The 230,686-nt window shown below is 72.2% G+C and carries 194 protein-coding genes, 2 tRNA genes and 9 pseudogenes (1 of these 205 running past the window's edge); 74 read left to right on the top strand and 131 right to left on the bottom strand.

Features of this window, described 5'->3' with window-relative positions; all coding sequences use genetic code 11:
* From C6W10_RS29005 to C6W10_RS28995, 3 genes are all read right to left on the bottom strand, one after another.
* Nucleotides 1–5, bottom strand: the start of a protein-coding gene (locus tag C6W10_RS29005) for a hypothetical protein (protein WP_107262280.1). 1,063 nt of this gene lie to the left of the window's left edge; only the first 5 of its 1,068 coding nucleotides appear in the window; it begins with the start codon at nt 3–5; its stop codon lies off the left edge, out of view.
* Nucleotides 6–185: 180 nt separating this feature from the next.
* Nucleotides 186–1,097 carry an NADP-dependent oxidoreductase gene (locus C6W10_RS29000; RefSeq protein ID WP_107262278.1) on the bottom strand — a complete coding sequence of 304 codons (912 nt, stop codon included), beginning with the start codon at nt 1,095–1,097 and terminating at the stop codon, nt 186–188.
* A 96-nt stretch (nt 1,098–1,193) separates the two neighbouring features.
* Nucleotides 1,194–2,840: a long-chain fatty acid--CoA ligase gene (locus tag C6W10_RS28995; protein WP_107262276.1), complete on the bottom strand. Its 1,647-nt coding sequence runs from the start codon at nt 2,838–2,840 to the stop codon at nt 1,194–1,196.
* A 55-nt stretch (nt 2,841–2,895) separates the two neighbouring features.
* Here C6W10_RS28995 and C6W10_RS28990 point away from each other — a divergent pair, with 55 nt between their 5' ends.
* Entirely contained in the window at nt 2,896–3,390 is a 495-nt protein-coding gene (locus C6W10_RS28990; RefSeq protein ID WP_234358891.1) for an NUDIX domain-containing protein, read from the top strand.
* 73 nt (nt 3,391–3,463) lie between these two features.
* Here C6W10_RS28990 and C6W10_RS28985 read toward each other — a convergent pair whose 3' ends face one another.
* Together C6W10_RS28985 and C6W10_RS28980 are read right to left on the bottom strand one after the other, a co-directional pair.
* The gene (locus C6W10_RS28985; protein ID WP_107262274.1) at nt 3,464–5,092 is read right to left on the bottom strand and encodes an MDR family MFS transporter; all 1,629 of its coding nucleotides are present in this window, start codon (nt 5,090–5,092) and stop codon (nt 3,464–3,466) included.
* A 208-nt stretch (nt 5,093–5,300) separates the two neighbouring features.
* The gene (locus C6W10_RS28980) at nt 5,301–5,849 is read right to left on the bottom strand and encodes a type 1 glutamine amidotransferase domain-containing protein (RefSeq protein ID WP_107262272.1); all 549 of its coding nucleotides are present in this window, start codon (nt 5,847–5,849) and stop codon (nt 5,301–5,303) included.
* A 177-nt stretch (nt 5,850–6,026) separates the two neighbouring features.
* Here C6W10_RS28980 and rfaE2 point away from each other — a divergent pair.
* Both rfaE2 and C6W10_RS28970 read left to right on the top strand, forming a co-directional pair.
* Nucleotides 6,027–7,982 (top strand): annotated as a pseudogene (gene rfaE2, locus C6W10_RS28975) (D-glycero-beta-D-manno-heptose 1-phosphate adenylyltransferase); the annotation flags it as partial.
* A 92-nt stretch (nt 7,983–8,074) separates the two neighbouring features.
* Nucleotides 8,075–9,055 (top strand): glycosyltransferase family 2 protein, encoded by a 981-nt coding sequence (locus tag C6W10_RS28970; RefSeq protein WP_107262269.1) that lies wholly within the window; start codon nt 8,075–8,077, stop codon nt 9,053–9,055.
* On the opposite strand, the gene C6W10_RS28965 is transcribed toward C6W10_RS28970, so the two are convergent.
* The 4 genes from C6W10_RS28965 to C6W10_RS28950 form a co-directional block, all read right to left on the bottom strand.
* Nucleotides 8,997–10,100, bottom strand: coding sequence for a glycosyltransferase family 9 protein (locus C6W10_RS28965; protein ID WP_107262267.1), 1,104 nt, complete (start codon nt 10,098–10,100; stop codon nt 8,997–8,999). The two genes, C6W10_RS28970 and C6W10_RS28965, sit on opposite strands and share 59 nt — an antisense overlap.
* 22 nt (nt 10,101–10,122) lie before the next feature.
* Nucleotides 10,123–10,698, bottom strand: coding sequence for an Hsp20/alpha crystallin family protein (locus C6W10_RS28960; protein WP_107262265.1), 576 nt, complete (start codon nt 10,696–10,698; stop codon nt 10,123–10,125).
* Nucleotides 10,699–10,987: 289 nt separating this feature from the next.
* A complete protein-coding gene (locus C6W10_RS28955) occupies nt 10,988–11,503 on the bottom strand; it encodes a DUF2231 domain-containing protein (RefSeq protein ID WP_107262263.1) in 516 nt (171 codons plus the stop codon).
* A 720-nt stretch (nt 11,504–12,223) separates the two neighbouring features.
* Nucleotides 12,224–12,297: transfer RNA gene (locus C6W10_RS28950), tRNA-Thr, on the bottom strand.
* 165 nt (nt 12,298–12,462) lie between these two features.
* Between C6W10_RS28950 and C6W10_RS28945 the strand changes: the two genes are divergently transcribed.
* The gene (locus C6W10_RS28945) at nt 12,463–14,187 is read left to right on the top strand and encodes a metallophosphoesterase (RefSeq protein WP_107262261.1); all 1,725 of its coding nucleotides are present in this window, start codon (nt 12,463–12,465) and stop codon (nt 14,185–14,187) included.
* Nucleotides 14,188–14,568: 381 nt separating this feature from the next.
* Here the strand turns inward: C6W10_RS28945 and C6W10_RS28940 are convergent, their stop codons facing one another.
* The 6 genes from C6W10_RS28940 to tmk form a co-directional block, all read right to left on the bottom strand.
* The gene (locus C6W10_RS28940) at nt 14,569–15,420 is read right to left on the bottom strand and encodes a regulatory iron-sulfur-containing complex subunit RicT (RefSeq protein ID WP_107262259.1); all 852 of its coding nucleotides are present in this window, start codon (nt 15,418–15,420) and stop codon (nt 14,569–14,571) included.
* 86 nt (nt 15,421–15,506) lie between these two features.
* Nucleotides 15,507–16,187 (bottom strand): hypothetical protein, encoded by a 681-nt coding sequence (locus tag C6W10_RS28935; RefSeq protein ID WP_107262257.1) that lies wholly within the window; start codon nt 16,185–16,187, stop codon nt 15,507–15,509.
* A complete protein-coding gene (locus C6W10_RS28930; protein WP_107262256.1) occupies nt 16,187–16,492 on the bottom strand; it encodes a hypothetical protein in 306 nt (101 codons plus the stop codon). The genes C6W10_RS28935 and C6W10_RS28930 overlap by 1 nt, the downstream gene beginning before the upstream one ends.
* A complete protein-coding gene (locus C6W10_RS28925; protein ID WP_107262254.1) occupies nt 16,493–16,819 on the bottom strand; it encodes a YbaB/EbfC family nucleoid-associated protein in 327 nt (108 codons plus the stop codon). It abuts the gene before it with no gap.
* Between the two features lie 206 nt (nt 16,820–17,025).
* On the bottom strand, nt 17,026–18,300 hold the full coding sequence (locus C6W10_RS28920; protein WP_107262252.1) for a DNA polymerase III subunit delta': 1,275 nt from the start codon (nt 18,298–18,300) through the stop codon (nt 17,026–17,028).
* Entirely contained in the window at nt 18,300–20,543 is a 2,244-nt protein-coding gene (gene tmk, locus C6W10_RS28915; protein ID WP_234361966.1) for a dTMP kinase, read from the bottom strand. The genes C6W10_RS28920 and tmk overlap by 1 nt, the downstream gene beginning before the upstream one ends.
* 391 nt (nt 20,544–20,934) lie before the next feature.
* On the opposite strand from tmk, the gene C6W10_RS28910 reads away from it, so the two are divergent.
* Nucleotides 20,935–22,155, top strand: coding sequence for an amino acid deaminase/aldolase (locus C6W10_RS28910; RefSeq protein ID WP_107262248.1), 1,221 nt, complete (start codon nt 20,935–20,937; stop codon nt 22,153–22,155).
* 39 nt (nt 22,156–22,194) lie between these two features.
* On the opposite strand, the gene C6W10_RS28905 is transcribed toward C6W10_RS28910, so the two are convergent.
* Complete coding sequence (locus tag C6W10_RS28905) at nt 22,195–22,839, bottom strand: TetR family transcriptional regulator (RefSeq protein ID WP_234361468.1); 645 nt, start codon at nt 22,837–22,839, stop codon at nt 22,195–22,197.
* Between the two features lie 195 nt (nt 22,840–23,034).
* Between C6W10_RS28905 and C6W10_RS28900 the strand changes: the two genes are divergently transcribed.
* Together C6W10_RS28900 and C6W10_RS28895 are read left to right on the top strand one after the other, a co-directional pair.
* Nucleotides 23,035–24,357 (top strand): D-arabinono-1,4-lactone oxidase, encoded by a 1,323-nt coding sequence (locus C6W10_RS28900; RefSeq protein WP_107262246.1) that lies wholly within the window; start codon nt 23,035–23,037, stop codon nt 24,355–24,357.
* Nucleotides 24,358–24,412: 55 nt separating this feature from the next.
* Nucleotides 24,413–25,378 (top strand): GNAT family N-acetyltransferase, encoded by a 966-nt coding sequence (locus tag C6W10_RS28895; protein WP_159104797.1) that lies wholly within the window; start codon nt 24,413–24,415, stop codon nt 25,376–25,378.
* Between the two features lie 49 nt (nt 25,379–25,427).
* On the opposite strand, the gene topA is transcribed toward C6W10_RS28895, so the two are convergent.
* The 6 genes from topA to C6W10_RS28865 form a co-directional block, all read right to left on the bottom strand.
* Nucleotides 25,428–28,319, bottom strand: coding sequence for a type I DNA topoisomerase (gene topA / locus C6W10_RS28890; RefSeq protein ID WP_107262242.1), 2,892 nt, complete (start codon nt 28,317–28,319; stop codon nt 25,428–25,430).
* 371 nt (nt 28,320–28,690) lie between these two features.
* Nucleotides 28,691–29,440 (bottom strand): hypothetical protein, encoded by a 750-nt coding sequence (locus C6W10_RS28885; RefSeq protein ID WP_369931441.1) that lies wholly within the window; start codon nt 29,438–29,440, stop codon nt 28,691–28,693.
* Between the two features lie 143 nt (nt 29,441–29,583).
* Nucleotides 29,584–30,126: a hypothetical protein gene (locus C6W10_RS28880; RefSeq protein WP_107262240.1), complete on the bottom strand. Its 543-nt coding sequence runs from the start codon at nt 30,124–30,126 to the stop codon at nt 29,584–29,586.
* A 281-nt stretch (nt 30,127–30,407) separates the two neighbouring features.
* Nucleotides 30,408–32,792, bottom strand: a complete 2,385-nt coding sequence (locus tag C6W10_RS28875; RefSeq protein WP_107262238.1) for a sodium-translocating pyrophosphatase — start codon at nt 32,790–32,792, stop codon at nt 30,408–30,410.
* A 286-nt stretch (nt 32,793–33,078) separates the two neighbouring features.
* On the bottom strand, nt 33,079–33,516 hold the full coding sequence (locus C6W10_RS28870) for an ATP-binding protein (RefSeq protein WP_101368439.1): 438 nt from the start codon (nt 33,514–33,516) through the stop codon (nt 33,079–33,081).
* 37 nt (nt 33,517–33,553) lie between these two features.
* Entirely contained in the window at nt 33,554–33,910 is a 357-nt protein-coding gene (locus C6W10_RS28865) for an STAS domain-containing protein (RefSeq protein WP_107262236.1), read from the bottom strand.
* A gap of 204 nt (nt 33,911–34,114) precedes the next feature.
* Between C6W10_RS28865 and C6W10_RS28860 the strand changes: the two genes are divergently transcribed.
* A complete protein-coding gene (locus tag C6W10_RS28860; RefSeq protein ID WP_107264358.1) occupies nt 34,115–36,553 on the top strand; it encodes a DEAD/DEAH box helicase in 2,439 nt (812 codons plus the stop codon).
* Nucleotides 36,554–36,636: 83 nt separating this feature from the next.
* Entirely contained in the window at nt 36,637–36,846 is a 210-nt protein-coding gene (locus C6W10_RS28855; protein WP_107262234.1) for a hypothetical protein, read from the top strand.
* Between the two features lie 70 nt (nt 36,847–36,916).
* Here C6W10_RS28855 and C6W10_RS28850 read toward each other — a convergent pair whose 3' ends face one another.
* Nucleotides 36,917–37,621 (bottom strand): hypothetical protein, encoded by a 705-nt coding sequence (locus C6W10_RS28850; RefSeq protein WP_234358890.1) that lies wholly within the window; start codon nt 37,619–37,621, stop codon nt 36,917–36,919.
* Nucleotides 37,622–37,941: 320 nt separating this feature from the next.
* Between C6W10_RS28850 and C6W10_RS28845 the strand changes: the two genes are divergently transcribed.
* Nucleotides 37,942–39,522, top strand: a complete 1,581-nt coding sequence (locus C6W10_RS28845) for a hypothetical protein (RefSeq protein ID WP_107262230.1) — start codon at nt 37,942–37,944, stop codon at nt 39,520–39,522.
* Between the two features lie 69 nt (nt 39,523–39,591).
* Here C6W10_RS28845 and C6W10_RS38880 read toward each other — a convergent pair.
* The 7 genes and pseudogenes from C6W10_RS38880 to ssd all read right to left on the bottom strand — a co-directional run.
* A pseudogene (locus C6W10_RS38880) lies at nt 39,592–39,954 on the bottom strand (Rv3654c family TadE-like protein); the annotation flags it as partial.
* 191 nt (nt 39,955–40,145) lie between these two features.
* The gene (locus C6W10_RS28835; RefSeq protein WP_107262226.1) at nt 40,146–40,514 is read right to left on the bottom strand and encodes a TadE family type IV pilus minor pilin; all 369 of its coding nucleotides are present in this window, start codon (nt 40,512–40,514) and stop codon (nt 40,146–40,148) included.
* On the bottom strand, nt 40,511–40,681 hold the full coding sequence (locus C6W10_RS28830) for a DUF4244 domain-containing protein (protein WP_107262224.1): 171 nt from the start codon (nt 40,679–40,681) through the stop codon (nt 40,511–40,513). Before C6W10_RS28830 ends, C6W10_RS28835 begins: the two co-directional genes overlap by 4 nt.
* A 21-nt stretch (nt 40,682–40,702) precedes the next feature.
* A complete protein-coding gene (locus C6W10_RS28825; RefSeq protein ID WP_234359635.1) occupies nt 40,703–41,293 on the bottom strand; it encodes a type II secretion system F family protein in 591 nt (196 codons plus the stop codon).
* Nucleotides 41,294–41,607: 314 nt separating this feature from the next.
* A complete protein-coding gene (locus C6W10_RS28820; protein ID WP_199853762.1) occupies nt 41,608–42,273 on the bottom strand; it encodes a type II secretion system F family protein in 666 nt (221 codons plus the stop codon).
* A gap of 194 nt (nt 42,274–42,467) precedes the next feature.
* Nucleotides 42,468–43,739 carry a TadA family conjugal transfer-associated ATPase gene (locus tag C6W10_RS28815; RefSeq protein WP_107262220.1) on the bottom strand — a complete coding sequence of 424 codons (1,272 nt, stop codon included), beginning with the start codon at nt 43,737–43,739 and terminating at the stop codon, nt 42,468–42,470.
* A gap of 130 nt (nt 43,740–43,869) precedes the next feature.
* Complete coding sequence (gene ssd, locus C6W10_RS28810) at nt 43,870–44,985, bottom strand: septum site-determining protein Ssd (RefSeq protein ID WP_107262218.1); 1,116 nt, start codon at nt 44,983–44,985, stop codon at nt 43,870–43,872.
* Between the two features lie 330 nt (nt 44,986–45,315).
* Between ssd and C6W10_RS28805 the strand changes: the two genes are divergently transcribed.
* The 3 genes from C6W10_RS28805 to C6W10_RS28795 all read left to right on the top strand — a co-directional run bounded on the left by C6W10_RS28805 (nt 45,316) and on the right by C6W10_RS28795 (nt 48,341).
* Complete coding sequence (locus C6W10_RS28805) at nt 45,316–46,368, top strand: alpha/beta hydrolase (protein ID WP_107262216.1); 1,053 nt, start codon at nt 45,316–45,318, stop codon at nt 46,366–46,368.
* A gap of 102 nt (nt 46,369–46,470) precedes the next feature.
* The gene (locus C6W10_RS28800) at nt 46,471–46,884 is read left to right on the top strand and encodes a VOC family protein (RefSeq protein WP_107264357.1); all 414 of its coding nucleotides are present in this window, start codon (nt 46,471–46,473) and stop codon (nt 46,882–46,884) included.
* 656 nt (nt 46,885–47,540) lie between these two features.
* Complete coding sequence (locus tag C6W10_RS28795; protein ID WP_107262214.1) at nt 47,541–48,341, top strand: HAD family phosphatase; 801 nt, start codon at nt 47,541–47,543, stop codon at nt 48,339–48,341.
* 105 nt (nt 48,342–48,446) lie between these two features.
* Here the strand turns inward: C6W10_RS28795 and C6W10_RS28790 are convergent.
* Nucleotides 48,447–49,214 (bottom strand): annotated as a pseudogene (locus tag C6W10_RS28790) (hypothetical protein); the annotation flags it as partial.
* A gap of 248 nt (nt 49,215–49,462) precedes the next feature.
* Here C6W10_RS28790 and acs point away from each other — a divergent pair.
* Nucleotides 49,463–51,430: an acetate--CoA ligase gene (gene acs, locus C6W10_RS28785; protein WP_107262212.1), complete on the top strand. Its 1,968-nt coding sequence runs from the start codon at nt 49,463–49,465 to the stop codon at nt 51,428–51,430.
* Between the two features lie 510 nt (nt 51,431–51,940).
* On the top strand, nt 51,941–54,148 hold the full coding sequence (locus C6W10_RS28780; protein WP_199853761.1) for an immune inhibitor A domain-containing protein: 2,208 nt from the start codon (nt 51,941–51,943) through the stop codon (nt 54,146–54,148).
* A gap of 87 nt (nt 54,149–54,235) precedes the next feature.
* On the opposite strand, the gene C6W10_RS28775 is transcribed toward C6W10_RS28780, so the two are convergent.
* Complete coding sequence (locus tag C6W10_RS28775) at nt 54,236–55,402, bottom strand: C45 family peptidase (RefSeq protein ID WP_107262211.1); 1,167 nt, start codon at nt 55,400–55,402, stop codon at nt 54,236–54,238.
* A 185-nt stretch (nt 55,403–55,587) separates the two neighbouring features.
* On the opposite strand from C6W10_RS28775, the gene C6W10_RS37585 reads away from it, so the two are divergent.
* Together C6W10_RS37585 and C6W10_RS28770 are read left to right on the top strand one after the other, a co-directional pair.
* Entirely contained in the window at nt 55,588–55,728 is a 141-nt protein-coding gene (locus C6W10_RS37585) for a hypothetical protein (protein WP_159079383.1), read from the top strand.
* Nucleotides 55,725–56,666 (top strand): alpha/beta fold hydrolase, encoded by a 942-nt coding sequence (locus C6W10_RS28770; protein WP_107262209.1) that lies wholly within the window; start codon nt 55,725–55,727, stop codon nt 56,664–56,666. Before C6W10_RS37585 ends, C6W10_RS28770 begins: the two co-directional genes overlap by 4 nt.
* 45 nt (nt 56,667–56,711) lie before the next feature.
* On the opposite strand, the gene C6W10_RS28765 is transcribed toward C6W10_RS28770, so the two are convergent.
* Nucleotides 56,712–57,077 carry a hypothetical protein gene (locus C6W10_RS28765; protein ID WP_107262207.1) on the bottom strand — a complete coding sequence of 122 codons (366 nt, stop codon included), beginning with the start codon at nt 57,075–57,077 and terminating at the stop codon, nt 56,712–56,714.
* The gene (locus C6W10_RS38875) at nt 57,074–60,661 is read right to left on the bottom strand and encodes an SseB family protein (RefSeq protein ID WP_234361466.1); all 3,588 of its coding nucleotides are present in this window, start codon (nt 60,659–60,661) and stop codon (nt 57,074–57,076) included. Before C6W10_RS38875 ends, C6W10_RS28765 begins: the two co-directional genes overlap by 4 nt.
* Before the next feature lie 184 nt (nt 60,662–60,845).
* Between C6W10_RS38875 and mycP the strand changes: the two genes are divergently transcribed.
* On the top strand, nt 60,846–62,105 hold the full coding sequence (gene mycP, locus C6W10_RS28750) for a type VII secretion-associated serine protease mycosin (RefSeq protein ID WP_107262205.1): 1,260 nt from the start codon (nt 60,846–60,848) through the stop codon (nt 62,103–62,105).
* Nucleotides 62,106–62,277: 172 nt separating this feature from the next.
* On the opposite strand, the gene C6W10_RS28745 is transcribed toward mycP, so the two are convergent.
* The 3 genes from C6W10_RS28745 to eccB all read right to left on the bottom strand — a co-directional run bounded on the left by C6W10_RS28745 (nt 62,278) and on the right by eccB (nt 64,578).
* Nucleotides 62,278–62,571, bottom strand: a complete 294-nt coding sequence (locus C6W10_RS28745) for a WXG100 family type VII secretion target (protein ID WP_107262203.1) — start codon at nt 62,569–62,571, stop codon at nt 62,278–62,280.
* Between the two features lie 23 nt (nt 62,572–62,594).
* Nucleotides 62,595–62,915 (bottom strand): WXG100 family type VII secretion target, encoded by a 321-nt coding sequence (locus tag C6W10_RS28740; protein ID WP_107262201.1) that lies wholly within the window; start codon nt 62,913–62,915, stop codon nt 62,595–62,597.
* 256 nt (nt 62,916–63,171) lie between these two features.
* Nucleotides 63,172–64,578 carry a type VII secretion protein EccB gene (gene eccB, locus C6W10_RS28735; RefSeq protein WP_107262199.1) on the bottom strand — a complete coding sequence of 469 codons (1,407 nt, stop codon included), beginning with the start codon at nt 64,576–64,578 and terminating at the stop codon, nt 63,172–63,174.
* Nucleotides 64,579–64,679: 101 nt separating this feature from the next.
* On the opposite strand from eccB, the gene eccE reads away from it, so the two are divergent.
* The 3 genes from eccE (at nt 64,680) to rarD (ending at nt 68,216) form a co-directional block, all read left to right on the top strand.
* Entirely contained in the window at nt 64,680–66,554 is a 1,875-nt protein-coding gene (gene eccE, locus C6W10_RS28730; protein WP_234358889.1) for a type VII secretion protein EccE, read from the top strand.
* A 94-nt stretch (nt 66,555–66,648) separates the two neighbouring features.
* Nucleotides 66,649–67,035: a phage holin family protein gene (locus C6W10_RS28725; protein ID WP_107262197.1), complete on the top strand. Its 387-nt coding sequence runs from the start codon at nt 66,649–66,651 to the stop codon at nt 67,033–67,035.
* 248 nt (nt 67,036–67,283) lie between these two features.
* The gene (gene rarD / locus C6W10_RS28720) at nt 67,284–68,216 is read left to right on the top strand and encodes an EamA family transporter RarD (protein ID WP_107262195.1); all 933 of its coding nucleotides are present in this window, start codon (nt 67,284–67,286) and stop codon (nt 68,214–68,216) included.
* A 25-nt stretch (nt 68,217–68,241) separates the two neighbouring features.
* Here the strand turns inward: rarD and C6W10_RS28715 are convergent, their stop codons facing one another.
* Together C6W10_RS28715 and C6W10_RS28710 are read right to left on the bottom strand one after the other, a co-directional pair.
* Entirely contained in the window at nt 68,242–69,426 is a 1,185-nt protein-coding gene (locus C6W10_RS28715) for a glycosyltransferase (protein ID WP_234361465.1), read from the bottom strand.
* Nucleotides 69,423–70,478: a glycosyltransferase family 2 protein gene (locus C6W10_RS28710; protein ID WP_107262193.1), complete on the bottom strand. Its 1,056-nt coding sequence runs from the start codon at nt 70,476–70,478 to the stop codon at nt 69,423–69,425. The genes C6W10_RS28715 and C6W10_RS28710 overlap by 4 nt, the downstream gene beginning before the upstream one ends.
* A 317-nt stretch (nt 70,479–70,795) precedes the next feature.
* Here C6W10_RS28710 and C6W10_RS28705 point away from each other — a divergent pair, with 317 nt between their 5' ends.
* Nucleotides 70,796–72,394, top strand: a complete 1,599-nt coding sequence (locus C6W10_RS28705) for a glycosyltransferase (RefSeq protein ID WP_107262191.1) — start codon at nt 70,796–70,798, stop codon at nt 72,392–72,394.
* Here the strand turns inward: C6W10_RS28705 and C6W10_RS28700 are convergent.
* Entirely contained in the window at nt 72,357–73,163 is an 807-nt protein-coding gene (locus C6W10_RS28700) for a TetR/AcrR family transcriptional regulator (protein WP_107262189.1), read from the bottom strand. The genes C6W10_RS28705 and C6W10_RS28700 overlap by 38 nt on opposite strands.
* A gap of 87 nt (nt 73,164–73,250) precedes the next feature.
* On the opposite strand from C6W10_RS28700, the gene C6W10_RS28695 reads away from it, so the two are divergent.
* Nucleotides 73,251–74,861, top strand: coding sequence for an ABC-F family ATP-binding cassette domain-containing protein (locus tag C6W10_RS28695; protein WP_107262187.1), 1,611 nt, complete (start codon nt 73,251–73,253; stop codon nt 74,859–74,861).
* A gap of 97 nt (nt 74,862–74,958) precedes the next feature.
* On the opposite strand, the gene C6W10_RS28690 is transcribed toward C6W10_RS28695, so the two are convergent.
* The 3 genes from C6W10_RS28690 to C6W10_RS28680 form a co-directional block, all read right to left on the bottom strand.
* Nucleotides 74,959–75,549: a DoxX family membrane protein gene (locus C6W10_RS28690; protein ID WP_107262185.1), complete on the bottom strand. Its 591-nt coding sequence runs from the start codon at nt 75,547–75,549 to the stop codon at nt 74,959–74,961.
* A gap of 155 nt (nt 75,550–75,704) precedes the next feature.
* Complete coding sequence (locus C6W10_RS28685; protein ID WP_107262183.1) at nt 75,705–76,391, bottom strand: anti-sigma factor; 687 nt, start codon at nt 76,389–76,391, stop codon at nt 75,705–75,707.
* Complete coding sequence (locus tag C6W10_RS28680) at nt 76,388–76,903, bottom strand: sigma-70 family RNA polymerase sigma factor (RefSeq protein ID WP_107264352.1); 516 nt, start codon at nt 76,901–76,903, stop codon at nt 76,388–76,390. The genes C6W10_RS28685 and C6W10_RS28680 overlap by 4 nt, the downstream gene beginning before the upstream one ends.
* 335 nt (nt 76,904–77,238) lie before the next feature.
* Between C6W10_RS28680 and C6W10_RS39790 the strand changes: the two are divergent.
* Both C6W10_RS39790 and C6W10_RS28675 read left to right on the top strand, forming a co-directional pair.
* Nucleotides 77,239–77,491: pseudogene (locus C6W10_RS39790) on the top strand (phosphatase); the annotation flags it as partial.
* Between the two features lie 71 nt (nt 77,492–77,562).
* A pseudogene (locus C6W10_RS28675) lies at nt 77,563–79,368 on the top strand (PhoX family phosphatase); the annotation flags it as partial.
* A 78-nt stretch (nt 79,369–79,446) separates the two neighbouring features.
* On the opposite strand, the gene C6W10_RS28670 reads toward C6W10_RS28675, so the two are convergent.
* Nucleotides 79,447–80,229 carry an IclR family transcriptional regulator gene (locus C6W10_RS28670; protein WP_107262179.1) on the bottom strand — a complete coding sequence of 261 codons (783 nt, stop codon included), beginning with the start codon at nt 80,227–80,229 and terminating at the stop codon, nt 79,447–79,449.
* A gap of 152 nt (nt 80,230–80,381) precedes the next feature.
* On the opposite strand from C6W10_RS28670, the gene C6W10_RS28665 reads away from it, so the two are divergent.
* Entirely contained in the window at nt 80,382–81,686 is a 1,305-nt protein-coding gene (locus C6W10_RS28665; RefSeq protein ID WP_107262177.1) for an MFS transporter, read from the top strand.
* 170 nt (nt 81,687–81,856) lie between these two features.
* On the opposite strand, the gene C6W10_RS28660 is transcribed toward C6W10_RS28665, so the two are convergent.
* From C6W10_RS28660 to paaA, 25 genes are all read right to left on the bottom strand, one after another.
* Nucleotides 81,857–82,900 (bottom strand): polyprenyl synthetase family protein, encoded by a 1,044-nt coding sequence (locus C6W10_RS28660; protein WP_107262175.1) that lies wholly within the window; start codon nt 82,898–82,900, stop codon nt 81,857–81,859.
* Between the two features lie 66 nt (nt 82,901–82,966).
* Nucleotides 82,967–84,526: an NADH-quinone oxidoreductase subunit NuoN gene (nuoN, locus tag C6W10_RS28655; protein WP_107262173.1), complete on the bottom strand. Its 1,560-nt coding sequence runs from the start codon at nt 84,524–84,526 to the stop codon at nt 82,967–82,969.
* A gap of 34 nt (nt 84,527–84,560) precedes the next feature.
* Nucleotides 84,561–86,096, bottom strand: a complete 1,536-nt coding sequence (locus tag C6W10_RS28650) for an NADH-quinone oxidoreductase subunit M (RefSeq protein WP_107262171.1) — start codon at nt 86,094–86,096, stop codon at nt 84,561–84,563.
* An 82-nt stretch (nt 86,097–86,178) separates the two neighbouring features.
* The gene (gene nuoL, locus C6W10_RS28645; protein ID WP_107262169.1) at nt 86,179–88,095 is read right to left on the bottom strand and encodes an NADH-quinone oxidoreductase subunit L; all 1,917 of its coding nucleotides are present in this window, start codon (nt 88,093–88,095) and stop codon (nt 86,179–86,181) included.
* A gap of 13 nt (nt 88,096–88,108) precedes the next feature.
* Nucleotides 88,109–88,426, bottom strand: coding sequence for an NADH-quinone oxidoreductase subunit NuoK (gene nuoK / locus C6W10_RS28640; protein ID WP_199187664.1), 318 nt, complete (start codon nt 88,424–88,426; stop codon nt 88,109–88,111).
* 1 nt (nt 88,427) lies between these two features.
* Nucleotides 88,428–89,198 (bottom strand): NADH-quinone oxidoreductase subunit J, encoded by a 771-nt coding sequence (locus tag C6W10_RS28635; protein WP_107262167.1) that lies wholly within the window; start codon nt 89,196–89,198, stop codon nt 88,428–88,430.
* On the bottom strand, nt 89,195–89,785 hold the full coding sequence (gene nuoI, locus C6W10_RS28630; protein ID WP_107262165.1) for an NADH-quinone oxidoreductase subunit NuoI: 591 nt from the start codon (nt 89,783–89,785) through the stop codon (nt 89,195–89,197). Before nuoI ends, C6W10_RS28635 begins: the two co-directional genes overlap by 4 nt.
* Before the next feature lies 1 nt (nt 89,786).
* Nucleotides 89,787–91,184: an NADH-quinone oxidoreductase subunit NuoH gene (nuoH, locus tag C6W10_RS28625; RefSeq protein WP_199854092.1), complete on the bottom strand. Its 1,398-nt coding sequence runs from the start codon at nt 91,182–91,184 to the stop codon at nt 89,787–89,789.
* A gap of 2 nt (nt 91,185–91,186) precedes the next feature.
* A complete protein-coding gene (locus C6W10_RS28620) occupies nt 91,187–93,679 on the bottom strand; it encodes an NADH-quinone oxidoreductase subunit G (RefSeq protein ID WP_107262161.1) in 2,493 nt (830 codons plus the stop codon).
* On the bottom strand, nt 93,679–94,998 hold the full coding sequence (gene nuoF / locus C6W10_RS28615; protein ID WP_107262160.1) for an NADH-quinone oxidoreductase subunit NuoF: 1,320 nt from the start codon (nt 94,996–94,998) through the stop codon (nt 93,679–93,681). Before nuoF ends, C6W10_RS28620 begins: the two co-directional genes overlap by 1 nt.
* A complete protein-coding gene (gene nuoE, locus C6W10_RS28610; RefSeq protein ID WP_107262158.1) occupies nt 94,995–96,092 on the bottom strand; it encodes an NADH-quinone oxidoreductase subunit NuoE in 1,098 nt (365 codons plus the stop codon). Before nuoE ends, nuoF begins: the two co-directional genes overlap by 4 nt.
* The gene (locus C6W10_RS28605; RefSeq protein WP_107262156.1) at nt 96,093–97,427 is read right to left on the bottom strand and encodes an NADH-quinone oxidoreductase subunit D; all 1,335 of its coding nucleotides are present in this window, start codon (nt 97,425–97,427) and stop codon (nt 96,093–96,095) included. It abuts the gene before it with no gap.
* Entirely contained in the window at nt 97,424–98,185 is a 762-nt protein-coding gene (locus C6W10_RS28600) for an NADH-quinone oxidoreductase subunit C (RefSeq protein ID WP_107262154.1), read from the bottom strand. Before C6W10_RS28600 ends, C6W10_RS28605 begins: the two co-directional genes overlap by 4 nt.
* The gene (locus C6W10_RS28595; protein WP_107262152.1) at nt 98,182–98,856 is read right to left on the bottom strand and encodes an NADH-quinone oxidoreductase subunit B family protein; all 675 of its coding nucleotides are present in this window, start codon (nt 98,854–98,856) and stop codon (nt 98,182–98,184) included. Before C6W10_RS28595 ends, C6W10_RS28600 begins: the two co-directional genes overlap by 4 nt.
* 13 nt (nt 98,857–98,869) lie before the next feature.
* Nucleotides 98,870–99,235 carry an NADH-quinone oxidoreductase subunit A gene (locus C6W10_RS28590; protein ID WP_107262150.1) on the bottom strand — a complete coding sequence of 122 codons (366 nt, stop codon included), beginning with the start codon at nt 99,233–99,235 and terminating at the stop codon, nt 98,870–98,872.
* Between the two features lie 119 nt (nt 99,236–99,354).
* Entirely contained in the window at nt 99,355–100,632 is a 1,278-nt protein-coding gene (locus tag C6W10_RS28585; protein ID WP_107262148.1) for a geranylgeranyl reductase family protein, read from the bottom strand.
* 233 nt (nt 100,633–100,865) lie between these two features.
* Nucleotides 100,866–101,621: a hypothetical protein gene (locus C6W10_RS28580; protein ID WP_107262146.1), complete on the bottom strand. Its 756-nt coding sequence runs from the start codon at nt 101,619–101,621 to the stop codon at nt 100,866–100,868.
* 69 nt (nt 101,622–101,690) lie between these two features.
* Nucleotides 101,691–102,401 carry a demethylmenaquinone methyltransferase gene (locus C6W10_RS28575; RefSeq protein ID WP_107262144.1) on the bottom strand — a complete coding sequence of 237 codons (711 nt, stop codon included), beginning with the start codon at nt 102,399–102,401 and terminating at the stop codon, nt 101,691–101,693.
* Between the two features lie 396 nt (nt 102,402–102,797).
* On the bottom strand, nt 102,798–103,988 hold the full coding sequence (mqnC, locus tag C6W10_RS28570; RefSeq protein WP_107262142.1) for a cyclic dehypoxanthinyl futalosine synthase: 1,191 nt from the start codon (nt 103,986–103,988) through the stop codon (nt 102,798–102,800).
* Nucleotides 103,989–104,084: 96 nt separating this feature from the next.
* The gene (locus tag C6W10_RS28565) at nt 104,085–105,350 is read right to left on the bottom strand and encodes a phosphatidylserine/phosphatidylglycerophosphate/cardiolipin synthase family protein (RefSeq protein ID WP_159079382.1); all 1,266 of its coding nucleotides are present in this window, start codon (nt 105,348–105,350) and stop codon (nt 104,085–104,087) included.
* Between the two features lie 86 nt (nt 105,351–105,436).
* A complete protein-coding gene (paaE, locus tag C6W10_RS28560; protein WP_107262138.1) occupies nt 105,437–106,549 on the bottom strand; it encodes a 1,2-phenylacetyl-CoA epoxidase subunit PaaE in 1,113 nt (370 codons plus the stop codon).
* Nucleotides 106,546–107,034, bottom strand: coding sequence for a 1,2-phenylacetyl-CoA epoxidase subunit PaaD (gene paaD, locus C6W10_RS28555; protein WP_107262136.1), 489 nt, complete (start codon nt 107,032–107,034; stop codon nt 106,546–106,548). The genes paaE and paaD overlap by 4 nt, the downstream gene beginning before the upstream one ends.
* A complete protein-coding gene (gene paaC / locus C6W10_RS28550) occupies nt 107,031–107,777 on the bottom strand; it encodes a 1,2-phenylacetyl-CoA epoxidase subunit PaaC (protein ID WP_107262135.1) in 747 nt (248 codons plus the stop codon). The genes paaD and paaC overlap by 4 nt, the downstream gene beginning before the upstream one ends.
* Complete coding sequence (gene paaB / locus C6W10_RS28545; RefSeq protein ID WP_107262133.1) at nt 107,774–108,076, bottom strand: 1,2-phenylacetyl-CoA epoxidase subunit PaaB; 303 nt, start codon at nt 108,074–108,076, stop codon at nt 107,774–107,776. Before paaB ends, paaC begins: the two co-directional genes overlap by 4 nt.
* A complete protein-coding gene (paaA, locus tag C6W10_RS28540; RefSeq protein WP_107262131.1) occupies nt 108,073–109,143 on the bottom strand; it encodes a 1,2-phenylacetyl-CoA epoxidase subunit PaaA in 1,071 nt (356 codons plus the stop codon). Before paaA ends, paaB begins: the two co-directional genes overlap by 4 nt.
* Before the next feature lie 394 nt (nt 109,144–109,537).
* Between paaA and C6W10_RS28535 the strand changes: the two genes are divergently transcribed.
* Nucleotides 109,538–110,497, top strand: coding sequence for a hypothetical protein (locus C6W10_RS28535; RefSeq protein WP_107262129.1), 960 nt, complete (start codon nt 109,538–109,540; stop codon nt 110,495–110,497).
* Entirely contained in the window at nt 110,497–111,453 is a 957-nt protein-coding gene (locus C6W10_RS28530) for a serine hydrolase (protein WP_107262127.1), read from the top strand. The genes C6W10_RS28535 and C6W10_RS28530 overlap by 1 nt, the downstream gene beginning before the upstream one ends.
* Nucleotides 111,454–111,484: 31 nt before the next feature.
* Here C6W10_RS28530 and C6W10_RS28525 read toward each other — a convergent pair whose 3' ends face one another.
* The 3 genes from C6W10_RS28525 to C6W10_RS28515 are packed head-to-tail and all read right to left on the bottom strand — an operon-like array spanning nt 111,485 to nt 114,281.
* Nucleotides 111,485–112,333: a menaquinone biosynthetic enzyme MqnA/MqnD family protein gene (locus tag C6W10_RS28525; RefSeq protein WP_107262125.1), complete on the bottom strand. Its 849-nt coding sequence runs from the start codon at nt 112,331–112,333 to the stop codon at nt 111,485–111,487.
* Nucleotides 112,330–113,652, bottom strand: a complete 1,323-nt coding sequence (locus C6W10_RS28520; RefSeq protein ID WP_107262123.1) for an MFS transporter — start codon at nt 113,650–113,652, stop codon at nt 112,330–112,332. The genes C6W10_RS28525 and C6W10_RS28520 overlap by 4 nt, the downstream gene beginning before the upstream one ends.
* A 47-nt stretch (nt 113,653–113,699) precedes the next feature.
* On the bottom strand, nt 113,700–114,281 hold the full coding sequence (locus C6W10_RS28515) for a helix-turn-helix transcriptional regulator (RefSeq protein WP_234358887.1): 582 nt from the start codon (nt 114,279–114,281) through the stop codon (nt 113,700–113,702).
* Nucleotides 114,282–114,399: 118 nt separating this feature from the next.
* On the opposite strand from C6W10_RS28515, the gene C6W10_RS28510 reads away from it, so the two are divergent.
* From C6W10_RS28510 to C6W10_RS28480, 7 genes are all read left to right on the top strand, one after another.
* A complete protein-coding gene (locus tag C6W10_RS28510) occupies nt 114,400–115,815 on the top strand; it encodes an ATP-binding protein (protein WP_107262121.1) in 1,416 nt (471 codons plus the stop codon).
* A gap of 162 nt (nt 115,816–115,977) precedes the next feature.
* Nucleotides 115,978–117,975: an AAA family ATPase gene (locus C6W10_RS28505; RefSeq protein ID WP_107262119.1), complete on the top strand. Its 1,998-nt coding sequence runs from the start codon at nt 115,978–115,980 to the stop codon at nt 117,973–117,975.
* A 185-nt stretch (nt 117,976–118,160) separates the two neighbouring features.
* Nucleotides 118,161–119,468 carry a serine hydrolase gene (locus C6W10_RS28500; protein WP_159104796.1) on the top strand — a complete coding sequence of 436 codons (1,308 nt, stop codon included), beginning with the start codon at nt 118,161–118,163 and terminating at the stop codon, nt 119,466–119,468.
* A 169-nt stretch (nt 119,469–119,637) separates the two neighbouring features.
* Nucleotides 119,638–120,378 (top strand): transporter, encoded by a 741-nt coding sequence (locus C6W10_RS28495; RefSeq protein WP_199853760.1) that lies wholly within the window; start codon nt 119,638–119,640, stop codon nt 120,376–120,378.
* A complete protein-coding gene (locus C6W10_RS28490) occupies nt 120,375–120,695 on the top strand; it encodes a transcriptional regulator (RefSeq protein WP_107262115.1) in 321 nt (106 codons plus the stop codon). The genes C6W10_RS28495 and C6W10_RS28490 overlap by 4 nt, the downstream gene beginning before the upstream one ends.
* Entirely contained in the window at nt 120,692–121,615 is a 924-nt protein-coding gene (locus tag C6W10_RS28485) for an ABC transporter ATP-binding protein (protein WP_107262113.1), read from the top strand. The genes C6W10_RS28490 and C6W10_RS28485 overlap by 4 nt, the downstream gene beginning before the upstream one ends.
* Nucleotides 121,616–121,630: 15 nt before the next feature.
* Nucleotides 121,631–122,368 carry an ABC transporter permease gene (locus tag C6W10_RS28480; RefSeq protein ID WP_107262111.1) on the top strand — a complete coding sequence of 246 codons (738 nt, stop codon included), beginning with the start codon at nt 121,631–121,633 and terminating at the stop codon, nt 122,366–122,368.
* Between the two features lie 114 nt (nt 122,369–122,482).
* Here C6W10_RS28480 and C6W10_RS28475 read toward each other — a convergent pair whose 3' ends face one another.
* The 6 genes from C6W10_RS28475 to C6W10_RS28450 form a co-directional block, all read right to left on the bottom strand.
* Entirely contained in the window at nt 122,483–123,304 is an 822-nt protein-coding gene (locus tag C6W10_RS28475) for an ABC transporter ATP-binding protein (protein WP_107262109.1), read from the bottom strand.
* Entirely contained in the window at nt 123,301–124,371 is a 1,071-nt protein-coding gene (locus C6W10_RS28470; protein ID WP_107262107.1) for an iron ABC transporter permease, read from the bottom strand. Before C6W10_RS28470 ends, C6W10_RS28475 begins: the two co-directional genes overlap by 4 nt.
* Entirely contained in the window at nt 124,368–125,300 is a 933-nt protein-coding gene (locus tag C6W10_RS28465; protein ID WP_107262105.1) for an ABC transporter substrate-binding protein, read from the bottom strand. The genes C6W10_RS28470 and C6W10_RS28465 overlap by 4 nt, the downstream gene beginning before the upstream one ends.
* A 383-nt stretch (nt 125,301–125,683) precedes the next feature.
* Nucleotides 125,684–126,112 carry a nuclear transport factor 2 family protein gene (locus C6W10_RS28460; protein ID WP_107262103.1) on the bottom strand — a complete coding sequence of 143 codons (429 nt, stop codon included), beginning with the start codon at nt 126,110–126,112 and terminating at the stop codon, nt 125,684–125,686.
* Nucleotides 126,109–126,573 (bottom strand): SRPBCC domain-containing protein, encoded by a 465-nt coding sequence (locus tag C6W10_RS28455; RefSeq protein WP_107262101.1) that lies wholly within the window; start codon nt 126,571–126,573, stop codon nt 126,109–126,111. Before C6W10_RS28455 ends, C6W10_RS28460 begins: the two co-directional genes overlap by 4 nt.
* Nucleotides 126,573–127,001: a helix-turn-helix transcriptional regulator gene (locus C6W10_RS28450; protein ID WP_107262099.1), complete on the bottom strand. Its 429-nt coding sequence runs from the start codon at nt 126,999–127,001 to the stop codon at nt 126,573–126,575. The genes C6W10_RS28455 and C6W10_RS28450 overlap by 1 nt, the downstream gene beginning before the upstream one ends.
* Before the next feature lie 101 nt (nt 127,002–127,102).
* Here C6W10_RS28450 and recQ point away from each other — a divergent pair, with 101 nt between their 5' ends.
* Complete coding sequence (recQ, locus tag C6W10_RS28445) at nt 127,103–128,962, top strand: DNA helicase RecQ (protein ID WP_107262098.1); 1,860 nt, start codon at nt 127,103–127,105, stop codon at nt 128,960–128,962.
* Between the two features lie 45 nt (nt 128,963–129,007).
* Here the strand turns inward: recQ and C6W10_RS28440 are convergent, their stop codons facing one another.
* Nucleotides 129,008–130,924, bottom strand: coding sequence for a M14 family zinc carboxypeptidase (locus C6W10_RS28440; protein ID WP_107262096.1), 1,917 nt, complete (start codon nt 130,922–130,924; stop codon nt 129,008–129,010).
* A 209-nt stretch (nt 130,925–131,133) separates the two neighbouring features.
* Between C6W10_RS28440 and C6W10_RS28435 the strand changes: the two genes are divergently transcribed.
* The gene (locus tag C6W10_RS28435; protein ID WP_107262094.1) at nt 131,134–132,495 is read left to right on the top strand and encodes a C39 family peptidase; all 1,362 of its coding nucleotides are present in this window, start codon (nt 131,134–131,136) and stop codon (nt 132,493–132,495) included.
* Nucleotides 132,496–132,587: 92 nt separating this feature from the next.
* Here C6W10_RS28435 and C6W10_RS28430 read toward each other — a convergent pair whose 3' ends face one another.
* From C6W10_RS28430 to C6W10_RS37575, 6 genes are all read right to left on the bottom strand, one after another.
* Complete coding sequence (locus C6W10_RS28430) at nt 132,588–132,887, bottom strand: DUF4229 domain-containing protein (protein ID WP_107262092.1); 300 nt, start codon at nt 132,885–132,887, stop codon at nt 132,588–132,590.
* Nucleotides 132,888–132,901: 14 nt separating this feature from the next.
* Nucleotides 132,902–133,330, bottom strand: a complete 429-nt coding sequence (locus C6W10_RS28425; protein ID WP_107262090.1) for a hypothetical protein — start codon at nt 133,328–133,330, stop codon at nt 132,902–132,904.
* Nucleotides 133,331–133,494: 164 nt separating this feature from the next.
* On the bottom strand, nt 133,495–134,709 hold the full coding sequence (locus C6W10_RS28420) for an ABC transporter permease (RefSeq protein WP_107262088.1): 1,215 nt from the start codon (nt 134,707–134,709) through the stop codon (nt 133,495–133,497).
* Nucleotides 134,706–135,416 carry an ABC transporter ATP-binding protein gene (locus C6W10_RS28415; protein WP_107262086.1) on the bottom strand — a complete coding sequence of 237 codons (711 nt, stop codon included), beginning with the start codon at nt 135,414–135,416 and terminating at the stop codon, nt 134,706–134,708. Before C6W10_RS28415 ends, C6W10_RS28420 begins: the two co-directional genes overlap by 4 nt.
* On the bottom strand, nt 135,413–136,609 hold the full coding sequence (locus C6W10_RS28410; protein WP_159104795.1) for an efflux RND transporter periplasmic adaptor subunit: 1,197 nt from the start codon (nt 136,607–136,609) through the stop codon (nt 135,413–135,415). Before C6W10_RS28410 ends, C6W10_RS28415 begins: the two co-directional genes overlap by 4 nt.
* Complete coding sequence (locus C6W10_RS37575) at nt 136,606–137,169, bottom strand: hypothetical protein (protein ID WP_159104794.1); 564 nt, start codon at nt 137,167–137,169, stop codon at nt 136,606–136,608. The genes C6W10_RS28410 and C6W10_RS37575 overlap by 4 nt, the downstream gene beginning before the upstream one ends.
* Nucleotides 137,170–137,283: 114 nt before the next feature.
* Here C6W10_RS37575 and C6W10_RS28405 point away from each other — a divergent pair, with 114 nt between their 5' ends.
* Together C6W10_RS28405 and C6W10_RS28400 are read left to right on the top strand one after the other, a co-directional pair.
* Complete coding sequence (locus tag C6W10_RS28405; protein ID WP_107262082.1) at nt 137,284–137,943, top strand: response regulator transcription factor; 660 nt, start codon at nt 137,284–137,286, stop codon at nt 137,941–137,943.
* Nucleotides 137,943–139,079, top strand: coding sequence for a HAMP domain-containing sensor histidine kinase (locus C6W10_RS28400; protein ID WP_107262080.1), 1,137 nt, complete (start codon nt 137,943–137,945; stop codon nt 139,077–139,079). The genes C6W10_RS28405 and C6W10_RS28400 overlap by 1 nt, the downstream gene beginning before the upstream one ends.
* A 42-nt stretch (nt 139,080–139,121) precedes the next feature.
* On the opposite strand, the gene C6W10_RS28395 is transcribed toward C6W10_RS28400, so the two are convergent.
* Nucleotides 139,122–140,330, bottom strand: coding sequence for a radical SAM protein (locus C6W10_RS28395; RefSeq protein ID WP_107262078.1), 1,209 nt, complete (start codon nt 140,328–140,330; stop codon nt 139,122–139,124).
* Nucleotides 140,331–140,583: 253 nt separating this feature from the next.
* Here C6W10_RS28395 and C6W10_RS28390 point away from each other — a divergent pair, with 253 nt between their 5' ends.
* Nucleotides 140,584–142,095, top strand: coding sequence for a C40 family peptidase (locus tag C6W10_RS28390; RefSeq protein WP_107262076.1), 1,512 nt, complete (start codon nt 140,584–140,586; stop codon nt 142,093–142,095).
* 1,062 nt (nt 142,096–143,157) lie between these two features.
* Here C6W10_RS28390 and C6W10_RS28385 read toward each other — a convergent pair.
* Both C6W10_RS28385 and C6W10_RS28380 read right to left on the bottom strand, forming a co-directional pair.
* Nucleotides 143,158–143,370 carry a hypothetical protein gene (locus C6W10_RS28385; protein WP_159104793.1) on the bottom strand — a complete coding sequence of 71 codons (213 nt, stop codon included), beginning with the start codon at nt 143,368–143,370 and terminating at the stop codon, nt 143,158–143,160.
* A 447-nt stretch (nt 143,371–143,817) separates the two neighbouring features.
* Entirely contained in the window at nt 143,818–144,324 is a 507-nt protein-coding gene (locus C6W10_RS28380) for a PE family protein (protein WP_107262072.1), read from the bottom strand.
* A gap of 4 nt (nt 144,325–144,328) precedes the next feature.
* On the opposite strand from C6W10_RS28380, the gene C6W10_RS28375 reads away from it, so the two are divergent.
* The 3 genes from C6W10_RS28375 (at nt 144,329) to C6W10_RS28365 (ending at nt 147,843) form a co-directional block, all read left to right on the top strand.
* Nucleotides 144,329–144,802, top strand: coding sequence for a hypothetical protein (locus tag C6W10_RS28375; protein WP_107262070.1), 474 nt, complete (start codon nt 144,329–144,331; stop codon nt 144,800–144,802).
* Nucleotides 144,803–145,043: 241 nt separating this feature from the next.
* Nucleotides 145,044–147,080 carry a DEAD/DEAH box helicase gene (locus C6W10_RS28370; protein WP_369937104.1) on the top strand — a complete coding sequence of 679 codons (2,037 nt, stop codon included), beginning with the start codon at nt 145,044–145,046 and terminating at the stop codon, nt 147,078–147,080.
* A 142-nt stretch (nt 147,081–147,222) separates the two neighbouring features.
* On the top strand, nt 147,223–147,843 hold the full coding sequence (locus C6W10_RS28365; RefSeq protein ID WP_234361463.1) for a putative glycolipid-binding domain-containing protein: 621 nt from the start codon (nt 147,223–147,225) through the stop codon (nt 147,841–147,843).
* A gap of 21 nt (nt 147,844–147,864) precedes the next feature.
* On the opposite strand, the gene C6W10_RS28360 is transcribed toward C6W10_RS28365, so the two are convergent.
* Together C6W10_RS28360 and C6W10_RS28355 are read right to left on the bottom strand one after the other, a co-directional pair.
* Nucleotides 147,865–148,956 carry a PLP-dependent cysteine synthase family protein gene (locus C6W10_RS28360; protein ID WP_107262068.1) on the bottom strand — a complete coding sequence of 364 codons (1,092 nt, stop codon included), beginning with the start codon at nt 148,954–148,956 and terminating at the stop codon, nt 147,865–147,867.
* A gap of 39 nt (nt 148,957–148,995) precedes the next feature.
* Entirely contained in the window at nt 148,996–149,448 is a 453-nt protein-coding gene (locus C6W10_RS28355; protein ID WP_107262066.1) for an Lrp/AsnC family transcriptional regulator, read from the bottom strand.
* Between the two features lie 245 nt (nt 149,449–149,693).
* On the opposite strand from C6W10_RS28355, the gene C6W10_RS28350 reads away from it, so the two are divergent.
* Nucleotides 149,694–149,975: a BldC family transcriptional regulator gene (locus tag C6W10_RS28350; protein ID WP_107262064.1), complete on the top strand. Its 282-nt coding sequence runs from the start codon at nt 149,694–149,696 to the stop codon at nt 149,973–149,975.
* Nucleotides 149,976–150,049: 74 nt separating this feature from the next.
* Here C6W10_RS28350 and C6W10_RS28345 read toward each other — a convergent pair whose 3' ends face one another.
* On the bottom strand, nt 150,050–150,679 hold the full coding sequence (locus C6W10_RS28345; RefSeq protein ID WP_107262062.1) for a UbiX family flavin prenyltransferase: 630 nt from the start codon (nt 150,677–150,679) through the stop codon (nt 150,050–150,052).
* A 193-nt stretch (nt 150,680–150,872) separates the two neighbouring features.
* Between C6W10_RS28345 and C6W10_RS28340 the strand changes: the two genes are divergently transcribed.
* The 4 genes from C6W10_RS28340 (at nt 150,873) to C6W10_RS28325 (ending at nt 154,372) form a co-directional block, all read left to right on the top strand.
* Nucleotides 150,873–152,189, top strand: a complete 1,317-nt coding sequence (locus C6W10_RS28340) for a terpene synthase family protein (RefSeq protein WP_107262060.1) — start codon at nt 150,873–150,875, stop codon at nt 152,187–152,189.
* Between the two features lie 63 nt (nt 152,190–152,252).
* Nucleotides 152,253–153,494 carry a GNAT family N-acetyltransferase gene (locus C6W10_RS28335; protein ID WP_159104792.1) on the top strand — a complete coding sequence of 414 codons (1,242 nt, stop codon included), beginning with the start codon at nt 152,253–152,255 and terminating at the stop codon, nt 153,492–153,494.
* Between the two features lie 9 nt (nt 153,495–153,503).
* On the top strand, nt 153,504–153,728 hold the full coding sequence (locus tag C6W10_RS28330; protein WP_107262056.1) for an anti-sigma factor: 225 nt from the start codon (nt 153,504–153,506) through the stop codon (nt 153,726–153,728).
* Entirely contained in the window at nt 153,725–154,372 is a 648-nt protein-coding gene (locus tag C6W10_RS28325; RefSeq protein ID WP_107262054.1) for a hypothetical protein, read from the top strand. The genes C6W10_RS28330 and C6W10_RS28325 overlap by 4 nt, the downstream gene beginning before the upstream one ends.
* Nucleotides 154,373–154,510: 138 nt before the next feature.
* Here C6W10_RS28325 and C6W10_RS28320 read toward each other — a convergent pair whose 3' ends face one another.
* From C6W10_RS28320 to C6W10_RS28300, 5 genes are all read right to left on the bottom strand, one after another.
* Complete coding sequence (locus C6W10_RS28320) at nt 154,511–157,624, bottom strand: ATP-binding protein (protein ID WP_159104791.1); 3,114 nt, start codon at nt 157,622–157,624, stop codon at nt 154,511–154,513.
* 176 nt (nt 157,625–157,800) lie between these two features.
* The gene (mqnP, locus tag C6W10_RS28315) at nt 157,801–158,703 is read right to left on the bottom strand and encodes a menaquinone biosynthesis prenyltransferase MqnP (RefSeq protein ID WP_107262050.1); all 903 of its coding nucleotides are present in this window, start codon (nt 158,701–158,703) and stop codon (nt 157,801–157,803) included.
* Nucleotides 158,700–160,163 carry a menaquinone biosynthesis decarboxylase gene (locus C6W10_RS28310; RefSeq protein ID WP_107262048.1) on the bottom strand — a complete coding sequence of 488 codons (1,464 nt, stop codon included), beginning with the start codon at nt 160,161–160,163 and terminating at the stop codon, nt 158,700–158,702. Before C6W10_RS28310 ends, mqnP begins: the two co-directional genes overlap by 4 nt.
* A gap of 129 nt (nt 160,164–160,292) precedes the next feature.
* Nucleotides 160,293–160,697, bottom strand: a complete 405-nt coding sequence (locus C6W10_RS28305) for a hypothetical protein (RefSeq protein ID WP_107262046.1) — start codon at nt 160,695–160,697, stop codon at nt 160,293–160,295.
* Between the two features lie 113 nt (nt 160,698–160,810).
* Complete coding sequence (locus C6W10_RS28300) at nt 160,811–161,440, bottom strand: LysE family translocator (protein WP_107262044.1); 630 nt, start codon at nt 161,438–161,440, stop codon at nt 160,811–160,813.
* A gap of 200 nt (nt 161,441–161,640) precedes the next feature.
* Here C6W10_RS28300 and C6W10_RS37570 point away from each other — a divergent pair, with 200 nt between their 5' ends.
* The 4 genes from C6W10_RS37570 (at nt 161,641) to C6W10_RS28280 (ending at nt 164,312) form a co-directional block, all read left to right on the top strand.
* Nucleotides 161,641–161,805, top strand: coding sequence for a hypothetical protein (locus C6W10_RS37570; protein ID WP_159104790.1), 165 nt, complete (start codon nt 161,641–161,643; stop codon nt 161,803–161,805).
* A gap of 36 nt (nt 161,806–161,841) precedes the next feature.
* A complete protein-coding gene (locus tag C6W10_RS28290; protein WP_234361462.1) occupies nt 161,842–162,465 on the top strand; it encodes a DUF998 domain-containing protein in 624 nt (207 codons plus the stop codon).
* Nucleotides 162,466–162,561: 96 nt separating this feature from the next.
* Nucleotides 162,562–162,936: a YciI family protein gene (locus C6W10_RS28285; protein ID WP_107262038.1), complete on the top strand. Its 375-nt coding sequence runs from the start codon at nt 162,562–162,564 to the stop codon at nt 162,934–162,936.
* Nucleotides 162,937–163,019: 83 nt separating this feature from the next.
* A complete protein-coding gene (locus C6W10_RS28280) occupies nt 163,020–164,312 on the top strand; it encodes an RNA polymerase sigma factor (protein WP_234361461.1) in 1,293 nt (430 codons plus the stop codon).
* A gap of 76 nt (nt 164,313–164,388) precedes the next feature.
* Here the strand turns inward: C6W10_RS28280 and C6W10_RS28275 are convergent, their stop codons facing one another.
* From C6W10_RS28275 to hemL, 7 genes are all read right to left on the bottom strand, one after another.
* Nucleotides 164,389–164,817, bottom strand: coding sequence for a VOC family protein (locus C6W10_RS28275; protein WP_107262034.1), 429 nt, complete (start codon nt 164,815–164,817; stop codon nt 164,389–164,391).
* Between the two features lie 136 nt (nt 164,818–164,953).
* Nucleotides 164,954–165,976, bottom strand: a complete 1,023-nt coding sequence (gene ccsB / locus C6W10_RS28270; protein ID WP_107262032.1) for a c-type cytochrome biogenesis protein CcsB — start codon at nt 165,974–165,976, stop codon at nt 164,954–164,956.
* A complete protein-coding gene (locus C6W10_RS28265; protein WP_107262031.1) occupies nt 165,976–167,664 on the bottom strand; it encodes a cytochrome c biogenesis protein ResB in 1,689 nt (562 codons plus the stop codon). The genes ccsB and C6W10_RS28265 overlap by 1 nt, the downstream gene beginning before the upstream one ends.
* Nucleotides 167,664–168,509, bottom strand: a complete 846-nt coding sequence (locus C6W10_RS28260; RefSeq protein WP_107262029.1) for a cytochrome c biogenesis CcdA family protein — start codon at nt 168,507–168,509, stop codon at nt 167,664–167,666. The genes C6W10_RS28265 and C6W10_RS28260 overlap by 1 nt, the downstream gene beginning before the upstream one ends.
* A 34-nt stretch (nt 168,510–168,543) precedes the next feature.
* The gene (locus C6W10_RS28255; protein ID WP_107262027.1) at nt 168,544–169,137 is read right to left on the bottom strand and encodes a TlpA disulfide reductase family protein; all 594 of its coding nucleotides are present in this window, start codon (nt 169,135–169,137) and stop codon (nt 168,544–168,546) included.
* Nucleotides 169,137–169,787, bottom strand: a complete 651-nt coding sequence (locus C6W10_RS28250; RefSeq protein WP_107262025.1) for a histidine phosphatase family protein — start codon at nt 169,785–169,787, stop codon at nt 169,137–169,139. The genes C6W10_RS28255 and C6W10_RS28250 overlap by 1 nt, the downstream gene beginning before the upstream one ends.
* Before the next feature lie 5 nt (nt 169,788–169,792).
* On the bottom strand, nt 169,793–171,130 hold the full coding sequence (gene hemL, locus C6W10_RS28245) for a glutamate-1-semialdehyde 2,1-aminomutase (RefSeq protein WP_107262023.1): 1,338 nt from the start codon (nt 171,128–171,130) through the stop codon (nt 169,793–169,795).
* A 200-nt stretch (nt 171,131–171,330) separates the two neighbouring features.
* On the opposite strand from hemL, the gene C6W10_RS28240 reads away from it, so the two are divergent.
* Nucleotides 171,331–171,666, top strand: coding sequence for an STAS domain-containing protein (locus C6W10_RS28240; protein WP_107262021.1), 336 nt, complete (start codon nt 171,331–171,333; stop codon nt 171,664–171,666).
* 49 nt (nt 171,667–171,715) lie between these two features.
* Here the strand turns inward: C6W10_RS28240 and C6W10_RS28235 are convergent, their stop codons facing one another.
* Together C6W10_RS28235 and C6W10_RS28230 are read right to left on the bottom strand one after the other, a co-directional pair.
* On the bottom strand, nt 171,716–172,270 hold the full coding sequence (locus tag C6W10_RS28235; protein WP_107262019.1) for a two-component system response regulator: 555 nt from the start codon (nt 172,268–172,270) through the stop codon (nt 171,716–171,718).
* Nucleotides 172,271–172,303: 33 nt separating this feature from the next.
* Nucleotides 172,304–176,683, bottom strand: coding sequence for a HAMP domain-containing protein (locus tag C6W10_RS28230; RefSeq protein ID WP_107262017.1), 4,380 nt, complete (start codon nt 176,681–176,683; stop codon nt 172,304–172,306).
* Between the two features lie 343 nt (nt 176,684–177,026).
* Here C6W10_RS28230 and C6W10_RS28225 point away from each other — a divergent pair, with 343 nt between their 5' ends.
* Both C6W10_RS28225 and C6W10_RS28220 read left to right on the top strand, forming a co-directional pair.
* Nucleotides 177,027–179,132 carry a SpoIIE family protein phosphatase gene (locus C6W10_RS28225; RefSeq protein ID WP_369937092.1) on the top strand — a complete coding sequence of 702 codons (2,106 nt, stop codon included), beginning with the start codon at nt 177,027–177,029 and terminating at the stop codon, nt 179,130–179,132.
* Between the two features lie 176 nt (nt 179,133–179,308).
* A pseudogene (locus C6W10_RS28220) lies at nt 179,309–179,854 on the top strand (M23 family metallopeptidase); the annotation flags it as partial.
* 597 nt (nt 179,855–180,451) lie between these two features.
* Here C6W10_RS28220 and C6W10_RS28215 read toward each other — a convergent pair.
* Entirely contained in the window at nt 180,452–181,669 is a 1,218-nt protein-coding gene (locus C6W10_RS28215) for an FAD-binding oxidoreductase (RefSeq protein ID WP_369938719.1), read from the bottom strand.
* A gap of 80 nt (nt 181,670–181,749) precedes the next feature.
* Here C6W10_RS28215 and C6W10_RS28210 point away from each other — a divergent pair, with 80 nt between their 5' ends.
* Nucleotides 181,750–183,837 carry a S9 family peptidase gene (locus tag C6W10_RS28210; protein WP_107262011.1) on the top strand — a complete coding sequence of 696 codons (2,088 nt, stop codon included), beginning with the start codon at nt 181,750–181,752 and terminating at the stop codon, nt 183,835–183,837.
* 27 nt (nt 183,838–183,864) lie between these two features.
* Here the strand turns inward: C6W10_RS28210 and C6W10_RS28205 are convergent, their stop codons facing one another.
* Nucleotides 183,865–184,866 (bottom strand): MerR family transcriptional regulator, encoded by a 1,002-nt coding sequence (locus C6W10_RS28205; RefSeq protein WP_107262009.1) that lies wholly within the window; start codon nt 184,864–184,866, stop codon nt 183,865–183,867.
* A 6-nt stretch (nt 184,867–184,872) separates the two neighbouring features.
* A complete protein-coding gene (locus C6W10_RS28200) occupies nt 184,873–185,541 on the bottom strand; it encodes a HEAT repeat domain-containing protein (protein WP_107262007.1) in 669 nt (222 codons plus the stop codon).
* A gap of 111 nt (nt 185,542–185,652) precedes the next feature.
* Here C6W10_RS28200 and C6W10_RS28195 point away from each other — a divergent pair, with 111 nt between their 5' ends.
* Entirely contained in the window at nt 185,653–186,873 is a 1,221-nt protein-coding gene (locus C6W10_RS28195; protein ID WP_107262005.1) for a glycoside hydrolase family 16 protein, read from the top strand.
* 144 nt (nt 186,874–187,017) lie between these two features.
* Here the strand turns inward: C6W10_RS28195 and C6W10_RS28190 are convergent, their stop codons facing one another.
* On the bottom strand, nt 187,018–187,638 hold the full coding sequence (locus tag C6W10_RS28190) for a dihydrofolate reductase family protein (protein ID WP_107262003.1): 621 nt from the start codon (nt 187,636–187,638) through the stop codon (nt 187,018–187,020).
* Between the two features lie 129 nt (nt 187,639–187,767).
* On the opposite strand from C6W10_RS28190, the gene C6W10_RS28185 reads away from it, so the two are divergent.
* On the top strand, nt 187,768–188,661 hold the full coding sequence (locus C6W10_RS28185) for a LysR family transcriptional regulator (RefSeq protein ID WP_107262001.1): 894 nt from the start codon (nt 187,768–187,770) through the stop codon (nt 188,659–188,661).
* Nucleotides 188,662–188,787: 126 nt separating this feature from the next.
* Nucleotides 188,788–189,264 carry a nuclear transport factor 2 family protein gene (locus C6W10_RS28180; protein ID WP_107261999.1) on the top strand — a complete coding sequence of 159 codons (477 nt, stop codon included), beginning with the start codon at nt 188,788–188,790 and terminating at the stop codon, nt 189,262–189,264.
* An 8-nt stretch (nt 189,265–189,272) separates the two neighbouring features.
* Here the strand turns inward: C6W10_RS28180 and C6W10_RS28175 are convergent, their stop codons facing one another.
* From C6W10_RS28175 to C6W10_RS28160, 3 genes are all read right to left on the bottom strand, one after another.
* Nucleotides 189,273–189,467 carry a DUF397 domain-containing protein gene (locus C6W10_RS28175; RefSeq protein ID WP_369937086.1) on the bottom strand — a complete coding sequence of 65 codons (195 nt, stop codon included), beginning with the start codon at nt 189,465–189,467 and terminating at the stop codon, nt 189,273–189,275.
* The gene (locus C6W10_RS28170) at nt 189,464–190,249 is read right to left on the bottom strand and encodes a helix-turn-helix transcriptional regulator (RefSeq protein WP_159104789.1); all 786 of its coding nucleotides are present in this window, start codon (nt 190,247–190,249) and stop codon (nt 189,464–189,466) included. Before C6W10_RS28170 ends, C6W10_RS28175 begins: the two co-directional genes overlap by 4 nt.
* Before the next feature lie 577 nt (nt 190,250–190,826).
* Nucleotides 190,827–192,314 (bottom strand): MFS transporter, encoded by a 1,488-nt coding sequence (locus C6W10_RS28160; protein ID WP_234361460.1) that lies wholly within the window; start codon nt 192,312–192,314, stop codon nt 190,827–190,829.
* Nucleotides 192,315–192,437: 123 nt separating this feature from the next.
* Between C6W10_RS28160 and C6W10_RS28155 the strand changes: the two genes are divergently transcribed.
* Complete coding sequence (locus C6W10_RS28155; protein ID WP_107261991.1) at nt 192,438–192,869, top strand: helix-turn-helix domain-containing protein; 432 nt, start codon at nt 192,438–192,440, stop codon at nt 192,867–192,869.
* Here C6W10_RS28155 and C6W10_RS28150 read toward each other — a convergent pair whose 3' ends face one another.
* The 6 genes from C6W10_RS28150 to C6W10_RS28125 form a co-directional block, all read right to left on the bottom strand.
* On the bottom strand, nt 192,870–194,060 hold the full coding sequence (locus tag C6W10_RS28150) for a DUF418 domain-containing protein (protein WP_107261989.1): 1,191 nt from the start codon (nt 194,058–194,060) through the stop codon (nt 192,870–192,872). It abuts the gene before it with no gap.
* Between the two features lie 86 nt (nt 194,061–194,146).
* Nucleotides 194,147–194,914 (bottom strand): SDR family NAD(P)-dependent oxidoreductase, encoded by a 768-nt coding sequence (locus C6W10_RS28145; protein ID WP_107261987.1) that lies wholly within the window; start codon nt 194,912–194,914, stop codon nt 194,147–194,149.
* On the bottom strand, nt 194,911–196,335 hold the full coding sequence (locus C6W10_RS28140; RefSeq protein ID WP_107261985.1) for an MFS transporter: 1,425 nt from the start codon (nt 196,333–196,335) through the stop codon (nt 194,911–194,913). Before C6W10_RS28140 ends, C6W10_RS28145 begins: the two co-directional genes overlap by 4 nt.
* Nucleotides 196,304–197,566: an Ldh family oxidoreductase gene (locus tag C6W10_RS28135; RefSeq protein WP_107261983.1), complete on the bottom strand. Its 1,263-nt coding sequence runs from the start codon at nt 197,564–197,566 to the stop codon at nt 196,304–196,306. Before C6W10_RS28135 ends, C6W10_RS28140 begins: the two co-directional genes overlap by 32 nt.
* Before the next feature lie 343 nt (nt 197,567–197,909).
* Nucleotides 197,910–198,674, bottom strand: a complete 765-nt coding sequence (locus C6W10_RS28130; RefSeq protein ID WP_107261981.1) for an IclR family transcriptional regulator — start codon at nt 198,672–198,674, stop codon at nt 197,910–197,912.
* Between the two features lie 77 nt (nt 198,675–198,751).
* On the bottom strand, nt 198,752–199,711 hold the full coding sequence (locus C6W10_RS28125) for a threonine/serine dehydratase (protein ID WP_107261979.1): 960 nt from the start codon (nt 199,709–199,711) through the stop codon (nt 198,752–198,754).
* Nucleotides 199,712–199,868: 157 nt separating this feature from the next.
* Between C6W10_RS28125 and C6W10_RS28120 the strand changes: the two genes are divergently transcribed.
* The gene (locus C6W10_RS28120; protein WP_107261977.1) at nt 199,869–200,870 is read left to right on the top strand and encodes a DUF4352 domain-containing protein; all 1,002 of its coding nucleotides are present in this window, start codon (nt 199,869–199,871) and stop codon (nt 200,868–200,870) included.
* Between the two features lie 22 nt (nt 200,871–200,892).
* Here C6W10_RS28120 and C6W10_RS28115 read toward each other — a convergent pair whose 3' ends face one another.
* Entirely contained in the window at nt 200,893–201,885 is a 993-nt protein-coding gene (locus C6W10_RS28115) for an NAD-dependent epimerase/dehydratase family protein (RefSeq protein ID WP_107261976.1), read from the bottom strand.
* A 167-nt stretch (nt 201,886–202,052) separates the two neighbouring features.
* Here C6W10_RS28115 and C6W10_RS28110 point away from each other — a divergent pair, with 167 nt between their 5' ends.
* The 3 genes from C6W10_RS28110 (at nt 202,053) to C6W10_RS28100 (ending at nt 203,289) form a co-directional block, all read left to right on the top strand.
* Nucleotides 202,053–202,406 carry an STAS domain-containing protein gene (locus C6W10_RS28110; RefSeq protein ID WP_107261974.1) on the top strand — a complete coding sequence of 118 codons (354 nt, stop codon included), beginning with the start codon at nt 202,053–202,055 and terminating at the stop codon, nt 202,404–202,406.
* A 105-nt stretch (nt 202,407–202,511) separates the two neighbouring features.
* Entirely contained in the window at nt 202,512–202,973 is a 462-nt protein-coding gene (gene mscL, locus C6W10_RS28105) for a large conductance mechanosensitive channel protein MscL (protein ID WP_107261972.1), read from the top strand.
* A 79-nt stretch (nt 202,974–203,052) separates the two neighbouring features.
* Nucleotides 203,053–203,289: a hypothetical protein gene (locus C6W10_RS28100; protein WP_107261970.1), complete on the top strand. Its 237-nt coding sequence runs from the start codon at nt 203,053–203,055 to the stop codon at nt 203,287–203,289.
* Between the two features lie 56 nt (nt 203,290–203,345).
* Here the strand turns inward: C6W10_RS28100 and C6W10_RS28095 are convergent, their stop codons facing one another.
* Complete coding sequence (locus C6W10_RS28095) at nt 203,346–204,278, bottom strand: SCO2521 family protein (RefSeq protein ID WP_107261968.1); 933 nt, start codon at nt 204,276–204,278, stop codon at nt 203,346–203,348.
* 240 nt (nt 204,279–204,518) lie between these two features.
* On the opposite strand from C6W10_RS28095, the gene C6W10_RS39530 reads away from it, so the two are divergent.
* Entirely contained in the window at nt 204,519–208,880 is a 4,362-nt protein-coding gene (locus C6W10_RS39530) for a HEAT repeat domain-containing protein (RefSeq protein ID WP_107261967.1), read from the top strand.
* Between the two features lie 11 nt (nt 208,881–208,891).
* Here C6W10_RS39530 and C6W10_RS28085 read toward each other — a convergent pair whose 3' ends face one another.
* From C6W10_RS28085 to C6W10_RS28070, 4 genes are all read right to left on the bottom strand, one after another.
* Entirely contained in the window at nt 208,892–209,851 is a 960-nt protein-coding gene (locus C6W10_RS28085; RefSeq protein ID WP_107261965.1) for an SCO2522 family protein, read from the bottom strand.
* Complete coding sequence (locus tag C6W10_RS28080; protein WP_107261963.1) at nt 209,851–210,768, bottom strand: SCO2523 family variant P-loop protein; 918 nt, start codon at nt 210,766–210,768, stop codon at nt 209,851–209,853. Before C6W10_RS28080 ends, C6W10_RS28085 begins: the two co-directional genes overlap by 1 nt.
* A gap of 1 nt (nt 210,769) precedes the next feature.
* Nucleotides 210,770–212,602, bottom strand: coding sequence for an SCO2524 family protein (locus C6W10_RS28075; protein ID WP_107261961.1), 1,833 nt, complete (start codon nt 212,600–212,602; stop codon nt 210,770–210,772).
* Between the two features lie 339 nt (nt 212,603–212,941).
* Nucleotides 212,942–213,925: an AAA family ATPase gene (locus tag C6W10_RS28070; RefSeq protein WP_107261959.1), complete on the bottom strand. Its 984-nt coding sequence runs from the start codon at nt 213,923–213,925 to the stop codon at nt 212,942–212,944.
* A gap of 63 nt (nt 213,926–213,988) precedes the next feature.
* Here C6W10_RS28070 and C6W10_RS28065 point away from each other — a divergent pair, with 63 nt between their 5' ends.
* The 5 genes from C6W10_RS28065 to C6W10_RS28045 all read left to right on the top strand — a co-directional run bounded on the left by C6W10_RS28065 (nt 213,989) and on the right by C6W10_RS28045 (nt 219,950).
* Nucleotides 213,989–214,708 carry a PP2C family serine/threonine-protein phosphatase gene (locus C6W10_RS28065; RefSeq protein ID WP_107261957.1) on the top strand — a complete coding sequence of 240 codons (720 nt, stop codon included), beginning with the start codon at nt 213,989–213,991 and terminating at the stop codon, nt 214,706–214,708.
* A gap of 129 nt (nt 214,709–214,837) precedes the next feature.
* Nucleotides 214,838–216,199: a PQQ-binding-like beta-propeller repeat protein gene (locus C6W10_RS28060; RefSeq protein WP_107261955.1), complete on the top strand. Its 1,362-nt coding sequence runs from the start codon at nt 214,838–214,840 to the stop codon at nt 216,197–216,199.
* A gap of 64 nt (nt 216,200–216,263) precedes the next feature.
* Entirely contained in the window at nt 216,264–216,818 is a 555-nt protein-coding gene (locus C6W10_RS28055) for a 2Fe-2S iron-sulfur cluster-binding protein (RefSeq protein ID WP_107261953.1), read from the top strand.
* On the top strand, nt 216,815–217,825 hold the full coding sequence (locus tag C6W10_RS28050; protein WP_107261951.1) for a xanthine dehydrogenase family protein subunit M: 1,011 nt from the start codon (nt 216,815–216,817) through the stop codon (nt 217,823–217,825). The genes C6W10_RS28055 and C6W10_RS28050 overlap by 4 nt, the downstream gene beginning before the upstream one ends.
* A gap of 22 nt (nt 217,826–217,847) precedes the next feature.
* Complete coding sequence (locus C6W10_RS28045) at nt 217,848–219,950, top strand: xanthine dehydrogenase family protein molybdopterin-binding subunit (protein ID WP_107261949.1); 2,103 nt, start codon at nt 217,848–217,850, stop codon at nt 219,948–219,950.
* A gap of 92 nt (nt 219,951–220,042) precedes the next feature.
* Here C6W10_RS28045 and C6W10_RS28040 read toward each other — a convergent pair.
* Nucleotides 220,043–220,118 (bottom strand) — tRNA-Lys (locus C6W10_RS28040).
* Between the two features lie 25 nt (nt 220,119–220,143).
* Nucleotides 220,144–221,694, bottom strand: coding sequence for a tyrosine-type recombinase/integrase (locus C6W10_RS28035; protein ID WP_159104788.1), 1,551 nt, complete (start codon nt 221,692–221,694; stop codon nt 220,144–220,146).
* 303 nt (nt 221,695–221,997) lie between these two features.
* Here C6W10_RS28035 and C6W10_RS28030 point away from each other — a divergent pair, with 303 nt between their 5' ends.
* Both C6W10_RS28030 and C6W10_RS38105 read left to right on the top strand, forming a co-directional pair.
* On the top strand, nt 221,998–222,606 hold the full coding sequence (locus tag C6W10_RS28030) for an IS5 family transposase (protein WP_199853759.1): 609 nt from the start codon (nt 221,998–222,000) through the stop codon (nt 222,604–222,606).
* A gap of 66 nt (nt 222,607–222,672) precedes the next feature.
* The gene (locus tag C6W10_RS38105) at nt 222,673–222,855 is read left to right on the top strand and encodes a hypothetical protein (RefSeq protein ID WP_199853758.1); all 183 of its coding nucleotides are present in this window, start codon (nt 222,673–222,675) and stop codon (nt 222,853–222,855) included.
* Between the two features lie 135 nt (nt 222,856–222,990).
* Here the strand turns inward: C6W10_RS38105 and C6W10_RS28025 are convergent, their stop codons facing one another.
* From C6W10_RS28025 to C6W10_RS28015, 3 genes are read right to left on the bottom strand one after another with little or no spacing between them, the layout of a single operon-like run.
* Nucleotides 222,991–223,353: a transposase gene (locus tag C6W10_RS28025; RefSeq protein ID WP_369938718.1), complete on the bottom strand. Its 363-nt coding sequence runs from the start codon at nt 223,351–223,353 to the stop codon at nt 222,991–222,993.
* 44 nt (nt 223,354–223,397) lie between these two features.
* On the bottom strand, nt 223,398–224,282 hold the full coding sequence (locus tag C6W10_RS28020) for an IS5 family transposase (protein WP_107261945.1): 885 nt from the start codon (nt 224,280–224,282) through the stop codon (nt 223,398–223,400).
* Nucleotides 224,283–224,303: 21 nt separating this feature from the next.
* Nucleotides 224,304–225,011, bottom strand: coding sequence for a transposase (locus C6W10_RS28015; RefSeq protein WP_159104787.1), 708 nt, complete (start codon nt 225,009–225,011; stop codon nt 224,304–224,306).
* Between the two features lie 273 nt (nt 225,012–225,284).
* Here C6W10_RS28015 and C6W10_RS28010 point away from each other — a divergent pair.
* Nucleotides 225,285–225,861: pseudogene (locus C6W10_RS28010) on the top strand (transposase); the annotation flags it as partial.
* A 34-nt stretch (nt 225,862–225,895) separates the two neighbouring features.
* Here C6W10_RS28010 and C6W10_RS28005 read toward each other — a convergent pair.
* Entirely contained in the window at nt 225,896–227,392 is a 1,497-nt protein-coding gene (locus tag C6W10_RS28005) for an ISL3 family transposase (RefSeq protein WP_107261941.1), read from the bottom strand.
* Between the two features lie 147 nt (nt 227,393–227,539).
* Here C6W10_RS28005 and C6W10_RS28000 point away from each other — a divergent pair.
* A pseudogene (locus C6W10_RS28000) lies at nt 227,540–227,798 on the top strand (transposase); the annotation flags it as partial.
* A gap of 9 nt (nt 227,799–227,807) precedes the next feature.
* Here the strand turns inward: C6W10_RS28000 and C6W10_RS38860 are convergent.
* Nucleotides 227,808–230,006 (bottom strand): annotated as a pseudogene (locus C6W10_RS38860) (bifunctional (p)ppGpp synthetase/guanosine-3',5'-bis(diphosphate) 3'-pyrophosphohydrolase); the annotation flags it as partial.
* Nucleotides 230,007–230,686: the final 680 nt, after the last annotated feature.

Here is a 230,686-nt window from a genome sequence, read left to right as displayed (position 1 = left end):
CTCATACCCGACGACGCTATCCCATCCGGCCCAACATCGGCGCGGTTCCGTCCGCGCGGCTCCCGCACCGTCGACCATGGACGGCCGGGCGCCGCCCGTCGACAGCGACCCCGCCGCCAACCGTGGACGGCGGCGCCGCCCGTGGGCATTGACCCCGCCGTCGGCCCCGCGGCCGGCGACGGCCGCTACGGCATGAGGACGACCTTTCCGCGCAGTCGTCCCGCCTCCACCAACCGGTGTGCGTGGGCCGCCTCGGCCAGCGGCAGCGAGGCCGCGACCCGGGTCCGCAGCCGCCCCTTGGCCACCTCGGTCATCAACTCCGCGAGCATCGGCTGGTCGAGCCGGATCATGACGGTCTGCTGCCGCACGTCGCGCGGCGGGTCGAGCGGCGGGACCGGCCGGGTCGTCACCAGGACGCCGCCGTCGGCGACGGCGGCTCCGGCCGCCGCCCCGACCGGCACCGCGTCGAAGACCGCCGGGAACCCGAGCCCGGCCAGCTCGGCGGAGCGGGGCAGCACCTCGGCGACGCCGAGGCCGCGTACCCACTCCTCGTCGTCGGAGCTGGCCACCGCGACCACCTGGTGACCGGCCCGGACCGCCAACTGGGCGGCGAAGCCGCCCACCCCGCCACTGGCCCCGATGACCAGCACCGTCGACCCGGCGGCCAGCGACATCATCTCCAGCCCCTGCCGAGCGGTCAGCGCGTTCAGGCCCACCGTGGCCGCCTCCGCCGCGTCCAGCTCGTCGGGTACCGCGACCAGCCAGTCCGGCTCGGCGACGACGAACTCGGCGTACGCTCCGACGTCACCCCGGGTGAGATACCAGGGCACCATTCCGGCCACCCGGCCGCCGGGGCGGTGCTCGGTGACCCCTTCGCCGACCGCCACCACGTCACCGGCGAAGTCCCAGCCGAGCAGGAAGGGTGGCTCGATCGGGCCGCCCGGGATCCGCCCGATCCGGGCGGCCAGGTCGGCGGGGTGCACCGCCGCCGCGCGTACCCGCACGAGGATCTCGCCGGGGCCGGCCGTCGGATCCGGCCACTCGACCACCCGCAGCACACCGGGACCGCCCAGTGCCGTCACCGCCACCGCTCGCATCGCTCGCCCCCTCCGCGTGGTCAACATCCTTCCCGCCGCGACATCGAGTTGGCAACGGGTCGACCGGACCGGTGGGCCGGGCCGGGAATCCCCGGTTCAGGTCGGAAGTTGGACCACGTCGAGGGTGCCGGCGGCGTAGTCGGCGCGTACCCGCTTCTTGTCGAACTTGCCCACCGAGGTCTTGGGTACGGCGTCGACGAAGGCCCACCGCTCGGGCAGCTGCCAGCCGGCCACCCGCTCGGCGAGGAACTCCCGCAGCTCCGCCGCGCCGACCTCGGCACCCTCCCGCCGTACCACCGTCGCGAGTGGACGCTCGTCCCAGCGCGGGTCCGGTACGCCGACCACGCACGCCTCCAGCACCGCCGGATGCGCCATCAGCGCGTTCTCCAACTCGACCGAGGAGATCCACTCACCGCCGGACTTGATCACGTCCTTGGCCCGGTCGGTGAGGGTGATGAAACCGTCGGCGGAGAGCGTGCCGACGTCGCCGGTACGCAGCCAGCCGTCCCGGAACTTCTCCGGGTCCGGTGCGTCGTCGCCGACGTACCGGGCGGTCACCCACGGGCCGCGGACCTCCAGTTCGCCGACGGACTTGCCGTCGGCGGGCAGTTGCGTGCCGTCCGGGCCGACGATCCGGGCGGCGACCCCGGCCGGCACCCGCCCCTGGGTGTAGCGGTAGCGCCAGGCGTCCTCGCCGGTCACTCCGGCCGGCGGCCGGGCCACCGAGCCGAGTGGGGACATCTCGGTCATCCCCCAGGCGTGGATCACGTCGATGTGGTGCCGTTCCGCGAAGGCGTGCATCAGCGCGGGCGGGCAGGCCGAGCCACCGACGATCACCTCGGTCAGCGACGAGGTGTCGACCTCGTTCGCGTCCAGGTGGTTGAGCAGGTCGGTCCAGATCGTCGGCACCGCGCCGGCCAGGGTCGGCCGCTCGGCGGCGATCATCGCGGCGATCGGGGCGCCCTGGAGGAACCGGTCCGGCATCACCAGCGAGGCGCCGGAGAGGAAGGCGGCGTACGGGATGCCCCAGGACATCGCGTGGAACATCGGCACGATGGCGAGTTCCCGGGTGGTCGGGCCGAGCCCGAACGACTCCGGCAGGCAGATCTGCACCGAGTGCAGCCAGATGGACCGGTGCGAGTAGGCGACGCCCTTCGGGTTGCCGGTGGTCCCCGAGGTGTAGCAGAGGGCGGCGGCGTCCCGCTCGTCCAGCTCGGGCCAATCGTACCGGTCCGGCCGGTCCCGCAGCAGCTCGTCCCAGTGGTGTACGGCGATCCGCCCACCCCCGGCCGAGTGCAGCGCAGCCGGGTCACCGCCGCCGACCACCACCACATGCTCTACAGTGGACATCTCGGGCAACGCCCTGGCCAGCAACGGGATCAGTGTCGAGTCGACCAGCACCACCCGGTCCTCGGCGTGGTTGGCGATGTAGGCCACCTGGTCGGGAAAGAGGCGGATGTTGAGCGTGTGCAGCACGGCACCCATGCTCGGCACCGCGAAGTAGGCGACCAGGTGCTCGGCGTTGTTCCACATGAAGGTGGCCACCCGCTGGTCACCGGTGATCCCGAGGTCGTCGCGGAGCGCGTGCGCGAGCCGGGCGGCGGTCGCACCGACCTCGGCGTACGTCATACGGCGCGAGCCGTCGCCCAGCCAGGTGGCCACCTCGGCATCGCCGTGCACCGTGCTGCCGTGTTCGAGGATGCGGGAAATCAGCAGGGGTGCGTCCATCATCGTGCTACGCATGGAGCACAACCTAGTGTCGCAGCTCACACCTTGACCACCCTTGGAAGGCAGGCCGATGAGCAGTATCCCGTGGGCCGAGTCGTACCTCGGCCAGCTCCGCGCCCTCGCCGGTGACCGTACGCTGATGTTCGTCGGCGCCCGAGGCGTGGTACGCGACACGGCCGGCCAGGTACTGCTGATCGAGCGCTCCGACAACGGTTACTGGGCGCTGCCGGCCGGCGCGATGGAACTCGGCGAGTCGATCGCGGAGTGCGCGGTCCGCGAGGTCTGGGAGGAGACCGGGCTGACCGCCACCGAGGTCACCCCGTTCGCCATGTACACCGGCCCGGAGCGCACCTTCACCAACATGTACGGCGACACGTACCAGCTCTTCGTCGTCGCCTTCCGGGTCGACGCCTGGTCCGGCGAGCTGCTCAGCAGTACCGACGAGACCACCGACGCCGGCTTCTTCCCCAGCCGGGCGCTGCCGGCGCCGGTCTCCGACACGGTGCTGGAGACCCTGGACGACCTGGCCGCGTTCGAGCGGACCGGCCAGGTAGTCCTGAAGTAGCCCGCGTGGTCCTGACGTAGCCCGCGTCGTCCCGAAGTAGCCCGCGTCGTCCTGAAGTAGCCCGCCGAGCGGGTCAGATCAGCGTCTGGGTGTTCGCCTCCATCTCGGTGGCCGCCTCGCCCTTCCGGTCCCGGGCCAGCCGCTCGCCGGAGGCGGGCGGCGGGCCGCCGCGCAGTTCGCTGTTCGGCATCGCCAGGGTGACCGCGACCGCCAGCAGGGCGATCAGCCCGGCGACCAGGAAGACGGTGTGCAGCGCGTCGACGAACGACTCCTGCACGGCGGCCCGGATCGGGGCCGGCAGCGCCAGGATCCGGGACGGCTCGTTGACCGAGAACTCGGTGGTGGCGCCGGCGAACTGCACCTGCTGCGCGGGCGCGAGCTGGGCGATCGCCCCGGGCAGCCGGTCGCCGAGCCCGCCGGAGAGCCCGGCCGAGAGCACCGCGCCGAGGATCGCCACCCCGAACGAGCCGCCGAGGGATCGGAAGAAGGTGGCGGCCGAGGTACCGGCGCCGAGGTCGCGCATCTCGACCGCGTTCTGCACGGCGAGGACCAGCGACTGCATGCAGAGGCCCAGCCCGACGCCGATGATCACCATGTAGATGAAGGCGTTCCAGAGCGGGGTGTCGACCTGCAACTGGGTGAAGAGCAGCATGCCGGCGACCAGCACCACCGCCCCGGCCACCGGAAACCACTTGTACCGGCCGATCCGGCTCATCGCCCGCCCGGAGAGTACCGAGGTGACGATCACGCCGGCCATCATCGGCAGCATCAGCAGACCGCTGTCGGTCGGCGAGGCGCCCTTGACGATCTGGAGATAGAGCGGGATGAAGATGATCGACCCGAACATCACCAGGCCGAGGATGAAGCCGGCGCTGTTGGCGAGCGCGAAGGTCGACCGGCGGAAGAGTTTGAGCGGCAGGATCGGCTCGGCCACCCGGGCCTCCTGGACCAGGAAGAGTACGCCGAGCACGCCGCCGGCCACGAAGAGCCCGATGATCACCCCGGAGCCCCAGGGGTACTCGTTGCCGCCCCAGCTCAGCGCGAGCAGCAGCGAACTCACCCCGGCCACCAGCAGGCCGGCGCCGAGCCAGTCGATGGCGTGCTGCCGGCGCTGGAACGGGATCAGTCGCATCACGTGGTAGCAGACGATGATGGCCACCACCGCCAGCGGCACGTTCAGGAAGAAGATCCATCGCCAGTCGTGCTCGGCGAAGTAGCCGCCGACCAGCGGCCCGGCCACCGACGAGACCCCGAAGACCGCGCCGAAGAGCCCCTGGTAGCGGCCACGCTCCCGGGGCGACACCACGTCGGAGATGATGGTGAAGGCGAGTGTCATCAGCCCGCCCGCGCCGAGCCCCTGCACCCCTCGGGTGATGATGAGCTGGGTCATGTCCTGGGCGAACCCGGCGGCCAGCGAGCCGACCAGGAACGCCCCGATGGAGAAGAGGAAGACCGGGCGGCGGCCGAGGATGTCGGCCATCTTGCCGTACAGCGGGGTGGAGGCGGTCGACGCCAGCAGGTACGCGGTGACCACCCACGAGTAGTGGTTGATCCCGCCGAGTTCGCCGACGATGGTCGGCAGCGCCGTTCCGACGATGGTCTGATCCAGGGCGGCCAGCAGCATGCCGGTCATCAGACCGCTCATCAGCAGCAGGATCTGCCGATGAGTCAGGGCCGGTCGCGCTTCCTCAGCGGTGGTCATAGTGCCTTCTCCCCCCGATGGCACAGAAGATGCCTACCGCCGGTCCCGTCCTACTCCCGGCCGGAAACCGGACAGGTCGCCGGACCCGCCGACAGTTCGACGCGGGCCGACGACAACAGTTCGACGCGGGCCGACGACAACAGTTCGACGCGGGCCGACGACAACAGTTCGGCGCCGGCCGACGGCCGGCGCCGAACCGTGCGCGGGGTCAGTGCCGGCCCTCGGCGAGTTCCTCCACGAGCTTGGCGCAGAACGCCGGCAGGTCGTCCGGCTTGCGGCTGGTCACCAGGCCGTTGTCGACGTGGCACTCCTCGTCGACCCAGTGCGCGCCCGCGTTCGACAGATCGGTCCGCAGGCTCGGCCAGGAGGTGAGGGTCCGCCCCTTGACCACCTCGGCGTCGATCATCGTCCAGGGTGCGTGGCAGATCGCCCCGACCGGCTTGCCGGCGTCGAAGAACGCCCGGACGAACCGGACGGCGTCCGGGTTCGCCCGCAGGGCGTCCGGGTTGGCCACCCCGCCGGGCAGCACCAGGCCGTCGTAGGCGGCCGGGTCCGCCTCGGCCACGGTCGTGTCGACCTCGTACGTCCCGGACTTGTCCAGGTGGTTGAAGGCCTGGATCCGGCCGCCCTCCAGGGAGACCAGTTCGGCCCGGCCCCCGGCCGCCTCGACCGCCTCCCGGGGACGGGTGTACTCGACCTCCTCCACGCCGTCGGTGGCCAGGAACGCGATGCGCTTGCCCTGCAAGGTCGCGGTCATCTCGGTTCTCCTTCCTGGGAAACGGGGGGTATATGTGCTGAGAGACCGTTTAGTCATGTCTCATGGAAAGGACGTTCCCGGTACGGCAGGTGCCAAAACCGCCGTACGGGCGCCGCCGAGCCGCACGGGCGCGACCGGATCAGGTTTGTCGGGCCGGGCACCGGGGACCCGCGCCACATGGCGACAGACGCAGCGGAACAGCGCCGGTTGGCCTCGGTGGTGGAGAGCTGGCTCGGCAGGGGCGTACTCGTGGTCGGCGACGCCATGCTCGACGAATGGCGCTTCGCCGAGTCGGACCGGCTCTGCCGGGAGGCCCCGGCGCCGGTGTTGACCCTGCGCCGTCGGCTGACCGCGGCCGGTGGCGCGGCGAACACCGCCGTCAACCTCACCGCGCTCGGCGGCCGGGCCGCGCTGGTCGCCCCGGTCGGCGCCGACGTGGCCGGTGACGAACTGCACGACTGCCTGGACCGGGCCGGAGTCTGGGACCGGACCATCAGCCAGCCCGGCCGGCCGACCCCGGTGAAACGGCGACTGCTCGCCGCCGACCAGATCCTGCTCCGAGAGGACGAGGGCGACGCCGACGAGACGCTGCCCGAGGAGGGCGTACACCGGATGCTGAACGCGCTCGCCCGGGCGACCGAGGAGCTGCGGGCCGACCGGGACGGGCAGGCCCCGACGCTGGTGGTCTGCGACTACGGTCTCGGCGCCCTGCCCGAGGCGGTACGCAGCTGGCTGGTCCGGCACCGCGACTCCTTCGCCACGGTCGCCCTGGACGCGCACGACCTGGCCTACTGGCGCGGGCTCGCCCCGACCGTGGTGACCCCGAGCTTCGCCGAGGCGACCCGGCTGCTGAACGAGGCGGTGTCGGCCGGCCCGGCCAGCCCGACGCCGGCGCTCGCCGGCACCCGGGTCAGCGTCGCCGAGGACGGCTCGACGGTGGCCACCGGCGGCAAGGACGACCCCTCGACGGCCGCCGCCGGTGGAAAGAGCGACCCCTCGACGGCCGCCACCGGTGGAAAGGGCGCGCCCGAGGGCGCAGCCTCGCCGGTCGCCTCCGGCGGCGCCGACGAGAGCGGTGGCCGCGACGACGACGGCTCGACCACGCCGGAGGGGAGCCCGCCGGGCGGCGGCGAGGGCGGCGGTCCGGGCGGCGGGGACGGCCTCACCGTGACCAGTGACGAGATCGGGGTCTCCGGCGACGACATCGTGGTGGCCGGCGACGAGACGTCGAGTGCCGCCGGTGGGCGGCCGGTCGCGGCCGGCGGCGCCAGCCGGGCGCTGGTCGCCCAGGCCCGCCTCGCCGAGCTGCGGGAACGCACCGGTGCCGACGTGGTGGCGGTGACCCTGGACGCCGAGGGCGCGGTGGTGGGCGGGGCCGACGGGCGGTCCCGGCGCAGCCACGCGACTCCGGTACCGGCGAGTTACGCCGTCGGCGCCGGTGACGCGTACCTGGCCGCGATGACGCTGGCGCTGGCCGCCAACGCGCCACTGCCCACCGCCGCCCAGTTGGCCCAGCTCGCCGCGACCACCACCGTCTCGGACACCGGCACCTGCGTCTGCCTGCGCGAGGACCTGCTCGCCGCCCTGGGGTCGACCGACGGGGAACCGGCCCGGATCGTGCTCGACCGGGACGCCCTGGTCGAACTCGTGCGGCGGCACCGGGCCGAGGGGCGGGCGGTCGTCTTCACCAACGGCTGCTTCGACGTACTGCACCGGGGGCACGTGCGCTATCTCGATCAGGCACGTCAACTCGGCGACCTGCTGGTGGTGGCGGTCAACTCGGACGAGAGCGTACGGCGGCTCAAGGGCCCGGACCGGCCGGTGAACCCGGTGGAGGACCGGGTGGCCCTGCTCGCCGCACTCTCCTGTGTGGACCACGTCGTGGTCTTCGAGGAGGACTCGCCGGCCGGGCTGATCGAGGCGGTCCGCCCCGACGTCTACGTCAAGGGCGGCGACTACCCGCCGGACATGGTCCCGGAGGCGCCCCTGGTACGCCGGCTCGGCGGGCAGGTCAGCACCCTGGGCTACGTACCCGACCGGTCCACCTCGGCGGTGATCGACCGGATCCGCTCGCACGGCGACGACCGGCGACAGGCGGCGGCCCGCGCCGAGGCCGCCGCAAGCCCGGACCCGGCCGGCCCGGGCACCGCGCCGGACGGCGGGCGGGCGGCCGTACCCGCCTCGGCGGAGACCCACCCGGCGACGTCCAGGTCGAGCCGGCGGGCGTGAGCGCGGCCGCACGTCCCGGTCCGGGCGGCGCGACGCCGAGGACGACCACCCGGCCGCTCGACCAGGGCAGCGCGGTCGAATTCCGTACGCCCCGGCTGCTGGACGTGCTGGTGCCGACCCGGAACCGCCCCGCCGAACTCGCCGTCACCCTGGCGGGGCTGGCCGCCCAGCGTCCCGCCGAGGACGGCGCGCCGGCCGGACGGTACGGGTCGGACGCGTTCGGGGTGGTGGTCAGCGACCAGTCCGACGGGGAACCGGGCTGGGCCGGGCCGGCAGCGGCGGCGATGGTCCGGGTACTCCGGCACCGGGGCCATCCGGTGCTGCTCACCCGCCGGCTGCCGAGGCGGGGCCTGGCCGAACACCGCAGCTATCTGCTGGACGCCTCGGCGGCCCGGTACGTGCTCTTCCTCGACGACGACGTCTGGCTGGAGCCCGGCACCGTCGACCGGCTGCTCACCGCGATCCGCGAACTCGACTGCGGCTTCGTCGGCAACGCGGTGCACGGACTCTCCTATCTGGACGACGTACGGCCGGAGACGCATCGGCACTACGCCGAGTGGGACGGCCCACCGGAGCCGGAACGGCTGTATCCCGGGACGCCGGAGTGGGACCGGGCGCAGATCCACTCGGCCGCGAACCTGCTGCACGTGACGGAGGCCCGCCGGCTGCCGGCCGGGCGGTGGCGGGCGTACAAGGTCTCCTGGATCGGCGGCTGCGTCCTCTACGACCGGTCCCGGCTGTGCGCGGCGGGCGGATTCGACTTCTGGACCCGGCTCGACCCGGGGCACCAGGGCGAGGACGTGGCCGCCCAGCTCGCCGTGATGGCCCGGTACGCCGGAGCCGGCGTCCTGCCCAGCGGCGCGTACCACCTGGAGGCGCCGACCACGGTGACCGAGCGGACCATGGAAGCCTGGGAGGTCACCGCGCCGTCAGATCCGCCACCGCCTCCAGCACCTCCAGCACCGGTACGTCGGTGACGAAGGAGACCCGGTGCGGGCAGGCCGGGCCGCCGCCGCCCCGGGCCGGATAGAGCTCCCGGCTACAGTCCCGGCCGCAGACCGGGCAGTTGAGGGTCCACGAGGCGATCGGCCGGTGCCGGCCGCGCAGCGGCGTCGCACAGTTGATCACGTTGCCGACCCAGAAGATGCCGACCGTCGGGGTGTCCAGCGCGGCGGCGACGTGCACCGGCCCGGTGTCGTTGGAGACCACCACCTCGCAGCCGGCGTAACAGCCGATCAGACCACCGAGCGAGAGGTCGCCGGCCACCGAGCGGACCGGCAGCCGCGCCGTCGCCACCACCTGCTCGGCGAGGTCCCGCTCGTCCGGGGTGCCGGTCACCAGTACCTCGTACCCGTCGTCGACCAGATGGTCGGCCACCTCGGCGAAGCGCTCCGGCGGCCAGCGGCGGCGCGGGTCGCTCGCCCCCGGGTGCAGGGCGATCCGGGGGCGTACCGGCTCGCCCAGCACCATGCGCGCCTCGGCCAGGTCCGCCTCGGTGGCGACGAGCCGGGGCACCAGGCCGGTCGGGCTGGCGCCGACCAGACCGGCGACCTCCAGATAGCGGACCACCTCCGGCTGGTAGTAGACGTACCGCAGCCACCGGTCCAGCGGCGGGGCGTCCTCGCTGCGCAGCCCGGCGGTCACCCGGGCACCGAGTTCGGCGACCAGCGGGTTGGAGTTCGCCCCGCCGCCGTGCATCTGGATCGCGAGGTCGAACCGCTCCCGGCGGGCGGCGTCGAGAAACCGGGCCATCGACGCCGCCGACGGCTCCGGCTCGCCAGCTCCGGCCACCCGGATGCCGTGCGCGGGCGGTACCACCAGCACCCGGTCGACCGGGCCGGGCCGGTCCCGGAGCAGGCGCTCGTGCCACGGCGCGCCGATCAGCACCAACTCGGCGTCCGGATAACCGGCCCGCAGCGCGTCGAGCGCCGGCAACGCGAAAATGAAGTCTCCGAGCGCGTTCGCCCGGAGTACGGCGATCCGCTCGACGTCGTCGACGAGGTCCCGCACCTTGCCGATCATCGGGTCCGGTTCCGCCGCCCGCTCAGACCGTGAACCCGGAGGACGGGGTACCGGCGGCGGTGTCCGGCCGGTGCAGCTCCCGGTCGGCGGCCGGGTCCACGGCCTCGGGCCGGCCACCGGCTCCGGTCGTACGCCCGGCGCGCTGGCCCGGGTCGTGCCGCCGGCCGCCGATGGTGATCGTCCGCCGACCCGGCCGGGGTGCCTTCGGCAGCGTAACGGTGAGCAGGCCGTGATCCATCACGGCGTCGATCCGCTCCGGGTCGACCGGTGCCGGCAGATGCACCCGGTGCTCGAAGGCCCGGGTCTGCGATCCGCTGCCGGCCATCCCGTGGTCCGCGTTGACCTCGGCCTCCGAGCGCGCCCGGATGCACAGCTCGCGGTCGTCGAGTTCCAGGGCGACCTCCTCCGGGGCCACCCCGGGCAGCCGGGCCACCACCGTCCAACCGTCGTCGCCCGGGGTCAGCTCGACCTCGGGCCGCCCGCCCCGGCCCCCGACCAGCGCGGAGCCGACCAGGCGGCCGAGTTCCGCACGGAGTGCCTGCAACTCCCCCAACGGATCCCAGCCACGGTCTCCGGTGCCACGTCCTGGCTCGTCCATGCCGCCGTCTTCCCTCCGTCGATCCCGCCACCCGTCGGATCCCAGCGCCGCCATCGAGCGGCGGCCCCCACCTCCGGTACCCGTCCTGCGGCCGGTCAACGCATCCAGGCGGGGGTCGCTTACCGCTCCTCGGCCGGCCGCTCACCGTTCCTCGGGGTCGGCCGGTCACCGCTCCTTGGGGGTCGGCCGGTCACCGCTCCTTGGGGGTCGGCCGGTCACCGCTCCTTGGGGGTCGGCCGGTCACCGCTCCTTGGGGGTCGGCCGGTCACCGCTCCTTGGGGCCGGCCGGTCACCGCTCCTTGGGGCGGTCCGCGGCTGCCGCCGCAGTGGTCCGGGGACGCAGCGAACTCGACGCGTTCAGGTCGGCGTCCGGGTCCACCCCGACGCCGAGCCGGTCCACCAGTTCGCCGCCGAACCAGGCGCCGAGCCCTGCACCGGCGACCGCCACCACCTCGATCGCGACCAGGGCACCGCCGGCCGCCCGGGTGTCCGCGGCCAGCCGTACCGCCCAGACCGCGGCGAAGAGCAGCAGCACGGCGATGTTGGTCGAGGCGTGCGCCACCCCCACCCGCTTGGCCCGGGTCCCAGCCGGTACGGCGAGCAGGTCCACCGCGCCGGCCATCGCCGCCAGTACCCCGCCGATCAGCCCGACCAGGATGTTCCAGTACGCCAGCTCGCCGAGGAACGCCGGACCACCGGCCACGTCGATGACGTCGAAGATCGTGGCGGACACGAAGAGGGCGATCGGGAACATCACCAGCATCGGATGGACCGGGTGCCCGAGCACCTTGACTCGGCTCTCCATCATCGTCGCCTCCCAGGCTCAGCGGATGCCGGCGCCGCAGCCGTCGTACCCGACGCAATCGGCATGCGTAGGTCGCGTCTACCCGCCGTACCCGAATTGTCCGCCCACTAACCCTCCGTGCCGGGGTGTTCCGCTATTTCGGGCCCGAACGGCCTGCCTGCGGGTGGTCGTCGATGCCGGTCGGCGTCTGCCCGCCAGCCGGCAACCAACAGAGCCGAGGGTTCGTCGGCGCGAGCCGGGTTGCGGCCACCACAACGGCGTCAACCGTCGTCGCAGGAGTCACGCCGGACTCGATGTCGCGTCCCTGGTCGCAATAGCCGCTCGTCGCACGCCGTACGGCTCGGCATGCTGATGAGGTCATCGGCGAACCGCTCGGCAACTCTGCCCGGTCCGCTCCGGCTCACCCGATCATCGTCCAGAGGACAAGCGCCTCGGGAGACCGGAAGTCCCGTCGTGCGGCCTGATCCGCCAGCTCTCCGTAGGTGAGCCCGAGTTCGTCAAGCTGACGTTCTACGAACGCGTCCCACTCCTGACGGGATGGCTTCCAGGTGCACGTCTGGTCCCGGTGTGCAGAAGGCGGAGTCATCCTGTTGACCTTCCAGGTAGGTTGCGGATCCTGGTTGGTGCTCGCTCGCTGATCATCTCGGCCGGCGACAGCGGCGGTGGCCGACACAATGAAGCGGTGCCCTGAACAGTTCGACCAGGGCACCGCTTCGACTGAGCCGCCTGACGGAATCGAACCGTCGACCTACGCATTACGAGTGCGTCGCTCTGACCGACTGAGCTAAGGCGGCAACGCCGGCAAGTGTACGACACCGGGCGCCGACCCGGCTCGGGGGTTTCCACCGGTGTGCCCGGGCAGACGACCGGAGCACCCGTCCCGGAGACGCCCGGTACGCCGTCCGGAACGGTCGGCAGGCGGACCTTGTCCGTGAGGCGTCCCGACTAGGCTGCCATCGATGACCGATCACCAGGCGCCGCCGATCCCGGCGCAGCCGGCGGCCCCACCCCGGCCGGGCAGCCTCGATCCGCGCGAACTCGGCTTCACCCCGCAGCGCCCGGTGCCCTGGCTGGCGCCGCTGCTGTTGATCAGCACCGGGCTGCGTACCCTGCTGGCGCTGCTCTTCGGCGCGTACCTGGACAAGCGGGAGTTGCAGAACTCGCTGCCCGGCACGGTGACCCGGCAGGTCGGCCCGGACGGCGACCTGTGGCTGGACTTCGTCGCCGACCTCGGCGACGGGTTCAACGCCACCTACTCGGTCGCCTACCTGCTCACCCGCCCCGAGTTGGAGGTCGACGGGCACCGGCTGCCGCGTGGCCAGATGCTGCTGATGGGCGGCGACCAGGTCTATCCGACGGCGAGCGGCGAGGCGTACGAGAACCGGTGCAAGGGCCCCTACCAGGCGGCCATGCCGCAGCCGCCGGCCGACGGTCCACCTCCGGCGCTCTACGCCGTCCCCGGCAACCACGACTGGTACGACGGTCTCACCGCCTTCCTCCGGCTCTTCGTCCGCTCCCGGGACGACAACGTCGGCGGCTGGCGTACCCCGCAGAGTCGTTCCTACTTCGCCGTCGAACTGCCGTCCGACTGGTGGCTGTTCGGGCTGGACGGGCAGTCCGGGGTCTATCTCGACGACCCGCAACTGCGCTACTTCGAGGAGGCGGCACAGCGGCTCACCGCCGAGTCCCGGGTGATCATCGCGGTGCCGGAACCGAGCTGGGTCAAGGCCGTCGACAAGCCCCACGAGTACGACACCATCGACTACTTCATCCGTACCGTGATCGCCCCGACCGGCGCCCGGGTCCGGCTGCTGCTCTCCGGCGACCTGCACCACTACGCGCGGTACACCGGACCGGACCGTGATCTGGTCACCTGCGGTGGCGGGGGCGCCTACCTCTACCCCACCCACAAGCTGCCGGGCCGCATCGAGGTGCCTCCGAAGGACACCCTGGTGCGACGGGCCAGCACCAGCCAGTCGTACGAGCTGGCCGGCCGCTATCCGGACGCCGCCCGCTCCCGCCGGTACGGCTGGGGCATCTTCGGCCGGCTACCGCTGCGCAACCCGGGCTTCGCCACCCTGCTCGGCGGGCTGCACACGCTGCTGATGCTGGCCATGGTCGGCGTGGCGGCTCCGCGCTCGGAGGCGACGGCGCAGCGGCTGTTCAGCATTCCGCTGGCCATCATGCTGATCGTCACGCTGGCCGGCGCGGTCTTCTTCGCCCAGCCGCCCAGCGCCGGCCGCAAACGACACGCCCGGCACTGGATTCTCGGACTCTGTCACGGCTTCGCGCACATCGGGCTGGCCGCCGCAGGCAGCTGGATCTGGCTCCAGTTCTTCTTCCACGCCTGGCCGTGGCCGCTGCCGGTGGTCGCCGCAGCGGTGGTCTACGGTCCGATCGCCGGGCTGGTGGCGACCCAGCTCACCGCGCTCTACCTGCTGGTCGCCGGCTTGTTCGGGGTCAATCTCAACGAACTCTTCGCGGGCCAGGGCATCGAGGACGCCAAGTGCTTTCTCCGGCTGCACATCGCCGCCGACGGTACCCTCACCGGCTATCCGGTCGCGGTCGACAGGATCTGCCGGCGTTGGCAGGCCGAGCCGGACGGTCACCCGACCGACGCATGGCTGACCCCGAAGCAGCCGCTGGCGTACCGGCTCGCCGAGGCTCCGTTCACGCTTCGTTGACCCGTCCCGCCGACGAGGGTGGGACGACGGGGCCGGCTGACGTCGTGTCGGGTGTCGGGTGTCGGGTGTCGGGTGTCGTCCATCCCGGGACTGTCGAGCTGCCCCACTTGCGCGCCCATCGTCCCCGGGCCGTCCGGTCGCGATCCCCCTGGCCGGTCGGCCCGCACCCCATGACGTCAAATGCCCGTCACGGCGTGCTACCACCAGCCGTCCGGCAACACCTGTTCTCCCGCGCCCCGTCTGCGCACCCAGCTCGACAGTCCCGCGACCAACCATCCTCCACCCGGCCGTCGGCATGCGCCCGACTTTGTACCCGTGCCGGCGCCCGGAGAGTCCCGGCCGAGCCACGCGGTCGAACGCAGCGGCGACCCGGTAGCGGCGCTACTCGGCCGACGCTGGGCGCGAGTCGTAGGCCCGGCGCGGGCCGCAGACCTCGGACAGGGCACACCGGCTGACGGAGCCGTCGGAGAGTTGTCGGACGGTCACCGTCTCACTCGGGACATGCCGGGACACGACCTTCGCCTGGCCAGCCGGCGTCTCGACCCTCTGCCCCGGGCTCGGATAGCTGCCGCTGTCGGCGTAGAGCGGATGCTCGTACTTCAAACAGCACATCAGCCGGCCGCAGGCGCCGGAGATGCGCAGCGGGTTGAGCGGCAACTCCTGGTCCTTGGCCATCCGGATGGTTACCGGCTCGAAGTCGTTCAGGAAGGTGGCGCAGCAGAGGTCACGCCCGCAGGAGCCGATGCCGCCCTGCACCCGCGCCGAGTCCCGGGCGGAGAGCTGACGAAGCTCGACCCGGCAGTGCAGGGTGGCGCCCAGGTCGCGGACCAGCGACCGGAAGTCGACCCGGTGCGGCGCCGTGAAGTAGATGGTGGTCCGGGACCCGCTCGAACCCCCGGCCGGTGTCGATTCGATGATGTGGTCCACGGCGACCACCTTCATCGGCAGGCCGTGCTCCCGGATCAGCCGCTTCGCGGCGACCTTCGCCTCGGCCTTCCGCTTGCGCAGCATCTCGTCGCGGCGCAGGTCCTCCTCGCCGGCCAGCCCTGCCAGCCGGGGAAAGCCGCTGGTGTCGTCGGAGACCCACTGCGCCGCCCAGACGCACTCCGCCACCTCGGTCCCCTCGTCGGTGGGGACCAGCACCCGGTCGCCGACCGCCGGACGCAGCTCGCCCGGGTCGAGGTAGTAGAGGCGGCCGTAACGGTTGAAGCTGACCGCGCACAGCATGCCCATGTGCTCACCCTACGACGGATCCGACCATCCGCTGAACCTCGTCCCGGGCCCGGGCGGTCAACGGCGGGCCGGCCGGCCTGGCCGCGTCAGAGGACGATCCGGCCACCGTCGGCACGTAGCACGGGGGCCTCCGAGGGGCGGTGTTCGAGGAGATCCAGCTCCGCCGCCCACCGCCGGGGCAGCGCCTCCGCCTGGTCGTACGCCTCGGCGACCGTGGCCAGGATCCGGGCGCCGATCTCGGCGGCGGCGGACTCGACCGGCAGCCCACCCGGCGGGACACCGGACGACGCCGGCCCGGATTCGCCGGTCCGGGCCGTCGTCACGGCGACCGCCTCCGCCGAGGCAAGCACGTCGGCGAGGGTACGGGCCAGCGCGTACCGGCTCTCGGCGATCCACCCGGCCACCGCCTCGGCGTACGCGGCCGTGGCGTCCGCCCGGCGGCTCAGCTCGGTCAGGTGCCCCGCCAGTCCACGGCGGTGTGCGGCGTACGCCTCGGCGGCCGGTCCCTGCCACGAGCCGCCGTCGGCCAGCACCGCCCCGGCCTCGTGGTAGGCCCGGCGCAGCTCCGCGTCCACCTCGGCAGCATCGGCCAGCGCTTCGGGCCGCAGCCCGAGCATCGCCCGCACGGCGTCACCGGGGAGCACCCGGAGTCGGCGCAGCAGCGGCCAGATCCGGTGCCGGTCGGGCGCACCGGCGGCGGCGAGCAGGTCGTCGACCCGCCCGGAGAGCGCGACGGCGGGCTCGGCGAGCTGGTCGAGTACGTCCATCACGTCTCCGCCGGCCGTCGACGGTACGCCGCCGTGTCGCTGTCGGCGTACGCCGTCTCGGCGACCCGCAGCGCGGTGCCGGTGTCGGTGAGCCGCTCCGCCGTGGCCAGCAGTTCCCGGGTCCGATTGTCGAGTGCGGTGGACCACTGCCGGTGCAGGATCGCACCGATCTCACCGAGCCGCCCCGGCCCGTCGGCACCGAAGGCACCAGCGTCCGGCCCGGTGTACGGCAGTCGGCGGGCGAGGTCGGCGAGATCGCCAGCGGCGGTGTCGAGCCGGCCGGCGAGGTCCCGTAGGCGGTCCACTCAGGCCTCCGTCAGCCGGCGGTACTCGCCGAACGTCTCGGTGTAGAGCTTCTCCCGGGCCCACCGGGCGGCGTCGTCGGCGGCCGTGATGGCGGCCCGGATCGACCGGGCCAGGTCCGGGCCGGTACGCACCTGCGGTGCGCCCAGGAACCGCACGTCGTCGACCGACCCGTCGGCGGTGACGACCAGCTCGACCAGCCCGTCCGGGGAGCGGACGGTGACCTGCACCCGCCGGATCGCCTCGTCGAACTCGGCCTGTAGCGCCTCGATGCGCCGATAGCGCTCGATCGCCTCCTCGACCCAGGACTGGTCGATCTCCCGCGTCACCGGCAGGTCCCTCCCGCTTCCCGATGCCCGCTGGCCATGGCGAAGCCCCGCAGATCGGCTCACCGTATGTACCACCGTCGCTGCGTTACGGCACCGAACCGTACCGGGCGACCCACCCGAAGGGAACCCTTCGCCCCAAGATCTCCCTGATCAGGACAGAAGTTCCAGCGGTACGGCGCTCGGCGGCCGGCCGCGGACCACGCCGCTCAGCCGCGCCAGAGGGCGAGCATCATCGCCTCGACGGCGATCCGTGGCTTGACGTTGGTCTCGATCGCCGTACGACAGTCGAGTATCGCCTCCAGCCTGCGCAGGGTGGCCTCGGCACTCCACTTCCCGGCGGCCGTGCTGGCCATCTGGGCGACGTCGGTGTGCACCGGCTGGACCGGGGCGCGCAGCGAGACGGTGAGTACGTCCCGGTAGAACCCGGCCAGGTCGACCAGTGCCCGGTCCAGCGCGTCCCGCTGGGCCCGGGTGGCCCGGGACTTCTGCCGGCGTTCGAGGTCCTTGAGCTGCCCGGCGGCGCCCCGGATCGCGCCCGCCGCGCCCCGCCCGGTCCCCCCGGCGCCGAGCGCGGTCTCCAGCGCGGCCCGCTCGGTCGCGTCGGCGTCGGCCACCGCTGCCGCCGCCTCGGCCTCGGCCGCCTCGATCAGCGCGGAGGCGGCGTCGAAGCAGGCACCGACGCCGGTCAGTTTGCGCGGCAGGGCCAGGACGGCCTCCCGCCGCTTGCGCGCCTCCGGGTCCCGGGCCAGCCGGCGGGCCCGGCCGACGTGCCCCTGGGCCGCCGCTGCCGCCCAGGCCGCCACGTCGGGCGCGATGCCGTCCCGGTCCCGGAGTACGGCCGCCACCGCCTCGGCCGGCGGCTGGCGCAGCGTCACCACCCGGCACCGGGAACGGATGGTCACCGAGATGTCGTCCGGGTGCGTCGAGGGGGTGCAGAGCAGGAAGACGGTACGCGGCGGCGGCTCCTCGATCGCCTTGAGCAGCGCGTTGCCGGCCGCCTCGGTGAGCCGGTCGGCGTCTTCGATGACGAGTACCTGCCAGCGTCCCCCGCTCGGCGTGCTGGCCGCCCGCAGCACCAGGGCCCGCATCTCGCCGACCCCGATGGAGAGCCCCTCGGGCACCACGAACCGTACGTCGGCGTGGGTACCGGCGAGCGTCGTGTGGCAGCCGGCGCACTCGCCGCAGCCGATGCCCCGGTGACATTGCAGTGCCGCCGCGAACGCCCGGGCCGCGACCGACCGCCCGGAGCCGGGTGGTCCGGTGAAGATCCAGGCGTGCGTCATCGCACTTCCGGCGCCGGCCGGCTGCTCGGTATCGGCGGCCCGGTCGCCCCCGACCGCCGGATCGGCCGGGTCCGCGCCGTCGGCGGAGACCGCCTCGGCGGTCGCGGCGGCCCGGATCGTCTCCGCTGCGGCGGCGGCCCGGCGGAGCAGGTCGACCGCCTCGGGCTGGCCCACCAGGTCGGCGAAGACCTCGGGCATCAGGGGCGCCGTTCGAGTTCGAAGCCGCCCGTCGTGTCACCGGTGCGGTCGGGTCCGACCTGGCCCGGCCCGACCTGGCCCGACCCGGTCCGGCCCGACCCGGTGGCGACCGGCAGGTCCGGCCGGGCCCGCGAGCCGGCCTCGGGTGCGGCCTCAGCCTCCGTTTCGGTCCGCGATTCCGCCAGCGCCCGCAGCTCGGCGTCGGATAACTCCGGTCGGGCCGAGGTGTCCGGCGGGCTCGCCGGTGCCGGATGGCCGTTCGTGTCCGGGTCGGCGAGCATCCCGGTGACCCGCTCGGCCACCGCCGCCGCCAGTTCGTCGGCCGGCCGGGAGGCGTCGAGCACCAGGTAGCGCTTGGGGTCGGCGGCGGCCAGGTCGAGGAAGGCGTACCGGACCCGGTCGTGGAAGTCCATCGACTCGGTCTCCACCACGTCGGGGTCGCCACCCCGGGCGGTCACCCGGGCCAGCCCGGTCCGGGGCTCGATGTCGAGCAGTACCACCAGGTCGGGCTTGAGGCCGCCGGTGGCCCAGGAGGAGAGCCAGGAGACCTCCTCGACCGGCAGGGTCCGGCCGGCGCCCTGGTAGGCGAGGGACGAGTCGACGTACCGGTCACTGATCACCACCGCGCCCCGGGCCAGTGCCGGGCGGACCACCGTGGCGACGTGGTGTGCCCGGTCGGCGGCGTAGAGCAGCGCCTCCGCCCGGGGGGCGAGCGCGTCCGGGCCGCTGGTCCCGCCGAGCACGAGGCCGCGGATCTGCTCCCCGACCCCGGTCGCGCCCGGCTCCCGGGTCACCACCACCTCGTGCTGCTGCCGGCGCAGCGCCTCGGCCAGCCTGGCCACCTGGGTCGACTTGCCGGCGCCCTCACCGCCCTCGAAGACCACGAAGGCTCCGGTCGAGGCGAACGGCTCGGCCGGGAAGAGCGGACGCCCCCGGATCGAACCCCAGAGGTCGGAGAGGACCGGTACGCCCGGCTTGTCGTCCATCTGGCGGAACGCCTTGATCCCGGTGAGGATGCCGGCCACTCCGGCGACCAGCAGCAGCAGTCGGGTCGAGGAGACCGAGATGCCCAGGTCGGCGATGCGCAGTTGCCGGGAGCCGCCGACGCCGACCAGCAGGCTGCTCACCGAGATCGCCAGGATCAGCACCAGCCGGGTCCCGGTCTGCACCACGGCGAAGACCCGGCCGCGTACCTCGTCGGCGATCTCCCCGCCGAGCAGCGTCGTACCGGAGAGGAAGGCCATCCCGGCGCCCGCGCCGACCAGTACCGCGCCGAGGATCGCCATGGAGAGGTGGATGGAGCCGGCGAGTACCAGCACCGAGGCGCTGGCCAGCACGATGCTCATGCCGAACCAGCGGCGCCGGGACATCTCCCGGACGACCATCGGCCCGAGCCCGATGCCGAGCGAGAGGCCGAGGAAGATCGAGCCGAAGAGCAGGTAGAACGCCGCGTCACCGGCAGCCAGCGACTTGGTGAAGAAGTTCGCCGTACCGATCACCACGCCGCCACCGGCGAAGGCGCCGAAGATGCCGAGCACCAGGCCACGGACCAGCGGGGTCTTGCCGATGAACCGCCAGCCGTCGACGAACTGGCGCAGCACGCTCTGTTCGGCCTCGCCGACGCTCTCCCGGCGGCGACCGCTGCGACCGCTGATCTCCCGGATGCCGAAGAAGACCACCAGAGCGGTGGCCAGCCGGCTCAGCGAGTTGAAGTAGAGAGCCAACTGGGTCGGGTCGGCCCAGCCGGGCGGCGGACCGCTGGAGGCCGCCCGGATGCTCCGGTCCAGTACGGCGATGCTGACCGCGGCGAGCACCGGAGTGAGCCCGTACGTGGTGATCAGCGTCAGCTGGTTGGCCATCTCCAGCCGGGACCGGGGGATCAGGTTCGGGACCGCGGCCTCCTTGGCCGGGATCCAGATCAGCGTGATCGCCTCGATCAGGAAGGTGGCGATCGCCGCCCAGCCGACCACCAGGCCACCGCCGACGTCCAGCAGGGCGGCGAGCGGGATCGAGGCGAAGAGCACGAACCGCAGCAGGTCGCAGATGACCATGGTCAGGCGCCGGTCGAACCGGTCGGCGAGCACTCCGGCGACCGGGCCGAGCAGCAGGGCCGGGAGCAGCCGGACCGCGATCACGGCACCGAAGGCGAGACCCTTCGCGGTGTCCCCGGTGACCTGGCTGGACGCGAAGATCGAGGTGGCCAGCAGGCCGAGCCAGTCGCCGAACGAGGCGGCGCCGAGCACCAGCCAGAGCCGGCGGAACGGGCGGATCCGCATGACCGAGCGGAGCGCCTGGTAGCCGGTCCGGTCGACCGGGCTGGCGGCGGCGGGTGGCGTGGGTGTACCGGGCGGCGACTGCGCTGTGCGCTCCGCGCTCCTGTCGTTGTCGTCGATGGCCGTACCCCTCCACGCCCCGGCCCATGGCTGGGCTCCCCCGACCACACTCTAATCGCGGTACGGATCCGCCCCGACCCCGACATTCCCCGGAGCCGGAGCCTAGGGGTAGCTCGCGGATCTTGGGGCGGTCCGCGTCGCGCCCCTACGGTCCGGACAGGCCACGCCGGAGGACCGGACACGCCACGCCGGAAGACACGAGACAGTTTCGCATTATCGCCGCGGGGGTTAGCGTGCTCGAATGGCCACCGAACGCGACCTGCTGCGTCGACGTCTCGACCGGGCGACGGCGGATCTCGAACCTCCCTTCGCCGTGGTCGACCTCGACGCGTTCGACGCCAACGCCGGCGCGCTGACCGGTCAGGCCGGTGGCAAGCCGCTGCGGGTCGCCAGCAAGTCGCTGCGCTGCCGGGCCCTGCTCGGCCGGGCGCTGGCCGGGCCCGGCTGGGGCGGTGTGATGACGTACACCCTGGCCGAGGCGATCTGGCTGGTCCGCAGTGGCGTGACCGACGACGTGCTGCTCGGCTACCCGACCACCGACCGGCAGGCGCTGGCCCAACTCGCCGCCGACCCGGAACTGGCCGCCAAGATATGTCTGATGGTGGACAGTTCCGCCCAACTCGACCTGGTCGACGCGGTCGCCGCCGCCGGCTCCCGGGCGGAGATCCGGATCTGCCTCGACCTGGACGCGTCCTGGCGCCCGCTGGCCGACACCTTCGGTGGCCGGCTGCACATCGGCACCCGCCGCTCACCGGTGCACTCGGCGGACGACGCCGGCAGGCTGGCCGGCACGATCGCGCAGCGGCCGGGCTTCCGGCTGGTCGGCCTGATGGCGTACGAGGCACAGATCGCCGGGCTCGGCGACGCACCGCCCCGGCAGGCCGTCCGGGGCGCCACCATCCGGCTGCTGCAACGGCGGTCGTACCGGGAACTGGTGCAGCGCCGCGCGGCGGCGGTCGCGGCGGTACGCGAGCACGCCGACCTGGAGTTCGTCAACGGCGGCGGTACCGGCAGCATCGCGCTGACCGCGGCGGACCCGGCGGTAACCGAGATCACCGCCGGGTCGGGCCTGTACGGGCCGACGCTCTTCGACGCCTACCGGAGCTGGCGGCCCCGCCCGGCGGCGTTCTTCGCGCTGTCGGTGGTCCGCCGTCCCGCCGCCAGGGTGGTGACCCTGCTCGGCGGGGGTTGGGTGGCGTCCGGGCCGGCCGACCCGACCCGGCTGCCCACCCCGTGGCTGCCGCCGGGTCTGCGGCTGACCGGCACCGAGGGCGCCGGGGAGGTGCAGACCCCGGTGGCCGGAGCCGCCGCCGAGTCGCTGCGGGTCGGCGACCGGGTCTGGTTCCGGCACGCCAAGGCCGGCGAGCTGGCCGAACATGTCGGAGAACTGCACCTGGTGGAGTCGGACCGGGTCGTGGGCACGGTTCCGACCTATCGCGGCGAGGGCCGGGCCTTCCTCTGAGCGCGTACCCGGGCCGGCCGCGGACGGGCTGGCGGCCCGCTAACCGGCTGCGGGCGCGGCGTCGACGTGCCGGTGCAGGTACTCCCGGATCAGCGCGGTCGCCTCGGTCAGCACCTTCTCGTCGCCCTCCGGATCGCGCCGGAAGGCCAGTTTGATCAACGCGTCGGCGGCCTCGACCGCGATCTCCAGCGCGAAGCGCAGCCGGGGCGCGTCGGCGGTGCCGAACTGCTCGACCAGCACCCGGGCCAACTGTTCGGCGATGACGCCGTTGTTGTCCCGGTCCTCGTCGAGCAGGTGCACGTCGACGACGTCGCCGAAGTGCAGGGTACGGAAGCCGGGCACCCTCCGGTGCATCGTGATGTACTCGTCGATCGCGGCGTCGACCCCGTCCCACCAGTGGGTCAGGTCGCCCCGGGAGAAGCGGTCGCTGAGCCGCTCCAGGTACGCCTCCATGTTGCGCAGGGTCAGTGCCTGCACGATCGCTCGCTTGTCCGGGAAGAACTGGTACACCGACCCGATGGCCACTCCGGCGCGCTCGGCGAGCAGGGTCGTGGTCAGCCCCTCGTAGCCGACCTCGTCGACTATCTCGGCACAGGCGTCGAGCATGCGCTGGACCCGGGCGACGCTGCGGCCCTGCACCGGTACGCGGCGCAGTGGACCGGATGTGGCGGTTGACGTGGACACTCGTCGCCACTCCCTTTCGACGGGGTGAAGGTTACTAGGCGTCACGGTTTCGAAACGCTATCCGGACTAACGAGCCGAACGGATATCGGTATTTACTCGCCGTGACGATCCTGATTTACTCGCCCTGGTACACCTTGACGCGAGTCTAATTCATATTTGTCCATTGGCGACCTGGTCAGAGCCGGCGGAGGTCAGATGAGCGGACGTACCGCACCACCCGGAGCCGCCTCCTCCTGGTCCAACTGGGCCGGCAACCAGCGCGCCACCGGCGACGCGCTGCGACCGTCGACCGTGGACGAGATCGTCGCCACGGTCCAGGCCGCCCGAGCTGCCGGCCGGCGGATCAAGCCGGTCGGCAGCGGCCACTCCTTCACCGCGATCGCCCGCCCCGACGACCAGCGGGTCGATCTCACCGCGCTGGCCGGACAGGTCCGGGTCGATCCCGGCCATCGGCTGATCACCGTACCGGCTGGTGTCACCCTGCACGCGCTCAATGAGGTGCTCGCCGGACACGATTTGGCCCTGGCCAATCTCGGCGACATCGACGCACAGACGATCGCCGGGGCGATCTCCACCGGTACCCACGGCACCGGCGCCGGCTACGGCTGCCTCTCCACCTTCGTCGCCGGGCTCACCCTGGTCACCGGCACCGGCGAGCTGCTGGAGTGCTCCGCCGACCGGAACGCCGACGTCTTCGCGGCGGCCCGGGTCGGGCTCGGTGCCCTCGGCGTGCTCACCGAGGTGACCCTGAACTGCGTCGACGCCTTCGTACTCCGCGCCGACGAGCGCCCGGCCCCGCTGCCCGAGGTCCTCGCCGAGCTGCCCGAACTGGTCGCCGGCAACGACCACTTCGAGTTCTACTGGTTCCCGTACACCGACCGGGTGCAGGTGAAGGTCAACAACCGGGTACCCGTCGACGACCGGCCACTGCCCCGGTTCCGGAGCTGGCTCGACGACGACTTCCTGGCCAACTCCGTCTTCGCCGGAGCCTGCCGGCTCGGCCGGGCCGCCCCGGCCCTGGTGCCGACCATCTCCGCCGTCTCCGCCCGGGCGCTCACCGCGCGCAGCTACACCGCCCGCTCCGACCGGGTCTTCTGCACCCCGCGCCGGGTCCGGTTCGAGGAGATGGAGTACGCCCTGCCCCGGGCCGCCCTGCCGGAGGCGCTGGCCGGGCTGCGCCGGATCATCGACGAGCTGCCGTTCCGGGTGCTCTTCCCGGTCGAGGTCCGGTTCACCGCCCCGGACGACATCTGGCTCTCGCACGGCCACGGGCGCGAGTCGGCGTACGTGGCGATCCACCAGTACGCCGGGATGCCCGCCGAGGCGTACTTCCGGGCCTTCGAGCGGATCGCCACCGAGCTGGGCGGCCGGCCGCACTGGGGCAAGCTGCACTACCGGGACGCCGAGTCGCTGCGCCCGGCGTACCCCCGGTTCGCCGACTTCCTGGCCGTGCGCGACCGGCTCGACCCGGACCGGGTCTTCGCGAACTCCTACACCGAGCAGGTGCTCGGGGCCTGACCGGGGCGGCGGAAACCGTTCGGCCCCGGCCCGGGCGATGCCGTATACAGGGCCGGTGACGAGCCACCTGCCACGGCTACGGCCCTACTCCGACGTCGACCTGCCCCGCCTGTCGCGGACCTTCGCGGCCTGGATCGCCGAGGCCGGCAGGTGCGGATACGACCACGTCGGCGAGGTGCCGCACCGGATCTACGAGAACCTGCGGGGCCGGCCGGTCGGCGAGCTGGTCCAGCTCTGGGAGGCCGGCGACGAGATCGTCGGGCTGGGGATCAACCTGCGCTTCGGTGCCGCGTTCGACGTCTTCTGCGCGCCCGCGCTGCGCGGCACCGCCGCCGAGATGGCGATGCTCCGGACGGCGTACGAGACCACCGCCCGGGCGATGACCGCCGACCCCGTCACCGAGCCGTACGTGCTGACCGACGTCTTCGACTGCGACACCACCCGGATCCGACTGCTCGGCGAACTCGGGTTCGCGCGGTTCCGCACCTGGGACGACGTCACCGTCCGGGAACTCGCCGACCCGCTCGCCGACCCGCTCGCCGACCCGCTCGACGAGCCGGTCGCGCCGGAGGGCTTCGTGCTGCGTACCGCCCGGCTGGCCGACGCCGACGGCCTGGCCCGGGCCCGCAACTCCGCGTTCGAGGCGGACTGGACCGCCGAGCTGTACCGCTCGGCGGTGATGACCAGGCCCGGCTACTCCCCGGAACGGGAGATCGTCGCCGAGGCACCGGACGGGCGGATCGCCGCCTTCGCCGTCTACTGGCTCGACCGGCACAACCGGGTCGGCCACTTCGAGCCGGTCGGCACGCACCGGGACTTCCATCGGCGCGGGCTGGCCCGGGCGGTGATGCTGACCGCGATGCACCGGATGCGGGCCGCCGGGATGGCGACGGTGACCGTCAACTACAACGCGGACAACCTGCCGGCGCAGCGGCTCTACGCCGGCCTCGGCTTCCGCCGCGAGCACCAGACGTACGGCTTCCGCCGCCCCCGTACGGCGGCGGGTCAAGATTCTTGTTGATTCGTGGCGCGTAGCGAACCACAGCTCAACAAGAATCTTGGCGGCTCGGTCAGTCGGTCGGGTCGGCGGTGGCGGTGGCCTTGCGCGGGGCGGCCTTCTTCGCGGCGGTCTTCTTCGCCGCCGTCGCCTTCGCGGCCGTTGTCTTCTTCGCGGCGGTGGTCTTCTTCGCGGCGGTCTTCTTGCCTGCCGTCTTCTTCGCGGCCGTCTCGCCGCCGGTGGCCTTCGCCGCCGTCTTCTTCGCGGTCGCCTTCTTCGCCGCCCGCTTGCGCGGTGCCGGACCCTTGGCCCGCTTCTCGGCCAGCATCTCCGACGCCTCCTCCAGGGTCAGCGCCTCCGGAGTCTGGCCGCGCCGCAGCGACGCGTTGGTCTCGCCGTCGGTGACGTACGGCCCGAACCGGCCGTCCTTGATCACCAGCGGCTTCTCGGTCAGCGGATCCGCACCCATCTCCCGCAGCGGCGGGGCCGCCGCCCGGCGCTGCCGGGTCTTCGGCGCCGCCAGCAGGGCGAGAGCCTCCTCCAGGGTGACCGTGAAGAGCTGCTCCTCCGACTCCAGCGAACGGTATTCGTCGCCACGCTTCACGTACGGGCCGTACCGGCCGTTCGCGGCGAGCACCTCGGCACCGTCCGGAGCCGTCCCGACCACCCGGGGCAGGGTGAGCAGTCGCAGCGCCTCCGTCATCGTCAACGACTCCGGCGACTGGGAGCGCAGCAGCGACGCCTTGCGCTCGCCACTGGCCACGTACGGGCCGAACCGGCCGGACTTGAGCACGATCGGCTCACCGGTCTCCGGGTGCTCGCCGAGCTTGCGCTCGCCGCCACCGCCGAGGAAGAGCTCGTGCACCTTCTCCGGGGTCAGCTCGTCCGGGGCCACCCCCTCCGGGATCGGTGCCCGGTCGCCGGCCGGGGACGTGTCCTCGGGCGGGCCGCCGTCGCCGGTGTCCCGGGGCGCCTGGGCCGCCGGCTCCGCGCCGGGCAGGCTGCGTTGCAGGTACGGGCCGTAGCGGCCGACCCGGACCACGACGTCGCGCCCCTCGTCGTCCCGGAAGAGCGGGATCGAGTTGACGCTGCGCGCGTCGATCTCGCTCAGGTTCTCGGTGACCATCTTCTTCAGCCCGCCGGACCGGGCGACCGACTGGTCCCCGCCGTCCGGGCTGCCGAAGTAGAACGAGGTCAGGAAGTCCACCGCCGCGTGGTCACCACCGGCGATCTCGTCCAGCTCGTTCTCCATCGCGGCGGTGAAGTTGTAGTCGACGAGTCGCGGGTAGTGCCGCTCCAGCAGGCCGACCACGGCGAAGGCGAGGAAGGACGGGATCAGCGCCTGACCGCGCTTGAAGACGTACCCCCGGTCCTGGATCGTCGCCATGATCGAGGCGTACGTGGAGGGGCGGCCGATGCCCAGCTCCTCCAGCGACTTGACCAGCGACGCTTCGGTGTAGCGGGACGGCGGTTGGGTGTGGTGTCCGGTCGCGGCCAGTTCCTCGGCGGTCAGCGGCTGGTCCTTGACCAGGTTCGGCAGCCGCCGCTCGGCATCCTCGGCCTCGGCGTTCTCGTCGTCGGACGACTCCACGTACGCCCGCAGGAAGCCCGGCTCGGTGATGGTCTTGCCGGTCGCGCCGAAGTCGGCCTCCTCGCCCGCGCCGGAGACCGCCCGGATCCGCACCGAGACGCTGGAGCCGACCGCGTCGGTCATCTGGGACGCGATGGTCCGCCGCCAGATCAGCTCGTAGAGCCGGAACTCCTCGCCGGAAAGCTCGTTCGCCAGCTCACCGGGGGTGCGGAAGTTGTCCCCGGCGGGGCGGATCGCCTCGTGCGCCTCCTGGGCGTTCTTGACCTTGCCGGTGTACCGGCGGGGCTCCGGCGGCACGTTCCGCTCGCCGTACAGCTCGGCGATCTGCCGCCGGGCGGCCGCGATGGCCGTCTCCGACAGGTTCACCGAGTCGGTACGCATATAGGTGATGTAGCCGTTCTCGTACAGCCGCTGGGCGGTGCGCATCGTCTGCTGCGAGGAGAAGCGCAGCTTCCGGGCCGCCTCCTGTTGCAGGGTCGAGGTGATGAACGGCGCGTACGGGCGGCGCCGGTAGGGCTTCTCGTCGACCCGGGTGACCGTGAAAGGCCGCCCGTCGAGGCGGGCGGCCAGGCCACGGGCACCCGCCTCGTCGAGGTGCATCACCCCGGCGCCCGGCTTCACCTGGCCGGTGGTCGGCTCGAAGTCCTTGCCGGTGGCGATCCGGTCCCCGTTCAGCGCGACCAGGGTGGCGGAGAAGGTGCGCGGCCCGTCGGCGGCGCCCTGCACAGCGAGGGTGGCGAGGATGTCCCAGTATTCGGCGCTGCGGAACGCCATCCGCTGCCGCTCGCGCTCGACGACGATCCGGGTGGCGACCGACTGGACCCGGCCGGCGGAGAGCCCGGAGCGGACCTTCCGCCAGAGCACCGGGGAGACCTCGTAGCCGTAGAGCCGGTCCAGGATCCGCCGGGCCTCCTGCGCGTCGACCAGGTCGCGGTCGATCTCGCGCGGGTTGGCCACCGCCGCCTGGATGGCCTGCCGGGTGATCTCGTGGAAGACCATCCGCTTGACCGGCACCTTGGGCTTGAGCGTCTCGACCAGGTGCCAGGCGATCGCCTCGCCCTCGCGGTCCTCGTCGGTGGCGAGGAAGACCTCGTCCACCTCCTTGGCCAGCCGGGTCAACTTGCTGATCTGCTGCCTGCGGTCCGGGGACACGACGTAGAGGGCGGCGAAGCCGTTGTCGACGTCCACGCCGAGCCGGGCCCACGACTCGCCCTTGTATTTGGCGGGCACGTCGTCGGCGTTGCGCGGCAGGTCACGGACGTGACCCAGGCTGGCCTCGACGACGTATCCCGGGCCGAGATAGCCCGAGATCGTCTTGGCCTTCGCCGGTGACTCGACGATGACCAGACGGGTGCTCCTGGCGTTGCTCGGCACGTCTCTCCTGACCTCACTCACGATCTTTCCCCCTGCGGACCGCCCTGTCCGCGCCCGCCGCCGGGGCCGGATCGGCCGCCCGGTGGCCAGACGTCCAACGTAACGCGCTCCCCGACCGCCGAGTTGCGCGGCCCGCGAAGAGCACCGCTACGCTGCGGTGACACGGGGTGCAACAACAAGGGACGGGCGGTCATGCCGGACGGCGACACCGTACACCCACCGGCGATCCGTGCGGGACCAACCGGACGGATCATGCCGCACTCGGTGGGTCATTAAACGGATTAACCGAACAAATCTGACTTCCGGCTGTCCGGGATACGACAGCGGTCGATCCCTCCGAGTAACGGCCACCGCTACCCGATCGAGACTACTCACGGCACACCGCCCGGCCACTGGCTCGGCGGCGCCGTCGGCGGGCGGTCACCCACCAGCTCCGCCAGCCGGGCCAGCCGACGCCGCCCGGTGATCCGGTACGCCGGACCGCCCGCCCCGGCGTCGAGCAGTACCGCCGGCAGGCCGATCGCGGCCAGCGCCGCGCCGACCGGCTCCCAGCACGCCTCGTCGGCGGCACCGAGCCGGAGCACGAAACCGAGCGGCTCGGGAGTGCCGGCCGCCGCCGCCCAGAGCCGCAGCCGGGGGCCGGTCAGGAAGAAGGTGCCGGGCGGGCGCTTCACCGTGCCGCGCAGCCAACTCGCCGCCAGCGGGGCGAGCAGGGTGCTGTAGGAGGTCTGCACCCCGTGCTGCTCCGCCACCCGACCCAGCCAGCTGGCGGTCAACCCCCGGCGGGCCAGCTCGGCGACGAGTACGTGCACCCGCCAGGCGGCGTCCACCACGACGGTGATCCGGGCCGTCCCACCCATCCGAACCAGTTCCCCCGGCCCGGCCAGCAGCCCGGCGAGATCACCGACGGAGGGATCGGCGGCCTCCACCCCGAAGAGCGAGAGCTGCCGTACCGGTGGAACGGCCGGCGGCGAGACCCCGGCCCGCCCGGCCGACGCCCCGGACCGCTCCCGGCCGGTACCGGCCGGATCCGCGTCCGGTCCGGGCCGCTCCGGCGGCACCCCGACCGACGAGGGCCGGCCGCCCGGCGCACCGCCGACCGGCTCCGGCTGGGCCGGGATCAGCGCGGTCGGCTCCGAGGGTGTCAGCGCGGCCGGCTCCGAGGGCGCTCCGCCCGGTGCCGGTTCCGGCGGTGGGTCGGGTGGCTCGGCGGCCGCGCCGGCCGGGTCGGGCGACTCGGCCGGTACGGGCGGGACGGGCGGCGTCAGCGACACTCCGGAACCTCGTCGAAGGCCCGCTTCAACTCCACCGAGTCCAGCTCGCTGGTGTCGAGCGAACTGGCGTCGTACTCCTTGTTGAGGGTGTCGACCGCGGCCTTGACGCCGTCGTAGAACTCGCTGGGCTGCCCGGTGCCGAGTGCCTCGATCGCCGCGCCGGCCCGGCCGTAGGCGTCCCGGACGGCGGTCAGCGAGGCGACGAAGCCCTGGGAGACCGCCTCACCCTTGTCGGTGTCCGGTATGCCGGCCGCCGCCACCTTCTGCCGAGCCGTCTCGCTGGCCTGTTCGGCGCCCCGGAGCAGCCGGACCAGGTTCTCCTTGGCCTGCGCCGGGCTGGTCTGCGCGGTCATCTGCTGCTGGGTGCTCCGGGTCAGCGTCCCGATCTCGGCCCGCCAGGGGGCCAGTGCCGCACAGACGGCGGCGGCCCAGGCCTGCGGGGTGGGTCCCCCGGCGCAGCCCCCGAGGAGCAGGGCGATCGTGCACAGGGCCGCCGTGAACCTTCCGGCGGATGCCGTGCGGGGGGTACGCATGCGTTGCAGCGTACGGGTTGGAGCCGGCTTCGCGAGGGGGGTAATCGGCCGAGCCCGCCCCCGGCACCTCGCCGGGCCGTCCGGGCCGGCTCCCGGCACCGCACGTCGGAGCGCCCGGACCGGTCGGCGTTGGGGGCGACGGGCGCCGCTGGCGGCGGGGCGGGCGGGCGACGGCGGCGGGGCGGGCGCCGGGGGCAGCGGGGCGGCCGGGCGCCGGGGGCGCAGACGGGTCCGGGCCCGCCGCGCGTACGCGACGGGCCCGGTTCCGGACTTGCCCTGGTTCAGACCTTGACCGTCTCCGGCTGCTGGTCGGAGCTGCCGCTGCCGGCACCTCCGGTGTCCGAGTCGGCGTCCGACATCGCCACCGGCTTGCGCTTGCTGAAGACCACCGCCGCCACGATGATCAGCGCCGCGACGACCGCGACCCCGATCCGCAGCGCGGTGTTCTTGTCCTCGCCGACGCTCCAGGCCACCACGGCCGGGGCGATCAGCAGCGAGACCAGGTTCATCACCTTGATCAGCGGGTTGATCGCCGGCCCGGCGGTGTCCTTGAACGGGTCACCGACCGTGTCGCCGATCACCGTGGCCGCGTGCGACTCCGAACCCTTGCCGCCGTACGCGCCGTCCTCGACGAGCTTCTTGGCGTTGTCCCAGGCGCCGCCCGAGTTGGCCAGGAAGACCGCCATCAGGGTGCCGGCCCCGATGGCACCGGCCAGGTACGCGGCCAGCGCACCCGGGCCGAGCCCGAAGCCGACCGCGATCGGCGCCAGGATGGCGAGCAGCCCCGGGGTCATCAGCTCGCGCTGCGCGTCCCGGGTGCAGATGTCGACCACCTTGCCGTACTCCGGCCGCTGGCTGTAATCCATGATCCCGGGCAGCTCGCGGAACTGCCGGCGTACCTCCATCACCACGGCACCGGCCGAGCGGGAGACCGCGTTGATGGCCAGACCGGAGAAGAGGAAGACGACCGCGGCACCGACGATCAGACCCACCAGGTTGCGTGGGTTGGCCACGTTGAGCAGCCCGTCGATCGACAGGTCGGAACCCGCGTCCCGCAGTGCCGTACCCAGCGTGTCGGTGTACGACCCGAAGAGCGCGGTGGCGGCGAGTACCGCCGTGGCGATCGCGATGCCCTTGGTGATCGCCTTGGTGGTGTTGCCAACCGCGTCCAGCTCGGTGAGGGTACGCGCGCCCTGCTCGTCGATGTCTCCGGACATCTCGGCGATGCCCTGCGCGTTGTCGGAGATCGGCCCGAAGGTGTCCATCGCGACGATCACGCCGACCGTGGTGAGCAGACCGGTACCGGCCAGCGCCACCGCGAAGAGCGAGAGCGTGAGCGAGCCGCCGCCGAGCAGGAAGGCGCCGAAGACCCCGGCGCCGATCAGCAGTGCGGAGTAGACCGCCGACTCCAGGCCGACGCTGATCCCGGCCAGTACCACGGTGGCCGGACCGGTCAGCGACGACTTGCCGATGTCCTGCACCGGCCGCCGGTTGGTCTCGGTGAAGTAGCCGGTCAGCGCCTGGATGGCGGCGGCCAGCACGATGCCGATCACGACGGCGCCGATGGCGAGGATCCGCGGGTCGATCGGCTCCGCCGCACCCTCGGCCAGGCCGAGCGTGCCACGCCAGTCGTCGCCCAGCAGCTCGGCCCAGGTGGCCGGCAGGTAGACGAAGGACATCACCGCGACCAGGATCGCCGAGACCACCGCGGAGGCGTAGAACGCCCGGTTGATCGCGGTGAGCCCGGACCGGTCGCCGGCCCGCAGCCGGGTGATGAAGACGCCGAGGATGGCGATCAGCACACCGATGGTGGAGACGATCAGCGGGAAGACCAGCCCGTGCTCGCCGAAGGCGGCCCGGCCGAGGATCAGCGCGGCGACCAGGGTGACGGCGTACGACTCGAACAGGTCGGCCGCCATGCCGGCGCAGTCACCGACGTTGTCGCCCACGTTGTCGGCGATGGTCGCCGCGTTGCGCGGGTCGTCCTCCGGGATGCCCTGCTCGACCTTGCCGACCAGGTCGGCGCCGACGTCGGCCGCCTTGGTGAAGATGCCGCCGCCGACCCGCATGAACATGGCGAGCAGCGCGGCACCGAAGCCGAAGCCCTCCAGCACGGTCGGCGCGTCACCCTTGTAGAGCAGGACGACCGCCGCCGCCCCGACCAGGCCGAGGCCGACGGTGAGGAAGCCGACGACGCCACCGGTGCGGAACGCGATCTGCATCGCCGCTTCCCGGCCGCCCTGGTGCTCGCGGGCGGCTGCCGCGACCCGCAGGTTGGCCCGGGTGGCCAGGGCCATGCCGGCACCGCCGATGAAGGCGCTGAACAGCGCACCGACCACGAAGAAGCCCGAGCGGCCGATCTTCACCAGCGTCTCGTTGCCGTCGGTGTCGTGCACCGGCAGCAGGAAGAGCAGGATCACCGCGACCACGACGAAGATCGCGAGGGTGCGGAACTGCCGGAGCAGGTAGGCCGAGGCGCCCTCCTGCACGGCCCCGGCGATCTCCTGCATCTTGTCGGTGCCCTTGCCGGTCGACAGCACGGCCTTGGTCAGCGCACCGGCGAAGCCGAGCGCCACCAGGGCGATAACCGCCGCGACGACGACGTACGACAGGTTCTCACCGCCGAGGGACAGCCCGCCACCGTCGGCGGCCATATGTACGGACATCTATGTCCTCCTGTACCCAACACTCGCGCCGGGCCGGCGGACGAACCGGCCCGACGTCTCCACGCGTGGAGCGCCAACTCGCAAGCGTTCCGCCGGCCCACGGCTCCCGGGACCGGCGATGCTCCCCCACCCACAGGAACGGGACCAGCACACTTGCTGATAACCCCGGGTACTCTAGCGGCCCGTCGTGTTGAGGGTCACAACTAGGACCTGCCCGGTCGCGATGATCTTCGTCGCTGTGTTAGCCGCGCGGTTCTGCTAGAGCGGGTGCCGGTGAGGAGGGCGACTACCGCCCGAGCGGCCAGGCCATCCGGACCTCGGTGCCGATGCCCTCGTCCACCGGGCGCACCTGGAGGTCCTCGACAAAGCCCGCGAGCAGGGCAAACCCGACACCCACCGTCAGGGCCTCGTCGGTCAGCGACTCGTCGGCAAGCTCGTCCGGCGGCAGCGCGGCCAGCCCCAACCCGGCCTCGATCGGCGCCCGGTCGATCACCCGGACCGTGTACGCCGGACCGTCGGACATCTCGACCAGCACCAGATCGCTCAGCCCGTACTGGCGGTGCAGGGCGACCGCCCGGGCGCAGGCCTCGCCGATCGCCAGCCGTACCTCGTCGAGCAGTTCCTCGGGCACGCCGGCCCGCCGGGCCACCGCGACGCCGACCAACCGGGCGGTGCGGACGTGGACCGGGGCCGGGGTGAAGGAGAGTCTGACCCTCGACATCACGCGTCGACCGTCGACATCAGGCATCGGCACGTCGACATCAGGCATCGGCACCGGAGGAGTCGGCCGACGTTGCGGCGTCCACCGTGGGGTAGATCGGGAAGACCTGGTCGAGCGCGGTGATCCGGAAGATCTTGAGCAGCGGCTCCTTGTCGCAGACCAGCCCGAAGGTCCCGCCGACCGGACGCAGCCGCTTGAGCGCCCCCACCAGCACGCCGAGGCCGGTCGAGTCGAGGAAGTCCACCCGGCCCAGATCCACCACGATCGCCCGGGCCCCACCGTCGATCAGCTCGACCAGACGTTCACGCAGCCTCGGGGCGGTGTAGACGTCGACCTCGCCGCCGACCTCCAACACGGTGTAATCACCGATGGTGCGGGTCGTCAGCGACAGATCCATCAGTCCTCCTCTGACCGGCCAGGAACCTCCTGGGCATCTAACCATCGAGCAGCGGACCGCGCATCGAGGGCGGCCGGCCGCCACCCGGCCTTCCGACGCACGTACGAGAGTGCGAGAGTGCAGGGCGTGACGTTTCCAGCAACAGTATCGGCCGGCACCGGGGGCGGGGACTCCCGCCCGGCCGGTCACCCCGGCGCGGGTGAGCTGCTGGACCTGCTGCGCGCCCGCACACCGGGCGGTGCGGGCGGCAACCCGGTCACGCACGTCGAACGGGTACCGGCCCGCCCGGGCACGGCGGTCGACTGGCCGGAGTGGGTGCCGGCGGAGCTGCGCGCCGCCCTCGCCGGGCAGGGCGTGGTCGCGCCGTGGCGGCACCAGGCCGAGGCGGCCGGGCACGCGTACGCCGGCCGGCACGTGGTGGTCGCCACCGGCACCGCGTCGGGAAAGTCGCTCGCGTACCAGCTCCCGGCGCTGGCCACGCTGCTCACCGACCCCCGGGCCACCGTGCTCTACCTCGCCCCGACCAAGGCGCTCGCCGCCGACCAGCTCCGAGCCGTCGCCGCGCTCGGCCTCGACGGGGTACGCCCGGCGTGTTACGACGGCGACACCCCGCGCACCGAGCGGGACTGGATCCGTCAGCACTCCCGGTTCGTGCTGACCAACCCGGACATGCTGCACCACGGCATCCTGCCGGGGCACGCGAAGTGGTCCGCCTTCCTGCGCCGGCTGGCGTTCGTGGTGGTCGACGAGTGCCACACCTACCGGGGCGTCTTCGGGTCGCACGTGGCACACGTACTGCGCCGGCTGCGGCGGCAGGCGGCGCGCTATCCGGGTACCCGCAGGCCGGTGCCGGGGCAGCGGGGCGCGACCGGCGGTCCCGGGCCGGCACCGGACGGACCGGTCTTCGTGCTGGCCTCGGCGACCTCCGGCGACCCGGCCGCGGCGGCCGAGCGGCTGACCGGGCTGCCGGTCACGGCGGTCACCGAGGACACCGCGCCACGCGGCGGGCTGACCTTCGCGCTCTGGGAGCCGCCGCTGCTGCCGCCGCCGTCGGGCGCCCCGGAGCCGGCCGACCTCGCCGAGGAGGTGACGGCGGGCGCCGGGGTGGACGCCGCACCGGTACGCCGCTCCGCGCTGCGCGAGACCGCCGACCTGCTCAGCGACACGGTCGCGGCCGGGGTCCGGACGCTGGCCTTCGTCCGGTCCCGGCGCGGGGCCGAGGTGATCGCCACCACCGCCCGGCGCTCGCTGGACGAGGCGGTACCCGGGCTCGGCGCCCGGGTCGCCGCCTACCGGTCCGGCTACCTGCGCGAGGAGCGCCGCTCGCTGGAGCGGGCGCTGCTCGGCGGCGAGCTGCTCGGGCTCGCCTCGACCAGCGCGCTGGAACTCGGCGTCGACCTGGTCGGCCTGGACGCGGTGCTGATCTGCGGCTATCCGGGCACCCGGGCCTCGCTCTGGCAGCAGGCCGGCCGGGCCGGTCGCTCCGGCCGGGAGGCGCTGGCGGTGCTGGTGGCCCGGGACGACCCGCTGGACACCTATCTGGTGCACCATCCGGAGGCGCTGTTCGGCCGGCCCGTCGAGGCGACCGTGCTCGACCCGGCCAACCCGTACGTGCTGGGGCCGCAACTGGCCTGCGCGGCGGCCGAGTCCCCGCTCACCCCGGCCGACCTGGAACTCTTCGGCGAGGGGGCGAAGGAGGCGGTCGAGGCGCTGGTGGCCGCAGGCGCGCTCCGGCACCGCCCGACCGGCTGGTACTGGCGGCACGTGGGGCGGCCCGAGGTGGACCTGCGCGGCACCGGCGGCGCCCCGGTCGACGTGGTCGAGTCCGCCACCGGCCGGCTGCTCGGCACGGTCGACCCGGCGTCGGCGCACTTCCAGGTCCATCCCGGCGCGGTCTACCTGCACCAGGGCGTGTCGTACGTGGTGGACCACCTCGACCTCGACGACGGGTGTGCGCTGGTGCACGCCGAGGAGCCGGACTGGTCCACCCATCCCCGGGACGTCACCTCGCTCTCCGTCGTCTCGGTCCGCTCCTACCTCGACGCAGGGCCGGTCGGGATGTTCCTCGGCGAGGTCGACGTGACCAGCCAGGTGGTGTCGTACCAGCGCCGCCGGCTCGCCTCCGGCGAGGTGCTGGCCACCCTGCCGCTGGACCTGCCCGCCCGGGAGCTGCGTACGGTCGCGGTCTGGTTCACGGTCTCGCCGGAGTCGCTGGCGGCGGCCGGGGTGGAGGCGGCCGAGGTGCCGGGCGCGCTGCACGCGGCCGAGCACGCCGCGATCGGACTGCTGCCGCTGGTCGCCACCTGCGACCGCTGGGACATCGGCGGGCTCTCCACGGCGAACCATCCGGACACCGAGGCGCCGACGGTCTTCGTCTACGACGGGCACCCGGGTGGCGCGGGATTCGCCGAGCGGGCGTACCGGGCGGCGTCGCAGTGGCTCTCGGCGACCCGGGACGCGATCGCCGAATGCGGCTGCGAGGCCGGCTGCCCGTCCTGCGTGCAGTCCCCGAAGTGCGGCAACGGCAACAACCCGCTGGCCAAGCCGGAGGCGGTCCGGGTCCTCGACGTGGTGCTGTCCAACCTGGCCAGGGTGGCTCCGGCGGAGCCCGACGACCTGCCGCCACAGACTGATCGCGGATAGTCGGTATTCGCATGCATGGATCTATGGGGATCCGGTTAAGTTACGCTGGGAGCGCTTCCACGGATCCGCCTGAGGAGGACGTCGTGGCCGACACCATCGCCGAGACCGTCGAACTGCTGTACACCATCGACCAGGCACATCTGACCGTCGACCAGCAGATCGCGCTCTCCCAGGCGTACGCGGCACTGGCCCAGGCAGAACGCCTGGACCAGATCCACCAGATGCTGCACAGCATCCACCAGGTGCTGAACAGCTGGGTGGTGCGCCGGGCCACCGAGGGCAGCATCCGCTGAGCAGGCATGCGAGAGGGACCCTTCCCGAGTACTCCGGGAGAGGGTCCCTTCCGCACCGCCGAGGTCGCGGTCAGCCGGAGACCGAGAAGCTGTTGGTGACGAAGTCCCGACCGCCGGCGGACGAGGTGATCTCGTAGCCGAGCTGGACGTCCCCGATCGTGACGTCACCGAACCAGCCACGGTCCCGGATCCAGGTCGCGATGGCCCGGACGTCGACCGTGCCGGAGTTGGTGTTGCCGCTCCGGATGAACGAGTAGACCTGGTTGGCCCCGTTCGACCCCCGGTAGATGTCCCAGGTGTGGCCGCCGACCGACGCCCTCACCTGGAAGCTGCCGAGCGGGCCGACCGGCCCGTACTTGTTCATCCAGAGCATGATCTCGTGAGCGTGGTCGGTGGTCCAGATGTCGTACGCCGTGGTGTAGGCGAGCCCGCTGCCGCTGGTCGGTACCGTCACATTGAACCTGCTGGTGACGTTGCCCAGGGCGCTCACCCGACGCCCGATGTACCGGGTCGCGTTCGGGTACGACTTGATCCCACCGGTGTTCGGATGGTTGGCCGTGACTCCCCAGTTGCTCGGCGAGTTGGCCCAGATGGTCTGCGAGCCGTGGCCGGAGCCCCAGATGTTGTTGTAGAGCGTGTAACCGCCGCTGGACCAGGTGCCCCAGCGGTCGCTGGAAGTCCAGACGGCGGCCTGGACCGGTGCGGGTGCGGCGGTGACGGTCAGTACGACGGCGAGCGCGAACGCGCCGATCGTCAGACGTGCGGTGCGCAGCACGATGACCTCCTTGTCTCCCCCGGCGTTCCAGGGACGGACGCCGGGATGGCCGGAGCAGCCGAACAACTCGACTGCGGGCAGCCGAACACTTCGACTGCGGCATGGAGATGGCGCGCGCGACATCGCTCACCGAAATTTAGTTTTGCTTCCAAACTAAGTCAATAGATGTGCACCGATCACATTCGGGCGAAGCCGCACCCCTCGGGATCGCATTGACACACCCAAATCTGCCTACATAGAGTTGATGTTCCTTACGCTCAGTCATCGCCGCTGGTCGGTGGCTCCGGCGCCGCCCGGTACCGTCCCGAAGGGTCGCCGCCGTGTCCATCCCCGTCAGCACCGTGGCCGGCCACGAACCGGCCGGAGATCAGGTCGCCCGTGGTGCCGCGCCGGTCACCGGCCGACCCGGCCGTCGCCGCCACCGTCCGTACGCTCCGCTGGCCCCGATCGCCGCCGGCCTGGCACTGGTCACCACCGCCTCCCTCGCGGTGGTCCTGCCCTCGACCGTCGCGAGTGCGGTCCACGGGGCCGGTGGCGCCGCATTGGTTCGTGAAGCCCGGGTGGTCAGTGACCTCGCAGTGGTCTCGGACGCGGCAGTGGTCTCGGACGCCGCAGTGGTCGGTGAGGCGGCAGTGGTCGGTGAGGCCGCAGTGGTGTCGGACGGCAAAGGAGGCGCGGGCGGCGAAGGGGTCGCGGGCGGTGGGGTGGTGGTGGATGGCGGGGCGGTCACGGACGCCGGCGTGGTGGCGGCGGCGCCGCTGTTCGGGGACGACTTCGAAGACGGCGACGCGGTCGGCTGGTCGACCGTCGGCGGGCAGTGGTCGGTCGGCGGCGACACCGTCGGCGGCGACACCACGCAGGCGTACCGGCAACGTTCCGGCAGCGCCCTGGCCAGCGCCCGCAGCGGCGACCCGAACTGGACCGACTACACGGTCAGCACAGAGGTCAGACCGACCGCGCTGGGCAGCTCGCGCTCCTCGATCGGGCTGCTCGCCCGGGTCCAGTCCACCACCAGCCACTACTACCTGAACCTTCGCGGGAACAGTCAGCTCGAACTCGGCAAGCTCGTCTCCGGCCGGGCCACCGTGCTCGCCTCCGCTCCGGTGACGGCGGCGATCGGCGGTTGGCAGACGCTGCGACTCGCCCTCCGGGGCGACCGACTCGTCGGGCACCTCGGGTCCGCCACGGTCACCGCCACCGACGGCCAGTTCGGCCAGGGCCGGATCGGTCTGAGCACCAGCTACGCCACCGGATGGTTCGACAACGTCCTGGTGGAGCCGTCGGCCCCGGACATCCAACCACCGACCGTGCCCGGCCGGCCACAGGTGCTCTCCGTTGTACCGGGTGCGGTCACCATCACCTGGCCGGCCTCGACCGACGACGTCGGGGTGACGCAGTACTACGTGTACCAGGGCGACCAGTTCTACTCGCAGTATCTGGCCCGGGTCGTACCGGACAACGCCCCGCTGACCCTGCAACTGGCTCCGACGGCAGCCCAGACCCACTTCTCGATCACGGCGCGCGACGCGGCCGGCAACACGTCGGGGTTCTCCGCTCGTACCTCCGTCCGGCAGCCGCCGAGCTTCCCGCGCAGCGGTGACAACACCGTCGCGCCCAGCCCACCGGGCGCCCCCGTGGTCACCGCCGTCACCCCGAACGGCTACCTGGTCGCCTGGGAGCCGGCGACGGACGACATCGGCGTGGTCGAATACCACGTCTACCACGTGTTCGCGGTGGACGAGATCCGGGTCGAGGCCAAGGTCAGCACCAACACCGCCGTGATCGCGCCGCGCGGCGGCTACGAGACGATCTACGTGGTCGCGTACGACGCGTCGTGGAACGCCAGCAGCAGTCCCACCGTGCAGCTCCTGCCACCACCGACACCGCCGGCTGCCCGCTGAGGCGTGTTTCGCAAGTCGGGCTGGCAGCGGCGAGGTCGCGGCTGGTGCGGGCGAGCGGGTCATCTTCGCCTAGGTGTCAGTCGGGCCGGTCTGCTCGCCTCGGACCGGCCCCGCTCGGGCTGTCGCGCTGGCGACCCTGGTCATCCCTGGCAGCGGTTCGACCGTCACCTCGGCAGTGACCAGGAGATCGAGGCCGTCCAGCGTGCAGCCGGTGACCCGGGCGCTGTTCGCGGCGGCGATGGCCGTCGCCCGGGCACAGGCCCGATCCGGACCCGCCAGCACCTGGGTGGCCCCGGCGAGCGCACCGAGGTCAGCCGCGACCCGGGCCTGGTGCCGGGCCACCCGGGCGGCGCCGATCGCCGCCGCACCGAGGCTCAAGACCACCAGCACCAGTCCCACGGCGAGCAGCCAGAGGGTGGCACTGCCCCGATCGGACCCACCGCATCGCGAGACCGGCTGGCATCCTCGGCCGGCAGGACGCCGAGCATCGAATCCGCCGCACCGCGAGAGTGGTCGGCTGCCTCGGTCGGGTGGACGCTGAACAGTTGATCGGCGCCGTCCCCGGCCGGACCAGTTCCAGTCGCGGCCGTGACGAGCCCGGGGTGCTCTGCGGTCCGCCGCCGTCATGAGAGCGGCTCCGGTGCGCCCGGTTCGACCGCCGCCACCGCGATCGCGCTCACCGTCAACCGGGGCAACCTCGCACCGAGTGCGCGTACCGGTGCCCGTACCGTGGCGACCGTCCGGTCACCGTTCACCGAGACCGACACCGTCGCGCCCGGCGGTGCCGCCCGCGCACCGGCGGGTACGCCGGGGGCACCGCGGGAGGCGGCCAGGGCCGCCTCCCGCGCCGCGTCCACACACTGTGCCTTTGTGGTCGCCGCGTTCACGGCGGTGAGCCCGGCGAGCAGCAGCAACAACAGCGCCGGCAGGCCGGCCGCCAACTCGGCGGTGAACGAGCCCCGGTCGTGGTCGACCGACCGGCGCCGGCTCACGACAGGGCCCGGTCGATCACGCTCGCCAGTGCGGCCTGCACCCGGCCGGAGGTGAGTACCTTCAGCAGGATCCCGGCGAAGGCGACGGCGGCGAGGGTGCCGACGGCGTACTCGGCGGTGTTCATCCCGGCGTCGCCACGCAACCGGGCGTTCAACTTGCGGAGCATGGAGTTCCCTTCTCGGATCGGTCACAGGACGTCGCCGAGCACGGCGACGATCACCGGCACCAGGCCGGCGAGAATGAAGGCGGGCAGAAAACACAGGCCGAGCGGCAACACGATCAGCACCCCGGCCCGGCGGGCCGCCGCCTCGGCCCCGGTCACCCGGTCGGCCCGCAGGTCGTCGGCGAGCCGGGTCAACGCCCCAGCCAGCGCCGCCCCGCTCGCCGAGGAGCGGACCGCCGCCGACGTCAGCCGCTCCGCGCCCGGCACCGGCCCGAGGCGCGCCCACGCCTCCTCCGGCGTACCGCCGAGCCGGAGGGTCCGGCCGACCTCGGTGAGCCGCTCGCCGAGCGGGCCGGCGAGCGCCTCCGCGACCGCGCAGACGGCGCCGTCGACCGGTGCGCCGGCCCGTAGTGCCGCCGCGAGCAGGTCGGCCGCGAGCGGCAGGTCGGCTGACTCACGTAGCCGACGTCGCCGCACGGCCGCTGGTTCGAGCCGACGGAGCAACCGGTCGAGGCCGACCGCCGTGACCACCCCGAGCAGTACGCCGAGCCAGCCGCCGAGCAGGACTCCGGCCGCCAGTCCGGCCAAGCCGGCGGCCAGCCGGACGAGGTCGATCGGCCCCGACCAGCCTGCCCGGCTATTGCCCCAGCCGCGCCGGCTCCCGTCCCGCCCGCGTCCCGGCTCTCGGTCGCCGCACTCGTCGAGACCGTTGTGCTCGTCGGCACCGTTGTGCTCGTCGGCACCGTTGCGCAGCTGGGTGGTGGCGTGGCGTGCCCGGCGCCCGGTCGGCCCGGCTGTCCGACGGGACGGCCCGACGGTGCCGAGCGCGGAGAGCCGCCCTCGGGACGACCGGCGGGCGGGGACCCCGACCAGCGTCAGCAGCAGGGCGAGACCGATCAGTACTCCCGGGACCAGGGTCCGCATCGTGCTCAGCGCCCCGAGGTCGCGACCGAGGCGAACTGGCCGGCCTCACGGCCCGTTCCGTCCGTACGACCGGCACCGCTGAGCCGACCCGCCCAGAACAAACCGGCGAGTTGCAGGGTGACGGCGCCGGCCGCACAGGCGGCACCGATCGGGGTGTGCAACAGAATCGCCAGCGGGTCGACGCCGATGCCGTAGCCCAGGGCGATGCCGCCGGCCGGCAACGCCGCCAACAGCCAGGCGGTGGCACGTGCACCGGCAGCCTGTGCCTCGGCGGCGGCGAGCCCTCGGTCCATCGCCCGGGCGTCGGCCTCGATCCGCTCCAACAGGTCGGCCAGGGGTGCGCCGGTCTGCTCGGCGAGACGTACCGCCGACCGGGCGAGACCGGCGAGTCGGTCCGATCCGTCGGCCGCCAGCATCACGGTCGACGGCGGCAGCCCGGCTCGCAGGTCGGCGGCGAGGCCGCAGAGTGCGTCGAGTTGGCCGCGATGTGTCCGTTCAGCCCACCGGCCGGCCCGGCGGCGCAGCAGGCCGCGTACCGCCATCGCGGTGTAGGCGGCCACGGCGAGCGCCGCGACCGGGCCACCGGCGAGCATTCCGCCGACGCCGCCCAGCACGACACCGACGACCACGGCCCGCCAGGGCGGCACGGAGGCGAGCAGCCGATCCAACACGGTCGACCAGGATGCAGGCGGACCGGCCGAGTCGGCCCCTGCCGGCCCGTCTCCTCCCGGCTGGCGCCACGGCCCGATGCGCACGCCGTGACGCCTGCCGACCACCGCCCGACGCCGGACCCGGGCGCGGCCGGCCGGCCAACCGACCAGGAGCGCCGCACCGGCCAGGCAGGCACCCGCCAGCCACCAGCTCGTCACGGCGCACCCCGAGTGATCTCCCGGCGGGCGGAGGGCTGCGGCCACGACCGGGACGCGGTGCCGGCGGCGACACCGGAGCAACCGGTCCGACCGGCGCCGACGGCCTCCAGCAGGGGCGGCACCGGCACTCCCCGCTCGGCGAGCAGCGCCGCCAGGGCCGGCGCGGCCGGCCCGAGACCCCGGTCCCGACGCCAGGCGGGGACGACGGTGACCAGCCGCTCCGGACCTGCCGGCAGCATCAGGCAGACCGCCTCCAACACCCGCCCCGTCGACGCCCGGCGAACCTGGAGCAACACCTGGAGCGCGGCGGCCACCTGGGCGTGCAGGGCCGGTCGGGGCAGGCCGCCGAGCAGTCCCAGTGCCTCCAGCCGGGCCGGTACGTCCGCCGGGGCATTGGCGTGCAGGGTGCCCGCCCCGCCGTCGTGCCCGGTGTTGAGGGCGGAGAGCAGGTCCACCACCTCGGCGCCCCGACACTCGCCCACCACCAGCCGGTCGGGACGCATCCGCAGGGCCTGTCGCACCAGGTCGCTCAGCCCGACCGAGCCGGCACCCTCCACATTCGAGGTCCGGGCCTGGAGGCCGACCACGTGCGGATGCACCGGCCGCAGCTCGGCGGCATCCTCGACCAGCACGATCCGTTCGGTCGGTGGCACCAGCCCGAGCAGCGTGTTCAGCAGCGTCGTCTTGCCCGACCCGGTTCCGCCGACCACCAGGTAGGCGAGCCGGGCGGCGACCACCGCCGCGAGCAGCGTGGCGGCGGCAGCGGGCAGGGTGCCGTGGCGTACCAGGTCGTCGAGGGTGAACGGACGCTGACGGAAGGTACGCAACGACAGGTAGGGCCCGCTGGTCGCCACCGGCGGCAGTACGGCGTGCAGGCGGGTACCGTCCGGCAGCCGGGCGTCGACGTACGGGCTGCCCTCGTCCAGCCGTCGACCGCAGGCGGCGGCGAGCCGTTGGGCGAGCCGGCGTACCTCGTCGGGGCCGCCGAGCGGAACCGACACCGGGGAGAGCCCGCTGCCCCGGTCGACCCAGACCCTGGTCCCGTTGACCAGCACGTCGGTGACCTGGTCGTCGGCGAGCAGCGGAGTCAGCGGGCCGGCGCCGACCAGGTCGTGGTGCACCCGGGTGGCCATCCGTAACACGGTGGTGTCGCCGAGGACGGCCGCGCCGGGCTCGGCACGTACCGCCGCGACGACGGCGGCCGGGGTGACCGTCGTCCCCTCGGCGGCGAACCGGCGCCGGACCCGGGCGGCAAGGTCGTGCCTCACGGCCGGGCCGCCTCGGTGCGGGCGGCACCCCTTTGAGCCGCGTAAGGACGGGCAGCCCGGCTCCGAGTCGCGCAACGGCGGGCAGCCCGGCTCCGAGTCGTGTGCGGGCGGACGGCACGCTTCCGGATGCTCATCGCGCCTCCACCGGAACGCCGGCCGCACCGGTGAGGTCGGTGATGATGCGCTGGCAGAGCGCCGCGAGCGGACCGCGTCCGGCCGCCGCCGGGGCCTCGCCGCGTTCCAGGTTGCGGCAGAGTCCCGGCTCGGGCCGCAGCGTGCCGACCAGCGGGAGGTCGAGCGCCCGGGCCACCTCGCGGGCCTTGAGCCGGCCCGGGGCGGGGCCGCGCACGATGACCGAGAGGTTGGCGCAGTGCAGCCCCGCGACCGCGGCCACCCGGGCGGCCGCCGCGGTGGCCCGCAACTCGGCCGGAACCAGCACGAACGCCTGGTCGGCCGCCTGGAGTGCGATCACCGCCGCGTCGTCGAGCTGCCGGGGCAGGTCGACGACGACGAGGTCCCGGCCGCGCCGACCGGCGTCCATGGTGGCCGCCATCGCCTCGACCGGGAGCGCCAGCAGATCACCGCGATCCCAGGAGAGCATCACCAGGTCGCCCCGGCTGGGCAGCGCCCGGACCAGCGCGGGCGCGTCGACCCGGCCGTCCGCCTCGGTGAGCGCGGGCCAGCGCAGCCCCTCCAACTGTTCCCAGCCGAGGACCAGGTCGAGGCCGCCACCGAGCGGGTCGGCGTCGACGAGCAGCGTACGCAGGCCGCACCGGGCCGCCGTGATGGCGAGCCCGCCGGCCAGTACGCTCGCGCCGGCCCCGCCGCGCCCGCCGATCACCGCGACGATCCGGGCCGGGCCACCCACCGCACCGCCCCGACCGGTTACGCACTCGCCGAACCGGTCGACGAGCCAGGGCTCGGCCGCCGGCAGTACGGCGACGTGTTCGGCACCGAGCAGTCCGGCGACCTCCCAGCCGCCGTCCTCCTCCCCCGAGCGGCCGACCAGGATCACGCGGGGTCGCCTGGGCAGCCTTGCCCGCAGGCAGGCCTGCGCCTGGTCGGTGCCGATCAGCACCAGCGGCGCGGCGGCCCATCGGGACCGGGCCGACGCCGGTTCGGCGGCCACCTCCACCTCGCCGCCACCCGCCGCCGCAAGCCGGAGCAGCTCGTCAAGTAGCTCGTTGTCCGAGGTCACGACCAGGGGCAGGCGCGGTCCGGGGCGGACCGGGGTACGCGGTGGCATCACGTCCTCCAGCGGTGGGATCCGGCTCCAACGGGCGGTCCGGTTACCGCCACACCCTGGCGTCCCGAAACCTCCGCTGCCGGCACCGGAATCCGGGCTGTGGATAACCGGGGTGGCTGTGGACAACGCCCGTCGAGTCGATGGATCTGGTATACGCACCGGGGCTTCAGCGGCGATCCCGACAGCGGGTACGAGCGGCTGCCCGCGTACCCGAAGGGGTTTCGTCGGTCTGCGGCGACCAGGCCATATTCCCCACCGGCTGGGGTACCCGAGCCGCGCGAGGGTCGCTACCGCGCGACGCAACCGGGCAGATCGGGAGAGGGAGCCGTGATGGCGCAGTCCGTGCGCATGACCTCGGTGGTGCTGGAACCGGCCGCGCAGGAGGTGGTCCGGGCGACGGCCAATCCGCCGTATCCGTTCCAGCTCGGCCCGGAGCAGGGGCGGGCGAAGCTCGTCGAGATGCAGTCGGGCAGCATCCCCCGCCCGGAGGTCGACATCGAGGACATCATGGTGCCCGGCGGCCCCACCGGGCAGGTACCGGTGCGGATCGTCAAGCCCCGGGGCGCCGGCCGGCTCGGCGGCCCGGGCGGAGGGCTCGGCGACCGCCTCCGCGCCGCCGCCGAGGAGATGATGCGGCCGCGCGGGGTCGGCGGCATGCTGCCGGCGGTGCTCTACATCCACGGCGCGGGCTGGGTCTTCGGCGACTCCCTCACCCACGACCGGCTGATCCGCGAACTCGCGGTGCGGTCCAACTCGGCGATCGTCTTTCCGGAGTACAGCCGGGCGCCGGAGGCGCGGTATCCGATCGCGATCGAGGAGTGCTACGCGGTGGCGCAGTGGTTGGCCAGCCAGGGCGACGACTACGGCCTGGACCCGACCCGGATCGCCATCGCCGGCGACTCGGTGGGCGGCAACCTGGCGACGGTGGTGACGATGCTGACCAGCCGGCGCGACGGGCCGCGCTTCGCCCGGCAGGTACTGCTCTATCCGGTCACCGACGCCGACTTCGACACCGCGTCCTATCAGGAGTTCGGCAGCGGTTACTACCTGTCCCGCGAGCAGATGATGTGGTTCTGGGACCAGTACCTGCCGGACCGGGCCGAGCGGTCCGACCCGATGGCGTCACCGCTGCGGGCCGGCCCGGAGCAGCTCCGGGGCATGCCGCCCACCCTGATCACCACCAACGAGGCGGACGTGCTGCGCGACGAGGCCGAGGCGTACGCGGCGAAGCTGCGCCGGGCCGGCGTACCGGTGACCCAGGTGCGCTACCAGGGCATCATCCACGACATGGCGATGCTGGACTCGCTGGCCACCACCCAGGCCGCGCAGGCGGTCACCGCCCAGGCCGCGGCGACGCTGGCCCAGGCCCTGCACCACGAGTAGCCCCGTCGGGGTGCGGACGCATCGTTGGACGTCGACGGGGGACGAGCGGGACAGGTGGCTGGAGGCGAGCCGTATCGGCCCCGCCCTCGTATGGTTGGCCTGGTGAAGACCCTCCACACGGCGTACCGCGTCTCGGACCTCGCCGCGTCGCTCGCCTTCTACACCGCGCTCGGGTACGTCCCGGTCGGCCGCGTCGACGTCGGGGACGGCGCCAGCCTGACCGTCCTCAAGTTTCCGGATGAGGATTTCGTGACGCTGGAGCTGGTGCACCGGCCGGCCGACGGACCGGTGGACGTGGGCACCGGCTTCAGCCACCTCGTCGTCCAGGTCGACGACATCGCCGGCACGGTCGACGCGCTGATCAGGGCTGGTCTCTGGCCGGGCCCGGTGGAACGACCCGCCGGTGCCCGCGGCCCGCAGACCTCGTGGCTCACCGACCCGGACGGCTACCGGATCGAGTTGGTGCAGTGGCCACCGGGGCACGCCGACGGGATCACCGCCGCCGACTTCGGATAGCAACCGGACCACTCCGCGCAGCCAGGCAGCCGAGCCTTGGCACCGGGCAGCCGGGCGCACCGGGCGACAGGGCTGGCACCGGGCGACGGGGCTGCTCCGGGCGACCGGGTCGACCGCACAGGTAGCCGTGCCGTTGTTTGAGTAGGAGGCGCCGGATCAGTTGAGTAACAACGGATTCCGCTCGGGCCCGTACCGGGTGCCGGTTCTCCGCCCGCCGGGCGGCCCGGCGCGACGGGCGCGGTCCGGGGACGCCGGCCGGGCGCAATCGGGTACCCGAAACAGCCGCGACCACCGTGACCAGCGTGAATACGCTTAACTGGCAAAAGCGACGACCCCCGTCGGGGGGAGACGGGGGTCGTCTGGGGTTCGGCTCCGGGGGGGTCGAGCCGAACCCGCCCGGCGGTCACGGGGGGTGCGACCGCCGAGGTCTACCGAGCACAGAGGATATGAAAGTGTGTCGCAACTACAAGCATGCCTGAGTCGACCCGTATACGTCGAGTGGCGTTAACTTCCACTCCCTGCGAAAGTCCGCCTTCACCCTGTGACCGTGATCACGCTGAGGCTGATCGGCCGATCAGGGGGTAACCGGTCGGCAGGTGCCAAACGTGACCCCGCGCACCCGCTGACCATAGACCATCCGGCTAGACTTTCGCGCCGTGGGCCGAAGCGCCGCTTTCTTCGATCTGGACAAGACCGTCATCGCCAAGTCGAGCGCGTTGGCGTTCGGTCGGCCGTTCTACCGGGACGGGCTGATCACCCGCCGCGACGTGGTCAAGTCCGCGTACGCCCAGCTCATGTTCCGGCTGGGTGGCACCGACGAGCAGACGATGGCGCGTACCCGCGACTATCTGGCGACCCTGTGCAAGGGCTGGCCGGTGGAGCAGGTCCGGCAGATCGTGGCCGAGACGCTGCACGAGCTGATCAACCCCTACGTGTACGCCGAGGCCGCCGCCCTGATCGAGGAGCACCAGGCGGCCGGCCGGGACGTCGTACTCGTCTCCGCCTCCGGCGAGGAGATGGTCCGGCCGATCGGTGAACTCCTCGGTGTCGCCGACGTGATCGCCACCCGGATGACCGTGGTGGACGGCCGGTACAGCGGCGAGGTGGAGTTCTACGCGGCCGGCCCGAGCAAGGTCGACGCGGTCGGCGAGCTGGCCAAGGAGCGCGGCTACGACCTGTCCGCCTGCTACGCCTACTCCGACTCGGTCAGCGACCGTCCGCTGCTGGAGTGTGTCGGGCATCCGAGCGCGGTCAACCCGGACCGGGCGCTGCGCAAGCTCGCCGTGGAGAACGGCTGGCCGGTGCTGGAGTTCCGGCACCCGGTGCCGATCGGTCGCCGCCTCCGGGAGCGCCCCGCCGTGCCGGTCGCAGCGGCGGCGATCGGGGTCGGCGTCGGGGTCGCCATCGGCATCGCCTGGTACGGCCGGCACCGCCGGGCCCGCGCCACCACCGCCTGACCCACCGCGCTCGCGTCAGGCCGGGCCGGAATCCGACGGTCCCCGGTCACCGGGACCGGAACCGGCGGCCGTCGACCCGTCCGGCCCGGCGTCGGCGGGCGGCGGGCTCGCCAGAACCTCGTCGCCGACCTCGGTCAGCCGCTCCGCGCCGATCTCCACTGCCGTCGCGTAGTGCCGGAGCCAGGAGCGGAGCCCGTCCGGGGTACCGGTGGCGAAGGCGCCGGCCGCGCCGACGTACTCCGGCTCGCGTTCCAGGTGTCCCAGGTCGACCGCGATCAGGCCGCGCGGGTCGAATCCGGTGGAGAGCAGGGTGAGCCGGGCGGCGGCCCGGGCCACCACCCCGGACGGCCCGGCGAAGGGTCGCAGCGCCAGCAGTTCCCCGTGTACGACGGCAGCCAGCACCACCGGCGGGACCGACGTCCCACCGGCGACCAGTCCGGCCAGCCCGTCCAGCCGGGCGCCGAGCGCCTGCGCCATGCCAGAGGCTTCGGCGGCGTACTCCGGGGCGGGGCGGCCGAGCGCCTCCTCCGGTACGGCCGCGCGGGCGGCCAGGGTGTGCAGTCGGGCGAGTACCTGACGGGGGGCCTTCGGCCACAGGTCGGCGAGTCCGGGCAGCGCACCGGCGACCCGGAGGGCACCCTGGAGCACCGGGTCGGTCACGGTGCCGGCGCGGACCGTCTCGCGCTCGTGGGCGTACCCCTCCAGCGCGGAGCTGGCCACCGCGGACCGCAGGCTGACCTCGGCCGCGACCTGGCCGCCGTGCCGGCGCAACGCGCGGTGCCGCAGCGCCTGGTCGACCCGCTCGCGGGCCCGGTCGACGGCGGGCGCGACGTCGGCGAGGTCGAGCAGCGGGGCGAGCGGGTCGGTGGCCATGCTGTCACCGTAGTTGCCGGTCAGGACAGGCCAGCGCCGGGCGCCGGAAGCGGTCCGGGCAGGCCAGCGCCGGGCGCAGGAACCCGCACCCGCCGTCGACGGGGCGGCCGGCGTGACCGGCGAGCGCCGCAACGCGGCCATTCGGCGCGTCTGGTCGCGCGAGTGGCACGGACCCCTCGCCCCGGCTACCAGGCCCGATTAACCTCCTACCGAACGACACTGACGCGATGCCTGAGGAGCCACCCACCATGAGCGAGACTCTGGCTAACCTTTTGCAGGAGACCCGGCAGTTCCCGCCGCCGGCCGACCTTGCCGCCGCCGCCAACGTCACCGCGGACGCCTACGAGGATGCCGCTGGGGACCGGTTGGCGTTCTGGGCCCGGCAGGCGGGCCGGCTGGACTGGGCGAAGGAGTGGGACCAGGTCCTCGACTGGTCGAACCCGCCGTTCGCGAAGTGGTTCGTCGGCGGGAAGCTCAACGTCGCCTACAACTGCCTGGACCGGCACGTCGCCGCCGGGCACGGCGACCGGGTGGCCATCCACTGGGAGGGCGAGCCCGGGGACACCCGTACCCTCACCTACGCCGACCTGCTGGCCCTGACCAGCCAGGCGGCGAACGCGCTGACCGACCTCGGGGTGACCGCCGGTGACCGGGTGGCGATCTACCTGCCGATGATCCCGGAGGCGGCGGCCGCGATGCTCGCCTGCGCCCGGATCGGCGCCACCCACAGCGTGGTCTTCGGCGGCTTCTCCGCCGACGCGCTGACCAACCGGATTCAGGACGCCAGCGCCAAGGTCGTGATCACCGCCGACGGCGGGTTCCGCCGGGGCAAGCCGTCGGCGCTGAAGCCGACCGTCGACGAGGCGGTCGCCAAGTGCCCGACGATCGAGCGGGTGCTGGTGGTCCGGCGTACCGGGCAGGAGGTGGCCTGGAACGACGAGCGGGACCTGTGGTGGCACGAGACGGTGGAGACCGCCTCGACCGAGCACACCGCCGAGGCGTTCGACGCCGAGCACCCGCTCTTCATCCTCTACACCAGCGGCACGACGGCGAAGCCGAAGGGCATCCTGCACACCTCCGGCGGCTATCTGACCCAGGTCGCCTACACCCACCACGCGGTCTTCGACCTGAAGCCCGAGACCGACGTCTACTGGTGCAGCGCCGACATCGGCTGGGTGACCGGGCACTCCTACATCGTGTACGGGCCGCTGGCCAACGGCGCCACCCAGCTGATGTACGAGGGCACCCCGGACACCCCGCACAAGGGCCGCTTCTGGGAGCTGGTGCAGAAGCACAGGGTGAGCATCCTCTACACCGCGCCGACGCTGATCCGGACCATGATGAAGTGGGGCGACGACATCCCCCGGGAGTACGACCTCTCCTCGCTGCGCCTGCTCGGCAGCGTCGGCGAGCCGATCAACCCGGAGGCGTGGATCTGGTACCGGGAGAACATCGGCCGGGGCGAGTGCCCGGTCGTCGACACCTGGTGGCAGACCGAGACCGGCGGCATCATGATCTCCCCGTTGCCGGGGGTGACCTCGACGAAGCCGGGCAGCGCGATGCGCCCGCTGCCGGGGGTCAGCGCCGAGGTGGTGGACGACCAGGCGCGGCCGGTGCCGAACGGTGGCGGCGGTTTCCTGGTGCTGACCGAGCCGTGGCCGTCGATGCTGCGCACGATCTGGGGCGACGACCAGCGGTTCATCGACACCTACTGGGCCCGGTTCGAGGGGCTCTACTTCGCCGGTGACGGTGCGAAGAAGGACGACGACGGCGACCTGTGGCTGCTCGGCCGGGTCGACGACGTGATGCTGGTGTCCGGGCACAACATCTCGACCACCGAGGTGGAGTCGGCGCTGGTCTCGCACCCGTCGGTCGCCGAGGCGGCGGTGGTCGGCGCGACCGACCCGACCACCGGGCAGGCGATCGTCGCCTTCACCATCCCGCGCGGCTCCGTCGACAGCGAGGGGAAGGCGGGCGAGGCGCTGATCGCCGAGTTGCGGGAGCACGTCTCGAAGACGCTCGGCCCGATCGCCAAGCCCCGGCAGATCATGCTGGTGCCGGAGCTGCCGAAGACCCGCTCCGGGAAGATCATGCGCCGGTTGTTGCGCGACGTGGCCGAGAACCGCTCGCTCGGTGACGTCACCACGTTGCAGGACTCCTCGGTGATGGACCTGATCTCCTCCGGGATGCGTTCCGGCAAGTCCGACGAGGACTGACCGGCGGCGACCGGGCCGGCGACGACCGTCGCCGGGACCGTAGGCGACACGATGGGCGGACCCGATCCGGGTCCGCCCATCGTCGTGCGGGTCGGGGGTGGTCGGGCTGCTCAGCGGGTACGGCCACCGCGCGGCACCCGCTGCTCATACACGGTTGCCGCCGCGCGGACGTGGTACGAACGGCCAGGGTTCCCGCCGTGGCCGAATCGTGACATTCCCATGTCCGAAAATAGGTGACCGTTAGAATGCTTTCGCCCTGATTAGACGTGGATCCGACCACCCCGACGAGCCGTCCTCGACCCGTGACAGGGTTCGGTCGATCTGCAATGGTGGTGGTCGCTTCTGATGACAGTGCCCGCCAAGAGCCGGCCTGTCTTGTAACACTTCCACAAAGGAGGAGGACCTTTGAGGAGACGAGTCACAGCCGGTCTGGCGGGTGCCACGGCCGCGCTGTTGGCCGCCGGTGCGGTCGCCGTGCCGGCGTCCGCCGCTCCGGCGGCGCCTGCCCCCGTGGACCGGGAACCCCAGGGCGCGGCCCACCGGGCCGACAACCTGCCCGACCCGCTCGCGGAGGAGCACCAGCAGGTCCGCAGGGAGGCCATCTCCGCCCTGCTCTCCGGCAAGGCCAAGCTACAGACCCGCAACGGGTCGAAGGTCATCCAGATCAAGGCTGACCGGTTCGTCGAGTACCAGCAGCCGCCGAAGAGCGACCCGATCTTCAGCATCCTGGTCGAGTTCGGCAACCAGAAGGACCCGCGTACCGGCGGCACCGACGGCCCGCTGCACAACCAGATCAAGGAGCCGGACCGGGTCTACGACGGCGGCGCGACCGACGACAACAGCACCATCTGGCGCGCCGACTACAACCGCCAGTCGTACCTGGACCTCTTCTACGCCAAGGGCAAGGAGTCGATGGCCGACTTCTACCTGAAGCAGTCGGGTGGCCGGTACACCGTCGGTGGCGACGTCAGCGACTGGGTCAAGGTCCCGTTCAACGAGGCCCGGTACGGCAGCAACGAGATCGCCGAGCGGGACGGCTACTGGAACTTCGTCAAGGACACCGCCACCGCCTGGTACGAGTCGCAGGTGGCGGCGGGCAAGACCCAGGAGCAGATCAAGCAGTACCTCGCCCAGTTCGACGTCTGGGACCGGTACGACCACGACGGCGACGGGGACTTCAACGAGGCCGACGGCTACATCGACCACTTCCAGGCGGTGCACGCCGGAGAGGGCGAGGAGGCCGGCGGCGGCGCACAGGGCGCGGACGCGATCTGGTCGCACCGCTGGGCCGCCTTCACCGACCTGGCCGGCTCGGCCGGGCCGGAGTTCAACAAGGCCGGCGGGGTGCAGATCGGTGACAGCGGGATCTGGATCCGTGACTACACCACGGAGCCGGAGAACGGTGGCCTCGGCGTCTTCGCCCACGAGTACGGCCACGACCTCGGCCTGCCCGACCTCTACGACACCCAGGGCGGCGACAACGGCGTCGGGTTCTGGAGCCTGATGGCCTCGGGCTCTTGGCTCAACGAGGGCAAGCAGGAGATCGGCACCAAGCCCGGTTACATGGACCCGTGGTCCAAGCTCTACCTGGGCTGGCTGAACTACTCGACCGTGGACTGGGACAGCGGCACCACGTACGCCACCCTCGGGGCGGCCGGCGACACCGACGGCCTCGCCCAGGCGACCGTGGTGAACCTGCCCGGCCAGGAGGTCACCATCCCGTACAACACTCCGTTCGCCGGCGAGCGCGAGTGGTGGGGCGGCACCGGTGACAACCTGAACAACACCCTGACCCGGACCCTCGACCTCACCGGTGCCACCAGCGCCTCGGTCAACGCCAAGGCCTGGTACGAGATCGAGGAGAACTTCGACTACCTCTTCGCCGAGGTGTCGACGGACGGCGGGTCCACCTGGGCCAAGCTGACCAACCCGCTGATCGAGCCGGGCGAGAGCGGCATCGACGGTTCCACCAACGACGAGTGGGTCGACCTGAACTACGACCTCGCGGCGTACCTGGGCCAGAGCGTGCAGTTCCGCTACCGCTACCAGAGCGACAACGGCACCAACCTCGCCGGTGCGTTCCTGGACAACATCTCGCTGGTCAAGAACGGTACGCCGGTCTGGACCGACGGGGCGGAGACCGAGCAGCCGGAGTGGACCGCCCGCGGCTTCACCCGGTCGGTCGGCTCGGTCACCGAGCTGCGTCCGCGCTTCTACATCGCCGAATACCGGACCTACTACGGGTACGACAAGACCCTGGAGACCGGTCCGTACAACTTCGGCTGGCAGAACTCGAAGCCGGACTGGGTGGAGCGGTTCAAGAACCCGCAGGGTCTGCTCGTCTGGTACGTGAACTACGCGTACGAGGACAACGACACCATCGTGCACCCGGGCTTCGGCCTGAACCTGCCGGTCGACGTCCGGCCCGGCCCGATCACGGTGCCCGGGGTCGGCAACGTCACCAACCGGCGCAGCAGCTACGACGCCACGTTCAGCCGGTTCGCCAAGCCGGCGCAGACGTTCCACCTCAACGGGGTGGCGACCACGGTGCCGAAGCTGAACCCGGTGACGGTCTTCAACGACTCGGACCCGAACCGGTACTGGTCGGCGCAGAACCCGATGAACTCGGTCAAGGTCGCCGGCACCGGCACCAAGATCGAGCTGCTGTTGGAGAATCGCCTCATCAGTGACCTGGCGATCATCAAGATCACCAACTGATCCGCTGATCTGACGTACCACGGTCGGGGCCGGAAGCGCACGCAGCGCTTCCGGCCCCGCTCGCGTCTACGCCCGACGCGGTCGGCCTCAGCCGGCGGCCAGGTCCAGCCAGCCGTACCGGTGCTCGCAGGGCGGCCCGGCCGCGATGCCGAACCGACGGTCGTCCAGGTCCAGCAGCACCGAGTAGACCGTCTCGGAGCGCTCGGCCGGCGGCATCCGCTCGTCGACGTGCCGGCAGATGGCGTGCGGAAAACTCGCGTGGTCCCGGAAGAGCGCCGCGAGGTCACCCTCGCCGACCTTGCCGACCGCCGCCTTCGGCGCCAGCAGCCGCCTGGCCCGGGCGGACCGGAACAGCGACGAGCCGCCGAGGTCCTTGATCGTGTCGTAGACCGGTAGCCCCGTCTCCAGGTGGTTGGCGTGCGTGAGGTACCCGTCCACCGGGTGCAGCCAGCCGGCGTCCCCGGGTACCAGCTCCAGGTCGATCAGCTCGCCGCCGGCCTCCGCCGCCTGCCCGAGCAGCAGGTTGATCGAGCTGTTCCGGTTGCCCCGGAAGGTGGCCTTCAACGCCTCGGTCAGGCTCTCCGCCTCCAGCGCCGCCCGCAGCAGCACGTGGTACGGCACCCCCGGCTCGGCCCCGGCCCCCGGCAGCCCGTCCCGGTCACAGCCGAGCATGTTCACGCAGACGCCGACGCCGGCCGAGTTCAGCCCGGTCTTGGCGACCATGCCCGCCTCGGTCAGGGTCAGCACGGTCAGCCCGCGCTCGTCCCGGGTGGCCAGCAGCAGCATCACGTCCCGCTGGTCGGGGTGCCAGTCCCAGTTCTGCCCGAGCAGCAGGTGACCGCTGCCGGTATGGGTGCCGAGCACCCCGACGGCGGTACAGCCACCGGCATCGGCGTCCGGCGGCACGGCCGACCCGCCGTCCCGGTGCCGGCCGTAGATCAGCTCGGTACGCGCGTTCAGCGCGTAGATCCGCTCGACCGCGGCCCCGGCCCCCTCCGCCACCCCGTCCAGCAGCTCGGCGACCCGGGGATGGTGCCGGCGGGTCGCCTCCCGGAAGGCCCGGCCGGCGGCGGTCACCGCCGCGTCGTCCAACCCGCCCTCCTCGCGGAACCGGCGCAGGTAGAACTCCAGGTTGGCGGTGATCAGGTCACGGGCCGCGGCACCGTACCCGGCACCGCACTCGGCCGGGGTGCCCTGCACCCGGACCAGTGGCAGCGGCAGGTCGGAGTGGTCGAGTCGACGGGCGGAAGTCATGCCAGCACGCTAACCGGCCGGCCCGGTCGACGTCACCGCCGTTACCGATCCCGTAGTCACCGTTACTGATCCCGTAGTCAGGAGCCCCCGGCCCCGGCGCGGCCGGCCCGGGAAATTCCCGGACGATCCCCTGATCCGTAGGTTGCGGCGGATCCGTCCCGCCACGGTGGCCCTAGGCTGTCGGCATGAGGGAGCGAACCGGCCAGGTCAGCGAGGAGCGGCACGGCGGAGGCGGCCGGCTGCGTCCCGACGCCCGGTACGCCGACCGGCGGAGCCGATCGGCAGCGGCGGCCCGGCCCGCCGGCACACCGGGGAGGGCCGGATGAGCGAGCGCGGCGCCGGCCGCAGGTCCGTCGTCGACGAGTCCTGCGTACTGGTGGAGGGGCCGTGGACGCACCGCTTCGTCGGGGCCAACGGCAGCCGGTTCCACGTCGTCGAGGCCGGCAGCGGGCCGCTGGTGCTCTTCCTGCACGGCTTCCCCGAGTTCTGGTGGGCCTGGCACGAGATGCTGCCGGCGGTCGCCGACGCCGGCTACCGGGCCGTCGCGGTCGACCTGCGCGGCTACGGCGCCAGCGACAAACCGCCCCGGGGGTACGACGGCTACACCCTCGCCGCCGACGTGGCCGGCCTGATCCGGGCCCTCGGCGAACGCTCGGCGGTACTCGTCGGTGCCGGCGCCGGCGGCATGATCGCCTGGACCGCCGCCTCCTTCCATCCCAGCCTGGTCCGCCGGCTGGTGGTGCTCGCCGCACCGCACCCGCTGCGGCTGCGCGCCGGCATCTTCGCCGACCCGCGCGGCCAGTTCGCGGCGGCCACCCCGGCGCTGAAGTTCCAGATCCCCCGCTACGAGCACGTGCTGACCCGCGACGACGCGGCGCTGGTCGGCTATTTCCTGCAACGCTGGGGCGGGCCGCGCTGGGTCGAGAGCCCCGGCTTCGCCGACTACGCGGAGCGCTGCCGGCAGGCGATGCGGATCCCGCAGGCGGCGTTCTGCGCGATGGAGGGCTACCGGTGGGCGTTCCGGTCGGTACTCCGGCTGCACGGCTACCGGTTCGTCAAGCTGATGCAGAAGCCGCTGGTCACCCCGACCCTGCAACTGCACGGCGCGCTGGACCAGGCGTCGCTGCCGCGTACCGCCCAGGGCTCCAGCCGCTACGTCGTCGCCCCGTACGAGTGGCGGCTGCTCGACGACGTCGGCCACTTCCCGCACGTCGAGGCGACCGACCTGGTGCTCGGCGAGGTGCTGCGCTGGGCGAAGTCGTGACCGCCGTCCCGCCGCCCCGGGCAGCGGCCGGCTGGCGCGAGCGGGTCAGGCGCGGTTCTCGCGCAGGTCGGTGACCTCGGCCGCCGGTGCCCAGCCCTGGTAGACGCCGAAGTCGAACGCCTCCAGCCCCATCGCCTCGGCGACCGGCCAGCGGCCACCGGTGTATTCCACCCGCAGCCAGTTGTCGTGCTGGGCGAGCACGATGAACGGCTGGCCCTGCCACGAGCACCTGGTCCGGACGTAGACCAGCTCGCCGACCTCGGCCGCGGCCACCACCCGGACGTACCTCCCGGGACGGACCTCCTCGAAGCCGTCGCCCGGTTCCGCCTGGTAGAGGCGTACGTCGTCGCCGGCCGGGCTCGCTTCGTACTCCCGGCCGCGCCACTGGGCAACGTAACCGTCGCGCATCAGTCCTCCTCGGCCCGGCGCCAGACGGGTACGTCGCAGTCCAGCGTCGCCACCAGCCGCTCCGTGCCGTCCAGACCGATCCGGTGCAACTGCGCGCCGTGCGGCAGCCGTACGCTGTCCACCTTGAACTCGGCCACCACGTCACTGCTCTCGCCCGGGGCGAACCCGTTGCCCCGGAACGGCGGCCGCTCGATCACCCAGCCCTCCATCGCCCGCATGGCGGCCTCGTTCTGCCCGCCGTACGGGATCCGGTAGAGGCTGGGCCGGTACGCCGGCCAGCGGAGTACGTAGATCTCCTCGGCGTCCCGGTCGAAGGGCGACCCCGGGTGGTTGAGGCCGAGCGCGGCGTAGAGCTTCGCCGGGGTACGCAGATGGGCGACCTCGGACGCCCGGTGCACGAAGCCCGACACCCGGTCGTAGCCCCGGTCGAGATAGTAGGAGAGCTGGCTGGGGGCGATGGTCTTCTGCATCATCGTCGGCCGACCCGGGTCCTCCGGAGCCGGCGCGTACGTCGACCGGGGCGCCTCCTCCTCGGCCGGAGCCTGCGGGGCCGGCTCGCCGGTGTCGTCGCCGAGCCCCACCTCGGCGGCCCAGTTCGCCAGCGCGACGATCTGCCCACCCGGCAGCTTCGCCCCGACCGGGGTGCCCGGGTTGACCGCGAACGAGTAGTTGTCGTCCGGCCACCGCCGGATCAACTGGGCGAACTTGACCTCGACCGTGTCGATGGTCTCCGGCAGGTGGTCACCGAGCCGTTCCGGCGAGGTGAACACCACGATGTAGCGCTCCCCGTCCAGCAGCTCCGTACGCCACTCGAAACCGTCGTCACCGGGTCGGCTGCCCGGGGCCGAGTTGAACGCCACCGGCAACAGCACCCTGGCGAGCAGCAGGGTGGAGAGGAAGGTGTCGGTACTGCCGTCGCCGGCCGCGTCGAGCAGGCTCCGCTCGACCTCGTTGGCCGGGGTGAAATCCGACGGGAGCCGGCGGGCGGGGGCCGGATCGGCACCGGCCGGTGGCCCGGCGGCGACGGGGTCGGTCGTACCCGGGCCGGCGTCCGGCTGCTGGCCGCCGGCCGCCCCGGCCGGAATCGGTTCCGTCGGTCCCGCCCCGGCCGGAATCTGTTCGGTCGTCGCCGTTCCGGCCGGAATCGGTTGGGTCGACGCCGCTGCGGCCGGAATCGGTTGGGTCGGCGCCGCTCCGCCCGGAATCGGTTGGGTCGGCGCCGCTGCGCCCGGGATCGGTGCGGTCGGGGCCGTTCCGGAGTCGAGCTGCTCGGTGACCGGCGGGCCGCCGCCGAACCGCTCGGTGACCTGCGGACCGACGGGGAACCGCTCGGTGACCTGGGAACCGGCGGCGTACTGCTCGTTGACCGAGGTGCCGGCCGCGTATTGTGCGCGGGCCGACCGGCCGGCGGAGAACTGCTCGGCGACCCGGCCGGCCGAGAACTGTTCGGTGACCCGCCCGGCGGAGAACTGTTCGGTCACCGACGAACCGGTACCGAGGCGCTCACGGACGCCGGGACCGGCGGCGAACTGCTCGCGCGCCGATCGGCCGGCGGTGGCCTCTCCGACGCCGGAAGGGCCGGTGCCGAACTGCTCGCTGGCCGTCGGGGCGGCGGTGAAGTTCTCGGTGGGCAGCGAGCCCATCGTCAGCGAGTCGGTCGTGAACGAGCGGCCGTCGAACGACTGGCTGAGACCGGTGCCGGTGCCGGTGCCGGTCCGGATCGGCTCGGTCGGACCGGCTTCGACGCTTTCGGCGCCGGTGGGTTCCCGATCGGCGCCGGACCAGCCGGCGGAAACCGGATCGGCGGCGGGCCGGAACGTGGCCGCCGCCTCGTGGGTCACCGTCGAGCCGTCAGCCGTCGTACCGGACCACGGCTCGGCGGCCTCGGAGGGTGACTCGCCGGCCGGGCGCCGGGATACCGGAGTGAACAGCGACGGCTCGGCGCGGCCGGGTGGTGGCGGCGTCCAGGGCTCCGGCGCCGGTGTCTCCGACGGCGGTGTCCGCTGGGCAACCGGCACGCCGGGCCGCTCCTGCGGGGTCTCGACCGGTTCGTCGGGCCGGTCGAACTGCTGGCCGCCGGGCCCGTGCCAGGCCGGCGGCGGAGCAGCCGGCGCACCACTCGACGGCGGCGCGGAGACCGACGACGACGGAGCAGCCGGTGTTTCCGCGCCGGAACTCCCGTTCGCCGCGTTCGACCTCGCCGTGTTCGACCTCGCCGTGTTCGACCTCGCCGTGTTCGACGTCTCCGCGTTCGACGAGGTGGGTCGGGCCGGGCCCGCCGGTGTCATCCAGCCCGCCGAGGTGTCCTCGGAGATCTGGCTGCCGAACTCTCCACCCAGCCCGCTCCGGGCCGGCGTCGGGGCGATCACCGGCACCGTGGCCGGGGTGCCGCTCGGCGGGACCGGTACCGACGCCGGAGACGACGGAAACGCCGTCGGCTCACCCGACGACGGGGCCGTCGTGGCCGGTTCCCCGGTCGGCGGCATCATCGGGGCGGCTGCACCCGCCGTCTCGCCGGGCCGGGACTGCTCGATCGGCTCCCGCACCGGCTCCACCGGCCAGGACGACCCGACCGGCTCCCGCGCCGACTCCACCGGTCCGGACGTCTCGGCCGGCTCACGGAACGTATCGATCGACTCACGGAACGACTCGACCGGTTCCCGGAACCTCTCGGTCGGTTCCTGCGACGACTCGGCCGGCTCCCGCACCGGCTCGGCCGGCCGGAACGGATGCCCCGAGGACCCCATCTCCGCCGGCTCACGGAACGACTCCGCCGGCGCAGGGAACGACTCCGCCGGCGCAGGGAACGACGACTCCACGGGCTCACGGAACGACTCGGCAGGCTCGCGGAACGGCTCCATCGGCTCGCGGAACGACTCGACCGGTTCGGGAAACGCCCCGGCCGGCTCGCGGAACGCCCCCGGTGACCGTGCTGGCAGCCCTGGCGAGTCCGCGTCCATCGGCCGGAAGAACTCGGCCGGCTCCCGAGGCGCGCCGGGCGAACGCAGCGGCAAACCATCGGACTCAGCCGGTCGGAACGGCAACCCGTCCGGCTCGATCGGCCGGGACGACTCGGGCTCGGGCTCGGCCCTGTAGGGCGGCCCCTCCGGCGGGCGACGCGGCACGGCCGCCGTGGCCCGGGCCCGGGCGGCCCGCTCGACCTGCTCCAGCCGGGCTCGGGCGCCCATGCTGCGGCCGGGGAGTCGCACGTCGCCCCGGGACAGCTGGGAGACGAACCAGGCGGGCAGGTAACCCTCGATCGGCAGGCCCGGATTGACCGCGAGCCACCACTCCGGGTTGGGCCATCCGGCAGCCAGCTCCGGATAGGCTGCCCGCCGGGTCGATCCGGCGTTCTCGGCAAGACACGCGCGCAGGGCGGCGGTGGAGGTGAATGCGAGTACGTGTGTCCGGCCGCCGGTGGTCCAGGTGCCCCAGCCCATCGGCGCACGACCGGCGAGCGCCTCGGCGGAGACCGGCAGCAGCAGATCGGTACGGGCGAGAATGCGGAAATAGAGTTCCTGGTCGCCCGCGCGCAGTGCGTCCCGCATCGCGGCCTCGGTCTCGGTGGCCGGCTCCCATTCGGTCACGGCCACCTCCCTCTCGCCGAACAGGCCACAAGCATCGCGTACAACCTACAAGGTGGGGACCGGATCACAATGCTTGGCTGGCGATGGATGCCGTCGCCGACGATCCCCCGATAGCATCCGGTGGGCGGGTCGAGCGTTGCCGATCCGGCCCGATGGCGGACCGAACCAATTTCGGAGGCGACCGATGCCTGGCCGGACAATACGACTCACGCTGATCGGTGCCGTCACCGCGCTGGCGGTGCCGTCGATCGCGGCCGGTCCGGTCACGGCGGCGCCGCTCGCCCCGCCGGTCGCCCAGCGGGTCCTGCCCGGCTGTGACAACAACAACCCACCCGCCCAGCCCATCACCACCATGCCGTGGGCGCAACAGCGGTACGCCCCCGAGCGGCTCGCACCGCTGGCCACCGGAGCCGGCGTGACGGTCGCCGTGATCGACTCCGGCGTCGACAAGACGCATCCGCAGATGAAGGGACGGGTGCTGCCCGGGCGGGACTACCTCGACCCCGGCCTGGACGGGACGCGGGACTGCGTCCGGCACGGCACCGGCGCGGCCAGCATCATCGCCGCCACCCCCCGGGAGGGAGTCCCGTTCCGGGGCCTGGCGCCACAGGCCAAGATCCTCCCGGTACGGGTCTCCGAGAAGAAGGTCATCGAGGGTAAGGAATCGGGCGAAAGCGTCACCGTCGAGAAATTCGCCGAGTCGATCCGCTGGGCGGTCGACAACGGGGCGAGCGTGATCAACCTCTCGATCGTCTACTACCAGGACAACCCAGTCCTCAAGCGGGCGGTGGAGTACGCCCTGGAGAAGGACGTCGTACTCGTCGCCGCCGCCGGCAACCTGTACACCGACAAGAACCCGAGGCCGTACCCGACGTCGTACGACGGGGTGATCGGGGTCGGCTCGGTCGGCGAGGACGGGGTGGTCTCCCCGTTCTCGCAGCGCGGCGACTACGTCGACCTGGTCGCCCCCGGCGGCAACGTGGTGATCGCGGCACCGGAGCGTGGGCACCTGCTCGACAACGGCACCAGTTTCGCCACCCCGTTCGTGACCGCCACCGTGGCGCTGATCCGGCAGTACTGGCCCGAACTGAACGCGCGGCAGGTGACGCAGCGGCTGCTCGCCGCCACCGATCCGGTGCCGGGCTCCGACCGGGACGCCTACGGGGCCGGGCTGCTCAACCCGTACCGGGCGGTCACCGACACGGCGGCACCGGCCCGGCGCCAGGAGGCCGGTGGGTTGCCACCGCACCGGATCGACCCGGTGGAGGTGGCCCGGGCGGAACGGCGCTCGCAGAGCCAGGAGCGGGCGCTCTGGGTCGCCGGCCTCGCCGGCACCGTCGCGCTGGTGGCGCTGCTGCTCGCCGTCGTGCTGCCCCGGGGAGCGCGTCGCCGCTGGCGTCCCGCCGCCGCGTCGTCCCAGCAGCCCTCCCGGCCCGCGCCCTGACCCTCGCCGCCGCCGGCAGGACGGACCGCCGTCGCGGTGGCCGGCGCCGGCATGCCGCCGCACCCGAAGTCGCTACCTCCAGGCAGCCCGGCGGCGGTACGGCGGGCAAGCAGATGCCCCGGGTGCGGCGCGAATCGCGGCAGCCCGGGGCAGTCTGGGTGGTACGGAAGGCCTACTGGAACAGGCCGGTGTTCTTCTTCTCGGTGCTGAGGTAGTCCGCAGCGGACTCGTCCAGCGCCATCTTGATGTCGCGCAGCATGTTGGACATCTCCTGCGCACCCTGACGCCACTTGGTCTGGCGCTGGAAGTACGCCTGCTGCGCCTCGCCCTCCCAGGTGCTGACCAGCGGCGCGGCGTCCGACTCGAGCTGGTCCAGCTGCGAGTCGAGCGTGTTCAGCGCCTTCTGGATGTCCGCGCTGGCCTGCTGCAACGCGGCAAAATTGACGACAAGAAGGCCGTCACTCATCGGATCTTCCCTCCCCGGTCAAATCAGAGCGGCAGCGTCATGCCGCCGGCGTTGGTGGCGTTCATCCGGCTCGACGCCTCGGTGTCGGACGCGTCGTACTGCTGGCCGGAGGTACGGATCGCAGTCGCGGTCTCGCGCAGCGCGCGGTGGATCTGCTCCTGGTTCTGCGACCACTGCTGCTTGACCTGCTCGAACGAGCGGCCACCAGCACCACGCCACGCGCTCTGCAACACCTCGAGCTCGCCCATCAGGCTGCTGAGCATGCTCTGCAGCGACTGGTCGACCGACTCGAACTTCGTGGCGGTCTGTTCCATCACCGCGGCTTCTGCCTGCGTCTGGGACACCCCCGAAGTCACCCCGCTCCCTTAACTCGTCGTCAACCCGAGGCGCCCACTGTGGACTCCCGGGCTCGTGTCCGCCACCCCTGCGGGTCACGGCACAACTTGGCAATTACTTCCGTAGCCGACGGTAGCGGGCCGGGGCAAGGCTTGGATACCCCTTCTGGGCACCCTGTGGACAAACCCGTACCGCAATGAACCGGACCGACGGCTACCGACGGTCACCTATATTCTCTCCCACCAGCGCACTTCTCCGCTCGCCCTATTGCGCGCCGGCCCGGTCGCGGGCCTTCGCCGGATCCAGCGCCGGCCCGTCCGGAATGAGCGTGACCAGGGTGCTCGGCATCCGTGCCCGCTTGGCGGCGCCGTAGCCGAGGTTGCCCAGCACCTCGCCACTGGTCACCGGATGCCGCCGACCCTGGTCGGTGACAACGGATATCGCCCCGCCGGTGGCACCCGGCGAGGCGGTCGCCTCGACCACCACCCCGCGGCCCGGCTCCAGCACCACCTGGTCGGCGAGCGCACCGCCGCGTGCCGACTGCGCCGAGGTGGCGGGCGGATCGGGGATCGCGGACATGTCGGCGCCGACCCGGATGCCCTGCACCCCACGGTCGTCGGGGACGTCGCCGCAGATCACCCCACCCTCCGCCGGTGCGATCTTCGGCGTGGTCGCCGGTGCCGCCGCGTCGTTCCCGGGCACCAGGTCGCCCTTCTTCGGCATCGCGCCGTACTCGCCCTGGGAGAGCTTGGTCTCCTCGCCCTGCTTCACGACGTCCTTGGTCAGCAGGATGTTGGCCTGCACCTCGGTGATGTTGTAGAGGCCGTCGCGCTTGGCCACCGCGTACTGGCCGCCGCCGCCCTGCCGCTCGACGAGGAAGACCTCGCCGATTTTCGCGCCCTGCACCGCCTCGGACGGCTCACCCGCGTCGGGAATCCGGATCTCGTCCAGGTCCGCCCCGGCGGGCAGCGCGTTGAGCAGGGCCGGCGCCACCGGTACCCGCCGCTGACTGCCCCAGGTCAACGCGCTGATGATCAGGTCATGATTCTGGATCAGGTGCCGGCGGTTGTGCCAGATCAGGAAGAGCTCACCGTTGGGGTGCTCCGCCAGCAGGCCCTCGTCGCCCAGCTCCCGACCGCCGGGCGCCGCCTTGCCGATCAGCAGTGTCGACTGTGGCTGCCCGCCGCCGCCACCGGTACGCGGCTCGGAGCAGACCGTCCAGCCGCCGGAGAGCAGCCGGTTGCTCGGCGGTAGCGACTCCGGCAGGTCCCGGATGCCCAGCGTCACGCCGCGCGGCTGCCCCTCCAGCGACTTGCGCGACACCGACACCGTCTTCGGGGCGGGCTGGCCGACGATGAGCAGCGCCGAGGCGTAGTTGAGCACCGGGTGCAGGGTCTGGGTGTCACTGATGTAGACGTACTGCGCGCCGGACTCCTTCTCGACGATCACCACCGCCGAGTCCTTCCACTTCGTCGCGCCACCGCCGACGAAGACGCCGTAGACCACCGAGCCGCCGATCCCGATCAGTGCGATCAGCACGCTGGCCAGGGTGGCACCGGCCGCCCGCCGGAACGGCGACTGCGCGGGATCGGTCTCCCGCATCACCAGCGCGCCCACCACTCGCTGAACCATGAACTGGTAGGAATGCAACTGGTCCTGCCGCGACGGCATGCGGGCCCCCTCTCCGGTTGGTCCGGCCCATACGATAGGCCCCTGAGCGAATTGCGGGGGGCGGGCCCACGGCCGACGCCCATCCAGGGGAGGCTATCGCGGTGACGCTAACTGCGGCAGACAACCGGACCCGGCCCACCGGCACCCCGGGCAGCCGGATCGACCGGTCGCCACCGGCGCCACTGCCGGCATCGTCCACTCCGTCCCGGTCCGGCCTGTTCGGCGTACGGGCCGGGCAGATCGTGGCCCTCCAGGTGGCGCTGGCCCTCGTGCTGGCCGCCGCCAGCCAGGGCCCACTGCTGCTCGCCGGTGCCGCGCTGCTCGCCGTCGCCCTGGTGCTGCTGACCTGGCTCCGGCTGCGCCGGCGCTGGCTGTTCGAGTGGATCGCGATCGGGCTGCGCTACTCCTCCCGGCAGCGGACGCTGCCGCAGGCCGCGCCGCCGGAGGCCCTGCTGGACCTGGTCAACCCCGGCGCGGTGGTGCTGCCGGTCGACCTCGCCGGTGACGCCGCCTGCATGGTCAGCGACGCCTACGGCCTCACCGCCGTCCTCGAACTCGGTGACCAGGTCGGCATGCTCGCCGACAGCCCGCAGTCGCTGCTCTCCCCGGCCGGCCTGCTGCCGGCGGCCAGCGCGGAGACTCCGCCGATGCGGGTGCAACTGGTGCTCACCGGTGCTCCGGCGCCGACGCTGAGCGCCGGCAGCGGCACCCCGGCGACGTCGTACCGGCAGCTCACCGAGGGGCGGCTGCTCGGGCACGAGCGGGCGCTGCTCGCCGTCCGGGTGCTGCGCGCCGACGGCTGGTCCGACGAGGACCTGCGCCGAGCGCTCTCCAGCGCCGTACGCAAGGTGCGCCGCCGGCTCGCCCCGGTGCCGACCCGGGTGCTCGGCGAACGCGCCGCGCTCGGCGTACTCGCGGAGACGGTGCACCACGACGGCGCGCAACCGGCCCGGGAGAACTGGCAGGGCGTCAGCCTCGGCGGCCTGGTGCAGACGACCTTCCGGCTGCGCCGCTGGCCGGACCTGCGGACCGAGGCGGGCCGCCGCTTCGTGCCCCGGCTGCTGGCGCTGCCGGCGACCGCGACCACGGTCTCGGTGAGCGCCGGGCCGTGGGCGGGCGGCGGCACCGACAACATCCGGGTGGACGTCACGGTACGGCTGGCCGCCGACAGCGCCCAGACGCTCGGTACCGCCGTCCAGGCGCTGCGCCGGCTGCTCTCCGCCGAGCACGCGGTGGCCCGGCGGCTGGACGGCGAGCAGCTCGACGGCGTCGCCGCCACCCTGCCGCTGGGGGTGCTCGGCGCCGGCCCGACCGCCCCGGCGCCGGCCACCACCCTGCCGTCCTCCTCTGTGGACTCGCTCGACCTGCCGATCGGCCTGGCCGGGTTGATGCTCGGCGCGAACCGGCACGGCGCGGCGGTGGTCGCCCGGCTGTTCCGGGCCGAGACCACCCGGGTGGTGCTGATCGGTGGCGTACGCGCCGCGCAGCTCATCGCGCTGCGGGCGATGGCGCTCGGCGCCCGGATCGTGGTGCAGACGGCCCGGCCGCGCGCCTGGGAGCCGTTCGTCCGGGGGGCCAGTGGGCCGGGCTCGCCGATCGCGATGATCCCGCCGGGGCGGCCGGTGGGTGGCCCGCCCGGCACCCAACTGCACCCGCTGCTGGTGGTCGTGGACGTCGGCCCGGTGGCCGCCGACTCGCAGCCGGGGCCGGGCTGGCAGACCAGCCTGGTCGTACGCGACGAACTCGCCCCGGTCGACGTCGACGCCGTCTCCCGCGCCGACCTGGTGGTGTTGCAGCCGCTGCGTCCACACGAGGCGCAGTTGGCCGGTCTGGCGCTCGGGCTGGGCGACTCGGCGGACTGGCTGACCCGGATCCGGGCCGACATGGTCGGGGTGATCAACCGTCGGGTACTGCGCTGGGCGCTGCTCTCGGCGACCCCGATCGAGGCGCAACTGATCGGCCCGCCGGCCCGGTAGCCGGGCACCGCCGGCCCGGTAGCCGGGCGGCGGAGCCGGCGGTGGCCGGGTCGGACCTGGGCGGATCTGGGATCACGTGGCACTATCTGCGGGCATGGGTTTCCTGAAAGGGCTTCTCGTCCGGCTCGCCGGCACCGCCCTGGCCTTCTGGCTCGCCACGCTGATCATTCCGGGGATCACCCTGGACACCGACTCCGTCGGCGAGGCGGTGAGCACGCTGGTCCTGGTCGCGATCATCTTCGGTGTGGTCAACGGTGTTCTCCAGCCGATCATCAAGACGCTCGGCTGCGGGCTCTACCTGCTCACCCTCGGCCTCATCGCGCTGGTGGTGAACGCGCTGCTCTTCATGCTCACCAGCGCCATCGCCGGTGCGCTCGGCCTGCCGTTCGAGGTCGACGGCTTCTGGCCGGCGGCGGTGCTCGGCGCGCTCTTCGTGAGCGTGGTCACCTGGCTGCTCGGCCTGCTGATGGACCGCGACTGAACCGTCCGCCCCGCCCCGCCCGGACCGACACCGCCTGGGCCGGCGCCGACCACTGATCGGGAATTGGTTCGGGGCGACCGGGCCGGGCGGGGATAGCGTCGCAGGGTGCTGACCGCGACAGGAGACGACGACGGGTACGAGTTCTGCGCCGAGACCGGGGCCGCGGCGGGCCACGGGACGGTACCGGATCCGGTGAAACCGCTCACTGGAAAGGACTCTTCTCCGGCTTCGCCCCTTACGGTGGAGCGATGAACCAGGTACGGCGTGGATACCTCTACGGGCTCGGCGCCTACACCATGTGGGGTTTCTTCCCGCTCTACATCCGGCTGCTGGAGCCGGCCGGGCCGGTCGAGATCCTGGCCCACCGGGTGGTCTGGTCGGTGGTCTTCGTCGCACTGCTGCTCGCGGTGGCCCGCAACTGGGGCTTCCTGCGCGATCTGCGGCACCGCCCCGGCAAGCTCGCCGGGATCGGGCTCGCCGCCGCGCTGATCGCGGTCAACTGGGGCGCCTACATCTACGGCGTCAACTCGGAACGGGTCGTCGAGACCGCGCTCGGGTACTTCATCAACCCGCTGGTCGTCGTCCTGCTCGGCGTCGCCGTGCTGCGCGAGCGGCTGCGGGTCGCCCAGTGGGTGGCGCTCGGCATCGGCGGCCTCGCGGTGGCGGTACTGACCGTCGACTACGGCCGGCTGCCCTACCTGGCGCTCACCCTGGCGGCGAGCTTCGGCAGCTACAGCCTGGTGAAGAAGCGGCTCGGGCTCCCCGCCGCCGAGGGGATGTTCATCGAGTCGGCGGCGCTCACCCTGCCGGCGCTCGGCTATCTGGGCTGGCTCACCTGGCACTCCGAGTCCAGCTTCGGCCAGGTCTCCGCCGGGCACACCGCCCTGCTGATGCTGGCCGGTGCGGCCACTGCCATCCCGCTGCTGATGTTCGCGGGTGCGGCGAACCGGCTCTCGCTGACCGCGCTCGGCATGTTGCAGTACCTGGCGCCGATCCTCCAGCTCGGCTTCGGCGTACTCGTCTTCCACGAGCCGATGCCACCGGCCCGGCTGGCCGGCTTCGCGCTGGTCTGGCTGGCCCTGGTGGTCTTCACGGCGGACGCGATCCGGAACGTCCGGCGGTCCCGTACCGCGCTGCTCGCCGCCACCCCGGAGCCGGCGGCGGCGACCGCGGCCCGCTGACCGCGTCGCGCGACCCGGCCGCCCGTCAGGCCGCCGGGTCGCGGGACGTCGCCGTGGCCGGTTCGGCGGGCCGACCCGCCGCCACCGACTCGTACAGCTCCTCGAGCAGCCGGGTCTGCCGGTGCAGGTCGAAGTGCTCGGTCACGTGCTGCCGGGCCCGCGCGCCGAGTCGGGTCCGCAGGTCGTCGTCGGCGAGGAGCTGCCGGATGTTGCCGGCCAGGGCCGCCCGGTCCCCCTCCGGGCCGAGCAGACCCGTCTCGCCGGGCAGCACCGCCTCCGGGATCCCGCTGTGATAGGTCGAGACCGTGGGCAGCCCCAGGCTCGCCGCCTCCAGGATCGTCGTCGGCAGCCCCTCGGCGTCCCCGTCCGGTGCGGTCCGGGACGGCGAGACGAAGACCTTCGACTCCGCCAGGTGACGGGCGACCGCGGCCGGCTCCTGCGCGCCCAGGAACGTCGCGTCCAGGCCGAGGGCGGCGGCCCGCTCCCGGACCGGCCACTCCAGCGGCCCGGAGCCGATCAGCAGCACCCGGGGCCGCCGGTCAGCCAGGGTGCCGAGCGCCTCGACGAGGTCGTCGACGCCCTTCTTCTCGACGAACCGGCCGACGAAGACCACGTCCCAGCGCTTCGGCACGTCCGGCACCTCGGCCGGGATCGGTACCCCGGTGTGGTGCACCCGGACCTTCGCCGGGTCCGCGCCGGCCGCGATCGCCCTCTCCCGGATGAACCCGCTGACGGCCAGGATCAGCGCGGCCCGGTCGAACGCCTGGCGTAGGTTGCGCCGGTACCGGACGCCGCGCAGGCCGGGCGCGTGCGGCTGCCGCGTCACGTCGTAGCCGTGCACGGTCACCACCAGCGGTACCCCGAGCTGCCCGGCCGTCCGGCTGATCAGCCAACCGTCGTTGCCGAAGTGCGCGTGCACCACCGCCGGCCGCAGCTCGGCCAGGCGCCGCCGCAGCCGTGGCGACTCGCCGGTCAGCCGGAGCCGCAGGAAGGCCGGCCGGTCCCGTCCGCCGCCGGGATAGGCGATCACGTCGGTCTCGGCGGCCAGCGGCGAGCCGACCCGGGTGGCGCCGAGGAACCTCGGCTGCCAGCGGGGCAGCGCGAGGCCCTGGTTGCGGATGAACGTCTCGGAGCCGGCGAGCAGGCCACTGCGCCAGATCACCACGGTGGGCGCCCCGCCGGTCGTGGCGGGCGGAAACGGGGTGCTCACGCGCCGATCTCGCTGGGCCGGCCGGAGTCGCCGGAGACCCGCCGGACCGGGCCGACCGGCCGCCGGGCGTCCGGGCTGGCGGCCGGAGCGGGTCGGGGCGCGGCGGCCGTGCGGCCGGCGCCGGGCCTGCGCAGGATCCGGTCCCGGAGGGTACGCCGAAGCTGCGGCGGGATCAGCCAGATCTGCCCGAACGCCAGGTAGTCGTAGACCCCCGGCTGCCCGTGCCGGCGTGCCTCGGCCAGCAGGGTACGGAACGCCGTCGCGCTCCGGGTCGGTGCCGCCATCGAGCTGATCACGCTCATCGTCAGCGCAGCGTACGCCCGGCGGGTGAGCAGCGGCCGGATCCGCTGGAGCCACTCGAACTGCTCCGCCCAGTCGGTGTCGAAGGTGATCCGGGGCCGGTCCTCGTCCTGGTGCCAGATCACCAGCGGTTCGGCGGCGTAGACGAGGTCGACGTCGGCGTGGCTCAACGCCCGGAACGTCCAGTCGAGTTCCTGGAGGCGGCGGAGCCCGACGGTGAACGGCACCCGGCGCAGCAGCTCGGTCGGGGCCAGGATGGTCGAGGTCTGGATGAAGCCGTCGCCGTGGAACAGCCCGCGCCGGACGGTGAGGTACTCGGTCAGCGGCTCGCCGATCGCCGGCAGCCGGCGCGGCATCACGAACTCGGCCCGGGGCGTCCGGTTGCGCAGCCGGCAGGCGACGATCGGCATCGCCACCCGGGCGCTCTCGGCCAGGTCCAACTGCACGGCGAGCTTGCTCGGCAGCCACTCGTCGTCGTCGTCGAGCAGCGCCGTCCAGCGGGCCCGCGCCGCGCCGACGCCGACGTTGCGGGCGTTCGGCGCCCCACCCGGGGACGGCAGCTCCAGCACCCGGAGCCGGTCGTCGCCGAATGCCGCCAGGGCGCGCCGGGTCTCCTCGTCCGGGCCGTCGACCACGACGACGACCTCGAGATCGGTCACGGTCTGCGCCAGTACGCTGCGGACCGCGCGGGTCACCAGGTCCGGCCGGCCTCGGGTGGGGATCACGACGCTGACGTCAGGTGTGGAGGACATGAAGACCCGCTAACTCGTCGGGGGATCTCTGTCGGGCAATACCGGACGTGAACGTTATTGGCCGTACCGGATGCGCGGGTTAATTCAAGGCGGAGAATGCGCGTACATTGGTCGGGCGGTACCCGACCGAACGGTGTCGGGCCGCCCAGGCAGGGCTTTGGCGAATTGGGTGAACGCCGGATGAACAACGGCGGTGGAGTGTCGGGGTGGGGCGGTGACGTACACTCGCCGGCAATTCTGTCGAGGCCCGGGAAATCGAATTGGTGAATTCGGGGAATCGGACAGGTGAACCCGCGGAAAATGGAGGGCAACGCCGGATGAGCGCGCCGGACGTCAGCGTGGTGGTGCCGGTCTACAACACCATGCCCTATCTGACCCGGTGCCTGGACTCACTGGTCCGGCAGACCATCGGGCTGTCCCGGATGCAGGTCGTCGCGGTCGACGACGGCTCGACCGACCGCAGCGGCGCCGAGCTGGACAGGTACGCCGCCCGCTATCCCGGCACCTTCACCGTGATCCACCAGCCGAACTCGGGCGGCCCGGCCGGCCCGTGCAACCGGGGTCTGGACGCCGCCACCGGCCGGTACGTCTTCTTCGTCGGCGCCGACGACCACCTCGGGCCCGAGGCGCTGGAGCGGCTGGTCACCGCCGCCGACGCGTGGGAGTCGGACGTGCTGCTCGGCAAGGTGGTCGGGGTCAACAGCCGGCACATCTACCAGGACATCTTCGCCCGGAACGCGGTCGACGTGGACCTCTTCGACTCGCCGCTGCCACGCTCGCTGGCCAACACCAAGCTGTTCCGCAGGGAGCTGCTCGACCGGCACGGCATCCGCTACCGCGAGGAGTTGCGGATCGCCAGCGACCTGCCGTTCACCCTGGAGGCGTGCTACCGGGCCCGGCGCATCTCGGTGCTGGCCGACTACGAGTTCTACTACGCCGTACGCCGGTTCAGCGCCACCAACATCACCTATCTGAGCCGGCACCTGGAGCGGCTGCGTACCGTCGAGGCGAACCTGGCGTTCGTGGCCGACCTGATCGAGCCGGGCAGGCGGCGGGACGCGGTCATGGTGCACCGGTTCGACCACGAGGTCGCCAAGCTGGTCGAGGACGACCTGCTCCGACTCGACCGGGCCAGCCAGCAGGCGGTGCACGACGGCGTCGGGCGGCTGGTGGCGGAGCACCTGACCGGGGAGATCGCCGACCGGTTGGGGGCGGAGACCCGGATCCGGTTGGCGCTGACCCGGGACGGCAGCCTCGACGACCTGCTCGCGGTGATCCGGCAGGACGCCGAGGTCGGGGTGCCGGCGACGGTGGTCGAGGGCGCCCGGCGCTACGCGGCGTACCCCGGGTTCCGGGATCCGGCGCGTGGCCTGCCGGACTCCTGTTTCGACGTGACGGCGGTGCCGGAGTGGCCGGCGAAGCTCGACGTCACCGGTTTCGGCTGGGAGCACGACGAGCGGGGCGAGCGGGTGTTGACGATCACGGCGTACTCGCCGCTGCCGGACCTGGCGGCGCACGGTGCCGACCCCCTGTCGGTGAGCGCCGACGAGGTCCGGGCCGAGACGGTGCTGCTCGCCAGCGGCGCGGCGGGCAGCACCGTACGGATCAGGTTCCGCGCCGCCGACCTGCTCGCCGGCACCGGTGCGACCGGCCGGCGCCGGATCGTCTCGGCCCAGGCCGGCCCCTTCGACCCCGGCCGCGCGCCGGGCGCGAACAGCGCGGCCGGTGCGGGTGGCGCGGCGGCGCTCCGGGCGCCGAGGCTGGACCGGGCGGTGCCGCTGGTCCGCCGCCGCGGTGCCCGGCTCTGCCTGCTCACCCCGGTCCGGGACGAGTCCGGCCGCCTGATGATCTCGGTCGTGCCGGTCACGCCCGGCCGGGTCACCGCCCGGTTGCGCCAGAAGCTCCGCCGCCGCTGACCGTTCCGGGCCGGCGTCGACCCGACGCCGACCGGCGACCGCCGTCGGAGGCGGGGAGGCCGCCGCCGGAGGCGGGGAGGCCGCCGTCGGAGGCGGGGAGGCCGCCGTCGGAGGCGGGGAGGCCGTCGAGCAGGTATCCCAGGCCGCGCCGGAAGGTGTCGTCCTCGTCCCGGTCGTCCAGGTGCCCGGTCTCGACCAGGGTGGGATAGTGCTCCCGCTGGGCGGCGAGGTGCGCCCGGGCGGCCTGCCGCGACTCCGGGTCGTCGAGACGCTGCCACGAGGAGAGCGTGACGGCGGCCCCGATGACGTAGTTGGCCAGCGCGTGCGTGCCGGCGCTCAGGTCCGGCTCCACCAGCCCGGCCCGGCGCAGCGCGGACTGGAGGAACTCGGTCCGGGTCAGGACGTTCGGCCCGAGCAGCGGCCGGCCGACCAGCGCCGCCGACCAGGGGTGCCGGAGCATCGCCGCCCGCCAGCCGAGCAGCAGCGTCTCGACGTCGGCCCGCCAGTCGTCGGTCGGCGACGGTTCGGGGAGGGTGACCTCGCCGAAGATCTGGTCCAGGGCCAGGTCGAGTACGTCGTCCTTGTTGGTGACGTGCCAGTAGAGCGTGGTCGAGCCGGCGCCCAACCGCTCGGCCAGCCGGCGCATGGTGAGCCCGCCGACGCCCTCCCGGTCGAGCAGTTCGATCGCCGCGCCGACGATCCGGTCCCGGTGCAGCGGCGGCCCGCTGCGGCCCGGGGAACGCGGAGGTCGCAACCACACACCCGTCATGCGACGGAGTCTAGTCCGGCGTTCCGGCTCTAGAACGTTGTTCTAGACTCTAGAACGTTGGTCTAGAGGCCCGGCCGGGAGGTTCCCGTGGCACACGTCGAGATCCGACACCTGAGTTACCGGCTGCCGGACGGGCGCCCGCTCCTCGACGACGTGTCGTTCCGGGTCGCCGACGGGGTCACCGCCGCCCTCGTCGGGCCGAACGGCGCCGGCAAGACCACCCTGCTCCGACTGGTCGCCGGCGACCTGACCCCGACCGGCGGCGAGATCGTCACCTCCGGCGGGCTCGGCGTGATGCGCCAGTTCATCGGCACCATCCGCGACCACCGCAGCGTCGCCGACCTACTCCTGTCGGTGGCGCCCGACCGGGTCCGGCGGGCCGCCGCCGCGCTCACCGAGGCCGAACGCACGCTGCGGGAACGCGACGACGAGCCGGCCCAGCTCCGCTACGCGCACGCCGTCACCGAGTACGTCGAGGCCGGCGGCTACGACCTCGAAGTCGTCTGGGAGGCGGTGACGACGGAGGCGCTCGGGCTGCCGTACGAGCGGGCCGCCGGGCGGGACGTGAACACCCTCTCCGGCGGTGAACAGAAACGACTCGTCCTGGAGGCCCTGCTGCGCGGCCCCGACCGGCTGCTGCTGCTCGACGAGCCCGACAACTACCTCGACGTACCCGGCAAGCAGTGGCTGGAGCGGCAGCTCCGGGCCAGCACCAAGACCGTGCTGCTGGTCTCGCACGACCGGCAACTGCTGGCCGAGGCGGCCGACCGGATCGTCACCGTCGAGGACCGGCAGGTCTGGGTGCACGGCGGGGGTTTCGCCAGCTATCCGGCGGCTCGGCGGGACCGGATCGACCGACTCGACGAGCGTCGCCGACACTGGGAGTCCGAGCACGCCCGGCTCCGGCACCTGGTGCACCTCGCCCGGCAGGGCGCGGCCCGCAACGACGCGCTGGCCTCGGCGTACCGGGCCGCACGGAGTCGACTGGCCCGGTTCGAGTCCGCCGGTCCGCCGACCCGGCCGCCGAAGGAGCAGAACGTGCGGATCCGGCTGCGCGGCGGACGTACCGGCAAACAGGCCCTCGTCTGCCAGCAACTCGAACTGACCGGCCTGATGCGCCCCTTCGACCTGGAGATCTGGTACGGCGAACGCGTCGCCGTACTCGGCTCCAACGGCTCCGGCAAGTCCCAGTTCCTCCGGCTGCTGGCCGGGGCCGATCAGGTGCCGCACCGGGGTACCGTCCGGCTCGGTGCCCGGGTCGTACCCGGGCTCTTCGCCCAGACCCACGCCCGCCCCGACCTCTACGACCGCACCCCCGCCGAGATCCTGATGACCGGGCACGCCCTGCTCCGCAACGACGCGATGGCGGCCCTGGCCCGCTACGAGATCGCGCCCGCCTGGGACCAGCCGTTCCAGAGCCTCTCCGGCGGCGAGCAGGCCCGGTTGCAGATCCTGCTGCTCGAACTGGCCGGGGCGACCCTGCTGCTCCTCGACGAGCCGACCGACAACCTCGACCTGGCCAGCGCCGACGCGCTGCAACGCGGCCTGGAGGGCTTCGCCGGTACGGTCCTCACCGTCACCCACGACCGCTGGTTCGCCGCGCACACCGACCGGTGTCTGCTCTTCGGCGCGGACGGCCGAGTGGTGGAAACCGACGAGCCGGTCTGGACCGAGGGCCGGGTCGACCGCCCCCGCTGAGGGGAGGAACGACCAAGATTCTTGTTGAGCTGTGGTCTGCTGCCAACCACAGCTCAACAAGAATCTTGCGGTCACCCGGGGCGGCCCGGGTGGGGGGTCAGATCATCCAGCGGTGCCGCTGTACGAAGGGGAGTCGCGCCCACATCCGGCCGAGCCCCCAGGTGTGCCCGGCGTACGTCGCGGCCAGCACGACCAGCACGACGGCGTAGACCAGGTGGTAGTCCATGAACGGGTTGGTGGAACCGGTCGGCTCACCGGCGCTGTTGTGCTGGGCGAGGGGGAACTCCGCGAACCACATCAGCACCATGATGAGTGCGCCCGAGGCGGCGGCGACCCGCAGCCCGATGCCGGCGATCAGCGCGACGCCGACGGCGAGCATGCCGAGCATGAAGAGCCAGTTCGCCCACCAGGCGCCGGCGATGCTGTGCGCGACCGACTCGAACGGCCCGACCGAGACGTGCGAGAGGAAGCCCTCGGTCGGCGAGCCGCCGTTGATCCAGGCCCGCTCGCCGGGCGTCGAGTAGCCGAGGCCGAAGGTCTTGTCGAGGAAGGCCCAGAGGAAGACGAAGCCGGTCGAGACGCGCAGCACGGCGAGCGCCTTGGCACCGGTTTTCGTCAACATCGCGCCGGGCGAGTCGGCCCGCTCCAGCGGCGTGGTGATCGGGCGGATGGAGTGGCGGGTGGTCATCGTGACCTCCGAGGTCGACCCTTGTCCTGACACCCATCACTCTGCTCGGTGCGGCGCCGCAGCACCCGGGCCCGAGCGCCCCAATGGCCGGGACCAAGGACCCGCCCGGGTCCCGGGACCAAAGACCCGGCCGGACGTTCCACAGTCGACCGACGCTACGGCACGTCGTAGGCGAGCAGCGGGGTGTTGTCGTAGCGGAGGAGTTCCAGGCGGATCAGCTCGGACCTGGTGAAGCGGGTGACGCCGGTGAAGGTGGCGTCGTCGCCGGGGGCGGCGAGCCAGGAGCCGATCTGCTCCGTCGCGCCGTTCGGGCCGTGCGCCACCAGCCGGAACGTGTACGCCTTCGTGTAGTCCCTGGTCTTCGCGTACTGGCAGCGCATCGTGACCACGGTGCCCCAGCGGGTACCGTCGAAGCCGATCTCGGCACTGACCGGCACGTTGCCGTGTACCGGCTGCATCGCGACCATCCGCACCTCGACGTCGGTGCCGCTGTCGATTACGGGTACGGCGACGCCGAAGCCGAGCACGGCGGCCAGCGCGGCGGCGACCAGGGCGAAACCGCCGGTACGGAGCCGGCCGCGTCGCCGCTCCCGCTGCCGGCGGACCCGGGCCTCGTCGAGCAGCTTCGGCAGCCGTTCACCGGCGCTCGGCACCGGGGCGATCTCCTCCAGTCCGGCCGGATCGAGTCGCCCCAGCAGTCCCGGCAGTACGGCGATCTCGGCGACCGCCTCCCGGCAGGTCGGGCAGCCGGCCAGGTGCCGCTCGTACCCGGCCCGCTCGGCGGGAGACAGGGCGCCCAGCACGTACGCCCCGTCGTCGTGGGCGTACTCGCAATTCGTCACCCGGTCACCCCCATCTCCGCCAGTACCAGCCGCAGCGACCGCAGCGCGTAGTGCGTCCGCGACTTCACCGTCCCCGGCGGTACGCCCAGCCGGGCGGCCGCCTCGGTCACCGACCGGCCCCGGTAGAAGCACTCCACCAGTACCTCCCGGTGCGGCGGCGAGAGCCGGTTGAGCGCCTCCGCCACCGTCCACGCCTCCACCGCCCGGTCCGCCTCGTCGACCACCTGCGGCGGCTCGGGCAGCTCGTCGGTGATCACCTCGCCGACCCGGGCGCTGCGCCGCCGCCAGGCGTCGATGGCGAGGTTGCGGGCGATGGTGAAGAGCCAGGCCCGCACCGGACCCCGGTGCGGGTCGAGCGCCTCCGGATGCCGCCACGCCCGCAGCAGGGTTTCCTGCACCAGGTCCTCGGCCCGCTGCCGATCGCCGTCGGTCAGCCGCAGGGCGTGCGCGAGCAGCGCGTCAGCGTGTTCGTCGTGCATGGCGCGCAGCAGTTCGGCGTCCTGGTCGCTGATGTCCCGTCGCCTCCCGCCCGCTGGGCTCCCACCGACCCCGGCTCCTGGTTTCACGCATCCGGTGCTCGGACGGTTCAACGGCGGTGACGCAGGCCACCGGGCTTCGGCCCGAGACGCAGGCTTCGGCCCGAGACGGAGGGCACCGGGCTTCGGCCCGACGGTCGGCGGCGCTGCGGGACGGGGCGCCGGCTGGAGGTGTTCACCGGCGGTTCATCCGACCGCCGGGTGCCGCTCACGGCGTACTCCTAGCGTCCGGCAGGCACGCGTCCTCGTACGCATTACCCGAGGCGTCAAGGGCGCGCATCCGAAGACATTGGCGAGGAGGCTCCATCTCCATGACCGAGCGACCCCGGCTGCTTCCCCTGCTCGGCCCGGCGGGCCACGGCGGGCGTGACGCCATGACCTGCATATACCGCTGCGGAAACGCGTGTGCGCACCCGGTGCCGAACGAGTCCGACAACCCGTACTTCGGCGACGTGGTCCGAGCCGAGGTGAGCCGGCGGGGCGTCGTCCGGGCCGGCGCGGTCGGCGCGCTGGTACTCGGCTTCGGCGGCACCGCTGCCGGCGCGCTCGCCGGCTCTCCGGCGGTGGCCGCCCCCCGAGACGGATCCGGCGCGACCCTGCCGGAGGTGCAGAGCTTCACCCCGGACCGCCGGCCCGGCAACGCGGCGCTCACCTTCAAGCCGATCCCGCCGAACAAGCTCGACACCCTGGTGGTGCCGAACGGGTACGACCACTCCGTGGTGATCCGCTGGGGCGACCCGGTGCTCGCCGACGCGCCCGGCCTGGACGTGCACCGGCAGACGGCGGCCCGGCAGTCGCAGCAGTTCGGCTACAACAACGACTTCGTCGGGGTACTCCCGCTGGACCGCAGCGGCGAGCGGGCGCTGCTGGTGGTGAACCACGAGTACACGAACGAGAACCTGATGTTCCCGAACTTCACCACCTTCGACGCGATGAGCGTGGAGCAGATCCGGGTGGCGATGGCCGCGCACGGGCTCTCGGTGGTGGAGTTGGAGCGGGTCGGCGGGACCGGCGAGTGGAAGCCGGTCCGCAAGGGCCGGCTGAAGTACAACCGGCGGATCACCGCGCACACGACGAAGTTCGCCTTCACCGGCCCGGCGGCCGGCTCGGCCTGGCTGAGGACGGCGGCCGACCCGTCGGGGCGGACCGCGATCGGCACCCTGAACAACTGCGCCGGCGGGATCACGCCGTGGGGCACGGTGCTCTCCGGCGAGGAGAACTTCAACCAGTACTTCGTCGGCGCCGACGCCGCGCCGGAGACGCTGAAGCCGAAACTGGCCCGGTACGGGATCAGCACCACCGCCCGCTACCCGGCGGACAGCCGTAAGTGGGAGCGCGCCGACGAGCGGTTCGACCTGGCGAAGCACCCGAACGAGGCGCACCGGTTCGGCTGGGTCGTCGAGGTCGACCCGTTCGACCCGGAGTCGAGGCCGCGCAAGCACACCGCGCTGGGCCGGTTCAAGCACGAGGGCGCGAACGTCATCGTGGCCAGGGACGGCCGGGTCGTGGCGTACATGGGCGACGACGAGCGGTTCGACTACCTCTACAAGTTCGTCTCCGACAAGAAGTTCAAGAAGGGTGACTCCTGGACCGCCCGGGAGCACAACCTGACCCTGCTGGAGTCCGGCACGCTCTACGTGGCGAAGCTCGACCAGACCAGCGCCGGTGAGATCGACGGCTCGGGCAGGCTGCCGAGCGACGGCGCGTTCAACGGCCGGGGCAGGTGGATCAGGCTGGTCCGGGGCAACACGTCCTACGTACCCGGGATGACCGCCGCCGACGTGCTCACCTTCACCCGGCTCGCCGGTGACGCGGTCGGGGCGACCAAGATGGACCGTCCGGAGGACGTCGAGCCGAGCCAGCTCACCGGCAAGGTGTACGTGGCGCTGACCAACAACACCAACCGGGGCGTCGGGACCAACCCGGCCGCCGACGAGGCGAACCCGCGCAGCAACAACAAGCACGGGCACGTACTGGAGCTGGTCGAGGACCGGGGCGACAACACCTCGGAGTCGTTCGCCTGGTCGGTGCCGATCGTCTGCGGCGACCCGACGGACCCGTCGACGTACTTCGCCGGCTACGACAAGAGCAAGGTGTCGCCGATCTCCTGCCCGGACAACGTGGCGTTCGACGGCTCCGGCAACCTCTGGATCTCCACCGACGGCAACGCGCTGGGCAGCAACGACGGGCTCTTCGCCACCGCCGTCGAGGGTCCGGAGCGGGGCCACCTCAAGCAGTTCCTCACCGTGCCGCTCGGCGCGGAGACCTGCGGGCCGTTCATCACCACCGACAACCGCTCGGTCTTCGTCGCCGTGCAGCACCCGGGCGAGCTGTCCGGGGCGTCCCTGGAGAACCCGGCGTCGAACTGGCCGGACGGCGACTTCGCCAAGCCCGGCGTGGTGGTCAGCTGGCGCCTCGACGGCGACGTCGTGGGGAGCTGACCGAGCGTCGGAGTCTCCGGTGGTCTCCTGCTCCCCCTTCCGGGGCAGCAGGAGACCACGTTCCGGTTCGGGGCCGGGTCAGGTTTCGGTGGCGAGGCCGTCGGCGACGGCGCGGGCCACCGCCAGCAGCTTGGCCCGGACCACCCGGGCCGAGGTCATCATCTCGGCGGCCGGCAGCGCGCAGGCGAGCACCACCCGCCGTTCCATGTCCTTGTCCGGGGTGACCAGCACGGCCGCGCAGGCGACACCGTGCCGGAACTGGCCCAGCTCCAGGTGCATGCCGCGCCGGTCACCGGCCGCCAGGTCCGCCTCGAACGCGTCGGCGGCGACCAGGGTGGCCGAGGTGAACGGCCGCATCCCGTACTCGCGCAGATAGCGGAAGCGCTGCTCCGGGGTGAGGGTGGCCAGCAGCGCCTTGCCGAGCGCGGTGGCGTGGGCGCCCTCGTCGAAGCCGGGGACCAGGTCCTCCAGGTACGGCGACCGGGGTCCCTCGGCGAGCGCGGTGATCGCCACCTGCCCGCCGACGAACCGCCCCAGGTAGTGGCTGTAGCCCGTGTCCGAGGCGGCCCGACGCAGCGACTCGCCCACCGCCGGTGGTCCACGGAACGCGGTGACCAGTTCGCGGTACCGGTCCGCCACCTCCAGCCCGACGATGTACGTGCCGTCCTCCCGCCTGATCACGTAGCCCTCGTAGGCGAGCGTGCGCACCAGGTGGTACGTGGTGGCCACAGTCAACTCGCAACGCCGGGCAATCTGTTTCACGGTCAGGCCCTTCGGTGCCCGTCCGACCGCTTCGAGCACGCGCAGGGCACGCGACACGCTGCGGATCAGGTCCGAAGGTTCCGCCAAGGGGTCGCGCACAACCACCTCCGCCGCCGGGGACTTACAGAATATGAAAAACCGGGCGCCTGCGAAATGCCCGATCGGATTGAGGATGCCAGATCTACGGCGACCGTGCGTACTGCCACCGACACGATCGGTTCGTACGGGTGGCTCGCGTAGGCTCGTCCCAAATGGCCGATCTAACCGATGACACCCTGCGGGCCGCCACCTTCGACCGGCCGATCCGCACGGTGCTCGCCGCCACCGTCATCACGGTCGCCGGGGTACTGCCGGTCTTCCTGATCGGCGGGCTCGCCGTTCAGCTCGGCGCCGAGCTGGACTTCTCCCCCGCCGGCCTGGGGCTGGCCGTCGCCGTCTACTTCGGGGTGAGCGCGCTCGCCTCCGTGCCGTCCGGCGCCCTCGTCGAGCGGTACGGCCCGACCATGGTCGCCCGGGCCAGCCTGCTGCTGGTCGCCGCGACCATGCTGGCGGTCGCCGCCGTGGCCCGCTCCTATCCGGTGCTGCTCGTCCTGCTGGCGGTGGTCGCCCTGGCCAACCCGCTCGGCCAGATGGCCAGCAACGCCACCCTGGCGCACCGGGTGCCGCCGGGGCGGCAGGGACTCTCCTTCGGGGTGAAGCAGGCCGCCATCCCGGCCGGAACCCTGCTGGCCGGAGCCGCCGTACCGGCGCTGGCGCTGACCGTCGGCTGGCGCTGGGCGTTCGTCGCCGCCGCCGTACTGGCGCTGGCCATCCTGCCGGTCGTACCCGCTCGGGCGGGTCGGGCGGCGGACCCGGCGCGGGGGCGCGGCGGCCGGGCGAACGGGCCGCTGGTCGTGCTCGGCGTGGCCGGCACCCTGGCCGCCGGCTCCGCGAACGCCCTCGGCACCTTCCTGGTCGACTCGGCGGCGGCCCGTGGTCTCTCGCCGGCGCTCGCCGGGCTGGTGTTGACCCTCGGCGGCGCCGTCTGCCTGCTCTCCCGGGTCCTGATGGGCGCCCTCGCCGACCGGCGCTCCGGCGGCCACCTCAACACCGTCGCCGCGATGCTGGTGGTCGGCGCGGGCGGGCTGGCCCTGCTGCACCTGGCCGCTCCGCTGGCGCTGGTGGCCGGCGTGGTACTCGCCTTCGGCCTCGGCTGGGCCTGGCCCGGGCTGCTCAACTTCGCGGTGGTCCGGCTGCATCCGCAGGCGCCGACCACGGCCACCTCGATCACCCAGACCGGGGTGTACGCGGGCGGCTGCCTCGGCCCGCTCGGCCTCGGCACCCTCGCCGAGCACCTCGGGTACCCGACGATGTGGCTGGTCGCGGCGGCGGCGATGCTGCTCGCCGCCGCGCTGATGCTGGCCGGCCGACGGATGCTGCTGGCCAGTCTCCGCCGTCGGGCGGACGGCACGGTCCCACCGCCGGCCCGGCCGGTGCGGGTGCCCCGGCAGCGCCGGCCGGCTCGGATTCGCACCGAGCAGCGGGAAACCGGCGGTACCCGCTCCGCCGTGGCCTGACCCGCGCCCAGACGAACCGCCGGACGCCCTCAGCCTCGAACTCGCGCCCTGAACCGGACAAGGACGCCCTGAGGACGGGCAAAGGCAATCTGAGCCAGGGAACGGCGATCTGAGGCGGAGAGCGGCGATCTGAGCCGGGGAACGGCGATCTGAGGCGGAGAGCGGGGTCCTCAGCCGGTGCGGTCGGCGATGAAGTCGCAGAGCGACTCCAGGGCCTGCCGGGGCGCGCTGTCGGGCAGCGGGGCGAGGCAGGAGCGGGCCTCCTCGGCATAGCTGCGGACCGTCTCCCGGGCCCGCTTCAGCGCCGGGGACTCGCGGAGCAGGCCGAGCGCCTCGGCGTGCAGCGCGTCGTCGGTGATCGGGCCGAGCGCGAGAATCTCCCGCAGCCGTACCGAGGCGGCGTCGCCGTCGTCGGTGCCGAGCGCGTAGAGCACCGGCAGGGTCGGCACCCCCTCCCGCAGGTCGGTGCCGGGGGTCTTGCCGGACTGCACCGACTCCGACGAGATGTCGAGCAGGTCGTCGGAGAGCTGGAAGGCGACCCCGATGGTCTCGCCGTAACCGGCCAGCGCCTCGATGTGCGGGGCCGGTGCGCCGCCGAACATGCCGCCGAACCGGGCCGAGGTGGCGATCAGCGAACCGGTCTTCTCGGCGATCACGTGCAGGTAGTGCGCGACCGGGTCGGCGTCGCGCGGGCCGACGGTCTCGGCGATCTGCCCGTGCACCAGCCGGGCGAACGTCCGGGCCTGCAACCGGACCGCCTCGGTGCCGAGATCGGCGGCGATGTCGGCGGCCCGGGCGAAGAGATAGTCGCCGACCAGGATCGCCACCGAGTTGCCCCACCGGGAGTTCGCACTCGGCGCACCCCGGCGCACCGGCGCCTCGTCCATCACGTCGTCGTGGTAGAGCGTGGCGAGGTGGGTGAGTTCCATCACCACCGCCGCCGGTACGACGTGCGGCGCGACCGGATCACCGAACTGGGCGCCGAGCGCCACCAGCAGCGGCCGGAACCGCTTGCCGCCGGCATCCATCAGGTGCCGGGCCGCCTCGTCCACCATCGGGTCGGCGCTGGCGACGTTGTCGCGCAGCTCCGACTCCACGTTGGCCAGCACGCTGGCCACCGATGCTTCCACGCGGGCATCCGCGAACTCGAGCCCGATCGTGTCGAGCCCGAGGGCCGCCATGCCGCCAGCCGTTCCCCCCACGCCTTCAACCATGCCACACCCGCCGGCCAACCCCTGGTCGGGGGCGGTCGGCCTCGGAAGGGGCGTGGGGGTCACCGGTCATCGGACGAATTCGGCGGCGCCGTTGGCAAGATCCAGCAGTGGTGCCGGCGCGACCCCCAGGACCAGCGTGGCGACGACCCCGATCATCAGGGCCGCGGCAGTCAGCCCGCCCGGCAGCGACACCGTCGGAGTCGACTCGCCCGGCTCGGAGAGCCACATCATCACCACCACCCGCAGGTACGGGAAGGCGAGGATCATGCTGGTCAGCACGCCCGCGATCACCAGCCAGACCTGGCCGGCGTCGAGAGCCGCCCCGAAGACCGCGAACTTGCTGGTGAAACCGCTGGTCAGCGGGATACCGGCAAAGGCGAGCAGCAGGAAGGTGAAGATTCCGGCATAGAGCGGCGAACGGCGGCCCAGCCCGGCCCACCGGGACAGGTGGGTCGCCTCGCCGTCCGCGTCCCGGACCAGCGTCACCACGCCGAACGCGGCGAGCACCGTGAAGCCGTACGCGACGAGGTAGAACATCGTGCTGGACAGCCCGTCCCTGGAGAGCACCAGGGCACCGACCAGCAGGTAGCCGGCGTTCGCCACCGAGGAGTACGCGAGCAGCCGCTTGATGTCGGTCTGGGTGACCGCGAGGACCGCCCCGACCAGCATGGTCAGTACCGCGATGACGCCGAGCACCGGGGTGAAGTCCCAACTCGCCCCGGAGAACGCCACGTGCAGCACCCGGAGCAGACCGCCGAAGGCGGCGACCTTGGTGCAGGCGGCCATGAAGCCGGTGATCGGGGTCGGGGCGCCCTGGTAGACGTCCGGGGTCCAGACGTGGAACGGCGCCGCCGCGATCTTGAACAGCAGGCCGATCGAGAGCAGCGCGAGCCCGCCGAAGAGCAGTACCTCGCTGGCGGCCGAGTCGGTGACCGCGGTCCGGATGGTGCCGAAGTCGACCCCGCCGCCGGAGCCGGTGCCGCCGGCACCGACCGTGAAGCCGTAGACCAGCGCCATGCCGAAGAGGAAGAACGCCGAGGCGTACGAGCCGAGCAGGAAGTACTTCAGCGCCGCCTCCTGGCTCAGCAGCCGCCGGCGCCGGGCCAGCGCGCAGAGCAGATAGAGCGGCAGCGAGAACGCCTCCAGCGCGATGAACATCGTCAGCAGGTCGTTCGCGGCGACGAAGAGCAGCATGCCGGAGACGGCGAAGAGGGTCAGCGGGTAGACCTCGGTCGCACCCTCGGAGTCGGCGGCCTGCCGGTGGTCCTCCGGCGAGCCGACGGTAACCGCGGCGTGCGCCACGAACGCGCCGCCGCGCTGCACCGTGCGCTCGCCGATCAGCAGCAGCGCCATTCCGGCGAGCACCAGGATCGAACCCTGGAGGAAGAGCGTCGGGCCGTCGACCGCGACCGCCTCGCCGGCGGTGACCAGCCGGTCGTGCGCGTTCAGCACCACCGCGACCAGCGCGCCGGTCACGGCCAGCAGGCCGAGGACGAGCTGGGTCAGGTGCCGGCTCTTCCGGGGTACGAACGCCTCGACCAGGATGCCGAGCACGGAGGCTCCGAACAGCACCAGGATCGGTGCCAGAGCCGCGTAGTCGATGTCCGGCAGCTTGAGATCCATTATCGGACCTTCCTTACGTACGCGACTGGCAGCCGGCTCACCGGTGTGCCTCCTGGACGGTGCCCACCGTCGGCGCCGGGTCCTGCTTGCCGAGGTCCTGCTCCATGGTGGCCTGGACGGCGGGGTTGATGACGTCGGTGACCGGCTTCGGATAGAAGCCGAGCAGCAGCAGCAACGCGATCAGCGGGGCGACCACGACCTTCTCCCGCACCGACAGGTCCCGCCGCATCCCCTCCACCCCGGACAGCGCCGGGTTCAGCGTGCCCTGGGTGGTCCGCTGGATCATCCAGAGCACGTACGCGGCGGCCAGGATGATCCCGACGGTGGCGATGATCGCGACCGGCTTGTTCACCGTGTAGGTGCCGATCAGCACCAGGAACTCCGAGATGAACGGTGCCGTGCCGGGCAGCGCCAGCGAGGCGAGACCGGCGAAGAAGAACACCCCGGCGAGCAGCGGTACCAGCTTGCCGGCGCCACCGAAGTCGGTGATCAGCGCGGAGCCGCGCCGGGCGACCAGCATGCCGACCACCAGGAAGAGCAGCCCGGTGGCGAGGCCGTGGTTGACCATGTAGAGCACCGCGCCGGTGCCGGCCTGGGTGGTGAAGGCGAAGAGCCCGACGCCGATGAAGCCGAAGTGCGCGATCGAGGTGTAGGAGACGAGCCGCTTCAGGTCGTTCTGCCCGACCGCCAGCAGTGCGGCGTAGATGATCCCGATCAGCGCCAGCGCGATCGCGTACGGGGCGAACCACTTCGACGCCTCGGGGAAGAGCGGCAGGCAGTACCGCAGGATCCCGAAGGTGCCGACCTTGTCGAGTACCCCGACCAGCAGCGCGGCGGCGCCGGCCGGTGCCGCGCCACCGGCGTCCGGCAGCCAGGTGTGGAACGGGAAGAACGGCGCCTTGATCGCGAAGGCGAGGAAGAAGCCGAGGAAGAGCCAACGCTCGGTACCGGTGGAGATGTCCACCTGGGTCAGCGCCTGCCAGTCGAAGGTCTTGCCGCCGACGACCCAGAGCCCGATCACGGCGGCGAGCATGAAGAGCCCGCCGACCAGCGAGTAGAGGAAGAACTTCACCGCCGCGTACTGCCGCTGGTGGCCGCCGTAGCTGCCGATCAGGAAGTACATCGGGACGAGCATGACCTCGAAGAACACGTAGAAGAGGAAGACGTCGGCGGCGGCGAAGACGCCGATCATCGTGCACTCGAGGAAGAGCAGCAGCGCGAAGTAGACCGGCACGGAGCGCTTCGACTTCTCCGCGTCGTGCCAGGAGGCGAGGATCACCAGCGGCACCAGCAGGGCGATCAGCATCAGCATGACCAGCGCGATGCCGTCGGCGGCGAAGGTGAAGTTCACCCCCCAGCGCGGGATCCACGAGTACGACTCGCGGAGCTGGAGCCGGTCGCCGCCGGCCTCGAAGGCGATCCACATGAAGACGGAGAGCACCAGCACGGCCAGCGACCAGCCGAGTGCGATCCGCTTGGCCAGCTCGCCACGGCTGGCCGGTAGGAAGACCACCACCAGCGCGCCGACCAGCGGCGCGACGGTGAGCACCGAGAGGAAGGGGAAGTCGGACATTATTCGGCCTTACCTCCGTCGTCAGTGCCCGGCCGGTCGAGGTCGCCCGGCCGGTTCGGTGCGACCGGTGCGTTGTGGTGGGTCACGCGAACCACCCCAGTTGGACCGCCAGGAACGCCGCCACCACCAGCACCGCGCCGGTCATGATGGACATCGCGTACGACCGGACGAAGCCGGTCTGGAGCCGGCGCAACCGGCCCGATCCACCGCCGACCGCGGCGGCGAGCGCGTTGACCAGCCCGTCGATGCCCCGGTTGTCCAGGAAGACGAGTGCCCGGGTGAGGAAGATCCCCGGCTTCTCGAAGACCGCCTCGTTGAACGCGTCGGTGTAGAGGTTGCGCCGGGCCGCCCGGACCACCGGGCCGGCCGGCTGCTCCTGTAGCGCGGTGCCGTTGCGGAACAGCAGCCAGGCGAGGCCGGCGCCGAGCACGGTCAGGCCGAGCGAGAGCACGGTGATCACCGTGTGCGAGAGCACCGGCTCGTGGTGCTCGCCGTGCCCGAGTACCGGGGTCAGCCAGTCGGCGACCGGGGTCGCCATCAGGCCACCGGCGACCACCGAGCCGAGACCGAGCAGGATCAGCGGCACGGTCATCACCGGCGGCGACTCGTGCGGGTGCTCGATGTCCTCGGTCCACCGCTTCGGCCCGTGGAAGGTGAGCACGAAGAGCCGGGTCATGTAGAAGGCGGTCAGCCCGGCACCGAGCAGCGCGGCGCCGCCGTAGAGCCAGGCGGTCCAGTCGTCGCGGGCGAACGCCTCGACGATGATCGGCTCCTTGGTGAAGAAGCCGGAGAACGGCCACATGCCGATGATCGCCAGCCAGCCGAGCCCGAAGGTGATCCAGGTGATCTTCATGTACTTCGACAGCCCGCCGAACCGGCGGATGTCGACCTGGTCGTTCATGCCGTGCATCACCGAGCCGGCCCCGAGGAACATGTTGGCCTTGAAGAAACCGTGCGCCAGCAGGTGGATGATGGCCAGCGCGTACGCCCCGCCGCCGAGCCCGACGCCGAGGAACATGTAGCCGATCTGGCTCACCGTCGACCAGGCCAGGACCCGCTTGATGTCGTCCTTGGCCGCGCCGATGATGCAGCCCATCAGCAGGGTGAGCGCGCCGACGCTGACCACCACGGTCTGCAACGTCGGGTCGAGCGAGAAGATCGGGTTGGACCGGGCGATCAGGTAGACGCCGGCGGTCACCATCGTGGCGGCGTGGATCAGCGCGGAGACCGGGGTCGGGCCCTCCATCGCGTCCGGCAGCCATGCCTGGAGCGGGAACTGGCCGGACTTGCCGGTCGCGCCGAGCAGCAGCAGCAGGCCGATCGCCAGCACCGTACCGCCGGCCAGCGCCCCGGCGCCGTTGAAGACGTCGACGTACTGGGTGCTGCCGAGGGTGGCGAACATGATGAAGATCGCGATGGCCAGGCCGGCGTCGCCGACCCGGTTCATCAGGAACGCCTTCTTGCCGGCGGTGGCCGCGCTCGGCCGGTCGGTCCAGAACGAGATCAGCAGGTACGACGCCAGACCGACGCCCTCCCAGCCGACGTAGAGCATCACGTAGTTGTTGCCGAGTACCAGCAGCAACATCGCCGCGACGAAGAGGTTGAAGTACCCGAAGAACTTCCGCCGGCCGGCGTCGTGCGCCATGTAGCCGACCGCGTACACGTGGATCAGGAAGCCCACGCCCGTGATCAGCAGTACGAAGACCGCGGCCAGCGGGTCGAAGAGCAGTCCGAAGTCGACGTGCAGGTCACCGACCGCGATGAAGTCCCAGAGGCTCAGTTCGACCGAGCGGTTCGCAAGGCCCCGCAGCGAGAAGAAGTAGGTCAGACCGAGCACGAAGATGGCGCCGACGCTGGCCACGCCGAGCCAGTGCCCCCACCGGTCGGCACGCCGGCCGAGCAGCAGGAGGATCGCCGCGCTGACCAGCGGGATGGCCACCAGCAGCCACACGCTGCCCAGCAACCCCGTGGCGTGGGCGTACTCCACAGAATGTTCCACTGGTGGGCCCCTCTTAGTACTTCAACAGGTTGGCGTCGTCGACGCTCGCCGAGCGTCGAGTCCGGAAGATCGTCATGATGATGGCCAGCCCGACCACGACCTCGGCGGCGGCCACCACCATGACGAAGAACGCCATGATCTGACCGTTCAGGTCGCCGTTGATCCGGCTGAACGTGACCAGCGCGAGGTTGGCCGCGTTGAGCATCAGCTCGATGCACATGAAGAGGACGATCGCGTTGCGCCGGATCAGCACCCCGACCGCGCCGACCGTGAAGAGCAGGCAGGCGAGGATCAGGTAGTGGTTCGGCGACACCGACAGGAAGTCCGACATCTTATTTCTCCGTCCCCTTCAGCGCCCTCTCCTCGGCGGAGAGTTCACGCTGCGGCAGGATCTGCGGAACGCTCCGCTCGGTCAGCCCGCCGTCCGGCAGCCGGGCCGGGGTGGCGACCGAGGACGAGGTGGCGTACACGCCGGGGCCCGGCTTCGGTCCCGGGTAGTTGCCGGGGCGGAACCGCGCCTTCATCGTGGCGATCTGGTCCATCCGGTCCTCGCGGCGCCGCTCGACGTGGGCCAGCACCATCGCGCCGACCGCCGCGGTGATCAGCAGCGCCGAGGTGACCTCGAAGGCGAAGACGTACCTGGTGAAGAGCAGCGCCGCGATGCCCTGCACGTTGCCGTTCGCGTTCGCCTGCTCCAGACCGACGGCGTCCGGCTGGCCGAGCGCCCGCCACAGCCCGGTGGCGAGCAGCGTGCCGAAGCCGAGGCCGAGCAGGATCGCGGCGATCCGCTGCCCGCGCAACGTCTCGATCAGCGAGTCCGAGGCGTCCCGGCCGACCAGCATCAGCACGAAGAGGAAGAGCATCATGATGGCGCCGGTGTAGACGATGATCTGCACCAGGCCGATGAACGGACCGGACTGGATCACGTAGAAGACGCCCAGGCAGAGCATGGTCAGCACCAGCCAGAGCGCGGAGTGCACCGCGTTGCGGGCCCAGACCGTGCCGATCGCGCCGATCAGGGCGAGCGGGGCCAGGATCCAGAAGGTCACCTGTTCCCCGCCGGTCACCCCACCGGCGGCGGCGAGCACCGCTGATGTCGTCACGGCCGTTCTCCCGTCGTACCGGAGCCGTCGACCGTGGCGGTCTCGGACCAGGGCGCCCGCTCCGCGCCGGCCGAGGTGCCCGGGTTGGTCAGCGCGCCGACGTAGTAGTCCTTCTCGGTGTCACCGAGCCGCATCGGGTGCGGCGGCTGCTCCATCCCCGGCAGCAGCGGCGCCAGCAGCTGCTCCTTGGTGAAGATCAGGTCCTGCCGGTTGTCCCGGGCCAGCTCGTACTCGTTGCTCATCGTCAGCGAACGGGTCGGGCAGGCCTCGATGCAGAGCCCGCAGAAGATGCAGCGGGCGTAGTTGATCTGGTACGTGCTGGCGTACCGCTCACCCGGCGAGAAGCGCTGCTCCTCGGTGTTGTCGCCACCCTCGACGTAGATCGCGTCGGCCGGGCAGGCCCAGGCGCACAGCTCGCAGCCGATGCACTTCTCCAGCCCGTCCGGGTGCCGGTTGAGGATGTGCCGCCCGTGGTAGCGCGGCGCCGAGACCGGCGGCTTGAACGGGTAGTCGGTGGTGACGACCTTCTTGAACATGTGCGAGAAGGTGACCCCGAAACCCTTGAACGATCCGGTGATCGCGCCCACGTCACACCTCCTTCTCGTCGTGTCCGGTACCGGCGTCGCCCGGTTGTCCGGCTCCGGCGGGCTGTCCGGCTCCCACGTTGGCCGGCTCCCGCTCGGCGACCGTCCGTCTCATCCGGGGGCTCGGTGGCACCTGGAGATCCATCGGCGGCAGCGGGAAACTGCCGGCGGGCCGCCGGTTGACCTTCTCCTGGAGGGTGCGCTGCGGCGGCCGCTTCTTGCTCGGCCAGAGGAGCGTCACCAGCAGCACGACCAGCACCGCACCGGCGATCACCGAGTAGCGGGTGGAGTCGCCCAGGTCCTCCTTCTGGAGGGTGCGGATGCCGGCCAGGACCAGGATCCAGACCAGGTTGATCGGCAGCAGCACCTTCCAGCCCAGCCGCATGAACTGGTCGTAGCGGAGCCGGGGCAGCGTGCCGCGCAGCCAGATGAAGACGAAGACCAGACCGATGACCTTGCCCATGAACCAGAGCAGTGGCCACCAGCCGGAGTTCGCGCCCTCCCAGAGCGTGATCGGCCAGGGAGCCCGCCAACCGCCGAGGAAGAGCGTCGTGGTGACCGCCGACATCGTCACCATCGCGACGTACTCGCTGAGCATGAAGAGCGCGAACTTCAGCGAGCTGTACTCCGTCATGAAGCCGGCGACCAGCTCCGACTCCGCCTCGGGCAGGTCGAACGGCGCCCGGTTGGTCTCACCGACGGTGGAGATGAAGAAGATGATGAAGCTCGGCAGCAGCAGGATCGCGTACCAGCCCGGCGCGGGCAGGTCGACCACGCCGAAGAGGTTGAGCCGGGTGCCGTCGGCCTGGGCGCTGACGATGCCGCTGGTCGACATCGTGCCGGCGGTCATGAAGACCGCGACGATGGAGAGACCCATCGCCACCTCGTACGAGATCATCTGGGCGGTGGAGCGCAACCCGCCGAGCAGCGGGTACGTCGAGCCGGAGGCCCAGCCGCCGAGCACGATGCCGTAGACGCCCATCGAGGAGCAGGCCAGCAGCACCAGTACGGCGACCGAGACGTCGGTGACCTGGAGCGGCGTCCGCTCACCGAAGATGCTCACCATCGGACCGAACGGCACCACCGACAGCGCGGTCACCGCGCAGATCACCGAGATGGTCGGCGCGAAGAAGTAGACGACCTTGTCGGCCGCCTTCGGCAGGATGTCCTCCTTGAAGGCCATCTTGAGGCCGTCGGCGAGGGTCTGGAGCAGACCGAACGGGCCGATCTGGTTCAGGCCGGGCCGCTGCGCCATCCGGGCCACCACCCGGCGCTCGAACCAGACACCGAGCAGCGTCGCCAGGACCGCGAAGGCGAACGCCGCCACGATCTTGATCAGGACCAGCCACCAGGTGTCCTTGCCGAAGTCCTGCAGCGTCGGATCCTGGGCCAGATACACCAACTTCATCGGGTACCTCCAGCGCTGTTCAACAGCGGTCCCGGCTGGCCCGCGGCGTCGGCGGCGACCGGGGTGGCCGGACCGGCGGAGAGCCGGACGACCGCGCCGGAGGTGACGCCGAGACTGCGCCGCACGCTCGCGCCGGGCGAGTTGGTGGGCAGCCAGACGACGTCGTCCGGCAGGTCGGTGATCGCCGCCGGCAGGGTCAGCGCGCCCCGGTCGGTGCCGACCGTCACCGCGTCTCCCTCGGCGATCCCCAGTGCCTCGGCGGTGGCCTTGCCGAGCCGGACCACCGGCGGCCGGGCCGTGCCGCCGAGCGCCGGGTCGCCCTCGGTCAGGGTGCCCGCGTCGATCAGCTGGTGCCAGGTGGCCAGGATCGCCTCGTTCGGGCCGGGCCGGACCGGCGCGGCCGGCTCGACGGCCGGGGCGGCGGTCCGGTTGGCCTGGGTCGCCGGCAGCCCGCCCAGCTCGCGGCGGATGCTGTTCACGTCGCCGGTGCCGAGCCGCACGTCGAGCTGGGCGGCGATCGCGTCCAGCACCCGGGCGTCGGACATCGCGGCGGTCTCCAGCACCGCCTCGAAGGTGCGCAGCCGGCCCTCCCAGTCGAGGAAGCTGCCGGCCTTCTCCACCACCGGGGCGACCGGGAAGACCACGTCGGCGCGGCGGGTCACCGCGTTGTGCCGCAGCTCCAGGCTGACCAGGAACGGCACCTTCTCCAGCGCCGCGTCGGCGAGCTTCGGGTCGGCCAGGTCCGCCGGGTCGACCCCGGAGACCACCAGCGCGCCGAGCGAGCCGTCGGCGGCCGCCGCGACGATGCCGTCGGTGTCCCGGCCGGGCTGGCTCGGGATGACCCCGGCGGCCAGCTCCCAGGCGCCGGCCAACTCGGCCCGGCCGGCCGCGTCGGTCACCGGACGTCCGCCGGGGAGCAGGTTCGGCAGGCAGCCGGCGTCGATCGCGCCGCGGTCCCCGGCCCGCCGGGGCACCCAGGCCAGCTTGGCGCCGGTACGCTCGGCCAGCTCGGCGGCGGCGGAGAGGCCACCCGGCACCGTCGCCAGCCGCTCGCCGACCAGCAGCACCGCGCCGGGCTGGCGCAGCGCCTCGGCGACCGAGGCGTTCCCGGCCAGCAGCCCCGCCTCGTCGCCGGGGGCGGCGGTCAGCACCGTCGCACCGATCTTGGCCAGCCCCCGGGTCACGAACGGAGCCAGCGCCAGCACCTTCAGCCCACGCTTGTTGTACGCCTTGCGCAGCCGCAGGAAGAGGATCGGGCACTCCTCCTCCGGCTCCAGCCCGGCGATCACCACGGCCGGCGCCCGCTCGACGTCGGCGTAGGTCACCTCGGTCGTCCCCGCCACCGTGCTGGCCAGGAACTGGGCCTCCTCGGCGGAGAGCGGACGGGCCCGGAAGTCGATGTCGTTGGTCTGCAACGCCACCCGGGCGAACTTGGCGTACGCGTACGCGTCCTCGACGGTGAGCCGGCCGCCGGTCAGCACCCCGACCCCGGAGCCGGAGTCCCGGGCCGCGCGCAGCCCGTCGGCGGCGACGGCGAACGCCTCGCTCCAGGACGCCTCGCGCAGTTCACCGGTCCGGGCGTCCCGGACCATCGGGGTGGTGATCCGCTCGTTGGCGAAGGCGTACCGGAAGCCCCAGCGGCCCTTGTCGCAGTTCCACTCCTCGTTCACCGCCGGGTCGTCGCCGGCCAGCCGGCGCATCACCTTGCCGCGCCGGTGGTCGGTGCGCTGGGCGCAGCCGGCCGAGCAGTGCTCGCAGACGCTCGGGGTGGAGACCAGGTCGAACGGGCGGGCCCGGAACCGGTACTGCGCACCGGTCAGCGCGCCGACCGGGCAGATCTGCACCGTGTTCCCGGAGAAGTACGAGTTGAACGGGACGTCGCCCTCCCCGCCCTCCTCGCCGTAGTACTCGTCCCGGTAGACGTTGATCTCCTCGGCGCTGGACCGGCCCATCAGGTCGATGAACTTGTCCCCGGCGATCTCCTCGGAGAACCGGGTGCAGCGCTGGCAGAGTACGCAGCGCTCCCGGTCCAGCAGGACCTGGGTGGAGATGTTGACCGGCTTCTCGTACTCCCGCTTGTGCTCGTGGAAGCGGGTATCGGTGCGGCCGGTGGACATCGCCTGGTTCTGTAGCGGGCACTCGCCGCCCTTGTCGCACATCGGGCAGTCGAGCGGGTGGTTGACCAGGAGCAGCTCCATGATCCCCTCCTGCGCCTTCTTGGCGACCGGGGAGGTGAGCTGGGTGCGTACCACCATGCCGTCGGCGACGGTCTGGGTGCAGGAGGCGACCGGCTTGCGCTGCCCCTCCACGTCGACCAGGCACTGCCGGCAGGCGCCGGCCGGGGCGAGCAGCGGGTGGTCGCAGAACCGGGGGATCTCGATGCCGAGCTGTTCGGCGACCCGGATCAGCAGCGCACCCTTCGGCGCGGTCACCTCGATGCCGTCGATGGTGAGCGTGACGGTATCGACCTGCTTCGCAACGTCCGTCATTAGTGGGCTCCTACCAGGGTCTTCTCCGACAGCTTGGGAGCCGTCCGGCCCTCGATGTAGTCGAGGTAGTCCTGCTTGAAGTACTTCAGCGAGGAGGTCACCGGGCTGGTCGCGCCGTCACCGAGGCCGCAGAAGGAGCGGCCGAGGATGTTGTCGCAGGTGTCCAGCAGGGTGTCCAGGTCCTCGTGGGTGCCCTGCCCGGCCAGGATCCGCCGGTAGGTGCGGACCATCCAGTAGTTGCCCTCCCGGCACGGCGTGCACTTTCCGCACGACTCGTGGTGGTAGAACTCCAGCCACCGGTAGGTGGCGTAGACCGGGCAGTCCTGGTCGGAGAAGATCTGGGTCGCGGTGGTGCCGAGGATCGAGCCGGCCGCCGCCACCCCCTCGAAGTCCAGCGGTACGTCGAGGTGCTCGGCGGTGAGCAGCGGGGTCGACGAGCCGCCCGGGGTCCAGAACCGCAGCTCGTGCCCGGGCTGCATCCCGCCGGCCAGCTCGATCAGCTCGCGCAGCGTGATGCCGAGCCCGGCCTCGTACTGCCCGGGGTTGTTGATCCGGCCGGAGAGGGAGTAGATCATCGGCCCGGAGGACTTCTCCGTGCCCATGCTCTTCCACCAGGCGGCCCCGCCCAGCACGATGTACGGCACGCTGGCGATGGTGCCGACGTTGTTGACCACGGTCGGGCAGGCGTAGAGGCCGTGCGTCGCCGGGAACGGCGGGCGCAGCCGGGGCTGGCCCCGGAACCCCTCCAGCGAGTCCAGCAGCGCCGTCTCCTCGCCGCAGATGTACGCCCCGGCCCCGCTGTGCACCACCAGCTCCAGGTCGAAGCCGGTACCGAGGATGTCCTTGCCGAGGTAGCCGGCCCGGTACGCCTCCTGCACGGCGTTGCGCAGCCGACGGGCCGCGTGCACCGCCTCGCCCCGGATGTAGATGTAGGCGCGGTTGGCCCGGATCGCGTACGAGGCGATGATCACACCCTCGACCAGCGAGTGCGGGTCGTGGGTCATCAGCGGCAGGTCCTTGCAGGTGCCCGGCTCGCCCTCGTCGGCGTTGACCACCAGGTAGTGCGGCTTGCCGTCGCCCTGCGGGATGAAGCCCCACTTGAGTCCGGTCGGGAAGCCGGCACCGCCCCGGCCGCGCAGGCCGGAGTCCTTGACGAGTTGGATCAGGTCGTCAGGGTGGGCGGCGAGCGCCTTGCGCAGGGCGGCGTAGCCGTCCAGCCGCTCGTAGACGTCGAGCCGCCAGGCGTCCGGCGACAGCCAGCGCTTGGTGAGTACCGGGGTCAGCTTCTCCAGCGTCTCCCGTCGAGGCGTCGTGGTCACTTCTCGGCCTCCTTCAGCGAGCGCTCCTGCGCATCCGTACCCCCGTCACCGGCCGGCTTGCCGTCGCTGGCCGGCTGGTTGGCGGCGGCGCCGGCCGCCTCGGCGGCCTTGGCGTCGCCCGGCCCGGCCGGTGCGCCGTCGACCGGCGGGGTGGTGCCGGGCGCGTCCGGGACGGCGGTCTTGGCGTCCGGGTTCCGGGTCTCGGCGGTACGCACCTGGGGCGACTTGTCGTCCGGCGCCTTCACGTCCGGCGCGGTGCTGCCGGTGGCGGCGGCGGGCCGGGTGGTGGCCGGGGCCGGCTTGTCACCGGTCTGGCTGCCCTTGATCGGGGTGTTCGGGTCGTAGCCGGCCACCGAGACGCCGTGCTGCTGGGCCAGCCGCAGCCCGGCCAGCGTCGGGTCGCCGGCCAGCCCGTCGGCGACCGCTTCCTCGCGCGGGTCGGCGAAGCCGGCCAGTTGCAGCGACATCTCCTTGAGGGTGCAGAGCCGGGCGCCCCGGCTGGGCTGCGGGCGACCGCCCGCGCGCAGCTCGTTGACGACCGCGACCGCGGAGTCCGGGTCGACCTGGTCGAAGAAGTCGTAGTTGACGGTCATCACCGGGCCGTAGTCGCAGGCCGCGAGGCACTCGGCGTGCTCCAGGGTGATCTTGCCGTCCGGGGTGGTCTCGTCGTGCCCGACCCCGAGGTGCTCGGTCAGGGTGTCGTAGACCTGCTGCCCGCCGAGCACGTTGCACATGGTGTTGGTGCAGACGCTGACCAGCCAGTCGCCGGTGGGCCGACGCTTGTACATCGTGTAGAAGGTGGCGACGGCGCCGACCTGCGCCTTGTTCAGCCCGAGGACGTCGGCGCAGAACTCCACGCCGGCCGGGGAGACGTACCCCTCCTCGGACTGCACCAGGTGCAGCAGCGGCAGCAGCGCCGAACGGGACCGGTCGGCCGGGTAGCGGGCGACGATCTCGGCCGCCCGCTCGTCGAGCTTCGCGTGCAGGTCGGCGCTGCGCGCACCGCTGCCGTTCCGCTGCGTCGGCACCTCGCCCGGCCCGGTCACCAGACCGTCCAGCCGGGACGCCGCGTTGCCAAACTGAGACTGAGTCATTTAGCGATCACACCCACCCATCACCGGGTCCAGCGACGCGCCGCCCGCGATCACGTCCGCGATCAGGCCGCCCTCGGCCATCGCCGGCAGCGCCTGGAGGTTGACGAAGCTGGGCTCGCGGTAGTGCACCCGGTACGGCCGGGTGCCCCCGTCGGAGACCGCGTGCACGCCCAGCTCGCCACGGGGCGACTCGATCCCGACGTAGACCTGGCCCGGTGGCACCCGGAAGCCCTCGGTCACCAGCTTGAAGTGGTGGATCAGCGACTCCATCGACTGACCCATGATCTTGGCGACGTGCTCCAGCGAGTTGCCCATGCCGTCGACGCCGATGGCGAGCTGCGCCGGCCAGGCGATCTTCTTGTCGGCCACCATGATCGGCCCCGGGCGGAGCCGGTCGAGGGCCTGCTCGACGATCTTGAGCGACTCCCGCATCTCGGCCATCCGGACCAGGTAGCGACCCCAGACGTCGCCGCTCTCGGTGGTCGGCACGTCGAACTCGTAGTTCTCGTAACCGCAGTACGGCATGGTCTTGCGCAGGTCCCAGGCCAGCCCGGCCGAGCGGAGCACCGGGCCGGTGACGCCCAGCGCCAGGCAGCCGGTCACGTCGAGCACGGCGACGTCCTTGGTCCGCTCCAGCCAGATCGGCTGGCCGGAGAGCATGTCCTCGTATTCCTTGAGCCGCTTCGGCAGCAGCGTCAGGAACTCGCGGATCTTGACGATCGCCTCGTCCGGGACGTCCTGGGCGACCCCGCCCGGCCGGACGTACGCGTGGTTCATCCGCAGGCCGGTGATCAGCTCGAAGATCTCCAGCACGTACTCGCGCTCGCGGAAGCCGTAGAGCATCACGTTGACCGCGCCCAGCTCCATCGCCGTGGTGGCGATCCAGACCAGGTGCGAGGAGATCCGGTTCAGCTCCATCATCAGCACCCGGATGGTGTTGGCCCGCTCGGTCACCTCGTCGGTGATGCCGAGCAGCTTCTCCACCGCCAGGCTGTACGCCGTCTCGTTGAACAGCGGCGAGAGGTAGTCCATCCGGGTGACGAACGTGCTGCCCTGCACCCAGTTGCGGTATTCCAGGTTCTTCTCGATCCCGGTGTGCAGATAGCCGACCACCGCCCGGGCCTCCCGGACGGTCTCGCCCTCCAGCTCCAGGATCAGCCGGAGCACGCCGTGCGTCGACGGGTGCTGCGGACCCATGTTGACGATGATCCGCTCGTCGTTGATCGGGTCGTGCCCGCTGACCACCTGGTCCCAGTCGCCACCGGTGACGGTGAAGACCCGGCCCTCGGTGGTCTCCCGGGACTCGGCGTAGCTCGGGTTCGTCGAGGTGCTCATTGGTACGTCCTCCGCTGGTCGGGCGGTGGGATCACGGCGCCCTTGTACTCGACCGGCACGCCGCCGAGCGGGTAGTCCTTGCGCTGCGGGTGGCCCTCCCAGTCGTCCGGCATCAGGATCCGGGTCATGCCGGGGTGGCCGTCGAAGACGACGCCGAACATGTCGTACGTCTCCCGCTCCTGCCAGTCCGCCGTGGGGTAGACCGAGGTGACGCTCGGCACCCGGGGCTCCTCGGCGGTCACCGCGACCTCCAGCCGGAGCTGCCGGCGGTAGGTCATCGAGGTGAGCTGGTAGACGACGTGCAGCCGGCGGGCGTCGGAACCGAGGTAGTCGACCCCGGAGACCGAGGAGCAGAGCTCGAAGCGGAGCGCCGCGTCGTCCCGGAGCACCTGGCAGACCTCGGCGATCCGCTCGGGTCGAATGTGCAGGGTCAGCTCGCCCCGGTCGACCACGACCTTCTCGATCGCGTCGGCGAAGCCCGGGTACGCCTCCTCCAGCGCGTCGGTGACCTCGTCGAAGTAGCCGCCGTACGGCCGGGGGCTGCTCTCCACGCTGACCCGCTGCCGGACCAGCCCGCCGAAGCCGGAGGTGTCGCCGCTGCCGTGGATGCCGAACATGCCGCGTCCGGCCGCCGTGGCCGGCGGGTACTCGGCCGGCGCCCCGCTGGTCGCCCCGACCGGCGGCCGGGCCACCGGCACGCCGCCGCCCGGCCGCTCGCTGGGGCTCTTCTTCGGCTCGGTGCCGTTCGGCTCGCTCACCGGTCAGCCCTCTCCACCAGGTGGTTCTGCGCCTTCATCCAGTTCTCGATCCGGAGCTGCTCCTCGCGTCCCTCGGCGACCGCCCGGGTCCACTCGGCCCGGCGCGCCTTGTCGTTGCGGTAGGAGGAGGGCATCGAGCCGGGCGCCACCAGCGGTACGGCGCCACGTGCCTGGCGCGCCTCCAGCATCTTGCGGCCGTTCGGGCCGAGCGGCTCGTGGCCGATCTTCTCGCGGAGCTTCAGGATCGCGTCGATCAGCATCTCCGGCCGGGGCGGGCAGCCGGGCAGGTACATGTCGACCGGTACGACGTGGTCGACGCCCTGCACGATCGCGTAGTTGTTGAACATGCCGCCGCTGCTGGCGCAGACGCCCATCGAGATCACCCAGCGGGGCTCGGCCATCTGGTCGTAGATCTGGCGCAGCACCGGGGCCATCTTCTGGCTCACCCGGCCGGCCACGATCATCAGGTCCGCCTGTCGCGGCGAGGCGCGGAAGACCTCCATGCCCCACCGGCCGAGGTCGTAGTGGGAGCCACCGGCCGCCATCATCTCGATCGCGCAGCAGGCCAGGCCGAAGGTGGCGCCCCAGAACGAGGACTTCCGGGACCAGTTGACCAGCTTCTCCACCGAGGTGAGCAGGATCCCGGACGGGAGCTTCTCCTCGATACCCATCTGACGACCTCCCTCAGTCCCAGTCCAGGCCGCCACGCCGCCAGACGTAGGCGTACGCGACGAAGACCGCGACGATGAACAGCACCATCTCCACGAAGCCGAACAGCCCGAGGACGTCGAAGTTGACCGCCCACGGGTACAGGAAGATGATCTCGATGTCGAAGACGATGAACAGCATCGCCGTCAGGTAGAACTTGATCGGGAGCCGACCGCCGCCGACCGGCTGCGGGCTCGGCTCGATGCCGCACTCGTACGCCTCGAGCTTGGCTTTGTTGTAGCGCCGGGGGCCGGCGAAGCGCGCCGCGGCGACGGAGAACAGCGCGAACCCCGCGGCGAGGGCGAACAGCCCGATGATGGGTACGTACGGCGAGAGCGACATCGTTTTCCCCTGCTCGTCCTTCCCGGCCCTCGGTCAATTTCCAAATTCACACTATTCACAGTCGTCCGGGCGACGCTGCCCGGGGTGCCACTGGTGCCCCTGCCGGGGCGGGCGGCGGTTCACACGGCCGGAGCCACCTTCGTCATCGCGTTGATGACCCGGTCCATCGCGTCTCCGCCGCGCGGATCGGTCAGGTTCGCCAGCAGCTTGAGCACGAACCGCATCAGGGTCGGATGCGGCATGCCGTGCTTGGTGGCGATCCGCATCACATGCGGATTGCCGATCATCTTCACGAAGATGTTGCCGAGCCGGTAGTAACCGCCGTACCGGGCCTTCAGTTCGGCGGGGTAGCCGGCCAGTGCGCGTTCCCGCTCGGCACCCGCCGGGCGGGCCAGCGCCTGCACCACGATCTCGGCGGCGAGTTCACCGGACTCCATCGCGTACGCGATGCCCTCGCCGTTGAAGGGGTTGACCATGCCGCCGGAGTCGCCGACCAGCAGCACTCCCCGGGTGTAGTGCGGCACCCGGTTGAAGCCCATCGGCAGGGCGGCGCCGAGGATCGGGCCGTCCGCGTTGGTCTCGTCGGTCATGCCCCACTCGGCCGGGGTGCCGGCGAGCCAGTCGACCAGCAGCCGCCGGTAGTTGGTCTTGCCGAACGCCGCCGACGAGTTCAGCGCACCGAGCCCGACGTTGACCCGGCCGTCCCCCATGCCGAAGATCCAGCCGTACCCGGGCAGCAGCTTGTCGGGGTGTTCCTTGCTGCGCAGCTCCAGCCACGACTCCAGGTAGTTGTCGTCGTGCTTGGCCGGCGAGCGGTAGTAGCGGCGGACCGCGACGCCGATCGGCCGGTCCTCCCGCTTGTTCAGGCCGAGCGCCAGCGGGAGCCGCCCGGAGACACCGTCGGCGGCGATCACCAGCGGGGCCCGGAAGGTCGCCGGGGCCTTCTCCGGCCCGCTCTCGGCGGTGACGCCGACCACCCGGCCACCGTCGTCGAGCACCGGGCCGGTCACGTTCATCCCGGTACGCAGTTCCGCGCCGGCCTCGACGGCACGCCTGGCCAGCAGGTCGTCGAAGTCGAGCCGGGTACGGACCAGTCCGTAGTTGGGGAAGCTGGCCAGCTCGGGCCAGTCGAGTTCGAGGCGTACGCCGCCGCCGATGACCCGCAGTCCCCGGTTGTGCAGCCAGCCCGCCTCGGGCGAGGTGTCGATGCCGAGCTTGACGAGCTGCTTGACGGCCCGGGGGGTGAGCCCGTCGCCGCAGACCTTCTCCCGGGGGAACTCGGTCTTCTCCAGCAGCAGCACGCGGGCGCCATGTCGGGCCAGGTGATAGGCGGTCGTCGATCCGCCCGGACCGGCGCCGACGACGATGACGTCCGCGTCGTTGTCGACGGTGGTCATCCGCACCTCCCCTCCCGATCGCTCGTGAAATGCTTCACAAGCCTCGTCAGGGGAGGAGTCTAGAGCCGCGAAGCGGCCGGCAACCGGTTAGGTGAACCTAAGTTCCCAAGGTAGGCGTGTCGACTACCTTTCTGGCCCATTCCGGGCCCGTCTGTGAGGCGGGCGGGGCACCTGGGGTAGACGAGGCTGTCGAGCTGCCCCGGCTGCGCACCCAGCTCTACAGTCCACTCGGCTCAGGTACGGTCCTCGCCGCTGCGCTGCGCCGGACGGCGTTCGATCGGGCCCGGGGTGACCGGCCCCGGTTCGGCCGGGTGCGGGTCGGCCGGGCGGGGCCCCACCGGGTGCGGGTCGGTGGGGTGCGGCGCGGCCGGATGCGGCTCGGCCGGCCCCGGAGCCGGCGGGTGCGGATCGGCCGGGCCGGGCCGGCCCGGCTGGGCTGGCCCCGGCTGCGGCTGCGCCGGGTGCGGCTCCGGCGGGTGCGGCTCGACCGGGTGCGGCTCGACCGGATATCCCTCGGCGGCCGGAATACCCTCGCCCGGCGTGGCGCCGTTTCCGGACAGCCGCCCGGCGGGGTTTCCGCCGTTCTGCGGCGAAGGCTCGATCGGGTAATCGCCGGTCGGCGCCGGGTCGTCGTCCGGGGCACGCTCGTGCTCGTACGGCAACTGCTCTCGCAGGGTGCCGCCGCTGACCCGGTCCAGCGCGGCCAGTACCTCGGCGACCACCGTCCGGACCGCGACCGGGTCGGGGCCGGCCAGCTCCCGGATCTGCGCGATCAGCTCGGCCGCCTCGGCCTCCGGGTCGGCGGCCCGGTCCGCCGGACCGTCAGCTCCGGCCTCTGGACCGTCAGCTCCGGCCTCTGGACCGGCGGCGTCCGGCGCCGGCTCGGCCACGGCGTCGTCACCCCGGCGCCGCGCGGCCGGCGGGCCCGCGCCCGGTGTCTCCTCGGCCGGCTGCCCGTCGCCGTCGACCTGCCGGTCTGCCCCCGCCATGGGCGCAGCCTACGGCCTGGAAAGCCGCCTCGCGGATCAAAACCGACTAAAGCGCCATGAAAACGATGATCAGGAACGTACTGCTCGGTGCAGCGCGACGATGCCGCCGGTCAGGTTCCGCCAGCCGACCCGGTGCCACCCGGACCGGCCGATCTGCCCGGCCAGCCCGGCCTGGTCCGGCCAGGCCCGGATCGACTCGGCCAGATAGACGTACGCGTCCGGGTTGCTCGCCACCGCCCGGGCCACCGCCGGCAGCGACCGCATCAGGTAGGAGAGGTAGACCGTCCGGAAGACCGGGTTGGTCGGGGTACTGAACTCGCATACCACCAGCCGGCCGCCGGGCCGGGTGACCCGGGCCATCTCCCGGAGCGCCGCCTCGGTGTCGACGACGTTGCGCAGCGCCAGCGAGATGGTGACCGCGTCGAACGTCTGGTCCGGGAAGGGCAGCCGGAGCGCGTCACCGGCCAGCAACGGCACCTCGGGCCGGCTCCGTCGACCGGCCCGGAGCATCCCGATGGAGAGATCCAACCCCACCGCGTACGCCCCGGAGGTGGCCAACTCGGCGGTGGAGACCCCGGTGCCGGCGCCCACGTCCAGCACCCGGTCGCCGGGGCGCAGGTCGAGGGCGGCCAGGGTGGCCCGGCGCCACCGCCGGTCCTGGCCGAACGAGATCACGGTGTTGGTCAGGTCATACCGGGACGCCACCTGGTCGAACATCGCCGCCACCTCGTGCGGCTGCTTCTCCAGGCTGGCCCGGCGTCCGGACGGGGTACGGCTCACGCCGGAACAGTCTGCCAGCCACCGGCCCGGCCACTCGGCCCGGGGCGGGCCGGAACACAGCACGGGCGAGGTGGTCTCCCACCCCGCCCGTGCTGCCGTGCGTTATGTGAACGGCCCTCATGGACCGATAGAGGACGACCCCGGTACGCCGCGTCCCGGCCCGGAGGCCGGTCCGTCCACGACGGTCAGCGGGTGCGTGTGCCGGCACGCTATCGGTTCGACGGGCCCGGTCGCGCTCCCCTTGATCCAACCGTTATGACCGCCCGAAGGCGTCAGGATTCCAAGAATGTCCTGGTCACGGGCCATTTATCCGGCGCGCTCGACGTTTTGCCGCCGGATCGGAGCCAAGGACCGACCCCTCGCCCAGCCGGCGGTGGCCGAATGGACGAGGGTAGTTCAGCGGGCCTGTACGAGCGGCAGGCTCCGGCCCGCGCCGCCACCCGGCAGCGCGATCGAGGAGAAGTGCGACACCACCCGGTCGTCGGTCGGGTCGTCGGCCGGGGTGCGGTGCACCGCCAGGTGCCGGTAGAGGGTGTCCCGCTGCGCGGGGATCCGGCCGGCGGAACGGATCATCCAGATCAGCTCGTGCAGGTTGGAGCGGTGCCGGGCCCCGGCCGAGGAGATGACGTTCTCCTCCAGCATGATCGAGCCGAGGTCGTCCACCCCCATGTGCAGGGCGAGCTGTCCGGCGTCCTTCCCGGTGGTCAGCCAGGACGCCTGGAGGTGCGGCACGGTGTCGAAGAAGAGCCGGGCCACCGCGACCAGCCGCAGGTACTCCAGGGTGGTCGCCTGGGTACGGCCCTTGAGGTGGTTGTTCTCCGGCTGGTACGTCCACGGGATGAAGGAGCGGAAGCCCCGGGTACGGTCCTGCACGTCGCGGATCATCCGCATGTGCTCGATCCGCTCGGCGTTGGTCTCCCCGGTCCCCATCATCATGGTGGCGGTCGACTCGACGCCCTGCCGGTGTGCGAGTTCCATCACCTCCAGCCAGCGGGCCCCGGACTCCTTCAGCGGGGCGATCGCCTTACGCGGCCGCTCGGGCAGCATCTCGGCGCCGGCCCCGGCGATCGAGTCCAGCCCGGCCGCCTTGATCCGGCTGATCGCCTCCTCCAGGCTGACCCCGGAGACCTTCGCCATGTGCAGGATCTCGCTCGGCCCGATGGAGTGGATGGCGAGCTGCGGGTACGCCCGCTTGACCGAGGAGAAGAGCTCCTCGTAGTACTCCACGCCGTAGTCGGGGTGGTGGCCGCCCTGGAGCATCACCTGGGTCGCACCCAGCTCGACCGCCTCGGCGCAGCGGCGCAGGATCTCCTCGGTCGGGTGCGTCCAGCCCTCCCGGTGCTTCGGCGCCCGGTAGAAGGCGCAGAACTTGCAGGCGGTCACGCAGACGTTTGTGTAGTTGATGTTGCGGTCGATCAGGTACGTGACGATGTTGTCCGGATAACGCCGCCGCCGTACCGCGTCCGCCGCCTCACCCAGCGGGTGCAGCGGCGCGTCGGTGTAGAGCAGCAGCGCCTCCTCGGGCGTGATCCGCCCGCCGTCCGCGCCACGTTGCAGGATGCTGTCGATTTCCCGGCTCACCGTCACATCCCGAGGGTACGCCGCCCGACTTGCGCGCCCCAGCCACGCTCGGGGATGTGAGCACCGACAACCCCCGGGTACGGCTGCGCCGGCGGCGGTGGTTCAGGTGGTGCAGCTGCCGTTGTCCGGGTTGACGCACTTGGCCCGGCTCCAGAGCGTCTCGAAGTTGTTGTGGAAGTCGTTCCAGACGGTCGGGTGCTCGATCTTCACCAGGGTCTCGTCGTGATCGGTCAGCGCCGGGTCGGTGACGTTGTGCGAGCCGGTGAAGACGACGCTGCGCCCGGCCACCCCGGCGAAGGTGCCCCTGATGATGATGTTCTTCGAGTGCACGGTCACCACCCGGCCGTCGTAGTTGCTGGCCTCGGCGTCGTAATACTTCTTCAGCGAGACGTTCGGCTGCCCGTTCAGGGTGGCGTACGCGGTGCTGCCCATCGAGCCGTAGACGACCCGGACCTTGCAGCCCATCCGGCCGATCCGGCGCAGCTCGGCGGCGACCTGCGGGCGGGCGTCGGTGAACTGGGCGTGCGCGACGTCCACCGCGCAGCCGCTGGCGAAGGCGTTCACCTCGGCCAGCCGGTTCGCCAGGGTGTCGCTGTCGGCCCGGGGCGAGTGGTAGACGGTGACGGCGGTGGTCGGCGACTTGTAGTAGCCGTTGGCGGCGTTGAAGTAGTCGTTGTTCTTCCGCTGCGCCCGCATGTCGTTGAAGTACGCGGTGAAGTGGTCGTACAGGTCGTAGTCCTCGTGCACCACCAGCGCGCTGTTGAAGAGGTTGTTCTGGCTGAAGGTGAGGTTCTGCGAGCTGACGAAGACGACCCGCTTCATGGTGCCGCTGGTGGAGAACGTGAAGACCTTGTTGTGGTTGATCGAGTTGCTCTTGTTCCCGATGCACGCGGTCGAGCCGGCCACCGTGGACGAGGTCTTGCCGCAGATCACCAGGTCGTCGAGGTTGGCCGAGTTGAGCACCGCCATCGCGGCGTTGTCGGCGCCGGTGTTGACCCCGCCGCCGGTCTCGTCCAGCACGATCCGGACGATCACGCCCCGGGCCGCCGCCCGCTTCAGCGCCTCGGCCACCACCGGGGAACTCCAGCTGTACATGATGCCCCGGATGTAGCCGCCGGCCGGTGCGCCGTCGGCGAGCCGGACCAGCTCGTCCTCGATGGTCCGGTCCCGGGTGCCGTCCTCGGCCGGGATGTTGAACCGGGTGTACGCCGGGAACGGGTCGGCGGCGGTGACCGCACCGTCACCGGCGTCGGCCGGGGTGGCGCCACCGGCCACGGCGGGCTGGCTGGGCAGGGCGGTGGCGAGCAGGCCGACCGCCGCGAGGCAGGCGAGTCCGGCTCGGGCGCGACGCGTGCGGAGCATCCTCATGGCTACCTTGGTAGTACACATTCTTCAATGGAGCAACGGCCATCGAAGAATTTCTTCACGGCCGGCGGTGGCCGGGACAACGCGGCTCAGCCGTCGTAGTCGACCTCCAGCGTGTCGGTGACCGGGCTGGCCTGGCAGGTCAACACGTACCCGGCGGCCACCTCGTCCGGCTCCAGGGCGTAGTTGCGGGCCATCGACACCTCGCCGGAGACCACCCTCGCCCGGCAGGTCGAGCAGACCCCACCCTTGCAGGCGTACGGCAGCTCGCTGCGGACCCGCAGGGCCGCGTCGAGTACCCGCTCGTCCCGCCCCATCCGGAAACCCGACGTCCGGCCGTCCAGCCGGATCGTCACCTCGGTGCCGGCGTCGGCCGCCGTCGCGGCGGGGCGGACCGGCGGCGCGGGCGGGGCGTCCACGTGGAACAGCTCGGCGTGTACGGCCCGCTCCGGTACGCCCCGTCCGGTGAGCACCAGCCGCGCGTCGAGCACCATCCCGTACGGGCCGCAGAGGAACCACTCGTCGATCCGCTCGGCCGGCACGATGGTGTCGAGCAGCCGGCCGAGCCGCTCGGCGTCGACCCGGCCGGAGAGCAACGGCGACTCGCCCGGCTCCCGGGACAGCACGTGCACCAGGTGCAGCCGCTCCGGATAGCGGTCCTTCAGGTCGGCCAGCTCCTCCACGAACATCACGGTGCGGCCGTGCCGGTTGCCGTACACCAGGGTGAAGGTGCTGGCCGGCTCGACGGCGAGCGCGGTCGCGACCAGCGACAGCACCGGGGTGATGCCCGACCCGGCGACCACCCCGGCGTAGTGCCGGACCCGGTCCGGCGCGAACGCCGTGCCGAAGGTCCCGAGCGGCGGCAGCACCTCGACCGTGTCGCCGGCCCGCAGCGCCGAGACCGCGAAGCTGGAGAAGGCGCCGCCCGGCACCTCCCGTACCCCGATCCGGAGCCGTCCGGTCGCGGCCAGCTCGGCCGGGGTCGAGCAGATCGAGTACGACCGGCGCACCTCGGCCCCGTCCGGCGGCACCCGCCGTACCGTGAGGTGCTGCCCGGCCCGGAAGGCGAAGGTCTCGCGCAGCCGCGCCGGTACCTCGAAGGTGACCGCGACCGCGTCCTCGGTGAGCCGGTCGACCGCCCGGACCGGCAGCGGGTGGAAGACCGGCCGGCGACGGACCGGCCGGTTGATCGTTACGCTCAAAACGCCCTCAGATGGTCGAAGGGTTCCCGGCAGGCCCGGCACCGCCACAGCGACTTGCAGGCGGTCGAGCCGAACCGGCTGACCTGTTCGGTGTCGGCGGCACCGCAGTGCGGGCAGCGGACGCTCAGGGTGACCGGGACGGGGCGACCGCCCGCCGGCCCCGGCGGGGCGATCCCGGCGGCGGCCAGCTTGGCCCGACCGGCCTCGGAGATCCAGTCGGTGGTCCAGGCCGGGGCGAAGACGGTGACGACCTCGGCCTCCGGATGCCCGGCGGCGGCCAGCGCGGCCCGGATGTCGGCCCGGATCACGTCCATCGCCGGGCAGCCGGTGTAGGTCGGGGTGATGGTCACGGTGACCCGTCCGGTCGCCGGGTCCTCGGTCACGTCCCGCAGCACGCCGAGGTCCTCGATGGTCAGCACCCGCAGCTCGGGGTCGACCACCGCCGCCGCGGCCCGGCGGGCCGGCGAGGATCCGGCCGCGCTCACCAACGGGCTCCCGGATGCGCCCGGTGCAGCACCTGCATCTCGGCGAGCAAGTAGGAGAGGTGCTCGGTGTGCAGCCCGGCCCGGCCGCCGGTCGGCCCCCAGCCGTCGGCCGGGCGCGGCAGCGTCGCGGTCTCCAGCACCGGCTCGACGTTCGCCAGGAAGGCGGCGCGCAGCCCGGCCGGGTCGACCGGCGCGGCCGGGTCGGCCACGAACAGTTCACCGGTGTACGGCCACAGCTCCTCGACCGCCGCCCGCATCCGCCGGTGCGACTCCTCGGTGCCGTCGCCGAGGCGTACCGTCCAGAGGCCGGCGTGGTCGAGGTGGTAGGCGACCTCCTTGCGGGCCTTGCCGGCGATGGCGGCCAGCCGCTCGTCGGCGCAGCCGCTCAGCGCGGTGTAGAGCGGGAGCTGGTACGCCGACAGGAAGAGCAGCTTCGCCATGGTCATCGCGAAGTCGCCGTTCGGCAGCTCGACCAGCAGGCAGTTGCGGTACTCCCGGTCGGTGCGCAGGAATGCCAGCGCGTCCTCGTCCCGGCCAACCCCCTCCAGCTCCCCGGCGTAGCTCAGCAGCAGCCGGGCGGCGCCGAGCTGGTCCAGGGCGATGTTGGCCAGCGCGACGTCCTCCTCCAGCTCGGGGGCGGCGGTGACCCACTCGCCGAGCCGCTGGGCGGCGACCAGCGCGTCGTCGCCGAGCCCGAGCAGGTAGTCCACTGTGGTGTGTACGGGTGCGCCGGTGGTGTTCACAGGTGTGCCGCCCCGTCGGGTACCGGATAGAACGTCGGGTGCCGGTAGACCTTGTCGGCCGAGGGCTCGAAGAAGGCGTCCTTCTCGTCCGGGCTGGAGGCGGTGATCGCCCCGGCCGGTACGACCCAGATCGAGACGCCCTCCTGGCGCCGGGTGTAGAGGTCCCGGGCGTTGCGCAGCGCCAGCTCGGCGTCCGGGGCGTGCAGGCTGCCGACGTGGGTGTGCGACAGCCCGCGCCGGGCCCGGACGAAGACCTCCCAGAGCGGCCAGCCGGCCCGGCCCTCGCCCGGGGCGGTCACGCCGGCACCGCCGTACGCTCGGCGGCCCGCTTGGCCGCGTACGCCTCGGCGGCCTCGCGTACCCAGGCCCCGTCGGCGTCCGCCCGGCGGCGGTGTGCGATCCGTTGCCGGTTGCACGGCCCGTCGCCGGAGATCACCCGCATCAGCTCGGCGTAGTCGGGCTGGGTGTAGTCGTGCGCCTGCCGGGACTCGTTCCACCGCAGGTCGGGGTCGGGCAGGGTGAGGCCGAGCACACCGGCCTGCTGCACGCACATGTCGACGAAGCGCTGCCGCAGCTCGTCGTTGGAGAACCGCTTGATCTTCCAGGCCATCGACTGCTGGGAGTGCGTCGAGTCGCCGTCCGGCGGGCCGAACATCGCCAGCGACGGGTACCACCAGCGGTCCACCGCGTCCTGGGCCATCGCGTGCTGCTCCGGGGTGCCGTGCGCGAGGGTGTGCAGGATCTCGTAGCCCTGCCGCTGGTGGAAGGACTCCTCCTTGCAGATCCGGATCATCGCCCGGGCGTACGGCCCGTACGAGCAGCGGCACAGCGGTACCTGGTTGACGATCGCGGCGCCGTCCACCAGCCAGCCGATGGCGCCGACGTCGGCCCAGGTCAGCGTCGGGTAGTTGAAGATCGAGCTGTATTTCTGACGACCGGCGAGCAGCAGCTCGACGAGTTCGTCCCGGCTCACCCCGAGGGTCTCGGCGGCGGCGTAGAGGTAGAGCCCGTGCCCGGCCTCGTCCTGCACCTTGGCGAGCAGGATCGCCTTGCGCTTGAGCGAGGGGGCGCGGCTGATCCAGTTGCCCTCCGGCTGCATGCCGATGATCTCGGAGTGGGCGTGCTGGGCGATCTGCCGGATCAGCGTCTTCCGGTACGCCTCCGGCATCCAGTCCCGGGGCTCGATCTTCTGGTCGGCGCCGATCAGGGCGGTGAAGTAGTCCTGCGGGTCGGTGTCGGTGGCCGGGTCGGTGCCGGGACGGCCACGGTCGGCGGCCGCCCGCAGCGCCACCTCCGCCGCCTCGACCTGATCGAGCAGGCCGCCGGCGGTTCCGTCATCCGGGACCGGGAAGTCATGTCCGTACACGCAGCAAGTGTTACAGCTCAACTAGTCAGTAACCAAGATGTGTAATAGAAATGCCGCCCAGACCGGCCGCTGAGCTGGGCCGGCGCCTCGCACCAAATGTCCGCACTGATGGGTGAATGAGCCTGGTCACATCGGTCCAAATATTCGCCATCTATTACCACATAAGCGGTCATTTCAGGGCGACATCGGAAGACTCCCGGGCTTCACCATCTGGCGGATTGGACCCGGCCACGTAAACTTTCCCCCGTTCCCGTACTGCCGCCTCCCCCGGCAGTCCGGACGCGGAGCAGACCGCCGGTGTGGGGCTGGCGGAGGCGCCGCCGACCCACAGTCACACCGCACAGCGCCCTGGACACAGCGGCCCCCCGGCCTTCACCCTTGGAGCCCCATCCTCATGCGTCCCCGCGTGACCCTGGTGCTCGCCATCACGACAGTCGTGCTTGGCGGCCTGTTGCTCGTGCCCGCCGCGTACGCCCGGCTGGCCGACTCCGGCGGGAGCACGTCCTCGGCCGAGGAGGCGCCCGTCGGGATCGAGCCGTCCGCGCCGCCGCCGCCGACCCTGGCCGCCGCGCCGGTCACGGTGAAGGGGGTGGACGGCTTCCTCGGCTGGGCCCTGCTCGACCGGGAGAGCGGCAAGATCTCCGGCTCCAAGAACATGACCTCGACCAACTCGACCGAGTCGATGATCAAGGTCTGGATCGTCTCGGACTACCTCCGCCGGCTCGGCGACAAGACGCCTCCCTCGGCGACCCTGAAGATGGCCAGCACGGCGATCCGGGACAGCAACGACGACTCGGCCGAGACGCTCTACAACAGGGGTGGCCGGGGCGCGGTGGTGGACCGCCTGATCAAGATGTGCCAGCTCACCGACACCCGCAAGGTGGTACCACCGGGGGAAAGTTCTGTTTGGTGGAGTTATACCGAAATGTCCCCTCGGGACGCGGTGCGGATGGGAGAGTGCATCAAGGACGGCACGGCCGCCGGACCGAAGTGGACCAAGTGGGTGCTGGACGAGATGACCAAGGTGCGCGGCACGACCTCCGCGAGGGATCAGAAGCTCAAGCAGGGCGGCGGGCGCTGGGGCATCATCGACGGGCTCTCCGAGGGGGTCCTGGCGCAGGGCCCGGTCGGCATCAAGAACGGCTGGACGCTGATCAACGCTGACGGCAAGTGGCACCTGAACTGCCTGGCCGTCAGCGACGACTGGGTGCTCTCCGTGATGACCCGCTACTCCGGCCGCAAGGGCCTCGACTACGGCGCCGACGTCTGCGCCAGCGTGGCCAGCCAACTCACCACCCCGCAGCCCGGCGCCGTGCTGAAGGTCCCGATGCCGCTGACGGCGAGGCAGTCCTGATGGGTGCCGACGAACGCGCCGCCGAGCGGCGGGCCCGGTCCAACCGGTCCACCCTGCTCCGGCTCACCCTGATCGCGGGCGTGCTCTTGGTGCTGGTGCTGGTCGGGCTCCGGCTGATGCCGGGCTCGCCGTTCGCGAGTACCGCCGCCGCCAAGTGGGGCGAACCGTCCGGCCCGGCCGGTCCGGCCGCCACCACCCCGGGCCGGCCCGGCACGCCCACCCCGACCCCCAGCCCGGAACTGCCGCCGCTGCCGGTGGCGCCCGCCAAGGTGAAGATCGACAAAGACGGCTGGTGGAACTGGGCGCTGATGGACACCCGGACCGGCAAGATCTCCGGTTCGGCCAACATGGACGAGACCAACCCGACCGCCTCGATGATCAAGGCGTGGATCGGCGCGGACTTCCTCCGTCGCGCCGCCGAGCAGGGCGACACCCCGAGCGACACCCGGATGAACCAGGTCTCGATCATGATCCGGGACAGCGACAACAACGCCGCGCAGACCCTCTACGAACTCAACGGCGGCACGGCGTCGATCAAGCGGCTGATCAGCATCTGCGACCTGACCGACAGCAGCCCGGCCGCCGACGGCGGCTGGAGCCGGACCGCGCTCTCGGCCCGGGACACCGCCCGGATGGGCGCCTGCATCGCCGACGGCCGGGCCGCCGGGCCGAAGTGGACGAAGTGGCTGCTCGACGAGATGCGCGCGGTGCGCGGAGTCGGCAACTTCGGCATCCGCAAGGCGTTCCCGGCCGCCGAGCAGAAGACCATCGCGGTCAAGAACGGCTGGGTCGACCGGCAGCGCGAGCAGAAGTACACGGTGAACTGCCTGGCCATCGGCGACGGCTGGACGATGGCGGTGGAGACCCGGTACGCGATCAACCTCGGCTACACGTACGGGGCGAAGATCTGCGAGGACGTGGCCCGGCAGCTCCGCGCCGCCTCCGACGCCACCTGAGTCTCCGCCCGGCCCGACCGGGCCGCCCGGCTCAGTCGGAGAAGAAGACCGGTCCGTCCGCCGGCAGCGCCGGTACGCCGGTCAGCTCGACGGCGCGGCGGGCGAACTCCCGCAGTCCGGTCACCTGGCGCTCGCCGAGCGAGAAGTCCAGGGTCCGGAAGTACGTGGCCAGGGTCGCCGCGTCGAACGGCTCCCACCGGGCCGCCGCCTCGGCGACCTCGTCCAGCTCGGCCAGGCAGAGGTCCCGGGAGCGCAGGAACGCCTGGTGCACGTCCTTGACCTGCCCGGGGTGGTTTGCCGCGAAGTCCCGGCGTACCGCCCAGACGGCGAAGACCATCGGCAGCCCGGTCCAGTCCCGCCAGGCCTGCCCGAGGTCGGTGACGGCGAGCCCACGCCCGGGCGCCTCGTAGAGGGCGCGCAGCGCCACGTCGCCGATCAGCACCCCGGCCTCGGCCTCCAGCAGCATCGTGGTCAGATCGGGCGGGCAGCTGAAGTACTCGGGGTGCACGCCGTACTTCTGCGCGAGCAGCATCCGGGCGAGCAGCACACCGGTCCGGGAGGTGGAGCCGAGGGCCACCTTGGCGTCGTCCAGCTCGGCCAGCGGGCGGGTGGAGACGATGTTGACCGAGAGCACCGGGCCGTCGCTGCCGACCGCGAGATCCGGCAGCAGCAGCAGCTCGTCGGCGTGCTTGAGGTACTCCACCAGGGTGATCGGCCCGATGTCGAGGTCACCGGCGACCAGGGCGGCGCTGAGCCGCTCCGGCGAGTCCTTGTGCAGCTCGACGTCGATCAGCGCACCGGAACGCATCAGCCCCCAGTAGATCGGCAGACAGTTGAGAAACTGGATATGGCCTACCCGGGGTCGCCGCAGCTCGGTCATGATCCGACGGTAACCGCCGGTTCGACCGGCTGCCCGGCCGACCGGGGCGGAAGTGGCCCAGGACGCATCGTGGCCCGCTCGCGCCGGGCGGCCCGCAACACCACCGGGGTCACCGCGGCGACCACGGCCAGCCCGGCCGCCCCGGTCACCGCGACCAGCGGCCGGGGCGGGAAGCCGGCGAGCAGCAGCCCGCCGGCCAGATAGCCGAACATCCCGGCGCCCTGGATCGCGGCGCCCTGGGCGGCGAAGGCCCGGCCGCGCGCCGCCGGTGGCACCCGGTTGGCCAACACCAGGTTGCTGAAGACGTTGAGCCCGCCGTTGGCGGCGCCGCCGACCAGCCAGAGCGGGACCAGCCAGCCGGCGGCCGGCACTGTGGCGCCGAGTCCGACCAGCAGGCAGGCCGCGCCGAGCATCCCGAGCACGCCCTTGACCAGGGCGCCGTCGTCGCGGGCCCGCCGGGCGGTGCCGGCCAGCAGCCAGGCGCCGACCAGCATGCCGGCGGTCCAGGCCGCGCTGATCAGGCCGAACATCGTGGTCGAGGAGTGCAGGGTCTCGCGTACGTAGAAGACCTCGATCACGTTGACCGCGCCCACCCCGGCCACGGTGGCGGCGATCGCGGCCACCATCGTCCAGAGCAGCGGGTCGCGGCGCAGCCGCCAGGCGGGGGCCGCCGGTGCCGGGGTCGCCCCGCCGGCCGGTCCCGTCGCCCGTCGGCCACCCCGCCGGGTACCCAGCAGCAGGCCGGCGGCGATCAGCGCGAGATAGCTGCCGGCGTCGAGCAGCAGCGGTACCCGGGCACCGAACTGCCCGACCAGCAGCCCGGCCAGGGCCGGCGCGACGAGCATGCCGACCGAGCCGGCGGTCTGGTTGATCGCGCTGGCCCGGGGCAGGTCGGCCCGGCGCACCATCTCGGGGAGCAGGGCGGCCAGGGTCGGCTGGGTCACCGCCAGCCCGCAGGCGAGCAGCGCGGCGAGCGGCAGGATCACGGCGGTGCTCTCGGCGAAGGCGAGCGCGGCGCAGACCAGCGCCTGGCCGGCACCGGCCCAGACCAGCAGGGTGCGGCTGTCCACCCGGTCGGCCAGTCGACCGGTCAGCGGGGCGAGCAGCACCAGCGGCAGCGTGGCGGCCAGCATCACCCCGGAAACCGCCAGTCCACCCGCTCCGGCGGATTGCAGGGCGAGCGCCAGCGCGGTCGCGGCGAGGAAGTCGCCGCAGGTCGAGACGGCTCGGGCCCCGGCGGCCAGGTAGACGTCCCGCCAGTGCGACACCGTCGGCGTGCCGTCGTCGGGTACGGCGACACCGACAGTTGTGAAAGACATACTTCGAAAGTAATCCTTCACAACTGCCGTACGCAAGCCCGGTCGGTTTACTCCATCGGCAGCGCCGCGAAGTGGACCATCACCGGACGGGACCCCTCGGGCGGATCGGCCCGCTCCCGCCGCCGGTACGGCCGCATCAGCTCGCGGATCCTGTCGTTCAGCGCCACCAGCTCCTCGGCGGTCAGCATCAGCACCGCGCCGCCGTACTGGGCAGCGTCGTACCACTCCTTCGGCTCCTCGCCGATCCGCCGGGCCCAGCTCCGGATCCGCTCCATGTCGCGGGCGGCGTACACCTCGATCAGGGTCTCCTGGGCGGCCCGCGCCTCCGGCGACGCGTCCTGACCGGCCTCCACCCCCCAGGAGCCGACACTGCTGCGCCAGAGCCGCTCGCGGGCGTCACCCCGGCTCGGCGCCTGCTCGACCAGGCCGAACTTCGCCAGCTCCCGCAGGTGGTAGCTGACCGCGCTCGGGGAGAGCCCGACGATCTCGGCGCACTCGGTGGCGGTGACCGCCGCCCCGGTGGTGGTCAGGTGCTCCATGATCCCTAGCCGGGCCGGATGCGCCAGCGCCCGCATCACCTGCGGATCACTGATCATCATCGGCCGCTGCTCGACGGGCTGCTCGGTCATGCGCCCCATGATTCCGCCTTCGGCCGGCCCGGCGGCAGCTACCCGGCCGGCACCGCTACACAAACTGTTCGTACCACAACCAGCCGGTACTACAAACAGTTTGTAGTAGACTGGCCGCATGCCGATCGTGGGCCGGAAGGCCGAACTGGCCGAACTGACCTCGGCCTGGCAGCGGGCCACCGAGGGACATCCCGAGCTGGCCGTGGTCTGGGGTCGCCGCCGGGTCGGCAAGACCTACCTGCTCACCCACTTCGCCAGGGAGAAGCGGGCGGTCTACTTCACCGCCACCCGGCAGGACGCCGACGACCGGCAGCTCCGCCGGTTCGCCGAGGCGCTACGCGAACAGCTCGGCGACGAGGTGGCCGACCTGGCCCCGGCGACCTTCCCCGACTGGGAGACCGCGCTGCGGTTCGTCGCCCGGCTGGCCCGCACCGCCCCGCTGCTCGTGGTGCTCGACGAGGCGCCCCGGCTGACCGGCGGGCACGCCGACTTCGCCGACACCGTCTCCGCCGTCTGGGAGAACCACGTCCGCGACCAACGGCTGCTGCTGGTGCTCTCCGGGTCGGCGGTCGCGGTGATGGAGCAGATGCTCGGCCCGCAGGGCGGACTGCACCGCCGGGCCGGCGTCGAGCGCCGGATGGATCCGTTCCCCCTGCTGGACGCCCGGGCGTTCCTGCCCGACCTGGCTCCCGAGCAGTTCCTTGAGGCGTACGCGGCCTGCGGCGGCTACCCGCTGCACCTGAGCAGGTGGTCGACAGGGCGCTCCACCGAGGAGAACCTGCACGAGTTGGCCTTCACTCCCGGTGGCCTGCTGCTGCGGGACGCGCCGGACATCCTCTCCGAGGACCTCGACTGGCGAGGCGGCTACGAGCGGGTGCTGACCGCGATGGCCGGCGGCGCCCGGCGACGGTCCCGGATCGCCGGCCGGGCCCAGCAACGGATCGACTACACCCTCGACCGGCTGCGCCGGGCCGGCTACGTCCGGGCGGTACGCCCGATCGGCGCGGGCGGCTCGGCCGACCCGATGTACGAGATCGCCGACGACTACCTCGCGTACTGGTTCGCCGTGCTCCGCGACGACGCCGACCTCATCGACGGCGGGCAGGGGCCCGCGGTCCGGCGACGCACCTGGGGGCGGTGGCAGACACACCTCGCCCGGGTCTTCGAGGCGGCCGCCCGAGAGCACGCCCAGCATCTGGTGGCCACGGGTGCGCTGCCCGCCGAGACGGTGGTCGGCCGCTGGTGGAAGGACGAAACCGTCGAGATCGACGTGCTCGGCCTGGCCGGCGACGATCCCGTACTCGTCGGCGAGGCCCGCTGGCAGACCAGGCCGCTCACCCTGCGCGACCTGACCGACCTGCGGCGCCGGGCCGGCCACCTGCCGCCGCCCGGACCGGCCGGCCTCACCTTCGGGTTCTGGTCGCGCGGCGGTGGCGACGAGACGCTGGCCGGGCACCCGGAGGTCCGCACCTTCACTCCGGCCGACATGCTGGCAGGCACACCCGGCCGGCGGTCCGGCCGGCGCGGCGGGTGAAATTCGCTGGAACCCCGACCCAGCCGCAGGTAGGCTCATTGGCCGCTTGACGGCCGAGGTGAGAAAGCACCGCAGCGGACGTCCCCGCGCCGGGTGCCGGCCATCCGCCCCCGGACACGCGAGCGAGCAGCCGACGCGCCGACGCGCCGATGGGAAACCAGCATGCCCGCACAGGACCTCGACACCGACCTGGAGTACGAACGCGCACACCTGGCCGCCTCCCGGGCCGCCCTGCGGCGGATGCGGGAGCACGCCGAGTCGCTCTTCGCGACCGGTCAGGACGTCGCCGGTGACGCGTACGCGGCCGAGACGCTCGGCCGGACCCTCTCCCGGCGAGTCGCCGAACTCGCCGACGACCCGAACACCCCGCTCTTCTTCGGCCGCCTCGACTTCGCCGACGCCAACCACCACATCGGGCGGCGACACGTCACCGACCCGACCGGCGAGCCGATGGTGCTGGACTGGCGGGCCCCGATCTCCCGCTCGTTCTACCGGGCCACCGTCCGGGACCCGCAGGGGGTACGGGTCCGGCGGCGGTTCGGCTTCGGCGCCGGCCAGCTCACCAGCTTCGAGGACGAACACCTCGACCGGGGGCAGGAGTACGGCACCGCCAGCCGGATCCTGACCGCCGAGATCGAACGCCCCCGGGTCGGGCCGATGCGGGACATCGTCGCCACCATCCAACCCGAGCAGGACGAACTGGTCCGGGCCGACCTGGCCGACTCGATCTGCGTACAGGGTGCGCCCGGGACCGGGAAGACGGCGGTCGGGCTGCACCGGGCCGCGTACCTGCTCTACCTGCACCGGGAGCGGCTGCGCCGGTCCGGGGTACTCGTCGTCGGGCCGAACCGGGCGTTCCTGTCGTACATCTCGGCGGTACTGCCGGCGCTCGGCGAGGTCGAGGTGACCCAGGCGACCGTGGAGGACCTGCTCGGCACCCCGGTACGTGCCGTGGACCCCCCGGACACCGCCGCGCTGAAGCACGATCCCCGGATGGCCGAGGTGCTGCGCCGGGCGCTGGCCGGGCAGGTGCGGGCACCGGAGGAGCCGATGGTGGTCTCCGACGGCTCGTACCGGTGGCGGATCACGGCGGAGGCGCTGCGCCGGGTCGTCGAGGAGGCCCGCCGGGAGGGGCTGCCGTACGCCACCGGCCGGGAACGGGTCCGCGCCCGGGTCGTCGGCCTGCTGCAACGACAGTCGGAGGCCCGCCGGGGCGACTCGCCCGGCGAGAGCTGGCTGCGCCGGATGGGCCGGTGCGGGCCGGTCACCGAGTTCCTCGACCACTGCTGGCCGGCGGTCACCCCGGACGGGCTGGTACACCGGCTGCTGGCCGACCCCGAGGCGCTGGCCGCCGCCGCCGACGGGCTGCTCACCGAGGCCGAGCAGGCCCTGCTGAGCTGGCCCAAGCCGCCCCGTACCCCGAGGGCGACGAAGTGGACCGCCGCCGACGCCGTACTCGTCGACGAGGCGGCCGGGCTGGTCGAGCGGGTGCCCAGCTTCGGGCACGTGGTGGTCGACGAGGCCCAGGACCTCTCCCCGATGCAGTGCCGGGTGATCGCCCGGCGCAGCGAGCACGGCTCGGTCACCCTCCTCGGCGACCTCGCCCAGGGCACCGCGCCGTGGGCCGCCACCGACTGGCGGGAGACGCTGCGACACCTCGGCAAGCCGGACGCCTCGGTGGTGCCGCTGACCATGGGCTTCCGGGTGCCGGCGGCGGTGCTCGCGCTGGCCAACCGGCTGCTGCCGGCGCTGGCCGTGGAGGTACCACCGGCCGAGTCGCTCCGCTCGGACGGCGCGCTGGAGATCCGTACCGTGCCCGACCTGGCGGCGGCGACGGTGGCCGAGGTGCGGGCGGCGCTGGCCCACGACGGTTCGATCGCGGTGATCGCCGCCGAGGCCGAGACGGACGGGCTGCGCGCGGCGCTGACCGCCGCCGGCGTCCCGACCGGCACCGCCGACGAGGTCGAGACCGCCTGCCGGGTCACCGTCGTGCCGGCCACCCTGGCCAAGGGTCTGGAGTACGACCACGTGATCGTGGTCGAGCCGGCCCGGATCGTGGCGGCGGAACCGCGCGGCCTGCACCGGCTCTACGTGGTGCTGACCCGGGCGGTCTCCCGGCTCGCCGTGCTGCACAGCGAGCCGCTGCCCGCACCCCTGTGACCGGGCGACCCGTGAAGTCCGAGGGTGCGGGTCCGCCTCGCGGGGGAACCGGCCGGCGGACCGGGCGGCGGTCGGCTCGTCCACGGTGTCGAGTCGTAGCTCAGCACCCAAGTGGACGATCCGGCCGGCGGGCCCGGCCAGAATGCGAAGGGAACAGAACACCAGCCACCCCGGGGGAGGACCAGTTGTCCGCGTTCCGTCCACACCAGTCCCGCCGCGACTTCCTGCGTACCGTCGCGGGGTCGGCCGTGGCCGCCACCGCGCTCGCCGCCGGCGCCTCGCCGGCGCTGGCCGCCCCGGCCGGTGCCACCCGGTCCGGTTCCGGCGGCGCGCTGCCGGACGAGGCGCTGCGCGACGCCCTGCGCGCGATCACCGACGCCGGGATGCCCGGCGTCTTCGCCGAGGTACGCGACGGGCACGCGACCTGGCGGGGCGCCAGCGGCGTCGCCGACGTGACCACCGGCCGCCCGGTGCGCCCCGACTTCCAGCACCGGATCGGCAGCATCACCAAGACCTTCACCGCCACCGCGCTGTTGCAACTCGTCGGCGAACGCCGGCTCGTGCTCGACGCGCCGCTGCGCCGCTATCTGCCCCGGCTCGCCCCGGCCGGGGTGACCGTGCGGATGCTGCTCGACCAGACCAGCGGGATCAACGACTTCGACAACGTGGTCTTCGGCTCGGTGGAGAACATCGAGAAATACCAGCGGACCACCGTCCGGCCGCTGGAACTGGTCGCGATGGGGCTGGGTCAGGAGCCGACGAACGCGCCGGGCGAGCGGCACTCCTACTCCAACACCAACTACGTGCTCGCCGGACTGCTGCTGGAACGGATCACCGGGCGGCCGGCCACCGCCGAGGTCACCCGCCGCGTGCTGCGCCCGCTCGGACTGCACCGGACCTACTTCCCGGGTACGGAGCGACGGATCGACGGGCCGCACTCGGCCGGGTACGTGCCGTGGGTCGACGGGACGCTGCGGGACTTCAGCGTCTACAACATGTCCTGGGCCTGGATGGTCGGCGATATCGTCTCCACCACCGCCGACGTGAACCGGTTCTTCCGAGCTCTGCTCGGCGGCCGGCTGCTGCGTCCGGCCGAGCTGGCGCAGATGCGTCGTACGGTGCCGGCCGACCCGACCGTCCCGGACGGTGCCCAGTACGGGCTGGGCCTGCTCGGCGTGCCGCTGCCGAGCGGTCCGGTCTGGGGACACGACGGCGTCGTACTCGGCCACCAGACCATCTCGCTGCACTCTCCGGACGGCCGCCGCCAGGTCACCGTGGCGCTGAACGCCACCCACTACTGGGTACCGGGGCAGCCCGACCCGATCGGCGAGGCGCTCTGGGGCTTCCTGCTCACGGTCTTCGCCGGTACGGCGGCACCGGCGGGCGCCCGGGGTCGGTTCTCGGGGAGCCCGTGGACGGCCGGGCCGCTGACCGCCGCTCCGGGCGCCACGGTGCTGCACCGGCCGCTGCCCACCGCGCGCGTCGCCGGCTGACGGCTTCCGCGTACCCGCGTCCGGGCCGGAGGCGCACGTCCGTGCAGCGGCGTGCGCCCCGGCCCGGTGGCGTCTCTGCCGCACTCTGCCACCCCGCCGCCGGGCCGGTCTTGACCGCCGCGAAAAGTAGTTGGTGCGACGGTGGACTTTGTGTTGTAAACTCGTTTACGTGACTGGGAACTTTGACGACCACACCGGCGGGCCGACCGACCGCGACGAACTGCCGCCCGCCGACCCGGCCGCCGCACTCCGGCTCATCGCCGAGCAGCAGGCCGAGGCGGCCCGCAGGCTCAGCCCCAACCTGCTCTGGTACTACTGGCCCTGGGGCCTGGCCTGGCTGATCGGCTTCGGCCTGTTCTTCCTGCGCTTCGGCCCGGGCGGCCGGGTCTTCGTCGACCTGCCGAGCTGGCTGCCGCTGCTGACCCTGCTCACCCTGCTGATCGCCGCCGGGATCACCTCCGGGATCGTCGGCGGCCGGACGTACGGGCAGGTCACCGGCGACTCCAACCGACGCGGCCTGTGGTACGGCCTGGCCTGGGGCCTCGGGTTCACCGGCGTCAGCACGGCGCTCGGCCAGGTCTCCGAGCACCTGCCCGAGGACCTCGCCGGACTGCTCTGGGCCGGCGTCACCGTCGGGCTCACCGGCGCCCTGCACATGGCCGGCGGCGCGATCTGGCTGGACCGCAACATGTTCCGGCTCGGCGTCTGGATCAGCGTCATCAACATCGCCGGGATGATCGCCGGCACCGGCTGGCACGCCCTGCTGATCTCGGTGGCCGGCGGTGGCGGGATGCTGGTGGCCGGCGTCCACTTCCTGCTCCGCGACCGCCATCGCAGCCGGAGCCTCGCCGCCGGTGCGCCGGACGGTGTGTCGGGCAGCCCGAGCGGGAGCGCCCGGAGCAGCTCGTGACCGGCCTGCCGGAACTCGACCCCGTGATCCACGCGCAGGCCCGGCTCCGGGTCACCGCGACGCTGGCCACCCTGCGGGGCAACGACCGGATCACCTTTCCCCGGCTCCAGGACATCCTCCAGATGACCGCCGGCAACCTCTCGGTGCACCTGCGCAAGCTCGAGGAGGCCGGCTACGTCGAGATCGTCAAGACCCACCAGGGGCGTACCCCGACCACCCTTGTCGGACTCACCCGGCGCGGCCGGTTCGCCTTCGAGGAATACACCCTGGCGGTCCGCGCCCTGCTCGACCCGCCCCAGACCGAGGAGAAGTCATGATTCTCGCCCGTGCCGTCCAGGCCACCCGCCGGTACGGCGACGTCACCGCCCTCGACCGGGTCGACCTCGAACTCCCGGCCGGTGAACTGGTCGGCCTGCTCGGCCCGAACGGTGCCGGCAAGAGCACCCTGCTGAGCCTGCTGGTCGGGCTGCGCCGGGTCAGCTCCGGCCGGGTGGAACTCTTCGGCGGCGACCCCCGCGACCCGGCCCACCGCCGGCAGATCGGGGTGACGCCGCAGGAGACCGGGCTGCCGGCCACGCTGCGGGTCGGCGAGGTCGTCGACTTCGTCTCCGCGCACTACGCCGACCCGGTCCCCCGGGCCGAACTGCTCGGCCGGTTCGGCATCGACGACCTGGTCCGGCGGCAGACCGGTGGCCTCTCCGGCGGGCAGAAGCGCCGGCTGGCCGTCGCGCTCGCCTTCGTCGGGCGTCCCCGGCTGGTCTTCCTGGACGAGCCGACCACCGGGCTGGACGTGACCGCCCGCCGCGAACTCTGGGACGGCATCCGCCAGTTCCACGCCGACGGCGGCACGGTGCTGCTGAGCAGCCACTACCTGGAGGAGATCGAGGCGCTGGCACACCGGGTGGTGGTGCTCGGCCACGGCCGGGTACTCGCAGACGACAGCGTCAACGCGATCCGCGACCTGGTCGGGGTACGCCGGGTCAGCCTGGTCGCCCCGGAACTGCCGCCCCTGCTCGGGGTACGCGCCGTGGAGCGGGTCGACGGCGTCACCCACCTGCTCACCACCGACGCGGACCAACTCGTCCGGGACCTGGTGCGCAGCGGCGTCTCCTTCTCCGAACTGGAGATCCGGCCGAGCAGCCTGGAGGACGCCTTCCTGGCCATCACCGAGGCGCGGCCCGACACCCGGGCGCAGCCGATCCCGGCACAGTCCCACCCCCAGCCCGCCGACGCCTGACCGGAGGACCCGAACGTGCGACTCTCGCTCGTACACGCCAGATACCAGCTGCTGGAGACCGTCCGGATCCCGATCGCGCTGGTCGGCAGCGCCTTCTTCCCGGCCGCCTCGATGCTCTTCTTCGTCGTCCCGTTCAGCGGCGACGACCCGGTGGTCGCCACCTACGCCACCGCCTCGATGGTCACCTTCTCGGTGATGAGTACCAACATCTTCCAGTACGGCATCGGGGTGGCCGAGGACCGGGCGCAGCCCTGGGACCCGTACATGCGGACGCTGCCCACCGGCGCCGCGCCCCGGTTCGCCGGCCGGATCCTCGCCGGACTGCTCCTGACCCTGATCTCGCTGATCCCGGTGGTGGTGATCGCCGCGGTGGCGACCGAGGCCCGGGTGACCGGCCCGGCCTTCCTGGCCGCACTCGGCACGGTCGTCGTGATCGCGGTGCCGTTCACGCTGATGGGGCTCGCGATCGGCTACGCGCTGCCGAGCAAGGCGGCGATCGTGGTCGCCCAGGTGGTCTTCTTCCCGCTGGCCTTCGGCGGCGGCCTGCTCTTCCCGCCCGGCAACTCGCCCGGTTTCATCGAGACGATCGCCCCGTACCTGCCGACCCGGGGTGCCGCCGAGTTGATGTGGACCGCCGTCGGGGACTTCCGGGCCGAGACCCTGTCGCTGGTGATGCTCGGCGTCTGGATCGTGGTCCTGGCCGCGGTCGCCGGCTGGGCGTACCGGCGGGACGAGGGGCGGCGGTTCAGCTAGCCCGCTGCCGCCCGGTCGACGGGCACCTTCCGCCTTGCGGCGGTGCCACGGTGTCACCAAGGTGACACCGTGGCACCACGCTCGAAGAGCGGCCCGGTCGGCTCTCCGCGACCGCTAGGAGGCGGGGCGCCGGGCGCGGACCGGGACGACGAGGGGGCCGTGCTCCCCCTCGATCACCCGGACCCGGGCCCGGTAGTGCGTGCCCAGCAGCTCGTCGGTGAGCACCTCCCGGGGCGGGCCGTCGGCGACCACCGCACCGGCGGCGACCAGCACCATCCGGTCGGCGTACTCGCCGGCGACCGAGAGGTCGTGCATGGTGGCCAGCACGGTCAGCCCGTGGTCGGCGCGGAGCTGGTCGACGAGTTCCAGCACCTCCTGCTGGTGGCCGATGTCCAGTGCGCTGGTCGGCTCGTCGAGCAGCAGCAGCGGGGCGCCCTGGGCCAGCGCCCGGGCCAGGAAGACCCGCTGCCGTTCACCGCCGGAGAGCGTCGCCAGCGGCCGGGCCGCGAAGCCGGTCAGGTCCAACCGGTCGAGTACGTCGTACGCGGCCGCCAGGTCGGCGGCGGACTCCCGGCCGAGCGGCGGCACGTACGGGGTGCGGCCGAGCAGCACGTAGTCGAGTACCGCCATCCCGGCCGGCACGACCGGGGACTGCGGCACCGTCGCCACCGTCCGGGCCCGGTCCCGGCGGCGCAGCCGGGCGATCGGCGTACCGAAGAGGGAGACCGACCCGGTGCCGCCCGGCAGCAGCCCGCCGACCGCGCGGAGCAGCGTCGACTTGCCGGCGCCGTTCGGTCCGATCACGGTGACCCACTCGCCGGTCCGGACCGAGAGGCTGACCCCGGTCAGGATCCGCGCCCCGCCGAGGGTGACGCCGAGGTCGGTCACCTCGACGGCGACGCCGGTCGGGGCGGTCGTCCGGGTCGGGGCGGTCATTCCGCCACCCGGCGGGTGGTGCGCAGCACGATCGCGAAGAACGGGCCGCCGAGCAGCGCGGTCACCACGCCGATCGGGATCTCGGCCGGCGCGGCGACGGTCCGCGCGGCCAGGTCGGTCAGGGTCAGGAAGGCCCCGCCGAAGAGCACCGACAGCGGCAGGATCGTCCGGTAGCTCGCCCCGGCCAGCATCCGTACGACGTGCGGGACGATGATGCCGACGAAGCCGATCAGCCCGGAGACCGACACCGCGGCGGCGGTACCCAGCGAGGCGGCGCCGACCAGCAGCAGCCGGGACCGTTGCGGATGCAGCCCGAGACTGGCCGCCTCGTCGTCGCCGAGGGCGAGTACGTCGAGTTCGCGCCGGTGCACCAGCACCACGGCGGTGGTGAACACCGCGTACGGCAACACCACGAGTACGTCGTGCCAGCCGGCGGTGGCCAGCCGGCCGAGCATCCACGAGTAGACCTCCTGGATGCTCTCGGCGTTGCGTTGCAGCAGGTAGGTCTGGCCGGCGGCGAGGAAGGCGGAGACCGCCACCCCGGCCAGGATCAGCGTGGCCGGGGAGCGGTCCCGGCCACCGGCCGCGCCGAGAAGGTAGGTGAGCAGCACCGCGCCGAGCGCGCCGACGAACGCGGCCAGCGGCACGGTGACCGGCAGCCCGACCGTGACGTCGGCGCCGGTGACCCCGCGTACCACGATCACGGCGGTCACCGCGAGTCCCGCTCCGGCGGCGACGCCGAGCAGGTGCGGGTCGGCCAGCGGGTTGCGGAAGACGCCCTGGTAGCAGCCGCCGGCCAGGGCCAGCATCCCGCCGACGAGCAGGCCGAGCACCACCCGGGGCAGCCGCAGCTCGGTGACGATGGCGATCTCGCGCTCGTTGAGTCCGCTGTGCAGGTGCACCCCGGGTACCAGATTGAGCAGCTCGATCGCGACGCTGCCCGGCGGCAGGCTGACCGGCCCGAACGCGATGCCGGCCAGCGCGGCGACCAGGACCGCCGCGAAGCCGGCGGCCAGCCACCGGCGGCGCAACCCGGCCGGCCGGGTCGGGGCGCCGGCTCTGCTCAAGCGGGTACCTTGGCGACCGCGTCCACGATCGTCCGGAGCAGCTCGACCACCCGGGGACCCCACCGGGACGCGATGTCGTCGTCGAGCCCGACGATCTGGTTGTTCTTCACCGCGGTCATCCCGGACCAGCCCTTGCGGGCCGAGACCGTCTGCGCGGACTGCTGGCAGCACTTCGTGTCGGCCAGGAAGACCAGGTCCGGGTCGGCCTTGATGATCGCCTCCTCGGCGAGCTGCGGATAGCCGCCCTTGGAGCCGTCGGCGTCGGCCGGGTCGGCGATGTTCTCCAGCCCGACCATCCCGAAGAGCGAACCGACGAAGGTCTTGCTGGTCAGCGAGTAGTACTCCGGACCGAGTTCGTAGAAGTAGCTGAGCTTCGCCGGCCGCTGCGCCAGCTCCGCGACCAGCTTGCCGATGTCGCCCTTCATCCGGCCGACCAGGTCGGCCGCCTCGGTCGGGTGCCCGGTGAGGGTGCCGAGGTCGGTGATCTGCCGGTACGTGTCGTCCAGCGTCTTCGCCGCCGGGGCGAGATAGTGCGGGATCTTCAACTGGGTGAGCTGGTCCACGATCTTGTTCAGGTCGTTGGTGAGTACCACCAGGTCGGGGTTCTTCGCCGCGATCGCCTCGGCGTTCGGGGTGAAGGCCGACAACTCGGTCTTCGGCGCCTCGGCCGGATAGTTCGAGTTGTCGTCGACGGCGGTGACCTGGCCGCCCGCGCCGATCGCGAAGAGCATCTCGGTGGCGGTCGGCCCGAGTACGACGATCTTCTCGGGGCGCTCGTCGAGGGTGAGCGTGCCGACGGTGACCGGATAACTGCCACCGCTGGCGCTCGGCGCCGCCTCCTGGCCGGGGTCGTCGGCGGCGCAGCCGGTCAGCGCCAGCGCCGCGCCGGCCAGCAACGCGGCCAGCAGTCGGGGCGTACGTCGGGTCATCGGTCCTCCTGTCGGGGTGAGGTCTGGTGCTCCGCCGACAGGTGCCTGTGCCCCGCCCACGGGGCGCCCTTCCTCGAAGGCGCTTTCCGCGACCGCGCCGCAGGCGACCTGGCTCATCCTCCGCACGCCCGGGCTCGGGGCCGCCGCCAGGGGCGGGCAGCGGTGCGGAAGGCATCACAGTTGCGGGACAGCGCCGGTTTCACACCGGCTTCGCTGCGGGGTGGTCGGGGCAACGGTAGCGCATCCGCTGAGTGACCCGGCAGCGGCATAGCGCCATCCGCAGACCGTTCCCGCTGATCAGGATTGGTCCGGCGGCAGCGGAGGAGGTGTCCCGGCCGCCCGCCCGGCCGGGCACTACCGACTGCCGCTCTGCGACTGCCGACTCAGCCGCCGGTGGTGATCTGGCCGGTCGACGGGTCGAACGGGAAGGAGACGTGTTGGTGGATCATCTGCCACCGGCCGTCGACCTTCCGGAACACCCGGGTCCCGCGTGACCAGGTCTCGACCGGCTCGCTACCCGGCTCCTGGACGCGCATCCGGTTGAGCCCCCAGGTGACCGCGATGTCGTCCCGGACCACGACCTCCAGGTCCGGGATGTCCCACCGGAAGTCGCCCTCGGCCAGTTCGAAGCCCTGCCGGCAGACCTCCCGGACCGCGTCCGCGCCCCGGTAGACCAACGGGGCCGCGTGCTCGTACGAGACCACGTCGGGGGCGATCTTCGTCATCACCGCATCGAGATCCTTCGCGGCGGAGTCCCGGAACCACTCCGCGAACTGTCGGCGGATCTCCTGCTCGGCACCGGTCTGCGTCACGACGTCCTCCCGGTGGACACGTCGACGAGGTGCGCGTCGAGCTTGTCGAAGCAGCCCCGCCAGCCCTCGGCGTTGCCGTCACGTACGGCGACGGACTCGAAGCCGGTCTGCTCGAAGGTCATTTCGGTCTTGCCGTCGTGGTCGGCGAGGAGCACGGTCACCACCGTCTCCGCCCCGGTGTTGCCGGCATCGTCCGACTGGATCAGCGTGAAGACCAGCCGCTCGGGCGGTACGACCTCGCGGAACTCGCCGTACTCCCGGTGGGTGGCGCCCTCGGGGGAGCGGAACTCGACCTGCCACCGTCCGCCGGGCCGCGCGTCCAGTTCACACCGGGTCACCTGGAAACCCGGCGGGGCGAACCAGGTGCCGACCTCCTCGGGCCGGGTCCAGGTGCGGAACACGAGGTCCCGGGGCGCGTCGAAGACCCGGACGATCGGAATGCGGGGTGTCTCTGCTGCCATCACGGTTTCCTGCTCTCTTCCCGGTTGTCGGTCTCTGGTCTGTCGTCAGGTGCAGGTCTCTCGTCAGGTGCTGGTCTGTCGTCAGGTGCTTGCCTGTCGGCGGGTTCGCCCTGGAGTTGGGCGAGCCGCTCGTCGAGTTGGTCGAACCGGTGCTGCCAGAGCCGCCGGTACGCGCCGAGCCAGGCGTCGATGTCGGCCAGCGGTTCGGCTCGGATCCGGCTCGGCCGGCGCTGCGCGTCCCGGGCCCGGGTGACCAGGCCGGCGGCCTCCAAGACCGCGACGTGCTTGGAGACGGCCCGGGGCGTCATCGCGAACGGTTCGGCGAGTTCGGTGACCGAGGCGTCGCCGTGCAGCAGCCGGTCCAGGATCGCCCGTCGGGTCGGGTCGGCGAGCGCCGCGAAGGCCACGGTGAGGGTGTCGCGTGCCATTCGGTACCTCCTAGTTCCGGAACTAATTGGTACCGTACGACTCGACCGGCGTCGAAGCAAGCGGTACGTTTCCGTCGGGTGGGGCTCGTAGAATCCGCCGGATGGCCCTCCCCACCGACCAGCAGACTGACGAGACCGAGCAACGAACCGGCGACGCCCTCGACGTGCTGCGCCGGGTCTTCGGCTACGACAGCTTCCGTGGCGAGCAGCGCGAGATCATCGACCAGGTCGTGCGCGGCGGCGACGCGCTGGTGCTGATGCCGACCGGCGGCGGCAAGTCGCTCTGCTACCAGATCCCCGCGCTCGTCCGGGACGGGGTCGGAGTGGTGATCTCGCCGCTCATCGCGCTGATGCAGGACCAGGTCGACGCGCTGACCACCCTCGGGGTACGCGCCGGCTTCCTCAACTCCACCCAGGATTTCGAGACCCGGCGGCTGGTCGAGGCGGCCTTCCTGGCGGGCGAGGTCGACCTGCTCTACCTCGCCCCCGAGGCGCTCCGCTCCGAACACGTGCTCCGGCTGCTCGACCGAGGCAACATCGCGCTCTTCGCGATCGACGAGGCGCACTGCGTCGCCCAGTGGGGCCACGACTTCCGCCCCGACTACCTGGCCCTGTCGATGCTGCACGAGCGGTGGCCGGCGGTGCCCAGGATCGCGCTGACCGCCACCGCCACCCCCGACACCCACGCCGAGATCGCGGCCCGGCTCAACCTCAAGGACGCCCGGCACTTCGTCGCCAGTTTCGACCGGCCCAACATCCAGTATCGGATCGTGCCGAAGCGGGAGCCGAAGAAGCAGCTCCTCGACCTGCTCCGCACCGAGCATCCCGGCGACGCCGGCATCGTCTACTGCCTCTCCCGGGCCTCGGTGGAGAAGACCGCCGAGTTCCTGGTGCAGAACGGCATCCCGGCACTGCCGTACCACGCCGGGCTCGACGCGCCGACCCGGGCCGCCAACCAGCAGCGGTTCCTCCGCGAGGACGGGCTGGTGATGGTCGCGACGATCGCCTTCGGGATGGGGATCGACAAGCCGGACGTACGCTTCGTCGCCCATCTGGACCTGCCGAAGTCGATCGAGGGCTACTACCAGGAGACCGGCCGGGCCGGCCGGGACGGGCTCCCCTCGACCGCCTGGCTGGCGTACGGGCTCCAGGACGTGGTGCAGCAGCGCAAGCTGATCGAGGGTTCCGACGGCGACCTGGCCCGGCGCCGGGTGCTCGGCACACACCTCGACGCGATGCTGGCGCTCTGCGAGACGGTCGAGTGCCGGCGGATCCGACTCCTCGAATACTTCGGTCAGCAGAGCGGGCCGTGCGGCAACTGCGACACCTGCCTGTCCCCGCCCGAGTCCTGGGACGGCACCGTCGCGGCGCAGAAACTCCTCTCCACCGTGCTGCGGCTGCACCGCGAGCGCGACCAGCGGTTCGGCGCCGGCCAGTCCATCGACATCCTGCTCGGCCGGCAGACCGAGAAGGTCATCCAGCACCGGCACGACACGCTCAGCGTCTTCGGCATCGGCACCGAGCTGACCGAGTCCGAGTGGCGCGGGGTGGTCCGGCAACTCCTCGCCCAGGGACTGCTGGCGGTCGAGGGCGACTACGGCACGCTGGTGCTCACCGAGAGCAGCGGGGACGTCCTCGGCAAGCGGCGCGAGGTGCGGATGCGCCGGGAGGCACCCCGGGCCGCGTCGAGCGGCCGGGCCGGGAAGCCCCGGGCCGCCGGTGCCGCCGCCGTCGCGCTGCCGCCGACCGCCGAGCCGGTCTTCGAACGGCTCCGGGCCTGGCGGGCGGCGACCGCCAAGGAGCAGGGCGTACCGGCGTACGTCATCTTCCACGACGCGACCCTGCGGCAGATCGCGGCCGAGCCGCCGACGACCCTGGCCGAGCTGGCCCGGGTCAACGGTGTCGGGGAGAACAAGCTCGCGAAGTACGGGCAGCAGATCCTGGAGACCCTCGCGGAGTGAGCCGCGCCCCGAGCCCGCCCACCGAGCGGGCCCGGGGTCGCACCGCTAGGAGCTGGTGACGGTCACGTTGTCGACCGCCGCCTCGACCAGGCTGGCCCCGGAGGCGTCGGCGGCCTGCACCAGCAGCCGCACCGACTGCCCGGCGTACGCCGACAGGTTGGCGGTGGCCGTGGTCCAGCTGCCGTTGCGGTTGCTGGCCGCGCCGGCCTGGTTGAGCAGTTGGGTCGTCCCGCCACTGTGCACCACGCTGACCCGCAGGTAGTCCGCGGTCGAGGCGTTCGACCCGTGCGCGAGATACCAGGCCAGGGAGAGCGTCAACGTGCCGCTCGCGGGCAGGGTGATCGCCGGTGACTGGGCGCTGGTCACGCCGCCGTCCACGTCGTGGTCACCGGCCGCCGCACCGGCGAGCCGGCCGGTGACCAGGTCGTTGCTGCCGGCGTACGGGGCGAGCTGCTTGGCGCCGCTGGAGCTGGTCGCCTGGGCGGCCCCCCGTTCCCACGCCCCCGAGGTGGCGGTGTCGGTACCGGCCGGGTTGACGGTCCAGCCGGTCGCGGTCTCGAAGGTGTCCGACCAGACGGTGGTGCCGCCACCGCCGCTGCCGCAGTACGTCGCCTGGAGCCCGACCACCCGGTACGGGCAGTCGGCGTACTCGCTGAGGATCAGCACCGCCTCCCGGTTGCGGGAGGTCTGCGCCGGGATCACCTCGTCGGGCGGGTAGAAGCCGCCGCCGCCGGCCGAACCCGGGTACATCTCGAAGGTGTACGCGAAGATGTTGTGGGTGGCCCACATCCAGTCCAGGCTGTCCCCGTCGGTGATGTAGAGGTCGCTGGACTGTTCCGGGGTGTAGCCGTTGGTGGCGGCCATCTGCTGGCCGAGGGTGCGGAAGGTCCGCTCCTGGTCGGCGTTGAGCCCCGGCCCGGTGTTCGCGGTGGTGTAGCCGTACGGCCAGAGCACGAGCTGCGAGTACGTGTGGAAGTCGATGTTCACCTTGATCTGCTGGGTACCGCCGACGACCCGGCTGTTGACGAAGTCGCGCAGCCGGGCGGTCTCCGGGGCGGAGAACGCCGACGGGCCCCGGTAGGTCTCCGAGGAGGTCGAGCCGGAGGAGCCGCCGCAGCAGCCCCAGTTGTAGCCCCAGTTGCGGTTCAGGTCGGTGCCGACGTTCGACGAGCCGCTGTTCGGCTGCCGGTTCTTCCGCCAGGACCGGTAGGAGCCGGTGGCGATGTCGTACTCGCTGCCGTCCGGGTTGACCGTCGGGACGATCCAGATCTCCCGGGTGTTGACGATGTTGGTGATCCGGGAGTCGGAGCCGTAGTTGTCGGTGAAGAGGTTGAGCAGATAGATCGCCATCTCGACGGTCAGGTGCTCGCGGGCGTGCTGCTGCGAGTTGAAGAGGATCTCCGGCTCGTTCTCGTCGGTGCCGACGTTGTCGGAGATCTTGATGACCGGCAGGTCGCGTCCCTCGTAGGAGGTGCCCATGCTGGACCGGCGGGCGATGCTCGGATGGTCGGCGACGACCTGGTTGAGCACCGCGTTCAGTTCGGCGTAGTTGTGGTACGCCGAGTCGGCCGGCGGGAAGTCGAGCACCCCGACGTCGCCGTCGTGCTGGTGCTGGCCCCGGTCCGGCGGTGCCGGTACGGCCGCCACCTCGAAGCCGAGCGCGGTGATCGCCTTCACCTCGGCCGGGGTGGCGGTGACGTAGAGCGCGCCGTGTTCGGCGTAGTCGATGCTGGTACCGGTGGCGGCCACGGCGTTGCGGTCGGCCAGGGTGCGCGGCCCGGTCACCCGGTATTCGGCGCTGGTGGCGGTTTCGGTGCCGGCCCGGTCCGGTTGGGCGCTGGCGGTGCCGGCCGCCGGACCGATCCCGGCCACGACGAGTCCGAGCACGACCGTGCCGGCGAGCGTGCCGGCCCGGGTCCGGTGCCGGATCGACGGCCCGGAGATCCAGGTGCGGAAGGGCATGTAAACCTCCTGGGGGTAGGGAGGACTCCGCTGGGTAGTGCACACTGCACCATCCGTACCATGGTCATATCAATATGGATCACTTGACGTCCAATGCCAGTTGCACCCTTCTCCCGGCAAAGATTTTCTTGGCTCGGACATCTGGCGAAAGTTCCTGCCAAGCGGAATAGTGGCGACAGGACCCCGACCTTCGTCCCCGCGGAGCATCGATGGCCAGTTCCCCGCACCACCCGATCAGCCGACGCACCTTCACCCTCGCCGGCCTCTCCGGCCTGGCCCTGCTCGGCACCGGCGTGCCGGCCCGGGCCGGCTCGGCGCCCGGTCGCCCCCGCCCGGTGCCGCACGACGAGCAGATCACCTGGCAGGACTTCTCCAGCTACTCCGACTGGCGGCGCGGCACCCACCAGGGCACCGTCGCCGTCCCCGGATCGCGGGCCGGGATCACGATCCTGCGCCCGGCCGGCACCACCGAGTACGCCGACCCGCACACCGGCACCACCCGCACCTGGTCGTACGCCACCTGGACCTCGCCGGTCACCCCGGTCGGCTTCGACGCCAGCGAACTGGTCGCCTCGTGGAACGCCGACACCCCGGCCGGCACCTGGATCCAGATCGAACTCCAGGGCACCTACAACACCGGCGCGCTGACCCCGTGGTACGTCATGGGCCGGTGGGCCGCCGGCGACCAGGACATCCGGCGTACCTCGGTGAACCGGCAGGGCGACCCGTACTCGACGATCTGGACCGACACCTTCTCGATCGACGACGTGGCGAACGGCGTGCTGCTGCGGGCCTACCAACTGCGGCTGACCCTCTACCGCGCCCCGGAGAGCCGCCGCTCACCCCGGGTCTGGCTGCTCGGCGCGATGAGTTCGCTGGTGCCGGACCGGTTCACCGTGCCGGCCAGCACCGGCCGGATCGCCTGGGGCCGGGAGCTGCCGGTGCCCCGCTACTCGCAGAACATCCACGCCGGGCACTACCCGGAATACGACGGCGGCGGCCAGGCCTGGTGCTCGCCGACCTCCACCACGATGGTGCTGGAGTACTGGGGCAAGAGACCCTCCGCCGAGGAGACCGCCTGGGTCGACCCCGCCTACCCCGACCCGTCGGTCAACCACGCCGCCCGGATGACCTACGACTACACGTACTCCGGCTGCGGCAACTGGCCGTTCAACACCGCGTACGCCGCCTCGTACGGGCTGGACGCCAAGGTGACCCGGCTGCACTCGCTGGACGAGGTGGAGCACTTCATCGCCGCCGGGATCCCGGTGGTCACCAGCCAGTCCTTCCTGGCCGAGGAGCTGGAGGGGGCCAACTACGGCACCTCGGGACACCTCTTCGTGGTGGTCGGCTTCACCGCCGACGGCGACGTGGTGGTCAACGATCCGGCGTCGTCCAGCAACGACGTGGTGCGCAACGTCTACCGGCGGGACCAGTTCGAGCAGATCTGGCTGCGGACCAAGCGGATCAACGCCAGTGGCGGGGTCTCCGGCGGGTCCGGCGGGATCGCGTACCTGATGAAGCCGTGCGGGAAGCCCTGGCCGAAGCTGGCCGGCTCGACCAACTGGTAGCCGCGCCGACACCAGCCCACCTGGGGAGGATCATCGACCCCGTACCCGGCCAACGACGTCCGGGTGCGGGGTCGGTGCCGCAGCGGGCCCGGCTACGACCTGTCGGTCGGCTTCTCCGCGTCGGTCGGCTTCTTCGCGCCGGTCGGCCGGTCCTCGCCGGCCAGCGCGGCGCGCAGCCGCTCCTTCTCGGCCCGGCGCTTCTCCGCCGCCCCGGCCAACTGCTGGGCCATCTCGTCCCGCCAGCCGCGGAGCAGGAAGAACGCCAGCGCGGCGGAGAACGCCACCGCCAGCATCAGCTTGAGGAAGAGATTCATCTCGACCGGCCAGAGCGCCAGGGCGACCGCCAGGAACAGCCCGATCCGGCCCAGCGTGTACTTCACGGCGGGACTCATCCGCGCATCTCCGATCAGCTCGTCCGGCCGGCGAGCCAGCGGACGCCGACAAACCACACCAACGCGTACGCCATGGCGAAAACCGCCGCCGCCAGCCCACCCGAGACCAGCGGCGGGGCCGAGGCGGCCAGCCCGGCGGCCAGCAGTCCGACGGCGATCCCGACGGCCGCGGCCACCAGCGCCGCCGCGACCCGGGCCGGGCCGAACCGCCAGGCCCGGAACTCCTCGACGAAGATCCATGCCGGCAGCACCACCGCGAGCCACCCGCTCGCCCGGCCGAACTCGCCCAGCCCGACCAGCGAGGCGCCGAGGTCGATGACGAGCAGCGCCACCAGCCCGACGACCACCCCGACCAGGGCGACGCCGAGCAGGTCGGCCAGGACCACGATCCGCCCCTGGTCGTCCCGCCGGGGAAAGGGCGCCCGCTCGCTCCGCTCGGTCATGCCGCCTCTCCGCTGCGCTCCACGCCGGCCGGCGTCGACGCCGGTCCGCGCCCGCTCCGCCCGCTCATGACCTTTCGAGGGTACGTGAGCGGGCGCCGAACCACCCCTGCCGGTCCGGGCCGTGCGGCACGGCGATCCGGGAGTACCCGACCAGCGGTCCCCGGCTATCCGGCCCGGAGCGCCTCGGTCGGCGACATCCGGGCGGCCCGGGCCGCCGGATAGAGCCCGGCGAGGGCGCCGGCCAGCAGGCTGCCGACGAGCCCTCCGGCGAGCGCGTCGACCGGTACCACCACCGCCCAGTCCCGGGCGGCGGCGTAGCCGATCGTGATCCCCGCCCCGATCACGGCGCCGACCGCGCCACCGGAGACGGAGAGCAGGACCGACTCGGTCAGGAACTGCCGGCGTACGTGTGCCCGGGTCGCGCCCAGCGCCCGGCGCAACCCGATCTCGCCCCGCCGTTCCAGTACCCCGATCACCATCACGTTGGCGATCCCGACACAGCCGACCAGCAGCGCCACCGCGCCGAGCCCCAGGAACAGCCCGGTGTACGCCGCCTCGGCCGCCGCCCGGGCCACCAGGGCGTCCGAGGGCCGGCTCACCTCGACCTCGCTCGGGTTGGCCGGGTTCGCCACCATCGGCAACCGGTCCCGGACCCGGGTCACGGCCTCCTCGGCGGAGCGCTGGTAGATCCTGGTCGGCAGCCCGTCGAAGCCGAGCCGCTGCACCGCCACCGGTACCCCGACCAGCACCGCCGAGTCGACGGCCGGGTCGAGGACCGCCGGCCCGAGTACCCCGACCACGGTGAACCACTGACCGGCGAGGAAGAGCTGCGGGCTGCCGCGTACCTCGGTGACGCCCAGCCGGCGCGCGGCGGCCGAGCCGAGCACCGCCGCCGGATAGCGCTCGGTGGCGGGGTTGAGCCAGCTTCCGGAGACCACCGGCACCCCCAGGGTCGCCGGCAGGCCGAGGCTGGCCGCCAGGATCGAGATTCCGCCGCTGTTGCCGGCCGGCATCCGGTCGTGCCGGTAGACGCCGCCGTCGACCCGGCCGACGTGCGCGGTGGCCCGGACCCCGGGCAGCCGGCCGATCATGGCCGGCGCCTCGGCCGGCAGCTTCGCCTCCTCGCCGGTGAGCGACTTGCCGGGCTGCACGGTGAGCAGGTCGGTGCCGAGCGCGTCGATCTGGGCCAGCAGCCCGGCCTGGCTGGACGCGGAGATCCCGAGCACGGCGACGACACAGGCGATCCCGATCGCGATGCCGAGGCCGGAGAGCGCCGCCCGGGCCGGCCGGCCCCGGATGCCGAGCAGGCCGAGCGGCAGCACGTCGGCCGCCCGCAGCCGGGACCGGGGCAGCCGGGCCGGAGACGCCGGGCCGGTCATCCGGCCACCGCCGCCGGCTCGACCCGGCGCGGTGACGCCGGCTCGTCGGCCACGATCCGACCGTCCCGCAGGCGGATCCGGCGGGGCAGCACGGCCGCGAGCGCGGTGTCGTGGGTGACCACCACGACGGTGGTGCCGTCGTCGTTCAGCTCGCGCAGCAGCTCCAGCACGGCGGCGCCGGAGCGCGAGTCGAGGTTTCCGGTCGGCTCGTCGGCGAGTACCACGGCCGGCTCGCCGACGACCGCGCGGGCGATCGCCACCCGCTGGCACTCGCCGCCGGAGAGCTGACCGGGCCGGTGCCGCAGCCGGTGCGCCAACCCGACCCGGTGCAGTGCGGCCACCGCCCGCTCCCGGCGCCGCGCCGCCGGCAGGCCGGTGTAGAGCAGGCCGGTGGCGACGTTGTCGACGGCCGAGAGGGTCGAGGTCAGGAAGAACTGCTGGAAGACGAAACCGATCCGGTACGCCCGCAGCGCCGCCAGCTCCGCGTCCCGCAGCCGGCCGGTGTCCCGACCGTCGACGTGCACGCTGCCGTCGCTGGGCCGGTCCAGGGTGCCCATCAACTGGAGCAGTGTCGTCTTGCCCGAGCCGGACGGGCCGACCACGGCCAGCAGTTCACCCCGGTCGATTCGCAGGTCGACGTCGCGCAGCACCGGCAGGTCGCCGTACCGCCGGGAGACGGCGCGCAGTTCGAGTACGGGTCCGTTCACAGCGTCGGCACCTCCACCTGAGTGCCCTCGGCGATGCCCGCCCCGGAGACCTCGACCCGGCCGGAGGTGAACATCCCGGTCCGCACCGGTACGTTCCGCCGGCCGCCCTCCGGGTCGACCACGACCACCGCGTACGCCCCGTCGGGGCCGACCGTCAGCGCCTCCACCGGCACGCTGAGCACGCCCCGCCGGGTCTCGGCCGGGAAGGTGACCGTGACCGCCCCCTCGGCGACCCCGCCGAGCCGGCTCTCCGGGACGCTGATCCGCACCTCGACCGGCACCGTCTGCGGGCAGGAGTTGCCCTGGCAACCGGTCGGCTGCCCACCGGCCTGTGCCGCCGTACCGCCGGGCTGGCCCTGGCTGGACGGGGCCTGCACGGTACTGCCCAGCGTCGCCACCGTGCCGTCGACGGTACGGCCGGTCGGCAGTTGCACCCGGACCGCCTGACCGACCCGGACCAGCGCCCGGTACGACAGCCGCAGGTCGAGTTGGACACTGTGCCCGGTGCCGGTACCGGCCAGCACCGGGGCGCCCGGCTGGATCCGCTGGCCGATCAGCGGCTGTACGGCACCGACCCGGACCGCGCCGGGTGCCACCAGTACGTCGCCCGGGGCCACCCGGCCGGTCTCCTCCACACCCAGGTCGCGCTGCCAGCGCCGGACCGCCCGGGCGGTCGCCCCGGTGTAGGAGTTGTCGATGGTCAACCCGGCCGGCTCGGCGTGCCCGAGTTCGACGAGGTTCCGCTCCAGTTGCCGTACGTCGGCGCCGCTGTCGCCCGGGGCGAGCGGACGGTAGAGCGGCAGCGCACCGTAGAGCAGCGAGATGGGGCGCAGGTCGACGCCGAGGATCCGCTCCCCGCGCTCGACCACGTCGCCGGGCCGGGGCACCCAGGTCACCGTTCCGGCCGCCTGCCCGACGAGCTGGTACGCCCCGGCGAAGCCGAGCCGGCCGGTCGCCTGCACCGAGGAGACCAGGTCGGAGCGGGTCACCGGCCGGGTCGGCAGGGTCGCCGCGACCGGGCGGGGCTCGGCGGGCCGGCGGTCGACGTACCAGTGCACGGCCAGCCCGGCGGCGACCAGCACCAGCAGACCGGCGACGGCGGCCAGCCGGCGCGGCCAGCGCCGCCCGGGAGCCGGTGCACCGGGTGGCCCGGCCACGGACCGGTCCGGAGCGGCCGGCGCGGGCGCGGTCACTTCGTCCGCCCGGTGGCCTTCGGTCCGGGCGGCAACCCGTCGACCAGATCGGCGTACTTGGCCGGCAGGTGTTCCCGGCACGCCTGCGCGGCCGGCCGCCAGTTCGGGGCGGAGAGCACTTCGCCGTCTACCCGGAGGCCGCCCTCGGCCGGCGGGTCGGGCATCTCGACGCCCCGCTCCCGCATGCACCGGGCGAACGCGAGCACCTGCTCGGCCAGCTCGTCCCTGGTCGGTGCGCCGGCCGCCACCGCCGCCGCGTCCAGCGCCACCCGGCACTCGGTGCGGTCCGCCTCGTACCGCGGGTCGCCGCGCAGCTCCGGCTCCGCGAAGCCGGGAAAGCCGCGTTCGTCGAAGACCGGATCGGGTACGTCGTAGCCGCGCTCGCGCATGCAGGAGCTGAAGTGCAGCGCGGCGGTGCGCAGCTCGCCGGCCGGGTCGGCTCCGCCGGACGCCGCCGAGGTGCCCGGGTCGGTGCCGTCGTCGCCGCCGCAGCCGGCCAGCGCCAGCCCGATCAGCAGGGTGAGCGCGGCGACCGGTACGCCGCCGATTCTGGTCCGCATCCGCTGGTTCCTCCCGTTCGAGATTCGCCGGACCAGCATCGGGAGCGGGGTGTGCACAGAGGATGCGGAAAATTCTTGAGGTCGTCTTTAACCCGGACGGCGTTTACTCGTGGCATGCGGGTTCTGGTTGCCGAGGACGACGAGATACTGGCCGACGCGATCGCCCGGGGGCTGCGGCAGCACGCGATGAGTGTCGACGTGGCCCTGGACGGGGCGCAGGCGCTGGAGCGGGCCGGCAGTACCCGGTACGACGTGGTGGTCCTGGACCGGGACCTGCCCGAGGTGCTCGGCGACGAGGTGTGCCGGCGGCTGGTGCACGACGGCGGACAGCACGCCCGGATCCTGATGCTCACCGGCGCGTCGACGCTGCGCGACCGGGTCGAGGGGCTGAACCTCGGCGCCGACGACTACCTGCCGAAGCCGTTCGCCTTCGCCGAACTGGTCGCCCGGGTGCACGCGTTGCTCCGCCGGGTCGCACCGGCCCGGCCGCCGGTGATCGAGCGGGCCGGCATCCGGCTCGACCCGGCGCAGCGGGTGGTGACCCGGGACTCCCGGTACGTCCGGCTGGCCCCGAAGGAGTTCGCGGTGCTGCACGTCCTGCTCTCCGCCGAGGGGGCGGTGGTCAGCGCCGAGGAGCTGCTGGAGCGGGCCTGGGACGAGAACGCGGACCCGTTCACCAACACCATGCGGACCACCATCGGCACGCTGCGCAAGAAGCTGGGCCAGCCCGGGGTGATCGACACCGTGGTCGGCGCCGGCTACCGGATCCCGTGATGCGGCTCACCGTGCGGGCCCGGCTCACGCTGCTCTACGCCACCCTCTTCGCGCTCTCCGGTGCGGCGGTCGCCACGCTGATCATCACCCTCACCTTCGCCCCGTCGTCGCAGAGTCAACCCCCGCCGAAAGCCGTGGAGCTGCGGAAGAACGTGACGCCGCCACCGGCGAAGCTCACCGCCACGATCGCCGAGCTGGACCGGTCGGACGGGCTGCTCCAGGCCAAGGAGGCGGCCCGCCGGGAGCTGCGGGAGCGGCTGATCCGCAACTCCGCGCTCACCATCGGGGTGATGACGCTCGCCTCCGCCGGGCTCGGCTGGCTGATGGCCGGTCGGGTGCTCCGGCCCGTACACCTGGTTTCCGGCGCGGCCCGCCGGCTCTCCCAACGCAACCTCGACCAGCGGATCCCGGTCTCCGGCCCGCACGACGAACTGCGCGAACTCGCCGAGACCTTCAACGGCATGCTGGACCGGCTGGAGACGGCGTTCGAGGCACAACGCCGGTTCGCCGCGAACGCCTCGCACGAGCTGCGCGCCCCGATGACCACCTCACGCACGCTCGTCGAGGTCGCCGCGGCGACACCGGGCGCCAGCCCGGACCTGGCGGCGCTGGCCGGTCAACTGAGCACGGTGCTGGACCGGCAGGACCGGATCGTCACCGGACTGCTCGCGCTGGCCCGCAGCGAGCACGGCACCGGCACCCTCTGCCCGGTCCGGCTGGACCGGCTGGCCCGGGAGGCGCTCGACCGGCGCGCGGCCGAGCTGGCGGAGCGGTCGATCGGGGTACGGGCCGAACTCTCCCCGAGCAGCGTCCCGGCCGACCCGACCCTGCTGGAGCTGCTGGTCGACAACCTGGTCCGCAACGCGGTCCGGCACAACCACCTCGGGGGTACGGTCTGGATCCGCACCGACGGGCCGACGATCGTGGTCGAGAACACCGGTGAGCAGGTCGACGCCGAGCGGCTGCGCGAGCTGGTCGAGCCGTTCCGGCGGGGCCGGCAGGACCGGGTGTACGGCAGCGGCGGCGCCGGCCTAGGACTGGCCATAGTGGACGCGGTGACCCGCGCGCACGGCGGCACCTTCACCCTGACGCCCCGCCCCGGCGGCGGCGTACGGGCCGAACTGACCCTCGGCTGAACCGTTCCCGATCCAGCCGAACCGTTCCCGAATTGAGTCGGCTCAGGCCCAGACCTGCTGCGGCTCGGCCCGACGCTCGGCCAGGCTCGGCGGAGCGTCGTACTCGCGCAGCACCGCGTACCGGCTGTCCCGTTCGACCGGACGGAAGTCGGCGTCCCAGACGAGCTGGAGCAGCTCCTCCCGGGAGAGCGCGGCGGGCGTACCGGCGGAATCGGTGCCGTGGCCGGCCCGGTCTCCGGCCGCCGCGCCGGCCAGGTCGTCCACCCCGAAGTTCAGCGCGAGCTGCGCCACCGACCGCCCCTGGGTGGCCCAGCAGCAGCCGAGGTGCGGCACGTTGTCGAGGAGCAGCCGGGAGACCGCGAAGGTCTTCAGCGACTCGGCCGGCGACGCCGTCTCGGTCGGCTGCCGCGCCTCGATCGGCTGCGGGGTTCCGGTCGGCTGCCCCGACCCGTGCCCGCCGCCGCCGGCCGCCGCGACCGCGAGGTCGTGCTCGTAGCGCAGCGGCAGGAAGCTGGTGAAGCCGACGGTCTCGTCCTGTAGCTCACGCAGCCGCAGCACGTGGTCCACCCGGTGCCGAGCTTCCTCGACGTGACCGAACCGCATCGTCGCCGGGGTGCCGATCCCCTTGGCGTGGGCGAGCCGGTGGATCCGGGACCAGTCCTCCCAGGAGCAGTCGTCGAGGCCGAGCCTCCGGCGTACCTCGGGGTCGAAGATCTCGGCCCCGCCGCCGCTCAGCGACGTCAGCCCGGCGGCGACGAGTTCGTCGAGGATCTCGTCGGCGGGCAGGCCGGTGGTCTTCTCCAGCCAGTGCAGCTCGGTCGCGGCGAACCCGGTCAGCCGGACGTCCGGCAGCGCCGCCGTCAGCGCGCGCAGCAGCTCCGGGTAGTGCCGCCACGGCAGCGCCGGGTGCAGCGGGTTGACCAGATCCAGCTGGGTGAGCCCGTCGACGGCCAGCTCGGTGGCGTGCCGTACGGCCTCCTCGACCGGCATCGGGGCGGCGCCCTCTGCGCCCCGCCCGGAGCCGAAGGCGCAGTACGCGCAGCCGGCCGCGCAGAAGTCGGTCAGCCGCAGTTGCCGGTTGACGACGAACAGCACCCGGTCGTCCGCATTCGTACCGGTACGCCGGTGATGCGCCAGCCGGCCGAGCCAGACCAGGTCGTCGCTGGCGTACAGCGCCGTACCGTCGGCGCGGCTGAGCCGAACTCCGGCGTAGACCTTCTCTTCCAGCTCACGCTTGTGTCCGGCGTCCATCGCAGCACGTCCCTCCAGGCACGATCCCCGCACGAGCCTACGTGGAGTGCCCGGACCGCCGGCCGAGGCGGTCGGCGACAGCGACCTGGTTCACGGATCCAGGTACCCTTAACCAGCTTCTCAGCGTCTCGTTACCCGCCGTCGGATCGACATCCCCGGCACATTGAGGTAAGACAAAGTGGGACGCGACACACCACGTATGGCGATACCACAGCCGCGCCGGGCGCGCTGCTGTGCACGGGACGGGAGCGGCATGGCCAGCAGCAGGCGCGGACGACCGGACCGGACACCCCACGCGGTTTCGCCGGTGTTACGGCCGCTGGTCTGGTCGGCCCTGGTCGGCGCGATCGTGGCGGGCGCGATGGCGACCCCGGTCTACGCCGACCCACCGCTGCCGAACTCGGTCCCGGACGCCGGAGTACGCCCACAGCCGGTCGGGGCGCCCAACGTGCCCACCGGCACCGGCGTGCCGACGACGCCGTCCTATCCGCTGCCGCCGAGCGTGAACGGTCCGCTGGCGAGCCAGATCATGGCGCTGGAGGTCGAGGTCGCCCAGCTCGGCGACCAACTGCTGCAACTGCGGCAGGAGCGGGACACGGCCACCACCGAGATGACCACCGCCGACGGCCTACGCCAGAAGGCCCGGCTGGAGCTGGCCAACGCCCGTACGGCGGCCGACAACGCGGCGGCGGGTGCCCTGAAGGACGCCGCCGGGCTGCCGCCGGGTGCGTTCGGTTCCGACCTGCACGGGCTGGACCTGCTCGGCCGGATCCAGCGCGGTGAGCAGCGTGCCGGTGACACCGAACTGGCCGCCGGTGAGGTGGCCCGGGCCCAGCAGGCCGAGCGGCAGGCGGAGGCGGCCTACCAGGCGGCGTCCGGCACCTACCAGCAGAAGGTCGCCGCCTTCACCGCGGCGGACACCCGGTACAAGAGCCGCTCCGCCGCCCTGGTGAAGCTCAAGCGGGACAACGCGGACCAGCTCAAGGCGATCGAGCGGGCCCGGGAGGCCGCCGAGCAGCGCATCGGCGCGACGATCGGCAGCGACAGCGTCGCCGGGATGATGGCGCACCCCAAGGCGCGGGCCGCGATGCGTTACGCGCTCGCCCAGCGGGGCGACCCCTACCTGTGGGGCGCCGAGGGTCCGGACCGGTTCGACTGCTCCGGCCTGATGCTCGCCTCCTATCTCTCGGTCGGCAAGCGGATCCCCCGGGTCTCGCGCGACCAGTACAACGGCACCCGCAACCAGAGCGTGGCCCGGGAGGCCCTGCTCCCCGGCGACCTGATCTTCTTCGCCTCCGGCAGTAGCTGGACCAGCATCCACCACGTCGGCATGTACATCGGTGGCGGCAAGATGGTGCACTCGCCGACCACCGGCGACGTGGTCAAGGTCTCCACCGTCTGGTGGTCGCGGTTCTACGCCGCGACCCGGATCTTCCCGGCGGTGCCGGCGCCGAACGCGACCACCCCACCGCCGACCACCCGGCCGCCCACGCCGCCGCCGCCGACCACCCCGCCACCGACCACCCCACCGCCGACCACTCCGCCGCCGAGCACCACGCCGACGACGCCGCCGGCCACTCCGCCCACCAGCACGCCGACCACGCCCCCGGCGACTCCGCCGGTGACGCCGGCACCCCCGAACCCGCCGGCGGCCACCAGGACGCCGACGCCGCCGGTCACCAGCTCGGCCGCCGAGCCGAGCGACGGTACGCCCAGTGCCAGCGGGTCGGCTCCGGCTGCGGACGGTAGCCCCGACAGCGACTGAGGGTGCCGGTACCCGGCCGGCTGTGCGCCCGTGCTGAGATATGGCACGGTGAGGGTTGACGTACTTCCGACCCGGCCTACCGGCCCGGGTGTGGGCGCGGGAGGCAACAATGGACGAATCGCTGGTCAGACCGGCTACCGGGGAGGCGCGCCCGGACTCTGACGGTCGGACTGCGGCCACCGGGTCCGGGGCGGAGGGCGTGGACGGGAGCGAACTCTCTCCGCTGCCGCCGCCACCGCCGGTCGGTACCGCGTTGCCGGAACCGTCGGCCGAGGAGGAGCTTTCCGAGCCGTACCAGCCGCCTCCGCCGCCCGCCGCCGGAGCACTCTGGGCGGACCCGCCGCAGGACCTGCCGGCAGACCCGCCCGCTGACGAGCCACCGGGTTCCACCGATTCGCCCTCGGCCCCGGATGCTTCCAGCCCGGTCCCGGACGTCGATCCGGCGGAGACCGGACCGGAGTCGCTCGCCGGCCCGAACGCCAGGACGAGCACCGACGCCCCGTCCGACCACAGCGACACCGCGTCCGACCACACCAACACCGCGTCCGACCACACCGACACCGACGCCGGGACAGATCCGGACGCCGCCGAACCGGATGCCGGAGCCGGACCCGTGTCTACGCCCAGCGCCGGACCCTCGGACAGCTCTGAGCGGGCAGTCAGCCCTGAGCCAGCAGCCGACCCTGAGCCGGCAGCCACCGCTGAGCCGACAGCCAGTCCTGAGCCGGCAGCCGACCGTGAACCGGGAGCCAGCCCTGAGCCGACAGCCACCGCTGAAGGACCTGAGCCGGCAACCACCGCTGAAGGAGCAGTCGGCGCTGGAGGAGCAGCCACGGCTGAAGGGGCAGTCGGCGCTGAGTCGCCGGACAGCCCCGCGGCCGGCGCCGGCAGTGGTGCGGAGATCGTCGATGTGGCCGCGTCGGAGCCGGCCGGCGCGCCGGAGCCGGCCGGGGAGAGCGTCGCGGCCGAGCCGGTACGCGGCCGAGCCGTGAGTACCGCGGTCACCACCCCCACCGCGGCGGAGATCGCTGCGATGCCCGCCGCCTCCTCGGGGAGCCGCACCTACCGGGCCGGTGAACTCGCCACCCCCGCCACCCCGGCGGCCACCACGCCGGCACCCGCGTCCGCGACCGCCGCCTCCGCACCGGCCGCCGCTTCTCGGGCACCCGTGCCGACCCCGGCGCCCCCGGGAACGCCGGTCCCGCCGTTGCAGCGGCGGCGTCCGCAGACTCCGGCGCTCGATTCCCCGTGGTCGGCGTTCGCCAATGCCGTCAAGCCCTCGTCGTCCCCGCCGAGTGGACCGTCCGGCCAGGCGTCGGTCGGCTCGGCGTCCGTCCCTCCCGTCGGCTCGGCCTCCGTCCCTCCCGTCGGGTCGGCGTCCGTCTCACCCGTCGGGTCGGCGTCCGTCTCGCCAGCCGCCGCCGGCCTGTCCGGGTCGGCCCCGGTCGAGCCGGCAGGTCAGCCCCGGGAGCGGCCCGGAGCGGTGCACTTCACCGCCCCGCCGGCAGCCGGCCTGTCAGCACCGTCGGCCGCCCCCGGCCAGTCGTCCCGGGACGTCGGGTCACCCGCTGGCGGCACCCCGTCGTACACGGTGCCGCCGCAGCGCAGCGCCACCCGGGGCCGGGCCGGCACCACCCGGGCCAGTGCCTCGGTACCGGGACTGTCTCCGGTACTGCCGAACGAGGCCGCAGCCGTGGCCTCGGTACCGGGGGTGGCGAAGGTCTACCGGAGTACCGAGCCGGATCCGGCCAGCCCGTCGTCGCCGTCCCGTCCTCCGGAGCCGACCGGCCCACCCGAACCGGCCCACCCGCCGACGCCACCGGCACCCGAACCGCCAGGCCCGGGCCCGGCCCCCACCCCGTTCCCCGCACCGGCACCTCCGGCGCCCAGCCCGGAACCCGAGCCGGCCCCGTCGCCGTACCCGCCGACACCGCCCAGGCCCGCTCCGGCACCGCCCCGCCCGAACCCGGTACCGCCGGGACCGAGTCCGGTACCGCCGGGACCCAGCCCGTACCCGCCGACGCCGCCCGGGCCGGTGCCGCCGGGCCCCGGGCCGTACCCGCCGAACCCGGGTCCGCTGCCGTACCCGCCGACTTCGGCGGCAGCCTCGGTGGGGTACCCGCCGATGCCGGTCTCCGGCGGGCCGGGCGGCCGGCCGGTCGAGCCCTCGCCCCCGGCCCCGCTGGTGGTTCCGGCGCCCGCCCTGCCGAGCTGGCCACCACCGACCAACCCGATGTCCTCGGCGAACTCGGTCAGCGGTGGTGCTCCGGGCTACTCACTGCCCACCGCCGACCCGGGCCCCGCCGTCGCCGCCGAACCGGTCGCCCCGCCGTCGACCGCTGGCCGCCCCCCGGGTACCGGCCCGGCCTCGCCGCTCCCGTCGGGCACCGGCCCGACGACGACGCCGCACTCGCCGGGCTATCGGGACTGGGCGCGGGACCAGCGGGCCGAGGGCACCGTGTACGGCGGCCCCGAGGGGCACGTCACCGTCTCGATGCCCACCAACCAGGTCGAGAACTCGGGCTCGCTGACCGGGCACATCCTGGCCCAGGGCTGGACGGACACCCCGGCGCAGAAGACGAACACCACCAGGGTGGTGCTGGTACTGATGATCGGGCTCGGCATCCTGGTGGCGGTCGGGCTGCTGGTGGTGCTCCTGGTCGGGGACGCCTTCAGCAGCCTCTTCGACGGTCTGCTGAGCAGCTGACGCCAGCGCCCGGCGGGTGCCGGGCCGGTGGTCGCGGGTGGTGAGCCTGCCCACTGGCGTGCGCGGCGAGGTGGCGGTCACGGCTGGTCCCCGTACACTTGGGTGGATTGTTGACCTGGCGCGTGCCACGCGCCTCTGGGCGATCTTGCGGGCGAATCGGCGGCGACCTCTGTCGCGGCGGGCCATCGCGAAGATGCGCCCCGCTTGAGAGGTATCCTTGACGACCTTTGCTGATCCCAGCATGTTTCCGTCCGTATTCGACGCGCAATCCGGTCCCCTTTCCACCGGGGCTGCCGCGTCTGCTGAGCAAGAAGTTCTGACTGTGCCGGCTGTTGCCGACGCACGCGGCGATTCCGTCGACACGGTGACCGCCGACGATTCCGGCACGCTCGCGCCCGCCGACGATTCCGGCAGGCTCTCGACCGCCGACGATTCCGGCACGTTCGCCGAAGCCTCCCCGGACGCGATTGCCGCGCCCGACGACACCATTTCCGAACCGGTCGATTCGGAGCCCGCCGGGTCGGAGAACACCGGGCCGCAGGCCGCCGCGCCGACGACCGTGGAGCCTGAGGCCGTGGAGCCTCAGGCAGTCGAGGCCGGAGCCGTCGAGCCTGAGGCCGTCGAGCCCGAGGGCGCCGTCTCGGCGCCGGTGGACTTCGCCGCCCTCGGGCTGCCCCGGCAGCTCGTCCGGGCACTGCACCGGGAGGGCATCGACACCCCGTTCGAGATCCAGCGGGCCACCGTGCCGGACGCGCTCGCCGGCCGGGACGTACTCGGCCGGGGCCAGACCGGCTCCGGCAAGACGCTGGCGTTCGGGCTGCCGCTGCTGGCCCGGATGGCGGCCGGCCCGCGCGCCCGGGCGCACCACCCGAGGGCGCTGATCCTGGTGCCGACCCGGGAACTCGCGATGCAGGTCAACGACGCGCTCATGCCGCTCGGCCGGGCGCTCGGGGTGTTCCTCAAGACCGCCGTCGGCGGTGTGCCGTACGACCGCCAGATCGACTCGCTGCGCCGTGGCGTGGAGATCGTGGTGGCCACCCCGGGCCGGCTCGCCGACCTGATCGACCGGGGGGTCTGCCGCCTCGACGACATCGAGGTGACGGTGCTGGACGAGGCCGACCAGATGGCCGACATGGGTTTCCTGCCCGACGTCACCGAGCTGCTCGCCAAGACGCCGGGGAATGCCCAGCGGCTGCTCTTCTCCGCCACTCTGGACAACGACGTCGACGCGCTCGTCAAGCGGTTCATGACCGATCCGGTCACCCACTCGACGGCACCGCCGACCGCCGCCGTGTCCACTATGGACCACCACATGCTGCTGATTCCGCCGCACGACAAGTTCGCGGTGGCGGCCTCGATCGCCGCCCGGCAGGGTCGCACCATGATGTTCGCCCGGACCCAGATGGGCGTCGACCGGCTGGTCGAGCAGTTCGCGGCGGTCGGCGTACGGGCGGGTGCGCTGCACGGCGGCAAGACCCAGCGGGTACGCACCCGCACGCTCGCCGAGTTCAAGGAGGGCCGGACGAACGTGCTGGTCGCCACCGACGTGGCGGCCCGGGGCATCCACGTCGACGGCGTCTCGCTGGTGGTGCACGTGGACCCGCCGAAGGACCCGAAGGACTACCTGCACCGGGCCGGTCGTACGGCTCGGGCCGGTGAGTCCGGTGCGGTCGCCACGCTGGTACTGCCGAAGCAGCGCCGCTCCACCCTGGCGATGTTGCAGAAGGCCGGTGTGGAGCCGGAGCAGACCCGGGTACGTTCCGGCGACCCCGCGCTGGCCGAGGTGACCGGTGCCCGGGAGCCGAGTGGCGTACCGGTGGTCGAGGAGGCTCCGGCGGCGCGCCGCGCGGCCGGCGCCCGCCCGGACCGCCGGTACGGCGACCGTCCCCGGACCGACCGCCGCTACGGTGACCGTCCCCGGGACGAGCGCCGGCACGGCGACGGCCCGCAGGGTGAGCGCCGCTACGGCGACCGCTTCCAGGGCGAGCGTCGTTTCGGTGACCGGCCGCAGGGCGAGCGCCGTTTCGGTGACCGCCGGTTCGGTGACGGCGGCGCCGCGCCGCAGGGCGGCCGTGCGGAGCGGGGCGGCGAGTGGCGCTCCGGCGGGCGGCAGGGCGGCTTCCGGCACGAGGGCCGGCCGCACACCGACCGGCCGGCCTGGGACCGGTCCCGGGACGAGCGTCCGCGTGACGACCGGCCCGCCGGGGACCGGCCCGACGACCGGCGGGGCCGCCGCGACCACCGGTTCGACGGCCGCCGCCCCACCCCGACCCGCTGACCGCCGACCGCTGCCACGAGCCTGACCAGGGCCGACGTCGTAGCACGGCGCGGACCTGGTCGGGTTGGGCGGCCTCGGCCGGCGGAGGGTGATTCGCCCGGTCGGACCTGTCGGTCGGCGTGCGGCGGTAACGTCCATGGGCATGTCGACCATGCCGAAGTCGTTGTTCTGGAGCCGCACGGATGTTCCCGGTGCGGATCACGCCCTCGCCGCCGACGGCCGTGGGCTGACCGCCCGGGGCACCGCACTCGCCGTCGACCCGATCCCCTTCACCTGCCGCTACCAGCTCCGCACCGACGAACGCTGGGCGGTGGAGGGGCTGGAGGTGAGCTGCGAGGGCGCCGGCTGGCTGCGTACCCTGCGGTTGGAGCGGGCCGCCGGCCGCTGGCGGGCGACAACGGCCGAGCAGGGTGACCTGGACGCCGCGCTGGCCGCCGCCGGCCAGCCGGGCGCCGGGCTGCCCGGCACCGAGGAGCCGGAGCGGCTCGCCGACGCGGTCGACGTCGACCTGAGCGCCTCACCGCTGTTCAACACCCTTCCGGTACGCCGCCTCGGGCTGCACGACGCCGCCCCGGGCAGCTCGCACCGGATCGTCGTGGTCTGGGTGCTGGTGCCCAGCCTCCAGGTGGTGCCGGCGGAGCAGACCTACACGGTGCTGGAGGAGGGCAACGTCCGGTTCAGCAGCGGCGACTTCACCGCCGACCTGGCCCTGGACGCCGACGGCTACCTGCTGCACTATCCCGGGCTGGCGCACCAGCACTGACCCGCGCCCGCCGTACGCCCGTCATCCGGACCACTCGCCGGTCACCAGGAAGCGTTCGACTGTGGAGCGGTACGGCGCCAGGTCGAGGCCACGGCCGGCCACCCACTCGTCGGAGTAGTACGTGTCGGTGTAGCGCTCGCCGCCGTCACAGAGCAGCGTCACCACCGATCCACGCCGGCCGGCGGCCCGCATCTGGGCGATCAGGCCGAACGCGCCCCACAGGTTGGTGCCGGTCGACCCGCCGACCCGGCGGCCGAGCACCGTCGACGCGACGCGCATGGCGGCCAGCGAGGCGGCGTCCGGCACCCGGACCATCCGGTCGACGACGCTCGGCTGGAAGGACGCCTCGACCCGTTGCCGGCCGATCCCCTCGATCCGGGATCCGGTGCCGGTGGTGACGGACCAGTCGGCCGAGGTCCACGCGGGATAGAAGGCGGAGTTCTCCGGGTCGACGACGCAGAGCCGGCTCGGCAGCCGCCGGTAGCGCAGGTAGCGCCCGATCGTCGCGCTGGTGCCGCCGGTGCCGGCGCCGACCACGATCCAGTCCGGAACGGGGTGCCGTTCCAGGGCGAGCTGCGCGTAGATCGACTCGGCGATGTTGTTGTTGCCCCGCCAGTCGGTGGCGCGTTCGGCGTACGTGAACTGGTCCATGAAGTGCCCGCCGAGGTCCTCGGCGAGCCAGCGGGCCTCGACCACGACGGCGGCCGGATCGTCCACCAGATGGCACTTGCCGCCCTGGAACTCGATCAGCGCGATCTTCTCCGGCGAGGTGCTGGCCGGCATCACGGCGATGAACTGCACCCCGAGCATGCGGGCGAAGTACGCCTCGGAGACGGCGGTCGAGCCCGACGACGCCTCCACAATGGTGGTGCGCGGCCCGATCCAGCCGTTGCAGAGCCCGTAGAGGAAGAGCGACCGGGCCAGCCGGTGCTTCAGCGACCCGGTCGGGTGCACCGACTCGTCCTTGAGATAGAGGTCGATCCCCCAGTCGCGGGGCAGCGGGAAGCAGAGCAGGTGGGTGTCGGCGGACCGGTTCGCGTCCGCCTCCACCGCCGCGATCGCCTCGGTGACCCAGGCGCGTTCGGCGTCGTCGCACCGGTCGAGCTGTTCCATGACCAGGAACGTAGCAAGTCGTCCTCGGGGCCGGCCGGGTCAGGACGGGGGCAGCGGCTGGGGACGGTTCTCCCATTTCGTCGAGAGTGCGACGGCCGTCCGGGTCGAGGCGACTCCGGCGGTCCGGTTCAACCGCAGGATGAGCTGTTCCAACTCGGCAATTGTGCCAACTCGCGCCTTGAGCAGGAACGATTCCACCCCGGCCATGAAGTAACAGGATTCGATTTCCGGCATGCCCCGGATCGCCTCCAGTACGTCGTCGGTGTCGCCGCCGGAGTCCTGCACGATGCCGATCAGCGCGGTGACGCCGAGCCCGATCGCCTCCGGCTCGACGTCCGCGCGGTAGCCCCGGATGACTCCGCCCGCCTCCAGCTTGCCCACCCGCTCGTGCACGGCCGGTGCGGAGAGGCCGACCTGTCGGGCCAGTTCGGCGTAGGAAAGGCGGGCATTGCCGCGCAGCAGCTCGACGAGGCTCAGGTCGATCGCGTCCACGATCTGAGACCCTAGTCCGGGTGGGAACGGGCTCCCGAGGCGGGCAGCATTGTTGCTGACATAGCGCTTAAATGCCGTAAATCGTCCGGCCTAACCTCACACACAGTACGTTTTCGCGTTTGCCGGACACGACACTCCGGCGGTGTTGTAATTGCCGTACGTCCCTTAAACGAAGGCTCTGGCAAGCATGTGTTCTGGGGGCGGTCCTACCAGTCCGGGGGCTTCGTAGACGCGAGGAGGGGGCTGTGGACACTGGAGATCGTCTGCTGACACCGGGCGAGGTGGCAGCGCTCTTCCGCGTCGATCCGAAGACCGTCACACGCTGGGCCGCGGCCGGGCGTATCGGCAGCATCCGAACACCGGGCGGACATCGCCGCTTCCGCGAGTCGGAGGTACGCGCGCTGCTCGAGGGTGAGGGCATGCTCGACGAGGTGGACGAGGGCATCGCGAACCGGCCCCGCAACGCCGGACCCGCCACCCCGAGTGGCCCCGGCCCGACCGGCGCCGGAAACGTCGGCCTGCACTGACCCAGCACTGATCCGCACGGACCCCGGCGCGATCCCGCGCCGGTTCCGGTGGGTACGGGCCGGTCCGGGACGGTTCAGTCCCGGTCGGCCCCCAGCTCGCCGGACCAGCGTCGGAACAGGGAGTGCGGCACGCCGAGCGCGTCGAGCACCTTTCCCGCCACGAAGTCGACGAGCTGCCGGGCGGAGGCGGCGGCCCCGGCACCGTAGAAGCCGGGGCTGGCCGGCAGGACCACCGCTCCGGCATCGTGCAGGGTGATCAGGTGCTCCAGGTGGCTCCGGGTGACCGGGGTCTCCCGGGGCACCACCACCACCGGCCGGTGCTCCTTGAGGTTCACCTCGGCGGCCCGTTGCAGCAGGTCCTTGGAGAGGCCGATCGCGATCCCGGCGCATGCCGCCGTACTCGCCGGCACCACCACCATGCCCCGGGTCGGGTACGACCCGCTGCTCGGCCCGGCCGCGAGATCCCCGGCCGGCCAGTACGCCACGTCGGTGTCGGCCAGGTCCCGGCCGAGCCAGGCGGCGAGGTCGTCCTTCCAGTGCGCGTCCCGGAAGGGGCGGCCGGTCTCGTCCAGGATCGTCAACCGGGCCGCCCGGGAGACGACCAGGTCCACCGGCTCACCCGCGTCGAAGAGCCCGCCGAGCACGGCGGCCGGATACGGCGTACCCGATGCTCCGGAGACGCCGACCACCCACGGCCTTCTCATGCCCACCAGCCTGCCGCAAGCTCCCGGGGCGGCGCCGACCGCCCCCGGCCGTGACCTGCCGGGGAGTCCGGCTGCGCGACCGGATCATCACCCACTGCGAAATAGGACGTACCCGACGGCGATCACAGACCGGCCCGAAACTGCAATGCTGCTCACGTTGTGCCCGAGCGGAGCGGGACGAAGGGGGCCGGGCATGTACGGGATCAGCTCGTGGGCGGCCGAGCTGAGGTGTCCGATACCGGCACGCCTCTGCCCACACGCCGACGCGGTGCAGGAGTGGCTGGTCGACTGGGCCGACCGGCTCGTCGGCCCGCTCGACGCGGCCGGCCGGGAGCGGTTCGCCCGCGGCCGTGTCGCCCGGTACGCCGGCCGGCTCTATCCGGGCGCCAGCGAGGCCGACCTGCGGGTCATCGCCGCGCTCTTCACCTGGTTCTTCCTGCTCGACGACGCCTGCGACGCCGCCCGGCGCCCCCGGCCGGCCGAGGTGGCCGCGCTCTGCGACGGGGTGCTGCGGCTGCTCCGGGCCGCGCCGGCACCGGCACCAGCGGCACCGGCCGCACCGCCAACGGCCGCAGCGGCAGCCCGGCAGGCACAGCCGGGACCACCGGTCGGCACCGGGCGGCCGGTGCCGACCACCGCCGGACCCGGGAACCCGGCGGTCGAGTGCGTGGGCAGGCCGAGCCGGGCGGGGCACCCGACCGTCCCGCAGCCCCGCCCGGCACAGCAGCCGACCGCCGCTCCGGGGCAACCCCGGCAGACCCGTCAGCAGCCGGCGACCGCCCCGCAGCCGCGCCCCGGGCAGCAGCCATCCACCCCGACACCCGCGGCCCGGGCCGCCAACCAGCCGGCGACCCGGCTGACCACCCCGGCACAGAGCCGGGCGGCGAACCGGCCGGCACCCCGCTCCGAGGCGTTCGACGGACCGCTCCGGCGGATGCTCGCCGACGCCTGGCAGGTCCCGAGCCACCGGATGCCGGCGGCCTGGCGGGACCGTTTCGTCGACGCGGTGGCGCACCACCTGGACGGCGTGGTCACCGAGGCGACCAACAAGGCGAACGGGCGGCTGCCCGGCGTCGCCGAGTACGTGCCGCTGCGCCGGGCGACCTCCGCCGCGTACGTCTCGTACGCCCTGATCGAGTTTGCCACCGGGCAACGGGTGCCGGACGCCGTCTACCACCACCCGGCGGTACGCGCCGTCGCCGACACCGCCAACGACCTGCTCTCCTGGTTCAACGACCTGCTGTCGCTGGAACGGGACGCGGCCACCTCCGGCGGGCACAACCTGGTGCTGGCGGTGGCCCGGGAGGAGGGGATTCCAGTCGAGGCGGCGATCGAGGCGGTCGTCCGGCGGTGGCAGCAGAGCATGCGGCACTTCGTCGAACTGCGCGCCGCCGTACCGTCGTTCGGCCCGGCGCTGGACGGGCCGCTGCGGCACTACCTGGACGGGCTGGCCAACTCGGTGCGCGGCACCATGGACTGGTCCCTGGAGAGCGGCCGCTACCGCTCCTAGCGCCCGGGTGTCGGACCGTTCGGGGGCTTGCGGGCCGCCGGAGCGGGCTTGGAGGATGGCCGGGTGAGCGCCCCGGCAGTCGGCTCCCCCCGTGGCCACGTCCAGGTCCACGACCTCGTGGCGGACTACGATCCCGACCTGTTCCGGCGGGCGTACGAGGAGGTTCTCGAACCGAACTTCCCCACCGACGAGCTGGAGACGGCGGAGAGCCTCGCCGGCCGGATGGCCTCCGGCGACCCCTCGACGTTCGCTGCGGTGGCCCTCACCGACGGCACACCGGTCGGCGTGATGATCGCCGATTCTTTCCCCGACTCCCGGGTGCTGCTGCTGAGCTACCTCGCGGTCCGGCCGGGCCAGCGCGGCGGCGGGATCGGCTCGACGCTCCTGCGTGTGCTGCCGACCTGGCGGGAGCGGGCGGACGCGGTCGTCGCGGTCGCCGAGGTCGAGGACCCCCGCTTCCACTCGGCCGGGCCGCACGGCGACCCGGTCAAGCGGCTGCGGTTCTACGGCCGGGCCGGGTTCCGGCTGGTGCCGAGCCCGTTCGTGCAGCCCCGGGTCCGGCCCGGCGCCGAACGGGTGGGCGGGATGCTGCTGCTCGCCGCCACCGGGGACGAGACGCTCCCCCGCCAGACCCTGCGCGACTTCGTCACCGAGTACTACACGGATTCGGAGGCGGTCGACGAGGCCGAGGACATGGCGTACGCGGGGCTGCTGGCCCGGCTCGACCACGAGCCCGACCCGCTGGTCCTGCTGGCCCCCGAGCAGTACGCCGAGGTGCCGCCGCTGCGGGTCGACGCCGAGCTGCTGCGGCGGGACTATCCGGGTACGGCGGTCGCCGCCCGGCTGCTCGCCGTCGACGACCGGGGCGTCGCGCTGCTGGACGAGGTGTGGCAGCGGGTACTCGCCCGGATGGCGGCCGGTGAGGAGCTTCCCCGGCCCCGCCGTACCGTCCTCGCCGAGTTCCTGGCGCGGCTCTCCGCCGACGGGCTCGTCTTCGTCTCCGCCGAGCCGGGCGACGCCTCGGTGCTGGCCGACTGGTTCGCGGGCGAGGCCGACCCGTGGGCGGGCTGGTGGCGGGAGACGCCCCCGAGCTGGGGGGCCGAGGTGACGACCCCGGAGCGGCTCGAACGGGCGGTACGCCGCCTGCCGCCGCTGCCCCGGCTCCTCCTGCTCCTCTCCGACGTGGTCGGGCTGACCCTGCCGGAGGCGGTCGAACTGACCGGGCAGGCGCCGGAGCACTACCTCGGGATCCTGGAGGCGGCCCGCATGGAGGTCGTCGCCTTCCTGGACGAGAGCGCCCGGTAGGGCCGGCGGATGGACGGCTACCTCCGCTGTGACCAGACCGTGCGGCTGGTCGGCAACTGGCTCGACGGCGCGCTCGACCCGGAGCAGCGGGAGCTGGTCGAGCTGCACCTGCTGGTCTGCCCGCCCTGCCTGGCCTACGTCGGCAAGGTGCACGACCTGCGGGCCGCGCTGCTGAGCCTGACCAGACCGCACTCCCCGGAGCACCTGCTGACGCGGGGAGAGGAGACGCCGTGAGGTACTACAAGTTCCTCACCGCCGGCCGGTCCGGGCCCTTCTCCCGACAGACCTGGTCGACCGGCTGGCGTTCCGAGCCGGCGATCGTGCCCTGCCGGCAGGGGCTGCACGTCTGCCGGGTCACGGATCTGCCGTACTGGATTCACGACGAACTCTGGGAGGTGGAGGTCGACGGGCCGGTGCTGGAACTGGAGCGCCAGGTGGTCGCCGGACGCGCTCGGCTCCGCGCGCAGGTAGACGGCTGGAACGCGCAGGCCCGGCGGGAGTTCGTCCGCGCCTGCCTGGCCCGGATCGCCGGGCACGCCGCGCAGGAGTGCGGTGCCGCGCTGGACGACGGTCCACTCGCCGCCGCCGCCGAGCGGCTGGCCGAGGACGGGCCGGTCGATCTCGCGGAACTCGCCGCCCTCGCCCTGGACCGGCAGGAACGCGCGGCCCTGCGCGGCAGCAGCGCCGCCGCCCGGAACTGCGGCTACCTCGCGGACGCGATCGAGATGATGGAGAGCTATCCCGTCGCCGCGCTCGGCTACGTCGCGGCGCGGGCCGCCGAGGCCCGCACCCCGACCGTCGGCGTCGATCGCTACCAGGTGGAGCGCGAGTGGCAGGTGCGGTGGCTGAGCGACCGGCTGGAGCTGCCGACCGGCTGACCGCTCCGCTCTCCGGCCGGCTGCTCGGCTGTTTAGCCGGCTGCCCGGCTTTCGGCTGCCTGCCCGGCTCTCCGGCCGACTCGCGCCGCTCTTCGGCCGGCTGCTCGGCTTGCGGCCGACTGCTCGGCTGATCGGGCGCTATCCGGGCGGCTGCTCCGGGCCGATCTGGTCGGCGAGCGTGATCGCCCGCTCCAGCTCGGCGGGGATGTCGAGGTCCCACCCCTCCACCACGTCGCCCCAGTAGTCGGCGAACTCCGACTCCCGCAGATGCAGCTCCGCATCGAGCGCGTTGCGGGGGAAGAGTCCGGCCAGCACCGCTGACCGGAGGTCGCCCGGCGCCGCACCGCCGGTCGGCGCGACCAGGGCGGCCATGATCTCGTCCCGATCGGGCCGGTCCGCCGACTCGCGGGCCCTGGCGGTGGCCCGGTCCGTGATCTCCTGGTAGAAGCGCTGGGTGTACTCGTCGGGCGCGTTGACGCTGCGGTCGAGGGCGTTGTCGGTGCGCTGGAACAGGAAGGCGTGCCGGACCGCGAGCCCGTACTCGGTGGCGGCGGTGACCGGATCACGCGGCCAGCAGAGGTCGCCGAGGCAGCGGTGCAGGTTCGCCAGCAGCTCCGAGTCGACCTCGCCCTCCGGCCCGTCGGCCATCTCCCCGGCCAGCCGCAGCGCCTGACCGACCCGGGTCGCCGCGGTGCCCGGATCACCGGCGGAGAGCCCGATGTCGCCCCACTCGTAGTAGAACCAGGCGGTCATCACGTCGTCGCCCAGCTCCAGGAAATCCGGTTCGAGCTTCCGGTACTCCTCGGCGGCCTGCTCCGGCCGGCCGTCGTACCAGAGCGCGTGCGCGTCGAAGAGTCGCAGGTAGAGCGAGGTGCGGAACTGGCTCTCCTGGACGTCGGCCGGCAACCGCGGGTCCCGCCAACCGCCCCGCAGTCCGCAGACCTCGCGGACCGCCCGCAGCGCCCGGCGCACCTCCGTCCAGTGTGGACCAGCCGGCTTGTCGGGGCCGGGCAGGTAGTTGAGCTGGAACCGGTGCAGTTGACGCAGCAGCTTCCGGTCGTCGTCGTCCTGGGCCGCCGACTCCCAGCTCTCCAGCAGGTGGTGACAGAACCGGAAGTCGACGTAGAGCCCCCACCACCAGAAGGCTTCCATGAAGATGAGCACGAACCGGGTACGGGTCAGGTAGCGCTCGTCGGGAAGTTGGGCGCAGTGGTAGAGCCACTCGGTCTCGTACGCCTGCCAGAGCGGGTCCTCGTACTTGTACCAGGAGCCGTACGCCTTGTCGGTCTTGTCCTCGAACTCGGTGATCAGCTCGAAGTAGTGGGCCGCGGCGGCCCGGTGGATCGGGGTCCACCGCTGCGGATAGAGCCGGGCCATCCGGGCGGCGAGGGCCGGACGGATGAACTCGTGCACCCGGAACCGGGTCCCGTCGGTGACCCGGTCGAGGAGGCCGAGCCGCTGGAACTCCGCGATGACACTGCTCGCGTCGGATGCCGCCCGCTCCGCACCGCCCGGCCCCCCGTCGGGTTCCGCGTCGGTCTCCAGGAGTCGTTGCAGCAGTGGCGGGTCGAAGGAGTTCAGCAGCGCGGCCACCTCGACCGCCCGCAGCAGCGCCCGCCGCCGACGGCCGAGGATCGCCTCGACCAGACCGGCGACGTTCAGCCCGCCGTCGGCGGAGAGGCGCGCCAGCATCCCACGCAGTTGATCGGCCTGCCGGGCTTCCGCGCCGCGCTCCTGGATGAGCCGGTGCACCAGCCCGACGGCGGACGGGTGGCCGCCGGTGAAGTCGTACACCGCCTGGGCCAGCTCCGTGGTCGCGCCGCCGCCCAGGTGGTGCCGCAGGTACTCCCACACCTCGCCGGTGGAGAGCAGCGGCAGTTCCTCCGAGCGGTTCGGGTCCACCAGGCTCCGGACGTGCTCGGCGTAGTCGCGGGGGATGAGCGGCACGACGACGAGGGTGTTCGGCAGCCGCCAGGCGAGCCCGACCAGCCACTGTCCCACCGCGTCGTCGATGAGTGTCTCGAACCCGTCCAGGATCACCACGGCGCGTCGGCCGTTCAGCCAGGCCTGCCAGTCCGCGATGAACGCCTCGTCGATCCGCCACTGCGCCTTCCGGGCCCGGTCGACGATGGCGGCCGCGGTCTCCGTGAGGGTGACGTCGATCCGGGTGTCCGTCATCCGCCCGAAGCCGAAGGCGGAGAGTTCGTTCTTGACCTGCACCGGACGGTCGCCGGCCGTCTTCGCCGCCGCGATCGCCAGGACGAACCTCTCGAACCGCCGGTTCCCGCCGCCCGGCCCGGCCAGCCCGAACTCGGGCAGAAGGTCGTTGACCAGGTTGCCGAGCAGGTTCGACGACCGCTCCAGCAGCAGGCCCGCCGCGGTCGGGGTGAGACCCTCGCCGTACTGGCCACTGAGCGATTCGGAGAGGCCGTACTTGTCGACGAGCATCGCCCCCTCCGCGGGCAGTCGCAGGACGTCCGGCGCGTCCCGGGCAACCCGGTCGTGCAGTTGGCGCAGGAACGCCGACTTGCCCATGCCGTGCCCGCCGAGCACCGCGAAGATCCCGGTCTCGCCACTGTGGATCTTTTCGAGGATCCGGTCGAGCTGGACGTCCCGGCTCACCATCCCGTCGACCACCCGGGCTTCCAGCCCCACGCCGGACGGGATGCCGCCGGCACCTGGCGGGGTACGAGCACCCCCATCCACCGCCGGCACCAGCCGACCACGCACCGGACCAGCCGGTGAGACGGCCGCCGATGCGGTTGGAGCGGTCGCCGCTACGGGGCGGCCGGGTTGGCTCGGCTGCACCGTGCCGCCGTCCTGCGGCGCAGGAGCCGGGGTACCGACCAGCGCAGCCGGTTCCGTCGGAGCCGGCGCAAGCTGCCCGGTTGGCCCGATCTGCCGGGGCGGTGCCGACTGGTTCTCGACTCCGGTGTCCTCGACGATGCCGCCCGCTCCGGCCGAGACCTCGTTCCGGCTTCCGCTGGCGGCCCGGACCAGCACCCGCCGTACCCGGCCGAACAGGCCGGCCCGGATCACCGTGACGGATTCCGGCGGGGCACCCGCCGCGGGCGCGGATCGTCCGGCCAGCAGCGGGACGAGACCGACGATCGCGGCGAGGAGGCTGCCGACCCCGACGACCACGCTGGCCACCTCACGGCCGCGCAGCCACCAGACGACGGCGGTCGCCACCAGAATCGCCGCCAGTACCAACCCGCCGATGACCCAGCGCGTGCGCTCACTCCTTGTCACCGCGTCATTGTTGATGCGTACAGGGAGGAGTGTCGATAGTCCTAGCGAGTAGTTGCCGTCGCCCGATACGCCGCCGGGCAACGACGACCATCGTGCCCGCGACTGTTCCGTCTGATGTGGTGGGTCGACCGGTTGTGTACCGGGCCCGCCGTCAGCCGCTTCGGACCCGTCGCCGCCTAGCCTGCGAGGTGGAGCCGGATCACCAGGTCGAGCAGGGCGAAGACGAAGAGGGCGATCCCGACGAAGCCGTTGGCGGTGAAGAAGGCCCGGTTGACCCGGGACAGGTCGGTCGGGGTCACCACCACGTGCTGGTAGCCGAAGGCGAGCGCGGTCAGCGCCAGCCCGACCCACCAGAGCCAGCCGAGTCCGACCAGTTCGCCGTACCAGAAGAAGAGGCCGAAGGTCACGACGTGGGCCACGGTCGACGCGTGCAGGGCGAACCGGAGACCGTAGCGGGCGGGGACACTGCGTACCCCGATCCGGCGGTCGACCTCGATGTCCTGGCAGGCGTAGATCAGGTCGAAGCCGCCGATCCAGAGTCCGACCGCCGCGCCGAGCAGCCAGGCCGGCCCGGAGCCGTCGAAGGTGCCGGTCACCGCGAGCCAGGCGCCGACCGGGCCGACCGCCTGGGCCAGGGCCAGGATCGCGTGCGGCCAGTCGGTGAACCGCTTGCCGTAGGGGTAGACGACCAGCGGGATCGCGGCGAGTGGGGCGAGGGCCAGGCAGAGTGGGTTGAGCGCCGCCGCGGCGCCGAGGAAGACCGCCAGCGCGACGACCGCGCCGGTCCAGGCCGTCCGGACGCTCACCGCCCCGGTCACCAGCTCCCGACCGGCGGTACGCGGATTGCGCGCGTCGATGCGCCGGTCGATGATCCGGTTCGCCGCCATGGCGAAGGTCCGGGCCCCGACCATGGCGATGGTGATCAGGAGCAGGTCGAGCCAGCGCACCTCCCCGCCGTGCCGCTGCATCGCGGTCAGCGCCGACAGGTAGGCGAACGGCAGCGCGAAGACCGAGTGCTCGATCGCCACCAGCCGGAGGAAGGACTTCACCCGCCCCGGCGACTCCGCCACCGCCGTCATGAGATGCCGTACTCCTTCCAGCGCTTGTCCACCAGCGACCGGATCTCCGGCGACATGGTCATCTCCTCGGGCCAGTCTCGGGTGTAGCCCTCGGTCGGCAGCTTGCGGGTGGCGTCCACCCCGGCCTTGCCACCCCAGAACTGCTGGTACGACGAGTGGTCGAGGTGGTCCACCGGGCCCTCGGTGAGCAGCAGGTCCCGGGCGTAGTCGACGTTGCCGAAGGCCCGCCAGGCCACCTCGGCGTAGTCGTGCACGTCGCAGTCCTCGTCGACGATCACGATCAGCTTGGTCAGCGACATCAGGTGGGCGCCCCAGATCGCGTTCATCACCTTCTGGGCGTGCTTCGGATAGCGCTTCCGGATCGAGATGATCGCGCAGTTGTGGAAGACCCCGGCGGCCGGCAGGTCGTAGTCGACGATGTCCGGGATCAGCAGCTTGAGCAGCGGTTGGAAGATCCGCTCGGTGGCCTTGCCGAGCCCGTGGTCCTCCTGTGGCGGCTTGGAGGTGATGATCGAGTGGTAGACCGGCTCCCGCTGGGTGGTCATCGCCTCGACGTGCAGCACCGGGAAGGGCTCGACCGGGGTGTAGAAGCCGGTGTGGTCGCCGAACGGTCCCTCCGGCAGCCGCTCGCCGGGCTCGATGTAGCCCTCCAGCACGATCTGGGCGTGCGCCGGCACCTGGAGCGGCACGGTCAGGCAGTCGACCATCTCGACCCGCTCGCCGCGCAGGAACCCGGCGAAGAGGTACTCGTCGATGTCGCCGGGGAGCGGCGCGGAGGCGGCGTAGCTGACCACCGGGTCGCAGCCGATGGCGATCGCCACCGGCAGCCGCTGGCCGAGGCGCTCGGCGACGGCGTGGTGCGCGGTGGAGTCCTTGTGGATCTGCCAGTGCATGCCGAGCGTGTTGTGCGAGTGCTGCTGCAACCGGTAGAGCCCGAGGTTGCGCTTGCCGGTCTCCGGGTGCTTGGTGTGGGTCAGCCCGTAGTTGTGGAAGATTCCGCCGTCGCCGGGCCAGACCTGGAGGCCGGGCAGCCGGTTCAGGTCGACGTCGGCGCCCCGGTAGACCACCTGCTGGCAGGGGGCGGTCCTGACCTTCTTCGGCGGTACGGACTTGAGCTGCATCACCTTGCCCAGGCCCTCGCGGATCCCGGACCAGCCGACCGGCAGCTCGGGCTTGACCAGTGAACCGATCCGCTCGCCGATCTCGTCCAGCCGGTCGACGCCGAGCGCCATCGCCATCCGCCGTTCGGTGCCGAACAGGTTGATCGCGACCGGCATCTCGCCCCGGGTGGGGCGCTCGAAGAGCAGGGCCGGCCCGTTCGCCCGGACGGTACGGGTGACCACCTCGCTGATCTCCAGCGTCGGGTCGACGGGTACCGGAACCCGGCGCAACTCGCCAGCGCCCTCCAGCGCGGTGAGGAACTCCCGGAGATCGGTGTACGGGAAGCCACGAGCCGCCATGGTCGCTAGTCTGTCGCACCCCCGGTCGGGGCGACACGGCCGGGTCCCCCACCGTGACCCGGCTCCCGTCGGCACCGGTCCCGTCGACGCACCCCGGAGCCTCCCTCCGGCCCACCGCCGGGCGACGCGTCAGAGCAGGCCGACGCCGAGCAGCAGGGTACCGACGGTCAGGCTCAGCCCACCGACTCCCACCAGCCAGATCAGCTTGTTGGGTCGGGTGTCCGAGGGGCGTACGACGGAGAGGAAGAAGCCGATCGGCATCAGGATCGGCGCGGAGACCAGCAGGACCCGGATCAGCGTCCGCATCCCCTCGCCGTAGTCGGCCCGGTCCAGATAGAGGAGCGCGACGAGCGCGAAGAGCACGAGTACGCCGGCGTGGGCGTGTCCGGCGGTCCAGAGCGCCCGCCGGACGGGGTTGTCCAGATAGCCGGGTATCCGTCGGACCAGCTGCATGAGCAGGGAGAGCCCGCCGAACGCGATGGTCGAGACGGTGATCAGCAGGATGGCGGCGGTGGTCTGGGTGGCGGACGACATCACGGATCTCCCGGGGCGGCACGACGAAGCATAACTTGGCACCGTCAAGATTGCCTGCCGAGGCGGCATCTTGTCAACAGCAAGACTGCCTCGGTGGGAGCCGGCGGGGCCGGTCAGGCCCGCTCGGTGGCGAGCCGGACGCTGAAGCCGAGCATCGCGACACCGGTGCCGGCGTCCATCGCCCGCCGTACCCGGCGCCGGGACAGCACCCGGCGGGCCCGGTGCAACAGCCCGACCAGGGTCAGCAGGTAGAGCAGCGAGAGCACCGCGTGGCTCAGCGCGAACAGCATCAGTACGGCCAGCGGGGCGCGATGCCCGACGAACTGCGGGAGTACCGCGAGATAGAAGGCCAGCACCTTTGGGTTGGTGATGTTGGAGAGGAACCCCTGTCGCCAGCCGGCGAGCGCCGCTCCGGGCGGGTCGGGCTGGTCCCCGCCGATCGAGGCGTACCGGCCGAGCCAGGCCGAACGGAGCGCCTGGAGGCCGAGGAAGGCGAGGTAGCCGACCCCCACCCATTTGATGGTCTGGAAGAGCGGTTGGGACCGTACGATCACCGCCCCCAGCCCGGCCGCGGCCGCACTGCCCTGTACGGCGTTGGAGCAGGCGACGCCGACCGCGCTCCACCAGCCCCGCCCCCGACCAGCGGCGAGGGTGTTCCGGGTGACCACCGCGAAGTCCGGCCCGGGCACCACGATCAGCACCACCGCGAAGACCAGGAAGCTGCCATAGGTCGTCCAGGACATGATTCCGAGCCTACGACCGCACCCGGCGCACGACAGGCGACCGGCGGATATGCCCAGCTCAGAGCCGTGCCCGCCGGTACCGGGGAAATTCGTCGAAGAAAATCCGACCGACCTGTCGAATCCGCCGTCGCCTGTTCGAGGCATGGGTAGCGGCCGGTCCGGGCGCCGAACCGGACCGGTGGACCCCGAGGAGGACGACGATGAACCAGCCCAGCACGACGGCAAGCCCGCACACCACGGCGGCGAACCTGCCCAGCACGACGGCAAGCCCGCACACCACGGCGGCGAACCTGCCCAGCACGACGGCGAGCCCGCCCAGCACGACGGTGCAGCGGCAGGGCACCGGCTCCGGGGTGGCCGGCTAGCCCTGCGATCCGGCGGGCGGCGTCACGAGGACGCTGTTGGCGTACGGCGTGCTCGCCGGGCCGAGCTACGTCCTGGTGTCGCTGGCCCAGGCGCTCACCCGGGACGGATTCGACCTGACCCGGCATGCCTGGAGCCTGCTGGCCAACGGCGGGCTCGGCTGGATCCAGATCGGCAACCTGGTCATGACCGGGTTGATGACCTGTGCACTCGCGCTCGGACTGCGCCGTGGCCTCGCCCCGGGCACCGGTGCGGTCTGGGCGCCCCGGCTGCTCGGGGCGTACGGGCTCAGCCTCGTGGCGGCCGGGGCGTTCCGGGCGGACCCGGCGCTGGGCTTCCCGATCGGCACCCCGCAGACCGGTACGGCGGTAACGTGGCACGGCACGCTGCACTTCCTGGCCGGTGGCATCGGTTTCGCCTGCCTGGTCGCGGCCTGCCTGGTGCTCGGCCGCCGCTTCTCGGCGGAGGGACGGCGGGGCTGGGCGGCCTTCTCGCGGTCGACCGGCGTGCTCTTCCTCGCCGGCTTCCTGGCGATGGCGGCCGGCGGCGGAGCCGTCTGGTCCAACCTCGCCTTCACCGGGGCGGTCGTGCTGGCCTGGGCCTGGGTCTCGGCCGTGGCGGCCCACCTCTACCGTCGGGCCACCCCTGCCTCGGCCGCCTGACCCGACCGGTGGCATCGCCGGCCGGGTCTGATCCGGCCAGCCGGCTGTCTCGAAACGACGAACCTGAGCGAACAACCGACCGAAGGAGAACGAGAGATGCGCTACCTGGCACTGTTGCGGGCCACCCGGACCACGGCACCGCCGCCGCCCGGGCTGATGGAGGCGATCATGCAGCTCGGCGAGGAGGCGACCGCCGCCGGTGCCCTGCTCGACCAGGGCGGGCTGGCCCCGAGCGCGGAGGGGTCCCGACTCCAGGTCGCCACCGGCAAGCTCAGCGTGACCGACGGGCCGTTCGCCGAGGCGAAGGAGACGATCAGCTACGCGCTGTACGAGGTGCGTTCCAAGGAGGAGGCTGTCGAGTGGGTCTCCCGGTTCCTGAAGCTGCACCGCGACATGTGGCCGGGCTGGGAGGGCGAGGGTGAGGTACTCCGGGTCTTCGGGCCGGAGGACTTCGCAGCCCCACCGGCCTGAGCGGAGGTCGTCGGAACGGCAACAGGTCGTCGAGGTCCGGACCGTCGGACGGCGGCGGCGTGCTTGGATCGGGAGTCGTGGCGGTGGCGGGGCATCCGGAGGCCAACCGGCAGGCGGTCGAGGCCGGCCGGCAGGCGGTCGAGGCGGTCTGGCGGATCGAGTCCGCCCGGATCGTCGCCGGGGTCGCCCGGCTGGTCCAGGACGTCGGGCTCGCCGAGGAACTCGCCCAGGACGCGCTGGTCGCCGCCTTGGAGCAGTGGCCCCGGGAGGGGATACCGGCGAATCCGGGCGGCTGGCTGATGTCGACCGCCAAGCACCGCGCGGTCGACCTGCTCCGGCGGCGTACGACGTACCAGCGGAAACTTCAGGAGCTGGGCCGGGAGGTGGGCAGCCGGCCGGACCCGACCGAGGCGGAACTGGCCGCCGCGCTGGACCCCGATCGGATCGACGACGACCTGCTCCGACTGATCTTCACCGCCTGCCATCCGGTGCTGCCCACCGAAGGGCGGGTGGCGTTGACGCTGCGGCTGCTCGGCGGGCTGCGTACCGACGAGATCGCCCGGGCGTTCCTGGTGCCGGAGCCGACGGTCGGGCAGCGGATCACCCGGGCGAAACGTACCCTCGCCGCGAAGCACGTACCGTTCGAGCTGCCGCCCCGGGCCGAGCTGGCCGACCGGCTCGGCTCGGTGCTGGAGGTGGTCTACCTCGTCTTCAACGAGGGCTACTCGGCGACCGCAGGTGCCGACTGGACCCGGCCGGCGCTCTGCGCCGAGGCGCTGCGGCTCGGCCGGATCCTGGCCGGGCTGATGCCGGAACAGGCCGAGGTGCACGGCCTGCTGGCGCTGATGGAGTTGCAGGCGTCCCGAATCCCGGCCAGGACCGGGCCGAACGGCGAGCCGATCCTGCTGCCCGACCAGGATCGTCGGCGCTGGGACCGGCTGCTGGTCCGGCGCGGCCTCGCCGCCCTGGACCGGGCCGAGTCGCTGGGCATCGGCCCGTACACCCTGCAGGCCGCGATCGCGGCCTGCCACGCGCGGGCCCGGACCGCCGCCGAGACCGACTGGGTACGCGTCGCCGCGCTCTACCGGGTGCTGGTGCACGTGTCACCGTCGCCGATCGTCGAGCTGAACCGCGCGGTCGCGGTCGCCAACGCCACCGGCCCGGCCGACGGTCTGGCCATCGTCGACACGCTGGTCGCCGAGCCCGTCCTGGCGGGCTATCCGCAGCTACCCGCCGTCCGGGGTGACCTGCTGGCCCGGCTGGGACGGCACGACGAGGCCCGACGCGAGTTCAGCCGGGCCGCCGAGCTGACCCGCAACGCCCGGGAACGGACGCTCTTCCTCGACCGTGCCGCCCGGCTCCCCGGGCCGCCATGATTCTTGGCGGGTTGTGGCGCGCTGCTGACCACAACTCGACAAGAATCATGGGGCGTCCGGTTCAGAGGGTTGCGGGCTAGGCCGGGGCTGCCTCGGTGGGCAGGGTGAGCTGCCAGGAGACGCCGAAGCGGTCGTTGACCCAGCCGAACTTGGCGCTGAAGCCGTACGAGCCGAGCGGCATCAGCTCCTGACCGCCCTCGACGAGTGCGCCGTAGAGGTGGTCGATCTCCTTCTCCGACTCGCAGGTCACGTAGAGCGAGACCGCCGGGGTGAAGCCGAACTCGTGCCGGACGCTGCTGTCGATGCACATGAACTGCTGACCGGCCAGGGCGAACGTCGCGTGCCGGACGGAACCCTCGGGACCGTCCTGGCCGGGGCCGTACCGGTCGACGGCGAGCACCTCACCGCCGTCGAAGAGTGACGTGTAGAAGGTCATCGCCTCCTCGGCGTTGCCATCCTGGAACATCAGGAACGTGGTGACCTTCTGGGGCGCGATCGCAGACACTTCGCGGGACTCCTTCCCGGTACGGGGTGGCAGGTGGGTACGCGCGGTCGATCACGCGTACGACCCGATCTTTCACGCCTCGCTTATATAAGTCAAGGCTGAAAGAAGTCGCCCCGCCGGGGAGCCGGAAGAAAGGTCAGTCGAGACCGCCGTACGAGTGCAGGCCCTCGAAGAAGATGTTCACGCCGTAGAGGTTCATCTGCATGGTCAGGAAGCCGAGCACGGCGATCCAGGTCGCCACCGGGCGCTTCACGCTCGGCGTCGCCCGGGCGTGCAGGTAACCGGCGTAGACCACCCAGGAGATGAAGGCCCAGATCTCCTTCGGGTCCCAGCCCCAGTACCGGCCCCAGGCCGCCTCGGCCCAGACGGCGCCGGCCATCACCGCGAAGGTGAAGATCGGAAAGGCGAACGCGTGCAGCCGGAAGGTCAGCCGCTCCAGCGTGTCGGCGGCCGGCACCCGCGCCCCCAGGCTGTACGGGAAGCTCCGCTTGCCCTGGTCGTAGCCGTGCCGGATCAGGTACATCACCGCCGGCACCGCGCCGAGCAGCAGGATGCCGGAGGAGACCGCGATCGTCGCCACGTGCACGACGAACCAGTACGAGTCGAGCGCCGGCACCAGCGGCACGATCGGCACGTAGAGCACCAGGCCGGCGACGGCCAGCAGCAGCACCATGGCCAACGCGACGAAGAGCCCGAGGTGCCGCAGCGTCGAGCGCCGGTAGAGCAGCACCAGCCAGCCGACCACCCCGACGAAGGTGACCGAGAGCAGGTACTCGTACATGTTGCCCCACGGCATGCGCTCGGCGGCGATGCCCCGGGTGACCAGCACCGCGAGGTGCACCACGGCGGCGAGCACGGTGAGCGCGACGGCGGCCCGGCCGGCCAGCACCGCCCGGGGCGACCGCGACCCGCCGGTCGGGGCCGGCCCGTCGGTGCCGGGGAGCTTGGTCCCGACGACCGGGTCCGGGCCGTCGGCCGGACCGGATCCACCGGCCGCGCCGACCCCGGCCCCGACCAGCACGCGGGCGCGTTCCGGTCGTGCCGCCGCCCGGCCGATGACACTGCGGGTACCGAAGGCGTACTCGACGGCGTGGCAGATCATCGCCAGCAGGTAGCCCAGGATCGCGACCACCAGGAGTTGGTCGGACAGCGCGGCCATCAGTCGGTCTCCTCTTCCGTCGCACCGTCGTCCCGTGCCCCGTCGGATCGCACGGCGGCGACGAGCCGGTCGAACTCTTCGGCGAACCCCGCGTACTCGGTACGCGGCAGGCCACCGACCTGCACCAAACTACTACGACCTGTCGTGGTCGCGTCGGCCGGTGCCGGAGAAACCCGGAACCAGACCCGGCGCCGCCGGCCGAAGAGCGACGGCATCAGCCCGAGCAACAGCAGTACCGAGCTGATCAACACGATCCGCTCGCCCGGGTCGGAGCGGACCGAGATCGTGACGTACTTGCGGGTGCCGACGAACTCCACCGACGTGCCGTCGTCGAGCGTCCACTTCTCACCCGGGCGCAGCAGCTTGCCCTCGCCGATCTGCTTGAGCTTGCCGCTGTTCACCTGGCGCTGGTCGAGCCGGTAGATCGAACCCGGGACCCCGGCGTCCAGCCCGAGGTTGCCCCGGTAGGCGAAGAGCATCACCGCCGGGGACCGCTCCGCCGGGTACGTCGAGCGGACGAAGGGCGGCGCCTCCGGCGCGGTCGGCAGGTAGAGCCCCTCGAAGGCGACCTGGAGGTCGGGGTTGCGCGCCCCGGTCGCCGGGTCGAGGTTGACGTCCGGGAACGCCGCCACGCCCTCGCTGGTCAGGTTGCCGTCGATGGTCAGGAACGCCTCGTCGCTCTCCTGCGTCTCGCCGCTGCGGTCGGTGTAGCGCAGGATCGGCGCGTAGCCGTGCCCGAGCAGGTAGACGCTGGCCCCGTCCAGCCGCAGCGGGTCGTTGACCGAGAAACTCGCCCGGTAAGGTGCCCGGTCGCCCTGCTCCACCAGCGTCGTCGCCCGGAACGACGACGGCTGCCCGGTCGGCAGGAAGGTCGCCGAGAAGTCGGTGAGCTCCAGGCAGAACGGCGGCAGGTCGCTGCCGTCCACCCGGTGCCCGAGCTTGGACTCGCTGTACTGCTGGAGCGTGTTGCAGAACGAGTTGTCCGGGCCGGCGACCAGCAGCCGGTTGCCGTGCCAGCCGTACCAGGAGCCGAGGCCGATGCCGAGCAGCACCCCGATCAGCGAGAAGTGGAAGAGCAGGTTGCCGGTCTCCTTGAGATAGCCCTTCTCCGCCGACACCGTGTCGCCGCGGACCACCACCCGCCAACGCCGCTTGCGCAGCACCGCCGCGATCCGGGCCGGGTCGCCGTCGGAGTCGGTCAGCACGGCATGCCGGGGCAGCCGGTGCAGCCGCTTCGGCGCGGGCGGCGGGGCGGCGCGCAGCGCGCGGAGGTGGTCGCGCAGCCGGGGCACGATGCAGCCGACCAGCGAGGTGAACAGGAGTACGTAGATCGCGGAGAACCAGGGCGAGGCGTACACGTCGAAGCCGCCGAGCCGGTCCAGGATCGGGAAGAGATCGGGATGCTCGACGGCGTACCGGTTGACGTTCTCGATGTTGATGTTGCGCTGCGGGAGCACCGAGCCGGGGATCGCGGCCAGGGCCAGCAGGAAGAGCAGCATCAACGCGGTACGCATGCTGGTGAGCTGCCGCCACGAGTTGCGCAGCAGGGCCAGTGGCAGCGGGGTACGGCGTACCCGGGACGGTCCGTCGTCCCCGGTCGGGCCGGCGGCGGCCGGCGGCTCGGCCTGCGCGACGCCGGCCGGCGCGACACCCCGGCCGGTCACGGTCTCCCGCTCGTCGGTCGACATCAGATCCCCACCTCGCCGACGCCGAACGTGGTCTGCAACCAGATGACCAGGTCCTGCCAGCCGCCGGTGACCAATGCCAGCCCGATCACGATCAGCAGCGCCCCGCCGACCCGGGTGACCCAGCGGCTGTTCCGGCGCACCGCCCGGAAGAGCCCGAGCAGCCGGGAGAAGCCGAGCCCGAAGACCACGAACGGCAACCCGAGCCCCAGGCAGTACGCGGCGGCGAGCAGGGCGGCCCGGTCGGCCTGGCCGCTCGCGGTGCCCATCCCGACCACCGCGCCGAGGGTCGGGCCGACGCAGGGCACCCAGGAGAGCGCGAAGACCGCGCCGAAGACCGGGGCGCCGAGCAGGCCGGCGGCGGGCAGCCGGCGGATCCGGAACTCCCGCTGCGTGCCGGGGACCAGCCCCAGGTAGGAGAGGCCCAACAGCATGATCACGATGCCGATGCCGATCTCCAGCGGTCGCTTCTGCGCGAAGAGCGCCTGACCGACGGCGGTGACGAGCACCGCGGTCAGGGTGAAGACGACGGTGAAGCCGGCGATGAACAGCAGCGTGCCGGCGAGTACCCGGCCCCGGACCGCCCGGGGCGTCCGGACCGGTCGGGTTGCCACCGCCACCCCGCCGCCACCGGCCGGCGCGCTGCCCGGTGCGTCGGGGGCGCGGTCGGCGGCGGCCCGGCGCTGTTCCAGGTCGCTGCCGGCCAACCCGGTCACGTACGACAGGTAGCCGGGAACCAGCGGCAGTACGCACGGCGAGAGGAAACTGACCAGGCCGGCCAGCGCGGCCGCCCCGATCGCCAGCAGCACCGGCCCGCTCTCGGCCAGCTCGGCGAAGGTCTCGCCCATCAGCCCGACCCGCCCGTACTCGTCCGCCCGGCCATCAGTTCGGCCCGCCCGGCGGCTGCTCGCCGGCGACCCGGGCGACGATCGGCTCCAGCCCGGCCCGGGTGACACCGGAGCGGATCACCACGGCGATCCGGCTCTCCCGGTCGAGGACGATGGTCGCCGGGATCGAGTTCGGCGGGATGTCGAAGGCCAGCGCCAGCCGGCTCGGCGGGTCGAAGAGGCTCGGATAACTGATCTTGAAGGCCGCCTCGAAGCCCTTCGCCTTGTCCCGCCCGTCCTGGATGTTGATGCCGAGGAAACGTACGCCCCGGTCCCGGGTCGCCTGGTAGGTCTCCTCCAGGTCGTTCGCCTCGGAGCGGCACGGGGCGCACCAGGAACCCCAGAAGTTGACCACCACCACCTGGCCGCGCTCCTGCGCCAGGTCGTACGTCCCGCCGTCCAGCAGCTCGCCGGAGACCGCCGGGGCCGCCGGGCGGTGCTCCGGCGCGCACTCGACGATGCCGTCCGTCGTCGTGCAGTCGTCCTTCCAGTCACTCCCGCCGTCGCCGCCCGAGCAGCCGGTCAGCGCCAGCGTCGCGGCGACGGCGAGCAGCGCGCCGAGGCCGGCGACCCGCCGGGGGCGGCTCATCATGCCCCCTTGGCCGTCCGCGCGGTCGGCGACATGGCGACCAGGTGCGCGGCCGGCTCGGTGTAGCCGATACCGACGATCTTGGCGCCGTCGAAGTGGAACGAGGTCAGGCTGGCCAGCCCGCACTGCCGCTTGCGCGGGTCGTGCCAGAGCCGCTTGTGCTCGACGTACCGGCGCAGGGTCCAGATCGGAAGCTGGTGCGAGACGCAGACCGCCTCCCGCCCCTCGGCGGCGATCCGGGCCGCGTGCAGGGCCGCGAACATCCGCTCGGCGATCAGCGTGTACGCCTCGCCCCAGGACGGGGTGACCGGATCCCGCAACACCCACCAGTTGCGCGGGTCGCGGAACGAGCCGTCGCCCGGCGAGACCCGCTTCCCCTCGAACCAGTTGGCGCTCTCGATCAGCCGCTCGTCCACCCCGACCGGCAGCCCGAACTGCGCCGCGATCGGCTCCGCCGTCTGCTGGGCCCGCTCCAGCGGACTCGCCACCACGTGCGTGACGTCCCGCTCGGCGAGCGCCTGGGCCGCCGCCTTCGCCATCTGCACGCCCAGCTCCGAGAGGCGGTAGCCGGGCAGCCGGCCGTAGAGGATCTTCTCCGGGTTGTACACCTCACCGTGCCGGAGCACGTGCACGACCGTTGTGCTGCCCACGTTCCCTACCCCCCGTGACCGGCCGCCGCCGCAGCCTGCGCCGCGACCGGCAACACCGCCGCGACCTGCTCCAGCGCGGCGTCGTCCAGCGCCGTCGACACGAACCACGACTCGAAGGAGCTGGGCGGCAGGTAGACCCCGCCGGCCAGCATCGCGTGGAAGAACGCCCGGAACGCCGCGACGTCCTGGGTCCGCGCGGTGTCGTAGTCGTAGACGTCCGCGTCGGTGAAGAAGACCGAGAACATGTTCCCGGCGTACGAGAGCCGGTGCGGCACCCCGGCGGCGGCCAGCGCCTCGCTCGCCAGCTTGCCCACGGTGGCGGCCGTGGAGTCGAGCCGCTGGTACGTCGCCGCGTCAGCCAGCCGCAGCGAGGCCAGCCCGGCCGCGGTGGCCAGCGGGTTACCGGAGAGCGTGCCGGCCTGGTAGACCGGGCCGGCCGGAGCGAGTCGCCCCATCACCTCGGCCCGGCCGCCGAACGCCGCCGCCGGCAGACCGCCCCCCATCACCTTGCCGAAGGTGTAGAGGTCGGCGTCGACCGGGTCGAGCCCGGCCCAGCCGCCCGCCGAGACCCGGAAGCCGGTCATCACCTCGTCGAGGATCAGCAGCGCGCCGTGTGCGTGCGCGATCCGGGCCAGCGCCTGGTTGAACCCGTCCCGGGGCGCCACCACGCCCATGTTCCCCGGCGCGGCCTCGGTGATGACCGCCGCGATCTCCGACCCCTGGGCCGCGAAGACCGCCTCCACCGCGCTCACGTCGTTGTACGGCAGCACCACCGTCTCGCTCGCCGCCGCACCGGTCACCCCGGGCGAGTCCGGCAGGCCGAGCGTGGCGACCCCGGACCCGGCCGAGGCGAGCAGCGCGTCGACGTGCCCGTGGTAGCAGCCGGCGAACTTGACGATCCGCCCCCGCCCGGTGAAGCCCCGGGCCAGCCGGATCGCCGACATCGTCGCCTCGGTCCCCGAGTTGACCAGCCGGACCTGCTCGACCGGGGTACGCGCGACGATCTCGGCGGCCAGCTCGACCTCGGCCTCGGTCGGTGCGCCGAAACTGGTCCCGTACGCGGCGGCGGCCTGCACCGCCGCCACCACCTCGGGGTGGGCGTGCCCGTGGATCAGTGGTCCCCACGAGCAGACCAGGTCGACGTAGCGTCGCCCGTCCGCGTCGAAGAGCCACGCCCCCTCGCCCCTGGCCATGAACCGCGGCGTGCCGCCGACGGCCAGGAACGCGCGCACGGGAGAATTCACCCCGCCCGGCACGAGGGTGCGGGCGCGGTCGAACAGGGCCTGGGAGGCCGGTGCCGCAGCCGGATAGCGACCGGGGCCGGCGGGGTACGTCTCACTCACGGTGTCGCCATTCTGTCAGCGGTACCTGTGCGCCCGGCACCCACCCCTCGGGCCGTCGTCCACGTCACGCCCGGACGCCGACCCGACCACCGCACCGGCACCGGTGACAGCGCCACGCCCGGCGTTGGGTACCCGCGCCGACCGGCGGGGCGGATCGCCATCGACAGGCCGGTTCGGGTAGGTCGCGATAGGCTGATCGGGTGAACCGGGCGGACCTGACCATCGGCGTGCAGCGCGGCACCGACGAGGTGACGCTCGTCCTCGCCGGCGAGATCGACATGCTCACCGCCGCCAGGCTCTCCAGCGTCGTCAACGAGGTGCTCAGCGACGCACCGTCCCGAATCGTGCTGGATCTGGCGGATGTCACGTTCTGTGACTCGCAGGGCCTCGGCACCCTGGTCGTGCTCAGCCGCAAGGCCAGCCACGCGCAGAGCCTGCTGGTGCTGACCAACGTCGGCGAATTCCTGCTCCGGGTGCTGGACATCACCGGGCTGCGCTCCGCCCTGATGATCCGCAACGAGCAGGCCACCGGCTGACCCACCGGGCCGCTGACCCGCCGGGCCGCACGGCGGGGCGCCGCACCGGTCAGGCCACCGCACCCCAACGCGCCTGCTCCAGCAGCTCCACTGCCCGGTCCCGACCCTCCGGGTCGTCCGAGCGGAGCAGCGCCACCGCGTCGTCCACCGCCTCGGTCATCGTCCGCCACTGGTTGTCCCGCTCCCGGACCAGCTCGGACTGTGCGGCGAGTTGCCGGGTCTTCACCCACAGCTCGACGAAGACCGAGACCTTCGCCCGGAGTACCCACGGGTCGAACGGCTTGGTCAGGTAGTCGACCGCACCGACGGCGTACCCGCGCAGGGCGAGCTGGGCGTCCCGGTCGGCGGCGGTGAGGAAGATGATCGGCACGTGCCGGGTACGCTCCCGACGCTTGATGTGGCTGGCGGTCTCGAAGCCGTCCATGTCCGGCATCTGGGCGTCCAGCAGGATCACCGCGAAGTCCTCCACCAGGAGCTGCTTCAGCGCCGCCTCGCCGCTCTCCACCGCGACCGCCTGGACGGGAAGCCCCTGGAGAATCGCCTCGAGCGCCATCAGGTTCTCCCGCCGGTCGTCGACCAGCAGGGCTTTGGCCAGCTCACTCACCCGATCGTCCCCCCGCCGCGAATCAGTCCCGTATCACCTGCGGTCACCCTCGACCTCCCGTCCGCCCCCGTTGACCCAGGAGGCCATCAGCTCGATCAACTCGTCCAGGTCCACCGGCTTGGTGATGTAGTCGCTCGCACCGGCACCGAGCGCCGACTCACGGTCCCCCGGCATCGCCTTGGCGGTCAGGAAGACCACCGGCAGGTCGGTGAAGCGGTGGTTGCGGCGGATCGCCCGGGTCGTCTCGTAACCGTCCTGGTCGGGCATCATCGCGTCCATCAGCACGATGTCCACCTCCGGATGCTCGGCGAGCAGGCGTACCCCGTCCACCCCGTTGTCCGAGTAGAGCACCGTCATGCCGTGCAGCTCCAACGCGCTGGTCAGGGCGAAGACGTTGCGGACGTCGTCGTCGATGATCAGCACGGTGGCGCCGTCGAGCTGCCGGGCCGCCGGGGTGATCGGCCGGTCCGGCTCGTTCTGGCCACGCAGCATCGCCGGCAACCCGCCCCGGGGCGTCTGCATGGGAGGCACCGGCACCGGGGCGACCACCGCGTCCGGCGCCAGTACGTCCGGTACGAAGAGGGTGAACGTCGAGCCCTGCCCCGGTGCCGACGAGACCGTGATCGTGCCGCCGATCAGCCGGGCCAGGTCGCGGCTGATCGACAGCCCCAGCCCGGTGCCGCCGTACCGCCGGCTGGTGGTCCCGTCTGCCTGCTGGAACGCCTCGAAGATCAGCCCGAGCTTGTCGTCCGAGATGCCGATGCCGGTGTCGATGACGGTGAACGCCACCACCTGGTGCGCGGTCGCCAGCGCCGGTACGTCGAAGAACGCCCCTTCCGGCGCCGGACCGATCCGCAGCGTCACCGCCCCGTTGTCGGTGAACTTGACCGCGTTGGAGAGCAGGTTGCGCAGGATCTGCTGCAACCGCTGGGCGTCGGTGACCAGGGTCGCCGGCAGCTCCTTGGAGATGCGTACCTGGAAGTCCAGGCCCTGCTCCTCGGCCTGTGGTGCGAACGCCTGCTCGACGTAGCTGCGGATCTCGGAGAAGCGCACCTCGGTCGGCTCGACGTCCATCCGACCCGCCTCGATCTTGGACAGGTCGAGGATGTCGTCGATCAGCGAGAGCAGGTCGGAGCCGGCACTGTGGATGGTGCGGGCGAACTCGATCTGCTTCTCGGTGAGGTTGTTCTCCGAGTTGTCGGCGAGCAGCCGGGCCAGCAGCAGCAGCGAGTTGAGCGGCGTACGCAGCTCGTGGCTCATGTTGGCCAGGAACTCGGACTTGTACGCCGAGGCCCGGGCCAGCTGCTGTGCCTTGTCCTCCAGGCCGATCCGGGCCAGTTCGATCTCCCGGTTCTTGGTCTCGATATTGCCCTTCTGCTCGGAGAGCAGTTGCGCCTTGTCCTCCAGCTCGGCGTTGGTGCGCTGGAGTTCGGCGGACTGTTCCTGGAGTTCGTGGGCGAGCCGCTGGGACTGCGAGAGCAGTTCCTCGGTACGCCGGTTGGCCTGGATGGTGTTCACCGCGATGCCGATGGTGAGGACCAGCCGCTCCAGGAAGGCCAGGTGCAGGTCGGAGAAGGGCGAGACGCTGGCGAACTCGATGACGCCGAGCAGTTCCCCCTCGAAGAGCACCGGCAGCACGACCAGGTCGGCCGGCGGCGTGGCGGCGAGTCCGGAGCGGACGGTCAGGCTGCCGTTCGGCGGGGCGCCGACCCGGATCGTCCGCCGGGAGAGCGCGGCCTGCCCGACCAGTCCCTCACCGGGGCCGAACGTCACGTCGTGGTGCCGGGCCACGTAGCCGTACGACGCGGTGAGCCGCAGCCGCATCACCGCCTCGTCGGTGTCGGCGAGGAAGAAGGCGCCGAGCTGCGCGTCGACCAGCGGGGTCACCTCGGTCATGATCATGCGGCAGACCTCGCCGAGGTCGCGCTGCCCCTGGAGCAGGCCGCCGATCCGGGCCAGGTTGGAGTCGAGCCAGCCCTGCTCGGCGTTCTTCTTGGTGGTCTCCCGGAGCGTGACGATCATCTGGTTGATGTTGTCCTTCAGCTCCGCGACCTCGCCCTGCGCCTGTACGGCGATCCGCTGGGTCAGGTCACCGGTGGTCACCGCCGTGGAGACCTGGGCGATCGCCCGGAGCTGGGTGGTCAGCGTGGCGGCGAGCTGGTTGACGTTCTCGGTGATGTCCCGCCAGGTACCGGAGACGCCCTTGACCTGGGCCTGACCGCCGAGCTTGCCCTCGACGCCGACCTCGCGGCCGACCCGGGTCAGCTCCTGGGCGAACGACGAGAGCTGGTCCACCATCGTGTTGACGGTGCCCTTCAGCTCCAGGATCTCGCCCCGAGCGTCGACGGTGACCTTCTGCGACAGGTCGCCCCGGGCCACCGCCGTGGTGACCGAGGCGATGTTCCGGACCTGGGCGGTCAGGTTCGACGCCATCGAGTTCACGTTGTCGGTCAGGTCCCGCCAGGTACCGGAGACCCCCTTCACCTGGGCCTGGCCGCCGAGCTTGCCCTCGGTGCCGACCTCCCGGGCCACCCGGGTCACCTCGTCGGCGAAGGACGAGAGCTGGTCCACCATCGTGTTCACGGTCTGCTTGAGTTCGAGGATCTCGCCCTGGGCGTCCACGGTGATCTTCTGGCTCAGGTCGCCCCGGGCCACCGCCGTCGAAACCTGGGCGATGTTCCGGACTTGCGCGGTCAGGTTCGACGCCATCGAGTTCACGTTGTCGGTCAGGTCGCGCCAGGTGCCGGCCACGCCGCGCACCTGGGCCTGACCGCCGAGCTTGCCCTCGGTGCCGACCTCCCGGGCCACCCGGGTCACCTCGTCGGCGAACGACGAGAGCTGGTCCACCATCGTGTTCACCGTCGACTTCAGCTCCAGGATCTCGCCCCGGGCGTCGACGGTGATCTTCTGCGACAGGTCACCCTTCGCCACCGCCGTGGTGACCGAGGCGATGTTCCGGACCTGGGCGGTCAGGTTCGACGCCATCGAGTTCACGTTGTCGGTGAGATCCCGCCAGGTGCCGGAGACCCCCTTCACCTCGGCCTGACCGCCGAGCTTGCCCTCCGTGCCGACCTCCCGGGCCACCCGGGTCACCTCGTCGGCGAAGGACGAGAGCTGGTCCACCATCGTGTTCACCGTCGACTTCAGCTCCAGGATCTCGCCCTGCGCGTCCACGGTGATCTTCTGCGACAGGTCGCCCTTGGCGACGGCGGTGGAGACCTGGGAGATGTTCCGGACCTGCGAGGTGAGGTTGCCGGCGAGCTGGTTGACGTTCTCGGTCAGCGCCCGCCAGGTGCCGGAGACGCCGCGTACCTGGGCCTGGCCGCCGAGCTTGCCCTCGATGCCGACCTCCCGGGCCACCCGGGTCACCTCGTCGGCGAAGGACGAGAGCTGGTCCACCATCGTGTTGACGGTGTCCTTCAGCTCCAGGATCTCGCCCTGTGCGGCCACCGTGATCTTCTGGCTCAGGTCGCCCCGGGCCACCGCCGTCGACACCTGGGCGATGTTCCGCACCTGGGCGGTCAGGTTCGACGCCATCGAGTTGACGCTGTCGGTCAGGTCCTTCCAGGTGCCGGCGACGTTCGGCACGTCCGCCTGGCCGCCGAGCTTGCCCTCGGTGCCGACCTCCCGGGCCACCCGGGTCACCTGCTCGGCGAAGAGCCGCAGCGTGTCGGTCAGCCCGTTGATGGTGTGCGCCAGCTCGGCGACCTCGCCCTTGGCGGAAACGGTGATCTTCTGCGACAGGTCGCCCCGGGCCATCGCCGTGGTCACCTGGGAAATCGACCGCACCTGGTACGTCAGGTTCGACGCCATGGTGTTCACCGAGTCGGTGAGGTCCTTCCAGGTGCCGGCGACACCGCGTACGTCGGCCTGACCGCCCAGCTCACCCTCGGTGCCCACCTCCCGGGCCACCCGGGTCACCTCGTTGGAGAAGGACGAGAGCTGGTCGACCATGGTGTTGACCGTGCGGCCGATCCGGAGGTACTCACCGCGCAGCGGGCGACCGTCGATCTCCAGCGCCATGTGCTGGGAGAGGTCGCCGTCGGCCACCGCCACGATGACCCGGGCGATCTCGGTGGTCGGCCGGCCGAGGTCGTCGATGAGCGAGTTGATCGCCCGCTGCCCCTCGGCCCAGGCGCCGTCCAGCCCCTCCTCGTCCAGCCGCTCGGTGAGCCGGCCGTCCCGACCGACGATCCGGCTGATCCGGCGCAGGTCCAGGTGCTGCCGCTCCTGCACCGACACCACCTCGTTGAAGGCGTCGGCCACCTCGCCCGCGACACCCGCCCGGCGCGGCAGCCGTACCTTCAGATCGCCGCGACGGACCCGCCGCAACGCCTCGGCGAGCTCGCTGAGCAGCACCGCGTCCTCGGCGGTGGACCGCTCCTCGGCAGAGATCTGTTTCGCCGTGGTCATCGTTCCTCGCTCAGGTTTCGAAGGAGGTGGGCCGGTCCGCCGGCCCGCGCCGCCAGGTGGTCGGCACATCCGCTCCGCCGCACCCCCCGCGGTTCCGTACGGGCGGCGGCCACACCATCATTGTGCCTTTCGTCCATCCAGTGCCACCCTCGGCGCACGCCGGAGGTCGCGAGGGGCGACCGACGGGACCAACCAGGCGGCAAAGCGGGCAGAACGGTCAAGTAGGGCAGCGTCCAGCCTAGCGCGGCCCCGCGGCGACCGCCTGCCCGGCATGAGCGGGGCGCGGACCCGCCCGGCCCCGGATAGGGTGGCCTGGATCTCGGATCGCTGGAGGATACGAAGGGTGTCAGCGGAGGCGGGCGGCACGGGCACCGGCGGGACGGACAGCGGGGGCACGGGCGAGCAACTGCGCCGGGTACGGCTACCCGCCGACCGGCGTACCCCGGCGGCTGCGCGCGCCCTGGTCCGGTCGGTACTCGCCGAGGCGGCGCTCGAGGAACTGCTCAACGAGGCGCTGCTGCTCACCACGGAACTCTCCACCAACGCGGTCGAGCACGCCCGCACCGAACTGGACATCGAGGTCGTCGCGGACTCCTCCGGCCTGACGGTGACGGTCTCGGACTTCGCGGCCGGACCGATCGACGACGTGACGGCCCGGCCCAGAAACGACCTGACGGACATCTCGCAGGTCTCCGAGCGGGGTCGGGGCCTGCTCCTGGTCGACCACTTCGCCAGCCGGTGGGGCACCACCCACCAGGCCACCGGCAAGGGCGTCTGGTTCCGGCTGGACCGCAAGGGCCCGGCCGACCCGGCGAAGCACCCGGCGGAGACGGCGGCGCACAGCGTCGTCGGCGGCATGGCCGGCGGCGTCGGCGCCCCGCCCGGCCCGTCCGCGCCGACCGCCGGGGCGATGAGCGCGCTGATGCAGACCGCCCCCGACCCGTACGCCGACGATCCGCTGCCCACCTTCGCCGCCGACCTGCTGGTCCGGGTCGGCGACATGGTCGGCGCGGCCGGCGGTGCGGTACGCCTCGACCGGGGCGACGGCGCCGGCTGGCAACTGCTCGCCAGGTACGGCCGGCAGCCCCGCCCCGGCGACGAGCTGATCCGGGTGCCGTTGACCGTGCACCGGCCGTACGCCGGGGAGCTGGAACTCGACGCCGCGCCCTCCGGGTACGCCCGCCCGCTCGCCGCGCTCGTCGCCGAGCGGCTCTCCCTGCACCTGGAGAACGACCGGCTGCGCCGCGCCGACGTACGCCGGCAGACCTGGCTGACCTTCCTCGCCGAGGCGAGCGAGCTGCTCGCCCAGTCGCTCGACGTCGAGCTGACGATGGCGCTGATCCCGCAGCTCGTGGTGCCCCGGCTCGGGCAGTGGTGCGCGGTGCACGTCACCGACGAGTGGGGGCGGTTGAAGCTGGCCGCCGCCACCCACGCCGACGAGGCGGTGCTGCCGCAGCTGCACAAGATGCTCTCCGAGGACGGTCCCGACTCGGTGCAGTCCCGGTTGCGCGAGGCGTCGCGCAGCCAGGGGCAGGTGCCGATCGGCGCTCCGATGGACGGTTTCGCCATTCCGCTGGTCGCCCGGGGGCAGCGGCTCGGCACCCTGGCGGTCGGCCGGCACCAGCGGCACCGGCACGATCCGGACGAGATCGCCGTGCTGGAGGACGTGGCCCGGCGGGCGGCGCTGGCCATCGAGAACGCCCGGATCCACGACGAGCGGCGCAAGGTGGCGCAGACCCTCCAGCAGTCGCTGCTGCCGCCGGTGCTGCCGGTGGTGGACGGCATCGGGTTCGCCGCCGAGTACGTGCCGACCGGGGACGCGGCCGAGGTGGGCGGCGACTTCTACGACGTCGTACCGCTGGCCGAGGACCGCTGGCTGGTGGTGGTCGGGGACGTCTCCGGCAAGGGCGTGCAGGCGGCGGCGGTGACCGGGCTGGTCCGGGACGTGATCCGGGTGCTGGTCGGTGACGGCAAGCCGCTGCCGGAGGCGCTGGACCGGCTCAACGGCACGCTGGTGGAGCGGGGCGGCGGCCGGTACTGCACGCTGGCGCTGGCCGCCGTGGACCGGGACCCGGCCGGCCGGCTCACCGTCTCGCTCTACCTGGCCGGCCACGACCGGCCGGTGCTGGTCCGGGCCGACGGGCGGGCGTCGTTCGTGGGCTCCGGGGGTACCGCGCTCGGCCTGCTCGACTCGATCGCCTCGCCGGTCGCCGAGGTGCGGCTCGACCCCGGTGACGCGCTGGTCTTCTACACCGACGGGGTGACCGAACGGCGGCGCGGCCGGGAACTCTTCGGCACCGAGCGGCTGCGGGACGCGGCGGCGCCGCTGGCCGGCTATTCGGCGGACGTGGTGGCGGCCCGGCTGCGTGCTGCGGCGATCAACTTTTCGGTCGAGTCGCCCCGGGACGACATCGCGATCCTGGTACTCCGCAACGACTCGGTCGGCTGACCGCCATCCGCGCCGAGGCACAGGACTGAAGGAAACCTTCACGCCTGAACATTCGTTAGGGCAAGTATTTACATGTTCCGATCCGCTCGATAGCATTCCGTTGCGTACGCAAAGGCCGGCCGTTCCCCCACCCCCGCTCGGGAAGGACGGAACCCTTGCGATCGATCCGGTTACTCATCGTCCTGACGGCAACCGTCTGCACCACGCTCGCCGCGACACTGGTGGCGGCGACCCCCGCACACGCCGCCCCGGTCTTCAAGGCGCCGTTCCCCTGTGGACAGCGCTGGACCTACAGCCACCACAGCGCCGAGGTACGCCTCGCGCTCGACTTCGTCCGCTCCGACGGCGGCGCCACCGCCGGCACCCCGGTGCTCGCCTCCGCCGGCGGCACCGCCCGGCGCTACTACCAGGCCGGCGGCGCCGGCAACTACATCGTGATCAACCACGGCGGCGGCTGGACGACGTACTACTTCCACCTCGCCGCGTTCTCGATGGCCGACGGGGCCACGGTCGGCCAGGGCCAGCAGATCGGCACCACCGGCAGCACCGGCAACTCGACCGGGGCACACATCCACTACGAGCAGCTCTACAACGGGGTCGGGCAGACCATCGTGATCAACGGCGGCTCGCTCGCCCCCTATCCCGGCTCGTACAACCAGCGGCATCTGACCAGCGACAACGGGTGCGGTGGCGGCACCGCCTTCTGGACCTGGGGCAGCGGGGTGCGGGTACGCTCCGACGCCCGGCTCGCCGCACCCACGGTCACCACACTGGCCGGACCCACCCTGGTCTACGTGCTCTGCCAGAAGCAGGGCGACACGGTGAGCGCCGAGGGCTACACCAACAACTGGTGGTCCCGGTTGCGGGACCAGAACGGCTTCATGACCAACATCTACATCGACCATCCCGCCGCACAACTGCCCGGGGTGCCGAACTGCTGACCCCAGGCCCGGCCCGGCCGGTTCACACCGACCGGGCCGGGCGCACCCCCGCCCAGGGGTCAGATGCCGCCCGGATAGCGCCCGGGGGCAAGTCGTCGGGCCGGATCGAAGCGCTCCTTGACCCGGCGCAACAGCGGAAGGTCGGGCAGTTCGCCCCAGAGGTCCACCGCCTCGCGGATCCGGGGCGGAGCGGCGACCACCACGCAGCGGCCGGAGCGGGCGCGCAGCACCGCCCGTACGCCGTCGAGGATGGCGCCGACCCGCTCCGGTGACGAGTCGGACGGCAGCGCGGCGTGCACGACACCGAGCCCCGCCGAGCCGCGTACCGGCACCGGCGCCCCGGCGGCGTCCCGCAGCGCGTAGACGGCGGCGTGCAGGTCACCGATCGGCACCTCGATGCGCAGCGCGACGTCGTCCGGCCGGAACGGATAACGGCGCCACCACCCGGGTGCCGTGCCGACCGCCCGGGCGTCGCCGCCGAGCAGCGCCGTCAACCGGCCGGCCCGCTCGGCCACCTCGGCCGGCCCGCCTTCGAGGAGTACGGCCAGGGTGCCGGCGCCGGGCTCGCCGGACCAACCGCGCGGCCCGGCCGCCCGACCCGACCCGGCTTCCGCCCGGTCGGCGGCACCGCCGACGGGGCGGGCCGGAACGCCGGGCCGGAGCGGCGTCTCGAACCAGCCTCGCGCCGACGACCGGCCGGACGGGCCGGGTGCCCCCGTGGCACCCGGACCGTCCGGCGGAAGGTGCCCGCCGGAGCCGAGGCTCCGCGGGCCGCGCCCGGCCGCCTGCGTGCGGCCGCCGGGCAGGTCGACCTCGATCGCGGTCGGCCGCAGCTCGGCGTCGAGGACGGCCCGCACCAGGTCGTGCACCTCCAGCGGGGTCCAGACCGAACGGACCACCCAACCCCGGCTGGCCGGGATCGGCTGCACCCGCAGGGTCGCCGAGACGAGCACGCCGAGCGCACCCTGCGACCCGCAGAGCAGCCGGGCGACGTCGGGGTCGGCCGGCACCTGGCCGGACCGCTCCCCGGAGTCGCCGGCGGCGCCGGCCCGGGCGTGCGCGAGCACCCCCGAGGCGTCGACGTAGCTGACCCCGACGAGCTGGTCGCAGGGGCGGGCCGTGCAGGTGCCGGAGCGGGCCGCTCTCGTTCGCCGCGACCACGCCGCCCAGGGTGGCGCCGACCGAGGGTACGTCGATCGGCAGTCGACGCCCGGTCCGCTCCAGGATCGCCTCGGCGGCCCGGACCGGCGTGCCCGCACCGATCTCGGCCACCAGCTCGTCCTCCGGCTGCTGCCAGACCCCGGCGAGTCGCCCGGTGTCCAGCACGATGTCGACCTGCGACGGGGGCATGCCCCAGTCGAGTTTGGTGCCGGCCCCCCGGGGCACCACCGAGAGGTCGTGTTCGGCGGCGAGCCGGACCACCTCGGTGACCGCCTCCGGGTTGCCCGGCGCCGCGACCCAGCGGGCCACCGTGCCGGCCACCCCGTCGGCCGCCCCCGCCGGCCGGGCGAAGTGGGCACCACAGATGCCCGCCAGCCGCCGTGCGATGTCAGCGCCCCCGCGCCGTTCTATCGAGATCTCCCCCACCTTGGTCATCGTACACATGTGCTAATTTTCGGCAACGTCCGGCTCGGACCGGCCGCCGTCGGAGCGGTCGGGACGGGTAACGTGACCGGGTGACCACTGAGACGACCGCCGCCCCCGTCGCCAAGCGGGTGCCGACCGAGCGCACCCACCACGGCGACACGGTGATCGACGAGTACGCCTGGCTCGCCGACAAGGACGACCCGGACACGATCGGCTACCTGACCGCGGAGAACACCTACACCGAGCAGACCACGGCCCGACTCGGTCTGTTGCGGGAGACGCTGTTCAACGAGACGAAGCGACGGACCAAAGAAACCGATCTATCGGTGCCGAGCCGCAAGAACGGCCACTGGTACTACACCCGGACGGTCGAGGGCCAGCAGTACGGCATCCACTGCCGCCGGGCGGTACGCGACGGCGAGGCGACCCCGTCGATGCCGGAGGACGGCTCGCCGCTGCCCGGCGAGGAGATCCTGCTCGACGGCAACGCGCTGGCGCAGGGGCACGACTTCTTCGCCCTCGGCACCTACGGCGTCAGCCCGGACGGGCGCTGGCTCGCCTACTCCACCGACTTCGCCGGTGACGAGCGGTTCACGCTGCGGGTCAAGGACCTCAGCACCGGCGAGGTGCTCGCCGACGAGGTGCCGAACACGTTCTACGGCAGCGCCTGGTCGGCCGACGGCTCCACATTGTTCTATCTGACCGTCGACGAGAGCTGGCGGCCCTACCGGGTCTGGCGGCACACGGTCGGCACGTCGGCGGACGCCGACGAGATCGTCTACCAGGAGGACGACGAGCGGTTCTGGGTCGGCGTCGGGCTGACCCGCTCGGAGAACTTCGTCGTCATCGACTCGCAGAGCAAGGTCACCAGCGAGGTCCGGGTCATCCCGGCCAGCAACCCGACCGGCGAGCCGGCGGTGATCGCGCCCCGGCGGCAGGGCATCGAATACTCGATCGAGCACCACGGGCACCGGTTCCTGATCCTGCACAACGACGGCGCGGAGGACTTCGCGCTCGCGTACACCTCGGCGGACGCGCCCGGGGACTGGGTGCCGATGATCGAGCACACCCCCGGTACCCGGCTGGAGGCGGTCGACGCCTTCGCCAACCACATCGTGGTGTCGCTGCGCACGGCCGGGCTGACCGGGATCCGGGTGCTGCCGGTCGGCAGCACCGAGTCGTACGACATCGACTTCCCGGAGCCGCTCTACGACGTCGGGCTGCACAGCAACCCCGAATACCAGACCACCAGCGTACGGCTGCACTACGCCTCGCTGACCACCCCGGACTCGGTCTACGACTTCGACCTGGTCACCCGGGAGATGGTGCTGCGCAAGCGGAAGCCGGTGCTCGGCGACTTCGACCCGGCGCACTACGAGCAGCACCGGGACTGGGCGCTGGCCGACGACGGGACCCGGGTGCCGATCTCGCTGGTCTGCCGGGTCGGCACGCCCCGGGACGGCTCGGCGCCCTGCGTGCTCTACGGCTACGGCTCCTACGAGGCCAGCATGGACCCGTGGTTCTCGATCCCCCGGCTCTCCCTGCTGGACCGGGGCGTGGTCTTCGCTATCGCGCACGTGCGCGGCGGTGGCGAGCTGGGCCGCCGGTGGTACGAGACCGGCAAGCTGCTGGCCAAGAAGAACACCTTCACCGACTTCGTGGCCACCGCCCGACACCTGGTCAAGGCCGGTTGGACCTCGGCGGACCGGCTGGTCGCCCGGGGCGGCTCGGCCGGCGGGCTGCTGATGGGCGCGGTGGCCAACATCGCCCCGGACGCCTTCGCCGGGATCGTCGCGCAGGTGCCGTTCGTCGACCCGCTCAACTCGATCCTCGACCCGTCGCTGCCGCTGACCGTCACCGAGTGGGAGGAGTGGGGCAACCCGCTGGCCGACCCCGAGGTGTACGCGTACATGAAGTCGTATTCGCCGTACGAGAACGTCACCGCGCAGGACTACCCGCCGATCCTCGCCGTCACCAGCCTGAACGACACCCGGGTGCTCTACCACGAGCCGGCGAAGTGGATCGCCCGGCTCCGGGCGGTCGCCCCGCAGGGGTCGTACCTGCTCAAGACGGAGATGGGCGCCGGGCACGGCGGTCCGAGCGGGCGCTACGACTCCTGGCGCGAGGAGGCGTTCGTCGCGGCCTGGATCCTCGACCGGCTGCGCGTCACGGCATAGCGGCGCTGTACGCCGTACCGGTCGGTGTCATCGGGCGTCGCGGAGTTCGAGGATGTAGGTCGCGGTGAGCGCGACTGCACGGTCTTCGTCATGTGACAGTTCTGCGAGGGCCCGAGCGGCGGTGATCCGCGGGATGTCCGCGAGCGCCTGCGTCAGCCGTCGACGTGTGTCCGACTCGGTGGCGTGGTCGAGGCGGTGGACCAGGCCGCTGGCGATCTGGTCCGCCCACGCAGGATCAGTCGCCAGCGCGCTGAGTGCGTCGGCCGCGTCGATGTCGTTCGCCGCATCGACGATCATTTCCAGCAGTGTCGGAACCGCATCGGTCACTCCACGTGCCCCGAGCGCCAGAGCGGCGTACCTGCGGACCACGATGTCGGCGTTGGTGAGAGCGTTGCGCAGCAGTGCGGTCGCGGCGCCGTCCGGGATCTCCGCAATGGTCTGAACGGCGCGTTTCCGCACCTCAGCCACTGATGAGTCGAGTCCCTGCGCCAGCAGCGCCAACCCGCCGTCGCCAGATTGCGCCAGGGCCCACCGAAGGGCTCCGACGACGTTCGGGTCCGTCTCGCTCAGTGCTGCCTCGGCCAGTGCTTCTGCTGGCGCCGGAACCTCTTGGATCGAGGAGAGCGCCGCACGCAGGCGCGTACCGGCGCTCTCCGACCCCAGTTGCTGCAGGAGTGCGACGGTCTGGAGCACATCCGCCCAGTCTGCGGGTTCTGCTGCCCCGATTCGCTGGAGTCGCGTGAGCAGCTCCGTCGCAGCCGCGACACGTTCCTGCGTCCGGCGGATGAGGTCGTTGACGAGCTCCGCTGGCGCGAAGTCGGGATCATCGAACGCGCGCCTGACGTCACGCAGCGACAGGCCCAGTGACCGCAGGCTCTCGATATGGAAGATCCGCCGGATGTCCTCGCTGGAGTACTCGCGGTAACCGGTCCCGGTACGACCCGTGGGCGATATCAGGCCGAGTGACTCGTAATGCCTGAGCATTCGGGCGCTCACCCCGGACCGTCGGGCCACCTCACCGATCAACACTGCCGGTCACCTTTCCCGGCGAGTCGTGCCGAGGGCCACTATGCGCCTCGCCTCCTCGATCGCGAACTCGAATCCGGCATCCGGGTCGCGCAACAGCCGTTCCGTGGCGAGCGCGTGCTGACGCACCCGAGGATCGGGATCGGTCGTCGCCGCGTGCAGGATCGGCGTGATCACCTCACCGAGTGAGACCAGCGCCCGGCTGAGGCTCAACTGCGTCTCATGGTTGCCGCGCCCGAGCTGGGTGGCCAACACTGCGGCCAATTCGGGTTCCTCGCCGGCGGGCACCAGCGCGACCGCTGCTCGCCAGGCGCTCCGCGCCACCTCGTCCTCGGCATCGGTCAGCAGGTCCCGCGTGATCGCTGGCCACGCTCGCCGATCCCCGATCTTGGACAGCGTGTGCAACGCCTGGCTCCGTGCCTGTGCCCGTCGCGAGCGGAGTTCGTCGACAAGCTTCGGCACCGTTGTTGACGCTGGGTGGCGGATCAGTGCCCAGGTGAGCATCTCCCGCACGTAGAATTCCGGCTCGGTCGCGCATCGTTCGATGAGCTTGTCGACGAGCCGCTGGTCCGGGGTCGTGCCGACCGCCAACGCCGACCGCAGCCGCACCGACGGGTCGCTGTGCTCCAGCCCTCGCAGAGCTCCAACCGTCTCCGCGTCTTTCTCTGGTCCAGCCATCGCAGACCACCTCCTGAGACAGTGCAGACCTTTGCACTGTGTCAAGGTCAAGCGGAGTCGTTTCAGTTAACAACCTTGCAAGAAAGCGCTCTCTGGCGTAGAAACATTTGCATGCGTACACGCCGAGCCACCCTCGTCCTGGCCCTGCTGGCCACGACGCTGGTGGTAACCCCACCGAGCCCGGCCGCCGCTGAGCCGGGCGCGCTCACCTGGAGCGACGAGTTCAACGCGGCAGCCGGCACCCCGCCCGACGGCAGCAAGTGGAAGTACGACATCGGCGGCAGCGGCTGGGGCAACAACGAGCAGCAGTACTACACCAACAGCACCAGCAACGCCGCGCACGACGGCAACGGCAACCTGGTGATCACCGCCCGCCGGGAGAACCCGGCCAACTACCAGTGCCACTACGGCCGCTGCCAGTACACCTCGGCCCGGTTGCTCACCGCGGACCGCTTCAGCCAGACCTACGGCCGGTTCGAGACCCGGATGAAGCTGCCACGCGGCCAGGGCATCTGGCCGGCGTTCTGGATGCTCGGCGGCATGCCCTGGCCGGACCAGGGCGAGATCGACATCATGGAGAACATCGGCCGGGAGCCCGGCAACGTGTACGGCACGCTGCACGGCCCGGGGTACTCCGGCGGCAGCGCGATCAGCTCCCGCTACACGCTCCCCGGCGGCCAGGCGTTCGCTGACGCCTTCCACACCTTCACCGTGGACTGGGCACCGGACTCGATCACCTGGTACGTCGACGGCATCCAGTACGGCCGCAAGACCCCGGCTGACCTGAACGGCAACCGCTGGGTCTACGACCACCCGTTCTTCATGATCATGAACATCGCGGTCGGCGGCCACTGGCCGGGCTACCCCGACGCCAGCACCACGTTCCCGCAGCAGATGCTGGTCGACTACGTCCGCGTCTGGGCCTGGAACACCGGTGGCGGCGGCAACCCCGGCACCGGCAACCAGATCGTCGGGATCGGCAACAAGTGCATCGACATCCCCGGCGCCAACCCGGCCGACGGCACCCAGTTGCAGATCTGGGACTGCAACGGCACCGCCGCGCAGAGCTGGACCTTCACCGGCGGCACGGTCCGGGCGATGGGCAAGTGCATGGACGTGGCGAACGGCTCGACGGCCAACGGCGCCAACATCCAGATCGTCGGCTGCAACGGCAACCCCGCCCAGCAGTTCGTGTTGAGCGCGGCCGGCGACCTGGTGAACCCGCAGGCGAACAAGTGCGTCGACGTACGCGACCGGAGCACCGCCAACGGTGCCAAGCTGCAACTCTGGGAGTGCACGGGCGGCGCGAACCAGAAGTGGCGACGCGCCTGACGAGTCAGACGCGCGGCGGAACGCCGACCCGCCGCGACCCCGGCCCCGCACCGAACCCCGGTGCGGGGCCGGCGCCGTTCTTCCGGCCCTGCCGAACCGGCGGCGCCGTCGCACCGCTGGTAGGCGGGGTGCGCGCCCGCCAGTTCAGGAGAGCACGCGGTAGGTCACGTGCGTGACCAGGCTCGTCGCCCGTGACGTCACCTGCTCCAGTTTCAGCGGCGGAACGCCCTCGAACAGCCGCGTACCGGCGCCGAGCGTGAGCGGCGCGATGTGCAGCCGCAACTCGTCGATCAGGCCGGCGGCGAGGTACTGGTTGACGGTCGTCGCGCCGCCCATGATCGCGACCTCGCCGTCGCCGGCCGCTTCGCGCGCCTGTGCCAGTGCCGACTCGATCCCGTCGGTGACGAAGTGGAACGTGGTGCCGCCCTCCATCGGCTGCGGCTCGCGCGGGTGGTGGGTGAGCACGAACACCGGTGCGTGGTACGGCGGATTGTCGCCCCACCAGCCGTTCCACTGCCGATCCCACTCGCCACGCACCGGGCCGAACATGTTGCGGCCCATGATGAACGCCTTGGCCGCGGTCATCTGGTCGATCTCGGCCCTGCTCTCCTCGGGCGCGTCGGTGAACCAGGCGTGCAGCTTGTCGCCCCAGCCGTCGCCCCCGTCCTCGCCGAACGGGCGTTCCTCGGTCTGGTTGAGCCCGGCCGAGTACCCGTCGGCCGAGATCGTGATGCCGCAGACCACCTTGCCGATATGTGCGGTCATTGCCTGTCCTCCTGGCGCGACCTGGCGTCGCCCTCGCGGTGCGGTTCCTGTCCGGGACATCAGCATTCAGCAGCCGTGACATGACGTCCAATGCCAATCCTGTGGCAGACTCATTGATATCTTTGATCAATGCTGAGTCTGGTCCACCTCAAGGTCCTGGCTGCGGTGGCCCGGCACGAGTCGGTGACCGAAGCGGCGAGAGAGCTGCACTACTCCCAACCGTCGGTGAGCCACCACCTGTCCCGCCTGGAGGCGGCCACCGGCGTCCGGCTCGTGCAGCGGATCGGTCGTGGCATCCGGTTGACCCCGGAAGGGTGGCTGCTGGCCAACCGGGCCGCCGAGATCGTGGGACGGGTCGACGCGGCGACCAGCGAACTCGCCGCACAGGTCGGCCTGCGGTCCGGGCGGGTCCGGCTGGCCGCCAACGCGTCGGCGTTGAGCACAATCGTGCCCAGGGCGGCCGTCACGTTGGCCCAGGCGCACCCGGGACTCGAACTGAGCCTGATCGACCGCCACCCGGTCGAAGCGTTGCAGATGCTGCGACACGGCGAGATCGATGTCGCACTCGTCTTCCGCCACGCCGACGCCCCGGTCGAGGACGACGGATTCCGCCTCCGCCACCTCGCCGACGACCCCATCCACCTCATCAGCCAGCGCCCCGACGACAGCCTCGCGAACCACCGCCACTCCGCCTGGATCGGCGGGTGCGCACGGTGCCAGGAGGAGCTGACCGCCGCGTGCCGGCGAGCGGGCTTCACCCCCCGGATCGCCTCACTCAGCGACGACATGGTCGTCGTGCAAGCCCTCGTCGCCGCCGGCACAGGCGTGGCGATCCTGCCCGGCCTCGCGCTCCAGGCCCATCGCCGGCCCGACATCCACGCCAGCGAACTCACCGGCTTCCGCCGCCAGATCCACGCCGCCACCTACGGCGAACCACCCGACCCGCCCGCCGTCGCCGCCGTACTGGCCGCACTCGCCGGAGCGGCCACACCGACGACATCGAGCACGACCGCGACCCCGTGATCGGCGAACTGCCCAGCCGGCCCGCCCACCGGTCTTGCCAGTTCCGCACCGCCGAGCCCGGCATCCGACAGTAGAGTTGACCCCGGCCACCTCCGCCCGGCGTTTCACCTGCCCGGAGGCAGCCAGATGGACACCGACCGCTTCGCCGACGCCCCACCCGTCGAGTTGCCCAGCCACCGGGCGATCGAGAACCTGATCGCCCGGTACTACGAACTGCTGGACACCGGGGACTTCGCCGGACTCTCCGACCTCGTCGCGGACGCCAGCGTCACCCTCGACAGCGGCCCACCCCTGGACGGCCGGGACGCGGTCGAGCGGCTGGTCCACGACACGCTGGTGCTCTACGACGACGGGACGCCGCGTACCAGGCATGTGGCCAGCAACCTCGTCGTCGAGGTCGACGAGGCGGCCGGCAGCGCCCAGTCCAGCTCGTACGTCACGGTCTTCCAGGCGCTACCCGACTTTCCGCTCCAGGTGGTGGCGAGTGGACGGTGCCGGGACCGCTTCGAGCGGCGCGACGCCGGTTGGCGCTTCACGGAACGGTGGATCAGGACGGATCTCCTCGGCGACGTCAGCCACCACCTACGCGGCCCGGCCGGCTAGCCGCGGCGTCACCACCGTCGTCGGCCCGGTACACCAGCGACGAACGCCCGCCACGCCACGGGCGCGAAGGCCAGCACCGGCCCGTCCGGATCCTTCGAGTCCCGTACGCCGACCGCCCCGCCCAGATCGTCGGCAACCTCGACGCACTCGGCGGAGCCGGCGTTGCTTCGGCTCGACTTCCTCCAGCGCGGCTCGGTACTCACAATTCGTTCACCAGCTTCAGAATCAGGTCCCGAGAGAGGTCGCGCGGCAGTGCAACCGCCCTCACAACCTCCCATATCCGGTTGAGCCGAGCAACCTGCGTCGGATCCGTCACGACTCGCCCCTGCAACTGATCGTCCATGAATGCCACGTCGTCGCTGCCATCGAACGAGGCAATGACGAACGGCCCTGACTGCCCCAGCCAGAGCCCAGCGGTCGCCGGAACCACATGTATGAAGATCCGAGGACGTTCGCTCAGCCGCAGCAGATGTTCAAGCTGTTCGCGGAGCATCTTCGGTTGACCCGTGCGAAGAACCGTCTCCGGGATGACGAAGGTGGCCAGCGGTGGGTCGTCACGGTCCAGGATCGACTGCCGCTCGAGCCGGCCGGCGATGATCCGCTCCACCTCCTCGGTCGTGTGCAGACCGGTGGACATGACGGCTCGTGCGTACGCCTCGGTCTGGAGCAGGCCGGGGATGAGCAGCGGGTTGCAGGCGCGCAGGGCGACCGCCTCGCGCTCGTACTCCAGCCAGGGGCGGAGCCAGACCGGTGCGTCGTCGAAGGCGGTGACCTTGGCGAGCAGCCGGCTGTAGATGCCGCCGGTCTGGAGCCCTTCGTCGACCGCCGCGACGTAGTCCTCGGTCGGTGGCCGGCCGCCGGTCTCGACCGCGCTCACGTGCGACCCGGAGTAGTTTGCGATCCTGCCGAACTCGTCCTGGTTCAGTTTCCGAGTCGCCCGAGCCGCCCGAAGCTCCGCGATCAAGAAGTCTGCCAGCATGCCCATGACCTGCCCACGCTCCCTCCACATCCGGCCCGGGCCTACCCGATCACACCCGACAAGTCGGACGGTCGCCCAGTGTCCCGCAATGTCTACCGAACGTAGGCACCGTCCGTCCAGAGTGTCGGCAGCGGAACCGTTCGGTGCTGGCCCGGCCCGGACGGAACCGCGCGGGGGCCGCCCCCGGAACGCCTCCCCCGCCTCGGGGACGGCCCCCGCTTCCAGCAACCACAGCGGCGATCGGAGGCCGAACGATGAGCTGGCTACGACGGGCACCTCGACCGGTACCGCTGGCGCCCCGCCATCGCCCCGACTGGCGGCGGTTCTGGCGCTACTGCCGGTGCGGGCTCCGCTGGCGCTGCCCCGACGCCGCCGACCGGACCCGCGATGAACCGACGCCGGCCCGCACCCCGCCCCGGGGCGGGAACGCCAGATCGGCGGCGTGGACGTCGCCCACCGGAGCCGCGCCGGGTGGTGCCGGCGGGCGGACCGGCCGCCTTCCGATCCGGCGCATATAGACCCGTCACCGGCAGCGGGTACGGGCCAGCCGCGAAACCGAGGCTGACCCGTACCCGTCGGGAGGTCAGCGGACGGGTTCCGCCGGTGCCCTGACGACGGCGGTCGACAGGTCGGCCCCGTCCCCCGGCTCGACATCCCCGGAGGAGGTGCGGCGGCGTACCCCGAAGGCGGTGACCACGGCCGCGACGACGACGGCGGCCAGCGGCACCAGCAGGGCCGCCCGATAGCCGTCGAGCATCGCTGCCGGGCCGCCGTCGGTGCCGGTGGCGGCGACGTTGACGGCGGTCACCACGGAGAGGCCGAGGGCGGTTCCGAACTGGATCGACGTGTAGAGCAGCCCGCCGGCCAGGCCCTGTTCCCGCTCCGCGATCCCGTCGGTGGCGGCGATGGTGAGCGGCCCGTAGACCAGCGCGAACGCCACGCCGAGGATGATCACCGTCGGAAACATCGCCGGGTACGTCGTCTCCGGGCCGATCCGCAGGAAGAGCGCGTACGAGACGGCGGCGAGGAGCAGGCCGCCGAGGATCACCCGAGGATTGCCGTACCGGGCGACCAGCCGGGGTGTCAGCAGCGGGGCGAGTACGACGTCCACGCTGACGGCCAGCAGCGCGAGACTCGTCTCCAGGGTCGACCAGCCGCGCAGTTCCTGGAGGTAGAGCACGGCGATGAACTGGAAGCCGGCGAAGGCGGCGAGGAAGAGCAGCCCGGTGACGTTCGCCCGGACCAGTGCCGCGGAGCGGAGGATGCCGAGCCGGACCAGCGGGGTACGGGACCGTGCCTCGATGGTGAGGAACGCGCCGAGCAGGGCCAACGACGCGGCGGCCGTACCGATGGTCTGCGCGACGCCGGTGTGGGTGGCCCGCTCGACGGTCAGGACGAAGAGCAGCAGCGCGGCGGTCACGGTGACCGCGCCGGCCAGGTCGATCCCCTGGCCGGTCGGCGCGGGCCGGGGCGATCGCGGCACCAGCGGTACCGCCGCGATCAGCAGGACCAGCGCGAAGAGTACCGGGGCGAAGAAGACCCAGCGCCAGTCGATCGCGGTCAGCAGGCCGCCGACGACGAGCCCGAGCGAGTACCCACCGGAGGCGATCCCGGCGTAGACCAGCAGGGCGCGGTTTCGCTGCGGTCCCTCCGGGATGCTGGTGGTGATGATCGAGAGTCCGGCGGGGGTCATGAACGCGGCGGCGACGCCGGTGACGAACCGGGCCAGCACGAGCATCCAGCTCTGCGTCGCCAGCCCGCCGAGCCCGGAGAAGAGCAGGAAGACGAGCAGCCAGCAGAGGAACATCCGACGCCGCCCGTAGAGGTCGGCGGCACGACCGCCGAGCAGCATGAAGCCGCCGTAGCCGAGGACGTAGGCGCTCATCACCCATTGCAGGGTGCCGGTGGAGAGGCCGAGGTCGGCGCGGATCGACGGCAGGGCGACGTTGAGCATCGCCACGTCGATGCCCTCCAGGAAGATCGCCCCGCACATGACCACGAGCACGCCCCAGGTGCGTGCGTCGGGCCGGTGCGTACCGGTGGACTGCTGGACTGTCGGTGGACTGGACACGGAACGGCTCCTCAGCACAGGCGGGACCGCGCGAGGGAACGGCCGGGGCGCGTCGTTCGGTTACCACCCGGCTGGTCAGTTCCCTCTTGTAACCAAGGAAATCGTCGGTCAGGCTTGACCATCGTGGAAGAAGGCACTTCGAAGTCACCCGGTTACTGCACGGGAACCGAGGGCGACTACACGGCCCGGCAGTGGGACGGGCGCGAGGACTGCGAGGTACGCCAGATCCTCGACCGGATCGCCGACAAGTGGTCGTTGCTGGTCATCGCCCTGCTCGACCGGCAGAGCCTGCGCTTCACCGAACTGCGCCGGGAGATCGACGGAATCAGCCAACGGATGCTCACCGTCACACTGCGCCAGCTCGAACGCGACGGACTCGTCCAGCGCACCGTCCACCCGGTCGTACCGCCCCGGGTGGACTACGCGCTCACCCCGCTCGGCGTCACCCTGCACCACACGATCCAGTCGCTGGTGCACTGGACCGAATCCCACCTGGACGAGATCGCCGCCGCCCGTACCAGGTACGACGAGCGCGCGGCGACCTCGACGCGATGACTAGCCGACCGGCCGGGGCAGACGCCGCCAGGCGGGGCGTTCCGCGTTGGTGAACCAGCGCAGCAGCCACTCGGCCGGGCCGTGTCCGTGCCGCGCCAGCCACCAGCGGCTGAGCACGACCTGACCGGCGAAGATCGCGACCGCGAAGAGCATCATCTCCAGCGGAGACACCTGACCCACCAGGCCGAAGCCGACACCGGTGAAAATCAGCAGCGTGGCGACCGACTGGCCGAGGTAGTTCGACAGCGCCATCCGGCCGGCCGGGGCCAACGCCGTACCGAGCGAGCGGCCGCGTTCGCTGTGCACCACCCGGATCAGCGTGGCGGCGTACGCGGCGGCCAGCAGCGGCGCCGTCATCGCACTCACGAGTACCCCGAGGGTGTTGCCGTTGCCGCCGAGCGAGGCGTAGACGGCGCCGCCGACGATGCCGACCGGGAAACCGACGAGCTGGACGATCCGCAGCCACGACTCGCGGCCGGTGAGCCCGACCAGTACCCGCCGCCGGGCGGCGACCATGCCGAGCAGGAACATCGCCAGCGTGGTCGGACCCTGCACGGTCAACTGGGAGAGGGCGTAGAGCGGCAGGATCGCGATGTGCTCGTGCACCACCGAGCCGAACCCACCGGCCAGGTTGGCGGCCGACTCCTGTGCGGCGGCGACCTGACCCGCGTGGTCGAAGTAGCTCGACATGTCCAGGAAGAGGATGCTCGACCCGATGCTCAGCAGCAGATAGCCGTAGAGCGCGGCGGCGACGATCAGCGCCGTACGGTCCCGTACCCCGCGCATCGCCAGCAGGACCGCGCCGAGCAGCGCGTAGACGGTGAGGATGTCGCCGCTGATCAGGAAGACCGCGTTGACCGCGCCGAGGGCGAACAGGCCGAGCAGCCGGCGTACCATCCGGGGCCGGAACGCCGCCCCGGCCCGCGCCGCCGCCTCCGTCTGGAGCACGAAGCTGTAGCCGAACATGAACGAGAAGAGCAGGTAGAACTTCATCCCGAAGAAGCTGAGGTTGGCCCAGCGCACCGCGTCGTCCAGCCACGAGTCGTAGGCCGGGTCGGTCACGTTCAGGCTGTAGCCGGTCGCCACGAAGGTGATGTTGACGACGAGGATGCCGAGCAGCGCGAAGGCGCGCAGTGCGTCGAGGTCGGGGATGCGGGTCCGGGGGGCCGTTACGGCGGTGGCTGTGGTCACCAGTCGAGCACACCAGCGCCGGGCCGCCCGGTCAGGAGCGTCAGGTCCCGGGGCGGGGTGGAGCTAACTCCACCCCGCCCGGCGAACTAGTACACGACGTGTTTGCCGCCGTCCACGATGACCGCCTCGCCGGTGACCATGTCCATGCCGAGCAGCCCGAGCACCGCCTGCGCGACGTGTTCCGGGTCGGCGGTCCGGCGCAGCGGCACCACCTCCCGCTCCTGGGCGCTCCGCTGGGCGAAACCCTCCTCGCCGTGCAGGCCGGGCTGCCAGCGGGTGTGCTGCACCGTGCCGGGCGCCACCGCGTTGACCCGTACCTCGGGGGCGAGCGCCACCGCCAGGTTGCGGGTGAGCTGGAGCATCGCCGCCTTGCTCACCCCGTACGCGATCGAGGAGCCGCCGGCCCGGTAGCCGGAGATCGACGAGATGTTCACGATCGCCCCGCCGGTCTCCCGCAGCGCGGGCGCGAAGGCGCGGGCGCAGCGGAACGCGCCGAGCAGGTTCAGGTCGAGCACGTCCCGCCAGATGTCGTCGGTCAGCCCGTCCAGGTCGGGGTGTTCGACCGCCCGGGTACCACCGGCGTTGTTGACCAGCACGTCGACCCGGCCGAAGGTGGCGACCACCTGCTCGGCCATCGCGCGTACCTGGGCGTCGTCGGTGACGTCGGCGGCGAGCGCCCGGGAGCGGCCGGCCCACTCCCGGGCCCGTTCCGCCGTCTCCTCGGCCTCGGCCCGGGACCGGCTGAAGTTGACCACCACGGCGTCCGCGCCGGCCCGGGCCAGCGCCAGGCTCACCGCCCGGCCGATCCCGGTGCCACCGCCGGTGACCACGGCGACGGTCTTCTCCAGGTTCATCGCGCCGTCTCCACCGGGGTGGAGGCCGTCGGCGGCGTCGCTCCCGGACCGGCTTCCGGTCTCTCCTGGTACGCGTGCACGGCGTTGATGTCCATTGTCCGGGTCTCCCGGGCGGCCAGGAACGCCACCAGCGAGACGGCGGCGGTGAAGATGATCCAGAGTGCGACCAGCCAGGGTGAGCCATCGGCGGTGCTGAGCAGTGCCGCTGCGATCAGCGGGGAGAAGCCGGAGATGGCGGCGCCGATCTCCCGGGAGGCGGCGAAGCCGGTGTAGCGGACCCCGGCACCGAACAGCTCCGCGTAGAACGCCGGCTGTACGGCGATCATCGGCGCGAAGCCGATGCCACCGGCGATGATCAGCGCCAGCCAGATCAGCGCGGTCACCTCGGTGTTGAGCAGCCAGAAGTACGGGAAGGCGAAGGCGGCGGTGAAGACCACGCTGAACAGGTTGAGCGGCTTGCGGCCGATCCGGTCCGAGAGTGCGCCGTAGATCGGCTGGACCGCGATCACCACCAGCCCCATCAGGATCACGCCGGTCAGCGCCACCCAGCGCGGCTGGTCGAGTTCGTTGGTCAGGTAGGCGACGCTGAAGGTGGCGAAGATGTAGACGATCGCGGTGTCGCAGATGTGCGCCCCGATCCCGACCAGGAAGTTGCGGGGGTACATCTTCAGGGTGTCCAGGATCGGCGTCCGGACCACGGTGCGGCTGCGCTCCATCCGGCGGAACACCGGCGACTCGGTGACCCGGAGCCGTACGTAGACGGTCACGAAGATCATCAGGAAGCTGGCCAGGAACGGGATCCGCCAGCCCCAGGATTCGAGCTGGTCGTCGGGGAGCATCCCGACCAGCAGGAACGAGACGGTACCGAGCACCAGACCGATCTGCACCCCGGTCTGGGCGTACGAGGCGTAGTAGCCGCGCCGCTCCGGTGGGGCGTGTTCGGCGAGCAGGGTCGACGCGCCGCCGAACTCGGCTCCGGCGCCGAGCCCCTGGCAGATCCGCATCAGTACCAGCAGGATCGGCGCCCAGACCCCGATCTGGTCGTACGTCGGCAGCAGGCCGATCAGCCCGGTCGCGATGCCCATCACCAGGGTCGTGATGATCAGTGTGGAACGGCGGCCGATCCGGTCACCGAGCCGGCCGAAGAAGAAGCCGCCGACCGGACGGAACAGGAACGCCACCCCGAAGGTGGCGAACGCGACGAGCGTGCCGACCGCCGGCTCGGCGTCCGGGAAGAAGATCTCGTCGAAGACCAGCGCGGCGGCGGTGCCGTAGATGAAGAAGTCGTACCACTCCAGGGCGGTGCCGACCAGCGAGGCCGAGACGACCCGGCGCAGCTCGGCGGGTGGGGTGCGCTCCTGGTCGGAGGGAGCGGAGGTGGTTTCGGGCTCAGGCGGGGGCGCGGGGTCCACCGGTGTCATCAGGGTTCTCCTCGGGCGAGGGGGCCGCGCCGTCGGCGCGGTTTCGGGGGTGGGGTACGGGTACGGGTACGCCGGGCAGCTCGGGTCCGCCCGGCAGCTCGGCCAGTTCGCGCCAGGTGGACGGGGCGAGGGTGATCCCCTCGGAGATCCGGGCGGCGCGGGTCCGCGCCTCCTTCTCGCCGGGCACCAGCACGCCGTCCGGGCCGGGGTCGGTGTCGACGGCGGGCGCGGTGTCGCCGAGCAGTCGGCAGAACTCCTCCGACCGGCTCCGGAATCCGGAGACCGGTACGAAGGTCTCGATGTCGATGGCGATCAGTACGGTGCCGTTGGTGTTGTCGTAGCCGGGCAGGCTGGACACTCCGGCGCCGGAGAGCAGCCCGCCGACGATCTCGATCATCACGCTGAGGCCGTAGCCCTTGTGCTGGCCGAACGGCAGCAGCGCGCCTCCGGTGTAGAAGTCGGCCGGGTCGGTGGAGTCGCGGCCCTCCGCGTCGACCAGCAGGCCGGTGCCGACCCGCTCCTGCCGGGCCAGCGAGAGCGCGAGCTTGCCCTCGGCGATCGCGGAGGTGGCGAAGTCGACGACCACCGGGGGCCGCCCGTCGGCCCGGGGCGCCGACCAGGCGAGCGGGTTGGTGCCGAGCCGGCGCTCCCGGCCGCCGTACGGGGCGACGGTCGGGTCGATGTTGCAGAACGCCAGCCCGACCGCGTCCGTTTCGGCGAGCGTCTGCACGTACTCACCGAGTCGGCCGATGTGGTTGCAGTTGCCGATCGTCACCACGCCGACGCCGTACTCCCGGGCGAGGTCGCGGGCCTCGGTCACGGCCAGCCGGGCGGCGAGCTGGCCGAATCCGCGTCGGCCGTCGACGACGGCGGTGGCCCGGTGCCGGCGTCGGACGACGGGGTCGGCCGAGGGATCGATCATGCCCCCGCGCACCGCGTCGACGTACGGGACCAGCCGGCGTACCCCGTGCGAGTCGTGCCCGACCAGGTCGGATTCGACCAGCGAGACGGCGACGGCCCGGGCGGCCGGTTCCGGGCTGCCGGCGGTGACGAGGATCCGGGCGGCGATCTCCACCAGCTCGTCGGCGGCTACGGCGACCGGGGTCACCCCGTCGTCGGCCCCGGCTGCGGGCTGGTCCGGCGCGCGGCTGGTCGGCACGGTCGACCAGGACGGCGATCGGTGTGCCGTCGCCCGGTCGCCGGTCTGGTCGCGGTCCTCGCCGTGCGCCATCTGGTGTCACCCCCAGAGCACGGTCGTTCCGTCCTGCGGAACGCCGTTCCACAGTTACCTTCGTCACAGTCTGGCCTGTAACGTCGAGCGACGCAACCGGATGGAAACAATTCGCTGCCGCGCCGGGGCTGCCACCACTTCTTCAACAGCCTGTCGAGCTGCCCCGTCTGTGCGCCCGGGCCCGACCGGACTCGACCACGAGCCGGCCACCCGCCCCGGCTGTGCACCCAGCTCTAAAGGGCGCCCGACAGGCACTCCTCTCGGGCCGACCAGACCCCAGCCAACCGGTGCGACCGACACGACCGACACCACCGGCAGCAGCACCGGTGGTCAGGCCGCCCGGTCAGCCCGGGACGGTGCGGGCGCCGAGGGCCCGGGAGACCTGGCCGGCGGCCTCGACCACCTGCCGGCCCACCTCGTCCGCCGGCTGGTCGGCCGCCTCGTAGCTCAGCGTCGCCGCGCTCACCCCACCGATCACGTGCCCGGCGTGGTCGTACACCGCCGCGCCGGTCGCGGAGACCCCGGGCTCGTTCTCCTCGTGGTCCTCGGCCCAGCCCCTGGACCGGACCGTGGCGAGTTCGGCGAGCAGCTTCCCGACCTCGACGATCGTCCCCGGGGTGTGCCGGCGCAGCCCGGTCCGCTCGGCGAGCGCCACCACCCGGTCGTCGTCCAGGGTCGCCAGGACGGCCTTGCCGATCGACGTACTGTGCAGGTCGAGGCTCATCCCGACCCGGGAGGCGAGCTGGTACGGCTTGCCCGCCTCCACCTTGGCCACGTAGACCGCCTCGTCACCGTGCAGCAGCGCCAGGTGCACGGTACGGCCGGTGCGCCGTTGCAGCTCCTCCAGCTCCGGGCGTACCCGGGCGGGCAGGTCCAGCCGGTGCATCACCCGGCCGGCCAGCGCCAGCATCCGGGGGCCGGTGAAATAGTCCCCGTTGCCGGCGGGCCGGGCCAGCCCGCGTTCGACCATCACCTGGAGAATCCGGTGCACGGTTGCCTTCGGCAGGTTCGTCGCCGCCGCGATGTCGGTCAGCCGGCTGTGCTCGACCAGTGCCTCCAACACCGCGAACGTCTTGTCCGAGGCGCTCGCACCGGTCCGGTCAGCCATGGTTCCAATGTAGGGAACACCGCCGACCGGCTCGGTGGCGCCGCCTCGTCACGCCGCCAGCTCGGATCGTCACCCCGTCAGCCCGGGTCGGGGCGGCCGGCGGCGGCCGCCAGTACCGCCGGGTCGACGTTGCCGCCGCTCACCACCGCCACCGTACGCCCGGCGGGCAGCTCGGCGGCGTGGAACATCCGGGCGGCGGTGGCCACCGCGCCGCTCGGCTCCACCACCAGCCGGGCGTCCCGGACCAGCCGGGTCGTCGCGGCGGCGATCTCCTCCTCGCTGACCGTCACGATGCCGTCCAGCCGGGCGCGGAGGTGGGCGAAGGTCAGCGCCGAAAGGTTCGTTCGCAGGCCGTCCGCGCTGGTCCGATAGGTACGGGCCGGTTCCCACTGCCGCAGTTCGCCGCTGCGCAGCGACTCGGCGGCGTCGGCGGCGAGCGCCGGCTCGACCCCGATCACCCGGGCTGCCGGGCGCAGCGCCTTGACCGCGGTCGCGACCCCGGAGGAGAGCCCGCCCCCGCCGACCGGCACCAGCAACACGTCCAGCTCCGGCAGGTCCGCCAGCACCTCCAGCCCGATGGTGCCCTGACCGGCGATGATCCGCCGGTTGTCGAAGGGCGGGATCAGGGTCCGTCCCTGCTCGGCGGCGATCGCCTCGGCGACCGACAGCCGGTCGGCCGGGGCGACCATGCGCACCTCGGCACCGAGGGCGCGTACCTGGTCGACCTTTGCCGCCGTGGCACCCTCGGGGATCACGACCGTGCACGGCACGCCCCGGGCCCGGGCGGCGTAGGCGAGCGCCTGCCCGTGGTTGCCGGAGGAGTGCGTGACCACGCCCCGGGCCCGCCGTTCGGCGTCGAGCCGGGCCACCGCGTGCGTCGCGCCGCGCAGCTTGAACGAGCCGACCGGTTGCAGGCTCTCCGGCTTCAGCCAGAGCCGGTCGTCCCAGCGGCAGGGCAGCAACGGCGTACGCAGCACCACACCGGTCAGGTCCTCCGCTGCGGCCCGTACGTCGTCGACGGTAACGAGATCAACCACCCGATCATCCTGCCACCGCGGCTCGGACGGTGGCCCGGAGCGGCGGCTCGGCCGGCCCCGTCCCGCCTCCGCGGGTATCAGAATGACGATCCCTACCGGGATGAATACGGCTAAAGCCTACTATTCCTCAGAGGCCCCGGAGGATACGAGGATCGCGATGACCAGCCCCGACCAGCCCGGCGAGCAGCCGTACCGGCCCGGCGGCGGTTCCGGCGAGCCACCGCCGGCCGGGGACCGCCCGGCCGAACCGGTCCCCCGGTCGTGGGACTGGGCGATCGACCCTCCGCCGCCGGAGGGGCCGACCCGGGAGCCGACCCCGGATCCGGCGGCCGGGTCCTCGGTCGACGAGGTCCCGGATCCGATACCGCTGACCGGCCGCTTCCCCGACACGGTCGCCCCCGGCGCGGGCCCGCCCTCCCCACCCCGCCCCGAGGGGCCGCCACCGCCGGACTGGTCCACGCCGGAGACCCGGGTCAGCACTCCGCCACTGAGCGGTTACTCCCCGCCGCAGTCACCGCAGCCGCCGATCTGGGCACCCCAACCGGCCGCACCGGAGGCGGGAACCGGGCCGGAGGCGGGCCGACCACCGCCCGGCGGCCCCGCCCGGACTCCCGAGTTCGTACGCCAGACCGACCGGCGATGGTGGTTCGTACTCGGCCTCGTCGCCGCGGTGCTCTCCTGCTGTTGCGTGGCCGCCGCGGTGATCGCGCTCGCCTGGGGGCCGGACTTCTACACCGGGCTGCGCGACCCGGCCCCCCGGATCGTCGGCCTCAACCAGCCGGCCCGGGACGGCGACCTCGAATTCCAGGTGCACTCCGTGCGCTGCGGCTTCACCGAGGTCGGCGACCCGCTGGTCAGCCAGCTCGCGGTCGGGCAGTTCTGCCTGGTCGACCTCGCGGTACGCAACCTGGGCGCCCGACCGGTGACCTTCCAGGACAGCCTTCAGATCGCGTACGGGCCGGCGGGGCAGCGGTTCGGGGTCGACACTTCGGCCGGACTGCTCGCCAACGCCGACCAGGTCAGCTTTCTCAGCGAGATCAACCCCGGCAACCGGGTCACCGGGGCGGTGGTCTACGACATCCCACCGGACGCCCGGATCGTCCGGCTCCGGCTGCGTACCGCCGCCACCTCGCCCGGGATCCAGGTCCGCACCGGATAGCCGCCCGGCGGGTACGGCCGGGTCAGCGGGCCCGCCAGGCGGCGAGGACCTCGGCCTCCTCCGCCTCGGTGAGACCGATCCGCCGGCCCGCCTCCGGGCCGGCGGTGGCCAGCCAGGCGCTGGTGTCCCGGACGGTCTCGGCCAGTGGCCGGGTCCGCAGCCCGGCCGCCAGGCTCGGGGAGACGTCCCGGGTGAGGAAACCGGCGTACTCGGGCAGAGGCAGCCACAGCGGCAGCGAGCGTGGGCCGGACCAGGGCTGCACCCCCTGCTCCGCCAGGAACTCCTGGGGCACCCAGCTCAGCTCGGCACCGTCGGGGAGTACGTCGGCCAGCAGCGCCGCCCTGGTCGTCGGCGCGCCGGTGCCGTCGTACGTGCCGGTGAGCCCGCGTTCGGCGGCCGCGACGATCCAGGCCGCCAGGTCGCGTACGTCCACCAACTGCACCGCGTCGTCGGGCGAGCCGGGTGCGAGGACCTCGCCACCCCGGGCCGCCCGCCGGACCCAGTATTCGAAGCGCCCGCTCGGATCCTCCGGCCCGACGATCAGCCCGGCCCGGCAGACGAAGACCCGGTCGGCACCGAACGCCTCCGTCACGAGCTGCTCGCAGGTCACCTTGCAGGCGCCGTACGACTCGGCGGAGAGTTCCGGGTCCTCCGCGTCCGGGGGCGCCGGTGCCAGGAGCGGGGCGGTGTCGACCCGCTGGCCGACGGTGGCGGTGTCCGCGTACACCGAGCCGGTCGAGACGAACGTGAAATGCCCCACTCGGCCGGCGAGCGCGGCGACCGCGTGCCGGACGTGCCCGGGGTGCCGGGCTACGTCGACGACCGCGTCGAAGTCGCCGGTGAGCGCGGCCAGGCCGGCCGGGTCGGCGCGGTCCACCCGGACGAAGCGGACGCCGTCCACCGGGTCCCCGGAGGAGCCCCGGGCGGCGCAGGTGACGTCGTGGCCGGCGGCGAGGGCGTGCCGGGCGACGGCCCGGCCGAGGAAGACGGTGCCGCCGAGGACGAGGATTCGCATCCGGCGATGGTGCCCGGCGCGGCCGGTCGCCGGTAACCCCTGTTCGCGCAGAGCGGAGTACGGTCGCCGACACCGGTACGGCGGTCCGACGGTCGACTTCCGCCGCCCGTCATGCATACCGGGCCGGTTGTGGAGTACGGTTCGACCGATATCCCAGGAGGTCGCGAATGTCCCTGACGGTGCACACCGAGGAGCGGGCCGACGTCGTCGTCGTGTCGGTCGCGGGCGAACTCGACATGGCCACCGCGCCGCAACTGCAGGACCAGATCACGGACCTGCTGGAGAAGGGGCACGCCCGGCTGGTCTTCGACCTGGCCGAGCTGACGTTCTGCGACTCCACCGGACTCTCCGTCTTCGTCCGCGCCCGGAACAGCGCCGACGAGGCCGGCGGGATGGTCCGGCTGGCGGCGCCGCGCCGGGGGGTGTTGCGCATTCTTGAGGTGAGCGGCCTGGTGGAGGTGCTCCAGACGCACGCCACGGTGGACGAGGCGGTGGCCGGCGGCCCCGTCGCCACCGACTGACGGCGTCACCCGTCGGTCCCGCGCCGGTCGCCCGCCGCTTTTCGTCCGCCCCGCACTGGGCACTAGGTTGTCGACCGACACGAATCCGGCAACCTGGAGACGCCAATGCTCAAGGGCTTCAAAGACTTCATCATGCGGGGGAACGTCGTCGACCTCGCCGTCGGCGTGGTGATCGGCGCGGCCTTCACCGGCCTGGTCACCCAGTTCACCAACTCGTTCCTGAAGCCGCTGATCACCATGTTCGGCGGCGAGGAGGGCATCAAGGCCGGCACCTGGACGCTGCCCAACGACGCCAAGGTCGACTGGGCAGCCTTTCTCAACGCCACCATCACCTTCCTGATGACCGCCGCCGTGCTCTACTTCCTGGTGGTCCTTCCGCTGAACAGGCTCGCCGAGCGGCGCCGCCGGGGTGAGGAGCCGGAGCCGGCCGCGCCGAGCGAGGAGATCAAGCTGCTCACCGAGATCCGTGACGCGCTGGTCGCCGCCGGCCGGGCGCCGAACCGGCACCCGGAGGGCCCGGACGAGCGGTTCGGCCAGCAGTACCCGCCGGCTCCGCGCCGCCCCTGAGCCCCCGGACCGTCACCTGCCAGGGTGACGGTCCGGCACCCGGTGATCTTCTCGAACGTACGTTCGATAAGGTCCCCGCATGGAGCAACGAAAGCACTGGTGGAACGGCAAGTGGGGGCGCCTGGCCCGGCGCGACGTCTACCTCCGGGCGGATGCCGACCAGTGGCACGTGGAGCAGCGCGCGGGCGGCGCCGAGGGGATCTCCCGGTTCTACGAGTTCGACAGCGAGGAGGCGGCGTACGACGTGGTCCGGACCCTGCTGACCGGGCCCGACACCTGGCGGGAACTCTCCGCCCGGCCGCCCGGCACCCGATGACCGACCGCCCGGCTCGACGCCGCGGCGCCGACGGTCGGCGGGGACGGCGCCCGTGGTCAGCGGGACGGCGCTTCCAGCAGGGCGATGGTGCTCAGCGTCACCTGGTCGCGGATCCGGGTCACCGAGGTCTGCCACTGCCGGGTGAACCCGGGCCGGTGTTCGAGGTCCCGCCACACCGGCAGCACCGACTCGTCGAGCCGGGCGGCCGGCATCCAGAGGTGCAGCAGGCAGTCGATCGCCGGTCGCAGCCGGTCGATCTTCTGCGTCCGGGTGCCCGGCCCGGTGAGGCTGAACTCGATCAGCGACAGCAGCGTGGTGAGCAGCCAGTCGTGCAGGGCGAGGTCCTCGCAGAACTCCACCAGCGCCGGCACCGCCTCCTGCGGCGCGGTCAACTCCAGGGTACGCAGCGTGTCGGACTCGATCCGGAACTTGCCGTGCGCCTCGGTCCCCGGCTCGGCGGCCGGCAGCACCGCCCAGCGCAGCCGGGTGCGCTTGGTCCGGAACGGCGGCCGCCGGTCCAGCCGGGAGGAGCTCTGCACCCCGTCGATCAGCCGGGCGCTGATCGCACCGAGGTTGAGCGTCTGCGGCTGGTAGGTGGGGCCGAGGAAGCCCTGCGCCACGTCCCGGATGTCGACCTTGCCGATCGTCTCCACCCAACCGGGTCGGGACAGGTAGTGCGACCAGATCAGCCGGCGGTTGCTGGCCGCCCGGTCCAGCCGGGTGTAGGTGGAGCCCTGTAGGACGTGCCCGCCGGTCACCGCCGCGTGCGAGACCACCGTCCCCACGCCCCGGGTACGGCTGCCGGTCCGGGTCGGCAGCCGGCAGTCGACCCCGGTGAGCTGGTCCGGCGAGACCGCGTACGCGATCGGGCGCTCGGAGCGGCGGACCCGCTGGCCGACCAGGAGGTCGAGGAGTTGGGCGGTGTTCTCCAGCGAAAGCGAGCTGGAGTTCTGTAGAAGTCCGGTGTGGACCTCGCCCAGGGTGAGCATGTGCTCCTCCGCAACCTCGTGGGCACCGTGACCGCATCACCGGGCCGGGTCGCCGTGACAGCGTCACGGTAACCGATGTTCGCGCCGGGGACGGTGATCGGCCGGCAGCAATTCGGCAGGGTCTGTCGGCGAACGTCCGGTACCCGGTGCCCACCGCCTCCCACCAGCGCAAATCAGGCTGTTGCGTCCTATTGATACGGTTGCGTTACGCGCCGCTCACGCCGCCCCCTAGGAGCCGCCGTGACCAAGGTCTACGTCTCGGCCACTTTCCGGGATCTGCAGGACTGCCGGGCCGCCGTACAACTGGCGTTGCGCCGGCTGCGGGTCGAGGACATGGCCATGGAGTCGTACGTGGCCGAGGATCGGCGTCCCCTCGAACGCTGCCTCGCCGACGTCGCCGAATGTGACGTCTACGTCGGCATCTTCGCCTGGCGGTACGGCTTCATCCCGGCCGGCTACGACCGCTCGATCACCGAACTCGAATATCGGGAGGCGCTCACCGGCGGCAAGCCGTGCCTGATCTTCCTGTTGGACGAGGAGGCGCCCTGGCCGCGCAGCTTCGTGGACCGGGGACGGGACGCGGAGAAGATCGAGGCGCTCCGGGCGGAGCTGGCCGACCGGCACATGTGCAGCACCTTCCGGGACCCGGCCGACCTGGCCGCGATGGTGACGGCGGCGGTGGCGAACTGTCTCACCGACGCCGGGGTGCCGATCGGCGACGGCATGCACGCGCTGAGCCGGGAAACCCTGAAGCAGTATCTGCTCCGGCTGCGGCAGCACTACGGGGTGCTGGACCTGGACGCGCTGACCCCGGAGCAGACCGAGGACTACCTGCGGATCCAGTTGATGTCGGTCTTCGTCGAGCAGTGGGTACGCGAGGATCCGCCCCCGGCCGAGCTGCCCCGGGAGTGGCTGCGCCGGATGCAGTCCGAGGGGCGGATCGGCACCGAGGACGTACCGGAGGAGGTCGATCCCCGGGAGTTGGTGCAGTTGCACGAGTCGTACCGGGCGAAGCCGTTGCAGCGGCTCTTCGACGTGCTCGGCGCGCCGGACCAGCGGGCGATCGTGTTGCTCGGCGATCCCGGCTCCGGCAAGTCGACCGCCGCCCGGTACGTCACGCTCAGCCTCACCGGTGGTCCGGTCGACGACCGGCTGACCGCGCTCGCCGACCACCTGCCGCTGCTGATCGAGCTGCGTTCCTTCATCACCCTGGTCGCCGAGGGGAAGTGCGACAACTTCGTCGACTATCTCGACCACCGGGCCGGCACCGACGGGCTCGGCATCGAGCGGGCCGCGCTGCTGCGGCACCTCGGTGTCGGCGGCCGGGCGGTGATGATCCTGGACGGTCTGGACGAGGTCTTCGACCGGCACCGCCGGGAGGAGGTGGCCCGGCAGATCGCCGGCTTCGCCGCCAACCACCCGCAGGTACGCATGATCGTCACGTCCCGGATCATCGGCTATTCGCGGCGCATCCTGACCAGCGTCGGCTTCGTGCACTACACCTTGCAGGACCTGGACGAGGAGCAGACCGGCGACTTCCTGTCGAGCTGGTACCGGCTGGCGATCCGGGACCGGCCGGAGGACGCCCGCGCCCAGCGGGCCCGGCTGCTGGACGCGATGCGGCACTCGCACGCGATCCGGGAACTCGCCGGCAACCCGCTGCTGCTGACCATCCTGGCGATCATCGGCAAGCACCAGCCACTCCCCCGGGAACGCTGGAAGCTCTACGACCACGCCGCGACCGTGCTGGTGGCGCAGTGGGACACCGACCGGCACCTGCGGGAGCAGTCCTCGGTCGCCGGCTTCCTGGACCCGGAGGACAAGAAGGAGCTGCTGCGCCGGCTGGCGTACCGGATGCAGTCGGCCGACCGTGGCCTGACGGTGAACTACATCGACCGGACGGAACTCAGCGACGTCTTCGAGCAATATCTCGTCGAGCGCTACCGGCGGGACGCCGCCACCGCCCGGAGCATCGCGCTGGCGATGATCGACCAGTTCCGGGAGCGGAACTTCATCCTCAGCCGGTACGGCCCGCAGGTCTACGGCTTCGTGCACCGCACCTTTCTGGAGTTCTTCTGCGCCGACGCCATCCTGGCGAAGTTCCAGCACGACCAGGTGCTCTCCTTCGAGCAGCTCAAGGACCTCTTCCGGCAGCACTGGGCCGACCTGTCCTGGCGGGAGGTGCTCCGGCTGCTCGCCGGCGCGCTGCACCAGAACCACACCGCGCAGCTCATCCAGCTGCTCACCACCGAGGTCAACCAGCCGTGGCCGCCGGCCGACTTCGCCCCGCCGCCGTGGAACCTGGCGCTGGCCGTGCAGTGCCTGGCCGAGGTCCGCAACCTGCACAGCGCCGCCGCCAAGCCGGCGGAGACGCTGCTGCGGCAGCTCATCCTGCTGCTGGAGCACTGCGTCTCGATCGACGACCGGGAGACCGCCCGGCTGATCGACGAGGAGATCCTGCCGGCCGCCAAGGCGATCGGCCCGAACTGGCCCGGCCGCAAGATCTACCTCTCCTGGTACCGGCGCCGGGGCGTCCGGGTCGTCTGGAACCCGGTCTCCACCCACGCCGCCCGGCTGGCCGCGATGCTCTCCACCCCGGCCGAGCGGATCGACGACCTCTTCGACGACGTGCTCGCCAGCATGGACGACAGCCCGGCTTCCTACGCCTCGGTCGCCGGCCTGGCCGAGCTGGCCCAGCTCGCCACCAACGCCGTGGACAGCCCCGCGCACCAGGCCGCCGCCGCCCGGGCCCGGACCCGGCTGATCAAGCGCGCCCGGGCCGACAACCACGCCGGGGTGCGGCTCGCCGCCGTACAGGCCCTCGGGGAGCGGTTCGGCACCGATCCGGAGGCCCGCGACCTGCTCATCGAGCGGGTCCGCGCCGACGGGTACGCCGGGGTGCGGCTCGCCGCCGTGCAGTCGCTCGGGGAACGCTTCCGGGACGAGCCGAACGTCCGCGACCTGCTCCGGGAACGCGCGCACGCCGACGAGCACGCCAGCGTACGGCGTACCGCGATCCAGACCCTGGGTGACCGGTACGGCGGCGACGACGAACTCCGGGACGTACTCGTGGAGTGCCTGCGCACCGACACCGACGCCGAGGTGACCAGGACCGCCGCGCACGTCCTGGTCGAGCGGTTCGCCGCCACCCGGCACGTCCGGGACCTGCTGATCGAGCGCGCCCGCGACGACACCGACCCGGTGACCCGGCGGACCAGCGTGCGGGTGCTCGGCGAGCGGCTGGCCGGCGACGCCAAGGTCCGATCGGTGCTCGTCGAGCGGGTCCGGGTCGACCGTGACCCGGGCGTGCTCCGGGCCGCCGCCCGCGCCCTGATCGACCAGCAGGGCCCGGACACCGCCACCCGGGACCTGCTGGTCAGCCGCACCGGCGGGGACATCGACGAGGCCGTCCGGCTGGTCGCGCTCCGGATGCTGGTCGAGCACTTCGACCGGGACACCGCACTGATCGACCTGATGGTCACCACCGCCCGCCACGACCGGGACGCCGACGTACGGCTGCTCGCCGCCCGGGCGCTGACCGACGAGATCGGCGCCGAGGCGTCGGTCGGGGCCGCGCTCGGCGAGCTGGCGTTGCGGGACCGGGACGCCCGGATCCGGCTGGTCGCCGCCCGGGCCCTGATCGAGCGGGTCGGGATGGACTCCGCCGTCTCCGAGGTGCTCGCCGGGCTCGCCCGGGACGACTCCGACGCGGCCGTACGCCTCGCCGCCGTCAACGCCCTCGCCGACACCGTACGCCGGGATCCGGCCACCCGGGAGGTGCTGCTCGACCGGGCCCGTACCGACTCCGACGCGGAGGTGCGGCTCGCCGCGCTCCGGGCGCTGACCCGGGAGCCGCAGCTCACCGACCAGGTCCACCAGGTGCTGGTCGACCGGGCGCACCACGACCCGGACGCCGCCGTCTTCGCGCTCGCCGCCACCGCGGTGATGGAACGGGGCGGTTCCCGCGACGACGTGCACGACCTGCTCGCCGGTCGGGTGCACGGGGACAGCAACGCCCGGGTCCGGCTCGCCGCCGTACGCCTGCTGGTGCAGCGGGTCGGTGTCGACGCCGACGTCCGGGAGGCGCTGCTGGAACGGATCCGGCACGACCCGGACGCCGAACTCGTGCACGAGGCCGCCGTGGAACTCGCCACCCGGCTCGGCACCGACGTGGAGCAGTGCGAGGTGCTGATGACCCGGGCCACCGGCGAGGACCCGCAGATCCGCACCGTGGCGGTACGCATTCTCGGCGAGTACTACGGCGCCGACCGGGCGGTACGCGAGCTGCTGATCGAACGGGCCGGCGACGACAGGGACGTGCAGGTGCGCCGGGAGGTGCTGCGAGTGCTCGGTGAACGCCTCGCCGAGCATCCGGAGGTGCGTACCCTCTTCGTGGAGCGGCTGCGCGACCAGGACTGGTCGGTGCGGGCCGCCACGGTGCAGGCCCTCGGCACCCACTTCGGCGACGACCGCCAGACCCGGGAACTCCTCACCGAACTCGCCCGGGACGACCCGGACCCCGATTTCCGGCGCCGGGCCGGTCAGGTGCTCACCTGGCTACCCGACGCGGACCCCGACCACCTGCCGGACGTACGGCGGTGAGCGGCGTGCGGTCAGTCGCCGACGAAGACGTAGTCCGCCCGCTCGACCAGGTCCTTGGGCAGGTCGATGTGCTCGTTGCGGCTGCGGGTCTGGATCTGGTCCAGCACCGCCGGGCTGATCGAGACCTGGCTCAGGATCGTCCGGACGGCGTGCTCGATGGGGAGGAAGCGCGAGCCGAGCACCGAGAAGGTCCGGTACGCGCTGAACGGCGCGGCGTGCGGGTTGAGCTTCACCACCGCCGGCATCTCGTCCCAGTCGTCCGGCCAGTCGTCGAGCTGGTAGGGGTTGGTGACGCCCTCGCCCTCGTGCCGGAGCAGACCCAGCCGCATGAGCTGCCAGACGGCTGCCAGGAAGGGGCAGGACCAGCGCCGCTGGCCGTCCTCCTCGTAGTCCCACAGCTCGACGTCCATGAAGATGGAGTGCCGGTTCGCCGCGTTCTGCACCGGCGGCTGCCAGGTCCGGCCGGCGCTCATCGCCTGCCCCGGGCCGGAGGTCGGCGACCGCCTGCCGTTGCAGAGCCAGCCGGTCTCCGTGGTCGGCGGGCGGTCACCGGTGGTCTCCGGGACCGGATCGGAGACGAGCTGGGTGAGCACCAGCTCGGCGAGCGGGATGTCGTCGGCCTGGGCGCAGCCGGCCTCCCGGGCGAAGTAGTCGATCACCAGACCGGTGTCCTGCGCGGCCTCGCGGACCTGTTCCATCACCACCCGGGGCGTGCTGAACCGGGTGAAGTAGTCGTCGATCAGGAAGCAGGTGCTGATCCGGGGCCGGCCACCCGGCAGCCGGTCGGCGCAGGCCTGCCGGGCCGCCGCCGCCCAGGGCGCGACCCGGGCGAAGTGCCGGCGGAGCTGGTCGATGCCGCCGGCGAACTCCTCGATGTAGAGGTGCCCCAGCTCGACGGAGAGGTGCGAGAGCGGTACGGACTCGACACTGCGTCTGGCCGCCGTCTCCTCGAAGGTCACATCCGGTCTCATCACAGCATCTCCCAGGCCGCGTCGTCCACGATGAGCTTTGCCAGTGCCGAGAAGGCCTCCACGGTCTCCAGGTTTGCGATCTTGCGCGCGTACACGTCGTTGTCGGAGATGAGCTGCTCACGCCATTGCAGCACCGGGTCGAGCGGTACGGAGCCGATCAGCATCGTCCGGCCCACCCGGTTGTTGCTGGCCAGCTCCAGCAGGTCCTGGTTGCACTCCCGCAGCCAGGCGACCTGCGCCGGCCGCAGCCCCTCCAACTCCGGCGAGTCCGGGTCGACCACGGCGGTACGCACGAACCGGAGCCGGTTCACCAGTTCGTCGTGGTCGTGCCCGACCAGGGTGCCGGCGTCCAGGATGCCGCGGGTGCCGTAGACCAGGCCGGAGGCGGCGAGGACGTGTTGCCGGGTCCAGCGGTGGAAGACCAGCCAGCGCGACCGTACCGACTTCAGCTCCGGCATGGCGGTGGCCGCCAGCACCATCTGGGTGGCGTACGACCGGCCGGCGCTGAGGTCGACGAGGCTGAGGTCGAACTCCTCCTCCAGCCGCAGGAAGAGCCGGGCGCAGCGTTCGATCCGCTCCCGGGTGGCCGGGAACTCCCCGCCGCCGCTGTCGCCGGGCAGCAGCACCAGCCGGCCGGCGCCGGGCGGCCGGTTGCGCAGGCTGGGCCGGTCGGACTCGGTCCAGACCTCGATCCGCTGCGGCTCGGCCAGGGCGCCGTCGAGATAGTCGTGCAGCCCGCCCCGGGTGGTGCCGTGCACGGCGGAGTCGATGTTGAAGATCGCGCCGGCCGTCGGCGACCCGAAGTCGAAGTCGAGATAGCAGACGTCGCTGCCCTGCAACGCGCTCCGGTAGAGCATGTTGCTGCTGGTGACCGAGCGCCCGGTGCCGCCCTTGTCGGAGGCTGCGAAGATCAACATTTCAGCCAGCCTCCGCGACGTCGCGGCGGGCCGCGTTCAACTCGTCCAGCCAGCGCAACACCGAACTGGTCAGCGCCGCCGCCGTACCGGGCCGCTCGTGCACGATCTCCCTGGCCCGCCGCAGGTTCACCCGGACCACCTGGAGCGTCTGCTGCATCTTCGGACCCGCCTCCGCCGCACCGGCCAGCAGCTCCATGTCGTAGAGGTGCTCGGCCTCGTTGAGCAGGTCCAGCGCGTGCATGGTGAGCCGCTCACTGCGCAGCGGTGGCCGGCGCAGCACCCGGACGGTGGTGACCAGCCCCTGCACCACCCGCTCGGTGTAATACCACGACGGGGAATCGTGGAACTCGTCGAACTGCCGGAACACCCGGGCCGGCTGGTCCCAGAGGCTCCGGCCGCTGCCGCGTTCGAGGCGGCGGAGCACCAGATGGTCCCAGACCAGGTCGGCCAGGTCCAACATCCTGGCCCGCTGCTCGGCGTCGCTGAGCAGGCCGGCGATGTAGACGGTGCGCTGCAACAGCAGGGCGGAGAACTCGGTCACCGTCCAGCGCAGCGTCGGGCCGCCCAGCTTCTCGCTGTTCTGCAAGGTCATCCGTACGCCCGGGGAGTGCAGCGCGAGCGCCGGATCCTGGTCGAAGGGCCGGCGGGTGATCCGCGCCCGGTTGGCCAGCTCCTCCAACACCGCACCGACCCGGCCCAGCTCGGCGTCGGCGCCGCGCTCGACCACCAGACCCTTGACCGCCAGCGAGGTCACCAGCAGGGTGTAGTAGTCGGTCGCGTCCCGGTCGGTGGTCCGCCAGGGGATGTCCTCCAGCGGCCAGCGGTGCCCGTCGCCGAAGGTGGCGACGGTGGCCCAGTAGCCCCGGGTCAGGTCCCAGCGCAGTTGCAGCGCCCGGGAGAGCCGCTGCTGCTCCTCGTTGAGCAGACCGAGGATCCGGGTCCGCTCGGTGAAGAGCTCCTCGATCGCGTCGATCGCGATGACGGTGAAGTAGAGGTAGGGCTCCTCCGGCGCCACGCCGACCGGCTGCTGGCCGACCGGCTCGGTCGTCTCGACGTCCGGGGCGTCCCGGACGATGCCCCAGGACCAGCCGCACTCGAAGAGCCGGTTCGGACTGTCCAGGTCGGCCACCTGGCCGGAACCGATCATGACCTCGCGGAAGCTGGCGATGGTCTGCCGCAGCCGGCGGCGCAACTGCGCGACGATCTGCCGCTGCGGCAGGTTGCTCTGGTTGAGGGTACGGACCAGCGCCTGGCCCTCGTCGGAGTCGACGTCGAAGACGTTCACCGCGAAGCTGCGCAGCAGACCCACCATGGCGGCGGTCAGCCGCGCGCTCGCCATGCTCTCCAGTTCGTCGATCTCCCGGAGGATCTCCTCCCGGCGTACCGCCGTGCGGAAGACCCGGGCGAAACCGATGGCGGCCAGGGAGAGTGTGATCGACATGGCGAACGAGTCGACGATGTCGAGATCGAGTTGCTGTTCGGAGGGCTCGCCACCGTCGGTCTGGAAATATGTCCGGCCGGAGAAGACCGGCGTCCCGGATTTGTCGGTGTAACGCTGGTAATACTCCGTCAACACCTGGATCAGGATCCGGGGAATCTGGGTGGCGGTACCGAGCGGGCGCAGCGCCCTGATCATTTCCTCGGCGGTCTCGTCCGGACGGTCCAGTCCGAAGTCCGCCTGGGTCGCCGGCAGCAGGATGCAGAGCAACTGCTCGGCGTCACTGATCGAATTGGGCCCGTCCCGCCCGCCCCACTGCCACTTTCCGTCCTGCCAGCTCGTCCGGACGGTGGCCGCCCAGATCTCCAGGAGCTCCTGACGGGGCTGGATCCTCATCTATCGTGCACCACCATCCGCGAAAAACACCGGCTAGGTCGAGCGGCACTCATGTTGTGCGTCGGGAAGTCCAGGATGGCTCCCGCACGCGCCTCGATGATAGAGACGTGACCGACCGGCTGCGGCAGCCCCGGCTCCACGACCGGGTGCGATCAAAGGAAGATGCTGGTCAACGCCGGACTGGTCGGCCTTTCCACAGTGGTGCCACGTTTCACCGCGGCCACCCCCTTCGCATCTCGGGCCTATCCATCAATGATGGCGTACGCGTCAAGGCGGGCGGAACAGCTCGCCGAGCCGCTCACCAGCGACGTCGTGTCCGGGCGGGGCACCCGGGCCGGATCAGCCCTGCCGGGCCGGGTCGGTGAGCTGCTGGCGTACCGCCCAGAGCGCCGCCTCGGTACGCGACGCCGAGCCGGTCTTGCGGAGCAGGTTGGAGACGTGCACGGTGACCGTCCGTACCGAGATGCCGAGCGACCGGGCCACCTGCTTGTTGGACATGCCGGCGGCCAGACAGGAGAGCACCTCGATCTCCCGGCCGGTCAGCTCGGCGGTGGGTGCCGGCGCGACGAGTTCCTCCGGCCGGCGGCCGCGCTCCGCGACCAGCAGCTCCACCAGCCGGTAGGGGTTGCCGCCGGTACGCCGCCAGACCGCGTCGACGACCGTCGGGGGCACCGGCGGTCCGGGATAGACCTGACCGAGCACCGCGGCCACGTCCGGTCGGCCCAGCGGCCCGAGGTGCTGCCGGATCGCACCGGGCGCGCCGGAGAGCCGGGCCAGGGTGGCCGCGACCAGCCGGGGCGACACCGCCTCCTCCGCCGGCCGGCTGCCGACGAGCAGCAGGGCCGGCAGGTCCGGCGCGGTGGCCAGCTCGCCGACCAGGTTGAGGCTGGCCGGGTCGAGCGCGTGCAGGTCCTCCACCACCAGTACCGCCGGCCCGGCACCGACCAGGGCCCGTACGGTGCGCACCGCGAGGCGCAACAGCGCGTCCGGGGCGTACCGCTCGCGGGGCGCGTTCGGGTGCTGGGCCAGCCAGGCCAGCGCGTCCGGCGGCAGCGGCAGGTCGCCGGTGTCCCGACCGCTGAGCGCGGCGGCGAGCCAGTCGTACGGCGCCGGGGTGTGCACCCGAGCCGTACCGCTGAGGATGGTCACCGGTCGGGGCGAGAGGCCGTCGAGGGCGGCGCTGATCAGCAGGCTCTTGCCCACCCCGGCGGCGCCGGTGACCACCACGCAGCCGGTCCGGGGGCGCCCACCGGTGACCATGGCCCAGGCGGCGGCGAACTCGGCCAACTCGCCGGCACGCCCGACCATCGAGACCGGCATCATGAGTCAACCCTACGCAGTACTGCGTAGTGACTTTGCCGTGGATCTCGGGGCAAGCTGCACGGTATGACCTTTGTCCTGCGCAGCCTGGCCGTCAGCGACCCTGGCCTGGTCCGGCCGAACAACGAGGACGTGGCGTTCGCCGGCAGCCGCCTGGTCGCCGTCGCCGACGGGATGGGTGGCGCACCGGCCGGCGAGGTGGCCAGCGAGATCGTGATCAGCACCCTCGCCCCGGTGGAGGGGTCCGCGCCCGACGGGGAACCGGTGACCGCCCTGCGGGAGGCGATCGCTACGGCCAACGGCCGGATCCGGGCGGTGACCGAGGCGGACCAGGCCACCGAGGGGATGGGTACCACCGTCACCGCGATGCTGCTCGCCGGCCGCCGGCTCGCGGTGGCGCACGTCGGCGACTCCCGGGGCTATCTGCTGCGCGGCGGCCGGCTGGCGCAGCTCACCAGGGACGACACCTTCGTGCAGGCGCTGGTCGACCAGGGTGGGCTGACTCCGGAGGAGGCCCGGCGGCATCCGCAGCGGTCCCTGGTCACCCGGGTGGTGCAGGGCGGCCCGCTGGAACCGGCCACGATCGCGCTGATCGCCCAGGCGGGTGACCGGCTGCTGCTGTGCAGCGACGGCCTCTCCGACGTGGTCGACGACGACGCCATCGCCGCGACGCTGGCGGGTTTCCCCGACCGGGAGGAGTGCGCGAGGCAGTTGGTGAAACTCGCCCACCAGGCGGGTGCCCCGGACAACGTGACGCTCGTCGTGGCCGACGTCACCGCCGAATAGCCCCCTCCGGTCGCGTCGCTGGCCGGCCGCCGGCGCAGACCCGGCGGCCCCGGTCGCCCCTGCCGGGTGGCGGCGAGGCCGGATAATTGCCTCGGTACCCGACCGGCCCCGGCGGCGAAGGGTGAGGCCGTGGCGTTGATCGAACTCGGCGAGGAGCGCTACGACCCGCCGCCCGACCCTGCCCCGTCCCGCCGGTCGCGCCGACGTCGGCTCCGGACGCCCGCGCTGGTGCTGGTCGCGGCGCTGGTGGCCGGTACCGGCGGTGCGGCGCCGCCGGGCGTACCGCAGCTCGCCGAGGTGTACCGGGTGGGCAACACCGGCTACTTCCTGCTCGCCGGTGACCGGCTCTTCGTCGCCGAGCCGCTCACCGGCGGGCACCGGGTCAGCGCGTACGAGGTGGGACGGCGGCGACAGGTCTGGAACGAGACGTACCGGACCGAGCACCAGCAGGCGACACTGGTCGAGGAGGACGGCCTGCTGCTGCTGGTGGAGGGAGGCGTCCAGAACGGCCCGTACCGCAGCACGGCGCTGGATCCCGGCACCGGCCGGACGCGCTGGTCGACGTCGAGCCAGTTCGCGCCGCTGCACAGGGCGGGGATCGCGCTGGTCGTCGAGGAGGTGTTCCCACCGGGCTCGCGGGTCGATCCGGACGACCCACCGCCGGTCGGCACCCCGATCCACCACCCGCGGTGGGGTGCCGGGATGTACACGGCGGCGCCGATCGGGCAGACCGTTCGGGTGCTCGACCTCGACACCGGCCGGGAACTCTGGACCTCGCCGCTGCTCACCGGCGTCGCCGCCGTGCCGGCCGTCGCCGGACGGCCCGCCGCGCTGCTGACCGGGCGCCCGGACGGCCGGCTCGACCTGCGCGACCCCCGGACCGGGGCGGTCCGGCAACCGCTCGACCCGGTGGGCGGTCCGCCGCTCTACGCGGAGCCGGCCGGGGACTCGGTGCTGGTGCGGTCGGACTCGCACCTCGCCGTCTACTCGGCGGACCGCTGGCAGCGCCGGTGGATCCGGGCACTGTCGACGGACCGGGGACAGGTGGGGGCCTGCGGGTCGATGCTCTGTCTGGAGGGGCGGGCCGGCGTCGAGGTGATCGACCCGGTCACCGGCGGTACGGCGTGGCACGACGCCGGGCAGGTGTCGCTGCGGGGGCACGGCGGGCACCTGGTGGAGGTCGGCGGGAACGGCGCCGTCCGCCGGGCGGTGGACCCGCGCTCCGGGCGTACCGTGGTGGACCTCACCGGCTGGACCAGGGTTCCGACCCTGACCGAAGCCGAGCCCATGTTGCTGCTCCGGCATGCCGTCGACGGAAGCCGGACCTGGGTGGGCCTGCTGGATCCGGAGGGTACGGCGATCCGCCCGCTGGGCCCGCTGCCGTACGCCCTCTCCTCCTGCCGATGGACCGCCCGGCTGCTCGCCTGCCGGACCGGGGACGGCGTCATCCGGGTCTGGCGGTACGCGCCGGGGTCGGCCGCGCGGCGATGAGGGGCGGGTACCGGAAGGCCCGGATTGGTCCCGCACCGGGGGCTGCACTCGGTAATCTCGACATATGGTGCAAACCAGTCCGGACATTGATCTGCCGCACCGGTCGCCGGTGCGGCTCACCGTCAACGGCAGACCGTACGAACTCGACCTCGACAACCGGACCAGCCTGCTCGACACGCTCCGCGAGCACCTGGGACTGACCGGCGCGAAGAAGGGCTGCGACCACGGCCAGTGCGGCTCCTGCACGGTGCTGCTCGACGGCCGGCGGGTGAAGAGCTGCCTGGTCCTCGCCGTCGCGGCGGACGGTGCCGACCTGCTCAGCGTGGAGGGGATGGCGCAGGACGGGCAGCTGCACCCGTTGCAGAGCTGCTTCGTCGCGCACGACGCCTTCCAGTGCGGCTACTGCACCTCCGGCCAGCTCTGCTCCGCCCTCGGCATGCTCGACGAGGTACGCCGGGGCTGGCCGAGCGAGGTCACCGCCGACCTGACCGCCGGCCCGACCGGGCCCACCGAGCCGGAGATCCGGGAACGGATGAGCGGCAACATCTGCCGCTGCGCCGCGTACCCGCACATCGTCTCGGCGATCCGGGAGGCCGCGGCGGCCGGAGACGTCCGATGAGGAGCTTCCGGTACGAGCGGAGCACCGACCCCGGCCGGGCGGTGGCCCTGGTGGCCGGCGAGCCGGACGCGACGTACCTCGGCGGCGGCACGAACCTGGTCGACCTGATGAAGCTCGGGGTCACCCAGCCCGGGCTGCTGGTCGACGTCACCCGGCTGCCGCTGGACTCGGTCGAGTCGCTGCCCGACGGCGGACTCCGGATCGGCGCCACGGTCCGCAACAGCGACCTGGCCGCGCACCCGACGGTCCGGCGGGACTTCCCGGTGCTGGCCCGGGCCCTGCTGGCCGGGGCGAGCGGGCAACTGCGCAACATGGCCACCGTCGGCGGCAACCTGCTGCAACGTACCCGCTGCTTCTACTTCCAGGACGTCAGCCGGCCGTGCAACAAACGCGACCCCGGTGCCGGCTGCTCGGCGCTGGAGGGACAGAACCGGGAACTCGCCATCCTCGGCTGGTCCCCGCAGTGCGTCGCCACCCACCCCTCGGACATGGCGGTCGCGCTGGTCGCCCTCGACGCCGTGGTGGAGGTGTTGGAGCCGGCCGGCGCCCGGGACATCCCGCTGGCCGAGTTCCACCGGCTGCCCGGCGAGCGGCCGGACCAGGAGACCACGATGGCCCCGGGCGGGCTGGTCACGGCGGTACGGATCCCCGGGCTGCCGTTCGCGCGCCGCTCGGCGTACCGGAAGGCACGGGACCGGGCCTCGTTCGCCTTCGCCGCCGGCTCCGTGGCCGCGGCGATCGACCTCGACGGCGGTCTGGTCCGGGACGTCCGGCTGGGCTGGGGCGCGGTCGCGCACCGGCCGTGGCGGCCCCGGCTGGCCGAGGCGGCGCTGCGCGGGCAGCCGGCGACCGAGGAGACCTTCCGGCTCGCCGCCGAGGAGGAACTCGCCGCCGCCCGGCCGCTGGCGCACAACGCCTTCAAGATCCCACTGATCCGCAACCTGACCGTGCGGACCCTGGTGGAACTTGTCGAGGACGGCACCGGCCCGACGGAGCGGGACCGATGAGCGGACCCGCCGAGGTGACCCGGTGAGCGCGCCGGCCGCCGCCATCGGCCGGGCACACCCCCGGCTGGAGGGCCGGGAGAAGGTCACCGGCACCGCCCGGTACGCGGCGGAGCATCCGGCGGACGACCTGACCTACGGCTGGGCGGTGCAGGCCACCGTGGCGAAGGGGCGGATCGTCCGGATCGACACCACGGCGGCGATGCGTGAGCCGGGGGTGCTGGCGGTGCTGAGCCACGAGACGGCACCCCGGCTGAACCCCACGCAGAGCGCCGAACTGCTGCTGCTCCAGCAGCCCCGGGTCCGCTACCGGGGCGAGATCGTGGCGCTGGTGGTGGCCGAGTCGCTGGAGGCGGCCCGGGAGGGTGCCCGGGGAGTCCGGATCGACTACGACACCGAGCCGCACAGCAGCGTACTGACCGAACGGCACCCGAGCCTCTACAAGCCGGACCAGGTCAACCCGGCCTACCCCACCGACACCTCGGTGGGCGACTTCGACAGCGGCTACCAGGCGGCGGAGGTGCGGCTCGACCAGACGTACCGGACCCCGGCCTACCACAACAACCCGATGGAGCCGCACGCCGCGACCGCGTCCTGGGCGGACGGCCGGCTGCTGGTGCACGACTCCAGCCAGGGCAGCACCGACGTCCAGCATGCCCTCGGCCGCCTCTTCGACCTGCCCGTCGAGACCATCCGGGTCACCGCCGAGCACGTCGGCGGCGGCTTCGGCAGCAAGGGAAGTCCCCGCTGCACGCCGGTGCTGGCCGCGATGGCCGCCCGGCAGGTCGGCCGGCCGGTACGGCTCGCACTGACCCGCCAGCAGATCTGCGGCCCGGTCGGGTACCGCACGCCGGTGATCCAGCGGATCCGGCTCGGCGCCGACGCCGACGGCCGACTGGCGGCGATCTGCCACGACGCGATCAGCCAGACCTCCACCAGCGTCGAGTTCGCCGAGCAGACCGCCGTGCTCACCCGGGCGCTCTACGCGGCACCGCACCGCCGGACGACGCACCGGCTGGCCCGGCTCGACGTACCGACGCCGTCCTGGATGCGCGCCCCCGGGGAATGCCCCGGATCCTTCGCCCTGGAGTGCGCGATGGACGAGCTGGCGATCGCCTGCGGGGTCGACCCGGTCGAGTTGCGGCTGCGCAACGACACCGAGATCGATCCCGAGGAGGGCGTACCGTTCAGCAGCCGCAACCTGGCCGCCTGCCTGCGGGACGGGGCCCGGCGGTTCGGCTGGGCGGACCGCGACCCCGCCTCGGGCGTACGCCGGCAGGGCCGGTGGCTGGTCGGCACGGGCATGGCCAGCGCGATCTACCCGGCCCGGACCCCGGGCGCGTCCGCCGAGGCGGCGGCCGACCCGGACGGGACGTACCGGGTGCGGATCAACGCCACCGACATCGGGACCGGCGCCCGGACCGCGCTCTGGCAGATCGCCGTGGACGCCCTCGGGGTACCCGGCGAGCGGGTCACGATCAGCATCGGCGACAGCGACCTTCCCCCGGCGTACGTCGCCGGCGGCTCGACCGGTACCGCCGGCTGGGGCCTGTCGGTGGACCGGGCCTGCCGGAGCCTGCGCCGGCAGCTCGACGAGCGGTACGCCGGCAGCGCCCCGCCGGAGGGTCTCGCGGTACGGCTCGACACCTCCGAGGAGGCCGCCGCGCTCCCCTCGGCCCCCCGGTACTCCTTCGGCGCGCACTTCGTCGAGGCCCGGGTGAACGTCGACTCCGGCGAGATCCGGGTGCCCCGGATGCTCGGGGTCTTCGCCGTCGGGCAGGTGGTGAACCCGACCACCGCCCGGTCCCAGCTGATCGGCGGGATGACGATGGGGCTCTCGATGGCGCTGCACGAGGAGGGGGTGCTCGACCAGCGGTTCGGTGACTGGGTGAACCGGGACCTCGCCACCTACCACGTGGCGGCCTGCGCGGACGTGCAGCGGATCGAGGCGTACTGGGTGCCGGACGAGGACCACGCGAACCCGCTCGGCGTCAAGGGGCTGGGCGAGATCGGCATCGTCGGCTCGGCGGCGGCCGTCGCCAACGCGGTGCACCACGCGACCGGGCTGCGGCTGCGTACCCTGCCGATCCAGCTCGACAAGCTGGTCGACCGGCTGCCCCTCGGCTGACGGAGGCCGCGACGGCGCATCGCCGCCGGTTGTCCGCCCGGCCCCGGTCGTCCACCGGCCCGCCGACCGAGGGGGTCGGTCCGGGTCGTCTGTGGTGGGCCGCCTGGGATTCGAACCCAGAACCCGCGGATTAAAAGTCCGCTGCTCTGCCGATTGAGCTAACAGCCCGTGTTCTGCAAGGCTACCGGATCGCTCAGCGTACGTCCCGGGGGTATCTGTCGCGGCGGCGGCCTGGTCGCGGCCACGGTACGGCTCCGGCCGTGCCGGTGGCCGGGGGCCTGGGTGTGGGGGAATCCGTAGGTGATCCCGCCTCCTCCTGCGCCGTGACCTGGTCTTTCGTCCGTTGCGTGGGGTCGGTGGCCGGTGGGACTGCTCTGGGACTGTCCGGCCCGGTGGGGCCCGCGTCGGTCCGCGGACCGGCCGGTCGGTTGCGGGGGATGAGGGCGGCGGTGCGTTCGGCAATCATCCGGTCGATCTCGTCGAGGCTGGCGGGGTAGATGTCGCCGGTCACGGTGACACTGGCGTGGCCGAGCTTCTTGCGCATGTCGAGCAGGTCAGCACCGGCGGCTTTCATGTAGGTCGCGGCGGAGTGCCGGCCGTCGTGCAACCGGATCGGCGGCAGACCCGCCGCAGCGGCGTCGCGCTGGAACCGGTCGGTGACGCTGCTGGGATGCCAGGCCCGTCCGTCTGGCTGGCGGAAGAACAGGTCGACCTGGATCGGCGTGTAACCGCCCGGCACCGGAGTCAGCACGGTCACGGTCCGCGGCCACCGGGCCCCGGCCGCGATGCGCCAGGACTCCCGCAGCTCCCAGTAAGCGCGAAGATCGTTGAAGGTGGCCGAGTCGAGGAAGATCACCCGGTCGCCGCTTCGGGTCTTGACCTTCTTGTACACCGGCTGATAACCGTGTTCGGTGAGTTGGTGGCTGAACGTCGCGGTCTTGTCGTCGAAGTCGATCTGGTCGGTACGTACGCCCACCACCTCACCGCGCCGCGGACCGCCAAGCATGATCAGCAGGAACATCGGATACAACGCCGGATCGTGACGCTGGGCGTGGTCGAGGAACGCGCCGGCCTGCTCCGGTGTCCACACCATCACCTCGCTCGGGACCATACCGCCGGCCTTCCATTGCGCGATCGCGCGTTCGGTCCAGACCCGCACCCTAGGCGGATCGTAGGCGGGCAGTTCCGCGTACACGGCCGGGTTGAAGTCGATCAGCCGGTGTTTGGCCATCGCGTCGTTGAGCGCCTTGCGCAGCGTGGCCCGCACCCGGGCGATCGTCGCCGGGGTCGTCAGCCTGGTAGCCGTCGCCGCGCCGGCCCTGGCCGGGTCGGCGCTGGCGCGGTCCTCGAGGATCTGCCGGTTGCGCCCGGTGATCGTCGCGAACATCGCCTCGATGTGCGCGCTGTTCAGCCGCGCGAGCGGCAGGTGTCCCAGGTGCGGGTCGAGGTGGACACGCACATGCGACGCGTAACCAATACGCGTGTGCTCGTCGATATTGCGGTGCGTGACCCACCACGTCAGATACTCCCCGACGCTGACCGATGAGGCGTTCGGCACGCCACTTCGCAGCTGGCGGGCCATCTGGCGCGGATCGGGCAGCGGCCGGCCACGCTTGCACGCCATCAACACCCCGGCGATCTCGTCGGCGAGCGCCTCGTCGCCGTCGGCCAGACTCATCAGCTCACACACCCGCGCCAGTTCCGCCGCCACGTCCGCCCGGGTGCCCGGCTGCGTGTTCGACACGCGGCGCAGGATCCGCCGCCGGCCCCCGGGCGCGGGAGGCAACTCGATCTGGAACGCCCACACCCCATGACCGCTACTCCAGGCGCCGCTGGCCAGCTTCAGCCGGGAGCACCGCGCGCCCAGCCGCCGGCCGGACTCGTCCCTGCAGTAGCACCTCTTGCGTATCGATCCGCCGCGGATAGCCATCCGGCTCGCCTCCTCCACCGAACTCACTGTTCCTAAGTGAGCGTTTTAGATGTGGGTTGGTCGGGCGTGTCGCACAGTGTGTCCGATCGATGAAGGCGAGTGGCTCGGTAGTCGGGTGTGGAGCGTGTGCGGCGGTATCCGTCTGACCTGACTGACGCCCAGTGGGAGATCGTCGAGGTGATGTTGCCTGGCCAGAAGTGGATGGGCCGGCCGGAAAAGCATCCTCGTAGGGCGGTCGTTGACGCGATCTTGTACGTGCTGCGTACCGGCTGCCCGTGGCGGTACCTGCCGGCGGACTTCCCGCCGTGGCAGACGGTGTACGGGCACTTCAAACGCTGGAACAAGCGGGGTGTGACCGAGCGAATCCTTGCCGAGCTGCGTGAGCAGGTCCGCCTCGCCCACGACCGGGAGGCGGAGCCGACGGTGGGGATCATCGACTCGCAGAGCGTGGAAGCCGCCGACACCGTTCCTTCTGACGGTCGTGGCTACGACGCGCACAAGAAGATCAACGGCAGGAAGCGGCTCCTCGTCACCGACACCCTCGACCTGCTGGTCAGCGTCTGGGTCCTGGCCGCCTGCTGGCAGGACCGCGGGTGGCAAAGGAGCGCTGCTCGCCGCGTACGCGACCACCCCGATCCGACACGTCTTCGCCGATCAGGGGTTCGCCGGCCGGTTCGTCGACTGGGCCAAGAACATCTTGAACACCACGGTCGAGATCGCGCGTAAGCCCGCTGGCCAAAAAGCTTCGTCGTTCATCCGCGCAGGTGGGTGGTGTAAAGGACCCTGGGCTGGTTGATGCTGCACCGCCGCCTAGCCCGCGACTACGAGACCGATCCCGCCACCGCTGAACACCTGATCCGCTGGGCCGCGATCACCGACATGCTCAACCGCCTCACCCGCAGCGGACCCGCCACCCGCCAACCCCGCCGTACCTTCAAACACACCCGAGTAACCCACATCCAAAACGCTCACTGAACGCCTGATTCGCATCGTTGCCGCACCCCACGCTCCGCCGGATGGACTCTCACCGGCACGAGCGGACGCTGCGCACCCGACCATTGCACCGCCACGCTCTGTGACGAGTCCGTGGATCGAACGGCACCTCTCTTGTCAAGGCGTTGGCAGTAGAGAGGTCTCCGTGTCGTGGATCATGGTGCGGTAGACGACGTCGGCGAGACGGCGTTTCAGACAGCGCATGGCTTCTTTGTGGGTCTTGCCGGAGGCTCGTTTGCGCTGGTAGTAGTCGCGGCCCGGAGTCGCGCGTTTGATCTGGGCCATGGCCATGACGTGCAGCGCGTAGTTCAGTTGCCGGTCGCCTGCACGGGACAGGCGGTGCCGTTGGATGTCACCGGATGACACTTCTATCGGCGCGACGCCGCAGTACGAGGCGAACGCGGACTGCGACCGGAACCGGCAGACGGAGCCGGAGCGGGCCAGGATCTTCGCGGCGAGGACGTCGCCGATCCCGTGCAGGTCGGTCAGGGTGGTGCCTGAGAGAGTGTTGGGTAACTGGATGACTACTTCTGGTTGAGTTCGTTGTCGAGGCGTCGAGCCGCTTCGGTCTCGATCGGGCCGTGCGGCTCGATGTCCTCGCCAGCGAGGCGGGCGGCCATCAGCCGGATCATGGCAACTTTGATCATCGCTTCGGCGTGCGCGGGTTTGCGCTCGTAATCGCGGGCCAACCGTCTGCACCGTCCCAACCAGGCGAAGGTTCGTTCGACCACCCAGCGTCGGGGTAGCACCTGGAAGCCTTTCACGTCGGCATTGCGGGCCACGATCTGCAGGTCGACCCCGGCGTGGGTACGCGCCCATGCCAGCAGACCCGCGTCGACGCGGTTGACGTAACCCGCGTCGGCCCAGACCAGGCCCAGCAGCGGGAACGACTCGGTGATCCCCGCCAGGACCAGCTTGGCGCCGGCACGCTCCTGGATCGACGCGGAATGCCCCACCGCCCGTAGCAGCAGTCCGCAGGTGTCGACCAGGACATGCCGCTTGCGGCCCCGAGTGCGTTTGCCCGCGTCATAGCCGATCGCCTCGCCACCCTGGTGACTGTGCGCGGTCTGCGAGTCCAGCACCGCCGCCGACGGCTGCGGGTTACGTCCCTCGACCATCCGCACCGCGTCTCGCAGCCGGTCATGAACCTCGTCCCAGGTCCCGTCAGCGCTCCAGCGGCGGAACCACCGGTAAGCCACGTCCCACGGCACAAGGTCATGCGGAACGTGCCGCCACGCCGCACCGGTACGCAGCACGTACAGGATCGTGTCGATGACCAGCCGACGCGGATACCGCAACGGCCGGCCACCCCGACGCGGGTCCCGTGCCGGCAACAACGGCTCGATCACCGCCCACTGCCGATCAGTCAGCGACGACTCGTACGCCGGTTTACAAACACAACGACACAGAAGTGATCTTCGTCCAAAGAGTCAGCAAAGGTCACGCCGAGGTATCACAACACTCTCTGAGGCAGCGACCGCGGCGGACACTGTTGCGGTCACCTCGGCGATGCGCCGGTCCAGGCGGCGCAGCTCGCTGAGCAGTTCCACGGCGACCTGGCGCATGGTGCGGGCGAGCACCGCCCGTGGGCGGATGCTGCGCAGCGCGGTGGCTGCGGTGTCGGCGGTCAGTCCGCGGGGCAGGCCGGCGGGAAGAAGCTTTGCCAGCAGCGCGTGTAGCCGGTTGACGGTCTGGGTGCGGTTACGGACCAGGTCGTCGCGGTGATCGGTGAGGCAGCGCAGCGCGGCGATCGCCTCGTCGACGACAGCGGTGTTGAGCCGGTTCGCGGTGTGCGCCGCGATTCCGACTGACAGGGCGTCGGCCTGGTCAGTCTTGCGGCCGTGCCCGGTGGAGAGCATCCGCACGCGGCGGGCCAGCTTCGAGGGCACGTCGGCCACGTCGATGTCGTCGGCGGCCAGCCGGGCGGTCAGCGCGGCGCCGAGGCCGGCTGCGCCTTCGACCGCCCATGTCGCGTGCGGCCAGCGGCCGGCGAAGCGACGAAGTTGCCGATAGCCGTCGCGGTTGACCTCGACGCGGATCGCGGCGAGTGGTTGGAGTCGGTTGTCGACCGCGACGGCGGTCCAGGACGCCTTGTGGGGGTCGATCGCGATGACGACCGGGGCGGGCACTGCGGGCACGGGTCCTCCTTGCCAGGCCGGAGTGGGGATCCGGCGAGGAGGGCGGACCAACTTCGGGCTGAACAGACCTCTCTCGAGCCACTCTCGTCGGCGGTTGCGGCCGGGACGCAGGCCGTTAGGCAGCCAGCCCGTAGGCGGCAGGTGTTTCCCGAGCGACCCCGACCACAACCTCGAAGATCATGGCTGCAGACCCTGATCTCCGCCACCAATCCAACAAGTTGGTGTTTCCGGCCTGACACACCGGGCGTTGTGCCTGGTGAGGAGGGTGCCGTGATGACCGCGACACTGGACAATGTGACCCCGAGGAAGGCGAAAGTCGAGCCGTCGGCGGAGGCGAAGGCCGCCGCCGAGCTGGTGCGGTTGGCCAAGGAGCAGGGCCTGTCGTTGACGGGCCCCGACGGGCTACTCGAGCAGCTGACCAAGGCGGTTCTGGAGACCGCGCTCAACAAGGAGCTGACCGAGCACCTCGGTTACGAGAAACATGATTCGGTTGGTGTCTGGTCAGGCAACGTTCGTAACGGCAGCCGGGCGAAGACGGTCCTGACCGACGCCAGCGGGCCCGTCGAAATCGACGTGCCGCGGGATCGGGCCGGCACGTTCGAGCCCCAGATCGTGCGGAAGCGCCGGCGGCGGTTGACCGGCGTCGACGAGGTCGTGCTCTCCCTGTATGCGAAGGGACTGACGACCGGCGAGATCAGCGCGCATTTCGCGGAGATCTACGGGGCGTCGGTGTCGAGGGGAGACGATCTCCCGGATCACCGACAAGGTGGTCGAGGAGATGACCGACTGGTCTCACCGGCCCCTCGATGAGATCTACGCGGCGGTGTTCATCGACGCCATCGTGGCCAAGGGGTCCGGGCTCTGTCGTTGGTTGTGTGAAGCGTTCAGTGCGCGAGTAGGACGCGTTTGCGGAGTAGGTCGAGGCCGGCGCGGCCGAACATCTGCCGTTTGATCATCTTGAGGTGGTTGATGTTGCCTTCGACCGCGCCGGAGCTGTGCGGCAGGGTCAGGCCGTTGCGGACGGCGTCGAGGTCGCGGCGCAGGTTGCGGGCGAACCCGGCCAGCGGCGTGAGGGTGTCGACTTCGACCGTGCTGATCCACGCGTCGAGACGGTCGCCGTGGCGGCCGGTCATCATGACCGCGAGGTCTCGCACGTGTTTGACCAGCCGGTTGATGTCCCGGTCACGGCTGCGAGGCTCGTGAAGCTTGGTCGCGTCGCGGGAGTCGAGATGGTCAGGGTGAGTCATGATCCACGAGGTGACCTGACGCACCGACGGCGGTTTCGGGCCGGGGTGCGGGGCGTGGCCGAGGCCTTTGCGGAACCGGCGTAGGTAACGCTGGACGGCCAGTTCTCCGCCGGGATAACCCTGCTGTTTGATCTCTCGGAACAGCTGCGTGGCGTTGCGCTGTCCTTCGTTCCAGCGCTGGTGCAGGTAGGCGACGTAGTCATCGACCAGGTGCGCGCGTTGCTCGGTGGCGGCGGTCAACTCGGTGAAGCTGGTTGCGTTCAGGTATTTGCGGACCGTGGCCTGGTGCAGGCCGAGCTTGCGGCCGATCGCGGACTTGTTCAGTCCCTGTCCGGCGAGCTCGTGAACAGCGCCGTGGTGTTCACGCAGGCGGGTCACGATCTTCTTCTCGGGTAGCGGCTGCACCTCGGCGGGCATGGTGTCGTCCGCCGGCGAGGGTGCCGGGGCGACGAGCCGGGACCGATAGGCGTTGACGGTCTTCTCGACCGCCTGGCCCAGGTTCTGCCAGAGATGGAACCGGTCCGCGACCTGAACCGCCTGGGAGGCGCCGCAGCGGCCGCCTTCGCCATAGCCGCCGGCCCGGTCCCGGCAGATCACCTCGATCTCGGGGTGCTGCCGCAGCCACTCGGCGAGGCTGTCACCGTCGCGGCCGTCGAACATGTCGACCGGGCGGTGGCTGTCCATGTCGATCAGCACAGTGCCGTAATGACGGCCTCGGCGGAACGCGAAATCGTCGACGCCGAGGGCGGCGATCGGCCTCTTCGGCGGGTCAGGCAGCGCCTTGACCAGCCGCAACAACGTGTCGCGACCGGCGCCGACCCCGATCACCGACGCCAACCGGGAACCGGCCCGGCCAGCCAACGCCAAACCAATCTGCGTCAGCATGCCCCGCAGCCCCGGCGTCAATCGCGCATGGGGACTGGTCAACCCCTCGATCTGCTCGGCGAACGTCCGCGCCGGGCAGGTGGTGTTGTCGCAGCGGAACCGCCGGATCTGCACCTCAAGCAGCAATGCCGTTCCGGCGATCGCGACATCACGCAACCGGCGCTGATACCGGCCATGAACCCTGGCTGACCGCTGCTGGCACCGACGACACCGTGCGGTCTCCGCCCTGACTCGCGCGGACAGCACCATGACGCCGTCACGCTGCTCAACCGTCTCGATGGACAGAAGCGAGAGATGCGGCAGTAACTGTTCCACAAGCGAACACACCGGACATGATCAACGAATGCGCCGAGCTGGCGACGGATCTGTCCACATCACAAGATCAGCGACAGAGCCAAGGTCCGGGACGGGCCGGTCGCGAACCGGCCGTTCTACGCCGCGATCGGCGTCACCCTCGACGGCGAGAAGGACATCCTCGGCCTGTGGGCGGGCACCGGTGGTGAGGGCGCGAAGTTCTGGATGAGCGTGCTGACCGACCTACGCAACCGGGGCGTCAAGGACGTGTTCTTCCTGGTCTGCGACGGGTTGAAGGGGGCTGCCCGAGGTGGTCACCAACGTGTGGCCTCGCGCGGTGGTGCAGACCTGCGTGATCCATCGCTAGGAATCAGGACCCTGAGGTGACCCGGTACGCGTCAAAGACGCCGTCCACCATCCGCACTGCGGCCAGCAGGTGGCCCAGGTGCTTCGGATCGGCGATCTCGAAGCTGAACCGACTCACCGCAACCAGGTCCCGGGTCGTGGTGACCGTCGCGGAGAGAATGTTGACTTCGTTGTCGGAGATCGCCCGAGCTACATCAACAAGTAGCCGTCGCCGATCGAGCGCCTCGACCTGGATCGCCACCAGGAAGGTCGAGGCCGAGGTGATCCGCCAGACCACCTCGACGACCCGCTCGGTCTGCGCCCTGAGGTCCTCGGCGTGCGCGCAGTCGTCCCGGTGCACACTCACGCCCTGAGAGCGGGTCACGAAGCCGAACACGGTGTCCGGCGGGACCGGCGTACAGCACCGGGCCAGCTTGATCCACGTATCGCTGACGCCCCGCACCACGACACCCGGATCGCTGTTGCTGCCACCCCGCCGCGGCGGCGGCCGGGTGGCGACGGCGGTCTCGGCGAGATCCTCCGCCGCGCCCTCCTCGCCGCCGTAACCCGCCATCAGCTTCTGCACCACGGACTGCGCGGAGACCTGACTGTCGCCGACCGCCGCGTAGAGCGAGGCGACGTCGGCCAGGTGCAGATCCCGGGCGATCGTCATCAGGTTGTCCGTGGTCAGCATCCGCTGCAACGGCATACCCTGCTTACGCATCGCCTTGACGATCGCGTCCTTGCCGGCCTCGACCGCCTCCTCGCGCCGCTCCTTCTTGAAGTACTGCCGGATCTTCGTCCGCGCCCGAGGGCTCTTGACGAAACCCAGCCAGTCCTGGATCGGGCCGGCGGTCTCGGACGTCGAGGTGAAGATCTCGATCACGTCGCCGTTGGAGAGCGTCGACTCCAGCGGCACCAACTTGCCGTTCACCCGGGCACCGATGCACTTGTGCCCCACCTCGGTGTGCACCGCGTACGCGAAGTCCACCGGAGTCGACGCGGTCGGCAGCGGGATCACGTCCCCCTTGGGGCTGAAGACGTAGACCTCCTGGCTGGACAGGTCGAAACGGAGCGCGTCGAGGAACTCGCTCGGATCGGCCGCCTCCCGTTGCCAGTCCAGCAACTGCCGCAGCCACGTCATCTCGTCGATGTGTGCCGGCGGCCCGACGACCGTCTCGCCCTTCTTCTCCTTGTACTTCCAGTGCGCCGCGATACCGAACTCCGCCGTACGGTGCATCGCGTACGTCCGGATCTGCATCTCGACCGGCTTGCCGCTCGGCCCGATCACCGTCGTGTGCAACGACTGGTACATGCTGAACTTCGGCATCGCGATGTAGTCCTTGAACCGACGCGGCACCGGCTGCCAGTTCGCGTGGATCACACCGAGCGCCGCGTAGCAGTCCCGCACCGTGCCGACCAGGATCCGCACCCCGACCAGGTCGTAGATGTCGTTGAACTCCCGACCCCGCACGATCATCTTCTGGTAGATCGCGTAAAGGTGCTTGGGTCGACCGCTGATCTGCGCCCTGATATTCGCCGCGCGGAGGTCTGTCTGCACCCTTCGGGTTACCTGCCGCAGCCACTCCATGCGCTGCGGCTGGTGCTCGCCGATCAGCCGGTTGATCTCCTCGTAGCGCTTCGGGAAGAGGTTGGCGAACGCCAGATCCTCCAACTCCCACTTGATGGTGTTCATACCGAGCCGGTGCGCCAACGGGGTCCAGAGCTGCAGGGTTTCGCGGGCAATGCGCTCTTGCTCACCGCGGGCGACGAAGGCGAGGGTTCGCAGGTTGTGCAGCCGTTGCGCGAGCTTGATGACTAAGACCTGCGGGTCCCTGGCCGAAGCAATCACCACCTTGCGGACCGTCTCCGCCTCGGCGGCGTCGTCCAGCCGCACCTCGTCGAGCCTGGTCACGCCCTCTACCAGCAGCGCCACCTCAACACCGAACTCGGTCCTAAGCTGGTCGATGCTGTACGCCGAGTCGTGCACCGTCCCAGACAGCAGGGCGGCCATGAGCACTGGTGCTTCCATCCCTAGGTTGGCCAGGATGGTCGCCACCGCAAGGGGATGGGTGATGTACGGGTCACCGGACTTGCGGTACTGACCGGAGTGCCACCAGGCTGCAGTGTCGAATGCCTTCTGGATGCCTCGTGCGTCGGCCCGCCGATGACTCATCCGCATGGTGGCGACCAGGGGCTCAAGCACCTCGCTGACCGCAGGGGACGCATCAAGGATCTCCGGTGGCCTTATCCGGTAAATCATCCGCCGTAGTGGTGACCAAGTTCGCGGGGACTCCGTGAGAGTCTGCGCCGCGAGTTGACGTTCTGTGGTCAGCGCTGACTCGTCGCGTGCCAGCTTGTGCAGCAGAGAAGCAGCTCGTGGGTCCTTCATGTCATGCAGTGCCGTCGCTGCGGCACGACGCTCGGCTGCGCCGATCTTGTCATCACCGGCGAGCTCGACGAGAAGTTGTCGACCTGTATTGCGGTTGACGCCAGCGAGGGCGTCCGCAGCCCAAATCCGTTGTGTCGCCTTGAAGGCGTGGTCTCTGGCCACCGAGGTGAGAAGCAGCGTGGCGTCGATGCCGTCGAGGCGCGCGAGCTGAGCCATGATCCATTGATCACCTGCGGCGGAGCTGACATCGGTGGAGGTGCCGGCAAGGGCCGCCACGGCACGTAGCGTCGTGGCCCGGAACGCACCTGATTGCCGACTGTCTGTGGCAATGACCGTCGCTACTTGCAGACCCAACGCACGATCCAGCCGCAGGCACGTGGTCAGGGCGAGATAGCGATCCTCATCGACACCGCCAGCGTCACGGGCGACCGCTGACAACGTCCGGACCACGGCGTCAACCGTTTCCGCATCAGTATCGGCGTTGTCCTCAATCACGGCGGCCACGAACTGAG

The organism is Plantactinospora sp. BB1 (assembly GCF_003030385.1).
GTDB lineage: Bacteria > Actinomycetota > Actinomycetes > Mycobacteriales > Micromonosporaceae > Plantactinospora.
Note: the sequence above shows the minus strand (reverse complement) of the source record. Positions and strands in the feature narration are given on the sequence as shown.

What these genes read in the sequence shown, in the direction of transcription:
- eccB (WP_107262199.1), bottom strand. Translation starts at nt 64,578, where the DNA reads ATGCCGTCGCGGCAGGACCAGTTGCATTCCTACCAGTTCATGGTTCAG.
- C6W10_RS28180 (WP_107261999.1), top strand. Translation starts at nt 188,788, where the DNA reads ATGGACACCGACCGCTTCGCCGACGCCCCACCCGTCGAGTTGCCCAGC.
- C6W10_RS28955 (WP_107262263.1), bottom strand. Translation starts at nt 11,503, where the DNA reads ATGGAGAGCCGAGTCAAGGTGCTCGGGCACCCGGTCCATCCGATGCTG.
- C6W10_RS28230 (WP_107262017.1), bottom strand. Translation starts at nt 176,683, where the DNA reads ATGACCACGGCGAAACAGATCTCTGCCGAGGAGCGGTCCACCGCCGAG.
- C6W10_RS28900 (WP_107262246.1), top strand. Translation starts at nt 23,035, where the DNA reads ATGAGCGGACGTACCGCACCACCCGGAGCCGCCTCCTCCTGGTCCAAC.
- C6W10_RS28400 (WP_107262080.1), top strand. Translation starts at nt 137,943, where the DNA reads ATGCGGCTCACCGTGCGGGCCCGGCTCACGCTGCTCTACGCCACCCTC.
- nuoE (WP_107262158.1), bottom strand. Translation starts at nt 96,092, where the DNA reads ATGACTCAGTCTCAGTTTGGCAACGCGGCGTCCCGGCTGGACGGTCTG.
- C6W10_RS28650 (WP_107262171.1), bottom strand. Translation starts at nt 86,096, where the DNA reads ATGTCCGACTTCCCCTTCCTCTCGGTGCTCACCGTCGCGCCGCTGGTC.
- C6W10_RS28440 (WP_107262096.1), bottom strand. Translation starts at nt 130,924, where the DNA reads ATGCCCTTCCGCACCTGGATCTCCGGGCCGTCGATCCGGCACCGGACC.
- C6W10_RS28095 (WP_107261968.1), bottom strand. Translation starts at nt 204,278, where the DNA reads ATGCTCACCCTGGGCGAGGTCCACACCGGACTTCTACAGAACTCCAGC.
- C6W10_RS28265 (WP_107262031.1), bottom strand. Translation starts at nt 167,664, where the DNA reads ATGTCGACCGACGAGCGGGAGACCGTGACCGGCCGGGGTGTCGCGCCG.
- mscL (WP_107261972.1), top strand. Translation starts at nt 202,512, where the DNA reads ATGCTCAAGGGCTTCAAAGACTTCATCATGCGGGGGAACGTCGTCGAC.
- C6W10_RS28425 (WP_107262090.1), bottom strand. Translation starts at nt 133,330, where the DNA reads ATGACCGAGCGGAGCGAGCGGGCGCCCTTTCCCCGGCGGGACGACCAG.
- C6W10_RS28985 (WP_107262274.1), bottom strand. Translation starts at nt 5,092, where the DNA reads ATGACCACCGCTGAGGAAGCGCGACCGGCCCTGACTCATCGGCAGATC.
- C6W10_RS28705 (WP_107262191.1), top strand. Translation starts at nt 70,796, where the DNA reads ATGAGCGCGCCGGACGTCAGCGTGGTGGTGCCGGTCTACAACACCATG.
- C6W10_RS28530 (WP_107262127.1), top strand. Translation starts at nt 110,497, where the DNA reads ATGGGTGCCGACGAACGCGCCGCCGAGCGGCGGGCCCGGTCCAACCGG.
- C6W10_RS28420 (WP_107262088.1), bottom strand. Translation starts at nt 134,709, where the DNA reads ATGACCGGCCCGGCGTCTCCGGCCCGGCTGCCCCGGTCCCGGCTGCGG.
- C6W10_RS28390 (WP_107262076.1), top strand. Translation starts at nt 140,584, where the DNA reads ATGGCCAGCAGCAGGCGCGGACGACCGGACCGGACACCCCACGCGGTT.
- C6W10_RS28145 (WP_107261987.1), bottom strand. Translation starts at nt 194,914, where the DNA reads ATGAACCTGGAGAAGACCGTCGCCGTGGTCACCGGCGGTGGCACCGGG.
- C6W10_RS28195 (WP_107262005.1), top strand. Translation starts at nt 185,653, where the DNA reads ATGCGTACACGCCGAGCCACCCTCGTCCTGGCCCTGCTGGCCACGACG.
- C6W10_RS28920 (WP_107262252.1), bottom strand. Translation starts at nt 18,300, where the DNA reads ATGCCCGAGGTCTTCGCCGACCTGGTGGGCCAGCCCGAGGCGGTCGAC.
- C6W10_RS28965 (WP_107262267.1), bottom strand. Translation starts at nt 10,100, where the DNA reads ATGATCGGCAAGGTGCGGGACCTCGTCGACGACGTCGAGCGGATCGCC.
- C6W10_RS28190 (WP_107262003.1), bottom strand. Translation starts at nt 187,638, where the DNA reads ATGACCGCACATATCGGCAAGGTGGTCTGCGGCATCACGATCTCGGCC.
- C6W10_RS28580 (WP_107262146.1), bottom strand. Translation starts at nt 101,621, where the DNA reads ATGGCGGGGGCAGACCGGCAGGTCGACGGCGACGGGCAGCCGGCCGAG.
- C6W10_RS28170 (WP_159104789.1), bottom strand. Translation starts at nt 190,249, where the DNA reads ATGGGCATGCTGGCAGACTTCTTGATCGCGGAGCTTCGGGCGGCTCGG.
- C6W10_RS28475 (WP_107262109.1), bottom strand. Translation starts at nt 123,304, where the DNA reads ATGACCGCCCCGACCCGGACGACCGCCCCGACCGGCGTCGCCGTCGAG.
- rarD (WP_107262195.1), top strand. Translation starts at nt 67,284, where the DNA reads ATGAACCAGGTACGGCGTGGATACCTCTACGGGCTCGGCGCCTACACC.
- C6W10_RS28405 (WP_107262082.1), top strand. Translation starts at nt 137,284, where the DNA reads ATGCGGGTTCTGGTTGCCGAGGACGACGAGATACTGGCCGACGCGATC.
- C6W10_RS28690 (WP_107262185.1), bottom strand. Translation starts at nt 75,549, where the DNA reads ATGACCACCCGCCACTCCATCCGCCCGATCACCACGCCGCTGGAGCGG.
- ccsB (WP_107262032.1), bottom strand. Translation starts at nt 165,976, where the DNA reads ATGGCCGCGCTGTCCGACCAACTCCTGGTGGTCGCGATCCTGGGCTAC.
- C6W10_RS28485 (WP_107262113.1), top strand. Translation starts at nt 120,692, where the DNA reads ATGATTCTCGCCCGTGCCGTCCAGGCCACCCGCCGGTACGGCGACGTC.
- C6W10_RS28565 (WP_159079382.1), bottom strand. Translation starts at nt 105,350, where the DNA reads ATGAGGATGCTCCGCACGCGTCGCGCCCGAGCCGGACTCGCCTGCCTC.
- C6W10_RS28805 (WP_107262216.1), top strand. Translation starts at nt 45,316, where the DNA reads ATGGCGCAGTCCGTGCGCATGACCTCGGTGGTGCTGGAACCGGCCGCG.
- C6W10_RS28520 (WP_107262123.1), bottom strand. Translation starts at nt 113,652, where the DNA reads ATGTCTTTCACAACTGTCGGTGTCGCCGTACCCGACGACGGCACGCCG.
- C6W10_RS28085 (WP_107261965.1), bottom strand. Translation starts at nt 209,851, where the DNA reads ATGAGACCGGATGTGACCTTCGAGGAGACGGCGGCCAGACGCAGTGTC.
- C6W10_RS28360 (WP_107262068.1), bottom strand. Translation starts at nt 148,956, where the DNA reads ATGGAACAGCTCGACCGGTGCGACGACGCCGAACGCGCCTGGGTCACC.
- C6W10_RS28065 (WP_107261957.1), top strand. Translation starts at nt 213,989, where the DNA reads ATGACCTTTGTCCTGCGCAGCCTGGCCGTCAGCGACCCTGGCCTGGTC.
- C6W10_RS28585 (WP_107262148.1), bottom strand. Translation starts at nt 100,632, where the DNA reads ATGACCACCGTCGACAACGACGCGGACGTCATCGTCGTCGGCGCCGGT.
- C6W10_RS28185 (WP_107262001.1), top strand. Translation starts at nt 187,768, where the DNA reads ATGCTGAGTCTGGTCCACCTCAAGGTCCTGGCTGCGGTGGCCCGGCAC.
- C6W10_RS28345 (WP_107262062.1), bottom strand. Translation starts at nt 150,679, where the DNA reads ATGAGAAGGCCGTGGGTGGTCGGCGTCTCCGGAGCATCGGGTACGCCG.
- C6W10_RS28395 (WP_107262078.1), bottom strand. Translation starts at nt 140,330, where the DNA reads ATGGACGCCGGACACAAGCGTGAGCTGGAAGAGAAGGTCTACGCCGGA.
- recQ (WP_107262098.1), top strand. Translation starts at nt 127,103, where the DNA reads ATGGCCCTCCCCACCGACCAGCAGACTGACGAGACCGAGCAACGAACC.
- C6W10_RS28990 (WP_234358891.1), top strand. Translation starts at nt 2,896, where the DNA reads ATGAGCAGTATCCCGTGGGCCGAGTCGTACCTCGGCCAGCTCCGCGCC.
- C6W10_RS28075 (WP_107261961.1), bottom strand. Translation starts at nt 212,602, where the DNA reads ATGAGGATCCAGCCCCGTCAGGAGCTCCTGGAGATCTGGGCGGCCACC.
- C6W10_RS28605 (WP_107262156.1), bottom strand. Translation starts at nt 97,427, where the DNA reads ATGAGCACCTCGACGAACCCGAGCTACGCCGAGTCCCGGGAGACCACC.
- acs (WP_107262212.1), top strand. Translation starts at nt 49,463, where the DNA reads ATGAGCGAGACTCTGGCTAACCTTTTGCAGGAGACCCGGCAGTTCCCG.
- C6W10_RS28770 (WP_107262209.1), top strand. Translation starts at nt 55,725, where the DNA reads ATGAGCGAGCGCGGCGCCGGCCGCAGGTCCGTCGTCGACGAGTCCTGC.
- C6W10_RS28110 (WP_107261974.1), top strand. Translation starts at nt 202,053, where the DNA reads ATGTCCCTGACGGTGCACACCGAGGAGCGGGCCGACGTCGTCGTCGTG.
- C6W10_RS28865 (WP_107262236.1), bottom strand. Translation starts at nt 33,910, where the DNA reads ATGGATCTGTCGCTGACGACCCGCACCATCGGTGATTACACCGTGTTG.
- C6W10_RS28505 (WP_107262119.1), top strand. Translation starts at nt 115,978, where the DNA reads ATGCCCGCACAGGACCTCGACACCGACCTGGAGTACGAACGCGCACAC.
- C6W10_RS28300 (WP_107262044.1), bottom strand. Translation starts at nt 161,440, where the DNA reads ATGTCCTGGACGACCTATGGCAGCTTCCTGGTCTTCGCGGTGGTGCTG.
- C6W10_RS28995 (WP_107262276.1), bottom strand. Translation starts at nt 2,840, where the DNA reads ATGCGTAGCACGATGATGGACGCACCCCTGCTGATTTCCCGCATCCTC.
- C6W10_RS28710 (WP_107262193.1), bottom strand. Translation starts at nt 70,478, where the DNA reads ATGTCCTCCACACCTGACGTCAGCGTCGTGATCCCCACCCGAGGCCGG.
- C6W10_RS28945 (WP_107262261.1), top strand. Translation starts at nt 12,463, where the DNA reads ATGACCGATCACCAGGCGCCGCCGATCCCGGCGCAGCCGGCGGCCCCA.
- C6W10_RS29000 (WP_107262278.1), bottom strand. Translation starts at nt 1,097, where the DNA reads ATGCGAGCGGTGGCGGTGACGGCACTGGGCGGTCCCGGTGTGCTGCGG.
- C6W10_RS28510 (WP_107262121.1), top strand. Translation starts at nt 114,400, where the DNA reads ATGCCGATCGTGGGCCGGAAGGCCGAACTGGCCGAACTGACCTCGGCC.
- C6W10_RS28465 (WP_107262105.1), bottom strand. Translation starts at nt 125,300, where the DNA reads ATGACCCGACGTACGCCCCGACTGCTGGCCGCGTTGCTGGCCGGCGCG.
- C6W10_RS28140 (WP_107261985.1), bottom strand. Translation starts at nt 196,335, where the DNA reads ATGACACCGGTGGACCCCGCGCCCCCGCCTGAGCCCGAAACCACCTCC.
- C6W10_RS28980 (WP_107262272.1), bottom strand. Translation starts at nt 5,849, where the DNA reads ATGACCGCGACCTTGCAGGGCAAGCGCATCGCGTTCCTGGCCACCGAC.
- ssd (WP_107262218.1), bottom strand. Translation starts at nt 44,985, where the DNA reads ATGCCACCGCGTACCCCGGTCCGCCCCGGACCGCGCCTGCCCCTGGTC.
- C6W10_RS28875 (WP_107262238.1), bottom strand. Translation starts at nt 32,792, where the DNA reads ATGTCCGTACATATGGCCGCCGACGGTGGCGGGCTGTCCCTCGGCGGT.
- C6W10_RS28370 (WP_369937104.1), top strand. Translation starts at nt 145,044, where the DNA reads ATGTTTCCGTCCGTATTCGACGCGCAATCCGGTCCCCTTTCCACCGGG.
- C6W10_RS28340 (WP_107262060.1), top strand. Translation starts at nt 150,873, where the DNA reads ATGTACGGGATCAGCTCGTGGGCGGCCGAGCTGAGGTGTCCGATACCG.
- C6W10_RS28515 (WP_234358887.1), bottom strand. Translation starts at nt 114,281, where the DNA reads ATGACCGAGCAGCCCGTCGAGCAGCGGCCGATGATGATCAGTGATCCG.
- C6W10_RS28055 (WP_107261953.1), top strand. Translation starts at nt 216,264, where the DNA reads ATGGTGCAAACCAGTCCGGACATTGATCTGCCGCACCGGTCGCCGGTG.
- C6W10_RS28080 (WP_107261963.1), bottom strand. Translation starts at nt 210,768, where the DNA reads ATGTTGATCTTCGCAGCCTCCGACAAGGGCGGCACCGGGCGCTCGGTC.
- C6W10_RS28620 (WP_107262161.1), bottom strand. Translation starts at nt 93,679, where the DNA reads ATGACGGACGTTGCGAAGCAGGTCGATACCGTCACGCTCACCATCGAC.
- C6W10_RS28115 (WP_107261976.1), bottom strand. Translation starts at nt 201,885, where the DNA reads ATGCGAATCCTCGTCCTCGGCGGCACCGTCTTCCTCGGCCGGGCCGTC.
- C6W10_RS28070 (WP_107261959.1), bottom strand. Translation starts at nt 213,925, where the DNA reads ATGATGCCGGTCTCGATGGTCGGGCGTGCCGGCGAGTTGGCCGAGTTC.
- C6W10_RS28375 (WP_107262070.1), top strand. Translation starts at nt 144,329, where the DNA reads ATGTCCTCGGCGAACTCGGTCAGCGGTGGTGCTCCGGGCTACTCACTG.
- C6W10_RS28285 (WP_107262038.1), top strand. Translation starts at nt 162,562, where the DNA reads ATGCGCTACCTGGCACTGTTGCGGGCCACCCGGACCACGGCACCGCCG.
- C6W10_RS28725 (WP_107262197.1), top strand. Translation starts at nt 66,649, where the DNA reads ATGGGTTTCCTGAAAGGGCTTCTCGTCCGGCTCGCCGGCACCGCCCTG.
- C6W10_RS28260 (WP_107262029.1), bottom strand. Translation starts at nt 168,509, where the DNA reads ATGGGCGAGACCTTCGCCGAGCTGGCCGAGAGCGGGCCGGTGCTGCTG.
- C6W10_RS28255 (WP_107262027.1), bottom strand. Translation starts at nt 169,137, where the DNA reads ATGAGCCGCCCCCGGCGGGTCGCCGGCCTCGGCGCGCTGCTCGCCGTC.
- C6W10_RS28130 (WP_107261981.1), bottom strand. Translation starts at nt 198,674, where the DNA reads ATGGCTGACCGGACCGGTGCGAGCGCCTCGGACAAGACGTTCGCGGTG.
- C6W10_RS28590 (WP_107262150.1), bottom strand. Translation starts at nt 99,235, where the DNA reads ATGTCGCTCTCGCCGTACGTACCCATCATCGGGCTGTTCGCCCTCGCC.
- C6W10_RS28100 (WP_107261970.1), top strand. Translation starts at nt 203,053, where the DNA reads ATGGAGCAACGAAAGCACTGGTGGAACGGCAAGTGGGGGCGCCTGGCC.
- mqnP (WP_107262050.1), bottom strand. Translation starts at nt 158,703, where the DNA reads ATGACGGCGGTGGCGGAGTCGCCGGGGCGGGTGAAGTCCTTCCTCCGG.
- C6W10_RS28310 (WP_107262048.1), bottom strand. Translation starts at nt 160,163, where the DNA reads ATGGCGGCTCGTGGCTTCCCGTACACCGATCTCCGGGAGTTCCTCACC.
- C6W10_RS28525 (WP_107262125.1), bottom strand. Translation starts at nt 112,333, where the DNA reads ATGACCGAGCTGCGGCGACCCCGGGTAGGCCATATCCAGTTTCTCAAC.
- C6W10_RS28665 (WP_107262177.1), top strand. Translation starts at nt 80,382, where the DNA reads ATGGCCGATCTAACCGATGACACCCTGCGGGCCGCCACCTTCGACCGG.
- C6W10_RS28050 (WP_107261951.1), top strand. Translation starts at nt 216,815, where the DNA reads ATGAGGAGCTTCCGGTACGAGCGGAGCACCGACCCCGGCCGGGCGGTG.
- C6W10_RS28455 (WP_107262101.1), bottom strand. Translation starts at nt 126,573, where the DNA reads ATGGCAGCAGAGACACCCCGCATTCCGATCGTCCGGGTCTTCGACGCG.
- C6W10_RS28940 (WP_107262259.1), bottom strand. Translation starts at nt 15,420, where the DNA reads ATGGGCATGCTGTGCGCGGTCAGCTTCAACCGTTACGGCCGCCTCTAC.
- C6W10_RS28120 (WP_107261977.1), top strand. Translation starts at nt 199,869, where the DNA reads ATGACCAGCCCCGACCAGCCCGGCGAGCAGCCGTACCGGCCCGGCGGC.
- C6W10_RS28830 (WP_107262224.1), bottom strand. Translation starts at nt 40,681, where the DNA reads ATGCTCCGCAAGTTGAACGCCCGGTTGCGTGGCGACGCCGGGATGAAC.
- C6W10_RS28215 (WP_369938719.1), bottom strand. Translation starts at nt 181,669, where the DNA reads ATGACCAAGGTGGGGGAGATCTCGATAGAACGGCGCGGGGGCGCTGAC.
- mycP (WP_107262205.1), top strand. Translation starts at nt 60,846, where the DNA reads ATGCCTGGCCGGACAATACGACTCACGCTGATCGGTGCCGTCACCGCG.
- C6W10_RS28595 (WP_107262152.1), bottom strand. Translation starts at nt 98,856, where the DNA reads ATGGGTATCGAGGAGAAGCTCCCGTCCGGGATCCTGCTCACCTCGGTG.
- C6W10_RS28935 (WP_107262257.1), bottom strand. Translation starts at nt 16,187, where the DNA reads ATGGACGTACTCGACCAGCTCGCCGAGCCCGCCGTCGCGCTCTCCGGG.
- C6W10_RS28700 (WP_107262189.1), bottom strand. Translation starts at nt 73,163, where the DNA reads ATGACGGGTGTGTGGTTGCGACCTCCGCGTTCCCCGGGCCGCAGCGGG.
- C6W10_RS28745 (WP_107262203.1), bottom strand. Translation starts at nt 62,571, where the DNA reads ATGAGTGACGGCCTTCTTGTCGTCAATTTTGCCGCGTTGCAGCAGGCC.
- C6W10_RS28660 (WP_107262175.1), bottom strand. Translation starts at nt 82,900, where the DNA reads ATGGTTGAAGGCGTGGGGGGAACGGCTGGCGGCATGGCGGCCCTCGGG.
- nuoK (WP_199187664.1), bottom strand. Translation starts at nt 88,426, where the DNA reads ATGTCGGACTTCCTGTCGGTGTCGCCGAACCACTACCTGATCCTCGCC.
- C6W10_RS28910 (WP_107262248.1), top strand. Translation starts at nt 20,935, where the DNA reads ATGGCCACCGAACGCGACCTGCTGCGTCGACGTCTCGACCGGGCGACG.
- C6W10_RS28005 (WP_107261941.1), bottom strand. Translation starts at nt 227,392, where the DNA reads ATGGTGCTGTCCGCGCGAGTCAGGGCGGAGACCGCACGGTGTCGTCGG.
- C6W10_RS28535 (WP_107262129.1), top strand. Translation starts at nt 109,538, where the DNA reads ATGCGTCCCCGCGTGACCCTGGTGCTCGCCATCACGACAGTCGTGCTT.
- C6W10_RS28330 (WP_107262056.1), top strand. Translation starts at nt 153,504, where the DNA reads ATGGACGGCTACCTCCGCTGTGACCAGACCGTGCGGCTGGTCGGCAAC.
- C6W10_RS28305 (WP_107262046.1), bottom strand. Translation starts at nt 160,697, where the DNA reads ATGTCGTCCGCCACCCAGACCACCGCCGCCATCCTGCTGATCACCGTC.
- C6W10_RS37585 (WP_159079383.1), top strand. Translation starts at nt 55,588, where the DNA reads ATGAGGGAGCGAACCGGCCAGGTCAGCGAGGAGCGGCACGGCGGAGGC.
- C6W10_RS28960 (WP_107262265.1), bottom strand. Translation starts at nt 10,698, where the DNA reads ATGGACGAGCCAGGACGTGGCACCGGAGACCGTGGCTGGGATCCGTTG.
- C6W10_RS28430 (WP_107262092.1), bottom strand. Translation starts at nt 132,887, where the DNA reads ATGAGTCCCGCCGTGAAGTACACGCTGGGCCGGATCGGGCTGTTCCTG.
- C6W10_RS37575 (WP_159104794.1), bottom strand. Translation starts at nt 137,169, where the DNA reads ATGCGGACCAGAATCGGCGGCGTACCGGTCGCCGCGCTCACCCTGCTG.
- C6W10_RS28365 (WP_234361463.1), top strand. Translation starts at nt 147,223, where the DNA reads ATGTCGACCATGCCGAAGTCGTTGTTCTGGAGCCGCACGGATGTTCCC.
- C6W10_RS37570 (WP_159104790.1), top strand. Translation starts at nt 161,641, where the DNA reads ATGAACCAGCCCAGCACGACGGCAAGCCCGCACACCACGGCGGCGAAC.
- C6W10_RS28435 (WP_107262094.1), top strand. Translation starts at nt 131,134, where the DNA reads ATGGCCAGTTCCCCGCACCACCCGATCAGCCGACGCACCTTCACCCTC.
- C6W10_RS28200 (WP_107262007.1), bottom strand. Translation starts at nt 185,541, where the DNA reads ATGGCTGGACCAGAGAAAGACGCGGAGACGGTTGGAGCTCTGCGAGGG.
- C6W10_RS28450 (WP_107262099.1), bottom strand. Translation starts at nt 127,001, where the DNA reads ATGGCACGCGACACCCTCACCGTGGCCTTCGCGGCGCTCGCCGACCCG.
- C6W10_RS28775 (WP_107262211.1), bottom strand. Translation starts at nt 55,402, where the DNA reads ATGACTTCCGCCCGTCGACTCGACCACTCCGACCTGCCGCTGCCACTG.
- C6W10_RS28135 (WP_107261983.1), bottom strand. Translation starts at nt 197,566, where the DNA reads ATGGCGCACGGCGAGGACCGCGACCAGACCGGCGACCGGGCGACGGCA.
- C6W10_RS28880 (WP_107262240.1), bottom strand. Translation starts at nt 30,126, where the DNA reads ATGCGTACCCCCCGCACGGCATCCGCCGGAAGGTTCACGGCGGCCCTG.